The organism is Pseudomonas sp. PONIH3, from assembly GCF_002934345.1.
GTDB lineage: Bacteria > Pseudomonadota > Gammaproteobacteria > Pseudomonadales > Pseudomonadaceae > Aquipseudomonas > Aquipseudomonas soli.
In genome coordinates, this window is sequence record NZ_CP026386.1 from 912240 (window position 1) to 1142925 (window position 230686).

203 protein-coding genes, 1 tRNA gene, 7 pseudogenes and 1 riboswitch (1 of these 212 running past the window's edge) are annotated in these 230686 nt (G+C 63.9%); of the genes and pseudogenes, 101 read left to right on the top strand and 110 right to left on the bottom strand.

Annotated elements, in window-relative coordinates; genetic code table 11:
• Positions 1-211 precede the first annotated feature (211 nt).
• The gene (locus C3F42_RS04015) at positions 212-1276 is read right to left on the bottom strand and encodes an SDR family oxidoreductase (protein WP_094011135.1); all 1065 of its coding nucleotides are present in this window, start codon (positions 1274-1276) and stop codon (positions 212-214) included.
• A 73-nt stretch (positions 1277-1349) separates the two neighbouring features.
• Here C3F42_RS04015 and C3F42_RS04020 point away from each other — a divergent pair, with 73 nt between their 5' ends.
• Positions 1350-1754, top strand: a complete 405-nt coding sequence (locus tag C3F42_RS04020) for a MerR family transcriptional regulator (RefSeq protein ID WP_094011134.1) — start codon at positions 1350-1352, stop codon at positions 1752-1754.
• Positions 1755-1864: 110 nt separating this feature from the next.
• Here the strand turns inward: C3F42_RS04020 and C3F42_RS04025 are convergent, their stop codons facing one another.
• The gene (locus tag C3F42_RS04025; protein WP_094011133.1) at positions 1865-2290 is read right to left on the bottom strand and encodes an anti-virulence regulator CigR family protein; all 426 of its coding nucleotides are present in this window, start codon (positions 2288-2290) and stop codon (positions 1865-1867) included.
• 425 nt (positions 2291-2715) lie between these two features.
• Here C3F42_RS04025 and C3F42_RS04030 point away from each other — a divergent pair.
• Positions 2716-2892: pseudogene (locus C3F42_RS04030) on the top strand (chromate transporter); the annotation flags it as partial.
• A 119-nt stretch (positions 2893-3011) separates the two neighbouring features.
• On the opposite strand, the gene istB reads toward C3F42_RS04030, so the two are convergent.
• Both istB and istA read right to left on the bottom strand, forming a co-directional pair.
• A complete protein-coding gene (gene istB, locus C3F42_RS04035) occupies positions 3012-3752 on the bottom strand; it encodes an IS21-like element helper ATPase IstB (protein ID WP_064491510.1) in 741 nt (246 codons plus the stop codon).
• Complete coding sequence (istA, locus tag C3F42_RS04040; protein ID WP_081273177.1) at positions 3749-5269, bottom strand: IS21 family transposase; 1521 nt, start codon at positions 5267-5269, stop codon at positions 3749-3751. Before istA ends, istB begins: the two co-directional genes overlap by 4 nt.
• 161 nt (positions 5270-5430) lie before the next feature.
• Between istA and C3F42_RS04045 the strand changes: the two are divergent.
• A pseudogene (locus C3F42_RS04045) lies at positions 5431-5622 on the top strand (chromate transporter); the annotation flags it as partial.
• A gap of 95 nt (positions 5623-5717) precedes the next feature.
• Here C3F42_RS04045 and arsH read toward each other — a convergent pair.
• From arsH to C3F42_RS04065, 4 genes are read right to left on the bottom strand one after another with little or no spacing between them, the layout of a single operon-like run.
• A complete protein-coding gene (arsH, locus tag C3F42_RS04050; RefSeq protein ID WP_094011132.1) occupies positions 5718-6419 on the bottom strand; it encodes an arsenical resistance protein ArsH in 702 nt (233 codons plus the stop codon).
• A gap of 12 nt (positions 6420-6431) precedes the next feature.
• Complete coding sequence (locus C3F42_RS04055; RefSeq protein ID WP_023630038.1) at positions 6432-6902, bottom strand: arsenate reductase ArsC; 471 nt, start codon at positions 6900-6902, stop codon at positions 6432-6434.
• Between the two features lie 27 nt (positions 6903-6929).
• Complete coding sequence (locus C3F42_RS04060) at positions 6930-8213, bottom strand: arsenic transporter (protein ID WP_023630037.1); 1284 nt, start codon at positions 8211-8213, stop codon at positions 6930-6932.
• A gap of 21 nt (positions 8214-8234) precedes the next feature.
• Positions 8235-8582 (bottom strand): metalloregulator ArsR/SmtB family transcription factor, encoded by a 348-nt coding sequence (locus C3F42_RS04065; RefSeq protein ID WP_094011131.1) that lies wholly within the window; start codon positions 8580-8582, stop codon positions 8235-8237.
• A 232-nt stretch (positions 8583-8814) separates the two neighbouring features.
• Here C3F42_RS04065 and C3F42_RS04070 point away from each other — a divergent pair, with 232 nt between their 5' ends.
• The 11 genes from C3F42_RS04070 (at position 8815) to C3F42_RS04120 (ending at position 22629) form a co-directional block, all read left to right on the top strand.
• Positions 8815-10041 (top strand): MFS transporter, encoded by a 1227-nt coding sequence (locus tag C3F42_RS04070; RefSeq protein ID WP_094011251.1) that lies wholly within the window; start codon positions 8815-8817, stop codon positions 10039-10041.
• Positions 10042-10178: 137 nt separating this feature from the next.
• Entirely contained in the window at positions 10179-12029 is a 1851-nt protein-coding gene (locus C3F42_RS04075) for an ABC transporter ATP-binding protein (RefSeq protein WP_104444018.1), read from the top strand.
• Positions 12030-12175: 146 nt separating this feature from the next.
• Positions 12176-13009, top strand: a complete 834-nt coding sequence (locus C3F42_RS04080; protein ID WP_094011129.1) for a phytanoyl-CoA dioxygenase family protein — start codon at positions 12176-12178, stop codon at positions 13007-13009.
• A gap of 13 nt (positions 13010-13022) precedes the next feature.
• The gene (locus C3F42_RS04085) at positions 13023-13439 is read left to right on the top strand and encodes a RidA family protein (RefSeq protein WP_094011128.1); all 417 of its coding nucleotides are present in this window, start codon (positions 13023-13025) and stop codon (positions 13437-13439) included.
• 136 nt (positions 13440-13575) lie between these two features.
• Positions 13576-14280, top strand: coding sequence for a TetR/AcrR family transcriptional regulator (locus C3F42_RS04090; RefSeq protein WP_094011127.1), 705 nt, complete (start codon positions 13576-13578; stop codon positions 14278-14280).
• A gap of 210 nt (positions 14281-14490) precedes the next feature.
• Entirely contained in the window at positions 14491-15978 is a 1488-nt protein-coding gene (locus C3F42_RS04095) for an FAD-dependent oxidoreductase (RefSeq protein ID WP_104445276.1), read from the top strand.
• The gene (locus tag C3F42_RS04100) at positions 15975-16643 is read left to right on the top strand and encodes a c-type cytochrome (RefSeq protein ID WP_094011126.1); all 669 of its coding nucleotides are present in this window, start codon (positions 15975-15977) and stop codon (positions 16641-16643) included. Before C3F42_RS04095 ends, C3F42_RS04100 begins: the two co-directional genes overlap by 4 nt.
• A 194-nt stretch (positions 16644-16837) precedes the next feature.
• Entirely contained in the window at positions 16838-18337 is a 1500-nt protein-coding gene (locus C3F42_RS04105) for an NAD(P)/FAD-dependent oxidoreductase (RefSeq protein WP_094011125.1), read from the top strand.
• A 72-nt stretch (positions 18338-18409) separates the two neighbouring features.
• Complete coding sequence (locus tag C3F42_RS04110) at positions 18410-20053, top strand: 3-(methylthio)propionyl-CoA ligase (RefSeq protein ID WP_201755098.1); 1644 nt, start codon at positions 18410-18412, stop codon at positions 20051-20053.
• Positions 20050-21000, top strand: a complete 951-nt coding sequence (locus C3F42_RS04115; RefSeq protein WP_094011124.1) for an alpha/beta hydrolase — start codon at positions 20050-20052, stop codon at positions 20998-21000. The genes C3F42_RS04110 and C3F42_RS04115 overlap by 4 nt, the downstream gene beginning before the upstream one ends.
• 48 nt (positions 21001-21048) lie before the next feature.
• Positions 21049-22629 carry a GMC family oxidoreductase gene (locus tag C3F42_RS04120; RefSeq protein WP_094011123.1) on the top strand — a complete coding sequence of 527 codons (1581 nt, stop codon included), beginning with the start codon at positions 21049-21051 and terminating at the stop codon, positions 22627-22629.
• Between the two features lie 198 nt (positions 22630-22827).
• Here the strand turns inward: C3F42_RS04120 and C3F42_RS04125 are convergent, their stop codons facing one another.
• The 10 genes from C3F42_RS04125 to C3F42_RS04170 form a co-directional block, all read right to left on the bottom strand.
• Positions 22828-24252, bottom strand: a complete 1425-nt coding sequence (locus C3F42_RS04125) for a coniferyl aldehyde dehydrogenase (RefSeq protein ID WP_094011122.1) — start codon at positions 24250-24252, stop codon at positions 22828-22830.
• A gap of 54 nt (positions 24253-24306) precedes the next feature.
• Positions 24307-24948, bottom strand: a complete 642-nt coding sequence (locus C3F42_RS04130) for a hypothetical protein (protein ID WP_094011121.1) — start codon at positions 24946-24948, stop codon at positions 24307-24309.
• A gap of 32 nt (positions 24949-24980) precedes the next feature.
• A complete protein-coding gene (locus C3F42_RS04135) occupies positions 24981-25634 on the bottom strand; it encodes a c-type cytochrome (protein ID WP_094011120.1) in 654 nt (217 codons plus the stop codon).
• Positions 25635-25643: 9 nt separating this feature from the next.
• Positions 25644-27131, bottom strand: a complete 1488-nt coding sequence (locus C3F42_RS04140) for an FAD-dependent oxidoreductase (RefSeq protein ID WP_104444019.1) — start codon at positions 27129-27131, stop codon at positions 25644-25646.
• 75 nt (positions 27132-27206) lie between these two features.
• Positions 27207-27923, bottom strand: coding sequence for a hypothetical protein (locus C3F42_RS04145; RefSeq protein ID WP_104444020.1), 717 nt, complete (start codon positions 27921-27923; stop codon positions 27207-27209).
• A 63-nt stretch (positions 27924-27986) separates the two neighbouring features.
• On the bottom strand, positions 27987-29348 hold the full coding sequence (locus C3F42_RS04150) for an FAD-binding oxidoreductase (RefSeq protein WP_094011117.1): 1362 nt from the start codon (positions 29346-29348) through the stop codon (positions 27987-27989).
• 239 nt (positions 29349-29587) lie between these two features.
• Complete coding sequence (locus C3F42_RS04155; protein WP_104444021.1) at positions 29588-30541, bottom strand: YCF48-related protein; 954 nt, start codon at positions 30539-30541, stop codon at positions 29588-29590.
• A gap of 10 nt (positions 30542-30551) precedes the next feature.
• Complete coding sequence (locus C3F42_RS04160) at positions 30552-32960, bottom strand: RND family transporter (RefSeq protein ID WP_177182905.1); 2409 nt, start codon at positions 32958-32960, stop codon at positions 30552-30554.
• A 14-nt stretch (positions 32961-32974) separates the two neighbouring features.
• Entirely contained in the window at positions 32975-34561 is a 1587-nt protein-coding gene (locus tag C3F42_RS04165; RefSeq protein ID WP_094011114.1) for a DUF1302 domain-containing protein, read from the bottom strand.
• An 83-nt stretch (positions 34562-34644) separates the two neighbouring features.
• Positions 34645-36069, bottom strand: a complete 1425-nt coding sequence (locus tag C3F42_RS04170) for a DUF1329 domain-containing protein (RefSeq protein ID WP_094011113.1) — start codon at positions 36067-36069, stop codon at positions 34645-34647.
• Between the two features lie 415 nt (positions 36070-36484).
• On the opposite strand from C3F42_RS04170, the pseudogene C3F42_RS04175 reads away from it, so the two are divergent.
• Positions 36485-36853 (top strand): annotated as a pseudogene (locus tag C3F42_RS04175) (LLM class flavin-dependent oxidoreductase); the annotation flags it as partial.
• An 82-nt stretch (positions 36854-36935) separates the two neighbouring features.
• Here the strand turns inward: C3F42_RS04175 and C3F42_RS04180 are convergent.
• The 11 genes and pseudogenes from C3F42_RS04180 to C3F42_RS04225 form a co-directional block, all read right to left on the bottom strand.
• The gene (locus tag C3F42_RS04180) at positions 36936-39347 is read right to left on the bottom strand and encodes a TonB-dependent receptor (protein ID WP_023631396.1); all 2412 of its coding nucleotides are present in this window, start codon (positions 39345-39347) and stop codon (positions 36936-36938) included.
• A gap of 172 nt (positions 39348-39519) precedes the next feature.
• A complete protein-coding gene (locus C3F42_RS04185) occupies positions 39520-40440 on the bottom strand; it encodes a FecR domain-containing protein (RefSeq protein ID WP_094011111.1) in 921 nt (306 codons plus the stop codon).
• The gene (locus C3F42_RS04190; protein WP_023630684.1) at positions 40437-40952 is read right to left on the bottom strand and encodes a sigma-70 family RNA polymerase sigma factor; all 516 of its coding nucleotides are present in this window, start codon (positions 40950-40952) and stop codon (positions 40437-40439) included. The genes C3F42_RS04185 and C3F42_RS04190 overlap by 4 nt, the downstream gene beginning before the upstream one ends.
• A 564-nt stretch (positions 40953-41516) precedes the next feature.
• Positions 41517-41588 carry a pyrroloquinoline quinone precursor peptide PqqA gene (pqqA, locus tag C3F42_RS04195; protein WP_081941331.1) on the bottom strand — a complete coding sequence of 24 codons (72 nt, stop codon included), beginning with the start codon at positions 41586-41588 and terminating at the stop codon, positions 41517-41519.
• Positions 41589-41664: 76 nt separating this feature from the next.
• Positions 41665-43770, bottom strand: a complete 2106-nt coding sequence (locus C3F42_RS04200) for a PQQ-binding-like beta-propeller repeat protein (protein ID WP_104444022.1) — start codon at positions 43768-43770, stop codon at positions 41665-41667.
• Between the two features lie 559 nt (positions 43771-44329).
• Entirely contained in the window at positions 44330-44461 is a 132-nt protein-coding gene (locus C3F42_RS30155) for a TonB-dependent receptor (protein ID WP_023630682.1), read from the bottom strand.
• Positions 44462-44523: 62 nt separating this feature from the next.
• Positions 44524-44712, bottom strand: a pseudogene (locus C3F42_RS30160) (hypothetical protein); the annotation flags it as partial.
• A gap of 2 nt (positions 44713-44714) precedes the next feature.
• Positions 44715-45653 (bottom strand): DNA-3-methyladenine glycosylase, encoded by a 939-nt coding sequence (locus C3F42_RS04210; RefSeq protein WP_256586266.1) that lies wholly within the window; start codon positions 45651-45653, stop codon positions 44715-44717.
• A 364-nt stretch (positions 45654-46017) separates the two neighbouring features.
• A pseudogene (locus C3F42_RS04215) lies at positions 46018-47025 on the bottom strand (chitinase); the annotation flags it as partial.
• Positions 47026-47062: 37 nt separating this feature from the next.
• Entirely contained in the window at positions 47063-47698 is a 636-nt protein-coding gene (locus C3F42_RS04220; protein WP_023630096.1) for a lytic polysaccharide monooxygenase auxiliary activity family 9 protein, read from the bottom strand.
• Between the two features lie 343 nt (positions 47699-48041).
• Positions 48042-48812 (bottom strand): ribonuclease, encoded by a 771-nt coding sequence (locus C3F42_RS04225; protein WP_104444024.1) that lies wholly within the window; start codon positions 48810-48812, stop codon positions 48042-48044.
• 153 nt (positions 48813-48965) lie between these two features.
• Here C3F42_RS04225 and C3F42_RS04230 point away from each other — a divergent pair, with 153 nt between their 5' ends.
• Both C3F42_RS04230 and C3F42_RS04235 read left to right on the top strand, forming a co-directional pair.
• Complete coding sequence (locus C3F42_RS04230; RefSeq protein WP_046855970.1) at positions 48966-49145, top strand: DUF2986 domain-containing protein; 180 nt, start codon at positions 48966-48968, stop codon at positions 49143-49145.
• A gap of 25 nt (positions 49146-49170) precedes the next feature.
• On the top strand, positions 49171-49644 hold the full coding sequence (locus C3F42_RS04235; RefSeq protein WP_094011108.1) for a VOC family protein: 474 nt from the start codon (positions 49171-49173) through the stop codon (positions 49642-49644).
• Positions 49645-49656: 12 nt separating this feature from the next.
• Here the strand turns inward: C3F42_RS04235 and C3F42_RS04240 are convergent, their stop codons facing one another.
• Positions 49657-50529 (bottom strand): LysR family transcriptional regulator, encoded by an 873-nt coding sequence (locus tag C3F42_RS04240; protein WP_038705920.1) that lies wholly within the window; start codon positions 50527-50529, stop codon positions 49657-49659.
• A 175-nt stretch (positions 50530-50704) separates the two neighbouring features.
• Between C3F42_RS04240 and C3F42_RS04245 the strand changes: the two genes are divergently transcribed.
• Complete coding sequence (locus tag C3F42_RS04245; RefSeq protein WP_177182907.1) at positions 50705-51697, top strand: NAD(P)H-quinone oxidoreductase; 993 nt, start codon at positions 50705-50707, stop codon at positions 51695-51697.
• 1 nt (position 51698) lies between these two features.
• Here the strand turns inward: C3F42_RS04245 and C3F42_RS04250 are convergent, their stop codons facing one another.
• The 8 genes from C3F42_RS04250 to C3F42_RS04285 all read right to left on the bottom strand — a co-directional run bounded on the left by C3F42_RS04250 (position 51699) and on the right by C3F42_RS04285 (position 60566).
• On the bottom strand, positions 51699-52409 hold the full coding sequence (locus C3F42_RS04250; RefSeq protein ID WP_094011106.1) for a PA1136 family autoinducer-binding transcriptional regulator: 711 nt from the start codon (positions 52407-52409) through the stop codon (positions 51699-51701).
• A complete protein-coding gene (gene hchA, locus C3F42_RS04255; protein WP_094011105.1) occupies positions 52406-53260 on the bottom strand; it encodes a glyoxalase III HchA in 855 nt (284 codons plus the stop codon). The genes C3F42_RS04250 and hchA overlap by 4 nt, the downstream gene beginning before the upstream one ends.
• Before the next feature lie 119 nt (positions 53261-53379).
• Positions 53380-53943 (bottom strand): NTP transferase domain-containing protein, encoded by a 564-nt coding sequence (locus tag C3F42_RS04260; protein ID WP_104444025.1) that lies wholly within the window; start codon positions 53941-53943, stop codon positions 53380-53382.
• The gene (locus tag C3F42_RS04265; protein ID WP_104444026.1) at positions 53940-54911 is read right to left on the bottom strand and encodes an XdhC family protein; all 972 of its coding nucleotides are present in this window, start codon (positions 54909-54911) and stop codon (positions 53940-53942) included. The genes C3F42_RS04260 and C3F42_RS04265 overlap by 4 nt, the downstream gene beginning before the upstream one ends.
• 3 nt (positions 54912-54914) lie before the next feature.
• Positions 54915-56126, bottom strand: coding sequence for a cytochrome c (locus C3F42_RS04270; RefSeq protein ID WP_038705916.1), 1212 nt, complete (start codon positions 56124-56126; stop codon positions 54915-54917).
• Between the two features lie 2 nt (positions 56127-56128).
• A complete protein-coding gene (locus C3F42_RS04275) occupies positions 56129-56668 on the bottom strand; it encodes a (2Fe-2S)-binding protein (RefSeq protein WP_094011102.1) in 540 nt (179 codons plus the stop codon).
• Positions 56661-59492, bottom strand: a complete 2832-nt coding sequence (locus C3F42_RS04280; protein ID WP_094011101.1) for a xanthine dehydrogenase family protein molybdopterin-binding subunit — start codon at positions 59490-59492, stop codon at positions 56661-56663. Before C3F42_RS04280 ends, C3F42_RS04275 begins: the two co-directional genes overlap by 8 nt.
• Positions 59493-59654: 162 nt before the next feature.
• Positions 59655-60566 (bottom strand): LysR substrate-binding domain-containing protein, encoded by a 912-nt coding sequence (locus tag C3F42_RS04285; RefSeq protein WP_038705914.1) that lies wholly within the window; start codon positions 60564-60566, stop codon positions 59655-59657.
• Between the two features lie 95 nt (positions 60567-60661).
• Here C3F42_RS04285 and C3F42_RS04290 point away from each other — a divergent pair, with 95 nt between their 5' ends.
• From C3F42_RS04290 to C3F42_RS04325, 8 genes are all read left to right on the top strand, one after another.
• Entirely contained in the window at positions 60662-61753 is a 1092-nt protein-coding gene (locus tag C3F42_RS04290) for a tartrate dehydrogenase (RefSeq protein WP_104444027.1), read from the top strand.
• A gap of 234 nt (positions 61754-61987) precedes the next feature.
• Positions 61988-63586 (top strand): BCCT family transporter, encoded by a 1599-nt coding sequence (locus C3F42_RS04295; protein ID WP_094011100.1) that lies wholly within the window; start codon positions 61988-61990, stop codon positions 63584-63586.
• Positions 63587-63692: 106 nt separating this feature from the next.
• Entirely contained in the window at positions 63693-64814 is a 1122-nt protein-coding gene (locus C3F42_RS04300) for an aromatic ring-hydroxylating dioxygenase subunit alpha (protein WP_038705911.1), read from the top strand.
• 64 nt (positions 64815-64878) lie between these two features.
• Entirely contained in the window at positions 64879-65853 is a 975-nt protein-coding gene (locus tag C3F42_RS04305; RefSeq protein ID WP_104444028.1) for a PDR/VanB family oxidoreductase, read from the top strand.
• Positions 65854-66050: 197 nt separating this feature from the next.
• Positions 66051-67202 carry a DUF1624 domain-containing protein gene (locus tag C3F42_RS04310; protein ID WP_104444029.1) on the top strand — a complete coding sequence of 384 codons (1152 nt, stop codon included), beginning with the start codon at positions 66051-66053 and terminating at the stop codon, positions 67200-67202.
• A 27-nt stretch (positions 67203-67229) separates the two neighbouring features.
• A riboswitch (cobalamin riboswitch) is annotated at positions 67230-67428 on the top strand.
• A 109-nt stretch (positions 67429-67537) separates the two neighbouring features.
• Positions 67538-68551 carry an ABC transporter substrate-binding protein gene (locus C3F42_RS04315; RefSeq protein WP_104444030.1) on the top strand — a complete coding sequence of 338 codons (1014 nt, stop codon included), beginning with the start codon at positions 67538-67540 and terminating at the stop codon, positions 68549-68551.
• Positions 68548-69564 carry an iron ABC transporter permease gene (locus C3F42_RS04320; RefSeq protein ID WP_038705908.1) on the top strand — a complete coding sequence of 339 codons (1017 nt, stop codon included), beginning with the start codon at positions 68548-68550 and terminating at the stop codon, positions 69562-69564. Before C3F42_RS04315 ends, C3F42_RS04320 begins: the two co-directional genes overlap by 4 nt.
• On the top strand, positions 69561-70346 hold the full coding sequence (locus tag C3F42_RS04325; protein ID WP_104444031.1) for an ABC transporter ATP-binding protein: 786 nt from the start codon (positions 69561-69563) through the stop codon (positions 70344-70346). The genes C3F42_RS04320 and C3F42_RS04325 overlap by 4 nt, the downstream gene beginning before the upstream one ends.
• A 111-nt stretch (positions 70347-70457) precedes the next feature.
• Here C3F42_RS04325 and C3F42_RS04330 read toward each other — a convergent pair whose 3' ends face one another.
• The 3 genes and pseudogenes from C3F42_RS04330 to C3F42_RS04340 all read right to left on the bottom strand — a co-directional run bounded on the left by C3F42_RS04330 (position 70458) and on the right by C3F42_RS04340 (position 71769).
• Positions 70458-70778, bottom strand: a complete 321-nt coding sequence (locus C3F42_RS04330) for a hypothetical protein (protein WP_104444032.1) — start codon at positions 70776-70778, stop codon at positions 70458-70460.
• Positions 70779-70915: 137 nt separating this feature from the next.
• A complete protein-coding gene (locus C3F42_RS04335; RefSeq protein WP_104444033.1) occupies positions 70916-71350 on the bottom strand; it encodes a VOC family protein in 435 nt (144 codons plus the stop codon).
• A gap of 47 nt (positions 71351-71397) precedes the next feature.
• Positions 71398-71769, bottom strand: a pseudogene (locus tag C3F42_RS04340) (GFA family protein).
• Positions 71770-71935: 166 nt separating this feature from the next.
• On the opposite strand from C3F42_RS04340, the gene C3F42_RS29245 reads away from it, so the two are divergent.
• The 3 genes from C3F42_RS29245 (at position 71936) to C3F42_RS04350 (ending at position 74376) form a co-directional block, all read left to right on the top strand.
• Complete coding sequence (locus tag C3F42_RS29245) at positions 71936-72091, top strand: hypothetical protein (RefSeq protein ID WP_156177603.1); 156 nt, start codon at positions 71936-71938, stop codon at positions 72089-72091.
• Between the two features lie 56 nt (positions 72092-72147).
• Complete coding sequence (locus tag C3F42_RS04345) at positions 72148-72627, top strand: hypothetical protein (RefSeq protein WP_023631225.1); 480 nt, start codon at positions 72148-72150, stop codon at positions 72625-72627.
• 174 nt (positions 72628-72801) lie between these two features.
• Positions 72802-74376 (top strand): diguanylate cyclase, encoded by a 1575-nt coding sequence (locus tag C3F42_RS04350; RefSeq protein ID WP_104444034.1) that lies wholly within the window; start codon positions 72802-72804, stop codon positions 74374-74376.
• A 3-nt stretch (positions 74377-74379) separates the two neighbouring features.
• On the opposite strand, the gene C3F42_RS04355 is transcribed toward C3F42_RS04350, so the two are convergent.
• A complete protein-coding gene (locus C3F42_RS04355; RefSeq protein WP_094011093.1) occupies positions 74380-74739 on the bottom strand; it encodes a VOC family protein in 360 nt (119 codons plus the stop codon).
• Between the two features lie 174 nt (positions 74740-74913).
• Between C3F42_RS04355 and C3F42_RS04360 the strand changes: the two genes are divergently transcribed.
• From C3F42_RS04360 to C3F42_RS04370, 3 genes are all read left to right on the top strand, one after another.
• Positions 74914-75693 (top strand): DNA/RNA non-specific endonuclease, encoded by a 780-nt coding sequence (locus tag C3F42_RS04360; RefSeq protein WP_158659519.1) that lies wholly within the window; start codon positions 74914-74916, stop codon positions 75691-75693.
• 104 nt (positions 75694-75797) lie between these two features.
• A complete protein-coding gene (locus tag C3F42_RS04365) occupies positions 75798-76250 on the top strand; it encodes a hypothetical protein (protein ID WP_023631222.1) in 453 nt (150 codons plus the stop codon).
• Positions 76251-76399: 149 nt separating this feature from the next.
• Positions 76400-77734, top strand: coding sequence for an MFS transporter (locus C3F42_RS04370; protein WP_038705906.1), 1335 nt, complete (start codon positions 76400-76402; stop codon positions 77732-77734).
• Between the two features lie 69 nt (positions 77735-77803).
• On the opposite strand, the gene katG is transcribed toward C3F42_RS04370, so the two are convergent.
• Complete coding sequence (katG, locus tag C3F42_RS04375) at positions 77804-80050, bottom strand: catalase/peroxidase HPI (protein ID WP_104444036.1); 2247 nt, start codon at positions 80048-80050, stop codon at positions 77804-77806.
• Positions 80051-80400: 350 nt separating this feature from the next.
• Between katG and C3F42_RS04380 the strand changes: the two genes are divergently transcribed.
• The 6 genes from C3F42_RS04380 to C3F42_RS04410 all read left to right on the top strand — a co-directional run bounded on the left by C3F42_RS04380 (position 80401) and on the right by C3F42_RS04410 (position 85495).
• Entirely contained in the window at positions 80401-81294 is an 894-nt protein-coding gene (locus tag C3F42_RS04380) for a hypothetical protein (protein ID WP_146229523.1), read from the top strand.
• A 304-nt stretch (positions 81295-81598) separates the two neighbouring features.
• Positions 81599-82696 carry a carboxynorspermidine decarboxylase gene (locus tag C3F42_RS04390; protein ID WP_094011089.1) on the top strand — a complete coding sequence of 366 codons (1098 nt, stop codon included), beginning with the start codon at positions 81599-81601 and terminating at the stop codon, positions 82694-82696.
• 30 nt (positions 82697-82726) lie between these two features.
• Positions 82727-83971, top strand: coding sequence for a saccharopine dehydrogenase family protein (locus tag C3F42_RS04395; protein ID WP_038705903.1), 1245 nt, complete (start codon positions 82727-82729; stop codon positions 83969-83971).
• A gap of 121 nt (positions 83972-84092) precedes the next feature.
• Positions 84093-84581: a signal peptidase II gene (locus tag C3F42_RS04400; RefSeq protein ID WP_104444038.1), complete on the top strand. Its 489-nt coding sequence runs from the start codon at positions 84093-84095 to the stop codon at positions 84579-84581.
• A 171-nt stretch (positions 84582-84752) separates the two neighbouring features.
• The gene (locus tag C3F42_RS04405; protein WP_104444039.1) at positions 84753-85301 is read left to right on the top strand and encodes a hypothetical protein; all 549 of its coding nucleotides are present in this window, start codon (positions 84753-84755) and stop codon (positions 85299-85301) included.
• The gene (locus C3F42_RS04410) at positions 85298-85495 is read left to right on the top strand and encodes a hypothetical protein (protein ID WP_104444040.1); all 198 of its coding nucleotides are present in this window, start codon (positions 85298-85300) and stop codon (positions 85493-85495) included. The genes C3F42_RS04405 and C3F42_RS04410 overlap by 4 nt, the downstream gene beginning before the upstream one ends.
• 46 nt (positions 85496-85541) lie before the next feature.
• Here the strand turns inward: C3F42_RS04410 and C3F42_RS04415 are convergent, their stop codons facing one another.
• Together C3F42_RS04415 and C3F42_RS04420 are read right to left on the bottom strand one after the other, a co-directional pair.
• Entirely contained in the window at positions 85542-86396 is an 855-nt protein-coding gene (locus C3F42_RS04415; protein WP_094011087.1) for a type 1 glutamine amidotransferase domain-containing protein, read from the bottom strand.
• 13 nt (positions 86397-86409) lie between these two features.
• Positions 86410-86715, bottom strand: a complete 306-nt coding sequence (locus C3F42_RS04420; RefSeq protein WP_094011086.1) for a putative quinol monooxygenase — start codon at positions 86713-86715, stop codon at positions 86410-86412.
• An 88-nt stretch (positions 86716-86803) separates the two neighbouring features.
• Between C3F42_RS04420 and C3F42_RS04425 the strand changes: the two genes are divergently transcribed.
• Together C3F42_RS04425 and C3F42_RS04430 are read left to right on the top strand one after the other, a co-directional pair.
• Positions 86804-87730: a LysR family transcriptional regulator gene (locus tag C3F42_RS04425; RefSeq protein ID WP_038705901.1), complete on the top strand. Its 927-nt coding sequence runs from the start codon at positions 86804-86806 to the stop codon at positions 87728-87730.
• Positions 87731-87856: 126 nt separating this feature from the next.
• Positions 87857-88909: a cytochrome D1 domain-containing protein gene (locus C3F42_RS04430; protein WP_158659520.1), complete on the top strand. Its 1053-nt coding sequence runs from the start codon at positions 87857-87859 to the stop codon at positions 88907-88909.
• A gap of 155 nt (positions 88910-89064) precedes the next feature.
• On the opposite strand, the gene gspF is transcribed toward C3F42_RS04430, so the two are convergent.
• Genes gspF through gspG form a run of 7 tightly spaced genes read right to left on the bottom strand, consistent with a single transcriptional unit; the run spans position 89065 to position 96876 of the window.
• Positions 89065-90270, bottom strand: coding sequence for a type II secretion system inner membrane protein GspF (gspF, locus tag C3F42_RS04435; RefSeq protein WP_094011084.1), 1206 nt, complete (start codon positions 90268-90270; stop codon positions 89065-89067).
• Positions 90270-91691 carry a type II secretion system ATPase GspE gene (gene gspE, locus C3F42_RS04440; RefSeq protein ID WP_038705899.1) on the bottom strand — a complete coding sequence of 474 codons (1422 nt, stop codon included), beginning with the start codon at positions 91689-91691 and terminating at the stop codon, positions 90270-90272. The genes gspF and gspE overlap by 1 nt, the downstream gene beginning before the upstream one ends.
• The gene (gene gspD / locus C3F42_RS04445; RefSeq protein WP_104444041.1) at positions 91688-94051 is read right to left on the bottom strand and encodes a type II secretion system secretin GspD; all 2364 of its coding nucleotides are present in this window, start codon (positions 94049-94051) and stop codon (positions 91688-91690) included. The genes gspE and gspD overlap by 4 nt, the downstream gene beginning before the upstream one ends.
• Positions 94048-94566 (bottom strand): type II secretion system protein GspM, encoded by a 519-nt coding sequence (gene gspM, locus C3F42_RS04450; RefSeq protein ID WP_094011082.1) that lies wholly within the window; start codon positions 94564-94566, stop codon positions 94048-94050. Before gspM ends, gspD begins: the two co-directional genes overlap by 4 nt.
• Positions 94556-95476, bottom strand: coding sequence for a type II secretion system protein GspL (gspL, locus tag C3F42_RS04455; RefSeq protein WP_104444042.1), 921 nt, complete (start codon positions 95474-95476; stop codon positions 94556-94558). Before gspL ends, gspM begins: the two co-directional genes overlap by 11 nt.
• On the bottom strand, positions 95473-96423 hold the full coding sequence (gene gspK / locus C3F42_RS04460) for a type II secretion system minor pseudopilin GspK (protein ID WP_104444043.1): 951 nt from the start codon (positions 96421-96423) through the stop codon (positions 95473-95475). Before gspK ends, gspL begins: the two co-directional genes overlap by 4 nt.
• A gap of 6 nt (positions 96424-96429) precedes the next feature.
• Positions 96430-96876, bottom strand: a complete 447-nt coding sequence (gene gspG, locus C3F42_RS04465) for a type II secretion system major pseudopilin GspG (protein ID WP_094011080.1) — start codon at positions 96874-96876, stop codon at positions 96430-96432.
• Between the two features lie 147 nt (positions 96877-97023).
• Here gspG and gspI point away from each other — a divergent pair, with 147 nt between their 5' ends.
• Positions 97024-97404 carry a type II secretion system minor pseudopilin GspI gene (gspI, locus tag C3F42_RS04470; RefSeq protein WP_038705894.1) on the top strand — a complete coding sequence of 127 codons (381 nt, stop codon included), beginning with the start codon at positions 97024-97026 and terminating at the stop codon, positions 97402-97404.
• 156 nt (positions 97405-97560) lie between these two features.
• The gene (locus C3F42_RS04475; RefSeq protein ID WP_104444044.1) at positions 97561-98649 is read left to right on the top strand and encodes a TerC family protein; all 1089 of its coding nucleotides are present in this window, start codon (positions 97561-97563) and stop codon (positions 98647-98649) included.
• Here C3F42_RS04475 and C3F42_RS04480 read toward each other — a convergent pair whose 3' ends face one another.
• A complete protein-coding gene (locus tag C3F42_RS04480; RefSeq protein WP_038705893.1) occupies positions 98650-98943 on the bottom strand; it encodes a DUF1330 domain-containing protein in 294 nt (97 codons plus the stop codon).
• Positions 98944-99021: 78 nt separating this feature from the next.
• On the opposite strand from C3F42_RS04480, the gene ribBA reads away from it, so the two are divergent.
• The 5 genes from ribBA (at position 99022) to C3F42_RS04505 (ending at position 104382) form a co-directional block, all read left to right on the top strand.
• Positions 99022-100134, top strand: a complete 1113-nt coding sequence (ribBA, locus tag C3F42_RS04485) for a bifunctional 3,4-dihydroxy-2-butanone-4-phosphate synthase/GTP cyclohydrolase II (protein WP_094011078.1) — start codon at positions 99022-99024, stop codon at positions 100132-100134.
• A 327-nt stretch (positions 100135-100461) separates the two neighbouring features.
• Positions 100462-101487: an ABC transporter substrate-binding protein gene (locus C3F42_RS04490; RefSeq protein ID WP_094011077.1), complete on the top strand. Its 1026-nt coding sequence runs from the start codon at positions 100462-100464 to the stop codon at positions 101485-101487.
• Positions 101484-102401, top strand: coding sequence for an ABC transporter permease (locus tag C3F42_RS04495; protein WP_038705891.1), 918 nt, complete (start codon positions 101484-101486; stop codon positions 102399-102401). The genes C3F42_RS04490 and C3F42_RS04495 overlap by 4 nt, the downstream gene beginning before the upstream one ends.
• A gap of 6 nt (positions 102402-102407) precedes the next feature.
• Complete coding sequence (locus C3F42_RS04500) at positions 102408-103214, top strand: ABC transporter permease (protein ID WP_038705890.1); 807 nt, start codon at positions 102408-102410, stop codon at positions 103212-103214.
• 19 nt (positions 103215-103233) lie between these two features.
• Positions 103234-104382: an ABC transporter ATP-binding protein gene (locus C3F42_RS04505; RefSeq protein ID WP_104444045.1), complete on the top strand. Its 1149-nt coding sequence runs from the start codon at positions 103234-103236 to the stop codon at positions 104380-104382.
• 27 nt (positions 104383-104409) lie between these two features.
• On the opposite strand, the gene C3F42_RS04510 is transcribed toward C3F42_RS04505, so the two are convergent.
• The 3 genes from C3F42_RS04510 to mqo form a co-directional block, all read right to left on the bottom strand.
• Positions 104410-116898: a filamentous hemagglutinin family protein gene (locus C3F42_RS04510; RefSeq protein WP_104444046.1), complete on the bottom strand. Its 12489-nt coding sequence runs from the start codon at positions 116896-116898 to the stop codon at positions 104410-104412.
• A 207-nt stretch (positions 116899-117105) separates the two neighbouring features.
• Positions 117106-118254 (bottom strand): substrate-binding domain-containing protein, encoded by a 1149-nt coding sequence (locus C3F42_RS04515; RefSeq protein WP_023632777.1) that lies wholly within the window; start codon positions 118252-118254, stop codon positions 117106-117108.
• Positions 118255-118603: 349 nt separating this feature from the next.
• On the bottom strand, positions 118604-120178 hold the full coding sequence (mqo, locus tag C3F42_RS04520) for a malate dehydrogenase (quinone) (RefSeq protein ID WP_104444047.1): 1575 nt from the start codon (positions 120176-120178) through the stop codon (positions 118604-118606).
• A gap of 216 nt (positions 120179-120394) precedes the next feature.
• Between mqo and aroQ the strand changes: the two genes are divergently transcribed.
• Positions 120395-120844: a type II 3-dehydroquinate dehydratase gene (aroQ, locus tag C3F42_RS04525; protein ID WP_104444048.1), complete on the top strand. Its 450-nt coding sequence runs from the start codon at positions 120395-120397 to the stop codon at positions 120842-120844.
• Complete coding sequence (locus tag C3F42_RS04530; protein ID WP_104444049.1) at positions 120841-121686, top strand: shikimate dehydrogenase; 846 nt, start codon at positions 120841-120843, stop codon at positions 121684-121686. Before aroQ ends, C3F42_RS04530 begins: the two co-directional genes overlap by 4 nt.
• Before the next feature lie 71 nt (positions 121687-121757).
• Here the strand turns inward: C3F42_RS04530 and C3F42_RS04535 are convergent, their stop codons facing one another.
• Positions 121758-122420, bottom strand: coding sequence for a TetR/AcrR family transcriptional regulator (locus C3F42_RS04535; protein WP_038705885.1), 663 nt, complete (start codon positions 122418-122420; stop codon positions 121758-121760).
• Positions 122421-122545: 125 nt separating this feature from the next.
• Positions 122546-124453 carry a 3-dehydroshikimate dehydratase QuiC gene (gene quiC / locus C3F42_RS04540; RefSeq protein WP_104444050.1) on the bottom strand — a complete coding sequence of 636 codons (1908 nt, stop codon included), beginning with the start codon at positions 124451-124453 and terminating at the stop codon, positions 122546-122548.
• Positions 124454-124845: 392 nt separating this feature from the next.
• Here quiC and C3F42_RS04545 point away from each other — a divergent pair, with 392 nt between their 5' ends.
• Positions 124846-126219: an MFS transporter gene (locus C3F42_RS04545; protein WP_104444051.1), complete on the top strand. Its 1374-nt coding sequence runs from the start codon at positions 124846-124848 to the stop codon at positions 126217-126219.
• A 98-nt stretch (positions 126220-126317) separates the two neighbouring features.
• On the opposite strand, the gene C3F42_RS04550 is transcribed toward C3F42_RS04545, so the two are convergent.
• Positions 126318-127661: an OprD family porin gene (locus C3F42_RS04550; RefSeq protein WP_104444052.1), complete on the bottom strand. Its 1344-nt coding sequence runs from the start codon at positions 127659-127661 to the stop codon at positions 126318-126320.
• A gap of 279 nt (positions 127662-127940) precedes the next feature.
• Here C3F42_RS04550 and C3F42_RS04555 point away from each other — a divergent pair, with 279 nt between their 5' ends.
• Positions 127941-128264 carry a DUF2790 domain-containing protein gene (locus tag C3F42_RS04555; RefSeq protein WP_046856021.1) on the top strand — a complete coding sequence of 108 codons (324 nt, stop codon included), beginning with the start codon at positions 127941-127943 and terminating at the stop codon, positions 128262-128264.
• Position 128265: 1 nt separating this feature from the next.
• On the opposite strand, the gene C3F42_RS04560 is transcribed toward C3F42_RS04555, so the two are convergent.
• The gene (locus C3F42_RS04560; RefSeq protein ID WP_094011071.1) at positions 128266-129420 is read right to left on the bottom strand and encodes a GGDEF domain-containing protein; all 1155 of its coding nucleotides are present in this window, start codon (positions 129418-129420) and stop codon (positions 128266-128268) included.
• A gap of 144 nt (positions 129421-129564) precedes the next feature.
• Positions 129565-130449 carry a LysR substrate-binding domain-containing protein gene (locus tag C3F42_RS04565; RefSeq protein ID WP_038705881.1) on the bottom strand — a complete coding sequence of 295 codons (885 nt, stop codon included), beginning with the start codon at positions 130447-130449 and terminating at the stop codon, positions 129565-129567.
• A 104-nt stretch (positions 130450-130553) separates the two neighbouring features.
• On the opposite strand from C3F42_RS04565, the gene C3F42_RS04570 reads away from it, so the two are divergent.
• From C3F42_RS04570 to C3F42_RS04600, 7 genes are all read left to right on the top strand, one after another.
• Positions 130554-131519, top strand: a complete 966-nt coding sequence (locus tag C3F42_RS04570) for a DMT family transporter (RefSeq protein WP_104444053.1) — start codon at positions 130554-130556, stop codon at positions 131517-131519.
• A gap of 135 nt (positions 131520-131654) precedes the next feature.
• Complete coding sequence (yghU, locus tag C3F42_RS04575) at positions 131655-132494, top strand: glutathione-dependent disulfide-bond oxidoreductase (protein ID WP_094011069.1); 840 nt, start codon at positions 131655-131657, stop codon at positions 132492-132494.
• A gap of 165 nt (positions 132495-132659) precedes the next feature.
• On the top strand, positions 132660-133223 hold the full coding sequence (locus C3F42_RS04580; RefSeq protein ID WP_052062253.1) for a hypothetical protein: 564 nt from the start codon (positions 132660-132662) through the stop codon (positions 133221-133223).
• 16 nt (positions 133224-133239) lie between these two features.
• Positions 133240-133824 carry a hypothetical protein gene (locus C3F42_RS04585; protein WP_038705879.1) on the top strand — a complete coding sequence of 195 codons (585 nt, stop codon included), beginning with the start codon at positions 133240-133242 and terminating at the stop codon, positions 133822-133824.
• 208 nt (positions 133825-134032) lie between these two features.
• Complete coding sequence (locus C3F42_RS04590) at positions 134033-135736, top strand: amidase (protein WP_104445277.1); 1704 nt, start codon at positions 134033-134035, stop codon at positions 135734-135736.
• A gap of 138 nt (positions 135737-135874) precedes the next feature.
• Entirely contained in the window at positions 135875-136570 is a 696-nt protein-coding gene (locus C3F42_RS04595) for a transcriptional regulator (RefSeq protein ID WP_371920583.1), read from the top strand.
• Between the two features lie 14 nt (positions 136571-136584).
• The gene (locus C3F42_RS04600) at positions 136585-137499 is read left to right on the top strand and encodes a pyridoxal-phosphate dependent enzyme (RefSeq protein WP_104444054.1); all 915 of its coding nucleotides are present in this window, start codon (positions 136585-136587) and stop codon (positions 137497-137499) included.
• 34 nt (positions 137500-137533) lie between these two features.
• Here the strand turns inward: C3F42_RS04600 and C3F42_RS04605 are convergent, their stop codons facing one another.
• From C3F42_RS04605 to C3F42_RS04625, 5 genes are all read right to left on the bottom strand, one after another.
• Positions 137534-138946 carry a DOPA decarboxylase gene (locus tag C3F42_RS04605; protein ID WP_104444055.1) on the bottom strand — a complete coding sequence of 471 codons (1413 nt, stop codon included), beginning with the start codon at positions 138944-138946 and terminating at the stop codon, positions 137534-137536.
• 79 nt (positions 138947-139025) lie between these two features.
• On the bottom strand, positions 139026-139970 hold the full coding sequence (locus C3F42_RS04610; protein ID WP_104444056.1) for a LysR family transcriptional regulator: 945 nt from the start codon (positions 139968-139970) through the stop codon (positions 139026-139028).
• Positions 139971-140056: 86 nt separating this feature from the next.
• Positions 140057-140767, bottom strand: a complete 711-nt coding sequence (locus C3F42_RS04615; RefSeq protein ID WP_023631852.1) for a YebC/PmpR family DNA-binding transcriptional regulator — start codon at positions 140765-140767, stop codon at positions 140057-140059.
• A 105-nt stretch (positions 140768-140872) separates the two neighbouring features.
• A complete protein-coding gene (locus C3F42_RS04620) occupies positions 140873-142264 on the bottom strand; it encodes an FAD-dependent oxidoreductase (RefSeq protein WP_104444057.1) in 1392 nt (463 codons plus the stop codon).
• Between the two features lie 14 nt (positions 142265-142278).
• Positions 142279-143595, bottom strand: a complete 1317-nt coding sequence (locus C3F42_RS04625; RefSeq protein ID WP_094011064.1) for an MFS transporter — start codon at positions 143593-143595, stop codon at positions 142279-142281.
• A gap of 246 nt (positions 143596-143841) precedes the next feature.
• Between C3F42_RS04625 and C3F42_RS04630 the strand changes: the two genes are divergently transcribed.
• Both C3F42_RS04630 and C3F42_RS04635 read left to right on the top strand, forming a co-directional pair.
• On the top strand, positions 143842-144711 hold the full coding sequence (locus tag C3F42_RS04630) for a LysR substrate-binding domain-containing protein (RefSeq protein ID WP_038705873.1): 870 nt from the start codon (positions 143842-143844) through the stop codon (positions 144709-144711).
• A gap of 1831 nt (positions 144712-146542) precedes the next feature.
• Entirely contained in the window at positions 146543-146917 is a 375-nt protein-coding gene (locus tag C3F42_RS04635) for a DUF2784 domain-containing protein (RefSeq protein WP_094010371.1), read from the top strand.
• Here C3F42_RS04635 and tam read toward each other — a convergent pair.
• Both tam and C3F42_RS04645 read right to left on the bottom strand, forming a co-directional pair.
• Positions 146894-147670: a trans-aconitate 2-methyltransferase gene (gene tam, locus C3F42_RS04640; RefSeq protein ID WP_104444058.1), complete on the bottom strand. Its 777-nt coding sequence runs from the start codon at positions 147668-147670 to the stop codon at positions 146894-146896. The two genes, C3F42_RS04635 and tam, sit on opposite strands and share 24 nt — an antisense overlap.
• 138 nt (positions 147671-147808) lie before the next feature.
• Complete coding sequence (locus C3F42_RS04645) at positions 147809-149218, bottom strand: amino acid permease (RefSeq protein ID WP_094010372.1); 1410 nt, start codon at positions 149216-149218, stop codon at positions 147809-147811.
• Between the two features lie 438 nt (positions 149219-149656).
• Here C3F42_RS04645 and C3F42_RS04650 point away from each other — a divergent pair, with 438 nt between their 5' ends.
• The gene (locus tag C3F42_RS04650) at positions 149657-151081 is read left to right on the top strand and encodes a PLP-dependent aminotransferase family protein (RefSeq protein ID WP_094010373.1); all 1425 of its coding nucleotides are present in this window, start codon (positions 149657-149659) and stop codon (positions 151079-151081) included.
• Between the two features lie 84 nt (positions 151082-151165).
• Here the strand turns inward: C3F42_RS04650 and C3F42_RS04655 are convergent, their stop codons facing one another.
• From C3F42_RS04655 to C3F42_RS04665, 3 genes are read right to left on the bottom strand one after another with little or no spacing between them, the layout of a single operon-like run.
• Positions 151166-152188: a histone deacetylase family protein gene (locus C3F42_RS04655; RefSeq protein WP_094010374.1), complete on the bottom strand. Its 1023-nt coding sequence runs from the start codon at positions 152186-152188 to the stop codon at positions 151166-151168.
• Complete coding sequence (locus C3F42_RS04660) at positions 152188-153429, bottom strand: Zn-dependent hydrolase (RefSeq protein WP_094010375.1); 1242 nt, start codon at positions 153427-153429, stop codon at positions 152188-152190. The genes C3F42_RS04655 and C3F42_RS04660 overlap by 1 nt, the downstream gene beginning before the upstream one ends.
• Positions 153430-153445: 16 nt before the next feature.
• Positions 153446-154750 (bottom strand): MFS transporter, encoded by a 1305-nt coding sequence (locus C3F42_RS04665; protein WP_038705870.1) that lies wholly within the window; start codon positions 154748-154750, stop codon positions 153446-153448.
• Between the two features lie 259 nt (positions 154751-155009).
• On the opposite strand from C3F42_RS04665, the gene C3F42_RS04670 reads away from it, so the two are divergent.
• Positions 155010-155927, top strand: a complete 918-nt coding sequence (locus C3F42_RS04670) for a LysR family transcriptional regulator (RefSeq protein WP_023629914.1) — start codon at positions 155010-155012, stop codon at positions 155925-155927.
• A gap of 62 nt (positions 155928-155989) precedes the next feature.
• Here C3F42_RS04670 and C3F42_RS04675 read toward each other — a convergent pair whose 3' ends face one another.
• Complete coding sequence (locus C3F42_RS04675) at positions 155990-156730, bottom strand: hypothetical protein (protein ID WP_094010377.1); 741 nt, start codon at positions 156728-156730, stop codon at positions 155990-155992.
• Between the two features lie 429 nt (positions 156731-157159).
• On the opposite strand from C3F42_RS04675, the gene C3F42_RS04680 reads away from it, so the two are divergent.
• The 6 genes from C3F42_RS04680 (at position 157160) to C3F42_RS04705 (ending at position 168462) form a co-directional block, all read left to right on the top strand.
• Positions 157160-160555 (top strand): Ig-like domain-containing protein, encoded by a 3396-nt coding sequence (locus tag C3F42_RS04680; RefSeq protein ID WP_104444059.1) that lies wholly within the window; start codon positions 157160-157162, stop codon positions 160553-160555.
• A 169-nt stretch (positions 160556-160724) separates the two neighbouring features.
• Complete coding sequence (locus C3F42_RS04685) at positions 160725-161687, top strand: SCO family protein (RefSeq protein WP_104444060.1); 963 nt, start codon at positions 160725-160727, stop codon at positions 161685-161687.
• A gap of 115 nt (positions 161688-161802) precedes the next feature.
• Complete coding sequence (locus tag C3F42_RS04690; RefSeq protein ID WP_256586309.1) at positions 161803-165120, top strand: DEAD/DEAH box helicase; 3318 nt, start codon at positions 161803-161805, stop codon at positions 165118-165120.
• A 99-nt stretch (positions 165121-165219) separates the two neighbouring features.
• Positions 165220-166497 (top strand): bifunctional O-acetylhomoserine aminocarboxypropyltransferase/cysteine synthase, encoded by a 1278-nt coding sequence (locus tag C3F42_RS04695; protein WP_023629910.1) that lies wholly within the window; start codon positions 165220-165222, stop codon positions 166495-166497.
• Positions 166498-166560: 63 nt separating this feature from the next.
• The gene (locus C3F42_RS04700) at positions 166561-167328 is read left to right on the top strand and encodes a hypothetical protein (RefSeq protein WP_104444062.1); all 768 of its coding nucleotides are present in this window, start codon (positions 166561-166563) and stop codon (positions 167326-167328) included.
• A 72-nt stretch (positions 167329-167400) separates the two neighbouring features.
• Entirely contained in the window at positions 167401-168462 is a 1062-nt protein-coding gene (locus tag C3F42_RS04705) for a PD-(D/E)XK nuclease family protein (RefSeq protein WP_104444063.1), read from the top strand.
• Positions 168463-168521: 59 nt separating this feature from the next.
• Here the strand turns inward: C3F42_RS04705 and C3F42_RS04710 are convergent, their stop codons facing one another.
• Positions 168522-169949, bottom strand: a complete 1428-nt coding sequence (locus C3F42_RS04710) for a hypothetical protein (protein WP_143067519.1) — start codon at positions 169947-169949, stop codon at positions 168522-168524.
• A gap of 259 nt (positions 169950-170208) precedes the next feature.
• Between C3F42_RS04710 and C3F42_RS04715 the strand changes: the two genes are divergently transcribed.
• Together C3F42_RS04715 and C3F42_RS04720 are read left to right on the top strand one after the other, a co-directional pair.
• On the top strand, positions 170209-171963 hold the full coding sequence (locus C3F42_RS04715) for an FAD-dependent oxidoreductase (RefSeq protein WP_104444064.1): 1755 nt from the start codon (positions 170209-170211) through the stop codon (positions 171961-171963).
• Positions 171960-173639, top strand: coding sequence for an alpha-keto acid decarboxylase family protein (locus tag C3F42_RS04720; RefSeq protein ID WP_104444065.1), 1680 nt, complete (start codon positions 171960-171962; stop codon positions 173637-173639). The genes C3F42_RS04715 and C3F42_RS04720 overlap by 4 nt, the downstream gene beginning before the upstream one ends.
• An 84-nt stretch (positions 173640-173723) precedes the next feature.
• Here the strand turns inward: C3F42_RS04720 and C3F42_RS04725 are convergent, their stop codons facing one another.
• Positions 173724-174020: a DUF3077 domain-containing protein gene (locus tag C3F42_RS04725; protein WP_158659521.1), complete on the bottom strand. Its 297-nt coding sequence runs from the start codon at positions 174018-174020 to the stop codon at positions 173724-173726.
• Between the two features lie 368 nt (positions 174021-174388).
• Here C3F42_RS04725 and C3F42_RS04730 point away from each other — a divergent pair, with 368 nt between their 5' ends.
• From C3F42_RS04730 to C3F42_RS04780, 11 genes are all read left to right on the top strand, one after another.
• Complete coding sequence (locus C3F42_RS04730; protein ID WP_023629779.1) at positions 174389-175294, top strand: AraC family transcriptional regulator; 906 nt, start codon at positions 174389-174391, stop codon at positions 175292-175294.
• A 235-nt stretch (positions 175295-175529) separates the two neighbouring features.
• Positions 175530-176840: a sugar ABC transporter substrate-binding protein gene (locus C3F42_RS04735; RefSeq protein ID WP_046856054.1), complete on the top strand. Its 1311-nt coding sequence runs from the start codon at positions 175530-175532 to the stop codon at positions 176838-176840.
• 71 nt (positions 176841-176911) lie between these two features.
• A complete protein-coding gene (locus C3F42_RS04740; protein ID WP_104444067.1) occupies positions 176912-177835 on the top strand; it encodes a carbohydrate ABC transporter permease in 924 nt (307 codons plus the stop codon).
• A gap of 10 nt (positions 177836-177845) precedes the next feature.
• A complete protein-coding gene (locus C3F42_RS04745) occupies positions 177846-178679 on the top strand; it encodes a carbohydrate ABC transporter permease (protein WP_104444068.1) in 834 nt (277 codons plus the stop codon).
• 54 nt (positions 178680-178733) lie between these two features.
• Positions 178734-179846, top strand: a complete 1113-nt coding sequence (locus C3F42_RS04750) for an ABC transporter ATP-binding protein (RefSeq protein ID WP_038705864.1) — start codon at positions 178734-178736, stop codon at positions 179844-179846.
• Between the two features lie 11 nt (positions 179847-179857).
• Positions 179858-181327: a mannitol dehydrogenase family protein gene (locus C3F42_RS04755; RefSeq protein ID WP_104444069.1), complete on the top strand. Its 1470-nt coding sequence runs from the start codon at positions 179858-179860 to the stop codon at positions 181325-181327.
• Positions 181328-181343: 16 nt separating this feature from the next.
• A complete protein-coding gene (gene xylB, locus C3F42_RS04760) occupies positions 181344-182834 on the top strand; it encodes a xylulokinase (RefSeq protein ID WP_104444070.1) in 1491 nt (496 codons plus the stop codon).
• Positions 182835-182875: 41 nt separating this feature from the next.
• A complete protein-coding gene (locus C3F42_RS04765) occupies positions 182876-183820 on the top strand; it encodes a carbohydrate kinase (protein WP_104444071.1) in 945 nt (314 codons plus the stop codon).
• A 416-nt stretch (positions 183821-184236) separates the two neighbouring features.
• On the top strand, positions 184237-184509 hold the full coding sequence (locus C3F42_RS04770; RefSeq protein ID WP_104444072.1) for a colicin immunity domain-containing protein: 273 nt from the start codon (positions 184237-184239) through the stop codon (positions 184507-184509).
• A gap of 182 nt (positions 184510-184691) precedes the next feature.
• Positions 184692-185255 (top strand): hypothetical protein, encoded by a 564-nt coding sequence (locus tag C3F42_RS04775; RefSeq protein WP_104444073.1) that lies wholly within the window; start codon positions 184692-184694, stop codon positions 185253-185255.
• Entirely contained in the window at positions 185252-185641 is a 390-nt protein-coding gene (locus tag C3F42_RS04780) for a hypothetical protein (RefSeq protein ID WP_104444074.1), read from the top strand. The genes C3F42_RS04775 and C3F42_RS04780 overlap by 4 nt, the downstream gene beginning before the upstream one ends.
• A gap of 87 nt (positions 185642-185728) precedes the next feature.
• Here C3F42_RS04780 and C3F42_RS04785 read toward each other — a convergent pair whose 3' ends face one another.
• The 6 genes from C3F42_RS04785 to C3F42_RS29260 form a co-directional block, all read right to left on the bottom strand.
• Positions 185729-186037: a DUF3077 domain-containing protein gene (locus C3F42_RS04785; RefSeq protein ID WP_158659522.1), complete on the bottom strand. Its 309-nt coding sequence runs from the start codon at positions 186035-186037 to the stop codon at positions 185729-185731.
• Between the two features lie 76 nt (positions 186038-186113).
• A complete protein-coding gene (locus C3F42_RS04790) occupies positions 186114-186350 on the bottom strand; it encodes a hypothetical protein (RefSeq protein ID WP_104444076.1) in 237 nt (78 codons plus the stop codon).
• 467 nt (positions 186351-186817) lie between these two features.
• On the bottom strand, positions 186818-187420 hold the full coding sequence (locus C3F42_RS29250; RefSeq protein WP_158659523.1) for a hypothetical protein: 603 nt from the start codon (positions 187418-187420) through the stop codon (positions 186818-186820).
• Positions 187417-188445 carry an IS30 family transposase gene (locus C3F42_RS04795; RefSeq protein ID WP_100774681.1) on the bottom strand — a complete coding sequence of 343 codons (1029 nt, stop codon included), beginning with the start codon at positions 188443-188445 and terminating at the stop codon, positions 187417-187419. Before C3F42_RS04795 ends, C3F42_RS29250 begins: the two co-directional genes overlap by 4 nt.
• A 37-nt stretch (positions 188446-188482) precedes the next feature.
• Entirely contained in the window at positions 188483-188929 is a 447-nt protein-coding gene (locus C3F42_RS29255) for a hypothetical protein (protein ID WP_158659524.1), read from the bottom strand.
• Between the two features lie 9 nt (positions 188930-188938).
• Complete coding sequence (locus C3F42_RS29260; protein WP_158659525.1) at positions 188939-189820, bottom strand: hypothetical protein; 882 nt, start codon at positions 189818-189820, stop codon at positions 188939-188941.
• 28 nt (positions 189821-189848) lie between these two features.
• Between C3F42_RS29260 and C3F42_RS04800 the strand changes: the two genes are divergently transcribed.
• Entirely contained in the window at positions 189849-190877 is a 1029-nt protein-coding gene (locus tag C3F42_RS04800; protein WP_100774681.1) for an IS30 family transposase, read from the top strand.
• An 11-nt stretch (positions 190878-190888) separates the two neighbouring features.
• Here C3F42_RS04800 and C3F42_RS29265 read toward each other — a convergent pair whose 3' ends face one another.
• Both C3F42_RS29265 and C3F42_RS29270 read right to left on the bottom strand, forming a co-directional pair.
• Positions 190889-191851: a hypothetical protein gene (locus C3F42_RS29265; RefSeq protein ID WP_158659526.1), complete on the bottom strand. Its 963-nt coding sequence runs from the start codon at positions 191849-191851 to the stop codon at positions 190889-190891.
• Between the two features lie 10 nt (positions 191852-191861).
• The gene (locus C3F42_RS29270; protein WP_158659527.1) at positions 191862-192566 is read right to left on the bottom strand and encodes a hypothetical protein; all 705 of its coding nucleotides are present in this window, start codon (positions 192564-192566) and stop codon (positions 191862-191864) included.
• A 44-nt stretch (positions 192567-192610) separates the two neighbouring features.
• On the opposite strand from C3F42_RS29270, the gene C3F42_RS04805 reads away from it, so the two are divergent.
• Positions 192611-193639: an IS30 family transposase gene (locus C3F42_RS04805; RefSeq protein WP_100774681.1), complete on the top strand. Its 1029-nt coding sequence runs from the start codon at positions 192611-192613 to the stop codon at positions 193637-193639.
• Here C3F42_RS04805 and C3F42_RS29275 read toward each other — a convergent pair.
• Positions 193605-194045: a hypothetical protein gene (locus C3F42_RS29275; RefSeq protein ID WP_158659528.1), complete on the bottom strand. Its 441-nt coding sequence runs from the start codon at positions 194043-194045 to the stop codon at positions 193605-193607. The two genes, C3F42_RS04805 and C3F42_RS29275, sit on opposite strands and share 35 nt — an antisense overlap.
• Before the next feature lie 2 nt (positions 194046-194047).
• On the bottom strand, positions 194048-194323 hold the full coding sequence (locus C3F42_RS04810) for a DNA cytosine methyltransferase (protein WP_104444077.1): 276 nt from the start codon (positions 194321-194323) through the stop codon (positions 194048-194050).
• Between the two features lie 207 nt (positions 194324-194530).
• Here C3F42_RS04810 and C3F42_RS04815 point away from each other — a divergent pair, with 207 nt between their 5' ends.
• A complete protein-coding gene (locus C3F42_RS04815; RefSeq protein WP_100774681.1) occupies positions 194531-195559 on the top strand; it encodes an IS30 family transposase in 1029 nt (342 codons plus the stop codon).
• Here C3F42_RS04815 and C3F42_RS04820 read toward each other — a convergent pair.
• From C3F42_RS04820 to thrS, 10 genes are all read right to left on the bottom strand, one after another.
• A complete protein-coding gene (locus C3F42_RS04820) occupies positions 195548-196162 on the bottom strand; it encodes a DNA cytosine methyltransferase (protein ID WP_256586269.1) in 615 nt (204 codons plus the stop codon). The two genes, C3F42_RS04815 and C3F42_RS04820, sit on opposite strands and share 12 nt — an antisense overlap.
• A 267-nt stretch (positions 196163-196429) precedes the next feature.
• Positions 196430-196506: transfer RNA gene (locus C3F42_RS04825), tRNA-Pro, on the bottom strand.
• Positions 196507-196608: 102 nt separating this feature from the next.
• Entirely contained in the window at positions 196609-196965 is a 357-nt protein-coding gene (locus C3F42_RS04830; protein WP_023629031.1) for a MerR family transcriptional regulator, read from the bottom strand.
• Positions 196946-197248 carry an integration host factor subunit alpha gene (gene ihfA / locus C3F42_RS04835; RefSeq protein WP_009394049.1) on the bottom strand — a complete coding sequence of 101 codons (303 nt, stop codon included), beginning with the start codon at positions 197246-197248 and terminating at the stop codon, positions 196946-196948. Before ihfA ends, C3F42_RS04830 begins: the two co-directional genes overlap by 20 nt.
• A gap of 4 nt (positions 197249-197252) precedes the next feature.
• Complete coding sequence (gene pheT / locus C3F42_RS04840) at positions 197253-199634, bottom strand: phenylalanine--tRNA ligase subunit beta (RefSeq protein ID WP_104444079.1); 2382 nt, start codon at positions 199632-199634, stop codon at positions 197253-197255.
• A 31-nt stretch (positions 199635-199665) separates the two neighbouring features.
• Positions 199666-200682, bottom strand: a complete 1017-nt coding sequence (pheS, locus tag C3F42_RS04845) for a phenylalanine--tRNA ligase subunit alpha (RefSeq protein WP_023629191.1) — start codon at positions 200680-200682, stop codon at positions 199666-199668.
• A gap of 111 nt (positions 200683-200793) precedes the next feature.
• Entirely contained in the window at positions 200794-201150 is a 357-nt protein-coding gene (gene rplT / locus C3F42_RS04850; protein ID WP_003250671.1) for a 50S ribosomal protein L20, read from the bottom strand.
• A gap of 27 nt (positions 201151-201177) precedes the next feature.
• The gene (gene rpmI, locus C3F42_RS04855) at positions 201178-201372 is read right to left on the bottom strand and encodes a 50S ribosomal protein L35 (protein WP_003250667.1); all 195 of its coding nucleotides are present in this window, start codon (positions 201370-201372) and stop codon (positions 201178-201180) included.
• A 63-nt stretch (positions 201373-201435) separates the two neighbouring features.
• Positions 201436-201987, bottom strand: coding sequence for a translation initiation factor IF-3 (infC, locus tag C3F42_RS04860; protein WP_023629190.1), 552 nt, complete (start codon positions 201985-201987; stop codon positions 201436-201438).
• Entirely contained in the window at positions 201987-203909 is a 1923-nt protein-coding gene (gene thrS / locus C3F42_RS04865; RefSeq protein WP_028691465.1) for a threonine--tRNA ligase, read from the bottom strand. Before thrS ends, infC begins: the two co-directional genes overlap by 1 nt.
• Positions 203910-204245: 336 nt before the next feature.
• On the opposite strand from thrS, the gene C3F42_RS04870 reads away from it, so the two are divergent.
• The 3 genes from C3F42_RS04870 to C3F42_RS04880 all read left to right on the top strand — a co-directional run bounded on the left by C3F42_RS04870 (position 204246) and on the right by C3F42_RS04880 (position 206476).
• Positions 204246-204548 (top strand): hypothetical protein, encoded by a 303-nt coding sequence (locus C3F42_RS04870; protein WP_046856070.1) that lies wholly within the window; start codon positions 204246-204248, stop codon positions 204546-204548.
• Between the two features lie 163 nt (positions 204549-204711).
• Positions 204712-204924, top strand: a complete 213-nt coding sequence (locus tag C3F42_RS04875) for a cold-shock protein (RefSeq protein WP_007956027.1) — start codon at positions 204712-204714, stop codon at positions 204922-204924.
• Between the two features lie 124 nt (positions 204925-205048).
• On the top strand, positions 205049-206476 hold the full coding sequence (locus tag C3F42_RS04880) for an ATP-binding cassette domain-containing protein (RefSeq protein WP_104444080.1): 1428 nt from the start codon (positions 205049-205051) through the stop codon (positions 206474-206476).
• Here C3F42_RS04880 and thpR read toward each other — a convergent pair.
• Entirely contained in the window at positions 206440-206985 is a 546-nt protein-coding gene (gene thpR / locus C3F42_RS04885; protein WP_104444081.1) for an RNA 2',3'-cyclic phosphodiesterase, read from the bottom strand. The two genes, C3F42_RS04880 and thpR, sit on opposite strands and share 37 nt — an antisense overlap.
• A 216-nt stretch (positions 206986-207201) precedes the next feature.
• On the opposite strand from thpR, the gene lpxO reads away from it, so the two are divergent.
• From lpxO to C3F42_RS04910, 5 genes are all read left to right on the top strand, one after another.
• A complete protein-coding gene (gene lpxO / locus C3F42_RS04890; RefSeq protein ID WP_023632669.1) occupies positions 207202-208101 on the top strand; it encodes a lipid A hydroxylase LpxO in 900 nt (299 codons plus the stop codon).
• A gap of 139 nt (positions 208102-208240) precedes the next feature.
• A complete protein-coding gene (locus C3F42_RS04895) occupies positions 208241-208585 on the top strand; it encodes a carboxymuconolactone decarboxylase family protein (protein ID WP_104444082.1) in 345 nt (114 codons plus the stop codon).
• Positions 208586-208663: 78 nt separating this feature from the next.
• Complete coding sequence (locus C3F42_RS04900; protein WP_094010411.1) at positions 208664-209233, top strand: GNAT family N-acetyltransferase; 570 nt, start codon at positions 208664-208666, stop codon at positions 209231-209233.
• 144 nt (positions 209234-209377) lie between these two features.
• On the top strand, positions 209378-211207 hold the full coding sequence (locus C3F42_RS04905; RefSeq protein ID WP_104444083.1) for an SLC13 family permease: 1830 nt from the start codon (positions 209378-209380) through the stop codon (positions 211205-211207).
• A 115-nt stretch (positions 211208-211322) separates the two neighbouring features.
• Positions 211323-212741, top strand: a complete 1419-nt coding sequence (locus C3F42_RS04910; protein WP_104444084.1) for a GGDEF domain-containing protein — start codon at positions 211323-211325, stop codon at positions 212739-212741.
• A gap of 1 nt (position 212742) precedes the next feature.
• Here C3F42_RS04910 and C3F42_RS04915 read toward each other — a convergent pair whose 3' ends face one another.
• Positions 212743-213504, bottom strand: a complete 762-nt coding sequence (locus tag C3F42_RS04915) for a TSUP family transporter (RefSeq protein WP_023631840.1) — start codon at positions 213502-213504, stop codon at positions 212743-212745.
• Between the two features lie 101 nt (positions 213505-213605).
• On the opposite strand from C3F42_RS04915, the gene C3F42_RS04920 reads away from it, so the two are divergent.
• A complete protein-coding gene (locus tag C3F42_RS04920) occupies positions 213606-214523 on the top strand; it encodes a LysR family transcriptional regulator (protein ID WP_094010414.1) in 918 nt (305 codons plus the stop codon).
• Between the two features lie 121 nt (positions 214524-214644).
• Here C3F42_RS04920 and C3F42_RS04925 read toward each other — a convergent pair whose 3' ends face one another.
• Complete coding sequence (locus tag C3F42_RS04925) at positions 214645-214836, bottom strand: hypothetical protein (RefSeq protein WP_031315428.1); 192 nt, start codon at positions 214834-214836, stop codon at positions 214645-214647.
• A 610-nt stretch (positions 214837-215446) separates the two neighbouring features.
• Between C3F42_RS04925 and C3F42_RS04930 the strand changes: the two genes are divergently transcribed.
• Entirely contained in the window at positions 215447-216007 is a 561-nt protein-coding gene (locus tag C3F42_RS04930) for a cysteine hydrolase family protein (RefSeq protein ID WP_094010415.1), read from the top strand.
• Here C3F42_RS04930 and C3F42_RS04935 read toward each other — a convergent pair whose 3' ends face one another.
• The 3 genes from C3F42_RS04935 to C3F42_RS04945 all read right to left on the bottom strand — a co-directional run bounded on the left by C3F42_RS04935 (position 216008) and on the right by C3F42_RS04945 (position 217683).
• Entirely contained in the window at positions 216008-216361 is a 354-nt protein-coding gene (locus C3F42_RS04935) for an SH3 domain-containing protein (protein WP_023631242.1), read from the bottom strand.
• Between the two features lie 47 nt (positions 216362-216408).
• Entirely contained in the window at positions 216409-216900 is a 492-nt protein-coding gene (locus tag C3F42_RS04940) for a GNAT family N-acetyltransferase (RefSeq protein WP_023631241.1), read from the bottom strand.
• 78 nt (positions 216901-216978) lie between these two features.
• The gene (locus C3F42_RS04945; protein ID WP_023631240.1) at positions 216979-217683 is read right to left on the bottom strand and encodes an SDR family oxidoreductase; all 705 of its coding nucleotides are present in this window, start codon (positions 217681-217683) and stop codon (positions 216979-216981) included.
• Between the two features lie 103 nt (positions 217684-217786).
• Here C3F42_RS04945 and C3F42_RS04950 point away from each other — a divergent pair, with 103 nt between their 5' ends.
• The 6 genes and pseudogenes from C3F42_RS04950 to C3F42_RS04975 all read left to right on the top strand — a co-directional run bounded on the left by C3F42_RS04950 (position 217787) and on the right by C3F42_RS04975 (position 222277).
• Positions 217787-218698 carry a LysR substrate-binding domain-containing protein gene (locus tag C3F42_RS04950; protein ID WP_104444085.1) on the top strand — a complete coding sequence of 304 codons (912 nt, stop codon included), beginning with the start codon at positions 217787-217789 and terminating at the stop codon, positions 218696-218698.
• 116 nt (positions 218699-218814) lie between these two features.
• Positions 218815-218955 (top strand): annotated as a pseudogene (locus C3F42_RS29775) (alpha/beta hydrolase); the annotation flags it as partial.
• A gap of 297 nt (positions 218956-219252) precedes the next feature.
• Entirely contained in the window at positions 219253-219438 is a 186-nt protein-coding gene (locus C3F42_RS04960) for a hypothetical protein (protein WP_102682584.1), read from the top strand.
• 531 nt (positions 219439-219969) lie between these two features.
• Positions 219970-220926 (top strand): nucleoside-specific channel-forming protein Tsx, encoded by a 957-nt coding sequence (locus C3F42_RS04965; protein WP_104444086.1) that lies wholly within the window; start codon positions 219970-219972, stop codon positions 220924-220926.
• 97 nt (positions 220927-221023) lie between these two features.
• Positions 221024-221839 (top strand): alpha/beta fold hydrolase, encoded by an 816-nt coding sequence (locus tag C3F42_RS04970; protein ID WP_104444087.1) that lies wholly within the window; start codon positions 221024-221026, stop codon positions 221837-221839.
• 108 nt (positions 221840-221947) lie between these two features.
• Positions 221948-222277 carry a DHCW motif cupin fold protein gene (locus C3F42_RS04975; protein ID WP_104444088.1) on the top strand — a complete coding sequence of 110 codons (330 nt, stop codon included), beginning with the start codon at positions 221948-221950 and terminating at the stop codon, positions 222275-222277.
• 1050 nt (positions 222278-223327) lie between these two features.
• Here the strand turns inward: C3F42_RS04975 and C3F42_RS04985 are convergent.
• The 4 genes from C3F42_RS04985 to C3F42_RS05000 all read right to left on the bottom strand — a co-directional run bounded on the left by C3F42_RS04985 (position 223328) and on the right by C3F42_RS05000 (position 224989).
• Positions 223328-223516, bottom strand: a complete 189-nt coding sequence (locus tag C3F42_RS04985) for a hypothetical protein (RefSeq protein WP_104444090.1) — start codon at positions 223514-223516, stop codon at positions 223328-223330.
• A gap of 78 nt (positions 223517-223594) precedes the next feature.
• Positions 223595-223969, bottom strand: coding sequence for a hypothetical protein (locus tag C3F42_RS04990; RefSeq protein ID WP_256586270.1), 375 nt, complete (start codon positions 223967-223969; stop codon positions 223595-223597).
• A 70-nt stretch (positions 223970-224039) separates the two neighbouring features.
• Positions 224040-224546, bottom strand: coding sequence for a DUF2514 domain-containing protein (locus C3F42_RS04995; protein ID WP_104444091.1), 507 nt, complete (start codon positions 224544-224546; stop codon positions 224040-224042).
• On the bottom strand, positions 224543-224989 hold the full coding sequence (locus C3F42_RS05000) for a structural protein P5 (RefSeq protein WP_104444092.1): 447 nt from the start codon (positions 224987-224989) through the stop codon (positions 224543-224545). The genes C3F42_RS04995 and C3F42_RS05000 overlap by 4 nt, the downstream gene beginning before the upstream one ends.
• Before the next feature lie 143 nt (positions 224990-225132).
• Between C3F42_RS05000 and C3F42_RS05005 the strand changes: the two genes are divergently transcribed.
• Positions 225133-226206 (top strand): acyltransferase, encoded by a 1074-nt coding sequence (locus C3F42_RS05005; RefSeq protein WP_104444093.1) that lies wholly within the window; start codon positions 225133-225135, stop codon positions 226204-226206.
• A gap of 288 nt (positions 226207-226494) precedes the next feature.
• Here the strand turns inward: C3F42_RS05005 and C3F42_RS05010 are convergent, their stop codons facing one another.
• The 6 genes in view from C3F42_RS05010 to C3F42_RS05035 are tightly spaced (at most 41 nt apart) and all read right to left on the bottom strand, a layout consistent with a single transcriptional unit that may run on beyond the window.
• Positions 226495-226917, bottom strand: a complete 423-nt coding sequence (locus C3F42_RS05010; RefSeq protein WP_104444094.1) for a structural protein — start codon at positions 226915-226917, stop codon at positions 226495-226497.
• 41 nt (positions 226918-226958) lie between these two features.
• Positions 226959-227372 (bottom strand): tail fiber assembly protein, encoded by a 414-nt coding sequence (locus tag C3F42_RS05015; protein WP_256586271.1) that lies wholly within the window; start codon positions 227370-227372, stop codon positions 226959-226961.
• 1 nt (position 227373) lies between these two features.
• Entirely contained in the window at positions 227374-228858 is a 1485-nt protein-coding gene (locus C3F42_RS05020) for a hypothetical protein (protein ID WP_104444095.1), read from the bottom strand.
• Between the two features lie 6 nt (positions 228859-228864).
• Positions 228865-229461, bottom strand: coding sequence for a YmfQ family protein (locus tag C3F42_RS05025; protein ID WP_104444096.1), 597 nt, complete (start codon positions 229459-229461; stop codon positions 228865-228867).
• A complete protein-coding gene (locus tag C3F42_RS05030; RefSeq protein WP_104444097.1) occupies positions 229452-230492 on the bottom strand; it encodes a baseplate J/gp47 family protein in 1041 nt (346 codons plus the stop codon). The genes C3F42_RS05025 and C3F42_RS05030 overlap by 10 nt, the downstream gene beginning before the upstream one ends.
• Positions 230482-230686: the 3' portion of a phage GP46 family protein gene (locus tag C3F42_RS05035; protein ID WP_104444098.1), read on the bottom strand. 194 nt of this gene lie beyond the right edge of the window; 205 of the gene's 399 nt are visible here — the last part of the coding sequence; its start codon lies off the right edge, out of view; its stop codon occupies positions 230482-230484. Before C3F42_RS05035 ends, C3F42_RS05030 begins: the two co-directional genes overlap by 11 nt.

The window sequence follows — 230686 nt, forward strand, 5'->3', positions numbered from 1 at the left end:
TCTAGAGAAAGCCAATTCGAAGTTGAGACTGACAAACTTCTGGCTGTGCGCAAAGTGTCGCTAGCGCTCAGATACATCCGACAGTTTTCCCCATGGCAGCCCTTCGTGAAGAGCAGCCACGGTCGCAATCGGTCCCTCGAACAAGATGAAGCATTGCACGGCGAGCGCCATGGCATGGGCATGGTCCATGCCTATTGCCTGAAGGGTTGCCTCAATGAATCAAGTTGCCTTTGACGTAGCGCACTGTCCTCTCCAAAGCTCGCGCCATGTCGGGATGTGCCATCTGATACTTCAGTTCCAATTGCCTGCTAAGCCGCATGTCAAAGCGTTGAGTCTGAATAAAGTTCAATGACTCGGCGCTGATCGCGAATCGGGCCGCCAGGCCGGGAATTGTCAAAAGCCATCTCAACAACCCTATCGCTACATGGCGACGGGGTGCCTTGATATTCAGCGTTTTGGCGATCTGCCCTAGCATCCCCTGCAAATTCGGTGTGTGTTCATAGAGCGCCAAGACCTGCTGGTTGGCCATCGAGGGGTCGAATGCCGCGCAACTTATCATTGTTACCAGGTAATCGACGCTGACTAATGGCAACCAGTGCCTGGTGGAGCCGGGTACAGCTTTGAACCGCCCTTGTGCCAGATTTCGAATGAGTTCGGCCAAAGGTTGTCCTTCGACAATGTGGCCACTCTCGCTGTGGCCACACACCGTAGCAGGGTGAACGATTGTGTAATCCGCGCCCGTTTCCTGCATGTAACGAATGACCGCAAAATGGGCCTCGAGCTTGCTGCCTTCGTAGCCACCTGCACGGCCGTAGACGGCAGGCCAGTTCGTGTTCTCAGGGCACTCATTGTCAACCCCGATACTGGCAAGGTGGTCAAGGTTTTGCAGCATGAAGCCACCCACCATCAGCAAGCGAATGCGCTGGCTCGCCGCAAGCCTGGCGACTCTCAGCGCCCCTTGCACATTGACTTCGCGGGCGCGCTCCATTGTCAGCCCCCAGGAAAACTGCGCTGCTAGGTGGAAGGCCACAGAGGCCGACGACACGCGCTGCTTGTCTGCCTCGCTGAGCCCAAGCCCCTCTCTACTGATATCGCCCTCAACGGCATGGACACAGGCAGGATTACCACCCAGTCGGCCTACCTGCTCCCGCAGACGCTCGAGGTTTGCAGGGGTGCGCATAAGCACCCAGACCTTGTGCCCTGTCGAAGTAAGACGGGCCAGTAAATGTTGGCCTACAAACCCACTACCGCCTGTGACGAAACACTCCACGCTCATGCCTGAATCCTTGTTTGGATGATGGGCGCAGGCTAAGGTGTAGAGCCTGCTCTACAGTCAAGGAATTTTTACTGTGAACATTGGAGAGTTGGAGCGCCGGAGTGGAATTGGCCGCCATGCACTGCGCTATTACGAACAACTCGGGCTTATCGTGGCCCATCGACAAGCCAACAACTATCGCAGCTACAGCGATCAGGCCGTTGTTGACCTGGCCTTCATTCAGAACGCCCAGGGCGTGGGCTTTTCGCTCGCCGAGATTGGCGACATTCTTGCTGCCAAGCGGGGTAATACGATCAATTGCGCGCAAGGCGCGGCCTTGGTCGCCAGCAAGATGGCCGAAATTCAGTCGAAGATCACCACCTTGCAAGCCACGTATGTTTTTCTGGAAGCAGAGCGTGTGAAGCTTGAGGCCAGCGCCATTGCGCTCGGGCAGACCATCGTTCATCTTCCTGGACATGGGCATGCCGCAACGCAATAGTTCCCGGCTTAACTGTTCAGCGTGGCCCCCGCACCCTGGCGGGCCTGCTGGAGGAACAATGACAGGTTTAAAGTCATCGGCTACTTACAGCTTTGTCCAAGCTGATGACTTTAATCCAGCACGTTGTGCAGTACCTCATAGATCACACCCGAGGCAATAGCTACAAGCAGTAGGTCAGCTCCGGCTTGGTGCCACTCATAGCCATCGTAATGAGGAAGTCGTCCGATCAGCCTGCTGTCCAATTTTTTGGCGATTCCGGGCGGGAGAGGTTTGCCGCGTGCCAAATTTTTCTGAATCCCAGGGGGTAGAGATGCGCCTGGATTCCAGTAATTGCGATTGTCGTTGAGGATGACCCGCACCGCCCCCAAGTCGACAGAAGGCCCACTTTGCCAGTCGTTACCGTTGCCTTGATGCCCTTGATTGCCGTGTTGGTTGCCTTTGTCGTGGCCTTTTCCTTTGCCGGGATCTGCCAACGACAATGGGCTCACGCCCATTACCAGCGAGAGCGCAACGGCGAAATTCAACTTCGTTCTCATATGAACTGTCCTTGATCATTTCTCTACTCAGAGCGTAGTCAACCTGATACCGAAGGCAATGCTCTTGAAGGGGGAGCACGCTGTCGGAATGCGAGAACTGAATCACCTTGGGTTGCCTAGACACTCTTGAGAGGCTGTTATTGGCCGATAGCAGCAAGCCACGAAGGGTTGCGTTGGGTCGAAAGTAGCCACAAGCGGATGACTGCTCTCGACCCATAGCAGCCGTTTAAAAGCTGACCGTAATCGGCCAGAAGCGGTCACTTATGAAAGCAGATGAGCTTATGGAGCTTTCTCTCAGCGTTGATGCGGTTCGGCTAAACTCGCTATGCGCATGGTTCAATAAGCCTCTGCATGATCAGGTTGCGCAGCTAGGCTCATCGTATTTCGTAACGACTTTCGCTTATCGTTGGTGAAATTCGCCACTGATGGATCAAACGGACGTGACCGATATCCTCCACGCTGACCGCAGCTGCTGGACTGTTTTCTTGATCTTTCTGCGATTGGGTCTGACTTCTTTCGGCGGTCCAATTGCTCAGCTGGGGTATTTCCGGGATGTTGTGCGTCGACAGTGGTTGAGCGAGCGCAGCTATGCGGATGTGGTCTATTCGGGCTAACTCTGTTCTTTGTTTTGCTGTTCGGGCTGCAGGTTCTGGCAAAGTTTGTCAATGGCCATTAATTTTGACCCACTTTTGGCCAATAGAATTGACCCACTTGCTCACCGCTAACCGCCGGTTTTCTGCTTCAAACGATAGCTCTCACCTCCCAGCATAAAGATGTGTGAATGGTGGATCACGCGGTCGATGATGGGCACGGCCACGTTGTCGTCATGGAAGAACTCGCCCCAGCTGGTGAAGTCCTTGTTGGTGGTCAGGATGACCGAGCGGTACTCGTACAGGTTGTTGATTAACTGGAACAGGTTGTACCGGGCTTGGCGCGTCATCGGCAGGTAGCCCAGCTCATCGATGATCAGCACGTCGTATTTGCTCAGCTGATTAAGGCGCTTCTTCAGCTCGCCCTTCATTTCCGCCAGCTCCAGATCCTCGACCAACGCCAGAGCCGTGCGGAACAGCACCTTGTAGCCCGCCTGAACCGCCTTGTGGCCAATCCCAATGGCCAAGTGGGTCTTGCCCACACCCGGTGGTCCGATGAACACCAGGTTGTCGCGGTTGTCGATAAAGCTGAAGTCCAGCAAGGTGCTGACCTGGCGCTTGGTGATGGTGGTCTGGTGCCGGTAATCGAAGGCCTCCAGATGCTTCTCCGAGGGGAACTGCGCCTGCTTGAGGTTGCGGCTTACGCGGCTACTGGAGCGGGCGTTAAGCTCATGCTCGACCAGTGACTGGGCGAAGCTCAGGTAGGACAGTTCATTGGCTTCGGCTCTGGCCAGCAGGGTGGCCAGCTCACCCGCGGTCGCGCTGAGGCGCAGGCTTCGGTACTGCGCGATAGTGCTGTCGAGCAGGCTCATTGGGTCACCCCGTGGCCAGTCGACTGGCCAATGCGGGCATAAGCGTTCAGGTCGGCGTGACTAACCTGGCTACCGGCCTCTGGCGCATAGTCATGGTCGCCGATGATCCGGCCCCGCGCCTTGGCTTGCTGCCATGCTTCGAGGTAGCGCTTGAGCCCGGTGGCGGTCAGTTCACTGCGCTCGCACAACTCGCCGAGCAACGCCGTATCAACCGGCGCATGGGCCATGAGCAGGTCGCGTGCAGCAACCAGCTGATCCTTGTAGATACGCGGCGAAGTACGCTTGAGCAGTTGGCACAGGGTTGCCCCAAGGGCATCGGGCAGGATCGAGTCGATGCCGCGCTCCAGGTCGGTAATGCGCTGGGCATGGTCTCGGTAATGGTTGTTGTTCTTGATCATCCGGCCCTTGGCCTTGCACAGGTCATGGGTGGCTATGAGTTCACCGCTCTCCAGGTCATGGATCAGCAACTGGTTGTCCTGTGCGCTGACACCGACACGGGCTTGCTGCCAGGCCATGGGTACCGAGTACTTGTTGGCCTGCCATGAGATCAAGCCGGTCTTGTCGACCTTGCGGGTCTCCCTTGTCGGCGCCACGTGCAGCAGGTTCTGCGGGACGAGATAGGGCTTGAGCTGACTACGCTCCAGTGCCTCGAAATGCGCTCTTGGATGCTGCCCCGTCGTGCCGTGCACGCGTGCGTTGGCGACAGTCTCGAGCCAATCATTCAGGTGCTGTCGGACGGCGGCCTCGTCCTGGAAGTGCTCGCCGTAGAAGCAGTCACGCTTGACGTACTTGACCCCGGCCTCCACCTTGCCCTTGCTCTCCGGGTCATAGCCCTCGCAGGCATGGATGCGGTACCCGACGGTAGTCGCATACTGGTGGAAGCGCTGGTTCAGCGTCAGCTCACGGTACTGCTCGTTGATCACCACCATCTTGGTCTGATCGTAGATGCACTCCTCGGTGACGCCGCCGAAGTAGCGGAAGGCCTCGTCGTGCATCTGGATAAACCGTTCGGTATCCAGCGGCCGGAAGTTCAGACCGACATACATCAGCCGTGAACAGGACAGCACAAACACCACAAAATGAACGACACGCTCCAGGCCGCCAATCATGACGCCTCGCAGCTCACCGGGGTCGACCTGACACTGCACGCCAGGCACTGACTCAACGACCGGCTCGTAATAGCGCAACTGGCCACTGGCAACCTGCTGCTTGAGCGCTTGCACATAGCGGCGAATGCTCCGGTCTGACACCGCCAGCTCGGTGGTGCGCTCCCTCAGGCGACGGGCCAGCTTGACTGCGCTCAGGGCTGGAAACTGACCCAACTGATTAATCAGATAATCGCGGTGCTCGTCGAGCACCTTGGTGCGTGAAGGGTCAGCAATGGTAGCGCTGATCTGCATCTCATCCAGGTGGAGATACTTGCGTACGGTGTTCCGGGAAATCCCCAGCTCACGACTGATGGCACGGACCGACAGGCCTCGGCCCTGGTCATACAACCCCTTGATCTTGTGAATCACAACCCACTCCTTCAATGATCTGTCCCCGGCCTGTGCATAAGGCGGGTGACGCTACATGGTCGGTGGCCAATGCCACTATGGGTGGGTCAAAATTGTTGGCCAGAGGTGGGTCAGTTTAATTGGCCATTAACAAAGTTATTCCCAAGTCAGATGCTGTCAGTAGCGGCTCACTGGTTTTCGGTGGCGGACATGTAGTGCTACCACTATTACAGGCTGACCTCGTGCCTTCTGGATGGGTTGATCACGATGCATTCTTGGCGGGCTATGGCGCAGCTCAGGCCGTCCCGGGACCGTTATTCACCTTCGCGGCATTCCTCGGCGCCTCGATGAACCAGACACCCAGCGGTTGGAGTCGTTGGCCGTCAGTCGCGCCCCTTCGCTAACGACCCAAGCGGGCTATCTCCTAAGAGACGCCCTTGGCCAAAAGCGGATATTCCGGGCATCCGTCTCAGATAGAGCGCTGGTTCACACGGGCAGAGAGTTGTTCGGCGTTTTCCTTGCGTTCCGAATAGCGATCCACCAAGAACGCCTGGCGGTCGCGCAACAGAACGGTGAACTTCACCAGTTCCTCCATGACGTCCACCACGCGATCGTAGTACGGCGAGGGTTTCATCCGCCCGACGTCATCAAACTCAAGGTAGGCTTTGGGCAGCGAAGACTGGTTGGGAATGGTGAACATGCGCATCCAGCGGCCAAGCACACGCAACTGGTTGACCACGTTGAATGACTGCGAACCGCCACACACCTGCATGACCGCCAGGGTCTTGCCTTGAGTGGGGCGAACCGCACCCAGTGCCAGAGGAATCCAGTCGATCTGCGCCTTGAATACGGCTGACATTGCACCGTGGCGCTCTGGCGAGCACCAGACCTGACCTTCCGACCACTGCACCAGATCACGCAGTTCCTGCACCTTGGGGTGCTCGACAGGCACATCGTCAGGTAACGGCAGGCCCGAAGGATTGAAGACCTTGGTCTCGGCACCGAAGTGCTCCAGCAGGCGTGCAGCTTCCTCCACCAGCAGGCGACTGAAGGAACGTTCGCGGGTCGATCCATACAGCAACAGGATACGTGGTTTGTGCTCGCTGGAGCGGGTTGCCGCTGGCGCTGGATCGAACAGCGAGAGATCGAGATTAGGCAGTTGCTCGGACATGTTTCCTCCTGCTCAAAGCGTAGCGATGCGATCCAGCTCATTCTTGAGCTGCTCACGGTCGAGATTTTCGAATGGCAGCGCGAAGAAGGCCTCGCAGCGAGACTGGATTCGGGCCAGCGTGGCGCGGAATGCAGCGTCGACCGACGCTTCGTCAGCCACGACAGCGGACGGATCCTCCAGCCCCCAGTGCGTCTTCAGCGCAGGGCCGAAATACACCGGGCAGGCTTCGCCGGCGGCGTTGTCGCAAACGGTGATGACGATGTCAGGAGGGCAATGCTCGAACGCGTCATTGCCCTTGCTGCTCAGCCCCTCGATCGGGATACCGGCATGCTGCAATGTGGTCAGGCTGCGCGGCAACACTTGGCCCTTTGGGAAACTGCCGGAACTGACGGCTTCAAATCCATGAGGGGCCAGGTGATTGAACACGGCCTCGGAAAGGATGCTGCGGCAGCTGTTGGCCGTGCACATGAATAGGACTCGCATGAGGGCTCCTGCGCTTCGTGGCGGGTTTCAGAGGCTGAGGCGCAATGCCAGAGCCGATAGGGTGATCAGTAGAACTGGCAGCGTCAGCAGGATGCCGACTTTGAAGTAGTAACCCCAGGTAATGCGCATGCCTTTGCGCTCCAGCACGTGCAGCCAGAGCAGCGTGGCGAGGCTGCCGATGGGGGTAATTTTCGGGCCGAGGTCGCAGCCGATGATGTTGGCGTAGATCATCGCCTCGCGTACCAGCCCTTGCGCCTCGCTGGCCTGGATCGACAAAGCGCCGATCAGCACGCTGGGCATGTTGTTCATGACCGAGGACAGCAATGCAGCGATCAGCCCGGTGCCGATGGCGGCACTCCACAGCCCTTGCTGCGCAAGGCGGTCGAACAGGTGGGTGAGCATGTCGGTAAGGCCGGCGTTCTTCAGCCCGTATACCACCAGGTACATACCGAGGGAAAAGATCACCACCTGCCAGGGTGCCTCGCGCAGCACACGACGGGTCGAGATGCGGTGGCCACGGGCGGCGACGGCAAACAGGATCGCTGCACAAGTTGCTGCTACCGCACTGATCGGGATACCCAGTGGTTCCAGGGCGAACAAGCCGATCAGCAACACCAGCAGCACCCAGCCACCCACCTTGAAGGTTGCGCGGTCATGGATTGCCTCGTTTGGCATCTTCAGGGCCGCGACCTCGTACTGTCTCGGAATATCTCGGCGGAAGAACAGGAACAGCACCAGCAGGGTTGCCGACACGCTGGCGAAATTCACTGGCACCATCACCGAAGCGTATTCGCTGAAGCCCAACCTGAAGTAGTCGGCCGAGACGATGTTCACCAGGTTGGAGACCACCAATGGCAGGCTCGCCGTGTCGGCGATGAAGCCGGCGGCCATGACGAAGGCCAGTGTCGCGGCGGGCGAGAAGCGCAGCGCGAGCAGCATCGACATGACGATAGGTGTGAGGATCAGTGCCGCACCATCGTTGGCGAAGAGCGCCGACATGGCGGCGCCGAGCAGCACACAGAAGGCGAACAGGCGGTAGCCGCTGCCGTTTGCCCAGCGCGCCACGTGCAGCGCGGCCCACTCGAAGAACCCGGCCTCATCCAGCAGCAGGCTGATGATGATGACGGCGATGAAGGTGACGGTGGCGTTCCAGACGATGGCCCACACAGTCGGGATGTCGTGCAGCGAAACGGCGCCTGCCGCCAGGGCGATGAGGGCACCGAGCGCTGCGCTCCAGCCAACGCCAAGCCCCTTCGGCTGCCAGATGACCAGGATGAGGGTGAAAACGAAGACTGCAATCGCTACCAGCATGATGACCTCGTACAGTGATGATCAGCAGCAGGCAGCGTCACGAACGGGGCGACCGTCCATGTTCTGCAGGCGCAGGGTGTTCTCTGCCAACCATTGCGTGTTGGCCTGCAGTGTCGCCTGCAAGATCTCGTGTACCCAAGCAGGCAGATCCGGGTTGAGGCGGTAATACACCCATTGCCCTTGGCGGCGGTCCAGCAGCATGCCACTGCTGCGCAGCTGCGCCAGGTGGCGACTGATCTTCGGCTGGCTGTCGTTCAATGCGCACATCAGCTCGCAAACGCATAGCTCACCAAGGCTGGCGATCAGCAGGCTGGCGCGAGCACGGGTTTCGTCAGACAGGCTCTTGAACACATCGGGCGGGGTTATCATGGCTGCACCAATACATATGGAGATACGAATATACGGATTCCCATATGTATATTGCAAGCGCGTTCAGGCGTGCCAGGGGTGGTCAGTATTCGCGGTACAACAATCGATCAGGCTGATGATTACTATCGAGCGCCCCGCCTGTCGGCTCGGCAAAACCGTCTCTTATAATCGCCAGCCATTTTTCCCGCTCCCCGGTCCGCCCCAGGCGGCATCCCCCATGGAATCCAACACCATGTCCAGCGTCACTCCGCCGTCTCACGGCCGTCCCGAACACAGTCAACAAAGCGTCAGCCAACAGTGGCTGGCGATTCTCTCGGTCGCTGTGGGCGCCTTCGCCCTGGTCACCAGTGAGTTTCTCCCGGTGGGCGTACTCAACGATGTCGCCAGCGACCTGGGCATCAGCGCCGGCCAGGCCGGCCTGATGGTCACCCTGCCCGGCATCATGGCCGCCCTCGCCGCGCCCTTGCTGTCGGTGGGCATCGGCGCCCTGGACCGTCGCTACCTGCTGATCGGCCTGACGCTGATCATGATCCTCGCCAACGCCGTCGTGGCCTACGCCAGCGACTTCAGCCTGCTGCTGTTCGGCCGCGTACTGCTGGGCATCAGCATTGGCGGTTTCTGGGCCACCGCCATTGCCCTCAGTGGCCGCCTGGCACCCAAGGGCGTGGGCGTGGCCCAGGCCACCTCGATCATCATGGTCGGCGTGACCCTGGCTACCGTGCTGGGCGTGCCGGTTGGCACCTGGCTAAGCGGCCTGATGGGCTGGCGCATGACCTTCCTCGCCACCGCGCTGGTAGGTGTGCCGGTGCTGCTGGCGCAAGTCTTCCTGCTGCCGCGGCTCACCCCAGACAAAGCCATTCGCATCAGCGACCTGCCGGCGCTGTTCGTCAATCCACAGGCGCGGGTCGGGTTGATCGCGGTATTGCTGATCGGCCTGGCGCATTTTGCCGCCTATACCTATGTCGCACCGTTCTTCAAGCAGAGCGCCGGCTTCGATGGGCCGACCATTGGTTCGCTGCTGTTGCTGTATGGCGTGGCCGGGGTGATCGGCAACATCTTCGCCGGTTTCGCTGCCAACCGCAGTGTGCGTCACACCCTGTTGCTGGTCGCCCTGATGATCGGCATCAGCACCGCCCTGTTTCCCTACTTCGCCACCGGCTTGACCGGCGCCGCGATGCTGATCGCGCTGTGGGGCTTCGCCTTTGGCGCCTTCCCGGCCTGCGCCAGTATCTGGATGTTCGTGGTGGCGCCCAAGGATGTCGAACGCGGCATGCCGCTGTTCGTCGCCATGTTCCAGGTGATCATCGCGGTAGGCTCGTTCTTCGGCGGGCGCATTGTCGATCAGCTCGGTACCGCGGTGCTGCTGAGCCTGGCCACGGCCCTGGTGGGCTGCGGTTTTGTCGCGGTACTGGTGCTCGGGCGCAATGTCTCCAATCGGATGGCGGCGCAGCCTTGCTGACCGAACGCGGTAGATGACACCGGGCAGCAGCTGGCCTCAGGGGGGCACAAGCGGCAAGGCGAAAACCTCGATGTACGGTATGGTTGCACGATCGCTACGGCGTTGCCGATCAACGCCGCGCCCTTCTGGAGACCAGCATGCTGCGTGTTTTTGAACGATGGCTCGACCCCTTCCCGCCTGATGAGATTCCACCGCCACCGCTAGGCCTGCTGCGCTTCTTGTGGGCCTGCACGCGGGGGGCGCGCGGATACATCCTGGCCCTCGCGCTGTTCAGCGCCGGCGTGTCGATCTATGAAGCCTGGCTGTTTTCCTTCCTTGGCCAGGTGGTCGACCTGCTTCCCGCCTGGCAGGCAGGCGGCGCAAGCGAACAGGAAAGCCGCGTGCTCTGGAGCATCGGTATTGTCCTGCTGAGCAGTATCGTGCTGGTGGCCCTGCGCACCCTGATGCAACACCAGGTGCTGGCGATCAACCTGCCGCTGCGCCTGCGCTGGGATTTCCATCGGCTGATGCTGCGCCAGAGCCTGTCGTTCTTCTCCGACGAGTTTTCCGGCCGGGTCACCACCAAGGTGATGCAGACCGCGCTGGCCGTGCGCGAGGTGTTGTTCACCCTGATCGAGGTCCTGCCCGGCATCGGCGTGTACTTCATCGCCATCATCGCCCTGGCCGGCGGTTTCGCCCTGCAGCTGATGCTGCCGTTCCTGGCCTGGGGCACCCTGTTCGGGCTGGCCATGCTGTACTTCGTGCCGCGCCTGGGCAAGGTCGGCCAGGAGCAGGCCCATGCGCGGTCATCGATGACCGGGCGCATCTCCGATGCCTACACCAACATCACCACGGTGAAACTGTTCTCCCATTCCAAACGCGAAGCGCACTTTGCGCGGGCGGCGATGGAGGACTTCAAGCTCACCGGCTTTCGCCAGATGCGCCTGGTCAGTCAGTTCGAGATCGTCAACCAGGCGCTGGTGGTCGGCTTGATCCTGGGCGCTGGCGGCTATGCCCTGTGGCTCTGGCACCAGGGCCAGGTTGGCGCGGGCGCCGTGGCGGCGGTCACGGCCATGGCCCTGCGGATCAACGGCATGTCGCACTGGATCATGTGGCAGATGACCTCCCTGTTCGAAAACATCGGCACCGTGCAGGACGGCATGGCCACCCTGACCCGCGGCCCCAAGGTACAGGATGCGTCCGACGCCGGCACGCTGGTGACCCGCGGTGGCGCGGTGGCCTTCGACAAGGTGAGCTTCAACTACAACGGCGAACGCCAGGTGCTCGATGACCTGAGCCTGCACATCCGCCCCGGAGAAAAGGTCGGCCTGGTGGGCCGCTCCGGCGCCGGCAAGTCCACCTTGATCAACCTGTTGCTACGGTTCTACGACGTCAACAGCGGCGAGATCCGCATCGACGGGCAGAACATCGCCCACGTCACCCAGGACAGCCTGCGCAGCGCCATCGGCATGGTCACCCAGGACACGTCGTTGCTGCACCGCTCCATCCGCGACAATATCGCCTATGGCCGCCCCGAAGCGACCGAAGCGCAGATCCGCAGCGCCGCGGCCAATGCCCAGGCCGATGGTTTCATCAGCCAGCTGAGTGATCGGCAAGGCCACAGCGGTTACGACACCCTGGTGGGCGAGCGTGGCATCAAGCTGTCCGGTGGCCAGCGCCAGCGCATTGCCATTGCCCGGGTGATGCTCAAGAACGCGCCGATCCTGCTGCTCGACGAAGCCACCAGCGCCCTGGACTCGGAGGTCGAAGTCGCGATCCAGGAAAGCCTCGACGACATGATGCAGGGCAAGACCGTCATCGCCATCGCCCATCGCTTGTCCACGATCGCCGCCATGGACCGGCTCATCGTCATGGATGAGGGGCGCATCATCGAGCAAGGCAGCCATGCTGAACTGCTCGACAGGAACGGCACCTATGCACGGCTGTGGCGGCATCAGAGCGGTGGGTTCCTGGGTGAGGACCAGGGGCTGGCGGAGACTGTGGAGTAGCACTCGAAGGAAAAGCACCTGCTGCGGTCTCCACTGCTCACATCACGGCAAACAGATCGAGGCAATTTAAATAACGATCGTTGCGTATTTTAAATTCGCTTGCTAGGCTCACGTTCACCTGCGCTCAACTCACCAGGAGAACGGTCATGCAAGACACACTGAGCAAGGCTTATCACGAAGACGGAGCGGTGTTGATCAAGGGGCTTCTGAACCCGGAGCAGTTGTCGCGTTGCCGGGAAGCCTACGACTGGGCCGTGCTCAACCATGGCCCGCATGCCACCCGCATGTTCGCCGGGACGATCCAACAATCCCACGTCGACAACGCCAACCCGTTGGCCAAGGAGCGCCTTGAGGCGCTCGTGGCGGAGCTGCCACTGGGGTCGTTGTTCGCAAATCTCTGGGGCTCGCGGAATGTCTGGTACTTCGCCGAGGAGGTTTTCCTCAAGGCCGGGGGCCAGGGCGCCCGGACGCTATGGCATCAGGACACCTCCTACCTGCCCTGGGCCGGCCACCACTGGGGCAACGCCTGGATCAGCTTCGATGCCGTACCCAAGCGCAACGCCCTGGAAATCATCCGTGGCTCCCATCGTGGGCCGCGCTATGACGGCACGACCTTCACCAACCCGGATGACCCGACCCAGCCACTGCACGGCAATGGCGCCCTGCCCCGCCTGCCGGATATCGAGGCGTTACGCCGGGAAGACCCGCAGGCCTACGACATCCTGTCCTGGGCCACGGAGCCTGGCGATGTGGTGCTGCTGCACCCGGGCTCCTTGCATGGCGGCGCACCCGTGGACGAGGACTTCCCAAGCCGACGGACATTCGTGTTCCGTTTCTTCGGCGACGACGCCACCTTCAGCCCACTCCCGGCACACAGCGATGCCGGTTACCCCCCGCAAGGCGTGCTGTTCAGCACAGAGCTCGAACACCTGGTCGCGGGCGCCCCGTTCCGCCACCCCACCTTCCGCCAAGTGGTCTGACAGGAGTTCCTCGATGAATGCGAAACCGCTCAAGCGTCAGGCCATCAATCCAGCTGCGACCCAGGCTTACTACGACAATTTCCACTTTTCCCAGGCCACCCGCGTGGGTGACCTGATCTGGGTCTCGGGGCAAGTGGGCGTCGACGCGGCCATGCAACCTGCGCAGGGTATCGTCGAGCAGTCTCACCTGGCCTTCCAGTCGCTGAAGCTGGTCCTCGAGACAGCCGGTGCGAGCCTGGCGGACGTGGTCGAGCTGACGACCTTTCATACCCACCTGCAAGCCGACATGGCAGCGTTTGCCCAGGTGAAGGATGTGTACTTTCCGGCGCGCTATCCGTCATGGACGGCAGTGGGTATCAGCCAGCTGGCACTGGAGCCGCTGAGGGTCGAGATTCGCGCAGTGGCAGTCGCGGGGTGCGGCGACGCCTGAGCGGGGCGTGCGCAGGTTGGAACGCTGCGCCGGGGCGGGATGTTTTATTCACGCAAGTTCTCTATGCTGGGGCCTTTGCACCCGCATCGACACCCGTGACCGCCCCTTTAACCGACCTCGACAGTTCTGAGCGCCCATGCCTGAGACCAAAGCCCGCCCCACAGCCGCCCCTTCACGCGCAGACAGCAGCGCGCCGGAAACCGTTGCCCGTCGCGGCAGGCCTGTCGGTGACCGCGACGCAAAGCGTGCGGAACTGCTGGAGGCCGCGATCACGGTGATCGCGCAGGATGGCTATGCCGGGGCCTCGATGCGCAAGGTTGCCAAACAGGCTGGCTGTACCACGGGCGCGGTGACCTACTACTTCGCCAACAAGGAAGACATGATCGGCGAGGTCGCACAGAGCCTGTTCGACCAGGTCGACCTGCTGCTGGCCACCAACCAGGCCTCCCTCGACATCGCCTCACTGCTTCGACAATGGCTGCAATGGGTCAACTTCGACGAATCGACCATGTGGCTCTCGTGGTTGCAATTGCTCGCCCACGCCCGCCATGAACCGGTGTTCGCCGACATCATCAGGCAGCGCTACGCGAAGTTCCGCCAGGTGTTCACCGTGGTGATCGAACAAGGGCAGGCCCAGGGCAAGATCCGCGACGATATTCCGGCCGATGTGCTGGCCGACCAGATCAGCACCATCTGCGACGGCTGGCTGATGATGATGCCCATCGAGCCGGAGCGGTTCAGTGCCAAGCGTGGCCAGGCGCTGCTCGACGCGCTGATCCTGCTCATCTCCCCGCCCAAGGTCGCGAAAGCCACGGGCAAGAGCCGGGCCAAAGCCCAGTAACCCAGCGTGTTCTGGCAACAGACTGCCTGACGACAGCTTCGCAGCGCTCGATCTCAAGAGCGCTGCCCGCTCCCCGCGAACTTCCTTCCAGCGACTCCAGCCAACCTGACCAAGCGCCGTTCAGGGGGTATTCCCTTTGCCGAAAGAGCGCAGTAGTATTTTACATAACTAAGGTTATCTAAATACAAGAACAGGTTGGCCGAGGTGCAGATGGATCAGGAAAACACAGAACTGCCATTGTCGGCGCGGCAGCGGCGCTTGCTCGTGCAAGCACTTGCCAGCGCCACCTTGATCGGCGGTGCCGCCCTCAGCGGACGGGCCATGGCGCAAGCCTTGCGAGCAGAACCCGAGCAGGTGCTGGACGTGGTGATCATTGGTGCCGGGCTGGCCGGGCTGACTGCGGCCCGTGACCTGCAACGCGCCGGGTGCATGTCCTTCACCGTGCTGGAAGCGCGGGACCGCGTGGGCGGACGCACCTACAACCACCCGCTTGGCAATGGTGTGATCTCCGAAGCCGGCGGGGAATGGATCGGGCCAGGCCAGACCGCGATCTTCGACCTGGCACGCGAGCTCGATGTCGAAACCTTCCCCACCTACTACCAAGGGCGCAATGTCTACCTGGTCGGTGAAGCCCGCTACGAGGAAGACTTGAGCAGCGGCCAGGGCGCCCATCACCCGGCGACCGAAAAGCTCAACCAGCTGTCGCGCCGGGTACCTGGCAAAGAACCCTGGACCGCAGCGGACGCCGAGGCACTCGACAAGCTGTCGGTGGGCCAATGGCTGGCGAGTCAGGGTATCGACAACACCAGCCGGCTGACCTTCGACACTTCCATCGGCCTGACCACCGGCACGCCACCCTCCAGCCTGTCCCTGCTGCACTACCTCTCCCTCATCAACTCCGCCGACTGCAGCATGGCAAAGCTCGAGGGTTTCAAGGGCGGCGCCCAGGAGACCCGCTTCATAGGCGGCTCACAGGTGCTGTGCACACGCATGGCGCAGGCGCTGGGCGATCGGGTGAAACTGTCCAGCCCGGTGCGCCGGATCGTCGGCTGGGACCAGGACATCGTCGAGATCCACACCGACCAGGGGCTCATCCGCGCACGCCAGGTCATCGCCGCCCTGCATCCGGCGCTGTGCAACCAGATCGTCTTCGACCCGCCACTGCCCGATGGCCGTGCCCAGTTGCAACGCCTGTGGCCGTCCTCGGCGCCCATGCGCAAGACCGTGCATGTCTATGCGCGCCCCTTCTGGCGGGACAAAGGGCTCAACGGCCAAGTCATCCAGGCCGACGGGCCGCTGATTCTGTCCTGCGACAACTCACCGCCAGACGGCAGCGTCGGCATCTTGATGGGCTTCGTGCGCAGCGCGCAGCTCAGCGATGACCCTGGGCAGGCCGCACGCACTCTCGCGAGCATCTACGCCAAGGCCCTGGGCGAGGAAGCTCTCGACGTCACGCAGTTCCACGATCACGACTGGGCCAAGGTCGACCCCTGGACCTTGACCTGCGTCGGCTCCATTCCCCCCGGCTTCCTGACCCGCTGGGGGCGCTATCTCAAGCCTGCTGTCGGGCGCTTGATCTGGTCGGGCACCGAGACCGCGGACTTGTGGGCCAGCAGCATGGACGGCGCGGTACGCGCCGGTCACCGCGCGGCGCTCGAAGCCCTGCAGGCACTTGCCGGCACCCGGAGGCACGCATGAAAAGGCGCACCCTGCTGCTGGGCAGTGCAATGCTTGTCGCAGGCTTGCTTGGGGTCACGGCCTTCCAGGGCCCGGAGCTGCTCGCAGGCTACAGGTTCATGAACGCCCTCGATCAGCATTACGCCAGCTATGAGGCCAATGGCGGCGCCTGGCCGCAACCGCAGGATGCCTGCTCGCTTTGCCATGGCGCTCGCGGGCAACCGCATAACAGCCTCTACCCGGCGCTCGCTGGGCAGCCGGCAGCGTATATCCAGGCGCAGCTTCAGGCGTTTGCCCAGGGCACGCGACACAGCGCGCAGATGCAGCCGCTGGCGGCCGCCCTGAGCGATGAACGGATCAAGGCCTTGGCCGAATACTTCGCCCGTCAGGTTCCGCGGGTGACCGACGCACCGGCCTCCGATGACGCCATGCGTGCCCGCGGCCACGCCAGTGCCACTACGCGGGGCTGCACCGCATGCCATGGCGAGACGCTGTCCGGCAGCCCGGTGGCGCCGCGTCTGGCCGGCCAAGGCCAGGCCTACCTGCTGGAGCAGCTCAAGGCGTTCAAGCAAGGCCAGCGCAGCGATCCCAGCGGCGCCATGAACGCTACCGCCGCCGTCCTTTCCGAGGAAGAACTCGAGGCCCTGGCGCACTACATCGCAGGGCTCGCACCGAGCGTTCGCTGACTAGAGAGATGCCTGTTTTCAACCGGGCGGCGATCGTGAATCACTATCCGTAAGGAGTTGTGCCGCAGCGACCGGAGGACCTGAGCGGGGTTGATTCGACACTAAACATAACATCTGTTGCGTAAACTTATTCCTCGTTCTACAGTCCGCCATAACAACAAGTACAAGCCTGGGCCGCCAGGCCCGGAGACCTCATGAACCATCAACATTTCGACACCTTGATCATCGGCGCTGGCCTGTCAGGCATTGGTACCGCCTGCCAGCTGGCGCAGGAGTTCCCTGAGCGCAGCATGGCGATCCTCGAGCGGCGCGCCTGCATGGGCGGCACCTGGGACCTGTTCCGTTACCCAGGCATCCGTTCCGATTCGGACATGCTCAGCTACGGCTACAAGTTCCGCTTGTGGCGAAGCCCCAAGGTGCTCGCCGACGGCGCCTCGATCCGGCGGTACATCCAGGACACGGCCAGGCAGCATGGCCTGGACAAGAAGATCCATTACGGCGTGAAGATCACCGGCGCCAACTGGTGCAGCCAGCAACGCCTGTGGCAGGTCAGCGCCGTGCATGAGGCCAGCGCAACGGTGCGGCAATACAGCTGCAAGTTCCTGCTGTGCTGCACCGGCTACTACAACCACGACGCAGGTTTCCTGCCGAGCTTTCCCGGCGAGGAGGCGTTCAAAGGGGTGCGGGTCCATCCGCAGCACTGGCCTGAGGACCTGGACTACACCGGCAAGCACGTCGTGGTGATCGGCAGCGGTGCCACCGCGGCCACGCTGATACCGGCCATGGCCGACAAAACCGGGCATATCACCATGCTGCAGCGCTCCCCGTCGTATATCTACTCGCTGCCTTCCACCGACACATTGACGGCCACGCTCTCGCGCATCATGCCCGCCCGCTGGGCCTATGGCCTGGCCCGCAAGCGCAATATCGTGCTGTATCGGGCGGCCTATATCGCCTGCCGGCAATGGCCGCGGCTGATGCGCAGGATCATCCTTTCGCACGTCCGTCGCCAGGTCGGCCCCGACGCCGACATGCGCCACTTCACCCCCCACTACATGCCGTGGGACGAGCGCCTGTGCGCGGTGCCCGATGGCGACCTGTTCAAAGCCATCCGTAGTGGCCGCGCCTCGATCGAAACCGATCACATCGAGCGCTTCAGCGAAAGCGGCATTGTGCTCAAGTCCGGCAAGCACTTGCCGGCCGACATCATCATCACGGCGACCGGGCTCAGGCTCCAGGTATTGGGCGGGATGATCGTGTCGGTGGACGGCACCCCCTATCCGATCGGCGAGCAGATGACCTACAAGGGCGTGCTCCTGGAAAACCTGCCGAACATGGCCTGGATATTCGGCTACACCAACGTTTCCTGGACCCTCAAGGTCGGCCTGGCGGCCAAATACCTGTGCCGGCTTTTCCACTACATGGACGAGCACGACTTCGATGTCGTGACTCCCCGCGACGATGCCTGCAACGCATTGGACGACGGGATCATGAACTCGATGAAGTCCGGCTACATCCAGCGCGACCAGCAGTTTCTCCCGCGCCAGGGCAAGGCCTACCCGTGGTTCGTCTTCATGCACTACGGCCGCGACAAGAAGATGCTGCTCAAGGATCCCGTCGAAGATCCGCGCCTGGCCTTCCTCCAGAGCACACGGGAAATCCCTGCCCCACGACCTTCCCGCGTCACCGGTTGACCACACCCCGTTCCCGTCCACCTGGCTACGACCAGCGTGGCCGGGGCATGACAACAAGAAAGGTAGAACCCGATGCAAGGCCAAATGATGACGCTGCCGCTGACCACCCCTTCGCTGCTCGAACATGCCGAGCGCTATCACGGCGATACGGAAATAGTCTCCTGCACCCTTGAAGGTCCCGTTCATCGCTATACCTATGCCGACGCGCACCGACGGGCCAGGCAGGCCGCCCACGCGCTGTTACGCCTCGGCACCGGGCCCGGCAGTCGCGTGGGCACCCTGGCCTGGAATGGCTACCGGCATTTCGAGCTTTACTACGCAATATCGGGCACCGGCGCGATCACCCATACCATCAACCCCCGGCTGTTCCCCGAACAGGTGGCCTGGATCATCAATGACGCCAAGGACGAGGTCGTGTGCTTCGACCTTGGCTTCGCTGCGCTGGTCGAGGCCATCGCAGCGGATTGCCCGGGCGTCAGGCACTGGGTGGCTATGACCGACCTTGCGCACATGCCAGCCATGCAGATCGCCAACCTGCTGTGCTACGAACAGCTCCTGGAGGCGGAGTCGGCGGACTTCGCCTGGCCCGTGCTGGATGAGCATACGGCGGCGGCGCTGTGCTACACCTCGGGAACCACCGGCAACCCCAAAGGGGTGCTCTATTCACATCGCGCTACTTTGCTGCATGCACTGGCCAGCGCCCTTCCGGACGCGCTGGCATTGTCTGCCTGCGAGGTCGTCGCCCCGGTGGTCCCCATGTTCCACGTCAACGCCTGGGGCTTGCCCTATTCCGCACCACTGGTGGGCGCCAAGCTGGTGTTTCCAGGCGCCTGCCTGGACGGCGAGAGCCTGTTCGCACTCTTCGAGCGCGAGCGCGTCACTTTCTCCGCTGGCGTGCCCACCGTGTGGCTGAGCCTGCAGCAGCATATGCGCCAATACGGGAGCCGCCTTCCCCGCTTGCGCCGCATGATCGTCGGTGGCGCCGCCTGCCCACCGGCGATGATGCGCAGTTACCAAGAGGAGTTCGGCATCTGCCTGCAACACGCCTGGGGCATGACCGAGCTGTCGCCGATGGGCACGGTGAACACGCCCAAGGCCTCGCACCTCGACCTGGAAGACGAAGCTCGCTTCGCCATCGGCGTAAAGCAGGGGCGACCGCCTTTCGGCACGGACCTGAAAATCGTGGACGAGCATGGCAACGAGCTGCTGCGTGACGGCAAGACCACAGGCGCCTTGCTGGTGCGTGGCCACTGGGTGATCGAGCGGTACTTCGGCATCGAGGCCAGCCCGTTGGTCGATGGCTGGTTCCCCACCGGGGATGTCGCCACCCTCGACCCTGACGGCTTCATGCAGATCACCGACCGCGCCAAGGATGTGATCAAGTCCGGTGGCGAGTGGATCAGCTCGATCGACCTGGAAAACATCGCCATGGCCCACCCTGCGGTCGCCGAAGCCGCCGTGCTGGGTATCGCCCACCCGAAGTGGGACGAGCGCCCATTGCTGGTTGTGGTGCTCAAACCCGGCCAGGCCGTGAGCCGCGAAGCGTTGCTGGCCCATTACGCCGGCAAGGTCGCGCGGTTCTGTTACCCCGACGATGTGGTGTTCATCGAGGCATTGCCGCACACCGCAACCGGCAAGGTCAGCAAGGTGCTGCTGCGCGAACAGTTGCACGATTACCACTGGCCTACCCCCAGCCAGCACGAGGTGGTGTCATGAACGCGCAGCTTCATACCCGCGAAATCGACCCAGCCGAGGGCCGCTGGAAGAACCGCCTGCTCAACCTGGCCTTGCGCCTGCTGGTGAAGTCCAGCCATGGCCTGCGCATCGACATCGGCAAGCTGCGCCGGCAGTTCGAACGGCTCGATGGCCAGGCGCCCAAGACATTCCCGACCGATGTACACCGCGCCGACGTGAACTGCAATGGCGTCGCCGCCCAATGGCTGACGCCGGCCCATTGCCGGCCTGAACGGGTATTGCTGTACATCCATGGCGGCGCCTTCGTTGCCTACACCCCGCAGGTCTACGCCGCGATGGTCGCGAGCTGGTGCCGGCCACTGAAGACCCGGGCACTGATGCTGGACTACCGCCTGGCCCCCGAGCACCCATTCCCAACCGCGCTTCACGAAGCGCTCGACGCCTACCGCTGGTTGCAGGGACAGGGCTTCAAGGCCAGCGACATCGTCGTCGCCGGCGACTCCGCCGGTGGCAACCTGGCGCTTGCGCTGCTGCAACGGCTACGGGACGAAGACACTCCGCTGCCGAGCTGCGCCGTGCTGCTCTCGCCGTTTCTCGACTTCACCCTCAGCGGCGCGAGTGCCTTGGACAATGCGCGCCATGATCCGATCTTCACCCCGGCCTTCGCCATCGGCATTCGCGGCTTCTATGCCCCGGCCGAATCCCACGGGCAGCCGGCAGTATCGCCGCTGTTCGGCCGCTTCGATGGCCTGCCGCCGCTGCTGTTCCAGGTAGGCAGCACCGAGATGTTGCTGGATGACTCGGTGCGCGCCGCCGCCAAGGCCTCGGCGGCCGGCGTGCCGGTTCACCTGGAGATCTGGAAGCGCCTGCCCCATGTGTTCCAGATGATCGCCGCCCTGCCTCAGGCCCAGGCGGCGCAACGCAACATTACCCGTTTCGTCAACCAGTACACCGCCTGGGACGGCTAGCCCGCCCGCTCGCCTCCTCTACCTTGCCACCCACTCGAGAACAACAAGATGGAATTCGACTACCTGATCGTAGGCGCAGGCTCCGCCGGCTGCGTCCTTGCCAATCGCCTGAGCGCCGACCCCGGCGTCACCGTGGGCCTGATCGAAGCGGGCCCGGAAGACCGCTCGCCGCTGATCCACACCCCCGTCGGCATGGCCGCGATCCTGCCGACACGGCATGTCAACTGGGCGTTCAAGACCACTGCGCAGCGAGGCCTGGGCGGTCGCCATGGCTACCAGCCTCGCGGCAAGGTGCTGGGCGGCAGCAGCTCGATCAATGGCATGATCTACATCCGCGGCCATCACGACGATTACAACGACTGGCACGCGCTGGGTAACGAAGGCTGGTCGTTCGACGATGTGCTGCCCTACTTTCGCAAGAGCGAGATGCACCATGGCGGTGACAACGACTACCACGGCGGCGAAGGCGAGCTTTACGTCGGCCCCGCGCATCGCCATGTCGTCACCGAAGCCTTCGTCGAGTCGGCCCTGCGTGCAGGACACGTTTTCAACGAAGACTTCAACGGTGCCCGGCAAGAGGGTGTCGGCTATTACGACGTGACCATCCGCGATGGCCGGCGCTGGAGCACGGCCACCGCATTCCTGAAACCGGTGCGCCAGCGCCGTAACCTCACGGTGCTGACCAACACCCATGTCGAAAGCATCGTGCTCCAGGGCGAACGCGCCACTGGCGTGCAGGCGCTGATCAAGGGAACTCGGGTACACCTGAAGGCGCGCAAGGAAGTGCTGCTGGCCGCAGGGTCCTTCGGCAGCCCGCATCTGCTGATGCTCTCGGGGATCGGCCCGCGAGCCGAGCTCGAACCCCAGGGTATCGCCGTCAGGCATGAGCTGCCGGGGGTGGGCCAGAACCTGCGCGATCACCCCGATGTGGTGCTGTGCTACAAGAGCAGCGATACCTCGCTGCTTGGCGTGTCCCTGGCGGGCAGCCTGAAGATGGGCAAGGCGACCTATGATTACCTGCGCCACCGTCGCGGCCCTTTGTCCAGCAACTGCGCCGAAGCCGGTGCATTCCTGAAGACCGACGCGACCCTCGCTCGACCGGATATCCAGCTGCACTCGGTGATCGGCACGGTCGATGACCACAACCGTAAGCTGCACTGGGGCCACGGCTTCAGCTGTCACGTCTGCGTGTTGCGCCCCAAGAGCATCGGCAGCGTGGGCCTGGCTTCACCGGACTCGCGTGTCGCCCCGCGCATCGACCCGAACCTGCTGGACCACGACGACGACGTCGAGACCCTGCTCAAGGGGTACCGCATGACCCGCGAGATCATCGCCCAGACACCGATGGCCAGCTTCGGCCTGCGCGACTTCTACAGCGCCGGCCTGCACAGCGATGAACAGCTGGTCGAGATCCTGCGCAAACGCACCGACACCATCTACCACCCGGTCGGTACCTGCAAGATGGGCCAGGACGACATGGCCGTGGTCGACAGCCAGCTGCGGGTTCACGGCATCGATGGCCTGCGTGTGATCGACGCCTCGATCATGCCAACGCTGGTCGGCGGCAACACCAATGCCGCCGCGATCATGATCGGCGAGCGCGGCGCCGAGTGGGTCGCCCAGGGCTGATATCGTTCAGGCCCCACGTCGCCACCGCCCAACGAGCAATCCGGCGGTGGCGTCCTGCGTGAAAGCTCCACCAGCCTACCCCTGAGGCAGCACCGTGGAAAAAAAAGGCGCCCCGAAGGGCGCCAAAAAGGGCATGACGAGCATGGGAGCAGCGTCAACGCGGAGCGACTTCGTCATGCCCGCCCAGCACACCGAGCCTCAGCGCAGCATCAGACGCAGCAGCGCCTGGGTGAGGCGACCGTAAGGCGGTTTGAGCAGGAAGCTGCCGTTGCGTTTGGCTTGATAGAAGATCGGCCGCATCTTGCTGAATGTCTGGAAACCCTCTTCGGCGTGATAGTGGCCCAGCCCCGAGTGGCCAACGCCACCGAATGGCAGGTTCTCCTGGAGCACGTGCAGCATCACGCTGTTGACCGAGACGCCGCCGGAGATCGTCTGCCGCAACAGCGTCTCGACACGCCCCTGGTCCTCATCGAACAGGTACAAGGCCAGCGGCCGTTCGTGGGCGTTGATGTAGTCCACCGCCTCTTCCAGCCGGCGATAACCGAGCACCGGCAGCACCGGCCCGAAGATCTCCTCCTGCATGATGAGCATGTCGTCGCGCACGTCGAACACCAGGTGCGGCGCCAGCTTGCCGACCCGGCGGGCGCCTTCGGCGTCGGCCAGGGCGACGACCCGCGCGCCCTTGTCGCGGGCATCGGCCAGCAGGGCTTCGACCCGTGCCATCTGGCGCGGGTTGATCATGCAGGTGTAGTCGGGGTTGTCGGCCAGCGGTACCGGGTAATGACGGCTGACCGCCGCACTCGCATGCTCGATGAACGCCTCTTCGCTGCCGGCTGGCAGGAACAGATAGTCCGGGGCGACGCAGGTCTGCCCGGCATTGAGGCACTTGCCCCAGAGGATGGTGTCGGCTGCTTTGCGCAAGGGGTAATCGGGGGCCACCAGTGTCGGGGACTTGCCACCGAGTTCGAGGGTCACGGGGGTGAGGTTCTCGCTGCAGTTGCGCATGACCTGCCGGCCTACCGCGGGCGAGCCGGTGAAGATCAGATGATCGAACGGCAAACGCGAGAAGCCGTCGTTGATACCGGGACCTGGCTGGATGACCGCCACCAGGTCCTCGGCAAAGCGCCTGCCCAGCAGCTCGGCCAGCAGCCGCCCGAAGTGGCTCGAATCGCTGGCGACCTTGATCATGGCGCGGTTGCCGGCGGCCAGGGCGCCGCACAGCGGCCCCAAGGTCAGGTAGAGGGGGTAGTTCCAGGGCGCGGCAATGCCGATCACGCCGAGCGGCTGGGCGAGCACGGCCGCACGCCCGGGCTGGAACCAGAGACCGACTCCGCGCTGGCGCGGTTTCATCCAGCGTTTCAGGCTTTTGATCGCATGATTGATTTCGCTGACCAGGCCAAAGACGTCCAGCAGTTTGGTCTCGTGTACGGAGCGGTGGCCGAAGTCGCTGGAAATGGCCGCCGCGATCGCATCTGCGTGCTCCAGTACCAGCGCCTTGAGCGCTTGAAGGTTGGCTCGACGTGATAGGTACGAGGGATAACGTGCTTCGGCAAACGCCTGGCGCTGGAGGACAAATACCTCGCGCATGCGCTCGACCGCCGGCGCGACTTGTTCAATGGACATGGGATGTACTCCGGGGTGGATTGCAAGGCTGCGCAGAGCCCGCGAACGGCTGCATCAGCGCGCGCAGCCCTTGGCGCGCTCCAGGGCGAAGAAGGCGTAGTACAGCTGGATCAGCATGTACGACCAGGTGACCAGGGCGATGGACAGGAAGATCGCCTTGGTATCGTCGCCTGGGATCGGGTAGAAGTCGTAGATGCACGCCACGACCAATCCCGATATCGCCGCGACGGTCACGCCCAGCGCATGCAGGCGCTCACCCGCGCGGGCCAGCCTGGCGATGAAATACGCCAGGTAAGCCGAATAGGCGAACCACATGACGACATAGAAGTAAGGCAATGGCTTGGCCATGAAGTCGCTCTTGATCATGACCAGCGTGCTGGCGAAGGTGATCGCGAAGATCACCGCGTCCTTGAGCTTCGATGGCTTGTAGTTGTGGGTCACCGCCATCAGGCCGAGCACCGTGACGATGGGGATGCCGAAGCCTCGGGAGAACGCATCGCAGAAGAACGAGATGCCATAGGAGATCTGCGATTGGGTCAGCAGGAAGATCAACAGGTTGCTGCCGGAAAACGCGACGATCAACCACTCCAACCCCAGTAGGAAATTGCCCTTGCGTAGAAACTTGATTCCGTAGATACCCCCGGACGCGATCAAGAGCACACAGGTGAGCAAGGCGAAAACATCTTTGGTTTCCATAGCGAAATTCTCTTGTTATAGAAATCGGAACGTCATTTCGGCGCAGTGGCGAGCGAGGCGAGGTAATGGGCGAGCGCCTTGCGATCCGCTGGTGACAAGGTTGCGCTGATCGCCTGCATCGAACCGCTCGGATCGGTCCGCCGCCCCTCGGCAAAGGCATCCAGTTGTGCCAGGAGGTAGTCGGCGCCCTGCCCCGCCAAGCGGGGGAATGGCCCCTGCCCCAGCAGATGCTCGCCATGGCAGGCCATGCAAGCGCCCGCCGCCGCCAGCTTGCCGCCTTGCGCGCGCAGGGCCGGGTCGGGGTCGAACCCATGGTTGTCGAGCGCCGGCTGACGCGCGTAGTAATCGCTCAGTTCGAAGATCTGTTTTTCAGTCAGGCTCATGGCCAGCGGCTGCATGTTCGGGTTCATGCGCTGGCCACTGGCAAAGGTGTGCAGCTGTGTCTTCAAGTAGTCCGCGGGTTGTCCCGCCAGGCTCGGATAACGTTGGTGCAGGGAGCTGCCTTGTTTGCCATGGCACGCCAGGCAGGCATCCGCCGTCTGTGGCCAGGGTCCCTCTGCCTCGTAGGCCTGGGTGGTGGTGTCGAGATAGTCCTGCAGCCGGTACAGCCCAAGCAGGTCGCGCCCGAACAGCGCCAGCAGTACCACCAGCACTACACCGGTAACCAACAACAGTTTCTTTTTCATGACCGCCCCTCAAGCCTGACGCAGCGAAGCGAGCGCCTGCAGCGCGCCCTGATGACCCGAACGCACCGCGCCATCCATGTAGCCCGCCCAGATTTCGGCGGTTTCGGTCCCCGACCAGATCAGGTTGCCGCATGCCGGACGCAAGGACTCCCCATGCTGGCTCCAGAAGCCGGGTGGGATTGCCGATACGCAGGTAATGCTCCAGGGGTCGGCCTGCCCCCAGTCATGGTCGTGATAGCCGATTGGGTTCAGCGCTTCGTCACCCAGGGATCGTGCGTAGATTTGCGCCAGCACACGCTGAGCCGCGGCAGGTTCGGACGGCACCATGGCGTTGACGATAAAAGCGTTGATTACGCCGATTTCGCCATTGGGCGGCGAGTTGTCCCACGCCCACAGCACCTGCCCCTTCACCTCTACGGTGTGGCCATTGAGCCCCTTGTCGCGCCAGAACGGCCGCTTGTAGACCATGGCGGTCTTGCGTGCCGGGCTGTGGGCGGGCCAGGCACGTTGCAGCGCGGCCCGGCCTTCGGGCAGTGCGGGCTGGAAGCGTACCTGGTTGCACAGCGCAGGATGGATCGCCACGATGACCCGGCGTGCGCGGACCTCGCCCTGGTCGGTGACCAGCCTCACCACCTCGCGGTCCCAGTCGGCGATCTCGCGCACCGGGCAGGCCAGGCGTAGCTTGTCACCCAGCGCCTCGGCCATGCGTGTGCACAACAGCTGCGAGCCGCCGACGAAACGTGTGCCCTGCGCACTGTCCTTGATCGAGTCGAGCTTCATGTAGTCGCAACTCGCCGAGTTGATCATCGACAGGAAATGCAACAACCCCATCCTGGCCGGTGGCACGCCACCGGTGAGGGTCAGACTGGTGTCCCACCCCGATCGATCTTCAGGCTTGATGCCTTGCCGGGCCAGCCACTCGCCCACCGAGAGTTTGTCCAGCTCCGCAACCCTTGACGAAGTCCAGGGGGCGCCAGAGGGCACGACCTTGGACAGTTCGCTGAGCTTGGCGCCGATGCGCTCGTCCGTGCCGAAGGTGCCGTGCAGGTCAACCTCGAGCCGCCCTTCCCCGCCAAGCACTACGGTCTTGCCCTGGTAGTAGGTCGGGAAAGTATCTATCTGGAGCTCACGCGCCAGGTCGGCCACCGCAGTTTGCCCAGGCCCGATCCACTGGCCGCCGGCTTCGGAGATCTGGCCCCCGCCCAGGTCATGGTTCAGCACCCGGCCGCCGACACGATTGCGTGCCTCCAGCACCACGAATGACTGGCAGCCTGCGTTGTGCAGGTCGCGTGCGGCGGTCAGCCCTGCCATGCCGGCACCGATGATCGCGACGTCGAGCACGCCATCATCGCTGTCGCGAACGCGGGCCGTGCCTTCGGCGGCGCTTGCCGGCAACGCGTGCAGGCCCAGGCCACCGACGGCCGCCGTGGCGCCGGCGAACTTCAGCAATTGCCGACGCTTGAGATCGAATGAATTGGAGGGGGGCTTTTCAGCCATTTCGCATACCTCGCACGGTTGTAGTTTGAGCACGCGCCTTCGGGCAGCGCGTGGTACGGCTGGCGAACCTGCGGGTCACGCGCCAAGCGCAAGGCGCAGCGAGCGTCGGCGCAACTGCACGCCGAACAGCATCATCCAGAACGGGAAGATCAGCACCACGATGACCAGCAGGACATTGGTCAGGGCATCGAGCTGCGGGAAAAACCCCGCGATGAAGTACAGGCCGAAGCACCAGCCGACGATCTTCAGCGGCAACAGGATCGAAGCCCCCCATCCCGCATGCTTCAACTGGCTGCCGACCACCATCCCCCAGAACAGCACGACCGGCCCCTCGCACCACCACAGCCCGCGTTGGCTGCCCACCGCAATGCTGGTCCAGGTGACTTCGGCGGCGGCCTGCACCGCCGGTGAGCCGCTCTGGTGAAGAGCCGCGAGGGTATTGAGCACCGACAGTTGCAAGCCGGCGCCCACCACGCCCAGGACCACGTACGTGGCAATGGCCAGGGCGGCCACGTCACCCAATGCGCCGGCCTGGTCACGGAACGCCCGCCAGAGGTAGCCGCCGATCACCAGCAACGGCAGGTAGAAACCCAGCAGGTCGGCGAACATCGACAGCCTGAAGTACTGCCGCAGCTGCTCCGGCAAACTCAGCATTTGCGCGCCATCCAGGGTCACCGTCATGTCGCCGTGCGTCACCATCAGCATGAAGCCGACGTTCAGGTAGGCAAACAGACCGCCCAGGATCGCAGCCCAGGCCGTCACTCGGACGGCCTCGTTGGAATTGCTGTTCATGCGTGCTCCAAGGTTGCGAGCGCGGGCCGGCCTCAGGCGGGCTGGCCTGCGCAGTAGAGAAAGTTACTGGGCCTGGAAGGCCCGGGCTTTGCGGTTCAGTTGGCGGTCGAGCACGTTCACACCCGCCAGAGCGGCCTGCATGGCGCACCACTGCAGCGGTTCGGGCAGGGTCGAAGGTGTCTTGTGGCGTAGCGCCGCCAGCAGCGGGTGCTCGATACCGCCGATGCGTTCGGCCAATAGGTGGCCAATTAGCGACTGGGTACCGACGCCATGGCCGGAACAACCGGCGCTATAGAGAATGTTGTCGCGGGCACCTGTGGCGCCGACCACGGGTAAGGCGTCGTAGGCCAGGCTGATATAACCGCTCCAGCAAGCATGGATGGGGGTGCCACGAAGCGTTGGGAAACGTTCGCCCAAAGCCTGCTGCAAGGCTTTGTAGGCGGACACATCCGGCTGGTTGGGCGTGGCCGAGCCGTAGGCATAGCCAAGTTGCTTGGTGGTGACCAACAAGGTGTCACGCGCCGTCAGGCGATGACTCTCCATAGTCCAGTGCGGGGTGACGATCCCTTCTCTGCCCTGCCATCCCAGGGTCTGTAGCTGCGCCTTGGACAACGGCGCGGTCTCGATCGCCGAAACCCGCAGCGGCACCACCTTGTCGCGTAGCAGCCCCAACTGCGGCGTGTAGGCATTGGTGGCCAAAACCATGAATGGCGCGCTGGCACTGCCGCGTTCGCTGCGGCAGATGACGGTTGCGCCTTCCTGATAGGACAACAGCCGGGTCTGCTCGAACAGTCGCACCCCGGCCCGCAGGGCGGCGCGGCGCAGCCCCATGACGTACTTGCCGGGATCGAGCGTGCCGCCGTGCTGCGTGCAGCCGAACAGGAACGCTGGCGGGATCCCGCGGGCGCGCATTTCATCGGGTTCGACGAAGCGCGTGACAGAGCCCAACTGCTGCCCCAGTGCCATGCCATGGCGCAGCTTCTTCTCCTGGGACGGGTGCACCGCGGCGCGGATGATGCCGGAGGGGTTGTAGTCGCAGTCGATGGCCAGTTCACCCAGGCGCCGTTCCACGTAGCTGACACCTTCATCGTAGAACGCGACTATTTTCCGCGCCTGCTCCACGCCCACCCGTTTGTGGAACAGCTCGAACTCCACGCCCATGCTGCCGGCCAGGTATCCAGCGTTGCGGCCACTGGCGCCGAAGCCTGCAAAATCCTGTTCCAGGACCACCACGCTGGCACCCAGCGCAGTCAGCTCCAGTGCCGTGGACAGGCCGGCGAAACCGGCGCCGATGATGACCACATCGGCACTGACATCGCCCTCCAGCGCTGGCTGCAGATCGTCCGGGCGCTCGACCCAGCCGCCCAGCAGGCGGAACCGCTGTGAACCGGGGTTGGGCTGCGATGTATCGCTGAAAGTATTCATGCACGCTCTCCAGGCAGCGGTAAAACCGCTGTGCGGCAGGCGCTCGAGAAGCGGCTGGCACACATGACGATCCTCCTGCGGCTTGTTGTTGTGTTTTTTCGACTCTACTGCGCTGATTGATTTAACGCAACTAGTGTTATGTATTTTAATAAAGAGCATCCTTGCCCAGGATCGCCAGGGGTGTGCACAGGTTCAGGACGATGCGCTTGTGCCGCTTGATGCCACAGGCGGCACACACTTCAGGGCAAAGCTTTCCCCGGTCCACGCCGGGAAAACAGCAACGGCCCATCCTCGCCACCGGCCAGCGCGGCGGTCAGCGACACGCCGTCCTTGCGGCGTGACAGCGTGAACGTGCGCCCAACATCCTCGCTGCGCGCCTGCAGGCCATCGAGCCCCACCGCGACCACTTGCTGGCCGTCCACCACGATCGAGGTGATCGAACTGCGACTGTCCAGCGCAATGCGCTGCCACGACGCGCCGTCAGGCGTCCCGCGCAACAAGGTGCCACGCTGCCCACCCACCAGCAGCCCGCCATCGGGCAACACAGCGCCCGTCCAGAGCGTGCCGTCGTAGCCGGTGTCCAGGTATCGCCAGGTCTGCCCTCGGTCGTCGGAGCGCAACAGCTGCCCGCGTTCGGCCGTGGCATAGAGCCTGTGATGACGATCATCGACGAACAGGCTCATCAGGTTGAGGTCCGCGCGGCCGGCGCCCGCAGGTGCCGGCAAGTTGCGCTCGGTCCAGGTCGCCCCGCCATCGTCGGTGGTCAGCACCAGCGACCACAGCCCCACCGCCACGCCCCGCAGGTTGTCGAAGAAATGCACGGCGAACAGCGGCCTGTCCTGGTCAGGGGTCAGGCGCTGGAGCTGCCAATGCTCGCCGCCATCGTCGCTGGCAAGAATCGCCCCCCAATGGCCCACCGCCCAGCCATGCCTGGCATCGGCGAAACTGACGCCGGTCAGGCTGCTGGAGACCGGTACGGAGCGGGCCTGGTGATAGTTGCGCCCGCTGTCATCGGAGAGCAGCACGACGCCGTGATCGCCCACCGCGACCACCCGCTTCTGCGCCCAGGCCGCCCCCAGCAACATGGCCTGGGTAGCGTGCGCGACAGGTGCCGCCGGCACCGCTTCGAGGGCGCTTGCCAAACAGGAGGCGGTCGCCAGGGTGACGCCCAACAGTGTTTTCAGATATCCCATACCGCTCTCCTCAATGCGCCAGCGCGCCGATCCTGCGCACCGGGCGCTTGCGTGGGAAGATCCGTTCCAGCCAGACCGCGAACGCCGGCAATACGGTCATGGCCATCACCATGTTGACCATGAACATGAAGGCCAGCAGCTTGCCCATGTCCGCCTGGAACTTGAGCGCGGAAAACGCCCAGGTGGCCACGCCGACCGCCAGGGTGATTGCAGTGAAGATGGTCGCCATGCCCACCTCGCGCAGCGACAGCGCCACCGCGACCCCCACCGGCTGGCCATCGGCCTGGTGCAGCTGGATGCGGTTGTAGATGTAGAAGGCGTAATCCACCCCGATACCTACCGCGAGCACCATCACCGGCAGCGTGGCGATGGTCAGGCCTATCTGCAGCGTCTTCATGAACCAGTAGCCAATGAAGGTGCCGATGGTCAACGGCAAGCAGCACACCAGCACGGCGCGCCAGTCGCGATACACCACCAGCACCAGCAAGGCGATGGCGGCATAGACATAGAGCAGCATCGGCGTCTCACTCTTCTCCACCTCCTCGTTGATGGCGGCGATCACCCCGGCATTGCCGGCAGCCAGGCGTACGGCAACGCCGGGCAACGGCTGCTCGGCGCGAAACGTCTTGGCCGCCTCGATCACCCGGCCGATGGTGGTGGCCTTGTGGTCCGCCAGGTACAGGTGCACCGCGGTCATGCTGCAATCGTTGCGCATCAGGCCTGGGCTGCGTGCCACTTCAGCGGCCAACGACGAATAGTTCATCGCATCGATCGGCACCGCGCTCATCTTCGGGTTGCCCTCGTTGTAGCCTTCGTTGAACTGACGCATGGCCGAGGAGAACGACGCCACCGACAGCACCCCCGGCACCCCTTCCATCGCCCACGCGAAGCGGTCCTGGTATTGCCCAAGCTCGACGTCCTCGCAGGCGTTGCCACCTGCGTCACCCAGCCGCCCGGGCTGCACTTCGAAGACCACGCTGAGCCAGTCGAGGCCGATGTCGTAGTGGCTGGCGATGGCCAGCGCATCGCGGTTGAAGCGCGCGTCTTCGCGCAGCTCCGGTGCCCCGGCCTGCAGCGAACCAACCACGCGGTCGTGGCTCTGCCAGACGGCCGTGGCGAACACCAGCAAGGCCACCAGCATGACCCAGCGCGCATTGCGCCATTCGGCCAGCGCGGCCAGCCACGCCAGGCGTGCGGCGCGACGCTCGCGGGCGGACTCCTCGCGGGCCGCGTAACGGCCATCGACCTTCAGCATCGAGGCCACCAGCGGCAACATGACCAGGTTGGTGACGATCTTGAAGGCCACACCGAGCGCCGCGGTGATCGCCAGCTCGCGCACCATGGGGATGGGGATCAGCAACAAGGTGATGAACGACACGAAGGCCGTCACCAACGCCAAGGTGCCCGGCACCAGCAACCCGCGGAAGCTCGAGCGCGCCGCCACCGCGACCGTGCTGCCGGCGGCGATCTCGCGGACGATGTAGTTGATCTGCTGCACCCCGTGGGAGACACCGATGGCGAACACCAGGAACGGCACCAAAACCGCCAGTGGGTCTAGTCCGTAGCCCAACAGGCGCAAGCTGCCAAACTGCCAGACCAGCGATGTCAGCGAACAGCCCAGCGCCAGCAAGGTGAAGCGCAGCGAATGGCAGTACCAGTACACCGCCACCGCAGTCAGCAACAGGGCCAGCAGGCAGAACTCCAGCACCGCCGCCGCGCCATCGGCGATATCGCCAATCTGCTTGGCGAAGCCGATGATCTGCACCTCGAACTGCGCATCCTCGAACCGTTGGCGGATCTGCTCCTCCAGCACCCGGTTATAGGCCACGTAATCCAGGCGCTCGCCCTTGGCGTCACGCTCGTTGAGTTCGGCGGTAATCATCGCGCTGCGCTGGTCACGGGAAACCAGGGTACCGATGAAGCCGCCCTGGGCGGTGGAGTCGGCGATCCGGGCGATGGTGGCGCTGTCCAACCGCTCGGGCGTCACCGTCCCGGGTACCAGCGGGTCGGCCCGAAACCCCTCCTCGGTGATCTCGTTGACGAACGCGTTGGGCGTCCACAGCGAGCGCACGCTGCTGCGAGAGATGCCTGGCAGGAACGTCACCGCCTGGGTCACATCGTACAGACGACGCAGGCCCGCCTCGCTCCAGATACTGCCTTCGCGGGCCCTGACCACCAGGGTCAGACGGTTCGCACCGAGCAAGTCGCCACGATACTGCCTGAAGGTTTCCACGTACTCGTGGCCGATCGGCAGCTGTTTCTCGAACCCGGCATCCATGCGCAAATGCACCGCGAACCAGGCCATCACCGTGGTGAACAAGGCCAGGATAAGCAGCACCACACGCCGGTGCCCGAACAGACCGGCCTCGATGCGCGGCAGGACGCCGCGCAGCGATTGCTTCGATACATCGATAGACATGTTCACGGCAGGCCTCACAGAGTGCGCGACAGAACCACGCCGACATAGTCGCGGTCACGCAGCAGTTGGTCGTAGGCCGTGTCGCCCCCCATGAACTTGGCATAGTTGAACGACAGCTGCCAACTGGCGGGGTTGCGCACGAAGTTGAGGTACAGGTTCAGGCTGCTGGCGTCTTCGGTGAAGGTTGCCGCCAGGTTGGGCGTGCGCCCGCCCAGCGAGCGCGCATAGAAGATGCCCGGGGTCACCTGCCAACCGGGCAGCAGGGTGCCGTCGTAGGTCAGGCTGAAGTCCAGGTTGATCCCCGAAGAAGTCTTGTCGCCGTGGGCCTTGGGTGTGCTGGTCGGGTCTAGCTGCCAGGTGTTGGCCCCGGCGGCGATCACCTCGCCGTCGTAGCTGTCGTGCAGCCCCGGGTACTTGATGACCACCAGCTCGGTCAGCAGGGTGCCGGTGCTTGCCCCTGTCAGGTCCAGCAGCCGCGGCGAGTTGGAGGGCGTCATGCTGTACAGCCCGGTGAGGTGCCACTGGAACTTCTTCTCGTCCTTCCAGCACTTGCCCCCGTTGTTCGCGCACAGGTCGAGCACCGGGTTCAGGGCAACGGCATCCTTCGGTCGGTAGGACAGCTCGGTGCCCACCGCCCAGTCGCCGAGCGGCAGGTTGGCACTGATGCCATACATCATCCGGTCTTCGGGATAGACCCAGTTCTGCGACACGGCGAAGGTGTCCGGATCAAGCAACCGAGTGGTCAGCGAAGGCAGCTTGTCGTGGTAGCGCATCACGTACACGCCCACGTTGAGGTCGCTGTCCTGGGGCTGCCAGCGCAGCGAAAGCCCCCACTGGCCGCTGTCGCGGGCGTTCTTGTCGTCGAAACCGTACGACTTCATGCCCTTGCCGAGCGCGGTGGTGTACGACCAGTAGCTGCCCACCGGCGGCAGTTCGCTCTTGTTCCAGGCGAACTGGTAATAGGCCTCGACGTTGATCCCGGCCCCCAGCCCAGAGGCGACGCTGAGCATCGGCGCCGGCAGCACGGCTTCCTTGAGCTGCACGCCCGGGCGCGACAAGGCCTGCACATCGTAGGCGTTGGTGTTGTTGATACCACCCTGCACGAACAGGCTTTCGCCCCAGTTGATCACCTGGTTGCCCAGCCGGGCGCGTACGCGCTGATCGCCCACGTCGAAGCCCTTGCTCACCCACAGGTCGAGCAGGCGCGCCTTGAACTCGAGGTCATCACGTGCCGAACGGGTCAGGCCGTCGCTACCCACGTCCGCCGGTGTGTTGAAGGACAGCGCACCCGTCGTGTCGCTGGCGGCGAAGTCGCGAATCCAGCTGCCCCGGGCCATGAAGGTGAAATCCTCGGGCATCTTGAGCAGCAGCTCGTGAGTGCCCTTCAGGTAGTGGGTGAACAGGTCGCCCTTGTCGTAGTTGAGATCGCCCTGGTCGCCGATACCTGAAGTCTGGGCCAAGCACCCCGCAGGAGGGTGATGGCCCGTCGCCCCCTGATTGATCAGGTTGCAACCCCGGGACTCGGTGCGTACGCCCATGCCATAGGAAATCGTCGAGTCGAAAGCCCCCCTGACGGATTCGGTTTCAAAGGTGAACCCCATTGCCAAGGGGGTCATGCACGCAATAGCAAGGCCTGAAACTTTTGTGATTGTTTTTTTCATGACGGCGCTCTAGAGGTGAAGGTTCAACGTTCGCTGATGGCCCGCAGGTTGTCGGAGGTGTAGAAATCGCGCTTCAGGCGCGGGTTACCGGCATCCTCGGTGAGCCAGCGATGATCCTTATTGCCAACGCCGATGGAGGTCATGTCGTAGAGATAGCGGCCATCGACCAGGTTGTACTGGGCCTGGGCCTCCATGTCGCAGGTGCCGGTCTCGTAGACCGGGATGGTGTAGCCCTCGCGAACCTTCCAGATCTGCCCCTGTTTGTCGTAGTCGACCGCCATCAGGCCGTTCCAGCTGTCCTCGTCGATGTAGAACACCCGCTTGGGCGCCTGGTGACGCATGCCTTGGCGCACGTTGGCCTCCACCACCCAGACCCGGTGCAGCTCGTAGCGGCGTGCCTGGGGCGCGATGGCGCTCTGCTGCGCGACATCCTCGATGCGCGCCGAACCGTCATAGGCACCGAACGCGTTGTACGGCACCAGCAGCTCCTGCTTGCCGACCAGCTTCCAGTCGAAGCGATCCATGGGGCCGAAGAAGATGTTCGACTCGTCGATGGTGTACTGGTTGTCCAGGCCGATCTGCGGTGCATCGTAGGAGTACGACGGCATGCGCCGTACCCGTCGCTGCCCGGGGAAGTAGTAGAAGGTGCTGGCCTGCTCCCCGGCCTTGGTGGTGACCACCCCCGCCTGGCCCGCCAGGGCGGCCGGCTCGTAGTAGTTGAAGTAGGTGGCCACTTCCAGGCGGTCGAACGAGGAGAACAGCGCACTGCCCTTCTGCCCCCAAGGGGTATACATGAACCAGTCGGTGGAAGTGCGCAGCCAGCTTCCGCCCGCCTCGCGCGGCGACAATCCGGAGACCGTCTTGGACATGTCGAAGCCGACCCCGCGGTAGCGCATCTTCATGTTCCACATGACCTCGGCCCCCGTCGTGGGCAGAGGGAACGGAATGCCGGGAACATGGGCCTCTTGCAACGCCAGGCCTTCGCGGTCGAGAGTGGCGAAGCCGACGTTCTTGCGCGTGTTGTCGACCACGAAGTCCGGCGCGCCGCAGCTGCGCCGCGTCGGGTAGACGTCCATGCGATAACCCGGGATCTTCTTGAACAGCTCGAGCTGGCCGGGCGACAGTTGCTGGGCATGTTGCGCCACATTGCCGGCGTCGATGCTGAACAACGGCTTGTCGTCCTTGAACTTCCAGTGCTGGCCGCGTACCTGGCCATAGCTCCATCCCGAGTCCTGTTTGCCGGGGACCACCCAGGCCGGGATCGAGCCGTCTGCGTTGGCCGCCACCTCGCCGCCCAAGGGGGTCAGCTTGCCGCCCAACTGCCCGGCGTCAGTCCCGGCAGCCTGGGCCGAGCCGAAGACGGCCAGGGCCGCGAGCGCCACCACCAACGGCCGGGCTACTGCGCAGCAGGCATGGCCGCCATAAAGGTGCTGAATCACGTCTTTCATTGGAAGGTCCTCATAGGCTTTGAGCTGCCGCCGGTCATTCCTGATGCCAGGAGTGGGGACGACAGGGTCAGTTCGACACCCCGGGCGCGTACCCGGGCAGAAAGCCTTGAGCAAACCACATGCCAATTTCGTAACAAGTGTTTTCTACATATTTATCATTTAGTTATCATTTTTATAACGATTGATATGTGATACTTGAAAACTCATCAGTGCACGTTGTTGGGACTACGCCTGCACCAAAAGCGTGAATTTACGAAACATGTGTTACCTAAATATGTTGTCGCTCCGGACAGGCAATAAGGTGAGTGGTGGGGTTTTGCGCACCTATCAAAACGAGTCCCCTGCACTCTGGTCTCCGACAAGCTCCCTTCCCAGCCAAACGATGAACGCTTGCACTGGCGGACACTCGAGCTTTTGGCTCACCTACCCGCACGCCACCCACGACAGGCACGGGCCGCTGCGCCTGGCGGCAAAGGTCCACGCCTGGCGTGAAGCGATACCGGGTGGCGGTTTCCGCCCGCACATGATCAATGAATGGATCGACCTGGACGACGACCCACACTTTCCCCGAACGCCCCTGCAGGGCGGTTACGTGCTGCGCACAGGGCGCCATGGGCTGGTCGAACTGCTGGAGGAATGGCGCGAGGCCGGGGTGAACCACGCCGCGCTGGGACTGCAGATGGCCAGGCGTCCAGCACAGGAGATCATCCAGGAGCTGGCCGAGGAGGTGTTGCCATTGTTTCCGACGCTGCCTGGGCCGCAGCCTCATTCACAAAGCTGGTAGCGCCAGGCAGCCGCAGAGCCTGTCCATCGCGGTATGTCGGGTGGCCACAGCCATGGGCGCCACCCGACCTGCCCGACGTGGATCAGAATGCGTAGACCAACGTCGCCGTGGCACTGCGCGGGGTGCCGTACCACCCGCGCCCACCGATCGCGGAGTAGTACTTCTCATCCAGCACGTTGTTGAGGTTCAAGGCGACGCTGGTCTGCGGCGTGAACGCGTACTGCGCCATCAGGTCGACCACACTGTAGGCGCCTTGGTTGAACGTCTCCTGGTTCGGGCCGGCGTTCTTCTTGTACTCCATCCCCTGCCAGCGCACACCGCCGCCAATCTTCAACTGTGGCAAGGACTGCAGTTGGTAACTGGTGAACAGCTTGAAGGTATCGCGCGGCACCTCAGTGAGCAGACGCTTGCCATCGGAATCTTCGGCCTGGGCATAGGTGTAGCTGGCGGAAACCTGCCAGTCAGGCAGGATCTGCCCCGCGATCTCCATCTCGAAACCACGGGTCTTGGTGCCGGATTCGGCGCGATAGGCCTGGTCGCCGTTCGGTGCCAGCTTGTCGCCGTCAGCCACGGCCAGGTTGTCCTGCTGCACCTCGAAGACACTGAAGGCGGTGGTCAGGCGCTTGTCCCAGAACTCGCTCTTGATACCCAACTCGTAGTTCACACCTTCCAGCGGCTCGATGTAGCCGCCACTGGCATCCTGTCTGCTCTGCGGCTTGAAGATCGCGGTATAGCTGGCGTAGGCCGACCAGTTCTCGGCGAAGTCGTAGACCAGCCCCACGTAGGGCGTGACAACCCCGGTTTCGCTGCGCGAGGTGCGCGTGGTCGCGCCGCTTGACAGGGTGGTCCCGGTTTCGTCGCGTTTCCAATCGATCACCCGCGCGCCGGTGATCAGCGACAAGTCATCGGCCAGGCTCCAACGCACCGACGCCACCAGGCCGTCCTGGGTTTCGTCCAGCGCATCCTGCGAATACTTGTTGTGGATGGCGTCCGGAATCGCCAGCGAACCGTCCCAGGTATGAATGTTGTCGATCGGCTGGCTCGTCCATAGCTGGTAACCGGGATTACGGTAGTAGGCCCGGTAGTGGCTGGCGCCGAGGTACGCTTGATGCTCGCGAGAAAGCAGCTCGAACGGGCCGCTGGCGGACAGGTCGAACGACGTCTGCCGGGGCTCACCCGCCCAACGCCCGGTCCAGGTGCTGATACCGCTGCCATCGGGCTTGACGCTACCGGCGGCGGCAGTGGCGAAGGTGTCGTCATAGCTGCGGCGACTGTGCTCGGCATTCAGTTTCAACTGCCAGCCGTTGTCCAGCTGGTGTTCCAGCGTGGTGAACAGCGTTTTCGTGCGGCGCTTGTGGTAGCTCCAGTCCGAAGCCGAGTTGAACGATCGCGACGGTTTGAAGTGACTGCCATCGGAATTGAACATCGGGAAGCCGTGGTTGCCCGCGCCGTCGTTGTCCATCTCCTGGTACTCGGCGCCCACGGTCAACATCGTGTTGTCGGTGACGTCCCACTCCACCACGCCGTAGGCTACCTGGCGCTCCAGCGACTGCCGGTCGACATGGCTCTGGCTGTCGGTGGTCGAGGCGACGAGACGCCCGCGCACGTGGCCGCTCTCCGACAGTTTGCCGGACAGGTCCAGCTCGGTACGGTAGCTGTCCCAGGAGCCCGCCTTGAGGGTCAGCTTGCGCTGCGTCTCGAGGGTCGGCTTCTTGCGCACCAGGTTGATGGTGGCACCGGGATCGCCAGTCCCCGACATCAGGCCGGTCGCTCCGCGCACCACCTCGACCCGGTCGTACGACACCATGTCGGCCAGGTCGTCGCGAAAACCGAAGGTATCGGGGCGGTTGACGCCATCGACCTGGATGCTGCCGACCTGGAAGCCGCGCACATAGATATGGTTGGCGTCGCTGCCGGCCGGCCCCATGCTGTCGACGACCACGCCCGGCGTCTGCTCGAGCACCTGGGTGACGTCCGTCAGGTTCTGGTCCTCGATCTGCTGACGGGTGACCACGCTGACCGACTGCGGCGTCTCGCGTGCCGACAGGCGCAGGCCGGTCGCGGTGCTGGCAGAACCTGTGGTGTAGCTGCCGGTGCCTTCGCTGGTGCTGCCCAGGCCCAAGGCATCGACGCTGGTAGCGCCAAGCTCGACGGCGCCGTCGTTCTGCACCTTGCTCAGCACATAGCGCTTGTCGCCCACCTGCTGCACGCGCAGCCCCGATCCCTGCAGCAACGCGGAGAAACCTTGCTCCAGCTCGAAGCTGCCGTGCAGCCCCGAGGAATGCAGCCCGCTGGTTTCGTCATTGCTGAAGCTGATGGTCACGCCGCTGGCGGCGGCGAACTGGCTGATCGCGGAAGCCAGGCTGCCGGCCGGGATATCGTAGCGCTGCGCGGCGGCCCAGGCGGTCGAGGTCGCCAGCGCGGCGCCGCAAAGGCTCAGTGCGAGGGTCGCCTGGCGAATACTGCAGGCTAGCGAGGTACGGCGTGCGGACATGAAAAAGGGTTCCTGTTTCGGGTTGGCTTGGGCACGCTTGATGCGCGCGCCCTCAAGAGCCGAAGCAGCGAAGGAAATCTGCTACCCCAAATGCGAAAAATTCTCGAATGTTTGAGAGCGGATGAGATTTCACCCACGGTTCCCGGCTCGGGCCTCCACGATCGTGGGCCCCCTACCCCTTGCCGATTGGCTCCATGCGCACCCAGTAGCGCGTCATGCGCCGTGCGCGAACCGGCAACGCGTCTTCCAGGCTGGCCAGGGCGACGTCGGTGTCGTCCAGGTTGAATGCGCCAGACAGGCGCAAGCCCGCGACCTCACCGGCGCAGCCGAGATAACCGGGGCGGTAGCGCGCCAGCTCGTGGACCACCTCGTCCAGGCGCCAGTCGACACTGACCAGCATGCCCTCGGCCCAGGCCTGGCCGCCGGGGGCCAAGGGTTGCAGGGGGCCGATGTGGTCGGCGGCAAAACTCAGGCTGTACCCACTGTCGATACGCACCACCTGCGACGCCCGGCTGGGCCGCACCTCCACGGCATGGGCGGCCACCGCCACATGGCTCACGTCGTTGTCCTGACGCACGCTGAAGCGGGTACCCAGGGCCAGGATGTCGCCTGCCACGGTGCGCACGCTGAGTGGCCGCGCATCCTTGGCGGTTTCCACCAGGATCTCGCCGCGCTGCAGCTGGATCAGGCGCTGGCCCGCGTCGTAGCGAACATCGACACGGCTGTCGGTGTTGAGGTCCAGGCGCGTGCCATCGGCCAGGGTCAGTCGGCGGCGCTCGCCGATCCGTGTCGCATAGTCGGCACTCCAGGGCGAAGCCCGGTACCCCTGCCAACCAACGGCCCCGACGCCGAGCAACAGCGCCAGTGCCTTCACGGCATGGCGCCGGTCGCGCCGGGCGATTTCCAGAGTCTGTGCGGCACCGCGGGGGGCGCTGCCCAGGCGGCCTTGCAGTTGCTCCAGGCGCGCCCAGGCTGCGGCGTGGCGAGGGTCGGCCGTGCACCAGGCTTGCCATGCGGCGCGGGTGGCGTCATCGACATTGCTGTCATGCAGGCGCACGTACCAGTCCACCGCCGCGCTGAGAATGGCCTTCATGCGTCCTCGACCAGCAGGCAATGCATCAGCGCGCGGGCCAGGTGCTTGCGCACGGTGCTCACCGAAACACCCAGGCGTTCGCCAGTCTTCTCGTAGCTCAGGCCATCCAGTTGCACGGCAAGAAACACAGCCCGCGTGCGCGGGCCCAGCCCATCGAGCATACGGTCGATGGCCATCAGGGTATCGAGGATCGCGGCGTGGGTTTCGGCCGAGGGCGCATAACGCTCCGGCTGCTGCGCCAAGGCTTCAAGGTAGGCGCTTTCCAGGCTGCGGCGGCGGTACAGGTCGATGGTCAGCCCGCGCGCGATGGTCGCCAGGTAGTGCCGCGGCTCCTTGAGGGTGCCGGCGGTGCGCGCCAACAGCACCCGGATGAAGGTGTCCTGGGCCAGATCCGCGGCATCGGCGGAGTTGTTCAGACGCTGGCGCAACCAGCCGTGCAGCCAGCCGCTGTGCTCACGGTATAGTGTTTCCAGGCCGGTGTGCGCAGTGCCATCGGGAACAACGGTGGACATCACGCCTCCCTAAAAAGATTATCAGGCACAAATAAGAATTTATCTCAAGTGTACTCAGTGAGGGAGGAATTGGGAATGCTGCCATGTGAAAGGGGTCGCAGGGATTGAAGTCCACCATAAGCCCTGGTGGGGTCTGGGCATAGCTGAATGTATTGGCGAGCGCAAAGCGAGGCGAAGAGGGCTTCGCCAGGCCCTGTATGAAAAGTCTTGTGACGCCGGCCAGGCAAGGCGAAAACAGCCGAGGAAGTGGAGTTCACTGGAGTAAATGAGCATTTCCGAGGCTGTTTTCAACGCAGCATGACGTGAAGCGTGGTACCAAGCGTCTGTGAAGCAGCTACTTACTAGCTCAAGCCTTTAACTAGCATCACGTTTTTGTCAGATGATGGCGCGTTCTCCTGTCGAGGGAGGCTGGGGCGATGGGGAAATAGAGGCGGTCTTTGGCAAATCCACTAGTTAAATCAAAGGGTACGTCTCTATGGCGAAAGGACAGCGGTCACCAGCCTATTTTACCCCTGATCACCCCATGCACTGGTTGCTGGCGGCACCCTGGTGCTGCCTCAGCACTCAACGATTGGCAAAGTACATCGTCACTTCAAAGCCAATGCGCAAGTCGGTAAAGCTGGGTTTGGTCCACATAGTGCGTGCTCTCTCGGTTGTTTGATTGATAAAGGGCAGCGCACGTCCTTGTCCGCCGCGCAAACCTCGTGTTCGATCAGTGAGTGCCAGCCAGAGGCTCCTTACCCTCATGAGCGTCCCAAGCCTGGTTGATCAGGTAGGCAAAAACGGCCTTTAGTTGGTCATCGGTAAAATCCGCAAACGCTGGCATGCCGCCGCCAGCCTTGGAAAGTAGCCCCTGGCGCACGACGGCTTCGAAGAAGTCGTAGCTCGGTGGTGGCGCATAGAGGAGGTTGGGCACACGGCCACCGGCAGCATTGCCACGCAAGCCATGGCACTCGACGCAGCCACTGCCCTCGAACAGCTTGCGACCAAGTGCTGTCAGTGCTTCTGGCTGCCGAGGGGTGAGCGGCGCAGGCACCTTTTGCACTTGTGCGAACGGTGGGTAGTCCTTGACGCCGCCCAACTTGAACGCCAGTAACCGTGGCGTGGTCCGGGCCTTCGGCGCGGAAGCTGAGTCTGCGTTCAACGACCCAGTCGCAGCCGCGGTGCCGGTACCGGTCGCCAGCAAAACGTATTGTTCACCGTCAACCATTACGGTCGACGGCGCGGCCCGCACCGCGCCACCGATCTCGTGGCTCCACAGTGTCTTGCCCGTCGCCGCGTCCAGCACATGCATGCGCCCGTCGCCGGTGCCTTGGAAAACCAGGCCTCCGGCCGTATGCAGCAGGCCGCCGTTGGTAGGCATCGGCAAGCGCGACCGCCACTTCACACTGTTATGACGTACATCCCAGGCAACGGTTTCTCCGTAGGTCTGGTACTGGCCATCGGCAGAGCGTTGAACAGGCTCGAACGACTGGCCGCCGAGCGCGGAATCGGGATCATCCTTGACCAGCGTCGGCTGAGACATGGCGGGAATGAACACCGTCTCGTCGTCCGGGTTGAAGGCCAGCGCTTCCCAGCCATGGGCGCCCAGGCCATTGGGCAGCTGCATGTACTGCTTGGCGTCATTGAGCCAATACTGCCCTTCCCGCTTCATGATCGGGCGACCATTTGCGTCCAATCCTGAAGCCCACTCCATCGGCATGTAGGCACCGCCGGAAATGAACTTGCCGGTCTGCGCATCCAGGGCGTAGGCAAAACCACTCTTCGGCACGCTCAGCACCGCGCGTGTCGACTGCCCGTTCACGGTGATGTTGGCAACCATGATGCCGACGCTGGAGTCGTAGTTCCAAGCATCCTGGGGGGTTTGCTTGAAATGCCATTTGTACTCGCCCGTGCTGGCATCCAGGGCCACGATGGAGTTGGTGAACAGCTCATCGCCTGCCTGTTCGCCACGCTTCGACGGATCAAACGGTGCCGGCCCCCCTACCCCTATGTAAAGCAGATTAAGCTGTGGGTCATAGGTCATGGCGTCCCAAGCGCTGCCACACCCGTGGGTCTTCGAGTACCAGTCTTTACCCCAGGTCTTAGCCGCATTCTCATACAGCGCCGATTGCGGCTTCGAGGGATCGTCAGGCACCGTGTAGAAACGCCAGCGATGAGCGCCGCTGTTGGCGTCGAAGGCATCGACATAGCCACGGGTCGTGCCGGTATCGAGGCAGGCATTGCCGGTGAACACCAAGCCGTTGCCCACCCGCGGCGCCGCGGTAATCGCGTACATGTCAGCGGAGTCGCACGATGTCGCTTCCCACACTTTCTTGCCCGTGCGCTGGTCGACCGCGATCAGACGGCAGTCACCCGAAGCGATGATGACATTGCTGCCACTCAGTGCCACTCCGCGATTGAATCGGCGCCCCCAGTAGCCTGCAAACGATGAGCCCTGCTGCGCATTCTCATCTTTGAAATTCCACATCAACTGACCTGTCTTTACATCGTTGGCAATGACCTGGCCGTTGGGTGCCCCTTGAAAAACAATACCGTCCTTGACCAGGGGGTTACCCACCAGGCCGTCACTGACCGGGAGGTCCACCCACCAAGCCAGGCCCAGTGAACCGACGGTGTCCCTGTTGATAGCCTTCAGCGAAGAGGAATGCTGCATCTCGCTGGAGTTTCCAAGAAACTCCCAGTCCGTGTTGGATTTCTCGGCCGGCTGTTCATCCAGCCCGCAACCTGCAAGCGATGCCAGCAATAATGCAACGATTATTATTCTCATATGACCTCTACCAATTTCAGCCCCGGTCCTGGGAGATTGTTGGTTCATCTAACCCTCTCATCGGGCCGGCAATCCTCAAGTCATGGTCAATCGACTAGATCAATTGACCAACTCCTGGCGGTACATTTGATCAGTAATGCCATTAGCACGCTACAAGATTTTTTTATAGCTTATAAATCAATTAGATATGCACGCACGGAATGCAGGACGGATTCACAGGATTGCGTCTAGCTCGGTAAACCTTGAGACCGTCGGGGGCCGAGATTGGTCAGGCTGAGATCGTAAAGCGCGCGCTACAGCCAAACTAGGGTCTGTTTGAAAAGTCTTGAGACGAAGGTCAGCCAAGGCGAAAACAGCCGAGGAACGGTCGGAGCCGCGCTCGACTTTACGGATTGTAAATGAGCATTCCGACCGGGCTGGCGCACCAGGCTGTATTCAACGCAGCATCACCGTGGTGTTTTGCAAATACGACCAATAAATCGCGAGTGATTATTGCGCTCAGGCAAGGCGTCGCGACGAGTCGTAGCCCAGCTACGGCGAGGAGCGACAACGCCGCATGAGCGCAAAAAGCACCGCGAGTTATGGTCGTTATTTGTGAAACACCACACTAGGGTTCAGGCGTGTATTTGACACTGAACATGACGTTGCGCGGGTCGCCGTAGTAGTTGTTGTAGTCGATGGTGTTGTAAGCCGGCTGGTAGTACTTCTTGTCCAGCAGGTTATTGAGGTTCGCCGCCATGGTCTGACCTTGTACGCGACCCGAGCATCCCAGATGGCATAACCGGGCAGGCCGAAGACGTGGTCGTAAGAGGTGGTGCCGGTGACCGCCGTGGTGCCCAGCCCCACCGAGGTAAGGCTCCAGTTACCGGGCAAGGTGTAGTCGACCCACAGCTTGAACTGATGCTTGGGCGTCCAGGTGCAGCAGCAACGACAAGGTTTCGCCCCATGCAGGCCTGGTGTATGCGCTGAACAGACAGTGAATAGGTTCACACCTATTTAGGCTGGCCTGTCAGGCTTTGCCAGGCGCGCAGCACTGCATAACCGCGCCAGGGTCGCCAGCCCTGCGCGGCTTGCGTTGCCGCCTGTGCGCTGCTCACACCCAGGGCTTTTTGCAGCGCCACATCGCCCGCCGGGAAGGTATCGGGCCAGCGCAACGCACGCAAGGCGATGTATTGCGCGGTCCAGTCGCCGATCCCCGGCAGTGCGCGCAAGCGGGCACAGGTGGCCGCGATGTCCACACCCGGGCTCAGGACCAGGCCACCCTCCAGCACCGCCTCCGCCAGTGCCTTGAGCGCCGCCTGGCGTTGGCGCGTGATGCCCAGCCGGCCCAGTTCATCCCCGCTGGCCGCAATCAGCGCGGCGGGCGTGGGGAACAGACGGTCCATGCCAGCCAGCGGCGTTGTGATGGGTTGCCCGAAAGCCGCGGCCAGGCGTGCGCCCAATGTGCGCGCAGCGGCCACGGTGATCTGTTGGCCCAGCACGGCGCGCACGGCCACCTCGAAACCGTCAACCGTTCCCGGAACGCGCAGGCCCGCGCCCGAAGGGAACGCACTGTGCAGCACGGCGTCGATGGCGAGCGGGTCGGCATCCAGGTCGAGCGCGGCGCGCACGCGGTTGATCACCGTGGGCACGACGCCCGTCAGGGAATCGCTGATCCTTACTCGCACCTGGGTGCCCGCCTCGTCAAAGGCCACGCTCAACCAGCCGCAATGTTCCTGACCGTCCTGCATGAGATGCAGCGTACGGGTGTATATCCCCTCCTCCACACGCTCCACGCCGGGTATCGCCCGCAGGCGCAGAAAGCCGAGCATTGCGGCAGTGTCATAGGGCGGACGCCAGCCCAGGGCAACACAGCCGTTCGAGCGCGCATCGTGCGCTTTCAGTGCCAGGTAACAGGCGTCGTTTTCGGTAGTGTCGTTGATATTGGCCATGGGTGACATGGTAGCCCCTGTGGGTAGCAGTGACTCGCCATTTTCGTACCGGCGCCCTAGTGTGGTGTTTTGCAAATACGACCAATAAATCGCGAGCGATTTTTGCGCTCAGGCAAGGCGTCGCGACGAGTCGTAGCCCAGCTACGGCTAGGAGCGACAACACCGCATGAGCGCAAAAAGCGCTCGCGATTTATTGGTCGTTATTTGTGAAACACCACACTAGCGACCAGGCACAAAAAATCCGATGCCTTGCGGCATCGGATCTTCATGCGGTGATCAAGCCGACAGGCCTCGACTGTCGGGCATCAGGCACGTCTGCCGGATGCTAGCTCGATCAGGCGTCGGTGGACGCCGTGGCCTTGTTGCCACTGTTGATCAGCGGCCCGTAGCGCCGGCTGAACTCCTGGTTGTAAGGCACGTGGTTCTTGTTGACCCCGCTGTCCCAGTTGACCGACCAGGTCATCAGGCCCTTGATCGACACGCCCTTGGCGTAGAGACGCTTGAACGCGTTGGTCACCGCCGTCGGGTTGATCACATAGCCGGTGGCGGCTGCATCGACGTTGGCCGGCAGGCCGATGACGAACTTGTCGGCCGGGATCCGGGTGAAGCCGCGGGTGCCACTGACCAGGCTCTCGGTCAGGTAGAACAGGAAGTCCTCCTTCATGGCATCGTTGTTCTGCGCGATCCAGGCGCCGTTGCCATTGTTGGCCTCCTGCACCCAGAGCCCGTCACCCCCCTGGTTGTAGAACTGCGGGGCGATGAAGTCGTAGTACCCCTCCAGTGCCTTGAGGTAGTCGACGTAGCGCCCCGCGCTGGTCAGGTAGGGGAACTCCGGTGCCATGCTGATGATGAAATGCTTGCCCTCGGCGGCGTAGTGATCCTTCACCAGTTTCAGAGCGGCAGGCAGGACCGTCTTGTTGGCGGCGAAATCGATCGCGCTCTGTTCAAGGTCGATGTCCAGCCCGTCGAAACCGTAGGTCTCCACCAAGCGGATGATTTCATTGGCCAGCGGCTGTTCATGGCCCGGGTTCAAGGCGATATGCGCATCGGCGCCGCCCAGGGACATCAGCACCGCCCTGCCCTGGCTGTTGAGCACGCCCACCTGGCGCCGGAACTCGGCATCGGACAGGTTGTAAGGCTTGAAGGTCGGTATGCCGCTGCCTTTCATGAAGGCCACCGCCACCACGTTGTAGTCGCGCGGCACCTCCTCCAGGCTCATGTTGGCGAACTGCCCGCGCTGGTAACCATCCGCCGGGCCGGCCGGCCAGTTGTGCCAGTAGCCCATGAGGATCTTCTTGCCCGCCAGGCTGGGCATTCGCGATGCAGCGTCATCCTGCGCTGCCTTGAGTTGGGTAAAGTCAATCGTTGCCATGTTCTAATCCTTCAGAACGTGTGTAGATCCCGCGGACTTACTGGAAGTCGACGTCGAATGCCTGGTAGAAGGCGTTGCCGGTATTGGCGACGATCCACATCAGCACGATCACGTGACGGCCTTTCTTGTTGGCCGGCAGCTTCACTTCGTGATCGACCTTGGCCTTCAACTCGCCGGCGTGGCTGTAATACGGCACCTGCGGGTAGAAGTCCTCGGCGAACGGCTTGTCTTCCAGTTGTGCACGGGTGATGCGTTGTTTCGGGTCCCAGCCGTCCTTGGTGATCAGCCAGCGATAGCCGCGGGTGGTATGCGGCGCGGTGTAGCGCCAGGTCACCTTGAACACTTGCCCGGCGTCGACATTGATCAGCGGCCAGGTGAAGGCGCGGTTGAGCTTCTTGCCCATCTCCTCGTCGGTGAAGTTGACGCAGTCACGGGCGTCGGTCTTGCCACCGCTGAGGATGTAGCCATCGGCGGGCGGGGCGACGCTCGGGTTGTCCGACTGGAACGGCGCCGGGAACGGACCGGCGGCCAGGGCCGGGAAGTTCTTGCCGCCTTCCATTTCATCGACCTGCCAGCCACTCAGCACGCCGAGGTCGATGGCGACCGCGCCACGCGAGGCTGGGGAGGTGACACGACCGTGACGAAGCGGGTTCTGGTTTTCTGGTTGGTTCATCGTTGTAACTCCATGTGGTTTGTGAACTCTCCCTTTCCGAAGGAGAGGCCTTCAAACTAACGGAGCTGGATTTATTGTCCACGCAGCCATTTTGGGCCCTGGCGTACCCGAAGCATGGAATCTCCAATGAATACTGGATGAATATACAGTGCACCCTAAAAGGTACTACCTACCTTGAAGGAAAACACCTACACACCAGCGCGACATTTGGCCAGTGTCCGCGCCTCCGGGCCAATGAAGCACTGCCCAGACCAACACCACGACATGGGTGCCGGCGATGGCGCGAACGCGCAGGTAGTCGCCAGTAGCGGCTGCTCGCCTGGGTGCGCTCCGTGCAGGAAAGCTACTTGAAGGGTGCACGAACCTTGATCTGCTGGTTGTCTGGAGTGCCGCCGGTTGGGCACGGCGTCGGCCCAAGCTGCTTGTCCAGGCAGACCCAGAGCTCTTTCAAACGGTTGCCCGAACCCACCGATACCCGCAGGCTCTGCGCAGGCAGCGCCGGGTTATGGGCCAGGAACGCCTGCTTGATGTCGCTCACCTTGGCGTCCACCAATTGGTTGGGGCCCGCTTCGCTGCCGAGCATTTCCTGCAGGGAGGGCCGCTGCAGCGAGTCGTAGACCCGCTGGATATCGGCAAAGTAGCGCTCCGGCGACGACCAGCCGCAGGTACCGTGGGCCTGCCATTCGTTCTGCATCAGGTCCGGCCCGGGCATCATGCACAGGTGCTGCCTGACCAAGGGTGCCGGTAGCGAACCGACTGTCTGGCAGTTGCGCGGATGGTCCTGGTTGGACCTGGCGTAGCCATTCTGCGGCCACAGGCCGTGCACCACCCATTCGAAACGATTGCCCGAGAAGCACTGGAAGGCATGCTTTTCGCGTTGCGCCTTGGGCTTGTTGCGCTGGGCTTCACAATGCTCCGGCGACCAGGACAGCACCAGGGCCAGGTAATCCGTGGGCAGGTCCTTGTTGACGTAGTCCACCGGGCGGGCCGGCGCAGGCTCGACGCTGTCGGGCAGCGCGCAGATTTGCTCGGCGAAGATAGGCGAGGCGGCGGCTGCCAGGCAGCCAAAGAGCAGCGCTTTCAGGCAGGTTGCAGATTGTGGCGTCCATTGCATGATGACCTCCTTGTCGGGTGCGACAGGCTCCGTGCCTGTCGCTCGGTTAAACCCGTCAGCTGATGGTGTAGCGCGAATATGACGATTCCTCAGTGGCGGTTTGCTGTATCGTTCGCCCTGCGGCCGCACCCAGCGTCAATGAAGTGGAATAACATGAACCGTCGTAAAAAGATCAACCAGCTGTTGAAAGCCCACGCCAAGAAGGCCAGTGCCAAGTTGGCGCCGAAAAACAGGAACCCCTACATTTCCAAGGCCGACCGGTTGAAACTGGCGGCCGAGGCCGGCCAGCCCGAAGCAGACTCGGTGAGCGACGTCGCGCCGGCACAGCCCTGAACCTTCTGCATGAGCGAGCAATGCGATGGACCTCAAGTTCAGCCACGTGGATGTACTGGTCGCCGATCTGGACGCCGCCTGTAGCTATTACGCACAAGTGCTGGGCGCCGACATTTCCCGCCCGCTGGTCTGGGAACGCGGCGGCCTGCACGTCCACTATGCGATCGCCCGGGTCGGCCAGGAGCGTTTCATGCTGGTCCAGCCGCTGGCGGGCAACCTCAAGGACCTGCTCGATACCCACGGCGAAGGGATGATCTACCGCCACTGCTACTCCACGCCGGACATCGAGCAAGCCTATGACCAACTGACGGCCAATGGCATCCAGCCCGAGGACGAGAACGGCAAGCCACTGGCTCGCGAGCACCTGCAGTCGCCTGCCGGAGCCCGCATCATCTGGTTGCCCAAGCGTTTCGGGCATTTCTCGATCGAGATCATCGAGGCCCAGGCCCTCGAAGCCTTCATCGCAGACGCGTTCAGCCCTTTGGCCGTTGCAGGCTGACTGCAGCGCCCGTCACTCGCCTGGCCCGGCAAACGCCCGCACCAACTGGTCGATCACCGCGCGCACCCGCGCCGTGTGGCGCAGGTCCTGGTGGGTGACCATCCACACCTCGTAGGGCTGGCTGCGCGTACGCTGGGGCCAGACTCGCCGCAAGCCGTCACGCTGCCCCAGCTCCACCGGGATCTCCCCCAGGCCCAGGCCTTCGGCGATGCCGCGGCGCAGCATCATGCTGGCGTTGGCCGCCATCACCACCCGCCCTTCGCCCATGGGCACGTCCACCAGGGTCGGTTCGGCACGGTCGCGCCAATACGGCTCATACACCACCAGGTCGTGGCCGGCAAAGCTGCCCTCTTCCGGCACGCCCCGGCGCGCCAGGTAATCCGCCGAGGCGAACAGGCCCATCTGCCAGCTGGCCAGCTTGCGCAGCACCAGGTCGGGGCTGTCCGGGCGCTGATTGCGGATGGCGATGTCGGTTTCGCGTTGCGACAGGTTGACGATCTCCGAGCTGCCGCTGAGCACCACGCGCACCTCGGGATGGGTCTCGTGCACCTGCCGCAGTGCCGGGATGACGAATTCCAGGGCCAGGGAGTCGGTAGTGGCGATGCGCACTTCGCCGGCCTCCTCGTTATCCGCGCCTCGGGTTCGGCGGGCCAGTTCCAGGGCCGCCTGTTCCATCTTCTGCGCCATTTCCACGGCCACTTCACCGATGGCGGTCAACTGGTAGCCGGCCGGCGTGCGCAGGAACAGGGTCGAGCCCAGGTCCGCCTCCAGCGCCGCCACTCGCCGGCCCACCGTGGCCTGGTCGACCCGCAGCACGCGGGCGGCGCGGCGCAGGGTCTGTTCGCGGCTCAAGGCCAGCAGCATGCGCGCATCATCCCAGTTCATTGGTCTACTCCTGATTCAGCGCAGCCACTGCCGGCTGAAGAAAATCTGCAAAGGTGCGTCGCAAAATCGCCGCGCGACCGGGCAACCCGGCTTGCATACCCTGTGATGCAACGGGCCGACACGGCCTTTCTTCAGAATGACAGAGGTCTTCATGCGTCACATCATCCCCAGCCAAATGAGCGCCATCGACATCACCCGGCCAGGCGGCCCCGAGGTCCTGCAGGTTGCCAGCCATGCCACGCCCCAGCCAGGCCCGCGCGAGGTGCTGGTGCAGGTGCATGCCGCCGGCGTCAACGGCCCCGACCTGCTGCAGCGCAAGGGCCTGTACGATCCACCCGCCGGCGCGCCGGCCATCCCGGGCCTGGAGATCGCCGGCAAGGTGGTGGCCATCGGCGAGCAGGTCCGTCACTTTGCCCTCGGCGATGCCGTGATCGCGCTGGTCCAGGGCGGTGGTTATGCCGAGTACGCCGTGGCCGACGAACGCACCACCGCGCACCTGCCGGAAAACCTGTCGATGGTCGAGGGCGCGGCGCTGCCGGAAACCTTCATGACCGTGTGGGTCAACCTGTTCCAGCGCGGCGGCTTCAAGGCCGGTGAAAGCGTGCTGATCCATGGCGGCGCGTCGGGCATCGGCACTACCGCGACGCAGCTGGCCCGGGCCTTCGGCGCGGCGAAGATCTTCACCACGGTCAATGGCGCCGGGCAACAGGCCGCAAGCCTCGAACTTGGCGCCGACGTGGCCATCGACTACACCCGCGAGGACTTCGTCGAGCAAGTCATGGCGCACACCGACGGCAAGGGCGTGGATGTGATCGTCGACATCATCGCCGGCGACTACGTGGCGCGGAACTTCAGGGCCGCCGCCATGGACGGGCGCATCGTGCAGATCGGCGTGGTCAAGGGCCCGGCCACCGAGGTCGACCTGTTCCCACTGCTGACCAAGCGCCTGACCCATATCGGCTCGACCCTGCGCGCGCGCAGCGCCGACGACAAGGCGGCGATCCTCGGCGAGTTGCAAGCCAAGGCCTGGCCCCATGTACGCAGCGGCGCGGTCAAGCCGCTGATCCACGCCACCTTCCCACTGGCCGCGGCCAGCCAGGCCCATGAACTGATGGAGTCGGGCCGGCATATCGGCAAGGTGGTGCTGAACGTCGCGCACAAGGGCTGAGTCAGTCGAGCGCACCGCTGCCCAGGGCGATCCTGATCGCCTGGGCGGTGGTGCTCACCCCCAGGCGCCGGCGGGCGGCGCGCAGGTGGTTTTCCACCGTGCGCAGTGATAGTCCGAGGGTGGCGGCGATATCGGCCTGGCGCTGCCCGGCGGCGGTCCAGGCCAGGACCTGGCGCTCACGCTCGGACAAACGCCCCTGGCCGCTGGGCACTTCCAGCAGCCGCCGAGCGCCCGCGAACGCGGCCTGGGCCAGCAGCGTCAGGGCCAGGCGTGCGGCAGGTGTCGCCACGACCTGCGCTCCACCGAAACTCATGGCGCCCTCCAGGCCTGCGGGACCGAACACCGGCACCTGCAAGCCGTGGATACCCGGCCCGCTCGGCGCCCGCACCACGCGATAACGCTCGTTGCCATCGTCCAGCCGCTTGCTCCAGAAGAACGGCTCGCGTGCCGCCAGCAGGTGACGGGTCACCGGACAGTGGCGCACGTAGGTCTGGGCGTCGACCGCCTGGCCATCGCCGAACCAGTCCCCCTCCACCCAATGGATACGCTCGACCACCTCGTCCCGCGCAGCGCTGGCGCTGAACAGCACGAAGCGGTCATAGCCCAGCGGCCGGGCGACATTGCGCACGGCCGACTGGATATCCGCGAGGTCAGTGGCCTGCGCGATCCGCTGGACGGCTTGCACCACCTGGTCGAATGGCAGGTCCCTCATCCGCCGTTGACTGCCTTGAGCAGCGCCGAGGCGGCCAGCTTGCCCAGGGCATTGCCGGCCAATGGACTGTCGCCGGTGAGCAGCTTGCGGTCCTGGTGGACGGCACCGGAGATACCCTCGTTGATGATCTCGACGCCTTGGGCCTGCAAGCGTTCGCCGAACTTCCAGGTCAGGTGTCCGGGCATGTAGCCGATGTCCGGGGTCTTGGCATCCAGATCGTCAGGGAAGGCGCAGATCTTGTAGCCGTCGTAGAGCTTGCCGCCGGCCAGCAGCGCCGCCGGGCCGTGGCACAGGGTGATGACGAACTTGTCGTGGTCCGCCGCCCATTTCAGCACTCGCCCGACTTCCTCGCTTTCCGGCAGGCCGATCAGCGCGCCGTGGCCGCCCGGGATGAACACACCGATATAGTCCGAGTCCTCACCCAGGGCCTGTTCCAGCACATCGGCGAGCTTGCGCGGCTGCTTGAACGCTGGCTTGTAGCGATCGAACAGGCCCAGCACCTCGGTGTCCTCGCCGGGCATGGCCCAGTATTCGAACTTGACCGGGTTGCCCGACAAGGTCGCGACGTCGAAGGCGAAACCGGCCTTGTCCAGGTGGTACATCGGCAGCAGGGTTTCCACCGGGTGGTTGCCGGTGGAGAACAGCGTGCCGTTGTCGGTGAGCAGGTAGCGCTCGTCGGCGCCGATCAGCAGGACCTTCCAGCGTCCGCCACGGTAGGCGTCGGGATAGTCGGCGCCGCTGAGGTCGGACTTGCGCGAGGTGAACTGGCTGAGGGAGTACGGCGAAGGGAAGAAGGCGTTGTCCTCGGCCGGGTCGGGGGTTGGGCGTTTGTCGTCGTTGGGGCTGGTCATGGTAGTGCTCCTGTGGCCTGGGGTAGGTAACCGGATCCATGCTAGGAGGCCGCCGGATGAGCGGCAATGAGGGTTTTCCCTCAATGGTGGCGTCGGTGACGCAGCGGCCCCCGGGCAGTCTAGCCGAGCGCCGAGGGCGTATCGACGTCGCGCAGCACACCGCTGTCCTGCAATTCCAGGAGCAAAACGCTGCTCGCATGCCGCCGCAGCACCGAGCGCGCCCCTTCATCACCAGCCAACAGCGTCAGCTCGGCCCAGTAATCCCGGCCGAACACCACCGGGTGGCCGTTCTGCCCCTGATGACGCGGCACCACGATGACCGAGGGCGCCGCCGAGGCGAGCAGACGACGGAAGGTCTCCGCCCCGATCCACGGCATGTCCCCGAGCAGGATCGCCACTGCCTGCGCCTCGCTGTCACCCAGCGACGCCGCGCCGGCCGCCAGGCTATGACCCATGCCCAGGCCCGCCTCGGGGCTGTGGACGACCCGGCAGGCTGGCGGCAGCCCAAGATCCTCGGCCCGCTCGCCTGCGCGCAGCACCACGCGCACCTCGTCGAACACCGCCAGGGCGCGCTCGACGCTGTGCTGCAGCAGGCTGCGCCCATCGGCCAGCAGGGCCTGGCGCTTGTCCGCGCCGAAGCGCGCGCCCTGCCCGGCCGCGAGCACCAGGGCGACGACCTTCACAAGGCCTCGCGGGCGATGCCGCTGCGGGTCCGCAAGATATCGGCGAGTACCGCCAGGGCGATCTCCGCCGGCGTCTTGCTGCCCAGATTCAGGCCGATCGGCGCATGAATGCGCGCCATGTCGGCATCATCCAGCTCACCGATACGGCGCAGGCGCTCACGACGCTTGGCCGAGGTGGCCTGTGAACCCATCACCCCGATGTAGAACGCTTCGGTACGCACTGCTTCGAGCATGGCCAGGTCGTCGATCTTGGGGTCGTGGGTGAGCGCCACCACCGCGGTGTCGCGATGGCAGCCGCCGTTGGCGATGAACAGCGAAGGCAGTTCACGACGGATTTCTATCCCGTCCAGCGCCACGTTGTCCATCACCTCGTCGCGAGGGTCGCACAGCACCACCTCGAAGCCCAGGCCCTTGCCGAATTCGGCGCAGAAATGCGCGACGCTCGAATACCCCGCCAGCAACAGGCGCTGGGCGGCGCCGATGCGCAGGCGCACGCAGTGCTCGCCACGCTCCACCCGTGGCCCCTGGCCGAGGTCATCGCTCAGCCGCCGTTCACCGCTGCGCAGGTCGACCTCGCGCAACAGCCGCCGACGACCGAGCAAGGCGCTCTCCAGCTCGGCAAGATGCGCCTGGGTGGCGCAGTCGCCGGGCAGGTTCTCCACCAGCACGTCGAGAATGCCGCCGCACGGCAAGCGAATGTTGCCGCGGGTGTCGCTGCCGTCGCCATAGCGCACCACGGCAACCGCCGTGGCGAATTCGCCGGCGGCGACCCGCTCGAGGAAGTCATCCTCGACGCAGCCGCCCGACAGCGATCCCACCCAGTGCCCGCCCTCGCTTACCGCCAGCAGCGAGCCCGGCGCGCGCGGCGCCGAGCCATAGGTGCACAGCACGCTGCACAACCATACGCGCAGGCCGTCGCGCGACCATTGCGCCGCCTGGCGCACCACCTGCAGGTCGAGATGCTGCACGGGTCAATCCGCCTTCAGCTGGGCCAGCTGCTGGGTGGTCAGGTCGCCCGGCAGGCCGCCCCAGGCTTCGCGCAGGTAGTTGACCATGTCGGTCAACTGCTGGTCGTCGAGCTTGTCGGCAAAGCCCGGCATCGGCTGCATGCGCTCGAAGCCGGTGAACTGCTGTTCGCGGATGCCGTCGACGATGGCCTTGACCAGGTTGCGCGAGTCGGCCTGGCGCAGCACGGTGTTGCCCTGCATGGCCACGGCGATGTGCGGCTTGCCCTCGCCATCGCCGCCGTGGCAGCCGGCGCAGACATTGAGGTACTGCTGGCGGCCACGCTTGGCGCTCTCGCCCAGGGTTTCATGGGCCACCGCCTGCACCACCTTGGCCGCCGGCGGCTGGTCGCCGAGCAGGTAGGTGGCCATGGCCGACAGGTCGCTGTCTTCAAGGTGCTGGGTGCTGTGGTGCACCACCGGGTACATCTCGTTGAACATGCTGCCCTGGGCACTGATACCGTGCTTGAGGAAGGTCGCCAGGTCGGCCTGGTTCCAGCCGCGGTCGGCCAGGTCCTGGGCCAGCAGGCTCGGCGCCAGGTAGCCCAGCAGCAGGCCGCCGGTCAGGCGTTTGTCCTGCTGCAGCGCGCCGATGGGGTTGCGCGGGGTGTGGCACTCGCCGCAATGGCCGAGCACTTCGACCATGTACTGGCCGCGCTTCCATGCCTCGCTGTTGCCCTTGCCTTCCTCCAGCTGCACGCTCTTGCCGTACAGCAGGTTCCAGCCCATCAGGCCGGTGCGCACGTTGAACGGGAAGCTCAGGCTGGTTTCCGGCGCCGGCCGGTTGATTGGCGCCACGCTCATCAGGTAGGCGTGGATCGCATCGGAATCCTCGCGCTTTATCAGGTGGTACGAGGTGTAGGGCATGGCCGGATAGAGGTTGGCGCCGTCCTTGCGCTTGCCCTCGGTGAGGGCGGCGAAGAACTCGTCGCTGCTGTAGTTGCCGATGCCGTGCTGCTTGTCCGGGGTGATGTTGGTGCCGTAGATGGTGCCGAACGGCGAATGGATCGGCAGACCGCCGGCGTAGGGCGCGCCGCCTTCGGCGGTGTGGCAGGCCATGCAGTCGGCGGCGCGGGCGAGGTATTCGCCGCGCTTGATCAATGCCTCGTCGGCCGCCTGGACATTGCAGGCGACCAGCGCGCCAATGGCCAGGGCCAGGCTGCTCAGAACTCGCGTCATGCTCAACCCTCCTTGACCAGGCCGAGGTCGCCCAGCACGTCGCGGGTCGCCTCGTAGTAGCGCACATAGCCGGTGCAGCGGCACACATGGTGGCCGAGGCTGGCTTCGATGGCCTGCTCCAGCTCGCTCTTTTTCAGCGGCTTGCGCTGGGCCTTCTCCACCAGCACCGTGGCGGCGTTGACGAAGCCCGGGGCGCAGTAGCTGCACTGGAAGGCGAAGCGGTCGACGAACTTCTGCTGGATCGGGTTCAACTCGGTGGGGTTGCCCGCATCGTCGCGCTTGGCGTGGCCTTCGATGGTGCGCACTTGCTTGCCCTCGAAATAGTGCGCGCCGGTGATGCAGGTGCGCACTTCCTCGCTGGTGCCGTCGGGGTTGTCGACGATCACCACGCAGGCATGGCAGATGCCCTGCCCGCAGCCCAGGCGCGAGCCTGTGAGGTTCTGGTACTCGTGCAGGTAGTCGATCATCGCCAGGTCATCGGGGACCACCTCGGTGACGACAGATTGACCGTTGAGGGTCAGTTGCAGCTTGCGGTCAGCCATTGAGGGCCTCCTTGACGCGGGCGGGGGTGATGGGCAGGTCGCGGACACGCTTGCCGATGGCATGGGCCACGGCGTTGCCGATGGCGCCGACCACCGGGATCATCACCACCTCGGCGATGCCCTTGGACGGGTCGGTCGGCGACAGCGGCGGCAGGATCTCGGACGTCTGCTTCCACACCGCCACATGCCGGGCCATCGGCAGGCGGTAACGGTTGAAGTTCCAGTCGCCCTCGCCCGGGCCACCCTCGTACAGCGGCATCTCCTCCAGCAGCGCATGGCCGATGCCCATGGCGATACCGCCCTCGAGCTGGCCCTTGACCAGCTCGGGCACCAGCACCCGGCCGCACTCGACCCAGCTGTGGTGGTTGAGCACGCTGACCTCGCCGCTGCCCTTGTTCACCTTGACCTCGACGATGGTCGCCACCGGGCTGTAGTAGGTGACCATGGCGTTGTTCAGCTGGGTGGCCGGGTACTCGACGTTCTGCCGGTCGAGCAGGTGGAAGCCGGCGCTGTTCATCTGCGCCTTCTTCGCGTTCAGCGCACCGTCGCCGTACTTCACCGCCAGGGCATCGAGCGGCAGGCGCTCGCGCACGCCGTCGATGACGAAGTCGGCCTCGGCCCAGCTCCAGCGGTTGAAGCCATGTACGCTGACGCCGGTAATCAGGCCCATCTCGTGGGCCTTCTTGGCAAGCTCCGCGAACGGGATCGGCTCCAGGCCATTGCCGGTCAGCGCGCCGTTGACCCACACCGCGTTCTCGCGGCGCACCACCAACGGATTGGCCTGGCCGCCGAACGGGCCCTGGCTCCACAAGGCCATGGCCGCCGGCCACAGGCCGTGGTTGAACAGCACTCGGGCCGCCTCGCGGGTGGCGTGGCTGAAGTAGAACGCCGAGTTGGTCGCCGACGACGGCGAAGCCAGCTTGGCGACCCAGCGCGGGTTGCGCAGCGCGGCGTCCTGCTCGGCCTGGCTGATCAGGTAGGGGTTGCCGCTGGTGCTCAGTTGCAGCTCAGGCCATTCGGTCTGGGCGGTCTGCACGTGATCGGCGACGCGGCCGAGGAAGTCGCTGACCACCAGGGCCTGGGAGGTCGACATGCCGGTGCCCAGCTCGGTGCCGATATGGCGCAGAGTAATCTGGCCATCGGCAGTGAACTCGACCGCCGCCATCGGCGCTTCGGCGCCGGTGCCGAAGTCCTTCTGGGTGATGGCGAAACCCACGCCGTACCAGTTGTCATGGTCCTTGGCGTCTTCGGCCTGCTTGCGCGCATGGCGGTTCTTCCACCAGTCGTGTTCCGCGGCCTTGTCGAGGATCTCGTGCAGGCGCAGGGCACCGGCGGGTACCGCGCCCTGGGTGTTCTTCATGCCCGACTTGAGCGCGTTCTTGCGGCGCAGCTCGATGGCATCCACGCCCAGGCGATCGGCGATCTCGTCGACCATCATCTCGGTGGCGGCCATGCTCTGCAGGGTGCCGTAGCCGCGCATGGAGCCGGCCTCGACGCCGCGCGAGTGGTAGGCGGTGACCGACAGGTCGTTCTGCGGCATGTAGTAGATCGACTGCGCGGCGGTAGCGCCCACCGAGGCCACTGAAGGGCTGTAGTTGATGCGCCCGCCGCCGTCGACGGTCATGTCGGCGCGGAAGATCTTGAAGCTCATGTCCTTCTTGTCGACGGCCAGCTGGTAGCGGATGTCGAACGGGTGGCGCTTGATGCCGCTCTGGAACTGCTCGTAGCGGTCGTTCGCCAGGCGGATCGGCACGCCCGCGCCGTACAGGGCGGCGACGGCGGCGTAGAACACGAAGATGTTGTTGTCCTTGGAGCCGTAGCCGACGGTGTAGCCCGGGTGCATGTTCAGGTGCTTCAGGCCGAAACGCGACGGCTTGATCATGTGCACGCATTCCTGCGCCACTTCGAACGGACACTGGGTGGCGACGACGAAATGCAGGGTGCCGGTGGCCGGGTCGAACCAGCCGTTGCCGTTGTCCGGCTCGAGGGCTGCGGGCTCGATCGACGGGGTCTTGTAGCGCTCGTCGAACAGCAGCCAGTCTTCCGGCGGCTGCTTGAGCTGCTCGTCGATGCGCTGGGCGTAGAACATCCCCTGCTCGGTGAGGGTGCCATGCTGCTTGGGCTCGGCGGTCCATACCGGCTTGCGCGCCAGGATGGTGGGGAACAGCATGGTGTTCTTCAGGCTCGAGTATTCGTCCTCGTCGAACGGCGTCTTGCCGGCCACGCGCACGAAACGGAAGCTGCCGTAAGGATCGCGCTGGTACAGCGGGGCCTGGGCGCCGTAGCGGATCGCCTGGTCGTTGAACTGCAGCTTGAGCTTGGCCTTGCGGAAGCGCTCGAAGTCGTTCCAGATCAGGATCGCCACCGGGTGGCCGATGAACATCGGTACCTGGCCGGGCGGCAGCAAGGGGTCTGGCGAGTGGGCCTCGGGCCAGGCGATGCCGTCCTTCTTCAGGTCATCGGCGCTGACGACGCGGTCCGGCTGCAGCTCGGCGCCCAGCAGCGACAGGTCGTAGCCCGCGTAGATACGGTCGGCCTTGGTGGCCTTGAGCAGCATGGCGTGGCCTTGCTGCTGTGGCCAGCCAGGCATGTCCTTGGCACGGATGTCGCGGGCGAACACCTTGTTGCCGCAGACCTTGGACAGCGCGTCGTTTCGCAAACGCACCTTGCCGTCGTGGTTCATCCACTTCTGCGGCGAGGTGGTGACCTTGCTCTCCATCAGGGCGGCGAACGCCTGGCTGCCGAGCGGCGCCATGGTCACGCCGACACCGGCGATCAGCCCGCCTTGCAGGAACGAACGCCGGGAAATATCACGGTTGGACATGGTTGATCCTCTGGGCAGCTCTTGGGTTGCCCATGCTTTTTCTGGTGCTTGAGAAACTGAAAGGGCGCGCACGATCACAAAATCTGACCATGAAGTCAAGTTAACGATCGTAGGGTACCCTGCAAGTCAAGCAGACAACTTGTCGCGGGGCGCCGCGAAGGTTTAATCGGGCAAGCGATAGCGCTCGGCGAAGTACTGGCGGAAGAACTCCACCGCCACCCGCACCTTGGCCGAACCTGCCAACGGCGCGGTATAAACCGCCCAGATATCCGCCGCCTGCTGGTACTCGGGCAGCACTTGCACCAGGCGCCCGTCGGCAATGCTGTCATGCACGTCCCACCAGGAGCGCAACAGGATCCCCTGCCCGTCCAGGCACCATTGGTGCGCCACCTCGCCGTGGTTGCTGGAAAGCCCGCCGGTGACGCGCACGCTTTCCTCGCCCTGGGGGCCTTCCAGGTGCCACAGGCCGAACGGGTGGTCGCGCTCCTTGATCACCAGGCAGTCATGGCTGGCCAGGTCGGCCAGCACCCGCGGCGTGCCATGCGCGGCCAGGTAGCCAGGGGCGGCGCACAGCACCCGACGGTTGCGTGCCAGGGGCTTGGCGATCAGGTGCGGGGCGATGACGTTGCCCACGCGGATGTCCAGGTCCACCCCTTCGGCGATCAGGTCCACCAGGCGGTCATGCACATCCAGGCGAATGTCCAGCCCAGGGTAGCGCGCCGCCAGCTCCGACAGCGCCGGCGCCACGAAGCGCCGCCCCAGCCCGAGGCTGCTGGCGATGCGCAGCTGCCCCGCCGGCTCGCGCTGGCCGGCGTTGAGGTCGTCGTCCATGCGCCGCAGGGTCTCGAAGATCTGTTGCGCCCACTGGTACACGCGCTCGCCCTCCTCGCTCACAGTGACCCGCCGGGTGGTGCGGTGCAGCAGGCGCACGCCGAGGCTTTCCTCCAGCAAGCGAATACGCTTGCTGATGAACGCCGCCGACATGCCGCGCTCGTCCGCCACTGCGGCGAAGCTGGCGCGGCGGGCCACCTGCAGGAAGATGTCGAGGTCATCCAGGTTCGGCAGATTATTCACGTTTCGTGTACCAAGAATTGATGGATTGCCGGATTATCTCCGAAGCACAGCCTTATAGCATGGCGTGCATCTTCCCTGGACACGAGATGCGCCCCATGACCAAGACCTTCAAGATCGCCGCCATCCCTGGTGACGGCATCGGCAACGAAGTCCTCCCCGAAGGCCTGCGCGTGGTCGAGGCCGCCGCCCGCAAGCACGGCCTGGACCTGCAGTTCGAGTTCTTCGAATGGGCCAGCTGCGACTACCACCTGGCCCACGGCAAGATGATGCCCGACGACTGGTTCGACCAGCTCAAGGGCTTCGACGCCCTGTACTTCGGCGCCGTCGGCTGGCCCGACAAGGTCCCGGACCACATCTCGCTGTGGGGCTCCCTGCTCAAGTTCCGCCGCGACTTCGACCAGTACGTGAACATCCGCCCGGTGCGCCTGTTCCCCGGCGTGCCCTGCCCGCTGGCGAACAAGCAGCCCGGCGACATCGACTTCGTGGTGATCCGCGAGAACACCGAGGGCGAATATTCCTCCCTGGGCGGGCGCATGTTCGAAGGCACCGACAACGAGTTCGTGCTGCAGGAATCGGTGTTCACCCGCCGCGGCGTCGACCGCATCCTCAAGTACGCCTTCGACGTGGCGCAGACCCGCGAGCGCAAGCACGTGACCTCGGCGACCAAGTCCAACGGCATGGCCGTGAGCATGCCCTACTGGGACGAGCGCACCGCCGCCATGGCCGCCCACTATCCCGAGATCAGCTGGGACAAGCAGCACATCGACATCCTCTGCGCCCGTTTCGTGCTGCAGCCGGAGCGTTTCGACGTGGTGGTGGCCTCCAACCTGTTCGGTGACATCCTCTCCGACCTTGGCCCGGCGTGCGCCGGCACCATCGGCATCGCGCCGTCGGCCAACCTCAACCCCGAGCGCAAGTTCCCCTCGCTGTTCGAGCCGGTGCATGGCTCGGCGCCGGACATCTACGGCAAGAACATCGCCAACCCGATCGCGATGATCTGGTCCGGCGCGCTGATGCTCGAGTTCCTCGGCCAGGAAAACAACAATGCCCGCTACCAGGCGGCCCACGACGACATCCTCAAGGCCATCGAGACGGTGATCGCCAACGGCGACACCACCCGTGACATGGGCGGCAGCCGCTCGACCCAGGAAGTGGGCAAGGCCATTGCCGAGCTGCTCGGCGCCTGATTCGGCATCAGGTTATCGCGGGGCCGATGCGACTTGCCCCGCGATATCGCCAACCCAGCCCAATCATCCGGATTGTCCGACGATCCTATTGCCACCCACTTCGATTCAATGCAGAATCTGTCAACCAAAAGATACTTGTTATCCATTAGTTAACAGAAAGGAAACACAGAACCTCGATACGGACTTCCCAACGCCTGACGCCTACTACAAAAAAAATGCTCCAGGAGACAATTGATGTCCCCCAATAACAAAAAGATCGACGTGTTCCTGATCGCCGTGAGCCTGTTGGCCGTGCTGCTCACCGTGATCGGCCTTGCCGCCTTCCCTGCCCAGGCCGAAACCCTCGCCAACCAGCTGTTCGAAGTGGCCACCCGCACCTTCGGCACCAGCGTCCAGGTACTGGTGTTCGGCAGTTCCCTGGCCGTGCTGTACCTGGCCTTCAGCAAATACGGCAACATCCGCCTGGGTGCCGGTAAGCCCGAATACTCCACCGCCACCTGGGTGTTCATGTTCATCTGCGCCGGCATGGGTTCCTCGACCCTGTACTGGGGCGTGATGGAATGGGCCTACTACTACCAGACCCCAGGCCTGAACATCGCGCCGATGTCGGCCAAGGCCCTGGAATACAGCGTCAGCTACTCGTTCTTCCACTGGGGCATCAGCGCCTGGTCGATCTACGCCCTGGCCTCGCTGGCCATGGCCTATCACTTCCATGTGCGCAAGAAGAGCGGCCTCAACCTGGCCTCGATCATCGAGGCAGTCACCGGTTTCAAGGCCACCGGCCCGGTCGGCCGCGCCGTCGACCTGATCTTCCTGCTGACCATGATGGGCGCGCTGACCGTGTCGCTGGCGCTCACCGCCTCGACCCTGACCCGCGGCCTTGCCGACCTGGCCGGCACCCCCAACACCTTCACCGTGCAGTTGCTGGTGATCGGCGCGGTGGCGCTGCTGTTCTCGCTGAGCTCGTACATCGGTATCGACGGCGGCCTGCAGCGCCTGTCGAAGATGGTCTGCATCGGCGCCCTGGTGTTCGCCGCCATCGTCCTGCTGGTCGGGCCGACCCAGTTCACCCTGAACAACACCGCCAATTCCATCGGCCTGATGCTGCAGCACTACGTGCAGATGAGCCTGTTCACCGACCCCGCCGGCGACGGCGCCTTCACCCGCAACTGGACGGTGTTCTACTGGCTGTGGTGGGTGTCCTACGCCCCTGGCGTGGCGATGTTCGTCGCCCGCGTGTCCCGTGGCCGACTGATCAAGGAAGTGGTGTTCGCCCTGCTGCTGGGCGGTAGCTTCGGTTGCTGGTTCTTCTTCGGCGCGCTGGAAAGCTACAGCATGCACCAGTTCATCAACGGCCAGATCGACGTACCCAAGCTGCTCGGCACGCTGGGCGGCGAAGCCGCGGTGACCGACCTGTTGCTGGCCCTGCCCTGGGGCACGCTGTTCCTCGCCGCGTACCTGTTCATCATGGCGGTGTTCTGCGCCTCGCACATGGACGCCGCCGCCTACGCCGTGGCCGCCACCAGCACGCGCAACCTGCGCGAAGGTGAAGACCCAAGCCCCACCCTGCGCCTGTTCTGGTGCGTGGTGCTGACCCTGGTGCCACTGGCCATGCTCTTCGCCAAGGCCTCGCTGTCGACCATGAAGACCGCCGTGGTGCTCACAGCGATCCCGTTCATGGTGATCCTGCTGGTAAAGATCTACGGGTTCTTCAAGTGGCTGGCGGCCGACTACGGCCAGGTGCCGGCGTACCGCATCGAGGAAGAGGCCACCCGCCTGGCAGGTGAGGAACCGCAGCCGCAGGCACCGCGTAGCGCTGCCGTGGTGCACTGAAATACAACCTGGGAGGCGGGCTTGCCCGCCCCCGTTCTGGCAAATTTTTTTGCCCAGATTGTTAACCAACAGATACGCGTTAACCAATAAGAACCGAGATAGAGCCATGAACGATTTCAAACGCCTGCCCGCCGACTTCTGCGCCAACCCCGAGGAGGCCTTCACCCTCCCGGCCAAGTTCTACACCCAGGCCGCCGTCTTCGAACACGAGAAGGAAGCGATCTTCGCCCGCAGCTGGATCTGCGTCGGCCACCGCAGCGAAGTCGCCGAGAAGAACGCCTACATCACCCGCCAGGTGATCGGCGAGAGCATCATCGTCGTGCGGGGCCGCGACGACGTGCTGCGGGCCTTCTACAACGTCTGCCCGCACCGCGGCCACCAACTGCTCGAAGGCAGCGGCAAGGCCAAGAACGTGATCACCTGCCCGTACCACGCCTGGACCTTCAAGCTCGACGGCGAGCTGGCCCATGCGCGCAACTGCGAGAACGTGGCCAACTTCGACAAGGACAATTCAACCCTGGTGCAGCTGCGCGTGGAGGAATACGCCGGCTTCATCTTCATCAACATGGACAACGACGCAGGCTCCGTCGAAGACCAGCTGCCGGGCATGCAGAAGCGCATGCGCGAAGCCTGCGCGGTGATCGACGACCTGCATCTGGCCGCGCGCTTCGTCAGCGACACTCCGGCCAACTGGAAATCCATCGTCGACAACTACCTGGAGTGCTACCACTGCGCTCCGGCCCACCCCGGCTTCTCCGATTCGGTGGACGTCGGCCAGTACAGCCACAGCCTGCACGGCAACTGGACCCTGCAATACGGCCTGGCCAAACCGTCGGAGCAGTCATTCACCTTCGACGAGTCGGTGAAAGACCCGTCCTTCGCCGGCTTCTGGGCCTGGCCATGCACCATGTTCAACGTACCGCCAGGGGCCAACTTCATGACCGTGATCTACGAGTTCCCGGTCGATGCCGAGACCACCCTGCAGCACTACGACATCTACTTCCTCAACAAGGAACTCAGCGAAGAGCAGCACAAGCTGATCGACTGGTACCGTGAAGTATTCCGCCCCGAGGACCTGCGCCTGGTCGAGAGCGTGCAGAAAGGCCTGAAGTCCCGCGGCTACCGTGGCCAGGGCCGGATCATGGTCGACGCCCAGCGCAGCGGCGTCAGCGAGCACGGCATCGCCCACTTCCACAACCTGATCGCGGTCGCCCATCTGGACGACTGAACACACCCAAGCTCCCCCGCCCCGCGCCAGGGCCTGGCGCGGGGCTTTGTTGTCGAGGTACGCCATGGCCAAGCAATACGAGATGTTCAAGGTGCGCGTGACCGGTGTGGAACAGGCCACGCCGCAGATCAAGCGCTTCACCCTGGCCCGCGCCGACGGCGGCCCCCTGCCCGCCTTCAGCGGCGGCAGCCACGTGATCGTGCAGATGCAGTCGCCCTGCGGCAGCCAGTTCAGCAATGCCTATTCGCTGATGAGCGACCCGCGTCAATTGCACAGCTACCAGATCGGCGTGCGGCTCGAGGAGCAGTCCAAGGGCGGTTCGGCGTTCATGCACAACCAGGTCGCGGTGGGCAGCGAGCTGACCATCTCCACCCCCAACAACCTGTTCGCCCTGGACGCCGATGCCGGGCGCCATGTGCTGATCGCCGGCGGCATCGGCATTACCCCGTTCCTGGCGCAGTTGCACGAGCTGGAAGATGGCGCCACCCCCTACGAGCTGCACTACGCCTTCCGCGCCCCGGAACACGGCGCCTTCCAGGGCGATCTGGAACAAGGCCCGCATGCCGGCAACACACGGTTCTACATCGACAGCCTGGACCGCAAGCTCGACCTCACCGCGCTGTGCGCGGGCCTGGCCGATGACGCCCACCTCTATGTGTGCGGGCCCAAGCCGCTGATCGACGCAGTGATCGCCACCGCCGCCGCCGCTGGCATCGCCGAATCGCGGGTGCACTGGGAACAGTTCGCCGCCGCCGCGCCGGCCACAGGTGCGGCCTTCACCGTGGTCCTGGCCCGGTCGGGCACCGAACTGCAAGTCGAGGAAGGCATGACCATCCTCCAGGCCATCGAGAAGTCCAAGACCGCGAAGGTCGAGTGCCTGTGCCGCGAAGGCGTGTGCGGCACCTGCGAGACGGCGATCCTCGAAGGCGAGGCCGAGCATTTCGACCAATACCTCAGCGACGAGGAAAAGGCCGCGCAGCAGAGCATGATGCTATGCGTGTCGCGGGCGCGCTCGGCGCGGTTGGTGCTGGATCTCTGAGGGGCAGAGTCAGAGCGTGTCCCAATGGGCCGAACGATGCCAACTCGGGGCAAGCCCGCGCCTGCAGGAATAGCGCGTGACCTGCAGGAACGGGCTTGCCCCGCGATAGCTTCGGGGGCGTCGATGCAAATGCGGGCCAGTGGATCAATAAATTGTTATGAGATAACATCTCAAATCCTCCGTTTGCGACTTTTCCAATGACCCGCCTCCAACTCCCCCAACGCCTGCAAAGCATCGACGCCCTGCGCGGCCTGGTGATCCTGTTCATGCTGCTGGACCACGTGCGCGAAACGTTCTTCCTGCACCGCCAGGTCAGTGACCCGATGAATATCGACGCCACCGAACCCAGCCTGTTCGCCAGCCGCACCCTGGCGCACCTGTGCGCGCCGGTGTTCGTGCTGCTTACCGGGCTATCGGCCTGGTTGTATGGCGAGAAGCACCAGGGCCGTGGCGATGTCTCGGTGTTCCTGTTCAAGCGCGGTCTGTTCCTGGTAGTGCTGGAATTCACCCTGGTCAACTTCGCCTGGACCTTCGAGTTGCCACCGAGCGTGATCTACCTGCAGGTGATCTGGGCCATTGGCCTGAGCATGCTCGCCCTGTCGCTGCTGGTGTGGCTGCCGCGCCCGGCGCTGCTCGCCCTCGGCGCGCTGATTGTCGCCGGTCACAACCTGCTCGATGGCCTGCACTTCGGGCCGGAATCGGCGCTGCATGTGCCATGGGCGATCCTGCATGAGCGCAGTTGGCTGGAGGTGGGCGAACATCTGCGCCTGCGCACGTCCTACCCGCTGTTGCCGTGGATCGGCGTGATCGCCCTGGGTTATGGGCTCGGGCCGTGGTTCGCCCGGGGCAGCGACGCCGACAAGCGCCAACAGCGCCTGCTATGGGCCGGCGTGGCGTTGCTGCTGGGGTTCGGTGCGCTGCGCCTGCTCAATGGCTACGGCGAAGCCCCCTGGAGCCTCTACGCCAGCGTAGGGCAGACGCTGATGAGCTTCTTCAATATCACCAAGTACCCACCGTCGTTGCTGTTCCTGGCCCTGACCCTAGGCGTCGGCCTGGTCCTGCTGCGCGGCTTCGAGCGTGCCGGCGACGCCCGCTGGATCGGCCCGCTTGCGGTGTTTGGCGCAGCGCCAATGTTCTTCTACCTACTGCACCTGTATGTGCTCAAGCTGCTGTATGTGGCGTGCGTGGCGCTGTTTGGCCTGAACCAGGGCGGCTATTTCGGTTTCGATGGCATGGGCGCGGTATGGCTGACCGCCGTGCTGCTGCCACTTGCGCTGTACCTGCCGGTGCGCTGGTTCGCCCGGCTGAAAGCGCGCCGGCGCGATATCGCCTGGCTCAAGTACCTGTAAAAGCGTTTTCACCCGACAGCCCGATGGTCTACCATGCCGCCCGCCGGTTTCCACACGGAATCAAAAGGGAATCCCGGGCTCGCCACTGGCGATCCAAAGGGAACTGCCCCCGCAACTGTAGGTGCCGAGCCTGCGCCATCGATGCCACTGGGTCTGCCGACCCGGGAAGGCTGGCGCCGGCCTGGACGCACCAGTCAGGAGACCTGCCGGCACGCATTCACCAACCGGCGGGGTGTCCGGGATGGTCATCCGCCCCTGGCCGCGTGCTTGCGCAGGCTGCCGGGCGATGCCTGTCCGTGGGCCATTCCGTGCACCACCCAGGAGATCGCCCCACCATGCCGTACCGCCTCGCCGCCCTCCTCGCCGGCCTGTCCCTGTCATGCCTGGCCCATGCCAGCGCCACCCAATACCCGCTGACCGTCGACAACTGCGGCTTGCCGCAGACCTTCACACAGGCCCCGCAACGGGCGGTGACCGTCGGCCAGGCCGGCACCGAGCTGCTCTATGCCCTGGGCCTGGGTGAGCGGCTGGCCGGCACCTCGCTGTGGTTCAACAACGTGCTGCCGGAATTCAAGGCGCAGAACGACAAGGTCCCGCGCCTGGCCGACAACGAACCGAGCTTCGAGGCGGTGGTCGGCAAACGTCCGCAACTGGTGACGGCGCAGTTCGAATGGATGATCGGCGCCCAGGGCGCGGTCGGCACCCGCGAGCAGTTCCAGGAGCTGGGCATCCCCACCTACCTGCTGCCCTCGGACTGCGAGGGCAAGGACAACCTGGTGGGCGCCGACGGCACCCGCCTGCAGCCGTTCAAGGTGCAGAGCATCTACAAGAGCGTCAGCCAGCTGGCCGAGATCTTCGACGTGCAGGAGCGTGGCGCGCGCCTGAATGCCGAGCTCCAGGGCCAGCTGGAACAGGCCAGGCAGCGCCTGTCCGGCCAGGACCTGGCGCACACCAGCGCGCTGTTCTGGTTCTCCAGCGCCGACCTCAAGACCGACCCCTATGTCGCCGGCAGGCAGGGCGTGGCCGACTACATGCTGCAGACCCTCGGCGTGCGCAACGTGGTCGAATCCAGCGAAGAATGGCCTACCGTGGGCTGGGAGACCCTGGCCAGGGCCAACCCCACCTGGCTGATCGTCGCGCGCATGGACCGCCGTCGCTACCCGGCCGACGACTACCAGAAAAAACTCGACTTCCTGCGCAGTGACCCGGTCACGCGCACTATGGACGCCGTCAAACACGACCGGATCATCGTCCTCGATGCCGACGCCATGCAGGCCGGCATCCGCCTGTTCCGCGGCCTGGACGTGCTGTCCAGCGCCTTCGCCAGCGGTAAAGCGCACCAGCCATGAGCCGCCTGCTGCCCATCAGCCTTTTTGCTTTACTCGCCCTATGCCTGGCCATGCTTGCCGGGATTGCCATCGGCGAGACCCGTGTCGGCGCCGAGGCGATCTGGCAGGTGCTGGCCAACCAGCTGTGGCAGGCAGGCCATGCCGTCGACCCGATCGACGCCGGCATCGTCTGGAACTACCGCCTGCCGCGCACCCTGGTCGCCGCCGCCTGCGGTGCGGGGCTGGCGACCTGTGGGGTGATCCTCCAGGCGCTGCTGCGCAACCCGTTGGCCGAGCCGTACCTGCTGGGCCTGTCTGCCGGCGCCTCGACCGGCGCCGTGGCGGTGGGGCTGTTCGGCCTGGGCGGCGCGGTGCTATCGCTGTCGGCCGGCGCCTTCATCGGCGCGCTGGCGGCGTTCGCCCTGGTGCTGCTGCTATCGCGCGCCAGTGGCAGCCGCCATGACAACGCCCAGGTGATCCTCGCCGGTATCGCCGGATCGCAGCTGTTCAACGCCCTCACCGCCTTCCTCATCACCAAGTCGGCTACCGCCGAGCAGGCCCGCGGCATCCTGTTCTGGCTGCTGGGCAACCTCAGCGGCGTGCGCTGGCCGTCGGTGTGGCTGGCGGTGCCGGTCGCCCTGTTCGGCCTCGCGATATGCCTGTGGCAGCGCCGGGCACTGGACGCCTTTACCTTCGGCGCCGACTCGGCGGCCTCGCTGGGCGTACCGGTGCGCCGCACTCAGCTGCTGCTGATCAGTTGCGCGGCGCTGGTCACCGCGGTGATGGTGTCCATCGTCGGCGCCATCGGCTTCGTCGGCCTGGTCATCCCCCATGCCCTGCGCCTACTGCTCGGCCCCGGGCACAGCCGCCTGCTGCCGGCCAGCGCCCTGGGCGGCGCGCTGTTCCTGATCGTTGCCGATATCCTCTCGCGCACCCTGATCACCGGCCAGGTGATCCCGGTGGGCGTGGTCACGGCCTTGATCGGCGCGCCGGTGTTCGCGCTGATCCTGATCAGCCGCCGGGGGCGCCCATGAGCGTGATGACCGCCATCGCCGACGCGCCGCTCACCTGCCAAGGCCTTGGCCTGTGCCTGGGTGGGCGCGACGTGCTGCAGGGTATCGACCTGAGCGTGCTGCCCGGCGAAACCCTCGGCGTGGTCGGCCCCAACGGCTCGGGCAAGTCCACCCTGCTCAAGCTGCTCGCCGGCCTGCGCACGCCTAGCAGTGGCCGCGTGCGCCTGCTCGGCGAAGCGCTGGAGCGCATGCCGCGCCGGCATGTCGCCCAGCGCCTGGCCCTGGTCGAGCAACAGGCCGACACCCTGGACGCCATCAGCGTGTACGATGCCGTCGCCCTGGGCCGCACGCCCTGGCTCTCGGCCCTGGCACCGTTCGGCAACGATGACCGCGCCATCGTCGAACAGGCGTTGGCCGACGCCGACGCAAGCCACTTGCGTCGACGGCTATGGGGCGAACTGTCCGGCGGCGAGCGCCAGCGCGTGCATATCGCCCGGGCCCTGGCGCAACGGCCGCAGGTGCTGTTGCTGGACGAGCCGACCAACCATCTCGATATCCAGCACCAGCTCGGTTTGCTGCGCCAGGTGCAGGCGCTGCCGGTGACGACGCTGGTGGCGCTGCATGATCTGAACCAGGCGTTGACTTGCGATCGGCTGGCCGTGCTCGATCAAGGGCGGTTGGTTGCCCTAGGCAAGCCGGAGGCGGTGTTGACGCCGGAGCGGTTGCTGGGGACGTTTGGGGTGCGGGGGCACTATCTGGTCGATCCGTATGATGGGGCGCGGGTTTTGCGGTTTCGTGCCTGAGTCGGCATGGAAAGCGCCGCTTACGCGGCACATCGCCGGCAAGCCGGCTCCCACACCGACCGCGCCAGCCTGAAACCATGCGCCATCCTGTGGGAATCGACTTGGCGGCGATCAGGCCGACTGGTTTACCTGCGGCAGCTGCCAGTCCTTCATCTCCTGCGGCGTCAGGCTGGCCAGCACCTGCATGAAGGTTTCGGTCAGCTCGCTGCTGACATTACCGTGGGCGCGGTAGTTGCTCAGCAGATAGCGCTTTACCGTATTCGGCCAGTTGTTCGCCAGATGGGCAGCCTTGATGATGCCCTTGGCGTCCTGATAGTTGGCGGCGGGCTTGACCCGGGTCAGCCGGCGCTCGAAGTGGCCGAAGCTCCAGTCGTCCTCGCGAGCCTCGAATTCGTCCAGCAGTTTCACCTTGTACAACGCAAGCTCGGGCATGCGTGATCTCCTTGTGATGGGGTGGAAGGAGACGGTAGGCGAATACGCCGGGAATGGAAATGAACACGGTGTTGAGCATGGCGGGTGTCGGTCGGGATGGCCTGTCAGACGCCGGCTGCAGGGGCCGCTAGCAAGGGCTAACGCGCGGGTAACGCAACCGGGCGCTCGCCCAGTTTCTGCGCCAGCCGCAACAGGTAGCCATCCGGGTCCTGGACCAGGAACTGGCGCAACCCCACTTCGACGGCATCTGCGCGATACCAGACCTCCTCGCACGCCTGGAACAACGGCCAGCGATGGCGCTCCAGCCGTTCGAGCAGCGGCGCGACCGCAGCGACATCGATCTGCAGGTTGATTCCCCGCCCGAAGGGCTTTTCCAGAGGCCCGGTGAGCCAGTGATCATCGGCATCGAGCTGCTCGAGCATCACCTGCGCGCCGTGCAGGTCAAGGTAGGCGAAACGCCGCTCCGGGCGTTGATAGGCAATCTCGAAGCCCAGCAGCGATACCCAGAAATCCAGGCTGCCGTCGAGGTCGCTGACGATCAGTTCGGGCACCATTGTGTTGCGCTGTAGCATGCGGGTCGTCCTTGAGGGGTATGGGCAAGCGCACGACATGATAACGCTTACCCCAACTTCCACCAGCGTGGCCGGCAAGCACGAAACGAATGCGATGTGGGCCGCAAGGCCTGGGCGCCTTTGGCATCGAAGCAGCCCAGCAGCAAGGCGACCGTGGGGACGTCATCCACCGCGCCAAGGGAACTGCCGCAGGTGGCGCAGAACGCGCGGCTGGAAGCGTCGGAGGAACGGTACAGCGCCGGAGCCCCGCCCTCCCCGGTCCAGGCGACCGCCGCCTTGTCGAACTAGACCCAGCACAGGGTCAGGCTGCCGGAGTGGCGCTGGCACTGCCCGCACGAGCAGGTATGCGGGAAACGCGGCTCGCCCGTGGCGCTGAAACGGATGCGGCCGCACAGGCAGCCGCCTTTGTAGGTAGTCATCGGGTCGCCTTCCTTGGGGGCCAGGATTGCCGCACAATAGCCAACTTCGCGCGCATGAACCGCCGTAAAAGTGTTACGCCGTATGGCATCCTGGCCTGCGCGCCCGCGCCACTGCTAAAGTGCGCGCCGCAGCCCTCCCGGCCCCAGCAAAGATGGAAACCTGCCGATGGAAAGAATGATCCAGTTCGTGGCGGTGGTGGTGGTCTGCACCAGCATCGGCATCGCCTGCGAGCACTACGAAGTGAACCGCTACCTGAAATGGCTGCTGATGGCCCTGCCGGCGATTGTCTGGGTACGTCTGCGCAATCCGTTGCAACGCTGAACTTGCGCATGGGTTTGCAGTAAACTCGCAAGCCTTACCGTGCCCAAGGCTGCCCCATGTCCCGCCTGACCCGATTGCTGTTGCCCGTGCTCCTGCTCGGCGCCCTCGCCGCCTGTGACCAGAAGCCCAGCCGCGAGGAACAGATCCTCGCCAACCTGCCCTTGCAGGAAGCCTACGACCACAACATCGAGCGCATGGCCGGACTGTTGGCGATGACTCACACCAAGGTGCCGCAGGAGCAGATCAAGGAGGTGCTGCGCAAGCACCTCACCGTCGAGGATCAGCGCCAGGACTTGTTCAAGCTGTACAGCGAGGAACACTTCAACGACGCCGAGTTCGCCAATATCGTCCAGGCGACCCGCGACCCCGCCAAGGCCAAGGAACTGGGCCAGAGTGACCAGGGCAAGCGCCTGAGCGAAAAGCTCACCCGGCTGATGCGCGAGAGCGCCAGCGACCCTCAGGTTCAGGCCCTGGCGCAAGCGCGCATGCAGGAGGTCGAGGATGACCTGAGCGCACTGGAGCAGGCCCTGCCCTGATACAAGGAAAGAACTGGAAACAACTGCGGCTGAGGCGGGTGCTGTGATTCTTGTGAGAAGCCGGAGTGCTCTCCATCATCCAATCCTGCAATTTCCCACCTGCATGGTGCAACGCGCGCCTAGCGCGTAAGGTGAGGCATCTGCTGCATCCCATGAGGCCAAGGATTGCGATTCATGTTCCCCTACGCTCGGCGCCCTGACCTGCGCTCACTCATACTCATGCTATGCGCCGTCACCGCGCTGGTGATGCTGCTGGCCAGCTACTTCGCCAGCTACCGGGTGCAACGCCAACTGCTGATCGACAACGCCCTGGAAGCCAACCGGGCGTACGCCGCGAAAGTGGCCGCCGTGACCGAGAACACCCTCGTCAACGCCCTGCAGCAACTGGCCTATAGTGCCAACCAATGTGCCCGGCACCCCGATGACGACAGCCTGGTACAGGCGGAAATCGACCGCCTGCAAGCGCAAAGCAACCTGTTCAACTCGACCTTGCGGGTCAACGCCCAAGGCGTATTGCGTACGCTTGCGCCTGCGCCGCTGCAACACCTGGCCGGCACCCTGACCCGCTCGGATGCCGCCCAGCAAGCCTTGCGCGAGCGCCGCACGCTGGTGTCCACGCCGTTCTTGTCGGCAGCCGGCAACCTGCTGGTGATCATGTCGCAACCGATCTTCGACGCCAACGGTCATTACCAGGGCTATATCGGCGGCAGCCTGTACCTGCGCGAACGCAACATGCTCAACAGCCTGCTGGGCACGCACTTCTACCAGAACGGCGCGTACCTCTACGTGGTCGATCGTAACCGTCGGCTGCTTTTCCACCCCGACAGCCAGCGGGTCGGCAGCCTGGTAGGCGACAACCCGCTGCTCGACGAACTGCCTCGCCTGGATCAAGGCACCCGGCGACTGATCAACAGCCAGGGCGTGGAGATGCTTGCCGGTTTTGCCACGGTGCCCAGCACCGGCTGGGCCATCGTTTCCCAGCAACCCCTGCAATCGACCGTGGCACCGCTGCGCCACCTGATCCTCAATGTCATCGCCATTTCCGCACCGCTGGCCCTGCTCGGCTGGCTGCTGCTGTGCTGGCTGACCCAAGTCATCGCTCACCCGCTCAGGCAACTGGCCACGGTCGCCCGGGGTACGAGCGAGCAGCAGACCACCGAGCGCATCCACCAGGTCCGCGCCTGGTATGCCGAGGCCGCGGAGCTCAAGCGCGCCCTGTTGTTCGGCCTCAACCTGCTGCAGGAGCGTATTGGCCGACTCAACCACGATGTCCAGACCGACCCGCTCACGGGGCTGTTAAATCGCCGTGGGCTGCAGCAGGCACTGCGCTTGCTGCAGGCTGAAAAACGCGGCTTCGCCGTTGTAGTGCTGGACATCGACCATTTCAAACGGATCAACGACAACCACGGCCATGACATCGGCGACCTGGTCCTGCATCGGCTGGCCGGCCTGATGCGTGGTACCTGCCGTGAGGGCGACCTGCTGTGCCGCACTGGCGGCGAAGAGTTCCTGATGCTCCTGCCGGGTGCAGGGCTGGAGGTGGCGAGCGCCATCGCCGGCCACCTGCGCCTGACCGTCGAGCACACCCCTATCGAACCTGTCGGCGGGATTACCCTATCGCTGGGCGTGGCCAACTGGCAGCCCCTGACGGGTGACGAGCCTGGCGATACCCTGCGCAAAGCTGACCAGGCGCTGTACCGGGCCAAGCAGAAGGGGCGCAACCGCGTGTGCATCGAACACCCGGTCTGACCTCTAGACAGCGCTGGCCGTCCACACCGCCAGCTCATAGCCATCCGGGTCGATGAAGTGGAAACGGCGCCCGCCGGGAAACGCGAACACTGCACGGCTGATGCGAGCGCCAAGTGCCTCGATACGCTGCTGGGTCTGTTCGAGATCATCGGCATACAGGATGACCAGCGGCCCGCCAGGGCAGACCGGCTCGCCCGTGGTGAATCCCCCGGTGATACGTCCGTCCCTGAATTCGGTGTAGGTAGGCCCATAGTCAGTGAAGGTCCAGCCGAACAATTGGCCATAAAACGCCTTGCTGCGGGCGATATCGGCCACATTGAACTCGATGTTGTCGATTTGCCGATCGTTGCTTCGTTCTGCCATGTACACCTTCCTTGCGGGTGGGTGAGTGATGAACCCGATCCTAGTGGGATATTTCACAAATAACGACCCTAACTCGCGCCGCCACTAGTGTCGTGTATCCGCCATGCCGTGGAAAAAGCCATGCACCGGCAGACTGCTGTAACATCCCGGGCTTCTGTTCAAGGAAGACGCGACATGCGCCGTTTGCTGTTCCTCTTGCTGGTGCTGAGCCTGACCTCGTGCGCCCCCCGCCTGCCCTCCCCAATACCTGCCGAGCCTGCCGCCACGCCACTGACCCTGCTCGACCACGGGCGCTTCCAGCTTTGGTACGACTGCCTGCGCGGCGAGCCGCACCGCTTCAGCTTCACCCTCGACAAGGACCAGGGGCATCTGCCTCGGGTCGATAACTTCCGTATCGACCGTAGCCTGCCCGAGGGCTGTAAAGGCCAGTTCTCGGCCAAGGCTTACTCGACACCCAAGGGCTACCATCGCGGCCATCTGGCGGCCAACAATCATTTCGACGACGATCGGACGGCGATGGACGCCTCCAACCTGATGAGCAATATCGTCCCGCAGTTGGCCTCGCACAATAGCCGCACCTGGTACCAGACCGAACTGCTGACCGAGTGCTATCGCGACCTGCGCCCGGTGACGGTAATCGGTGGCGTGATGTTCGGCCATGCCGGCGCGGCCCTGGACAACGATGCCTTCATCCAGTCCCACGGCATCGCCACGCCCGAGGCGTTCTGGAAAGTGCTGCTGACCGAGGATGAACACGGACAGCCCCAGGTCATCGCCTGGTGGATCCCGCACCAGGTGGATCTGGGCACAGACCTCGACCCGTACTTGCGCAGTGTCCGCCAGATCGAGACTGCGCTTGGCCCGGACGAGCCGCCGATCGAGGTGCCTGAGCACCTCAAAGATCGGCGCGCGCCCCACACCTGGCCGCTGCCTGCGCGTTGCGACCGTGAGTGAGAGAAAGCTTTCCCCCTGAAGTATAAGGCGCAGCCACGTTAATCTACGGCCCCTTTTCAAACCGGTATACGCAGGTACCGGTGTTTGCCTCCAAGGACGTTCCCGTGTCGAAGATCCCGCTGTTCACTCTCCTCCCGCTGGCAGCGCTTGGCCTGCTCACGCTCTTGGCCTGCAGTGCCAACCCCGAAGCCAACGCGAAAGTCGACGCCGCCGCCCTGGCCGGTTTCACGGCGGCCATGCAGAGTGCCCTCGTCAACCGAATCAATGCCGCCAACCAGGGCACCCTGGTCGGCGTGGTCACGCTCAAGCTCACTCTGGACCGCAGCAACCGCCCCGTCGCCTGCAAGGCCGTACGCAGCTCGCCCGCCCATGAACGCCTGCTGCCCGTCTGGGTCAATGCCTCACCCTTGAGCCAATTGAAGCAACTGGTCGAGCACGAATGCTGGAGAACCACTTACCCACCCGTTCCCGGCAGCCTGTTCGAAGACGGTCATGTCGATGTGATCGCGCCCCTGGTACTCATGCCTCGTCTGCCAACCCCCATGCCACTGCACTGAACCTGCTTTCCGGTGCTAACAGGCATCCTGATGTCGCCCCCGACAAAGCACCCTCGCCTTGCCGCTTGTCTACTGGCCCGAGAACAACGACGCCGCGCCCCGAGCGCGGCGCATCCGTCCAGGCTGCCAAGACCCCCGGAGAGCACCCCATGTCCATCGCCCACGAGGTCCCACCCGCCACCTTGCGGCGGGTGATTGCCGCCTCGGCCATCGGCAACTTCGTCGAATGGTTCGACTTCGCCGTCTACGGTTTCCTCGCCACCCTGATCGCCAGCCAGTTCTTCGCCAGTGAGGACGCCAGCGTCGCCCTGCTCAAGACCTTCGCCGTATTTGCCGTGGCCTTCGCCCTGCGCCCTTTGGGCGGCATCGTGTTCGGTGCGCTGGGCGACCGTCTCGGGCGCAAGCGCATCCTGTCGCTGACCATCCTGCTGATGGCCGGCTCCACCACGCTGATCGGCCTGCTGCCGACCTATGCCAGCATCGGCGTGCTGGCCCCGGCGCTGCTCACCCTCGCCCGCTGCCTGCAGGGGTTTTCCGCAGGGGGTGAATATGCCGGCGCTTGCGCCTACCTGATGGAGCACGCGCCACGGGGCAGGCGCGCGTTCTACGGCAGCTTCGTGCCGGTCTCGACCTTCTCTGCCTTCGCCTGCGCGGCGGTCATCGCCTATGGCCTGGAGGCAAGCCTCACACCCGAGGCGATGAACGCCTGGGGTTGGCGTATTCCGTTCCTGGTCGCCGCGCCCCTGGGCCTGGTCGGCCTTTACCTGCGCTGGCGCATGGAGGAAACCCCGGCGTTTCGCCAGGCAATCGCCGAAGGCAAGGCGCACAGCCATTCGCCGCTCGGCGACACCTTGCGCCACCATGGCCGCACCATCGGCAACCTTGGCGCGTTCATCTCGCTGACGGCGCTGTCGTTCTACATGTTCACCACCTACTTCGCCACCTACCTGCAGACGGTCGGCCACCTGAGCCGCGCCCAGGCGCTACTGGTCTCGACCGTGGCGCTGCTGTTCGCCGCGGCCGGCTGCCCGCTGGCGGGCGCCTTTTCCGATCGTGTCGGACGGCGCCGGACCATCGGCTTCACTTGCCTCTGGGTGATGGTCGCGGTGTTCCCGGCCTACTGGCTGGCCAGCTCGGGGTCGCTGGCGGGGGCATTGCTGGGAGTGATCCTGCTGGCCATCGGCGCGCTGATGAGTGGCGTGGTCACCGCCGCGCTGCTGTCGGAATGCTTCCCCACCCGCAGCCGCTACACCGCCTCGGCGATCACCTACAACGTCGCCTATACCCTGTTCGGCGGCACCGCGCCGCTGGTGGCGACCTGGTTGATCGAACAAAGTGGCAGCCGCCTGGCCCCGGCGTTCTACCTGGTGGTGATTGCCTTGCTGGCATTGATCGGCGGGCTGGCGTTGCCGGAGACCGCGCAGGTTTCGTTGCATGAGGAAAACCCGGGCACCGACCCGTTGCAGGGATCCCAGGGGCTTTAAGCCTGGGTTAGCAAACATCGCGGGGCATGCCGCATCGAAGCGCCGATGCGACATGCCCCGCGATCGGCGTTATGCCAGGTCGAAACGGTCCAGCTCCATCACTTTCACCCAGGCCGCGACGAAGTCCTTGACGAACTTCTCCCTGGCATCGCTGCTGCCGTATACCTCGCTCAAGGCACGCAGCTGCGCATGGGAGCCGAACACCAGGTCGACCCGGCTGGCGGTCCATTTCACCTGGCCGGTCTTGCGGTCACGGCCTTCGAACGCTTCGTTGTCCGCCGAAGTCGGTTTCCATTCCACGCCCATGTCCAGCAGGTTGCGGAAGAAGTCATTGCTGAGCACGCCGACCTTGTCGGTGAACACCCCCTCCTTGCTGCCGCCATGGTTGGCGCCCAGCACCCGCAGGCCACCGATCAGCACGGTCAGTTCCGGTGCGGTGAGCGTCAGCAACTGGGCCTTGTCCAGCAGCAATTTCTCGGCCTTGACGCTGTAGCGCGCCTTGCTGAAGTTGCGGAAACCGTCGGCCAGGGGCTCGAGCACGGCGAACGACTCGACATCGGTCTGCTCCTGCGAGGCGTCCACACGCCCCGGGTGGAACGGCACGCTGATGCTGTGCCCGGCATCCTGGGCGGCTTTTTCCACCGCTGCATTGCCGGCCAGGACGATCAGGTCGGCCAGGGAGACCTGGTTCCCGCCCTCGCTGCGGATCTTCTCCAGCGCCATCAGCACCTTGTCCAGCCCCTGGTTTGCCGTCCAACCGTTCTGCGGTGCCAAGCGCAGGCGACCGCCGTTGGCACCGCCGCGCTTGTCGGAGCCGCGGAAGGTCGAGGCCGAGGCCCAGGCGGCGGACACCAGTTCACCGACACTCAGCCCCGAAGCCAGCACCTTGGCCTTGAGCGCGGCGATATCGGCGTCGCTGGGTTGAGGCCCGGCCTTGGGCAACGGATCCTGCCACAGCAGCTCCTCGTTGGGCATTTCCGGCCCGAGATAGCGCGCCAGCGGGCCCATGTCGCGGTGGATCAGCTTGTACCAGGCACGGGCGAAGGCATCGGCGAGCTGGTCGGGGTTGTCCTTGAAACGCCGGGCGATCGGCTCGTAGATCGGGTCGAAGCGCAGCGCCAGGTCAGAGGTGAGCATCGACGGCGCGTGCTTCTTGCCGGGATCATGGGCATCAGGCACGGTGCCGGCGCCCTTGCCATCCTTCGGCCGCCATTGATGGGCGCCGGCCGGACTCTTGGTCAGCTCCCATTCAAAGTTGAACAGGTTGTTCAGGTACTCGTTGCTCCATCGAGTCGGGGTCGAGGTCCAGGTCACTTCCAGGCCGCTGGTGATGGTGTCGCCGCCCTTGCCGGTCCCGAACTTGTTGCTCCAGCCCAGGCCCTGCAGCTCGAGGCCCGCCGCTTCCGGCTCGGCGCCGACGTTGTCGGCGGGGCCGGCGCCGTGGGTCTTGCCGAAGGCATGGCCGCCGGCGATCAGCGCCACGGTCTCCTCATCGTTCATGGCCATTCGGCCAAAGGTCTCACGGATGTCCTTGCCGGACTTCACCGGGTCCGGCTCGCCCTCCGGTCCTTCCGGGTTGACATAGATCAGGCCCATCTGCACCGCCGCTAGCGGGTTTTCCAGGTTGCGCTCGGCCGACAGGTCGCGGTTCTGCTCCTCGCCATGCTTGGCAGGCTCGGCTACCAGGTCACCCTGGCCGGGTGGCTGGGCCTTGACCTGTTCCTTGCCGTAGCGGGTGTCGCCACCCAGCCAGACCTTTTCCGAGCCCCAGTACACGTCTTCGTCCGGCTCCCATACGTCGGCGCGGCCACCGGAAAAGCCGAAGGTCTTGAAGCCCATGGACTCCAGGGCCACGTTGCCGGTAAGCACGATCAGGTCGGCCCAGGAAATCTTGTTGCCGTACTTCTGCTTGATCGGCCACAGCAGGCGCCGGGCCTTGTCCAGGCTGACGTTGTCCGGCCAGCTGTTGAGCGGGGCGAAACGCTGCTGGCCAGAGCCAGCACCACCTCGGCCATCACCAATGCGATAAGTGCCCGCGCTGTGCCAGGCCATGCGGATGAACAGCGGGCCATAGTGGCCGAAATCCGCCGGCCACCAGTCCTGGGAGTCGGTCATCAAGGCTGTCAGGTCTGCTTTGAGTGCCTGGAAGTCGAGGCTCTTGAACGCCTTGGCGTAGTCAAAGTCCGGGTCCATCGGGTCGGACTTGCTCGAATGCTGGTGGAGGATCTTCAGGTTGAGTTGGTCAGGCCACCAGTCACGGTTGCTGGTGCCGCCACCGGCGGTCTGGTGAAACGGGCATTTCGATTCGTTCGCCATCTGCTGCTACCTTTTGGGTCGGTTCAATTCAGATTTCCGGGCGTTGTTGTCATTGCGCTGCCAGGTGTTGAATCAGGCGTTCGCCAAACGCGCCTGCCCCTCGTCGGTTATGGCCGGGCACGCCTGTGCGCCGGCTTTTCACGGAACCAGCAGAAAGACTAGCCGAGCCTGGGCAGAGGTCTAATAGAGCCGATGTTGCCCTGTGATAGTCTGCGCCTTTCAAGCACCAGCGGCAGAACCGGCCAGGATCAAGGGAACAGAAAACAATGAGACGGATGTGCGCGAATCTGCTTAGGGCCTTGATTGCGTGGTGCAGTCGGCATCGCGCCGCCGCCGTTGGCGGAATCGTCTTGAGCGTCTCTGCACTGAGCTTATGGGCCGGCCTTTTCCAGGACCTGTTCAAACCCATGATGGAACACTGGCAACAGGTCGCCGAACTCAGGCAACCCCTTGCAGTGGAGATCAAGACAGGCCGCACAACAGGCGCTCAATGGGAAGCGCAGGACAAGATGTTCGTGGGGGAACCTGACCTGGTCACGCTCCTGTTGAACCGCGTGCCGGTGAAAACCCTGGAGGTTGCACATACCGCAAAGGATCAGCGTTTCCGGGACTATCCACCCACCGCCCCATTGACCTACCACCAGATCCCCACCAACGTCCGATACCAAGTCCTGGACTTGGATGACGATGACATCCCCGAGGTGGTACTGACACTCACCAATCAGCTTTACTCCCTTCACGATGACCGGCTGATCAATGTCCTGATCGTCGACCCGCGGGGCCGGCTGCTCAGTGGCACGCCCGTTCCCCCTGAGGTTGAGGGGCTGCGCACGGGCGCGCTGTCACCCTACAGTGCCTACCGCAGCACCGGTGTCATGAAAGACCTGATCAGCGGAGACACCACGCCCGTCACGTTCGCCAACGGCTTTGCCGTACAGATCGAAGGCAAGCGCAAGTTACTGCGATTTTCCTGGGTCGTGGACAGCGCGAGCTTTGTCAGCGAACACCTGCATGTCACGCAGTCATTCGTCTTCAGCGATGGCCGCCTTCAGCCTTCAGGGGCCCCACAACTCTACATTTCCGGCCTCTGGGAACAGCCATGGGTAGATGAAACACCGGTAACGCTGGCTGAGGCGCAGAAGTTTCTGGACGATAACAACATGCCCACCTTTTCCACCATGATGGGTCGTCCTGATCAGCAAGCTACTCCACCAGCGCCCCTGCTGCCCGCCAGTCAGCCCTGAACCGGCGTGTGCGAGCCAGCCCCTGAACCGACGTCGGTAGACCGTTTGCACAACATGTCGCGTCCATCGGATTCTTCCTGGTATGCCTCGTCGCCAACCAGCATGGTCATCTTGATCTGGTCAACTTGGTCACGACCCGCGGCAAGTACAGCTCGCACCGAGGACCGGACCATGGAACCGGTGGGGTTTCCCTTGCAAAACGCGGCACGACTCTGACGAAATGCGCCTCGCGCCCTTTCGTACCGCGGCAAGTGAAGGCACAATGCGTGTCCTTTTTTTGGCCGGCCTGGCCGGGGGCCTTTAAATGATCAAGACGCCGTACTACCTCATCGACAAAACCAAGCTGCTGAGCAACATGGAGAAGATCGCCTACGTGCGCGAACACTCCGGTGCCAAGGCACTGCTTGCCCTCAAGTGCTTCGCTACCTGGTCGGTATTCGACCTGATGCAGCAGTACATGGACGGCACCACCTCGTCTTCGCTGTTCGAGCTCAAGCTCGGCCGCCAGAAGTTCGCCGGCGAAACCCATGCCTACAGCGTGGCCTGGGCCGACGACGAAGTCGAAGAGATGCTCGAAAACTGCGACAAGATCATCTTCAACTCCATCGGCCAGCTCGAGCGCTTCGCCGAGCAGTCCGAAGGCAAGGTGCGCGGCCTGCGCGTCAACCCGCAGGTGAGTAGCTCCGACTACCTGCTGGCCGACCCGGCGCGCCCGTTCAGCCGCCTCGGCGAGTGGGATCCAGAAAAGATCGAGAAGGTGATCGAGAAGATCTCCGGTTTCATGTTCCACAACAACTGCGAGAACGGCGACTTCGGCCTGTTCGACAAGATGCTCACGCACATCGAGGAACGTTTCGGCCACCTGCTGCACAAGGTCGAGTGGGTCAGCCTCGGCGGCGGCATCCACTTCACTGGCGAGGACTACGCGGTGGACGCCTTCTGCGCGCGCCTGAAGCAGTTCGCCGAAACCTACGGTGTGCAGGTCTACCTGGAGCCGGGCGAAGCGGCCATCACCAACAGCGCCTCGCTGGAAGTGACCGTGCTCGACACCCTGTACAACGGCAAGCACCTGGCCGTGGTCGACAGCTCGATCGAAGCGCACTTGCTCGACCTGCTGATCTACCGCCTCAACGCCAAGATGGCCCCCAACGACGGTGCGCACACCTACATGGTCTGCGGCAAGTCGTGCCTGGCCGGCGACATCTTCGGCGAGTACCAATTCGACAAGCCACTGGCCATCGGTGACCGGCTGTCGTTCATCGACACGGCGGGCTACACCATGGTCAAGAAAAACTGGTTCAACGGTCTGAAAATGCCCTCCATCGCGGTCAAGCAACTCGACGGCAGCGTCGAAGTGGTGCGCGAGTTCGGTTTCGAAGACTACGTTTCGAGCCTGTCGTAAGACAGGCTTTCATGAAGGAGAGCAGCTGAATTGAAGAAGAACGTTCTTATCATTGGTGCAGGAGGTGTCGCCAAGGTGGTGGCCCACAAGTGCGCACAGCATAACGACGAACTGGGTCGTATTGCGATTGCGTCACGGAACATCTCCAAATGCCAGGCCATCATCGACAGCGTCAAGGCCAAGGGTAGCCTCAAGGTTCCCGCCGACATCCAGGCCTTCTCGCTCAACGCCCTCGATGTCGAGGCGACCAAGGCCCTGATCCGCGAGACCGAATCGCAGATCGTGATCAACGTTGGCTCCGCCTTCCTCAACATGTCGGTGCTGCGCGCCTGCATCGATACCGGTGTCGCTTATCTTGACACCGCCATCCACGAAGAGCCGGGCAAGATCTGCGAGACCCCGCCGTGGTACGGCAACTACGAGTGGAAACACCTCGAAGAGTGCCAACAAAAGAACATTACCGCCATTCTCGGCGTCGGCTTCGACCCGGGTGTGGTGAACAGCTACGCGAAACTCGCGCAGCAGCAGTACTTCGACCAGATCGACTCGATCGACATCCTGGACGTGAATGCCGGTTCCCACGGCAAGTACTTCGCCACCAACTTCGACCCGGAAATCAACTTCCGTGAGTTCACCGGGCAAGTCTGGAGCTGGCAGAACAGCCAGTGGACCAGCAACACCATGTTCGAGGTCAAGCGCACCGACGATCTGCCGGTAGTGGGTTCGCAGAACCTGTACCTGACCGGCCACGACGAAGTGCACTCGATCTCGAAGAACCTGAACGTGCCGAACGTGCGTTTCTGGATGAGCTTCGGCGAGCACTACATCAATGTGTTCACCGTGCTGAAGAACCTCGGTTTGCTCAGCGAGCAGCCGGTGAAGACCGCCGAAGGCCTGGAAGTGGTACCACTGAAAGTGGTCAAGGCCGTGCTGCCGGATCCGGCCTCGCTGGCCCCGGGCTATACCGGCAAGACCTGCATCGGTGACCTGGTCAAGGGCACCAAGGACGGCCAGCCGCGCGAGGTGTTCATCTACAACGTGGCCGACCACGAGGAAGCCTACGCCGAGACCGACAGCCAAGGTATTTCCTACACCGCAGGCGTGCCTCCGGTAGCCGCCGCGCTGCTGGTTGCCCGTGGCCAGTGGGATGCCGGGCGCATGGTCAACGTCGAGGAGCTCCCGGCCGAGCCGTTCCTCAAGGCGCTGGACGTGATGGGCCTGCCGACCCGCGTCAAGGATGAAAAAGGCGATCGTCCGTGGGACGCTGAAGCCTAAGCTGCACGACGAAGGGGCGCCAGATGGCGCCCCTTCTGTTTAGGAGCTGTCTGTGGCAGCGGGCTTGCCCCGCACCGGCAGATCGTTACCCGCATTCGCGATGCCCAAAGGAACTGTCAGCATGTTTTCCAGCCGTACCCTCGTCCTCACCCTGGGCGTTGCCTTCATCATTCTCGACCAGTGGGTAAAACTGATCGCCCTGGTCGCCCTGAACGATCACAGCTATGTCTATGGCAACCAGAGCGTCTGGCTGGACCTGGCCCTGAGCCTCAACCCCGGAGCGTTCCTCAGCCTCGGCGCCGGGCTGGCTCCGTGGCTCAAGCAACTGGTGTTCGTGGTCGCCGTCGGCGTGGTGTGCGCCTGGGCCATGGTCTGGGCCTGGCGTCACTGGCAATCGGCACCGGTCAAGGCCAGCGCGGCCTGGTTCATCGCCGTGGGCGGGCTGTCCAACTTGATCGACCGGGTGATTCGCGACGGCCACGTGGTCGATTACCTGGTCCTCAACATCGGCACCCTGCACACCGGCGTGTTCAACCTGGCCGACATCGCCATCATGGCCGGCGCCACGGTGCTGGTGGTGGACGGCATTACCCGGCCGAGCAAACGCTGATCCCGCCTCGCCAATGAGCCGCACCGCGCAAGGCGGTCGGCCCTGCGAAATTGGCCTTCGGAGCTTTACTACACAATCGTGGGAAGCCACCCACTGCCTTTGCGCCATCATCAGAGCAGCAGACACGTTAGCCTTTTCGCACCTCAGTTCCAAAGCATTCGAGGGTGCGACATGGACGAACGTAGACTGGCCGAACTTGCCGGTTTCAAACAGGCTGCACGCGGGCAGATTGCCCTGGAGATTGGCCAGCGCAACAACCATCTCGCCCAGTGGCTGGCCATCGAAGAAATCGACGAGCGCGCCATCACCGCGCATGAGCACTGGCATCCGCAGCAGTATGATTTCGGCTGGGAGCGTGTACTGAAATGGAAGGCTCGGCGTGCCCATGCCAGCGCCCTCGACATCGCCCTGTGGCATCATGACCAACTGGCAGGCTTGTGCTGGGCCTCACCGCAGGGCAGCAAGGAGAAGATCATGGTGCTGTTCCTGCAGCGCAACCCTGATGATCGCCTGCTGACCAAAGGCCATGTCGCGCCCCTGTGCCTGAGCGGCGTACGCTTTTATGCCAGCATGCTGGGTCTGAAATGGGTCGTGGTGCGAGATCCCTTGCCTCAGAGCAGCCTACGAGCGAGATGGTTTCACCCAGGTCAAGGGAGTTGGCCTTGCCGACAACTTGGACGCGGACTACGCTGCATTCACTCGGGAGGACGCATCGCATGACGGCAACACCTAATGATTTTGAAGCAACCGTCGCCTACTTCAAGGCCGTTGCCGACGAGAAACTCGCGCGGCTACGCGCATCGCCCCACTACGACAGCTTTATCAGCGAAGCAGCCGTGGAGGCGTTTGCCAAAGTCGAAGGTTCCGCCTACGCGGGCCGCCCCAAGCGAGACAAAACCTGCGCACCTGAATGACCGAGGCCCTGCCAGCATCCGCAAGGCCTCAATCAGCTGCACTCGATCAGTTCTTGCGGCTACCGACACTCTCCAACTGCTCAAGCAACGCCTTGGCCAACGCCTTGTCGGAAAACGGATTCTGCCCGGTGATCAACTCGCGATCGACCACTACATGGGGCTGCCAGGCCTGGGCATAACTCATGTCGCCTCCTGCACCGGCCATGGCCTTGGCGGGATAGAACTGCAGACGCTGCTCCTTGAGTGAGCCCTCGAACACCTGCTCCTCAGGGTCGGAGAAAATGGTCATGCGATAGCCCCGGTACGTCCAGTCGCTGGCCGCCGGGGTTTCGCCACGGGCGAGCGCGGCGCGGTAGGCGACCGGGTCCTGCTGCGCCGACAGCAACGTGATCGGGCCGTGGCAAATGGCGGCCGTGGGCTTGCCGGCCTGGTGGAAATGACGCAACAGGGCACCGACGTCGGGGTTGTTGGCCAGGTCGATCAGCGGCGCATGGCCACCCGGGATGAAGATCCCGGCATAGCGGCCCATATCGCCAGCCAATACCTCCTTCACCGACAGCGTGTCGTCGATATCCGGCAGGCTATCGACCACCTGGCGGATACGCTGCATTTCGCGGGCATCGCCGCCGAAGTACATCGGATCGATCGAGCGCTCATCGACACTCGGCGCATTGCCCTTGGGCGTCACCAGCACCAGCTTGTAGCCGGCCTTGAGCAACTGGTCGGCAGGCACGCCGAATTCGTTGAGGTAGTAACCGGTGGGGTACGGTTTGCCGTCCTTGAGCTGCAGCTGGTTCTCGCTGGACAACAGCACCAGTACCTCACCCTTCGCAGCGGCGGCGGCCTGGCCGGCCAGCAAAGTACCAGCCAGTGCCAGCGCGACGGGAGCAATCATGTTCATGGTGTCTTCCTGATCAGTTGAATGGCGCGATATCCAGCCCGTGGGCAAGCTGGACTTGAGTCGGTGCGGCCAACCAGCCGGCGCTGGCGGCGCGATAGGCCTGGTAATGGGCACTGTTGCGATGGGCCTCGACGGCGGCGGCATCGACATACAACTCGAACAGCTCGAACGCCAGCACCTCGCCCTCGCGGACGAACAGGTCATAGCGCAGGTTGCCGGGCTCGGCGCGGGTCTGCCCCACCATCAGGCGCAAGGCCTGTTCTGTGACCTCACGGTGTTCAGGATGCGGCTGGATAGTGGCGAAGATGGCAATGGTCACGGGGCGTCTCCCTCAACAAGTTGGGCCCATCCTAACCATCGCGTTATGATTCGATAATTCGAAAGCACTTATTCCTGTGATTCGTTTTATGAATATCAGCAACAAGGACCTCAACCTGCTGCACCTGTTCCAGGTGCTCTATGAAGAGCGCAATGCCTCCCATGCAGCGCAACGGCTGGCCCTCAGCCAGCCCGCCCTGAGCCACAAGCTCAACAAGCTGCGCCAGCAGTTCGGCGACCCCTTGTTCGTGCGTGCGCCGCGTGGTCTCACGCCAACGCCCAGGGCCCATGAGCTGGCGCCCCGGATACAGCAGCTGGTTGCACAGCTACAGGACTTCTACAGGGATTGCGACGGCGATGATTTCCTCTCCCGCCCGACCCAGGTGCACCTTTACAGCACCGACTACCTGGAGCAGACCCTGCTGCCCAGGCTGCTGCCGATCCTGCGCACCCAGGCACCGAACCTGACCCTGATCACCCACAACACCCAGGGCAACCTGCCACGCGAGGCGCTGGAAAAAGGCACCTGCGACCTGGCCATCGCCGGTTTCTACAACGGTTTGCCGGACACCTTCCATCAACAGCGCCTGCTCAGTGAGGACTTCGTGGTACTGGCCGCCGCCGACAACCCACACCTGACCGAGGGCATGAGCCTGGAGGCGTTCCTGGCCTGCGAGCACCTGCTGACCACACTCACCGGCGACCTCGATGGCCGGGTCGATCACGCCCTGCGGGCTGTTGGTCGGCAACGTCGGGTGGTGGCCGGCCTGTCCAGCTTCATTGCCCCTACGCGTCTGGTGCGCGGCACCGACCTGCTGCTGACCTGCCTGCGCTCGCTGGCCATCGAAGCGGTCGAGCGCGACCCCGGCCTGCGCCTGCACACCCTGCCCCTGGCGCTGCCCCGGGTCGAAGTGATGCAGATCTGGCACGCGCGCACCCACGCCGACCCCTTGCGTCGCTGGTTCCGCCAACAGGTGTGGGAGGTGGCGCAGCAGGTCACTGCACCAGCTGGTTGATCTCGATGATCAGCATCAGCACCGCCAGCCACCGTCGGCGTGCACATGTCCACTGAAACTCTCGGACGGCCCGACGGGTCACAGCCAGTGCATGCAACAAGGATCACACCTTCAAGGAGACTGGACATGCCCTACCCCATGACATTCACACCCCCCTTCCGCCTGCTGGCCCTGGCCGGTGCCCTGCTGGCCTGCGCCACCTTGGCCAATGCCGACGACGTGCTGCTGGTCGGCAACAAGGCCGACGCCAGCGTGTCGGCCCTGGACACTGGCAGTGGCCAGGAAATGATCCGCCTGCCGGTAGGCACCGGCCCCCACGAGGTGGTGGTCAGTGGCAATGGCCTGCTCGCCGTGGTCGGCAACTACGGCGCGCAAGGCACGGCGAACAACAGCCTGAGCGTGATCGATTGGCCGACCCGGACGGTCGTGCGCACCATCGACCTGGGCGAAGACACCCGCCCCCATGGCATTCGTTTCCTGCCCGACAGCCAGCGTGTGGTGGTCACCACCGAAGCCAGCGAACGTCTGCTGGTGGTCGACCTGGCCCAAGGTAAAGTGCTCGACCGCATCGACGTCGGTGGCGGCAAACCGCACATGGTCGCGCTGTCACCCGGTGCCGACCGCGCCTACGTCAGCCATGTCGAGAGCGGCACGCTGTCGGTGGTCGACCTGCTGCACAAGAAGAAAATCGCCGAGATCCCCACGGGCGCCGGCAGCGAAGGCGTGGCGGTGACCCCCAGCGGCACCCAGGTATGGGTCAGCAACCGCGACGGCAACGAAGTGGTCATCGTCGATAGCAAGCGCCTGGAAGTCACCGACCGTATCCGCACCGGCCTGTTCCCGATCCGCGTCGCGATGACCCCGGATGGCAAGTATGCGCTTGTCACCTGCGCCAAGTCGGCGGAACTGGCGGTGATCGATGTGGTGGCCAAGAAAGAGATCAAGCGCATCGGCCTGGCGCGCGAAGGCGCCGAATACCGCCGCACGATGCTCGGCGAAGAGGCGCTGCCGATTGGCGCGGTGGTCTCGCCGGATGGCAAGCGGGTCTATGTGGCGATCAGCGGCGGCGATGAGGTCGCGGTGATCAGCACAGCCAACTGGACCGAGAAGGCCCGCTGGAAAGCCGGCCCCGAGCCGGACGCCCTGGCGATCGTGGTGCAGCCGAAGGAAGAGAGCTGAGCACCGCAAAGGCGCCTCGCGGGAGGCGCCTTTACACCACTGGCCTTGGCTGAATGGAAGAACCCGGCCAAGATCCGCCCCCTCTTGCGTTCACAGCTCAACCCTCCTTCTTGATACTGGTTCCGCCAACAAGGTGTGGGAAGTGGTGCAGCAGGTCACTGCACCAGCTGGTTGATCTCGATGATCGGCATCAGCACCGCCATGACGATCAGCAGCACCACCGCCCCCATGATCACGATCATCAGCGGCTCGAGCAGCGCGGTCATGCCCATGGCGCGGCGCTCGATGTCCTTGGCCAGGCTGTCGGCGGCGCGGTCGAGCATCGGCGGCAGGTTGCCGGTCTTCTCGCCGCTGGCGATCAGGTGGATGAGCAGCGGCGGGAAGACCTTTTCCACCGCCAGCGCCGAGGCCAGCCCGGCGCCCTCGCGCACCCGTGCGGTGGCCTCGCTGACACACTGGTCGAGGCGATCGTTGCCCAAGGTCTGGCGCGCCGCCTCCAGCGCACGCAGCAGCGGTACCCCGGCGCTGCCGAGGATCGCAAGCGTGGAAGCAAAGCGCGCCGTGTTCAGGCCCAACACGAAACGGCCGAGCAACGGCAGCCGCAGGATCCGGGCGTGCCAGGCCAGGCGCGCCGCCGGGGCGCGCAAGTAGACCCGCCAGGCCCAGACCGCCCCAGCCATCAGGGCGAAGCACAGCACGCCCCATTCACGCACGAAGTCACTGGCCGCCAGCATCGCCAGGGTCAGCCCGGGCAGGTCCTGACGTGCCTGGGTGAAGGCGCTGACCACCTGCGGCACCACATAGCTGAGCAGGAAGATGACGATGCCCACCGACACCAGCCCGACCACGCCGGGATAGATGAAAGCGGTGAGTATCTTGCCGCGCAAGGTGTTGCGCTCCTCGATGTAGTCGGCCAGGCGCTCCATTACCTGGGCCAGGTCGCCGGACTCCTCGCCCGCCGCCACCAGCGCCCGGTAGATTTCGGGGAAGTCCCGCGGCCGTTCGGCCAGTGCGTCGGCCAGGCGCATGCCACTGCGCACATCGCCGCGCACTGCCGCCAGCAACTGCGCCACAGGCTTGCGCTCGGCCTGTTCCAGGGTCGCGCCCAGCGCCGCCTCCAGCGGCAGGCCGGCGGCCAGCAGGCTGGCCAGCTGACGCGTGGCCCATGCCAGGTCGCCATCACTCAGCCGGGCGCTGAACAGGCCCGCGCCCTGCACGGCAGCGGCCTGGGCCTCGACCTCCAGCGCGGTCAGCCCCAGGCCGCGCAATTGCGCCATCGCGGCGCCCGGACTGTCGGCTTCGAGCAGCCCTTTGATGATATGCCCCTGGGCGTCGGCGGCTTCATAGCGGTAACGGTTCATCAGGTATCCCGTGTCACGCGCAGGATTTCTTCCAGGCAGGTGCTGCCGCTGTCGACCCAGCGCTGGCCGTCCTCGCGCATGCTGCGCATGCCGTTACCCCGGGCGGCGGCGCGCAGGGCCTGTTCATCGGCGCCCTGGTGCACCAGGGCGCGCACTGCGTCGTCCACGCAGAACAGCTCGTGGATGCCGGTGCGCCCGCTGTAGCCTGAGTGATTGCAATGCGCGCAGCCCACCGCCCGGTACTGCCCGGGCGTGGCCGGATCGGGCTCGCGGCAGTGCGGGCACAGACGCCGCACCAGGCGCTGGGCCAGCACGCCGAGCAGCGCCGAGGCCAGCAGGAACGGCTCGACGCCCATGTCGACCAGGCGGTTGACCGCCGACACCGCATCGTTGGTGTGCAGCGTGGCCAGCACCAGGTGCCCGGTCAGCGAGGCCTGCACGGCGATCTGCGCGGTCTCCAGGTCGCGGATCTCGCCGATCATGATCACGTCCGGGTCCTGGCGCAGGATGGCGCGCAGGGCCACGGCGAAGCTCATGTCGATACGCGCGTTGACCTGGATCTGGCTGATCCCCGGCAGGTCGTATTCCACCGGATCCTCGACGGTGAGGATGTTGCTGACACTGGCATCCAGCCGCGCCAACGCCGCGTATAGGCTGGTGGTCTTGCCCGAGCCGGTGGGGCCGGTGACCAGCACGATGCCATGCGGCTGGCGGATCAACTGGTCCAGCCGTGCCAGCACCGCGGCGTCCATGCCCAGCGCCTCCAGGCGCAGGCGCCCGGCCTGTTTGTCCAGCAGGCGCATGACCACGCGCTCGCCATGGCCGGTGGGCACGGTGGACACGCGGATATCGATGGGCCGCCCGGCCACGCGCAGGGCGATGCGGCCGTCCTGGGGCAGGCGCTTCTCGGCGATGTCCAGCTGCGCCATGATCTTGATCCGCGACACCAGCGCTCCGTGCAACGCCTTGCGCGGCGAGACCACGTCGCGCAGGGTGCCGTCGACCCGGTAGCGCACCAGGCAGTGGCTCTCGAACGGCTCGATATGAATGTCGCTGGCCTGGTCGCGGGCCGCCTGGGTGAGCAAGGCGTTGATCATGCGGATCACCGGCGCGTCGTCCTGGGCCTCGAGCAGGTCGGTGACTTCCGGGATGTCCTGCAGCAGGCGGTCGAGGTCCACCTCGTTCTCCGCCGCGCCCACCACCGCCGCGGCGCTGCCGGTATCGGCGTAGGCGCTGACCAGCAACGCGTCCATGTTCGCGTCGGTAACCGCTTCGACAGCCACCGCGCCAAAGCGCCGACGCACCTCTGCCACCGCCCAGCCCGGGCTCGAAGGGCAACACGAGAGTACCGCCCTCGCCTCGTCATCGGCCTGCAGCACCACCCGCTGGGCCTTGGCCCAGGCATACGGCAGGCGGCTCAACGGGCCACCTCGTCCACCGGCACGGCACGGATCGAGGCCCGTGGCGCCTGCGATGACACCGGCCGCGCGCGGCCCTGGTCGGGCACGCCCTGCTCCACCGGCGGCAGCAGCGGCATGTCCATGTCCGGCAGTGCCCAGGAGTGCTCGGGCTTGAGGTTGCCCTGGGTACGACGGATGAAGTCGTAGCGGTTCAGGGTGATGCTGCGCCCGGCCGCGGCATCGCGCACGATGTACGGGCGCAGGAACACCATCAGGTTGGTCTTGGTGCTGGCCCGGCGCTCGCTGCGAAACAGCGCGCCTACCCCCGGCAGCCCGGACAGCCACGGGATGCCCTCGTTGCTCTGGGTGTAGCCGTCCTGCAACAACCCACCGAGGACCATGATCTGGCCATCGTCGAGCAGGATGCTGGTGTCGATGGCGCGCTTGTTGGTCACCGTGCCGGCGGCACTCGAGGCACGCTGGTCGACGCTGCTGACCTCTTGGTAGACGTCGAGCTTGACCGTGCCGCCCTCGGAGATCTGCGGCCGCACGTTCAGGCGCAGGCCCACTTCCTCGCGCTGGATGGTCTGGAACGGGTTGTTGCTGTTGCCGCCGCCATCGGTTACGTACTGGCCGCTGACGAAGGGGATGGTCTGGCCGACGAAGATGCTCGCCGCCTCGTTGTCCAGGGTCAGCAGGTTGGGTGTAGACAAAACGTTGCTGCCCCCCTTGCTGGTCAACGCACGGGCCAGCACCTTGAGGTCGAGCACCTCGCCGATGCCGGGGATCTTCACCGTGCCATCGACCACGCCCACCGACAGCCCCTTGGGCAGCACATCGATGCTGCTCGGCCCCTTGACCAACCCGCTGCCACCGAGGTTGGCACCGCCGAACACGCCATTCTTGCCTAGGTTGCCGGCCTGCCACTGAATGCCGAACTCATTGGCGTCGTCCTCGCCGACCTCGACGATCAGGCTTTCCACCACCACCTGGGCGCGGCGTTGATCAAGCTGGTCGATGACCTCGCGCAGGCTGCGATACAGCGGCTCCGGGGCGGAAATCAGCAGGGTGTTGGTGGTCTTGTCGGCCTGGATGGTCGCGCCGCCGGCGGAGAACGCGGTGCCTTGGTCGTTCTGCTGCGCGCTGGCGCCGTAGCCGTTCGGCGTGCTGCCGGCGCCCAGGCTGTTGCCGCGGTTCTGGCTGCCAGTTGTACTGCTGTTCTGCGTGGCGCTGTTGTTGCCGGTGCTGGCGCCGTTGCCGTTGCCACTGCCGGCGGTGAGCATGCCGCCACCGCTGAGCAGCGCACGCGTGCCGTCGGCAGTGGCACTGTCGCTCTCGCCGGTCAGCAGCCCCCGCAGGCTCTGCGCCAGCTTGTCGGCCTGGGCATTGCGCAGGTACACCACGTGCAGGTTGCCGGCGCTGTTCTGCGCATTGTCGAGCTTGTAGACCAGGTCACGGGCCAGCTGGGTACGCTCGGGGCTGCCGGAGCGGATCACCACGCTGTTCGAGCGCGGATCGCCCAGCACGCTGATCTTCTGGGTCGGGTCGCTACCCTGGCTGTCGAGCAGTTCGTTGACCATGCTGGCGATGTCGCTGGCGATACCGTTGTTGATCGCCACCACATCGGTGTCGATGGCGCTGGGGATGTCGACCCGGTCAAGGATCTGCGCGACCCGCTCGAGGTTTTCGGCGTAATCGGTGACGACCAGGGTGTTGTTACCCGGGTAGGCGTTGATCGGGTTGTCCGGCGAGACGATCGGGCGCAGCACCGGGATGAGGTTGACGGCGTTCTCGTACTGCAGACGGAAGGTCCGGGTGACCATGCCGTTGCCGGCGTCGCGGTCGCCGCTCACCAGCGCGCCGCCGAGCAGCTTGGCGTCGGCCTGGGGCACCACCTGGGCCACGCCGCCGACATCGACCACGCTGAAGCCCTGCATGCGCAGGGCCGACAGCAGCATGGAATAAGCCTTGGCGGCAGGCACCTCGCCTTCGGAAACCAGGGTCAGCTGGCCCTTGACCCGTGGATCCACCAGGAACTGGCGACCGGTGGCGCGGGACAGGCCGCGCACCACTGCCTGGATATCGGCATCGACGAAGTTCAGCTGTACCGGCTGGTCGCCCAGTGGATTGGCCGGCGCGGGTGCGGCCACGGCGCGGCTGTGGCGCTGGCCGACCCGGGGCGGCGACTGGCGCTGCAGCGGGCGGCTCTGCGGTTCGCGGTGATCCAGGGTGCCCGCCGTGGCACCGGCTTCGGCCAGCGGACGGCCCAGCTCGCTGCTGGCCAGGGGACGTTGCACGCTCGGCGCGCTGGCGCAGGCGCTGAGTGCCAGGGCCAGGAGCAAGGGCGCGAACGGCAGTCGCGGTGAACGGAGGCACGTCATGAAGGGTCCTTAGCGCCATGCGCCTGAGTCATGCGAAGGGTTCCGGAAAAGGTCACCGGGCTGCCGGGCTCGCCGGGGTCCCGGCGCAATGTCAGCTGGCCAACACCGAGCCCAAGGCGCAGCGGCACAGACTGTAGCCAGGCCATGGCCGCCTCTGCGGGGGCCCGCTGCCAGCCCAGGTGCCAGGTATCGCCCTCGCCGTCGAGCAGTGACTGCGCCAGCAGGCCAGCCTGCTCCAGGCTCTGGCGCAAAGCCTGGGCGGTATCCGCAGGCCGTTGTGCCAGGCGCTCGCCGAGCAAGGCATCGAGCGCCTGCGCCTGGCTGCGCAACTTGGGTGTTTCGGCCTGCCAGTGGTCGATCCGGGCCAGGGCTGGCTGCACCAGTACCTGCCAGCAGAACAGCGCGCCGAGCAAGCCGCCTGCCAGGGCGACCGCACGACGCTCCCTCGCGGCCAGGGCTTGCCAGCGTTGCCGGGCCTGACCGCGCAGCAGGCCCAGGCGGGTCTTAATCGACATGGGCCAGCTCCTCGCCGGATGGGTTGGCCGCACGCAGGGTCCAGCCTTGCCCACTGGCCTGGCCTTCGATGCCGCGTGCGGCGAGGTCGGCCTGCCAGGCACTGTCCGCCGGGGCCTTGCCGCCATCGTCCAGGGGAGTGAGGCGCAGCACGCCATCCTGATAATCCAGCGCCTCGACATTGCCTGCCAAAAACGGCATGACCTGGCCGGCGCCGTCGAGCAAGACCGCCAGCCCCGAGCCAGCGCCACCCTGCCCGGCCTGCAGTTGCTGACGTGCCTGCTGCAGGGGGTTGAGCACTACCGGCAACTGCGGGAAGGCCATGCGCACCTGGGCGACCATGTGCGCACGCAACTGCTCACCCTCGTCGGCCAGGTGCGCGGCATAGAGGTTCAAGCCCAGGCACCAGATCACTGCCGCCGCGCCCCAGATCGCCAAGGTGCGTCCCAACGCTGGCGATTTCACAGGCCCGGCAAGCCCGCCGGCCAAATCGACTGACGACGCGGTATCCTCCTGCCGGGCGAACAGCCCGGCCACGTGGATACCATCGGCCTGCAGCCATGCCTGCAAGCGCGCCATCTGCGCAAGGCCCAGCCAGGCCACGGCGACGTTCCCATCTGCCTGGCGCGGCCCGTGCGCCACGTGGACCTGCCCGGCATCGCCGAGCACCAGCCCCTGGACCGCGCAACCCACCGCCGCGCTCAAGCGCTTGCCCGTCAGCGGTGGCAAGGCCAGGACCAGGGCCAGGCTGTCGTGCGCATGCAAGTGCAGGCGCCAGGATGCACCCTTGATCTCGCGCTGCAATTGCCCGCGTGTGGCCTGGCCGCCACGCTCGGCCTGGCGATAGTCCAACAGCGAGGCATCCTCCAGCTCCGCCAACGGCGGCAGCTGCACATCAACCAGCGTACTCATGCGCCCACCCGGCTCCAGATGACATCCGGCAACTGCCCCTCGCGCTGGCGCAGCAGCGCCTGCAGGGGTTGTTCGCGGCTGCCCAGGCGCGCCTGGCCGCGCAGGCGGAACCAGTCGCTGTTGATCCCCACCCGCACATTGGCCATGGCCAGCTGCGGCATGCGCAAACGGTTGACGAAATCGCCCCGGTTGATGAACCAGCGCCCACTGTCGCGCTCGGCCACCAGCGCCATGGCCTGCTGCAGCGGCAGGCCCGGCACCTGCGCGGCGAGCACTTCGGCACTGGCGGTGTTGCCATTGATCCAGGTCATCGCCGGCAGCACCGTGACGAATCGGCGCAGGCGCTGCAGGGCCTCGGCGTCCATGCCCTTGAGCCCGACCAGGGCATCGACGCTGCGCAGCATCGGGCGCCTGGCCGGCAACGCCTCGGCGGCAACGGCCGGCGAGGTCGCACGGCCGCCTTGCAGGCCTTGACCGGCACTGCCGGGGGATACCGGCGGACGCTGTGGGTAGCTGTCGATCACCTGCCCGGCGATGGCCGTGGCCAGCCGCTCGCCGATGCCGATCAGCGCGCACAGACGCTGGAAGGTCGCCAGAGCCTCGCTGTCCACCTGGCCATCGACCACCAGGTTGCGCAGGTTGAACTTGCCCTGCTCATCCTCCAGTTGCCCATCGAAGCGCACGCTGCCGGACGGCACATCGCGCAACGGTCGCGTCCAGGGTTGGCCGCCACGTACCAGCGGATCGCGCAGGCGTTGTTCGAACAACACCCTGCGGCTAAGTTGCAGGCCGCCCTCCAGGGCCCATTGCCCCTGCAGCGCCATCTGGCGGTTCTCCACCTGCCGGGTCTGCAGCCCCTGGCGTTCGATCATGCCTGCGGCGATCACCGCCACCACCGCGGCAATCAACAGCGCACTGATCACGGCCATGCCGTCCTGGCGCGCCATGGCCGGTCACAACTGCCAGGAGCCGAGGTCGGCGTTCACCCCATCGCCCCCGGCCTGGCCGTCGGCGCCCAGGGAAAACACATCGATCTCGCCATTGGCGCCCGGGTTCAGGTACTGGTAAGGGCGGCCCCAGGGGTCGTTGGGCAGGCGGTCGAGGTAGGCACGCCATTGGCCATCCTTGGCTTGCGCCGGCTTCTCCACCAACACCTTCAGGCCCTGGTTCTGGTTCGGGTAGGCGCCGTTGTCCAGGCGGTACAGCTTCAGTGCCTGCATCAACCCGCCGATGTCCTGGCGCGCCGCCGTGGCGCGGGCCTGGTCGGGGCGGTCGAGCACCTTGGGCACCACCATCGCCGCGAGGATCCCGAGGATCACCACCACCACCATGATCTCGATCAGGGTGAAGCCCTGCTGGCGCAAACGGCAGGCGGGAAGGTTGCGGCGGGCGATCTGCATCTCGGCATTCCTTGCGTGAGTTCGAATCGGGGGCCGATTGTGGCAAGGCGGTATGTCACGGATATTGAAAAAGCTCGGGAGTCGGCGTCGTCAAAGCGTCATCGGGCCGCTCTACAGTGCCGCTTTGCCCTGCGCGAAAGGTGCCCTGTGCGTGCCACCGAGGATGGTTTCACCCTGATCGAAGTGCTGGTGGCGTTGACCATCGTGGCGGTGGCCATGGCCGCCGCCGTGCGCGCCAGCGGCTTGATGACCCAAGGGAACGGGCTGTTGCGCGACAAGGCGCTGGCCTTGCTCGCCGCCCAGGGACGCCTGGCCGAACTGCGCCTGGAAGGCAGCGCCAGGCCGGGCGTCAGGCAGTTCGAATGCGACCAGGGCCGCCTGCGCTTGCGCTGCGAGCAGCGTGTATCGCGCTCGCCCCACGGGCTGCTGGAGGTGTCGCTGCAGGTGTTCGACAGTCAACATGAAGGACCGGCGCTGGCGCGTTTGCAGACCCTGCTCGTTGCCGCCGAAGCAGCGCCCGCTACCTAGTGTGGTTCATGCAAAAAAATGTAACAGCCTGCCATTCGGCAAGCCCGGCGTCCGCGTCTAGGCTCAACCGTATGTGATGCCGGGCCCCTCTGACGGTTTGCGCCGCCATGTCGGAATCACTGTTGCCATGCAACGTCGACAATCAAGGAGGGGCTCATGACGGCTCTGCACACATTCCTTTTCACGCCTTTTCTCGGCACCAGCGCCTGGTTGTGGCTGGTCTTCATCACCATCGTCATCGCCTTGCTGGTCCTCGACCTCGGTGTGCTGCACCGCCAGGACCGCGAGATCGAGATGCGCGAAAGCCTGTTGCTGTATTCGGGCTACTTCAGCGTCGGCGTGCTGTTCGGCGTATGGGTCTGGTATGAACTCGGGGCACAGCCGGCGCTGGAGTTCTATACGGGCTTCCTGGTCGAGCAGTCGTTGTCGATGGATAACGTGTTCGTCATGGCGATGATCTTCAGCTTCTTCGCCATTCCCTGCCGCTATCAACACCGCGTGCTGTTCTGGGGCATCCTCGGGGTAGTGGTGCTGCGGGCGATCATGATCGGCGTGGGCGCCGCACTGGTGCAGCACTTTGCCTGGGTGCTGTATATCTTCGGCGCCTTCCTGCTGTTCACCGGGGTGAAGATGGCCCTGTCCAAGGATGACGCCCACCCGGACCTGGCCAACAACCCGGTGCTGCGCTTCGTGCGTCGGCACATGCGGGTAACCGACCAGCTGCATGGCCGGCACTTCTTCGTCCATCTCACGCCGCCCGGAACCGACCGCGCCATCCGCTATGCCACACCGCTGTTCCTGGCCCTGGTGCTGATCGAGCTGGCCGACCTGGTGTTCGCCGTCGACAGCGTGCCGGCGATCTTCGCCATCACCCAGGACCCGTTCATCGTCTACACCTCGAACATCTTCGCCATCCTTGGCCTGCGCTCGCTGTACTTCGCCCTAGCGGCGCTGATGCACCGCTTCGTCTACCTCAAATACGCGCTGGCGCTGGTGCTGATCTTCATCGGCTGCAAGATCTTCTGGCACGGGCTGGTGGGCAAGGTACCGGCCGGGATTTCGCTGGGGGTCACGTTCGGGCTGTTGCTCGGCGGCGTACTGCTGTCGTTGCTGCGCACGCGCAATCAGCAGCAACCGGCCGAACAACAACCCGTGCAGGACGAACCACTGCCCGCAGTGGACAAGCCGCCAACCACTCCCAGCGACAGCAATCCCGAGAAGAAAGGCCCTCACCTGCGGGTCTGATCAGGGCGCGAGCCCCTCGACGATGATCACCTGCGCCATCGCCGCACCCTGGCGATGGCGGCAGGCCTCCTGGTACAGGTCCGAGCGATAGCAGGCCACGGCCTGCTCATAGGAATCGAACTCGATCACCACGCTGCGCTGCGGCGTCGCCCGCCCCTCCAGCGCCTCGCTACGCCCGCCCCGGGCCAGGAAGCGCCCGCCGAAGGCGACGAATGCCGCCGGGGCGCGCTGGGTGTATTGCAGGTATTGCTCGGGGTCGGTGACGTCCACGTGGGCGATCCAGTAGGCCTTCATTCGTCGCGCTCCTGTTGCACGGTCATTTTCGTATTATGGTATACCATAAAACTTTCTTGACCAGCATGAGCGTGCAACATGGCCTTCAACAGCATCGAAGAACTCCTCGAGGACTATCGCCAGGGCCGGATGGTCTTGCTTGTGGACGACGAGGACCGGGAAAACGAAGGCGACCTGCTGATCGCCGCCGAGCGCTGCGACGCCCAGGCCATCAACTTCATGGCCCGCGAGGCGCGTGGCCTGATCTGCCTGACGCTGACCGACGAACACTGCCAGCGCCTGGGCCTGGAACAGATGGTGCCAAGCAACGCCAGCGTGTTCGGCACCGCCTTCACCGTGTCGATCGAGGCCGCCAGCGGCGTGACCACCGGTATTTCCGCCGCCGACCGGGCGCGCACCGTCGCTGCGGCCATGGCCGCCGATGCCCGCCCCGAAGACCTGGTACAACCAGGCCACATCTTCCCCCTGCGCGCCCGCGAAGGCGGCGTGCTGACCCGCGCCGGGCACACCGAGGCCGGTTGCGACCTGGCCCGCCTGGCAGGCTTCAGCCCGGCTTCGGTGATCGTCGAGGTGCTCAATGACGACGGCAGCATGGCCCGCCGGCCGGACCTGGAAGTGTTCGCTGCCCGCCACGGCATCAAGATCGGCACCATCGCCGACCTGATCCACTACCGGCTGAGTACCGAGCAGACCATCAAGCGCATCGGGGAACGTGCATTGCCCACGGTGCACGGCACGTTCCGCCTGGTGACCTACGAAGACCGCATCGAAGGCGGCGTGCACATGGCCATGGTCATGGGCGAGATCCACCGCGAGCAACCCACCCTGGTGCGCGTGCATGTGATCGACCCGCTGCGCGATCTGGTCGGCGCCGAGTATGCAGGCCCAGCCAACTGGACGCTGTGGGCGGCGCTGCAGAAAGTCGCCGAAGAAGGTGCCGGGGTGGTGGTGATCCTGGCCAACCATGAATCCTCCCAAGCCTTGCTCGAACGCGTGCCGCAATTGACTCAGCCAGTACGGCCCTACCAGCGCGGCCAGTCGAAGGTCTACTCGGAGGTCGGCACCGGCGCGCAGATTCTCCAGGACCTGGGCGTGGGCAAGCTGCGTCACTTGGGGCCGCCACTCAAGTACGCGGGGCTGGCCGGGTACGAGCTGGAGGTGGTGCAGAGCATTCCGTTCGAGGGCAATTGATTTCACGTGGCTGCAAGCACTGCCTGTCAGCTGGCTCCCACAGGGACCTCGCAATTCCTGAGACCCGCGCCGTATCTGTGGGAGCCGGCTTGCCGGCGATGGGCCGCAAAACGGTCCTGTCGCCACGCGGAGTGATGGCCGGTCAGCGCCGACCTCTTGCGAAAAGTTTGGAATACCATAATATGACATTCCGTAGACCTTGAATTCTGCCGGCCGCACCTACACTGACATGACGGCCATGCTCCACCCGTTTGACGCTGCTCCCCGAACATGATTGGCGGGCGACAGAAGCCCGCCTCGAATAACAAAAGCAACGAGGGCGTAACCATGCTGTTGAGCAAACGAGTAACCGCAGTGCTGTCCGCCAGCCTGCTGACCCTGGCCTGCCAGGCCACCCAGGCGGCCGACAGCCTGAACTTCGTCAGCTGGGGTGGGACCACCCAGGATGCGCAGAAGGCCGCATGGGCCGAACCCTTCAGCAAGGCGTCCGGCATCAAGGTGGTGCAGGACGGTCCCACCGACTACGGCAAGCTCAAGGCCATGGTCGAGAGCGGCAACGTGCAGTGGGACGTGGTCGATGTCGAAGCCGACTTCGCCCTGCGCGCCGCCAGCGAAGGCCTGCTCGAACCCCTCGATTTCAAACAGATCCAGCGCGACAAGATCGACCCGCGCTTCGTCTCCGACCATGGCGTCGGCTCGTTCTTCTTCTCCTTCGTGCTCGGCTACAACGAGGGCAAGCTCGGCGCCAACAAGCCGGTGGACTGGTCCGCCCTGTTCGACACCAAGACCTACCCCGGCAAGCGCGCCTTGTACAAGTGGCCCAGCCCCGGCGTGCTCGAACTGGCCCTGCTGGCCGACGGCGTGGCGCCCGACAAGCTGTACCCGCTGGACCTGGACCGCGCCTTCAAGAAGCTCGACACCATCAAGAAAGACATCGTCTGGTGGGGCGGCGGCGCCCAGTCGCAGCAACTGCTGGCCTCGGGTGAAGCCTCGCTCGGGCAGTTCTGGAACGGCCGCGTGTATGCCTTGCAGCAGGACGGCGCGCCGGTCGGCGTGAGCTGGAAGCAGAACCTGGTCATGGCCGATTTCCTGGTCATCCCCAAAGGCGCGAAGAACAAGGACGCAGCCATGAAGTTCCTGGCCAACGCCAGCAGCGCCGAAGGCCAGGCCGAGTTCGCCAACAAGACCGCCTATGCCCCGGTCAACGTCGACAGCGTGGCCAAGCTCGACAAAGACCTTGCGCCGAACCTGCCGACCGCCTACGCCCAGGACCAGGTGACCCTGGACTTCGCCTACTGGGCGAAGAACGGCCAGGCCATCGCCGCCCGCTGGAATGAGTGGCTGGTCAAATGAAAGTCGCCATCAATGCCCTGCACAACGCGCAAGGTGCCCCCAGCGGCACCGGCGCTCCCGGGGCGGCCGAGCGTCGCCCGCCCATCAGCCAACGCTGGCGCGGCAGCCGCAACCTGCTGCCGGCGCTGCTGTTCCTCGGCCTGTTCTTCTTCGCCCCGCTGGTCGGCCTGCTGCTGCGCGGGGTGCTGGAGCCCGAGCCGGGCCTTGGCAACTATGCGCAGCTGTTCGCCAACTCGGCCTATGCCCGGGTGCTGTTCAACACCTTCTCGGTGGCCGGCCTGGTCACCCTGATCAGCGTGCTGCTGGGCTTCCCGCTGGCCTGGGCAATCACCCTGGTGCCCAAGGGCTGGGGTCGCTGGCTGCTGAACATCGTGCTGCTGTCGATGTGGACCAGCCTGCTGGCGCGCACCTACTCGTGGCTGGTGTTGCTGCAGAGCTCGGGGGTGATCAACAAGGCGTTGATGGCCATGGGCATCATCGACGCCCCGCTGGAGATGGTGCACAACCTCACCGGCGTGGTGATCGGCATGAGCTACATCATGATCCCGTTCATCGTCCTGCCGTTGCAGGCGACCATGCACGCCATCGACCCGATGGTGCTGCAGGCCGGTTCCATATGCGGCGCCAGCCCCTGGACCAACTTCTGGAAGGTGTTCCTGCCGCTGTGCCGCTCGGGGCTGTTCTCCGGCGCGCTGATGGTGTTCGTCATGTCGCTCGGTTACTACGTCACCCCGGCCCTGCTCGGCGGCGCGCAGAACATGATGCTGCCCGAGTTCATCATCCAGCAGGTGCAGTCGTTCCTCAACTGGGGCCTGGCCAGCGCCGCCGCCGCGCTGCTGGTGGTGATCACCCTGGTGCTCTTCTACCTGTACCTGAAGCTGCAGCCGGAGTCTCCGGTCGGCAACGCGAGGTAAACCGCCATGCTGCTTTCCCCCAATGCCATGGGTCGCCCGCTGCGCACCGGGCTGTACCTGACCACCGGGCTGATCGCCGCCTTCCTGCTGCTGCCGGTGGTGTTCATCATCCTGCTGTCGTTCGGCTCGTCACAGTGGCTGGTGTTCCCGCCGCCGGGCTGGACCTTCAAGTGGTACGCGCAGTTCTTCGCCAACCCCGAGTGGATGGACGCGGCGCTGGCCAGCCTCAAGGTGGCGCTGCTCACCACCTTCGCCGCCGTGGCGCTCGGCCTGCCCACCGCCTTTGCCCTGGTGCGCGGTCGGTTCCCGGGCCGCGAGCTGCTGTACGGGCTTTTCACCATGCCGATGATCGTGCCCCTGGTGATCATCGCCGTGGCGGTGTACGCGCTGTTCCTCAAGCTGGGCTACACCGGCACCTTGTTCGCCTTCGTGGTGAGCCATGTGATCGTCGCCCTGCCCTTCACCATCATCTCGATCATCAACTCGCTCAAGCTGTTCGACCAGTCCATCGAGGACGCCGCGGTGATCTGCGGCGCCTCGCGCCTGCAGGCGATCTTCAAGGTGACCTTCCCGGCAATTCGCCCGGGGATGATCGCCGGCGGCCTGTTCGCCTTCCTGGTGTCGTGGGACGAGGTGGTGCTGAGCGTGATGATGGCCAGCCCCGACTTGCAGACCCTGCCGGTGAAGATGTGGACCACCCTGCGCCAGGACCTGAGCCCGGTGATCGCGGTGGCCTCGACGCTGCTGATTGGCCTGTCCCTGCTTGTGATGTTCATTGCCGCCGCCCTGCGCCGGCGCGCCGAAAACGCCTGACTGCCCGGAGACAATGACAATGAGTGCAGTGATCAAAGACGATACCCGCAACCAGACCCTGGTCAGCCTGCGCGGCCTGAACAAGCACTACGGCGACTTCACTGCCGTAGACAACCTGGACCTGGAGATCCAGGACGGCGAGTTCCTCACCTTCCTCGGCTCCAGCGGCTCGGGCAAGTCCACTACCCTGTCGATGCTGGCCGGCTTCGAAACGCCCAGCAGCGGCGAGATCCTGGTCGACGGCCAGTCGCTGGTCAGCGTGCCGCCGCACAAGCGCGACATCGGCATGGTGTTCCAGCGCTACTCGCTGTTCCCGCACCTGAACGTGCGCGACAACATCGGCTTCCCCCTGGCCATCCGCAAGCTCGGCGCCGACGAGACCCGCAAGCGCGTGGAGGCGATGCTCAAGCTGGTACGCCTGGAACCCTTCGCCCACCGCAAGCCCTCGCAGATGTCCGGCGGCCAGCAGCAGCGCGTGGCGATCGCCCGCGCGCTGGTGTACGAGCCGCGCATCCTGCTGATGGACGAACCGCTCGGCGCACTGGACAAGAAGCTGCGCGAAGACCTGCAGGACGAACTGCGCCAGCTGCACCGGCGCCTGGGCATCACCATCGTCTACGTGACCCACGACCAGGAGGAGGCGATGCGCCTGTCCCAGCGCATCGCCATCTTCAGCCATGGCCGCATCGTCGGCCTGGGCACCGGCTACGACCTCTACCAGAACCCGCCGAATGCCTTCGTCGCCTCGTTTCTGGGCAACTCCAACTTCCTGCGTTTCACTGCCAGCGGCAACGGCGCCGGGCACTTCGAGGGCCAGCCGGTAACGGTGCGCCTGACCCCGGGCCTGGCCAACGACCAGGAAGCGCTGATCATGGTGCGCCCGGAGAAAGCCCTGGCGCTGACCGTTGAACAGGCGGCGCGTGAACCCTTGCCGGCAGGCTGGAACGAAGTCACCGCCACGGTCGCAGAGCTGCTGTTCCTCGGCGAAAGCCAGACCTGCCATGTGGTCACCCAGGGCGGCACGGCGCTGACGGTCAAGGCGCGGTCCGCCGCGGGCATGCCCATGCAGCCGGGCGACCAGGTCAGGGTGCGCTGGGCCGTGGCGGATGCATGCATCTACACCGACTGGGCCGAGAGCGACCTGAGCAAGGGCGCCGGGGCGCATTGAGCCAACCAGGGGCCGTGGCGCGGCCCCTCACAGCAACAGGTTGCCCCGCTCCTCCTCGGTCAATTGCGCCTTGGCCCGCTCATCCAGCGCCCCCGCGCCCAGCACCTGGACCGGGCTCTGGCGGTTGTACTGCGGGTTGAGGCTCGCCCCGTCCTGCCCCGGCACCAGCCGCTCGCCACCGAAGCCCAGCACCTGCACGGTGATCACCGACGGCAGGCGCTGGCGCGACGCGGCCTGTTGCTGGCGGCCCGCCTCCTCGGCCGCCTGGCTCGCCGACGACGCCGCGGCGCTGGCCGAAGCGATCGCCCCGGTATTCACTGCGGCCACCACCGGCATGCCCTGGGCATCGCCCTGGACCTGGATGTTGGCAGCGTTGACCACCTGCAGCGCGGCGATGTTGACGTTGCCCGACACGCGGATCCCCGCCTCGCCGGCATCGATGGTGCCCAACGGTGCGATCAGGTCGATATCCCCCGGCGCCACCTCGGCAATCGGGTTGAGCGTGGCGATACCGGCACCGGTGCTCGGCACGCTCGGCGCCAGGCCGACGTTGCCCCAAAGGTCGTAGGTGCGCTTGGGCGGCGTGTACACCACGGTGGTCTTCGAGCCGCGACCGGCGTTGATGTCGCCCTGGGCCGACCAGCCGAGGATCGAGCCGCCGAAGGTGGTCATGATCCGGCTCTGGCCGAGCAGGATACTGCCCTGCGAGTACAGCTGGATATCGCCGCTGCCCTGGGTGATCACCCCGGCGGTGGACGGCGGCGCTTCGCCCTCGATGCCGAACACCTGCTGGCCACCCGGGGTCAGCACCTGGATGCCACCGCCGAAATCGGTGTGGATACCCGCGCCGCCATAGAAGGTGGCGCTGCCGTCGTAGCGGATCGAATTGCCAGCCACGTCCTTGTCGGGGAACAACGCGGCGATCGCCTGGCGACCGCGCAGGTAGCTGCCGGTACGCGGGCCGTTGACGTCGTTGTACTCGCGCCCGCCTTCACGCAGCTCGCTGAAGTAGACCTGCCGGGCAAAGATGCGCTGCTGCTCGGCGGGCAAGGCGGCGAAATAGGCACGGCTTGCGGCGTTGTCGCCGATGAAGCCGAAGCGTTCGCGCAGCCAGGCCTGCAGCTCCTGGTCGTAGACCTTGAACGGCTGGTCCGTCGGGGTCTGCTCCGTGCCCAGGTAACGCCCGAGCAGGCGGGTATAGTTCGGCCCGGTCTTGCCGGCGCCGACAACGATGGCGATGGCCGCGCCGTCGTTACCGCCACCGCTGCCATCGACCCGACCGACACTGTTGATCGCCGCCTCCTGATAAGCCGAGCCCACGCCCTGGCCGGACTGGAACAGGTTGCGCCCGGCGACCACTTCCAGCAGGCCAGGGCCGGCGACATTGAAGGTGCTCAGGCGAATGTCGCGCCCGGCACTGATCAGCGAGACATCCAGAGCATCGCCATGGATGACCAGGTTGCCCGAGGAATAGACGTTGCCTTGGTCCCCCGCCACCATGCCTGGCGCGCCGAAGCGCTCGACACCCAGCGCCTTGCCGGCGTTGACGATGTCGCGCCCCGCCATCACCCGCACCGGCCCCGCGCCCTGGTACAGCTTGAGCCCGGTCTGCTGGTACTCGATGATCTCGCCGCTGTTCAAGCCGACGATATCCCCGGCCAGGGCATAGAAGCGCGCCGGTGTCTGCGGCCGCGACCCGGCCTTGTAGGTGTTCAGGCCGTAGGTGAACAGTGGCGACGCATCCAGGCTCGCGGCGATATCCGCGCTCAGGTTGCTGGCCCGGTACACGTACGAGAAGTCCTGGCCAAGCATTGCCGGCCGTTGCGGCGTGGCGATGGCCGAGGTGTCGGTGCCCGCCTGGCTGATCACATAGCCGCCGGCATAGATCGACTCACCAGCGATCAACTGCAGGTCGCTGCGCGCCGAGGGCGCGGTCATCAGCGAATAGGCGGAGGTGGCGATGCCGCGCTCGCTGGCCGAACCGCCGTAGTACAGGCTGCCGTTGGCCGCCGTCACCCGCAGCGCCGTCGGGTAGAACAGACGGCCACCGTAGAGCGGCAGGTTGCGGCCCGGACGCAGCTCATCGAAGCTCACCGGCGTGACATTGCCGCCCAGGGCGAGCATGTCCACGGCGGTGGTTTCGCGCCACAACGAGAACCAGCTGTTGCCCTGCCCGGTGTAGCGCACACCGTTGTCGCCGAGGAAGCCGGTCATGTTGAACTGCGGCACCCGGCCCGGGTCACCGACACCCTGCACCACCAGGTCGCCGCGGCTGTCCAGGCGCACCGCGGCATCACCGGGCATGAGCGTCAGGCCACCCAGTGCCGCGGCCTTGGTCGAGGTATACGGGTCGTAGGCGCGCGACTCGCTGCTGTCATTAAAGGCAAAGCTGCTGCCATACACCTGCCTGACCACCCCGACGCTGCCCGCCTGGACATTCAGGGCACCGCGAAGGTTGACCAGCGTGCCGCCCAGGTCGGGGGTGACCCGCGCCATCTCCAGGGCCGCGGACGCCGGGTTGATGCCACCGGCCACCCGCAGGTTCAGGTCGCCGCCGCCGGTCTGCACCAGGCGACCATCCTCGGCGATCCGGCCGCTGCCGCCGACCACCAGGTTCAGGCCCTGGCTGCGCTCGGCCTCGACGCCCGCGGTGTTGCTGGCCTGCAACAGGCCGGCCGAGCCACCCACGCCGACGTCCAGGTTGCCACCACCCAGGGTGCCGATGCCGGTGAAGCCCACCAGCCAAGGTTCGGCCACCGAGGCCTGGGGCTGCTGGGCGAAGGTACCGAAGTTGACCCACCACGCCGCCGGGGTATCGGCACTGGTCTGGCCCTGGCGCCACAGCCAGTTACCCAACGCGGCCGATGCTACTTGCGGCCTGGAGAGGGCGCCGCCGGTCTTGCTCGCCACCAGGTTGCCGGTAAGATCGCCCCCGGCCGTGATCCGCAGGTTGCCGCCCTGCTCCGGATACCAGGCGCGGTACAGGCTTTCGGTCAACGCCTCATAGGGCGCGCCGGCGCTGCCGAGCAAGCTGCCATCGGCCAGCCGGCCACGGGCCAGCTGATGCGGATCGACGCCGTCGCGCCACAGCGGCGGCGCCTGGGTGCCGGCGGTGTAGACGCCGAACAGCGAGTCCATGCGCCAGTCACCGGCGCTGAGCAGGTCAAGGTCGCCGGTACCCGTGCGCAACACGCTGAACATCAGGGTCTGCGGCGTGACCTCGATGCGCTCGGGCTCGGTCGGCGCGTCGATCTCCACGCACCAGCCGGGGATGGAGCACAGCTCCATGTCGGCGTCGGCCACCGGGGTGCCGGGCTCCATGCCATAGGTGTTGTCCGGCCCCCAGACCCAGATTTTCTTGCCCCCCAGCGCCTGGTCCACGCACCAGCCGGCAATGTCGCACAACACCAGGTCCTCGGGCGCCACCGGCGTGCCCGGTTCCATGCCGTAGGTGTTGTCGGGGCCCCACACCTTGATGCTCTTCACCGCCGGCTCGCACCAACCGGCGATGTCGCACAGCGCCAGGTCCTCGGGGGCGACCGGGGTACCGGGTTCCATGCCGTAGGTGTTGTCCGGTCCCCAGACCATGCCGGTGCCGCCAGCCCCGCCCCCGCTGCGCTTCTGCTGCGCGATGTAGTGCAGGTCGGCCAGGCGCAGCACGCCGGCATCGATGTCGGGACGCGTGATGCGGCTGTCGGCGGCGTCCAGGTCGGCGCCGGCCACCAGGCGCATCGACCACGACTGCGAGCCTGCCGGCAACATCTGCGCCAGCGCCCAGTTACGCCCCTGCTGGCCATTGCTTGCGGGGCGCAGCTCGATCAGGTCGACCCCTGCGGCGAGCTTGACATCGGTGCCCGCCGGCAGCCGCGAGCCCACGGCCAGGGTGAGCGCGCTGCCTTGGGTCAGGCCGCCACTGGGCAGGGCAATGCCCTTGCTCCAGATACCGCCCTGCACAGCCACGCTGACTGGCAGGCGGCTGCCGGCGTCCAGGCGCGTGCCCGAACCCAGGGAGACCGCCTCGCGCAGCAGCGTGCCGGCGGCGTACAACAAGTTGCCGCCAGCGTCACGTACCGCGGCCTCGAGTACCGTGCCCGCGGGCAGGGTCAGCGGCGCCGACAGGCTCATGGCGCTGGGCAGGCGCAGGTTGGCCGGCAAGGTGGTGGCGGCGAACGGCAGGTCGAAGTTGAGCAGGCTGCCTTCGGGGAACTGCGTGCCCTCGGCAAGCTCCACGCCGCTGCGCGGGATCACCAGGTCGCTGTCGAACGGCTGCTTGCCGGGCAGCAGCAACCAGCCCTTGCCGTCCATGCGCGCTTCGTCGCTGGCCAGGTCCAGCGGCATGAAGCCGTCACTGATGCTGCCATACACCTCCAGGTTGCCGCCGGCGCGCAGCACCAGGTTGCCTACCTCGCCCGAACCGTAAACGCCAGTCTTCGGCGTCAGCGGGTTGAGGCTGGCGTAGCGGTGGCCGGACAGGTCCAGGTCACCCTGCACCACCAGGTCGGTGCCGGCATCGACCGTGGCGATCTCCACACCCGGGCGCAGGTGCAGGGCCTGGGCGTAGCGGGCATTGTTCAGCCCGGCCAGGCGCACGTCGAGCAGCTCGCGGTTGCGCAGCAGGTTGTCGATGAACAGCACACTCAGGTCGTGCTTGCGGGTCAAGTAGTCCTGGTCGATGACCTGGATCGGTCGGCCACTGGCCGAGGTGCCGCCCGGCGCCGCGTCGATGTAGCGCTGGTTGCCGATCACGGCGATGGAGCGCGCGCCGAGAATGTCCACCGGACCACGCACGTCGATGGCGATGTCGCCCGCCGTATCGCCGCCCAGGCGTGGGGCGATCAGCTCCAGCGTGCCGCGCTGGCGGCCATCGCCCTGCCCGGAGGCGATGCCGTGGCGCAGGTCGATGCGTGCGCCGCTGGCCAGGGTCAACTGGCCCTGGCCGCTGTTGAGCTCGACCACGGCACGGTTCGGCGCATCGATAATTGCGCCGTAGCTGTCGACCCGCAGCACACTGCCATGGGCGTCAAGCAAGGCTCCGGCGCCCAGGGTCAGGCCTCGATTGGCGGCCAGGCGGATGCTGCCGACCTGCTCGCCGCTGGCATCGACATGGCCGTTGACCGTGAGCTGCCCGTTGTCCAGCGACACGTTGATCTGCTGGGCCTTGAGCTCATCGCCGATCATCAGGTCGCCGTGCTTGATCTGGAAGCTGCGCGCACCGAACACCTGGTCGCGGTTCAGGCGCTGGTTGAGGCCGGCAAAGTCGTCCAGCTGCCGGGCGCGGATATCGACCACCCCGCCCGCGTACGGGACCTGCGTGCCGGCAGCGTCGTAACGGCCACTGGCCGCGCCAAGGATCTGGCCGAGCAGCTCGATGCGCCCGCCCTGCTCGCCCAGGGCGATGGCCGTCAGGCGCCCGGCGCGGTTGCCGCGGGCACTGAGATCGATCAACGCGCCAGCGGCCTGGTGAATATTGCCGAACTGGCTGCCCAGCACCAGCTCGCCGCCCCAGCTGTGCTGGGTCACGTCATTGAGGGTCAAGGTACGCCCGGCCAGGTCCAGCCGCGCGGCGTCGCCCAGGCGCAGGTCGTCCAGCGCCTGCAGGGTCAGGCGGCCGCTGGGCAGGCTGAAGGTGCCATCGACCAGCAGTTGCCGCGCCTTCAGGCTCAGCTCGGCGCCCAGGGCCTGACGACCGCTGGCAAGCAAGCCACCGCCGCCCTGCACGCGCAGGGTGCCACCGGCCTCGATACGATTGAGCGAGCCGGCGCTGCCGGTCCACAGCGGTGTGTCCACCAGCAGGTCACCACCGCTATAGGCGAAGCTGCCGTTGGCCTGGTAGTCGCCACGGCGGTGGTGGACCAGCAGGCTGCCCTTGTGGTTGGCGCTCACCTGATGGCTGGCGTGCAGTTCCACGCGGCTGAAGCCCAGGGTCTGGCGCGCCATGTCGGCGCTGCCATCGGGCTGGCTGTTGGTGCCGTAACCGAACTCCAGGTCCTTGACACGGATTGCCAGCAGGCCATCGCCACTGCCGGCCCCGCCCGCGATCGGCGCGCCCGCGGCGTTGCGCGTGCCGCTCCAGATCAGCCGTTCGGTGCGAATGGTCGCCCGGTCGCCGGCCTGGCCATGGCCATAAATGGCCGGCACGCCGAGCACCAGCGCCTGCAGGCGGTTCTTGCCGGTGACCGGGTCGTAGGTGTCGAGCGCCGTGGTGCCGAAGAAGTTCAGCGAGTCGGACGCCGCCAGGGTCAGGGTCTCCAGTGCCGGCACAGCCTCGGCCGGGCTGCCCTGCAGCAGGCGGTCGAGCACCTGCTGGTTGAGGGTCAGGCCCTGGCCCAGCACGCCGTCCGCCAGGGCGCGAGCCAGCGCGTCGGCACTGCCGACGTTGATCCGCCCGACCGCCAGGCCCAGGTGCCGGGTCCCGAAGGCCACCCCGTCATCGAGGCTGAAGGTCTTGTCGGTGGCGGCGAACAACGAGCCGTCCGAATACAGCCGGGTGGTGCCCTGGCAACCGCCGGCGCTGCAACCGCCAATCAGGATGGAGCCCGGCGACCAGCTGCTGGTGAACTGCGACGACACCACATCCAGCCGCCCATTGGACACCGCCAGCAAGGCACGGCCGTTGCTGTTGATGAAGTAGCCGTCATTGGCATCGAACGGCACCGCGCCTCGGCCAAGGGTGACGATCCCGGCCCCCTGCTCGACGACGATGCCGCCACGCGGGTCGTTGTTGGTCAGGAACACTTCACCGGCCTGCAGCACCGCCCCCGAACGCAACCAGATATCACTGGTGCCTTCGAGGAAGGTCATCTGGTTACCGCCCTGGCCGTAGAGCACATTGGCGCGGCCGCCCAAGGTCAGCCGGGGTGCCTGCAGGGCATTGAGCTCGCGGGCCGACAACACCGCGATGTTCTCGCCACTGGCCTGGCCGGCGCCACCATCGGCCACCACTTCGAGACCACGGGCGCCGAACACCGCCGCGCTGCCGGCATGACCGCCTTCGGCGGCGGCGAAGTTCACCCGACCAGCGACGCGCAAGGTACTGGCGGCCTCGGTATTGCCCTGCACCCGCAGGTTCAGCCACTTGCCATCGGCCTCGATCGCCGCGCGCGGCACGCCTTTGGCCACGGCATCGGCACGGGCGAACGCGGCGTAGGAGGTTTCGTTGTACTGCGAATAGCGCCGCAGTACGTCGCCCGAGGTCAGGATCACCTGGCTCGACAGCGGCTGGCGGATACCGGTGTTGGCCACCGACAGGCTGCCCGTGGTAGTCCAGGAGCCGTTGCGCATCGCCAGGCTGGCAGCGCTGCCCCCGGCCATGGCCAGGCCATTGAGCTCGACCCTGAACGCCCCCGGCAGCAGCGCAAAGCTGGCCGGCAGCAAGGTGTAGGTGCCCGCCGCCAGGCCTGGAACGCTGCCATCCAGGGTGATCTGCTGGCCGATCCCCGGCGCCGTCACGCCGGCCTCGCCGGTCACCGGCGCATAAGGGCCGGTGAAGCTCGGCACAATGGCGTAGACCGGGTTGCTGCCCAGCGTGGGCAGGACCAGGCGGCCCTCGCCATCGAGTTGCATCAGCGGGTGGTAGCGGGCGTCGGTGGAGCCGCCACGCCCGGAGACGAAGCCGGCGCCGGTCAACGTGCCGCCTCCGGACAGGTCGATCAGCGCGTCCAGGTGGATGTCGATGGACTTGCCGTTGAGCGATACCCCATACAGGCTGTCACCCGCCGCGCCCAGCAGCTTCACCGCCTGGCCTGCGAATAGGTAGCTCAGGCCATCCACCGTCCCGCCGTAGGGCATGACCAGCCCTGCCGCGCTGACCGAGGTGATGCTGCCCGGCAGCAGGGTGACGGACTTGGTGCCCCCCGTTTCCTGTCCCAGCGACAGCCCGCCCAGGGGCGCGCGCAGCACACCGCCCTGCTCGACCCTGCCGGCGACCAGCGCCAGCCGGCCGAACACCGAGAACGGCTGGTCGGGTGTGCCTTGCCCGGCCCTGCCGATGCGCAAGGTGGCGTCGCTGCCCGTCTCGATCTGGCCGAAGGCGCCGGTGGTCGGGTAGATCTGCGCAGCGAGCAGTTCCAGGTCGGCATTGCTGCGCAGCAAGGTCCTGTCGGTGCCTTCGCCGACCTTGGCCAGTACCCGCAGGTCGCCCTGGCTGCGCAGGCTGCCAAGGGCAAAACCACGGCGGTCGAAGTCCAATACACCACCGGCGGCCAGCGCCAGGCTGCCATGGGCGCCGAGGGTCACGGCGTCACGCAGGTCCAGCAGGTGGGCATCGACCTGCAACAGCGCCGCGCTGCCTTGCGTCGACAGCCCACCCTTGAGGGTCGGCCGGGTCGCCTGGTCGGCGCTGCGATGGTTACTGCCGGCAAGCCGCACATAGGGCGCCTGCAGGTGGACGCGGGCGTCGCCGGCGCTCCCTTGGGCCAGCACCAGCGAGCCGGTGTACAGCTGCAGGCCGCGGGCCATGCGCAGGTCGAGGTCGCCGTCGAACGCCACCACGCCGTCGCTGAGCAGCGAGAGGCTGTCGAAGCCCCCTGCGTTGATCCTGGCGACGTCGAGCCGTCCCTGGCCATAGCGCAGCGGGCCGTCCTCGACGTTGGCCGCGCCCTGGGCAAGGACCAGCTCGCGGGGAGCCTTGACTCCGTCGACCAGGCTACCGTTGAGGTAGAGACCACTATCCAGCGCCACCTCCAGGCTGCCGCCTGCGGCGCCAAGGCCACCGGAAGCAGCGCTGAAGCTGCCGTTCAGGCGCAGCCCGTGGCTCGACGCCAGGCTGATGCGCCCGCCGTTGCTGGCCATGGCCAGCGGCCCCTGGCCACGGATATCCAGCGTGGCCTGGGCACCATCGGCGCGCAGGCGAGCGCCCTCGGCCATGTCCAGGAACAGGTAGGCGCCGTTGCTGGTACCTTGGTCATGGTCGATCTGCCCGCCGATGACGATGCTGCCGCCAGCGTCGACCCGCCCATAACGGCGACCTTGCGCATCCAGGGCGCTGAACGCCCGCCCGGACACATCGATCAGGGCTTGGTCACCCAGGCGGATCGAGCGTTGGTGCGCCCCTTCCGTCACCCCGGAGTCCATGGTCGGCAACCATTGCTGCAGCAGGCTGACACTGCCGCCCCAGGCATTGAGGGTACCGTTCAGGCTCAACTGCGCGGTGCTGGTCAGGCTGATGGACTGCAAGGGGTCGACGCTGATCGTCGCGCCGCGCCCGACCTCAAGCACCGCCGCTTCACGGCTCGCCTGGTCGAAGCGGCTATCACCCGCCGCCAAGGCCAGGCTCGCGCCGGCGCGCGGCTCCAGCTTGCCGGCCACCGCGTTCTGCGCCAACGGCGGCGCCAACACGATCAGCGCCGGATCGCCGAGCGGCCGGCTGGCGTCGAGCTGCTCCACCGGCCGGGTGACGTCGATACGGCTGCCGGCGGCCACACTCAGGCCATGGTTGCCGGTGATGGCGTAATGCGCGAAACCACGGTTGAAGAAGTCCTCGGCCAGGTGCACGCCGGTCTCGCCCTGCGCGCTCCCCCCCACGCTCACCCGCTCGGCGGCCACGGTCAGGGTGCCCGCACCGCTGCTGCCGTAACCGCGCAGCTCACCGTCGAGGCGCATCCGCCCGGTCCCGGCGCTGTTCAACGCGCTGCTGTGCAAGGTCAGGCTGCCGCCACTGCCACCGAGCAGGCGGTTGGCTTCGCCGCGTACCACGCCGCCGGACACGTCCATCACGCTGCCGCTGTCCAGCAGCACATCGCCGCTGCTGCGCAGGCTCAGGCTGCCACCGTTGCGCCAGGCGCGCTCGCCTGAGTCCGTGCCCTCGCTGCGCAGACCGCTGACATCCAGGCGCACCCCGGCGCCCACGCCGACCTGCGCGCGCAGCCCTGCCGGGGTGGCCAGCGCCTGGTCCTGCAGGCTGGCGAGAACACGCTGGCGGAGCACATCGCCCAAGGCCATCTGCCCGCCCCTGGCGGTCAGGTCGGCATTGACCTGGACTTGCGGGGCATAGAGGGTCAGGCTGCCGCCATCGGCCAGACGCACGGCATCATCGACCTCGATGCGCCGCTGGGCGGCAACACTCAAACCACCTAGCTCCAATCCGTTGAGCCAGTCGCTGTCGATTGCCAGCTGGCCACGGCGCCGCTCAGCCAACGGTGCCTGCAGGCCGACGTCGGCGCTCTGCCCCCCGGCGCCCTGGCGTATCAGCACCTGCTGCATGACCGGGGTCAGGCTGAAGCCGAGCTCCTTGGCGTCGCTGAGGTAGCCGGGCAGCTGTTGGCCGATCACCAGTTGCGCGCCCTGGGCCCGGGCAGTGTGTACCTGGCGATAGCCGTCACGCCCGCGTACCGGCGCCTGCACCTGGCGCTCATCCTGCCAGGTCTGGCCGATCAGTTGGCCATCGAGCAGCGCGCTCTGGGTCGCCACCACCAGGCTGCCGGCGTCGCGGCCCACGGTATAACCCTGCTCGTAACGCTGACCGGGGGCAATCAGCGGGTTGTAGAAGGTGCGGGTCTGGTCCCAGCGCGCGCTGTGCGCCTCGTAGCCGTTGTAGAGGCCGGTGTAGAGCAGGTCGCCCGGGGCCCTCGACAGTTCGTAAAGGCGGCCGTCCTCACCGCGCAGCCAGCTCTGGCGGATGTAGCCGTCCTGCACCGCCAGGGTGCCGCCGGACAGGTTGATCTCGGCACCGGCGCGAGTCACCAGGTCCTGGCCGGTAAAGGTCACCGTACCGCCCTGGGCCATCCACTCGCCGACGCTGTGGTTGCGCGTGCCCAGGTAACCGCCCACCTCGAGCAGGCCACCGGCGGTGTACCAGCGCTCGCTGGCATAGCCGTTGATGCCTTTCTCGACATGCACCAGCTCACGCACGTCCACCCACACATCGCGGTTGATCAGGCCGCCCTTGTCACGGTTGCCGGCCGCATCGCGCTGTTCGTTGCCCTGCACATTGATCTTGATGACATTGCTTTCCATCGCCACCTTGACCCCGAGGGCCCCGGCCACGTCGATGCGCGCGCCATCGTCCACCAGGCTGCGCAGCCCGGCACTGACGGCCACCTGGCCGCCGGTGGCCAGGGTCAGGGCGCCCTCCTGGAAATGCACGGTGCCGCCGCTGACCACCTCCACCCGCGACTGCTCGGGGCGGTCGATGACCTTGCTCAGGTTGTCGAAGCGGCCCGTGGCATTGTTGCCGCTGACCCCATCCACACCCTGCCGCGAGGCCTCGCGCTGGCTGTCCAGGGCCTGGCTGTCGTCGAGCAGCACGGCGGTGACGCTGCCCTTGCCGAAACTGACCGAGCCGCTGGTGTCGCTGGCCGGGTTGAGCAGGTGGATGCTGCCGCGCCTGTCAACCGCAGTGCTGGCAAGGGCCACGCCATCCTGGCGCACGGCATGGCCAGTCAGGGTGATATCACCGCCTGCCGCCTGGATCAGTCCGTTGTTGACCACGCTGCCGCTGCTGCTGCCGGGCTTCAGGCTGCTGGCGACCTCGTTGCCACGGGTGGTGGAGAAGGCGTTGGCCTGGGTGCCCCTGCCCCGGCGGATGTAGAAGTCGTCACCGGCGGCAAGCGTTGCCTGGCCCTGGGGTGTGATGATCTGGCCTTCGTTGTTCACCTCGCTGCCCAACAGCAGCACATAGCCGCCGCCCTCGGTGGAGGTGGCTGGGGCGCGGGTCTGCAGTTGCGCGCCACGTTGCACCACGACCTTGCCGCCGGCCTGGGTGAAGGTGGCCTGGCTGCCGTTGCTGTCGACATACAGCCCGCGTTCGCGGAACTGCTCGTCGCTGACCTGCGCCGCCGCCGCCACCAGGTTGCGCACGTTGACCTGGCTGCTGCCGTCGAATACCACGCCATTGCGGTTGACCAGCATCACCGTGCCCTGGGCCTCGATCTGGCCGTGGATCTGGCTCGGCCGGGCATTCGGGTCGTTGACCCGGTTGAGCACCGCCCACTGCGCCTGCTGGTCGAACTTGACCGTGGTGTCGCGGCCGACGTTGAAGGTCTCCCAGTTGAGAATCGCCTTGTCGGCGGTCTGTTCGATCAGCACCTGGGTCTTGCCGCCCACCTGGCTCTGCTGCGGCGCCTTGGCGTTCTGCCAACCCTTGGTCAACGGGTTCTCGTCGACCTTCAGACCGCCCTCGCCCAGGCCGTTGGGCACGGTCTGCGGCTGCACCTGCGCCAAGGTGCGGCCGGCGGCCTGAGCCGCCTGCTGCGCGGCGATGGCGGCCACGGTGTTGTCGAGGTTGCCCAGGGAGCGCTGGAACCGTTGCTGCAGGCGCTGCTGCTGGGCCAGCGGTGGCGGCGCGCCGGGCACCTGCACTTGGCCACCTGCAGCGCCACCACCGGCTGCGGGCGCCGCGCCCTTGGCCGCGAACCAGGCCGAGCTGAACGGCTGCGCGGCCTGGGCCGTGCCTGACAGCAACAGCAGCGCGATGGCCTGGGCCAGGGGCTTGAGCAGCATCGGCGCGTGGCCTGCAGGCTGGCGACGCCGGTGGGCGACGGTGGCTGGTAGGTCTGGCTGGTGCTGGCCGCGCGACATTGCAGGGTTCCTTGTGCAGGGTCATGGAAGGCAGGTCGGTGCGGCGGTGATGCCGCTTTGCCATAAGGCAGTCGGCCTGGCCGCAGACCGAAGCTTTGTCATGCAAAGTTCATCTGCCTGGGGTACGCGCACACGCGAAAACCGACGGTGCCGTGCCGGCCACCGTCGGTTGTCAGCCCGTTGCGGGCCTGGCGCTTCGCGTGACGCTTACAGACGGCCGATACCGTTGCAGACCGAAGCGTTGGCGATGTTGGTGCCTTCGTTGTAGCCGTTGTCCAGGAACACCTTCTTGATCTCGGCGGCGTAGGCGGCCGGCAGGCTGACGAAGGAGTGCTGGGCGATGGTGGCGGCCTTGGCACCGGTATACAGATCGGTCAGGAAGCTGCGGATGGCGGTGGCATCGGCGGCGGTCTGGTAGCACTGGCCGACCAGCAGGTTGGTGTAGCCGACGATCGGGTAGCCCGAAGTCGGTACCACGCCACCGGCGTTGAAGATCGGCACCCACTTGCTTGGGTCGGCGCGGTCGGCGGCGGTGCTCGGGGCGACAGCGGTACCCAGGGCGGTGCGGGCGTTGGCGGCGGTTGGCAGCGGCGCGGTGCCGGCGGCCATGGCGTTCTTGCTGACGCGGGCGACCACGGCGTTGTTGCTGGTGGCGACATAGTCAGGGCTGACGTAGCCGATGGTGCCATCGGTGGCGTTGACCGCGTTGACCACGTCGGCGCTGCCGGCGACGGCTTGCCAGGTGGCCGGTTCGCTGCCCACGTTGGCGGTGGTGAAGGTGCTGCTGACCACGAAGGACGATGGGCAGGAGTCAGCCAGGAAGCGCGACAGCAGCTCGGTGGTGCCGCTGCTGCCGGAACGGTAGATGACCTTGATCGGCGTGGTATCGGCGGTGCCCAGCAGTTGGCCCCAGGTGGTGGTGGTGCCGGAGAACACGCCGCACAGTTGAGCGCCGGTCAGTTGCAGGTTGGTCACGCCCGACTTCTTGTAGGGGATGGCAACGGAGGTGCCCACCGATGGGATCTGCACCAGCTTGCCCCAGGTGGCGGCCTTGCTGCTGTTGTAGGTCGACAGTTCCGAAGCGCTCAGCACCGAGTCGCTGCCGGCGAAGTCGACGTTGGTGCCGGCTGGCTGGTTGATCGAGGCCGCTGCGTTGGTCAGGAACGCCGTCTTGCCGCCACCGCTGCCGACACCGGTGTAGCTGAAGTCGGCCGGCAGCAGGCGCGGCAGGCTCGAGGTGCCGTTGTAGAGGTTTTCCGGCAGGGTGGCGCCGCCACCGACAACAGCAGCCATGGATTGGGCCGAAGCCAGGGTAGCAGCCACCAGGGAGGCGGCGATCACAGTACGCTTAAACATGAAGCAATCTCCTATCGTCGTGTTCATACGTTGAGTGGGTCGCGCATTGCCGTGGCCACAGGCCGTATACCCTGATCCAGAGGGGCTGAGGCCTGTCCACGGGGCCAACATTCGCAGCTTGTGGTGACAGGCAAAGGAAAAAACATCGGGAGTTCGGCGGGGAAAGACTCGGGTGTCTGAGGGCGCTTTTCGGGCTTGTGGCGGGCTGGCCATGAGCCGGCACAGGCGGTACGGGAGGGGACGGTCCGGAGGATGGCGGATCAGGCACTCGGGAGTTTGGCCAAGGGGAGAAAAAACAGTGTGGCAGTGCCGGCCACTTCACAGTGGCCGGTTGGTCATGACCGGGTCTTCAGGGCGCGGCCACCGCGCTGGGCGATGCCAGTTGCAGGAGTTCGCTGGTATAGCTCCACTCTTCCTGGACCTTGTCCGGATGCTCGTTCAGGCGGATGCCGTAGGACGGAATGATCTGCTTGATCTTCGCCTGCCACTCAGGCGTGGCCACCTTGTCCTTGAACACCTTGTTCAGCAGATCGAGCATGATCGGCGGCGCGGTCGAGGCGCCCGGCGAGGCGCCGAGCAACCCGGCGATGCTGCCGTCCTTGGCGGTGACCACCTCGGTGCCCAGCTTCAGCACCCCGCCCAGGTTGTCGTCTTTCTTGATGATCTGCACCCGCTGCCCGGCCTGCCACAGGCGCCAGTCTTCCTTCTTCGCTTCGGGGAAGTAGGTCTGCAAGGCGGCGAAGCGGTCATCATCGGACTGCATCAACTGGCCGATCAGGTATTGCACCAAGTCGAACTCGCGCACCCCCACCCGCACCATCGGCCAGGTGTTGTGCAGCGACATGCTGGCGAACAGGTCAAGCAGCGAACCTTCCTTGAGGAACTTGGTGGAGAAGGTGGCGAACGGCCCGAACAGGATCATGCGCTTGCCGTCGAGCACCCGGGTGTCCAGGTGCGGCACCGACATGGGCGGCGCGCCGGTGGCGGCGATGCCGTAGGCCTTGGCCATGTGGCGCTGGGCGATGGCTGGGTTGTCGGTGACCAGGAACGAGCCGCCCACCGGGAAGCCGGCGTAGTCCTTGGCCTCGTCGATGCCCGACTTCTGCAGCAGGTGCAACGCGGCGCCGCCGGCACCGATGAACAGGAACTTGGCGTCGGTGGTCGCGGTGCCACCGTCCTTGAGGTTCTTGTACTCGACGTGCCAGCTGCCGTCGTCGTTGCGACTGATGTCCTGCACCTCGCTGGACAGCTTGAGGTCGAAGTTCGGCCGGGTCTGCAGGTAGCCCACGTACTGGCGGGTGATCTCGCCGAAATTGACATCGGTGCCGATCGGCGTCCAGGTGACGGCGAGCTTCTGGTTGGGGTCGCGCCCTTGCATCATCAGCGGCACCCACTTGGCGATCTGCGCGTGGTCCTCGGAATACTGCATCGGCTTGAACAGCGGGCTGGCCTGCAACGCCTCGTAGCGCTTCTTGAGGAAGCGGATGTTGTCGTCGCCCCAGACGAAACTCATGTGCGGGGTGGTATTGATGAACGAACGCGGGTTCTTCAGCACCCCCTGCTTGACCTGCCAGGCGAGGAACTGACGGGTGACCTGGAACGACTCATTGATCTCCACCGCCTTGCTGATGTCGATCTTGCCGTCCTTCTCCGGCGTGTAGTTGAGCTCGGCCAGCGCCGAGTGGCCAGTGCCGGCGTTGTTCCAGCCGTTGGAGCTCTCCTCCGCCACCTTGTCCAGGCGCTCGACCATCTGCATCGACCAACCCGGCTCCAGCTCGTTGAGCCACACCGCCAGGGTGGAACTCATGATGCCGCCGCCCACCAGCAGCACATCGACGCGCTTGCTGTCGGCGGCCTGGGCATGCAGCCCCAGGGCCAGGGTGAGGGCCGCCAAGGCCCATCTGGGCGTTTTCTGGATGTTCATGTGCTCTCCCGTATTGGTCATTCCGTGCGCCTGGAGGACAAGCTTAGCCGAGTGTTTTGCTCGGGCATGGTCGCTGTGTTTTCTGGCCCCTTGCCCCGCGACAAGGCCAGCAGCGCGAGTTCGATAATCGCCCGTTTTCAACGCTCCGGGATTTGACGAAACTAACCAGATAGTACAAATATCGATCTACTCAAAAACAACAAAGCGATACCCGCCATGACACCCCGAATCCTCGTGCTCAACGGCCCCAACCTCAACCTGCTGGGCACCCGCGAACCCGCCCAGTACGGCCATGAAACCCTCGCCGACCTGGCCAGCCTGTGCGCCGGCAGCGCTCGCGAGCTGGGCCTGGAACTGGAGTTCCGCCAGACCAACCACGAAGGCGAGCTGCTCGACTGGGTTCACGCCGCCCGTGGCCGCTGCCACGGCATCGTGATCAACCCCGCCGCCTGGACCCACACCTCGGTGGCCATCCGCGATGCCCTGGTGGCCTGCGAGCTGCCGGTGATCGAGGTTCACCTGTCCAACGTGCACAAGCGCGAGCCGTTCCGCCACCTGTCGTTCGTTTCCAGCATCGCCGTGGGGGTGATCTGCGGCCTTGGCAGCCAGGGCTACCGCATGGCCCTGGGCTATTTCAGCGAACAGCTGCGCGAGCACGCGGCATGAGCGCCCAAGGTATCCTTGCCGGCCTCATCGGCCGTGGCATCCAGGCTTCGCGCACACCGGCGCTGCACGAACACGAAGGCGATGCCCAGGCGCTGCGCTACCTGTACCGGCTGATCGACGCCGACCAACTGGGCCTGGACGACAGCGCCCTGCCGGCGTTGCTCGACGCGGCCCAGCGCACCGGATTCAGCGGGCTCAACATCACCTACCCGTTCAAGCAGGCGATCCTGCCGTTGCTCGACGAACTGTCGGACGAGGCCCGTGGTATCGGCGCGGTGAACACCGTGGTGCTGCGCGATGGCAGGCGGGTCGGCCACAACACCGACTGCCTGGGCTTCGCCGAAGGTCTGCGCCGGGGCCTGCCCGGCGTGGCCAGACGCCGCGTGGTGCAGTTGGGCGCGGGAGGCGCAGGCGCGGCGGTGGCTCATGCGCTGTTGGCCGAAGGCGTCGAACAATTGCACGTGTTCGAGGTGGACCCGGCCCGCGCCCAGGCACTGGTGGACAATCTCACGCAGCGCTTCGGCGCTGGCCGTGCCATGCTCGGTAGCGATCTGGGCGAGACCCTGGCCAGCGCCGATGGTCTGGTCAACACCACGCCGGTGGGCATGGCCAAGCTGCCGGGCACTCCCTTGCCGCCGGCGTTGCTGCACGCACGGCTATGGGTGGCGGAGATCATCTATTTCCCGCTGGAGACCGAGTTGTTGCGCCAGGCCCGGGCCCTGGGCTGCCGCACCCTCGATGGCGGCACCATGGCGGTGTTCCAGGCGGTCAAGGCGTTCGAGCTGTTCAGTGGACGCCCGGCGGATGCCGCGCGAATGCAGGCGCATTTCGCCAGGTTCTAGTCGCCAGGGAGCTCATCGCGGAGCATGCCCGCTCCCATGGAAGAGCGAGCGGGCATGCCCCGCGCCTGCATTCAGGCCTTGATGTAACGCATCACCGCCTCGCAGATCACCTGCTTGTGGCGTTGCTTGATCTGCTCGTCGGACAGGTCGATCTGGAAGATGTCGCCAAAGGTATGGCGGTTGGACACCCGGTAGAAGCAGAACGAGCTCATCAGCATATGCAGGTCGATCACTTCGATGCCGGGGCGGAACACGCCCTGGGCAACGCCACGGGCGAGGATCTTGCCCAGCGCGTCGAGCACCATGCTGCTCATCTCGCGGATCACCGGCGACTGCTTGACGTACTCGCCGTAGTGGATGTTCTCGGTGCAGACGATGCGCACGAAATCGACGTTGTTGGCATGGTGGTCGAAGGTGAACTCCACCAGGCGCTGGATCGCCTGCTCGGGCGCCAGCGAGTCGAGGTCCAGGCTGTGCTCGGTCTTGCGGATGTCGCCGTAGAGCTTGACCAGGCACTCGACGTACAACTGCTCCTTGCTGCCGAAGTAGTAGTAGATCATGCGCTTGGAGGTGGCGGTGCGCTCGGCGATGGCATCGACCCGGGCACCCGCCAGGCCTTGCTGGACGAACTCGGTGATGGCGGCCTGGAGAATGTTCTCGCGGGTCTTTTCCGGATTGTTCTTGCGCGTCTTGCGCAGGCCTTCGACTTCAGGCTTGACGACCGAATCACTCATACCGACTCACAGGCTCGTTGTAGTAATCCGGGCAATTATCCGTGAGCCGGGCGATGCTGGGAAGCGCAGTGTTGGTCGGCTGGTCAGGTTTGGCCTAGAGCCCCGTCGCCGGCCAAGGGCCTGGCTCACAACACAACCTTGCGCCCTGCCCCGCTGCGCGCCTTGGCCATCGCTGCCAGACGCACCGCCACGTTGGCCGCGCCATAGCCGGCATAGCCGCCCTTGCGCTGCAGGATCTCGAAGAAGAAGCGCCCTTCGAACGGCTCGGTGTACACATGGAACAGCTCGCCGCCCTGGACATCACGGTCGTACAGCACGTTGTAGTACGCCAGCTCGCTGAGGAACTCGTCGTCGAAATCGAAGCGCGCCGCCAGGTCGTCGTAGTAGTTCAGCGGGATCTCCAGCAACGGCACGCCGGCCTCCTTGGCCCTGGCCACCTCGCGGAAGATGTCGTCGCAGTCGAAGGCGACGTGGTGCACGCCGGAGCCGCGATAGCTGTCCAGGGCATGGGCGATGGCGGTGTTGCGGTTCTCCGAGATGTTCAGTGGCAACCGTAGGGTGCCGCAGTGGCTGCGCAGGGCACGGCTCTTGACCAGGCCATAGGGGTCAGGCAACACCACCTCGTCGTCGGCGGTGAAGTCGAACAGGCTCTTGTAGAACAGCACCCAACTGTCCAGGGCCTCGGCCGGCAACGCCAGGGCCATGTGGTCGATACGTTTGAGGCCACCGCTGGCGCGGGCTGTCGGGTCCAGGCGGAAATCGGTGTCGTAGAGGGCCTGGCCGTTGCCGTCGGGCTGCACCAGGTACAACAGGCTGCCGTCCGGCGCGCGCACCGCCGGGATCTCGCGCTCGTTGGGGCCGACCAGGCCGCGGAACGGCTGGCCACGGTAGGCCATGGCGCGCTGCAGGGCGTCCTGGCAAGCGTTGACCCGCAACGCCGTGGCGCACAACGACGGGCCATGGGCTTCGAAGAAGTTGTGGGCGAACGAATAAGGTTCGCCATTGAGGACGATGTTGATATCGCCCTGGCGCAGCAGACGCACGGCTTTGCTGCGGTGCTCGCCCGCTTCGGCGAAGCCCAGGCGCTTGAGCCATGCGCCCAGGCGTGCGCCGACCGCCTCGTCGACGGCGAACTCGAGGAACTCCACGCCGTCGTAGCGGCTGGCGGCCGGCGGCGCGAACAGCACGCCCGGTTCGACCGCCCGCGCCTCGCGCTCGAGCTGGCGGCGGGTCTTTTCCTCCAGGTACAGCAGCGAGCGCAGGCCATCGGCGGCGTTCTGCCGGGGTGGCGCTGCGCGGAAACCGTCATTGAAGATCTCCAGCGACAGCGGGCCGCGATAGCCGCTGGCCAGGACCGGCGCGAGGAAGCCCGCCAGGTCCATTTCCCCCTGCCCGGGGAAGCAGCGGAAGTGCCGGCTCCATTCCAGCACGTCCATGGCCAGGATCGGCGCATCAGCCATCTGCACGAAGAAGATCTTCTCGCCGGGGATATCGCGGATGCCGCTGGGGTCGCCGTTGAGCGACAGCGTATGGAAGCTGTCGAGGATCACCCCCAGCGCCGGGTGGTCGGCCTGGCGCACCAGGTTCCACACCTGTTGCCAGGTATTGATATGGCGACCCCAGGCCAGGGCCTCGTAGCCGATGCGCAGGCCCCGCGCGCCGGCATGCTCGGCGAGCAGGCGCAGGTCGTCCACCAGCAGCTGTTCGTCGCCCAGGGCGTCGGGCTGGACATTGCTGCACACCAGCACCAGGTCGGTGCCCAGTTCCTGCATCAGGTCGAACTTGCGCTCGGCGCGGTCGAGATTCTTGCGCAGGCGGTCACGGCGGCAGCCCTCGAAATCGCGGAACGGCTGGAACAGGGTGATGGCCAGCCCCAGGTCGGCGCACAACTGGCGCACCTCGCGGGGGCTGCCGGCGTAGTACAGCAGGTCGTTCTCGAAGATCTCGACGCCGTCGAAACCGGCGGCGGCGATGGCCTCGAGTTTTTCCGGCAGGGTGCCGCTTAAGGAAACGGTGGCGATCGAACGGTGCATGGCGGGTGTTCCTTGTTATTGAGTGAGGCCTGCACGATCGATTATTCGCAGGTAAAGTCGCCCCGGCAACGAACTTTGTACGGAACAGTTAGTTTTTGTTCGATTACCGAACAAAACCCGTTCCAGCGAATTGCTTCACCCACCCCCGTGAACAACCATGAACACCAGTCGCAGGCCCGCCAGCCCTTCTCGCCGCAACGCCGGTCGTTCGGCGGAACCTGCGCTGCACTACCCAACGTCACCACATAATAAGTTCAAGAAAACGGGTACCGAACTATGCACACCTTGCTCGCCCTGCGATCCGCGCCGCCTCGTTCGTCTTCTCCATACAGCCCCTGCCCGCGCCTCAAGCGCTGACCAATCCGGCCCCTGACAAGAACAACGGAGACAACATGGCCCGCTCAAGCTCCCAAGCCAAGAAAGCCACCGCCAGCGGATGGATCGGCTCTGCCCTCGAGTATTACGACTTCTTCATCTACGCCCAGGCCGCGGCGCTGATCTTCCCGCAGATCTTCTTCCCGTCCGCCGACCCGAAGATGGCCATCATCGCCTCGCTGGCCACCTACGGCGTGGGTTACCTGGCGCGCCCGGTCGGCGCCTTCGTGCTTGGCCACTGGGGCGACACCCGCGGGCGCAAGAACGTGCTGCTGCTGTGCATGTTCCTGATGGGCCTATCGACCATGGCCGTGGGCCTGCTGCCGACCTACCACGATGTCGGCCTGCTGGCCCCGGCGCTGCTGGTACTGCTGCGCCTGGTCCAGGGCTTCGCCGTGGCCGGCGAGATCTCCGGCGCCAGCTCGATGATCATGGAGCACGCGCCGTTCGGCCGCCGTGGCTACTACGCCAGCTACACCCTGCAAGGGGTGCAGGCCGGCCAGGTGATGGCCGCCGCGGTGTTCCTGCCGCTGGCCTACTTCATGCCCAGCGAGGCCTTCAACGACTGGGGCTGGCGCATTCCGTTCCTGATGAGCGCGCTGGTGCTGGTAGCTGGCTTCATCATTCGCAAGGAGGTCCACGAGACCCCGGCCTTCGTTAGGGAAGAGAAACAGGACAAGGTGGCCAAGTCGCCGATCAGCGAGGCCTTCCGCCACAGCTGGAAGCACATGGTGCTGGTTATGTTCATGGCGCTGATGAACGTGATCCCGGTGGTCGCCACCATCTTCGGCGCGGCCTACGCGGTGCAGCCGGCCTACGGCATCGGCTTCGACAAGAGCGTGTACCTGTGGATCCCGGTGGTGGGCAACATCGTCGCGGTGCTGGTGATCCCCTTCGTCGGCAACCTTAGCGACAGGATCGGCCGGCGCCCGACCATGATCGCCGGTTGCCTGGGCTCGGGCCTGCTGGCGTTCGTCTATCTGTATGCGATCAGCATCCAGAACGTGCCGCTGGCCTTCGCCGCCTCGATCGTCATGTGGGGCATGGTCTACCAGGGCTACAACGCGGTGTTCCCGAGCTTCTATCCGGAGCTGTTCCACACCCGCTACCGGGTCTCGGCCATGGCCATCGCGCAGAACCTCGGCACCATGATCACCGCCATGCTGCCGGCGTTGTTCGCCGCAGTCGCGCCGCCGGGTTCGGACAATATCCCGCTGGTGGTCGGCGGGCTGGCGTTTCTCATCACCTGCGTGTGCGCGCTGGCCGCCTACCTGGCACCGGAAACCCACCGGCTGGCAATGGAAGACCTGGGCAACCCGCAGGCACAACCCATGGCGCGGGAAGCCTATGAAGCGAGCCGCAAGGGCAGCCTGAAAGTGTTCGGCCACTGACATCGGCGGTGCCGAAAAAAAGACGCCTCGTCAGAGGCGTCAAGACATTCACCAGCAACCAAAGGAGCACGGGGCTTCTCAAGGTGAATCCGGGTGGTTCAGAGAATCGACAACGGGTACTCGACGATCACCCGCACCTCGTCCAGGTCCGACTCGAAGGCCGTCGCCCGGGTGGTGGCCTGGCGCACGCGCAGTGCCAGGTCCTTGGCCGCGCCGGTCTGTACCACGTACTTGACCTCGATGTCGCGTTCCCAGCGCTTCTGGTCGGTGAGCGGGTCGCCGTTGCCATCCCGGCGCATGTAGTAGGCGTTGGCATGGCTGTAGTCGGCATCGCTGCCACGGCCATAGCGGGTCATGAACGACAGCCCCGGTACACCGTAGGCGGCCATGTTCAAGTCATAGCGCAGCATCCATGAGCGCTCTTTCGGCGAGTTGAAGTCGCTGTACTGGATGGAGTTGTCGAGGAAGATCGAATCGGACTGGCGCAGGTAGTCGAAGTCGTCGTCGCCGTTGTTGCGCTGGTGGGTCAGGGCCAGGGTATGGGCGCCGTAGCGCACGCCGAGCCTGGCGCTCCAGATGTCGTTGTCGAACTGGCCCAGGCGCTGACGTCCTTCGTCCCTGGCGTTGTAGAAATTGAACCCGCCGATCAGCGCCAGCTCGTCGGACAACGGCCAGGTCACGCTGGTGCCGGCGTAGTACTGGTTCCACACATCCTTCAAGCGACTGCCGAACAGGCTGACGCTGACGTTTTCGTTGATCGCGTAGTCGCCACCGCCGTAGGCGATCCACGGCGAATCCACCGGGCCGCCGTAGAATGTCACGAAGTTGTCGCGCAAGTTGCTGGACACCGGCTGGCTCATGGCGTGCAGGCGCCCGCCCTGCAACGTCAGGCCTTGCACACTGGTGTTCTCCAGGGTCACGCCGCGAAAGCTTTCCGGCAACAGCCGCGAGTCGCCGGCCGCCACCACCGGGTTGACCGGGAACACATCGCCCACCCGCAGCACGGTGTCGAACAGGCGCACCTTGGCCGCGCCGCCGAGCTTGCTGTATTCGTCGCGGGCCTCGCCATCGCGGTCCACCGGCAGCACGTCGAACGAGCTGCGCCCACCGTTGCGCCCGCCACCAGTGTCGAGCTTGAGCCCAAGCATGGCGAAGGCGTCCACCCCGACGCCCACCGTGCCTTGGGTGAAACCGGACTCGAAGCGGGTGATCACGGCATGGGCCCAGGCCTCGGAGTAGCCGTTGCCGCTGTCCTTGCCGCTGTTGTAGGTGGGGGCCGGGCCATCGCGATGGTCGCGATTGAAATAGTAATTGCGGTTGAGCACGCTCAGGCGGCTGCCCTCGATGAAACCTTCCTTCTGCTCTTCTGCGGCCCAGGCCGCCGGGCCGAAGCCGGCCAGCGCCACCAGGGCGGCCAGGGAAAGTGTCGGATTGCTCTTCATCCACTGCTCCTTCGATTGCGGCTGTTCTTGTTGTCAGGCCCTGGCGCTGGAGCATCCCTGGTCTGGCCAGATGCGCACGCACCCAGCCCCATTGGCCGAGCCTGATGCTCGCCGCTGGCGGATAACGGGAAGGTGATGGGGGCATTACAATCGTGTCATGCGCAGCCCGGGGGAGCTGCGTACACGCCCAGCTTTCATATCTGTAACCCGGCCGTCATGCCCCTGTTGGCCGGGCATCGCTAGCGTGGTCTGCGAAACGAACCTTTCGGAGGCACGACCATGCTACGACCGACCCTGACCGCCGCCCTGCTGGCGCTTTCCCTCTCGACCCAGGCCAGCGGCTTTTCCAGGCTGGACAGCGAACAGCTGCTGGCGGACCACCAGCAGGCCGTGGCGGCCTATGCGGCCAAACGGGCGAAGCCCATGCCGGAGATCGTCGACTACCGCTACGGCATGAAGCTCGACGTTGCCCGCCTCGTGCGCCAATCGGGCGACCCGCGCACCTGCGAGGTGGTGCCGCGGCTGATGACCTTCGAAGACAGCCAGGGCACCTTGCGCACCGTGCGCTACGCGGTGCAGTCGCAGTGCATCAACAACAAGTAGTTCAGCCGCGCAGCCCGTCGACCAGTTGCAGGCTGTTGCGCCCGCTGCGCTTGGAGGCGTACAGCAGCACGTCGCCTTGCTCGATCAACGCCGCCAGGCTGGCCGGTGGGCGGTCGAACAGGTTGGCGCCGATGCTCAGGGTCACCGCCTCGGGGGTGCGGAACGACTGTTCGGCGGTGGCCTGGAACTGCTGGCGCAGGGCCTCGGCCAGGCGCTGTATACCTTCGCGCGACGCCCCGGCCAGGAGAATGACGAACTCGTCGCCGCCCAGCCGTGCGGCGATCGCCCGCTCCGGCAGCATGGTCCGGATCATCTCGCTCAAGGCCACCAGCAGACGGTCGCCAGCGGCATGCCCATGCAGGTCGTTGACCAGTTTGAAGTGGTCGATATCGATCAGCAGCAAAGCCCCGGGGTTTGCCGGGGAAACCTCGTTGAACAGGCTCGCCGCGCGTACTTCCAGGGCGCGGCGGTTGTACAGCGCGGTCAGCGGATCGCGCGCGGCCAGGCGCTCGATGCGCTCCTCGCGGCGGTAGCGCACGGTGCCAGTCATCGACAGGGCGATCAGCATGATCGCCATGGCCCCCTCCACCAGCGATACCTGGATGATCTGCCCGCGAAACGCGCTCAGGTCGATCAGCGTTCCCGGCAGCAGCGCCGGCAGCGTCTTGGCCAGGTAGAACAGCCCGTGCAGCAGCAGGATGCAGCGCAACTGCACCGCGCCGACGCTGAACGACTTGCCGTGCGGGCGCAGCAACGCGCTGGCGTACAGGGTGAACGCGGCGACCAGCAGCGAGTTGGCCACCAGGAAGGTCTTCGACCAGGTGGGCCACTGCGGCAGCAGCAACAGGCTCAGCCAGGCCAGCGGGGCGAGGTAGCAGAGCCGTGACAGACGGGTTTCGGTAAAGCGTGACACCCCCAGCAGGAACAGCCAGTGGGCGGCCACCAGCATGCCGTTGGCGAACCAGATGCCGGTGAACAGGTAGCCGCTGCCACGCAGCAAGGCGAGCGAGGAACCGACACTGATGGTAGCGAAGCTGGCGCTCCAGCACAGCAGCGAAGACTCGCGCACGCTGCGCCACTCCACGGCCAGATAAAGCGCGGCGGCCGCGGCCAGGGCGATGGTGAGGGTCAGCATGGTGGAAGCGTCGAACGCCATGGGTGGAAGTGGCCTGTATCTGGGTTACCGTTCAGAACGGTGATTGTATGCGTTCAAGGGTCAATGCACAGGCATAAATGATATCCAAATGATGGCATTCGGACGGGCAGCCCATTCATTCGCCTACCAGACGACAGTCACCTGTCATTGCCCGGAGAGGAAGCTCACCAGCTGTCGCCCATGCGAGCTGAGCGCTTCCCAACTGCGAAAACAGATACGCAACTCCAGGGTCGCCCAACGCTCCTCCAGCGCCACCCGGCGCACCGCCAGTTCCTGTTCGGCGCGCACGGCCGCCGTTTCCGGCAGCATGGCGATACCCGCGTGCTGGGCCACCAGCTGGGCGATGGCTTCGAAGCTCGGTGCCCGCACCCGCACCTTCAGCGGCATGGCCAGGTTCATCGCCAGTTCCTCGACGAAGCGCTGCATGGCGCGCTCGGCGGGCAGGCAGACGAAGGGAAAACCCAGTGCGTCCGCCAGGCGCAGCTGGCCGCGCCCGGCCAACGGGTGATCGAGCGGCACCAGCAGCACCAGGCGCTCGGTACGAAACGGCAGCGACACCACGCCCTCGTTGACCAGGTTGCCGTCGTACACGCCGATCTCGCACTCCCCGGCCAGCACCACCCGCAGTACATCGATGCTCTTGTGCTCGACCAGTTGCAGGTCGACCTCCGGGTAGTCGGCCAGGAACGGCCCCAGCACGGCCGGCAACAGCGTGCTATTGGTCACGGTGGACGCCGCCAGGTGCAGGGTGATGCGCCGCTGGCCGGCGAGTTCGCGCAGCGTGTCCTGCAGTTTCTGCGCCTCGCCCAGCACGCCCCGCGCCGACTCCAGCACCAGGCGCCCGGCCGGGGTCAGTTGCATGCCGTCGGCCTTGCGCAGGAACAGGGTCAACCCGCTGCGCGCCTCGAACAGGCGCAGGCGGGTGCTGGCGGCCGATACCGCCACCGGGAAGGTCGCCGCCGCCTTGCTCAGGCTGCCGGTGGCGGCAATAGCGGCGAGCAGCCGCAGGTCGGCCAGGTCGAAGTGCATCAAGGCTTCTCCAAATCAGAACGCCATGTTCGAGAAAAAGCGATTCTAGCGCGGTTGCGTTCTGCGCAGAATAAACCGCACTTCTTCTGTGCCACGGACCCGCCATGACCCGCCTGCCCGCCCCGCTCCAGCGCGCCCTTGCCAACGGCAGCCTGTACGCCGTACTCGCCGCCCTGGGCTTCAGTTTCAAGGCCATCTTCGTCAAGCTCGCCTATGCCGCAGGCCCGGTGGACGCCATCAGCCTGCTGGCACTGCGCATGGCCCTGTCGCTGCCGTTGTTCGCCTGGCTGGTATGGGCCAGCCGTGGCCAGGGTGGCGCGCCGCTGAGCGCCGGCGACGGCCTGCGCGTGGCCTTGCTCGGCCTGTTCGGCTATTACCTGGCCAGCCTGTTCGACTTCTACGGCCTGCAATACATCTGTGCCGGGCTCGAGCGGCTGATCCTGTTCACCTACCCGACCCTGGTGCTGGTGATCCAGGCCATCGTCCAGCGCGAACGCCCGACCCTGCGCACCCTGGCGGCCATGGGCCTGTGCTACCTGGGGCTGGGCATCGCCTTCGTCCACGACATCGGCGCCGCGGGTGGCGGCAATGCGGTATTGGTCGGTTCGCTGTGGGTGTTCGCCAGCGCAGTCACCTATGCCCTGTACTACTCGGGCACCGGCATGATGCTCAAGCGCATGAACTCGATGCGCCTGGCCGGATTGTGCGGCACCGCCTCCTCGCTGATGGTGCTGGCCCACTACCTGCTGGTGGCCGATGTCGCGCCGCTGTTGCAGCTGCCCGGCACGGTGTGGCTCAACGCGGCATTGATGGCGCTGTTCTCCACGGTGCTGCCGATCTACTGGGTGGCGCTGGCGATCCAGCGCCTCGGGCCCACGCACACGGCGGCGGTGGGTAACCTGGGGCCGGTGCTGACGATGCTGGCCTCATGGCTGATCCTGAGCGAGGCGATCAGCGTGTACCAGGTAGCCGGGTTGGTCCTGGTGCTGTTCGGGGTATCGCGGCTGAAACCGGCGAAAAAGCCAGAGGCGCCAACCGCGCCGACCCCGGCCTCGGCGCGGCCCCTGTAACGACAGCGGTGCGCCTGCAAGGCGCCATGCATGCGCTGCGGGCACGCATTGAATTTGCCCTGCACGGCGAACCCATGGCATAGAGAGGCTGTCCACGTCCTTACCCGGCCGCATCGCGCCCTCCAGGAGATTCCCATGAGCAAGCCCCCTTATGTTCCGCCCAAGGTCTGGACCTTCGAGGCCCCTTCCGGCGGCCAGTTCGCCAGCATCAACCGCCCGGTGGCCGGCCCCACTCACGACAAGCCGCTGCCCACCGGCAAGCATCCGCTGCAACTCTACTCGCTGGCCACGCCCAACGGAGTCAAGGTCACCATCCTCCTCGAGGAGCTGCTGGCCCTCGGTCATGGCGGCGCCGAGTACGACGCATGGCTGATCCGTATCGGTGAAGGCGACCAGTTCGGCAGCGGCTTCGTGCAGGTCAACCCCAACTCGAAGATCCCCGCCCTGCTCGACCGCAGCGTCGAACCGCCGGTGCGGGTATTCGAGTCCGGCGCGATCCTGCTGTACCTGGCGGAAAAATTCGGCGCCTTCCTGCCCCGGGACCTGGCCGCGCGCACCGAGACCCTCAACTGGCTGTTCTGGCAGATGGGCTCTGCACCTTACCTGGGCGGTGGTTTCGGCCACTTCTATGTCTACGCGCCGGAAAAGTTCGAATACGCGATCAACCGCTTCACCATGGAAGCCAAGCGCCAGCTCGACGTGCTCGACCGGCGCCTGGGCGAAAGCGCCTACCTGGGCGGCGATACGTACAGCATCGCCGACATCGCCGTATGGCCCTGGTATGGCCAGCTGGTGCGCGGCAACCTGTATGGCGCGGCCGAGTTCCTGGCGGTACACGAGTACGCCAATGTGCAGCGCTGGGCAGAGGCCATCGCCCAGCGCCCGGCGGTACAGCGCGGCACCCGGGTCAACCGCACCTGGGGCGAGGAAGCCAGCCAGGTGGCGGAGCGCCACGCAGCCAGCGACCTGGCCTGAGGGGTTCAGGTTCGCGCGGCCGAGCATGGCCGGCATAAATAGTGGCATTTTGCCCTAAAGCTGCCGGCCCCTCGGCCGTAAACCTTGATCAGGTTCAACTCCGATCAAGGATGACATCACTTGAAGAAACTGTTCCAGGCCAGCGCCGTCGTTGCCTTGCTGACGATGAGCGGCTGCGTCTCCTACAACGTCATCGGCCCGGTGGGCACGCCGCCCCACGCCTCCACCGTCGCCAGCCCACGCAGCGCCCAGGTCGCCGATGTGCAGGTCAACGCCCCCGGCATTGACAACGCCACCGGCCAGGCCATCAGCCGCGCCCTGACTCCGCAGCTCAGCCAGTACGTGCAGCGCGCCGGCTACTTCAAGGCCGTCACCGAATACCCCACGCGCCTGGACGAACAGGACGTGCTGCTCAAGTTCGACATGACTTCGCTCAAGGGCCATCGCGCCCCGCACCCGGCGTACTTCCCCGGCGCCCTGCTGACCCTGACTTTCTGGATCTGGTTCAACGGCCCGATCTACGTCGACAGCTTCGACGTGGCCGGCAACCTGGTGATCGTCGACCGCGACGGCGTCGAGTTGGCCAGGGCCAAGGAACAACTGCGCTTCGAACACAACGTCGGCCTGTACGGCGGCGAGTACTGGGCGCCTTCGATGGGCGGCAAGCAACTGACCAAGCTGGTCGGCGAACTGCTCGACGACGCCACCGTGAAACTGGCAAAACGCTGATAACAGGAACACTTCGATGAACATCTGCAAACACGCCCTGCTGCTCGGCGCCCTGCTGCTTGGGGGCTGCGTCTCGTATTCCACCGGCGACCTGGCACCGGTCGGCACCTGGCCGCCGGCGGCGAGCACCGCCGCGGCCAAGCCCAACGCCTACCTGCGCAGCACCGCGCTGTACCAGGTCAACGACGGCGCGGCCGTGGCCGCCGCCGGCGCCCACGCCGACATGTGGGAGAAGACCATCAGCGAGACCTACCAGCAATCCGGCCGCTTCACCCAGGTCAGCACGCAGAAGGGCGAAGCGGACCTGTACGCCGAATCGACCCTGACCAACCACGAGGAGTTCGTGACCGCGTCGGCGTTCATCACCGGCTTCACCCTGTTCCTCATCCCCTCTACCGCCAAGAACACCTTCACCCTGCAGACCGTGTTCAAGGACAAGGACGGCAAGGAGATCGGCCGTGTCAGCAAGAGCGAGTCGATCCGTACCTGGATGCAACTGGTGCTGATCGTCGGCCTGCCATTCCAGGCCGACACCCGCGACGTGGTGCGCGAGCTGGCCCGCAGCACCCTGGACGAGGCGGTACAGCGCAAGCTGCTCTGATCGTCACCACCGTTCGAATCGGCGGGCTTGGCCCGCGATCGGCGCCAACCGGTCGCGGGCCAAGCCCGCTGCCGTTTCAGCCCCGCCATCCGGCGCTCAGCGTGCCGCGCTGCAACGAACCATTTCCCCGCTGCATGCCTGCGCCCACCAAGACCTTCTTGCTACACTAGCCGCCATGATTTTCCACCTGCACAACTGTGGTGACAGCATGATCGAGGTAACCGAGGTTTCCATTGCCGAGCTGCGCGACGCGCTCGAGTCCGGCCGCACGACGGCCGTCGAGCTGGTCAAGGCGTACCTGGCCCGCATCGACGCCTACGACGGCGCCGACACCGCCACGCGGCTCAATGCCGTGGTGGTGCGCAACCCCGAGGCCCTGAAAGAGGCCGAAGCCTCCGATGCCCGCCGTGCCCGTGGCGAAACCCTCGGTCCGCTGGATGGCATCCCCTACACCGCCAAGGACAGCTACCTGGTCAAGGGCCTGACCGCCGCCTCCGGCAGCCCGGCGTTCAAGGACCTGGTCGCCCAGCGCGACGCCTTCACCGTCGAGCGCCTGCGCGCCGGCGGCGCGATCTGCCTGGGCAAGACCAACATGCCGCCGATGGCCAATGGCGGCATGCAGCGTGGCGTGTATGGCCGCGCCGAAAGCCCGTACAACGCCGCCTACCTCACCGCGCCCTTCGCCTCCGGCTCCTCCAACGGTGCCGGCACCGCCACCGCCGCCAGCTTCAGCGCCTTCGGCCTGGCCGAGGAAACCTGGTCCAGTGGCCGCGGCCCGGCCTCGAACAACGGCCTGTGCGCCTACACCCCGTCGCGTGGGGTGATCTCGGTGCGCGGCAACTGGCCGCTGACGCCGACCATGGACGTGGTCGTGCCATATGCGCGGACCATGGCCGACCTGCTGGAGATCCTCGACGTGGTGGTGGCCGACGACGCCGACAAGCGCGGCGACCTGTGGCGCCTGCAACCCTGGGTACCAATCCCGGCCGCCTCGAGCGTGCGCCCCGCCTCGTACCTGGACCTGGCCGTGGGCGCCGAGACGCTCAAGGGCAAGCGCTTCGCCGTGCCACGCATGTACATCAATGCCGACGCCGAAGCCGGCACTGCCGAGAAACCCGGCATCGGCGGCCCGACCGGCCAACGCATCAATACCCGCGCCAGCGTGATCGAACTGTGGCAGCAAGCCCGCCAGGCCTTGGAAGCGGCCGGCGCCGAAGTGGTCGAGACCGACTTCCCGCTGGTCTCCAACTGCGAAGGCGACCGCCCCGGCGCGCCGACCGTGTTCACCCGCGGCATCGTCAGCAAGGAGTTCCTCCACGACGAACTGTGGGAACTGTCCGGCTGGGCCTTCGACGACTTCCTGCGCGCCAACGACGATCCCAAGCTCAACCGCCTGGCCGATGTCGATGGCCCGCAGATCTTCCCCCACGACCCCGGCACCCTGCCCAACCGTGAAGACGACCTCGCCGCCGGCATGGACGAGTACGTCAACATGGCCAAGCGCGGCCTGAAGACCTGGGACCAGATCGCCACCGTGCCCGACGGCCTGCGCGGCCTGGAAGCCACCCGCAAGCTCGACCTGGAAGACTGGATGGACGCCCAGGGCCTGGACGCGGTGCTGTTCCCCACCGTGGCCGATGTCGGCCCGGCGGACGCCGATGTGAACCCCGAATCGGCGGACATCGCCTGGAGCAACGGCATCTGGGTGGCCAACGGCAACCTGGCGATCCGTCACCTGGGCGTGCCGACCGTGACCGTGCCGATGGGCGTGATGGCCGACATCGGCATGCCAGTGGGCCTGACCTTCGCGGGCAAGGCGTACAGCGACAACAATCTGTTGAAATTCGCCGCCGCCTTCGAGTCCACCGGCTCGCGCCGTATCGTCCCGCCACGCACGCCGAAACTGGGCTGACGCACTTGATCGCGGGCCCTCCCGTTCCTGCCTTGGGCAGGAGCGGGAGGGCCCGTGATTGCTTTTGAGGGTTCGACACCTTCGCCAAATTCAACTTTTTGTGTAATATTCAACACAATATTGAATCTGGTGCCGATCATGCTCACCCTCGCCCACGAACGCCAGCTCACCCTGAACGTGCTCAAGACCGCCCTGCAGGCCTTGGGCAGCGTCGTCCCGCGCAATGTGGAAATCCTTCTGCACGACCTCGAACACCCGGAACGCTCGGTGGTAGCGATCGTCAATGGCGAGCTCTCCGGCCGTCAGGTCGGCAGCCCGATACTGGCCGCTCCCGAACAGGACCAAGGGTTCAAGGCGCTGATGCAGGCCGCCGCCGACCAGCAGGGCTGCGACCCTGTGGTGCTGCCCGACTACCCCACCACCCTCAAGGGCCGCAGCCTGCGCAGCGCCACGGCGATCTTCCGTGACAGCACCGGCCAGCCCTTCGCCAGCCTGTGCGTGAACACCGACGTCACCGGCCTGGACGCCGCCATGGCGTTCCTGCGGCACTTGCAGCCGCTGGGCGCCGCGCCAGCCACGGTATCCGGCGACGAGCCCGCCGACATGACTGCATTGATGGCCGGGATCATCCAGGACGCGCTGCAACGCAGCGGCCAGGGGCGAATGAGTAAACACGCCAAGGTCGAGGCCGTGCGCGTGATGCAGGAGCGCGGCCTGTTCATCGTCAAGGGCGGCGTCGAGAAAGCCGCCGAGGCCCTCGGCGTGACCCGCTACACCGTCTACAACTACCTGGAGCAGCTGCGCGGCGAGCCCGCCGCGGCTGCCCGCGACTGAGCCACGGAGCCCACATGCCCTTGCATATCCCAACCCCGCTGATCGAATCCCGTCCGCTGTCGCTGAGCGCCGGCCGCCCGGTGTGGCTCAAGCTCGAAGCCCTGCAACCCTGTGGCTCGTTCAAGCTGCGCGGCGTCGGCCACGCTTGCGAGACGCACCATGCTCGCGGCGCCCGTCACTTCGTCTCCTCGTCCGGCGGCAATGCCGGGCTGGCGGTGGCCTACGCCGGCCGCAAGCTCGGCGTGCCGGTGACCGTGGTGGTGCCCGAGACCACCACCGAACGAGCCAAGGAACTGCTGCGCCTGGAAGACGCCAGCGTGGTGGTGCGTGGCAGCTCCTGGCAGGAAGCCAACGAGCACGCGCAGACCCTGCTGGGGGCCGGCGACGCCTTCATCCACCCGTTCGACGACCCGCTGTTGTGGACCGGCCACGCCAGCATGATCGATGAAGTGGCCCTGGCCGGCTGCAAGCCGGATGCCGTGGTCCTGTCGGTCGGCGGCGGCGGCCTGCTGCGCGGCGTGGTCGAAGGCTTGCAGCGCAATGGCTGGCAGGACGTGCCGGTACTGGCAGTGGAAACCGCAGGCGCCGCGTCGCTGCACGCGGCCATGACCGCAGGGCGCACCGTGGAACTGCCGGGGATCACCTCGGTAGCCACTTCACTGGGGGCCAAGCGGGTGGCCGAACAGGCGCTGGCCTGCACCCGCCAGCACCCGGTGGTCAGCCACCAGGTGAGTGATCGCGAGGCGCTCGACGCCTGCGAACGCCTGCTGCGCGATCACCGCCTGCTGGTGGAGCCGGCCTGCGGCGCGGCGCTGGCCTTGCTCGAACATCCCGAGGCAGTGGCGGCCTTCGGCAATGTCCTGGTGATCGTCTGTGGTGGCGCCACCGCAACGCTGGAGCAGATCCGCGCCTGGCGCGAAGCCTGCTGATTGCAGGCCCCTGAAGCAGTGACAGGCCTCTTGGCTACTCGGCCACCACCGCCTGCAACCGCGCCCACAGCCGCTCGACATGCTCGCGCTCGGTGGGCAGCGCCCCCACCGAGACCCGCACCATCCAGCGCCCGTCCAGGGTCGCCGGGGTCACGTAGGCATCACCCGAGGCGTTGAGGCGCTCGGCCCAGGCGCGGGTGTGGGCATCCAGCGCCTCGCCCTCGAGACCCGTCGGGCGATGGCGGATGCACAAGGTCTGCAACTGCACCGGCGCCAATACCTCCCACGTGGGAGCCGCCTCCACCTGCGCGGCCAGCCACTGCGCGTTTTCCAGGTCGCGGCGCAGGCGTTGCTGCAGGGCCTCGACACCTTCGCTGCGCAGCATGAACCACAGTTTCAAGGCGCGGAACCGGCGCCCCAGGGGGATGCCCCAGTCGCGCAGGTTCTTCACCTCGCCATCGACCGCCGACTGCAGGTAGCTGGGGTTGGTGCTCATCACCCGGATCAGGTGCTGCGGGTCGCGCACATAGTAGATCGAGCAGTCGAAGGCCACGCCCAGCCACTTGTGGGCATTGACCACCACCGAGTCGGCCAGCTCGATGCCGTCCCACATCCAGCGGCATTCCGGGAGGATCATCGCCGAACCGGCCATGGCCGAGTCTACGTGCAGCCACAGCTGGTTGGCCTGGGCGATCTCTCCGATCGGGCGCAGCGGGTCCAGCGCGGTGGTGGTGGTTGTGCCGGTGGTGGCGACCACGGCGCAGGGCTGGTTGCCGGCGGCGAGGTCCTGGGCGATGGCTTCGCGCAGCGCCTCCGGGCGCATGGCGTAGTGTGCGTCGGTGGGGATCAGGCGAATGTTTTCACGGCCGAACCCGGCCAGCAGCGCGGCCTTGTCCACCGAACTGTGGGCATGGGCGCTGACGTAGACCACCAGGGGCTTGCCCTGGGCCTGCAGGCCGCCGCGCACCTGGGCATGGTCGGTGGCACGCTCGCGGGCGCAGATCAGCGCCACCAGGGTGCTGGTCGAGGCGGTGTCCTGGATCACTCCGCTCCATTGCCCGCTAAGGCCGAGCAGCTGGCGCAGCCAGTCGAGGGTGGTTTCCTCGAGTTCGCTGAGGGCCGGGCTGGACTGCCACGACAGTCCGAGCACGCCAAGGCCGGTGCTGAGGAAGTCGCCGAGCACCGATGACAGAGTGCCGTTGGAGGGGAAGTAGCCGTAGAAGTCCGGGTGCTGCCAGTGGGACAGGCCGGGCATCACCAGCTTGTCGACGTCGGCGAGGATGGCCTCGAACGGCTCGCCTTGCTGCGGTGCGCCCTGCGGCAGCGCGGCCTTGAGGTAGCCGGGTTGGACCTGGGCCATGACCGGGCGTTCGCCGACGGTCTGGCGGTAATCGGCGATCAGGTCGATCAGTTGGTGGCCGTATTGGCGGAATTGTTCGGGGGTCATGAGTGGTCTCCTGGCAGCACAATGCCTCGCAGTCTAGGCCTCCATCACCCGCCGAATAACCCCGCTTCGCGCATAGCTGCTATGGCAAAGGCGCATGCCCACCCTGTACGCCGAACTGCGACTGGCGCCACACCTCGAACACCCGGTTGCGCAACCAGCGATGTTCGGCCGAGGCCTGCAGACGCTGATGCCATACCACCCAGTAACGCTGGATGTGCTCGACAAAGCCCATGGGCCGCCAGCTCAACCCATGCAACCGCGCCAGTTGCCGGGCGATATGCTCGGGCACCGTGGCCAGCGCCTGGCCGTTGCCGACCACCTGGACCATGGCGCTGAAGAACGGCACCTCCAGGCTGACGCGTCGTTGCAGCCCCTGGGCGCGCAGATGGCGGTCGATGAAGCTGTCCTTGTCGCCGCCACCGGACACCCGCACATGCTTGAAGGCCAGGTAGTCGTCCTGGCTCAGTTCGGCGCGAGCGCTCAGCGGATGGTCATGGCGCATGAGGCACACCGCCCGGTCCTCACCCAGCAGCCGGCCATGCAGGTTGGGTGGCGACTCGTCGAACAGCGTGGTGGCCAGGTCGATCTCGCCGCTGGCGAGCAAGGCGTACTGCCCGGCCTGCCAGGTGCGGTACTCCAGCGACACCCCCGGCGCCTCCTGCTCCAATGCTTTCACCAGCTGCGGCAGCATATGTTCGGCCACGTAGTCCGAGGCCGCCAGGCAGAAGCGCCGCTCGCAGCGTGCCGGGTCGAACGCTGCGGGCTGACGCAGGGCGTTGAGCTCGTCCAGTACCTGGCGCAATGGCTCGACCAGCGTTTCGGCGTGTTCGCTGAGCACATAGCCACGCCCCTGGCGCACCAGCAGCGCATCGTCGAAGGCCTCGCGCAGGCTGGCCAGCTGGCGGCTCAGCGCCGATTGGCTGCAGCCCAGACGCTCGGCGGCATGGCTGAGGTTCTTCAGCTGCAGGAGGCAGTCGAGGGTGCGCAGGTGGGCGAGGCTGAGGGAGGCGAAGGTGGGGTGCATGGCACAGGTCCGGAAATGATCGCGGGGCAAGCCCGCTCCCACAGACACACTGGGAGAGGGCTTGCCCCGCGAGGATAACGCGCGGCTCAGTCAGTCAGGCCGACATAGACGTTCTGCACGTCTTCGTTCTCGTCGATAGCCTCGAGGAAGGCCTCGACCTCGGCCAGGGCTTCGGCGCTCAGGCTGGCAGCACTCACCGGGTTCTTCGGGGTATAGCCGATCTTTGCCGAAGTCACGGTGAAACCATGCTCCGGCAGGGCTTTCTGCACGGCATCGAGGTCGGTGGTGTCGGTGATGAACAGGGTCGAACCTTCTTCCTCGCCGTCCTCGAAGTCCTGGGCACCGGCTTCGATGGCTGCCATTTCCGGGTCGGCGTCGCCTTCCGGGGTCGCCTCGATCAGGCCGACGTGGTTGAAGTCCCAGGCCACCGAGCCGCTGGCACCCAGCTGGCCCTTGCGGAACAGCACGCGGATCTGCGCCACGGTGCGGTTGACGTTGTCGGTCAAGCACTCGACGATCAACGGCACCTGGTGCGGGGCGAAGCCTTCGTAGCTGACCGCATGGTATTGCACGGCCTCGCCGTCAAGGCCGGCGCCTTTCTTGATCGCGCGCTCCAGGGTCTCACGGGTCATCGAGGCTTTCTTGGCCTGGACGATGGCCAGGCGCAGGCGCGGGTTCATGTCCGGGTCGGCGCCGGACTTGGCGGCGATCTGGATCTCCTTGGCCAGCTTGCCCATGATCTTGCCCTTGGCGTTGGCCGCCGTTTCTCTATGCTTGGCTTTCCACTGTGCGCCCATATCGACTCTCTTTGTTTCAACGGCCGGTTCAGGAAGCGACCGGCCAAAAAGTGGGGAGAGTTTATACGCCCTGCGCACCGGGTTCGACAAGAAATCGCATCAGCTTCAGCCCTTGTCGGCCTTCCCCGCCGCCGCCGCGAACTTCGCCAGGCGCACATCCAGCCCGCGCGGACGCACGCCGCGGTCTTCGGCGCGCTCCTTGCGGCGAATGGCGTTGCGCACCATCAGCGACCCCAGGTAGCGCACCGGCTCCGGCGGGAAACGCCCCAGCGGGCCCTTGACCAGCGGCGAGCGGGTCCAGGGGTTGTCCAGCCCCAAGGCCAGCGACGAGAGGATCCGCCCGCCCATATGGCACGGCCCCACCCCGCTGCCCGAATAGCCGAAGCCGTAGAACACGTTGCCCTGCCCATCGAGCCGGCCAAAGAACGGCAGACCGGTCACCGAGCGGTCCGACGGCCCGTTCCAGCTCGCCGCCAGCGGCACCTCGGCCAGCGCCGGAAAAAACTCGGCCAGGCTGTCACGCAGCAACGGCTCGTACGGCGACGGCTGGTCGAACACCGGCAGCATGCGCCCGCCGTAGGCGAAGGTATTGCCGCCCTTGCCGAGCATCAGCCGGCCATCGGAGGTGTTGTGGTAGTAGTGCACGAAGATCCGCGAATCGAGCACGCTGACACCGCTGTCCAGGCCGATCTGGCGCAGCAGCTCGGGGCATGGCTCGGTGATCACCATGTCGCTGGAGACGATCGCCACGCTGCGCTCGAACTGCGGGAAGGCCCGCGCCATCCAGGCATTGAGGCCGAGGACGACGCGGTCGGCGCGGATGGTGCCGGTAGCGGTGCGCACCTGCGCCGGCGCGCCATGTTCCAGGCCGGTCATCGCCGTGCCTTCGTGGATGCGCACGCCACGTTGCAAGGCCACCCGGCGCAAGCCGCGCACCAGCCGCCCCGGCTGCACCGTGGCCGCGGCCGGCGAGTACCAGCCCTCCAGGTGCCGCTGGGAGCCGGCCAGGCGCTGCACCTGCTCCAGCGCCAGGCGCTGGAACGAGTTGATGCCGCGGCGCTCCAGCGCGGCGATCACCGCATCAGTGCCGCCGACCTGGGCCTGGTTGGTGGCGGTGTAGAGCGTGCCGTCCATGCGGAAATCGCAGCGGATGCCATTGGCCGCGCAGAACTCGCCGATGGCGCCGATGCTGCGTTCGGACTCGTCCACCAGGCGTACCGCCTCGGCCACCCCGAACAACCGTTCGAGGGTGAAGTACTTGGCCGACCAGGACAGTGCACAGCCTCCATTGCGTCCGCTGGCCCCGGCGCCACAGATGTCGGCCTCGATCAGCAGCACCTCCAGCTGCGGCGCCTGTTCCTTGATCATCAAGGCAGTCCACAACCCGGTGTAGCCACCGCCGACGATGCACACGTCGCAGCGCGCATCGCCAGCGAGCGGCGGGCACAGGGCCTCGTCTTCCTGGTCCAGGGCCTGTTGCAGCCAGAAGGGTCTCATCTGCTCGCTTTCCTCTAGGTACGCAGTGGCTTGATCGCCATGCCGGTATTGGGGGCCACGTCGGTGGCCTGGGGTGCCGTTGCCGGACGGCTGTTCCAGTGCGGCAGCAGCACCAGGGCGGAGAACAGCGCGGTGCCGGCGAAGACGATGAATACCGTGACGCTGTCGAAGTAGCCCGGCAGCAAGCCGCCAAGCACCGCGCCCACCGAGCCGCAGCCGTTGACGAAACCGGCCGCGGTGGCGCCGGCCTTGGCGGTGCCGAAATCAATGGCTGCGGCGCCGCTGATCATCGAGTCCGGGCCATACAGGGTCAGGCCCATGACGAACAGCAGGGTCACCACCAGCACCACGCTGCCGGTGTGCATCGCCGCCATGAAGCCGGCCAGGGTCAGGGTCAGCAGCACCAGGCTGATCACACAGGCCGGCATGCGCCGGGCGCCGAACAGCTTGTCCGAAGCCAGGCCGATGAGGATCGGGCCAAGCAACCCGGCCAGCTCGAAGGCCGTGGGGATGATCGCCGCGCCGACCTTGCCCACCGAGGGCATCTGCTCGAAGACGATCACCGGCCCCCACAGCAGGATGGCGTAGCGCGCCGGCTTGAGCATGAAGTAGGCCAGGCCCAGGGTCAGCACCGTGCGGTTGCGCAGGATCTCGCGCAGCGGTGCCCAGACGCTGCACAGGTTCGCTCCCGGGGCCATGCTCTGTGGTTCGGGCTCCACCGCCGGCAGGCCAACGTCCTCGGGTTTGTTGCGCTGGAAGATGAAGAACAGCACCGCCACCGCGGCCACCACCACGGCACTGGAAAAGAATGCCGCGTGCCAGGTGCCGACCAGGGTGTAGGCCCACCAGCCGGCGAACGGCGAGGCCACCAGGCCGCCGAAGGCATAGCAGGAACTCCACAGCCCTAGCACCCGTCCGCGCTGGGACGCCGGGAAGAAACTGCCAATGTTCTTGCACAACCCCGCCCAGCCGGTGGACTGCGCCAGCCCCTGGACCAGCATGCAGGTGGCGAAGATCGGGAAGGTCGCGTAACTGCCCATTACCACCGCCGCCGCCGCCGAGATCAGCAGCCCACCAAGCACCACCACGCGCGGCCCGAAGCGGTCGGCGAGCATGCCCCAGGTGAACTGGCCCACGGCATAGGCGGCCAGGTAGATGGCGTCGAGGTTGGCCATGGCGGCCTTGTCGAGCATGAACGAGGGGTCTTCGCCGATGCCGAGCTTGGCCACCGAGAAGGCTTTGCGGGTGAAATAGAAGGCGGCGTATGCCAGCCAGGTGATTGCGAAGATCTGCACGCGCCAGCGCTTGATGGCGCCCAGGGATTGGTTCATTTGACTCTGACCTCTTGTTTGAGTGTGCCGGCAGAATGTGAAGAAACGCCTGTCTTGTTGTTGTGTTGCGCACTGCGTGACGGAGGGACGTCACTTGGTCAGATGGCGGTGGTGCCGCCATGGCCGACATGCCGCTGCTCGTGGCAGAGGCGCCGGGTTGAAACACATGGAAACAGCTGCTGACTGATAAATAAAATCGATTTATCGTATTTCACACATAAGCCCAGCTTTTAAGTGGAGTGTTCGATGTCGGTCTCCCATGCTCAACTCAAGGCGTTCCACGCGGTTGCCGAACAGGGCAGCTTCACCCGCGCGGCGCAGAAGCTGTTTCTCACCCAGCCGGCGGTGTCCGACCAGGTGCGCAAGCTCGAGGAGCGCTTCGGCGTGTTGCTGTTTCACCGCAACAAGCGTTCGGTGCAGTTGACCGACCTGGGCGAGCGGCTGCTGGGCGTCACCCAGCGTCTGTTCGCCTGCGAGGCCGAGGCCCTGGAGCTGTTGCAGGACTCACGCGCCCTGCACACCGGCAGCCTGACCCTGGCGGTGGACGCGCCAGTGCATGTGCTGCCGCAGATTGCCCGGTTCTGCCAGCGCTATCCGGGGATCCAGGTGAAGATCGAGACCGGCAACACCGATGAGTCGCTGGCGCGGCTGTTCAGCTACCAGGCCGACCTGGCCCTGCTCGGGCGCGATGTCGATGACGAGCGGCTGTTCTGCGTGCCAATGCGGCGTGACCCGATGGTGGCGTTCGTCTCGCACCAGCATCCTTGGGCCAGCCGTGGGCAGATCAGCCTGGCGGATCTGGACGATACGCCGCTGGTGCTGCGCGAGCCGGGGTCGGTGACGCGGCAGACGCTGGAGGAGGAAATGCAGCGGGCGGGGTTGCGGATTCGGTCGGCGATCCAGGTCGAAGGGCGGGAGGCGGCGCGGGAGGCGGTAGTGGTGGGGATTGGTGTGGGGGTGGTGTCCGCGGCGGAGTTCGGGGCCGATGCTCGGGTTTGTGCTTTGCCGATTGTGGATTGTCAGCGGCATTTGACGGAGACGTTGGTGTGTTTGCAGGAACAGCGGATGCGGCGGGTGGTGGCTACGTTTTTGGAGATGGTCTTGGAGGGGGGTTAGGGTCTGGGTCTGGGTCTGGGTCTGGGTCTGGGTGATTGTTTTTGGTTTTGTGTGCACATTCGTAGACGATGACGACATTTAGTCACCTTTCCGCCCTTACGGCGGCCTACTTTGGTCTTGGCCAAAGTAGGCAAAACCGTTCGGCTCCGTTCATACGGCCCCTGCGCTTCGCTCCGGGGTTCCCTCGCTCCGTTCTTGCTCCCGGGAGTACCGCGCTGAACGCCCCATCCTGGGGCGCAGCGCTTGACGGCCATCCATGGCCGTCACCTCCCTTCGCAAGAACTCCGCTCGGCCTCCTGAAGTCGCAATTTGTGGCGCCTGAACTATCGCGCGCTTAGAAGCAAGATCAAGAGCAGATGAAGAGCAGATGAAGAGCAGATGAAGAGCAGATATTTTGGTTTATTAGTGGATGAAGTGTTGTTCTTCATTACGCCATCGCGGGTCAAGCCCGCTCCCACGTTAAATGAAATAGTTAAACTATCGTGCGAGCGGGCTTGCCCCGCGGTGTTGATCTAGAGTTCCCACGATGGCAACTAGCGACTAGCTGCGTTAGTGCAGGCGCCGCCCGTAACTTCGCGACTTCAGGAGGCCGAACGGAGGTCTTGCGGAGGGAGGTGACGGGCATGGATGCCCGTCAAGCGCTGCGCCCCAGGATGGGGCGTTCAGCGCGGTCCTCCCGGGAGCAAGGCCGGAGTGAGGGAACCCGGAGCGAAGCGGAGGGCCGGATGAATGGAGCGCAACGGCTTTGCTTACTTTGGCCAAGACCAAAGTAAGCCGCCGTAAGGGCGGAAAGGTGACTATGCGTCGACATCGCAAATGAATGCGCTTACAACTGTAAAAACCCACACCAACTGCATTTGACTTTGACTTTGACTTTGACTTTGACTTACACAGCGTGTGTTTTGAAAGCTATATGCGCATTCATTTTCCATGTCGACCCACAGTCACCCTTTCGCCTTTACGGCGACCTCCTTTTCTCTTGGGAAAAGGAGGCAAAACCGTTCGGCTCCGTTCATCCGGCCCCTGCGCTTCGCTCCGGGGTTCCCTCGCTCCGGGCTCGCTCCGGGAGGACGCGCCGACGGGCCATCCATGGCCTGATCGGCGCTTGACGGGCATCCATGCCCGTCACCTCCCTGCGCAAGCCCTCCGCTCGGCCTCCTGAAGTCGCAATTTGTGTCGCCTGAACTATCGCGCGCTTAGAAGCAAGATCAAGAGCAGATCAAGTGCAGATCAAGTGCAGATCAAGTGCAGATCAAGTGCAGATCAAGTGCAGATCAAGTGCAGATCAAGTGCAGATCAAGTGCAGATATTTTGGTTTATTAATGGATGAAGTTTTGTTCTTCATTACGCCATCGCGGGTCAAGCCCACTCCCCCGCTGAATGAAACAGTTAAACTATCGTGGGAGCGGGCTTGCCCCGCGATGTTGATCTAGAGTTCCCACGATGGAAACTAGCGACTAGCTGCGTTAGTGCAGGCGCCGCCCGTAACTTCGCGACTTCAGGAGGCCGAACGGAGGTCTTGCGCAGGGAGGTGACGGGCATGGATGCCCGTCAAGCGCTGCGCCCCAGGATGGGGCGTTCAGCGCGGTCCTCCCGGGAGCAAGGCCGGAGTGAGGGAACCCCGGAGCGAAGCGTAGGGGCCGTATGAATGGAGCGAGCGGCTTTGCCTACTTTGGCCAAGACCAAAGTAGGCCGCCGTAAGGGCGGAAAGGTGAATAAGCGTCGACATAGCAAATGAATGCGCATACAACTATCAAAACAATCACCCCAAACTCAAGAACGAAAAACCGTGACACACTAACCCATCTCCCCCAGCAAGGCCCCACCCACCATGCTCCACCGCCTGGCCGCCGACACCCTGGTCCTGTTCCACCTCTCGTTCATCCTGCTCGTCCTGTTCGGCGGCCTGCTGGTGCTCTGGCGCCGCCGCGCCCTGCTGATCCACCTCCCCGCCCTAGCCTGGGGCCTGGCCGTGGAAGGCCTGCACCTGGAATGCCCCCTGACCGACTGGGAAAACCACCTGCGTAAAGCCGCCGGCGACGCCGGCTACCACGGTGGTTTCGTCGAACACTACATCTGGCCCGTGATCTACCCCGCCGGCCTGACCCCACAGATCCAGCTGTGGCTGGGCACCATCGTGCTGGCGCTCAACCTCGGCATCTACACCTATGTGCTCTGGCGCCTAACGCGTGGCCACCACAAATAGCCGCGGGAACGGCAACAACACCCGGCCGTCGCTGGCCGCCGGGTAGTCATGCTGCATGGCCTGCAGATACAACTGCAGAAAATCCGCCTGCTCCTGCTCATCCAGCCGCGCCAGGTAAGGCCGCAACGCAGAGCCCTTGAACCACTCCACCACCGCCTCGGCGCCACCGATCAAGGGGTGGTGATAGGTGGTGCGCCATACATCCACCCGCGCGCACAAAGGGCTGAGCAAATCGTAGTAGAAACCCGCGTTGTGCCGCGGCGGCAGGCTGAAGTCAGCGAACCTGTCGGCCCAAGGCCCCTGGCTGGCAATCTCGCGCAAGCGGCGATGAGCCGGCTCGTCGAGGTTGTCCGGCGTCTGCACGGCCAGGCTCGCACCCTCGTTCAGCTGCCGCACCAGATGCGGATAGAGGCTGGCATGGTCCGGCACCCACTGCAGCGAAGCGTTGGCGAGAATCAGGTCCTGGGGCACCAGGGCCGCCCAGCCGGCGATCTCGCCAATCTCGCAACGCACGCGTGGAATGCTCAAGCGTGGCCGCTGGCGAGCCTTGTCGACCATGTCCGGATCGCTGTCCAGGGCGACGACCTGCGCATCGGGGCAACGTTGCAGCAACACTTCGGTGGAGTTGCCCGGACCGCAACCAAGGTCGGTGGCGTGGCGCACCGGGCGCGTCGGCACGGCGGCAAGCAGGTCACGTACGGCGCGGGTGCGTTCGTCTTCGAACAGCGAATACTGGGTGGCGGACCAGGACATGGGACGACTCCTTGTAGGGCAATTGCGTGCAGCATAAGCCATGTCGGCACCGCACAACGTAGGGATGATCCGATTGGCGAAAACGAAAACGGCCGGCCCCTTGACGGAGACCGGCCGTTGCGCAAGGCGCTACCGTATTCAGTGACGCTTGGCGGTACGCATCTGGTGCACCACGCCCATGGCCACCACGATGGCTGCGGCGATGCCGGTGGAGATCACCAGGATCTGGTAGTCAGGCATGAAAGCCATGGTCACCAGCGCCGCCACGATGAACACGATCACCAGGTAGGTCAGCCACGGGAACAGCCACATCTTCAAGCGCACTTCCTTGCCCTCGGCCACCAGCTTGCGACGCATGCGCAGCTGCGAGAAGGCGATCACCAGGTACACCAGCAAGGCGATCATGCCGGTGGTGTTCATCAGGGTTTCCAATACGTCCTTCGGGCGCAGGGTGTCGCTGAAGTTGATCAGCGCGCAGAACACCGCCACCAGGCACGAGCCGATGATCGCGTTCACCGGTACGCCAGTGCCGGTACGGGTGAACTTGAACAGGCGCGGCGCATCGCCACGCTGGGCCAGGGAGAACAGCATGCGCGAGGCGGTGTAGTGGCCGGAGATCAGGCAGCTGCTCACCGAGGTCAGCACCACGAAGTTCATCAGCACTTCGGCATAGGGAACACCCAGCAGTTCCAGGGTGCGGCGGTAGGCGCCATAACCGGAGACGCCCAGGTGCGGGTCGTTCCACGGCACCAGGCAGACGATCAGGAAGATCGAGCCGACATAGAACAGGCACACCCGCCAGACTACCGAGTTGGTCGCCTTGACGATCTGGGTGGCCGGGTCCTTCGCTTCAGAGGCGGCGATGGTGACGATCTCGGCGCCGAGGAAGGCGAACATCACCCCCAGCAAGGCGCCGATTACCGTGGTGATGCCGTTGGGCATGAAGCCTTCGGCGGTCAGGTGGCTGATGCCGCGTACCTCGCCGAACTGCCAGACGTTCATCACCGCGGCGGTGCACACCACCAGGAAGCAGACGATCGCCACCACCTTGATCAGCGCGAACCAGAACTCGAACTCGCCGTAGTGCTTGACGTTGAAGAAGTTGACGGTGATCAGCAGCAGGGTCGTGGCCAGCACGAACACGTTGACGCTCACGTCGGGGAAGAAGCCGTGCAGGATCTTGCCTGCCACGTAGGCCTCCCAGGCCATGAGGATCACCCAGTACCACCAGTACAGCCAACCGATGGTGAAACCGGCCCAGCGGCCGATGGCGCGGTCGGCGTAGGTGGAGAACGAGCCGGTGTCCGGCGAGGAAGTCGCCATTTCACCCAGCATGCGCATGATCAGCACCACCAGGATGCCGCCGGCCAGGTAAGCCAGGACAGCGGCCGGGCCGGCGCTGTGGATCACGCTGCCGGAACCGACGAACAAGGCGCCGCCGATCACCCCGGCGATGGACATCATCGTCAGGTGGCGCGACTTGAGCGAGGCACTGAGCTTGCTCTCGTGCCCATCCTTCGCGGTGGTGGATGTGGATGTAGCGTCCATCAGTTATTTACCCCGTGCTTCTTTTTATCCAAGGAAAAACTGTGAAACCCCGATGGTTATCGGTCTCACCTGTACATCAGTGCTACTGCGGGCAGGGAGGTGTGCGCGAGCACACGCAGGCCATCCGTGGCGGCCTGCTTACGCGGCCAGAGGCGACCCTCTGGACGAACTGAACCATGCTGGGAACGGACGAGCAGCGTCCGGCCACGCGGGAAGAAGGTGCGAGGCGGACCTCGACGGTAAAGCAGCGATGTTGTGATTATTCATGGCGCTGTCATGTGCTGTGTTGGCTATATCTGACACGTAATGTAAAAATGTCGAACACATTGAGCCATGCACAGCGGCATGAAAAACGCACTGCACTGTACAGGCCGCCGATGCAATACACCCGCTGTGCCCCGCAGGCGCCTGGCGTCGCGCACACCTGAAGGCCCCCGAATGCTCCAGCTACACCCGGACTCCTCCACCCCGCTGGTCAACCAGATCATCGACGGCTTGCGCGCGCTGATCGACGACCAGACCCTCAAGCCCGGGGCGAAGGTCCCGTCGATCCGGGCGTTCGCCTCGACCTACTCGGTGAGCACCTTCACCGTGGTCGAGGCCTACGACCGCCTGGTGGCCCAGGGGTTGCTGGTGAGCAAGGGCAATGCGGGCTTCTTCGTCAATCGTGCGGCGAACGAGCTGCTGGACAAGCACAGCGTCGAGGCCGATACCAGCCGCCCCACCTTCAACTCGGAGTGGTACCTGCAGCAGATCTTCGAGATCCGCCAGCTGCCGTTCAAACCGGGTTGTGGCTGGCTGCCCAACGATTGGATGTACGAGGAAGGCTTGCGCCGCGGCCTGCGCCAGGTCGCCGGTAGCCCGCTGGAGCTGTCCGGCTACGGCGACCCCATGGGCCTGCCGGAATTGCGCGCATTGACTGCGCAGAACCTGCAGCAGGAACTGTCGATCGTCGCCAACCCGGCGCAACTCATGCTCACCCACGGTGCCAGCCAGGCCCTGGACCTGGCCGTGCGCACCCTGGTGCGCCCCGGCGACGTGGTGCTGGTGGACGACCCCGGCTACCCCAACCTGATGAGCATCCTGCGCACCCAGGGCGCCACCCTGGTGGGCGTGCCGCGCACCCCGGCCGGCTATGACCTCGACCAGCTCGAGCGCCTGCTGGCCCACCACCGCCCCACGACCTTCTTCACCCAGCCACACCTGCACAGCCCGACCTGCTCGCGCACCCCGCTGGCGCAGCTGCACCGCCTACTGCAGTTGGCCAGCCAGCATGGCTTCCGCCTGGTGGAGAACAACCTCTACGCCGACATGATCGCCGACCCGCTGCCCTGCCTGGCGAGCCTCGACCACCTGCAGCAGGTGGTGTACGTGGGCAGCTATTCGAAAAGCATCTCGCCCAACGTGCGCGTCGGCTACCTGCTGGCCAACCCCGAGCTGACCCAGCAACTGCTGCACCTGAAGATGCGCTCGGGCCTGACCACCTCGCAGGTGATGGAGCGCGTGGTGTACGCCGCGATCATCGACGGCCGCTGGCGCAAGCACCTCAAGCGCCTGCGCCAGCGCCTGGCCGAGGCGCACCAGGAAGTGGGCCGGCACCTGCATCGGCTGGGTTTCGAGCTGTTCATCGAGTCGGACGAAGGGATGTACATCTGGACCCGGCATCCGGCCATCCCCGACAGCGCCGCCCTGCTCGACGATGCGCTGGAGAAAGGCATCATGCTCGGGCCCGGGCAGTTGTTCATGGTCGATGCCAAGGCCACTGGGTGGATGCGCTTCAACGTGGCGTTCAGTACCGACCCGGCGATGTGGGAGTTGCTGGAGAAGGTGTTGGTGAAGCATGTGCGCCGGGGCGGGGTGTAATACCCATACCAACGCAATCGCGGGCCAAGCCCGCTTCCACCGTGGCGATTCAACCTGTGGAAGCGGGCTTGCCCCTCGACAGGCTTAACGCCAATCGCGCTCTTCGCCGAAGAATGCCCGAGCATTCGCCTCCAGGCTCTCCAGGTGGTACCCGCCCTCCTGCACGATCAGACACGGCAAACGCAACCCACGAATCTGTTCACCCAGCCGGGCGAACCCTTCGGTAGTCACCGCCACCTTGCTTTGCGGGTCCAGCTCGTAGATATCGAAGCCCAGCGAAAGCACCAGCACCTCGGCGCCGAAGTCCTTCACCGCTTGCAACGCAACCTCCAGCTGCGCCATGAAGTCCGCTTCACTCGCCCCGTGGGCCATCGGCAGGTTGAGATTGCAGCCCTCTCCTGCTCCGCTACCGCGCTCGTCGGCAAAGCCCGCTACTCCTGGATAGAAATTGGTCGGGTCACCATGCACCGAGACGTACAGCACGTCGTCCCGCTCGTAGAAAATCTCCTGGATGCCCTGCCCATGGTGCATGTCGGTATCCAGGATCGCCACGCGCTGGTAGCGGCCGCGCAACACCTGGGCCGCGACGGCGGCGTTGTTGAGGTAGCAGAAGCCACCAGCGGCGTCGTACCGGGCATGGTGCCCCGGCGGACGGCACAGGGCATAGGTGGCGGATTCTCCGTCAAGGATGGCCTGGGCCGCGGCGACGGCGCTCTGTGCCGACCAGTAGGCGGAGCGCCAGGTATGCTCCCCCACCGGGCAACTGCCATCGGCCAGGTAGCGCCCGGCCTGGGCAAGAATGCCGCGCAGGGCGTTGGGTTCGCGAACGAAGATGTTGGACATCACCTCGTCGCCCCAGTCCTCGGGCACCTCCTTCCAGCGCGCATGAGCTTCTTCGAGGAACGCCAGGTAGGCTTCGCCATGCACCGCCTTGAGCGGAGCAAGGCCGGCATCTTCGGGCTTGCGGATATCGAAGCCAAGGTCCTTGGCGGCCTGCAGCAGGCGCTGGGCGCGCTCGGGGACTTCCTGCGGGGTGCGCATGGCGCCGCGCGAATAGTAGCTGCGCGGGTGGTGGAGCAATTGTTCCGGGTGGAAATAGCAGCGCATCAGGCTTCTCCTTCGACAACCTGGCCGGCACGGGCCAGCACGGCGTTGAGCAATACATCGGCGCCCTGGCGGGCATCCTCGGGCAGCACATCCTCGGCCTCGTTGTGGCTCAGACCACCGACGCAGGGGATGAACACCATCGCCGTGGGGCAGTAGCGCGCCAGCAGGATCGCGTCATGGCCGGCGCCGCTGACGATGGACTGCTGGCTGTAGTCCAGGCCATCCACCGCCTGCTGCACGGCGGCCACGCAGTCGACGTCGAACGGGGTGGCCGGGCTGACCCAGTGGCGCTCGATGCGCACCGCCAGGCCACGCTGGCTGGCGATGGCCTGCAACTGCAGGCTGATATCGCGCTCCATGGCGTCGATGGCCTCGTCGCGGTGATGGCGCAGGTCGAGGGTGAAGCGCACCAGGCCGGGAATGGTGTTGCGCGACGACTTGGCGATGCTCAGCTCACCCACCGTGGTCAGGCCCTCGGGGGAGAAGTCGCTGGCCAGTTGTTCGATGGCCTGGATCATCCGTGCCACGCCGTACAAGGCGTCCTTGCGCAGCTTCATCGGCGTGGTGCCGGCATGCGCGGCCATGCCCTCGACGGTGACATCGAGCCAGCGGATCGCCTGGCCGCCGCTGACCACACCGATGCTCCTGACGTTGTCCTCGAGGATCGGGCCCTGCTCGATATGCGCCTCGAAATAGGCGTCCACCTTGCCGCCCAGCGGGCGTTGGCCGGCATAACCGGTGCGCGCCAGTTCATCGGCGACGCTGATGCCGTCGGCATCGCGGATCGCCAGGGCCTGGGCCAGCGGCAAAGTGCCGGTGAACACCGCCGAGCCGAACATGGCCGGGGTGAAGCGGGCGCCCTCCTCGTTGGTCCATACCGCGATCTCCAGCGGCTTGCGGGTACGGATACCCAGGTCGTTCAGGCGGCGCACCACTTCCAAACCGGCCAGCACGCCATAGACGCCATCGAAACGCCCGCCCTCGGGCTGGGTGTCCAGGTGGCTGCCCATCATCACCGGCGCGGCATGCGGGTCGCTGCCCTCACGGCGGGCGAACAGGTTGCCAATGGCATCCACGCTCAGGCTCATCCCGGCCTCGCGGCACCAGCGGCCGAACAGTTCACGCCCGGCCTTGTCCTCGTCGCTCAGGGCCAGGCGGCAGCTGCCGCCACGGGCGGTGGCGCCGATTTCGGCCATGGCCATCAGGCTCGCCCACAGGCGATCGCCATTGCTTTTCAACATTGCGGATACTCCAGATTCAGGCCAGCTCGAGCTGCCGGCCAAGGGCGTAGCGGCGCGCCAGCGCCAGCACGCAGACCAGGGAAGTGCAGGCGATCAGGCTGTAGAAGACCGCCATCGGCCACCATTGGCCGCTGAAACTGTGGGCCAGCCAGGTACCGATGAGCGGGGTCAGGCCACCGGCGATGGCGCCGCACACCTGATAGGCCAGGGAGATGGCGGTGTAGCGCACGCGGGTGGCGAACATGCCGCTGACGTAGCCTGCGATCACTGCATAGAACGACGCCATGCACGCCGCCGCCAGGGCGATGCCGAGCACGATCAGCGGGCCTTCGCCGCTGCTCACCAGCACGAACATCGGGTACGGCGAGGCCATCGCCAGCAGCGCCATCAGGGCCAGGAAGCGCGTGGCACCAAGCCGCTCCGACAGCCACGCCGCCAACGGCTGCACGCAGAACTGGATGATCGCCACGAAGAACAGGCATTCGAGGATCAGCGAACGCTCCAGGTGCAACTGTTGGGTGGTGTAGCTGATCATGAAGGTATTGGTGAAATAGACCCCGGCGATGCCCAGGGTGTTGGCGCCTATGCACAGCAGCAACGGCCGCCAGGCGCTGCGCAGCACTTCCAGCACCGGTGCCTGCTCCTTGCGCCGGGTCTGTTCGGCCTGCTCACGGCTGGCGAGGAACTCGGGCGACTCGTTGACCCCCAGGCGGATTGCCAGGCCCACCAGCAGCAACAGCGCGCTGGCCAGGAACGGCAGGCGCCAGCCCCAGCTCATCAGGTCGTCTTCCGGCAGGCGGGTGACCGCGCTGAAAGCCAGTAGCGACAGGATCAGGCCTGCCGGGCTACCCAGCTGGGCGAACGAGGCGAAGAAGTTGCGCCGGCCCTTGGGCGCATGCTCCCCGGCCATCAGCACCGCCCCTCCCCACTCGCCACCGACGGCTATGCCCTGGACCACGCGCAACAGGACCAGCAGCACCGGCGCGCTGGCGCCGATCTGCGCGTAGGTCGGCAGCAGGCCGATGGCGACGGTGACCACGCCCATCATCAGCAAGGTGATGATCAGCGATTTCTTGCGCCCGATACGGTCGCCGATATGGCCGAAGATGATGCCGCCCAAGGGCCGGGCGAAGAAGCCCACGGCAAAGGTGCCGAAGGCAGCCATGGTGCTGAACAGGCTGTTGTCGGAGGGGAAGAACAAGGCACCGAACACCAGCGCGGCGGCGGTGGCGTAGATGTAGAAGTCGTACCACTCGATCATGGTGCCGATGAACGCGGCGGCGGCGGCACGGCGCGGTTGGGGCGAAGCGGCGGGCTTCATGGGGTGGCTCCTTTGGTTGTTTTTCTGGCAGGAGTTGTCGGGTCACGGTGGCGCTCTGACGGCGCCTGGGCGGCCGCATCGCGGGGCAAGCCCGCTCCCACCAGGCCTGGGTCTCCGTCAAGATCTGGAGGCAGCTGTGGTAGCGGGCTTGCCCCGCAATGAGGCCTGCACTGCTGGAGATCATTCATCGCCGGCGCCTATAATTCAATTTTCTATTTATTATTCGAACTATTAACCACGCTTATCATCGAGCCCGACAATGCCCGACCGCCTGCTCAACGACCGCCTCGACTGGAACCTGCTGCGCACCTTCCGCGTCATCGGCCAGGAACTGTCGATCAGCCGCGCCGCCGCCCGCCTGCACCTCACCCAGCCCGCCGTGAGCCAGGCGCTCAAGCGCCTCGAGGAGCAACTCGGGCGCCAGCTCATCGCCCGCCGTGGGCCGCGCTTCGTGCTGACGGAAGTGGGCGAGCAGCTGTTCCAGCTGGCCGGCGAGGTGTACGGGCAGATGTCACAGATCGGCGGCCTGCTGGAGCAGCCGGCGGACGAACTGGTGGGCAAGGTGCGCCTGTTGATGATCAGCCGTATCGTCAACGAACGCTTCGACGACTTCCTCGCCGACTTCCACCGCCAGCACCCTCGGGTTGAGCTGGAGATCGACGTGATGCGCAGTTCCGACATCGTCGCAGCCCTGCAGGAAAAAACCGCCACCGCCGGCCTCAGCCTCAACCGCCGACCCCAGCCACGGCTGGAGCAGCGGTTGTTCCTGCGCCAGCGCTACGCGTTCTTCTGCGGCAAGCACCACGCGCTGTTCGGCCAGATGGAAGGCGACCTGCAGCGGGAGAATTTTGTCAGTTTCACCAGCGACCAGATCGGCGGCATGCTCTCGCCGCTGACCATCTTCCGCGACCAGCAGGGCTTCGCCGGGCGTATCGTCGCCTCGTCGCCGAGCCTGGAAGAAGTGCGCCGCCTGGTGATCGCCGGCTTCGGCATCGGCTGCCTGCCCGAGCATGTGGTGGCGCCGGATGTGGACGCAGGGTTGTTGTGGAAACTGCCGCCGCAGGAGGGCATTGCCGACGTCGACATCCACCTGTTGTGGAACAGGGACCAACGCATGAGCCGAGCGGAAAGCCTGTTCATAGAGGCCTTGCTGTCGGCCGCAACGGCGGTGATCTAGCGGGCAACCCTGTAGGCGGACAGCGGTCGAGCGTCAGGCCTGCCCAAGTTCGCGGTGATCGCCTACAGGCTCTGCGGTACCCCGGCCACCCGTGCCCGCCCCCACCAGGCATACGCAAGCGCCAGCCACCCCAGCCCCAGCGCGGCGAGCATCGCCACCACCACCTGGCTGTAACGCGCCAGCAATGCCGGGAACCCCGTCACTTCGCGAACCACTTGGATATCGGCGCTGCCGTCGGCATCGCGAATACTGATTCCTGCCTGGCGAATCTGTGAATAATCGGCGTCGAAGTACACCCACACCTTGCTCTCGCTCACCCCGTCGATGGCCGGCAGGTCGATGCTGCTGGTCGGGGTCGGCACCAGCGTGTCGTTGCCGGCCGCATCGCGCACCTGCACCAGCCCCTTGGCCGGCAGACGTATGTGCACGGCCTTGAGCGGTACTCGGGCGGGGTTGGACAACTCGATCAGCAAGCCGGTGCGGTGGTCCACAAGACCTGCTTCGAAGGGCCTGGCGAACAGTTGCAGGTAGGGGGCCTGGGCCAGATCCACCAACTTGTCGATCTGCGGATGGCTGAGTGTGCCGGCGCTGATTGCGCTGATCTGCGTGTGTAGCCGCTCATACTTGAGCAGGTCGTTGGCCTCGCTGATGCGTTCGCTGAATTGGCCCGGGTAGGTGAGATGGGCGTATGTCAGGCGCGCCTGCAGCCGGTCGTCCTCACGCAACGTCACATAGAGCGTGGCGGCGACGGCGACCAGGACCAGCAGGCCCACCATGGATTTACCGACTTTTTCCCAACTCACCTTGAGGTTCCTTAGTTTGGCGGGTGACGAGAGGCAATGGCTGGCAAGGGTGCCAAGAACAGGGGATTCGGGCAAGGGGCACTGCTGACGGCCCGCCAGCCACCGCGCCGCCAGCCTCAGCCGGGCCGCCCACCACCAACCGCAGGCTTGGCGATGACAGCGCCCAGGCCCATGAGGTAAAGCAGACCCCTTGCCCGGCCGCTTGGGCGGGAAATGGGGCACATTCCCCACCCAGCCCTGGGTGTCTTCCCCCAGGTTTGCGGCAACTGCCTCAGCAGGCGTTTTTCGCGACTTTGCAACATCTTGAAACACGTGGCGTTTGGCCATTTTCCGCTTGGCACAGCCGTTGCTGGTCCCCTCTACAGGGCATATCGCCACTCACTGAAAGTGGCAATAGATGCCAGCCTGTACAACACGGGGCATACGGTAATGAAGAATTCAACTGCAACATCGACCCAGGTGTTCAGGTTGTCCGCCATCACGGCGCTGCTGCTCAGCCTGGGGCTGGCCAACGTGTTCGCCGGGTCGCTCGACGACGTGAGCCAACCGCCGCCCACCGATCCGTCCGCCTTCAGTGACCCAGCCGCCGATCCGCTGGCCCAGGCGGCGGCGCTGGAGACCTTGAAGAGCATGCCGGAAGCCAACGAGGGCTCGCTCGAATTGACCGACGGGGTCTACGGCACCCGCGCCACGGTGACCAGCAACAATGCCCTGCCCCCCGCGCAGCAGACTTCACGCAACTATCCCACGAACGGCAAACCCAGCCCCTTGTTCGGCGCCGAGCCCTTCACCCAGCAGTTGCTGCTGTTCGAAGAATTCGGCCCGGAGAAACTCGACCCGGCCACTGCGCCCTACACCCTCACCTTCCCGCCCCCCGTAATCGGTGCCGCGCCCGCGCAGGATCCGGATTATGTGGCGCGCAGCAGCCCCAACGGCAACGCCCTGGAGGCCTTCCTCACCCAGCCAGGGCTGACACCGTTCCCGTCACAGTACGCCAACGTGCTCGACCGCAACCCGTGGAAGGCGCAGATCGAGATGTTCCTCAACCGCACCGGGGTCGGCTCGCCCGCCGAAGGCCGACCGCCAGGAAAGGGCTGGTCGCACCAGCGCTGGAACGAGTTCTACCCCCAGGCCGCGTTCAAGACCGCCCAGGCCGGGGCGCGCATCAACCAGGGCCTGCGCGACCGCAAGCAGTTGCACAACTATGCCAAGGGCGAGTTCGCCCCGGGCGGGCTGTACTACCAGACCTCCGACATCCCCACCACCCTCGGCACCACCAAGGGCATCGATACCCGCTTCCACCCGAAGATGCCCCTGCAGGGCCACAAGACGCTGTGGACCTTCGACGGCACCTTTCCACCCAAGCTTCTGATGGTACGCTACGGCCAACCGGTGCTGATGCGCCATTACAACGCCCTGCCGATCGACCCTTCGGCCAACAACGGCTTTGGCCTGCATACCATCTCCACCCACGAGCACAATGGCCACTCGCCGGCCGAGAGCGACGGTTTCGCCAACGCCTACTTCTTCCCCGGCCAGTACTACGACTATCGCTGGCCGATCCAACTGGCCGGCTACGACACCATCAACACCCGCGCCCAGGACCCGCGCGCGGCCTTCCCCTGCGCGCCGGGCGAAACCCTGTTCGTCAACGACGCATCCCCGGGCCTCAAGACCTGCGAGAACGGCAGCATCAGGATCCGCGGCGACTGGCGCGAGACCATGAGCACCCACTGGTTCCACGACCACATGCTCGATTTCACCGCGCAGAACGTCTACAAGGGCAACGCGGTGATGATGAACTATTACTCGGCCATCGACCGTGGCAACGAGGCCCTGGAGGATGGCGTCAACCTGCGTTTCCCCAGCGGCGCGGCGATGCCGTGGGGCAACCGTGACTACGACGTCAACCTGGTGATCGCCGACAAGGCCTGGGACGCCAACGGCCAGTTGTGGTTCAACCCGTTCAACACCGACGGCTTCCTCGGCGACCAGATCCTGGTCAACTGGCAGTACCAGCCCAAGCTCAAGGTGCGCGCGCGCAGCTATCGCTTCCGCATTCTCAACGGCTCGGTGTCGCGCTACTTCAAGTTCGCCGTGGTCCGTGAAATCGCCGGCAACGCTGGCGAGTTCAAAGGCCCGAGCGGCTCCAACGTCTCCTATGCCCGCGTGCCGTTCCACATGATCGCCAACGACGGCAATATCATGGAACACGCGGTGCCGTTCGACGGCACCCTCGACCTCAACGGCGACGGCAACTTGCAGGACAACAACGCCATCCTGCCGCTGCAGGGCATCGCCGAGCGCTACGACATCATCATCAATTTCGCCAAGAACGGGATCAAGGTCGGCGACAAGCTGTACTTCGTCAACCTCATGGAACACGACACCGGCAAAGGTCCGAAACCGGCCATCGCCTTGGCCGACGTGCTGTCGCAAAAATACAAGGCCGTGATCAAGCAGACCAGCAAGGGCCCGGAATGGGATGGCGGCGACCCGGTGGTCGGCAAGTTCATGCAACTGATCGTGCAGCCCTACACCGGCCAGGACCTGAGCATGGACCCGAGCCTGTATGAACCGGCCAAGCCCGGCAAGGCTGCCGGCCTGGTGATGATTCCCCTGCCGATCGACCGCAATAGCGCCAGCGACCAGGTCAAGATCAAGGCCGCCCGCCACCGAGAGTTCATCTTCGGCCGCTCCGACGGCACCGACAGCGCGCCCTGGACCATCAAGACCGACGGTGGCTTCGGCTACAGCATGGACCCACGCCGCATCGGCGCCGCTCCGCAACTGGCCAACGAGGCCACCGACGGCGGTTTCAGCGGCGACGGCACCCTGGAAGTGTGGAAGATCAAGAACGGCGGCAATGGCTGGAGCCACCCGGTGCACGTGCATTTCGAGGAAGGAGTGGTCCTCAGCCGTGACGGCAAGGCCCCGCCGGAGTGGGAAAAATGGGCGCGCAAGGATGTTTATCGCATCGGCCCGGACACAGACTCCTCCGAGGAAGTCGAGATGGCCATCCGCTTCCGCGAGTTCGCTGGCACCTACATGGAACACTGCCACAACACCCAGCACGAAGACACCTCGATGCTGCTGCGCTGGGACCTGGAGCACCCCGGCCAGTTCCAGATGATGCCAACGCCGCTGCCTGGTTGGGATGGCGTGGAATACGTCAATTCCGCCGCCCTGCCGACCTTCCGCACCTCGAGCAGTGGCTCGGGCAACGACAGCAACAAGCCGCCGGTGGCGGTCAACGACAGCGCCGCGACCATGGCCGGCAAGCCGATCGTGCTCAACGTGCTGGCCAACGACACCGACCCCGACGGCAACGTGCCGCTGAGCGTCAGCAGCCTGGCCCAGCCCGACTCCGGCCAGGGCACGGTCGCCAGCAACGGCACCCAGGTCACCTACACCCCACCGGCCACCGTGGCCACGGGATTCACCGCCAGCTTCACCTACGCCGCACGCGACGCCAAGGGCCTCGAGTCGCTGGCCCCGGCTACGGTAAACATCGCGGTTTCGCCCGCAGTGCCAATGGACGAGATCCAGGTCAGCAGCGCTTCGGTGCAGTTGCGCAGCAACAACCGCTGGACCTGGGAGGTTTCGGGCACCACCTCGGTGGCCGCCGGCAACAGCATCCGGGTGACCAGCAACACCACCAGCGGGCCGCTCGACCTGGGCCTGGCCACGTTGAGCGCCAGCGGTTCCGGGGCGCGCTGGAAATTGTCGGTGACCACCACCGGCAGCGGCCCGGTCTCGCCACCGGCGGTAACGGTCAAATCGGCGCTGGGGCAGAGTGTGACGGTACCTTTGAGCATCAAGTGAAAGAAGGCCGGGGGCGCGCTGCGCCCCTTTCGCCGCGGTTCGTCGCCACGACAAGCCGGCTCCCACAGGTATTGCGCATGCCTTGTGATCGGCGCTGTACATGTGGGAGCTGGCTTGCCAGCGATGGTCTGCATCGCAGGCCCCATCAGATATCCAAGAGGGTAAGACCATGCCCCACACCTGGCGTCTGCTGCTCCCCCTGCTGATCATCCTCAGCCTGCCTTGCGCCCTGCCCCCGACCAGCGCCAGCGCTGACCCCGCCACCCCCTGGGGCGCCAATTACTTCCCCAACATCCCCCTGCTCACCCAGGACGGCCAACAGGTGCGCTTCTTCGACGACCTGATCAAGGACAAGGTGGTGGCCATCAACTTCATCTTCACCGGCTGCGGCGACTCCTGCCCGGTGGAAACAGCGCGCCTGCGCCAGGTACAGAAGCTGCTGGGCGAGCGTGTCGGCCAGGACATCTTCATCTACTCGATCAGCATCGACCCCTATAACGACACCCCTGCCACCCTCAAACGCTACGCCGAGAAATTCGCTATCGGCCCGGGCTGGACACTCCTCACCGGCGAGGCCGCCGACATCGAACAACTGCGACGCAGCCTGGGCCTGTACATCGAGGGCCTGGAGAATGGCCGCAGCAAGGACCACAACCTCAGCCTGATCATCGGCAACCAGGCCACCGGCCGCTGGATGAAGGCCTCGCCCTTCGAAAGCCCGTACATCCTCGCCGACCGCCTGGCCAACAGCCTGCACAACTGGAAAACCGCCAGCGCCCAACACCGCGACTACACCCAGGCCCCCGACATCCGCCCGCCCAGCACAGGCGAGCAACTGTTCAGGACCCGCTGCTCGTCGTGCCACACCCTGGGAGACGCCGAGCCTGGAGCCACCCATGGCATCGGCCCGGACCTGCTCGGGGTGACCCGGCAGCGTGAAGAGGCTTGGCTCAAGCGCTGGCTGATGGAGCCCGAGCAGATGCTCGCGGAGAAAGACCCCTTGGCGATGCTGCTGTTCGCGCAGTACAACCAACTGGCGATGCCCAACATGCGATTGGGGGAAACAGAAGTGGCGGCGCTGATCGGCTACCTCGAAGAGGAAACAACACGCTTGCAGCGCCCCGCTCAGTGACCACCGACCTTAGCGTAAAGCCACTACCAATATCATATGGCTACCAATACACGCTAAGCTTGCGGCCAGCCTGAGCATCCGCGCAAGCAGGCGGGACGCCTGTTCATTGCTGCGGATGCCTTCAAGCGCTGAAACTACCGCCACTCACTTTGAACCACCATCGCTTGGCGCAAAGCCAAACAAATCGCTGACAAGGATGTTGATGAACTCTTCAAGCATCGTGCGTTATTGGCACGCCGTCGAGCTCCTGCAGCCGCAGGCCGCCCCGAAGAAAAAGAAGCGTAACAAGGATTACGAACCATTCTTCCAGGACCTGCCGATCACCGCCCGCTCGCTCCCCTGGTCAGCGACGAACGTGCTGGGTCGACAGCGGCTGCCAAACAAGCGGGTCTGGAGTCACACGCTTTACGCCCATCTCTACGACAGCCTGCACGTCGCTCGCCGACTCGAAGCGCTGTACGGTGCGGATCAAGGCTACAAAGAGCCGCAAACCAGAGAGTCGGCTCTGTTCTCGCTGAAATTCGACGAGTTGGGGCAGATGGTCGTCGACAGCTTCGTACTGTCCAGCGAAGCATGGTTCCTTGGCTGCGCTATCCACAAGCGAGACTGGACATCGGGCTTCGAAGACACGCAGAACGCTTTGCGCGAGGACAGCAAGCGCCTGCTCGGTGGCGTGGTGAGCGCTGACGCCCTGGAAGAAATGACCTGGCAGGTTCGCCATCATCTCGGGCTGGACGAGTTCTTCGGTGCCCAGAACCGTCAGCATCGCTTCCGCTCCCAGCCGGTCGATCCGAAGCAACCCGAGCAGGAAGACGATCCCCTTAACAGTTTCCTGCTCGACGACCTGGTCAAGGTAGCTAGCGCACTTGATCAGGGCCACGTCAGCCCGCCACTGGCACGTTACCTGACAGAGCAACACAGCGAACCGCGCTTGCATCTGGATAGCCGCGATGCCGACCTGCCCTTGATTCGATGCCTGGCCCCCGCTCGCTATCCCAAGGGTTGCTGGCCGGCAGACCGCCATCTGGGCTTGGTTCACTCACAACAAGTGGCGATCAACAGCCTGCTCGAGACCCTGGGAGACAGTCATGGGCTGATGGGGATCAATGGCCCGCCTGGCACTGGCAAGACCACTCTGTTGCGAGACCTGATCGCAGCAGTCGTCACCGAACGAGCGGACGTACTGGCGTCATTCGAAAAAGCCTCCGACGCCTTCCTGCAGGATGGCCGAGAGGTAGCCAGCGACGGAGGCACCGGCCGAACGACCTACGCGCTGCATCCAGACCTGCTGGGGTTCGAAATCGTCGTCGCCTCCTCGAACAATGGCGCCGTCGAGAACATCACGCTCGAGCTGCCACAGCAGGACAAGATCGATGCCTCCTGGCTGCCGCAAGCCGCGTATTTCAGCGAACTGGGAGGGCTAGTCAGCGGCCAGCCAGCCTGGGGGCTGGTCTCCGCCGCGCTGGGCAGCAAGGCCAAGCGCAAGCAGTTCGTGGAACGTCTTCTTGATGGCAGGCGCCCTGCAAAAACGTCGAAGGCGGGGCTCCCCGTCGAAGCCGCAGAGCTTGAGGACGACAACGACGACATGGATGGCCTCGGCGCTTCGAGCGCACCTGCACCACAGCCCCCCTCTCCCGAGCTGCCTCCTGTGCAGGGCATGACAGCCTGGTTGAACGAGCGCATACCGCGCAGCAAGGCACTGACGACCACCGAAAAAGCCAGGGTCTGGCAGAGCGCTATTGCCCGCTATCGCCAGGCTACTCAGGCGGAGCAGGCTGCTCGCGCCCAGCTCGACAGGTTACTCACACAAATCGATGCCGTAGTCGCTGCCCGCCAGCAGGTCAAACAGGCTGAACAGGCTCGCCAGACTCACGTCGAAGCGCTTCGCTCGCTTTCCGATCGGCAACGCGAAGTCGAAAGCAGCATGCTACAACCGGCCCGTGAACAATTGCGCCAGGCGCTGCAGGCGATTACCGCACACAGTGCAGAAAAACCCGGCCTATTGGCCAGCCTGCTGAGCCTCTGGGGTGCCCGTCGAGCCTGGGCCGCACGACAGCACCTACTGGACAGCGGCCACGCCCTGGCACGCGAAGCATTCGCCAGTGCCGAGCGCCAGGTCCAAGAGCTGTGCGCACGCCGAGACGCAGCGGCTCAACAACTGGCGCAGGACGAACAAGCCATCGCCCAAGCCATAGATCTGGCTACCACGCAGATCGAAACTACCCGCAGCCTTGCCCTTGCTGGCGAGGCCAGGCACTTGCTGACTTGGCTTGAGCGTGGCGAACTCGATCGCAGCGCCAGCACCGAACTGCGCGAACCGTGGATGCTTGAAGGCTGGCGCCAGGCCAGGGCCAACGTGTTCATCGAAGCGCTGGCGCTGCACCGCACTTTCTACGAACTCGAGCCCACTCGCCTGAAGGCCAACCTCGATTTCATTACCAGCGTGATCTGCAACGGCCATTTCGCCGGGATGTCACCGAACGCCCTGCGCTGCGCTTGGGCATCGCTGTTCATGCTGGTACCGGTACTGAGCAGCACTTTTGCTTCCTTCGCGCGTTCGTTCGGCAGCTTCGGCTGCGGCGAGATCGGCTGGTTGCTGGTGGATGAAGCCGGGCAGGCCACGCCACAGGCAACGGTCGGCGCCTTGTGGCGCTCACGCAGGGCGGTACTGGTTGGCGACCCCTTGCAGCTCAAGCCTATCGTCACTGTTTCCGACGCGGTCCTTGAATACATGCGCAACAAGTATCAGGTGAACGCGCACTGGCTGCCCAATCGCTACAGCGCCCAAGGCCTGGCCGACCTCGGCACGTCTTGGGGACGCATGGCCGGCCCCAGGGCTGGAAAGCGCTGGATAGGCCTACCTCTGGTGGTGCACCGCCGCTGTGACAAACCTATGTTTGATCTGGCCAACCTCATCGCCTACGACAATGCCATGGTATACGGCACGCTTACCCCTAGCCCGGACAAGGAAACGCCCGCCAGCCTGCCCACGGGCTGGATTCATGTGGCCGGCCCTTCAAGTGGCAATTGGGTAGAGAATGAAGGCATTGCGCTCGAACGCCTGCTTGCCAAGCTCGATGTCGACGGTGTGAAACGCTCTGATATCGCCGTGATCACGCCATTCCAGGATGTGCGCAACCAGCTCAAGGGCCGCCTTCCAGAGAAGATGGTGCACGGCACGATCCACACCATGCAAGGCAAGGAGGCCGCCGTCGTCATCCTCGTGCTTGGCGGCAACAGCGAGCAACGCGGTGCACGCGACTGGGCCGTTGAACAGCCAAACCTGCTCAACGTGGCGGCTACCCGCGCCAAACGCCGGCTTTATGTGATTGGCGACTACCACGATTGGTCTACACGCCTGCACTTGCGGGATGTCATGCATTGGCTGCCACTGCTCAACAGACAGCCGGTAACGATCAACGCGCCCGCCTGACAACCGCTGACAGCGGTCTCGGGAGGCTCGCCCCTTGACCGCCGTGTCGCCATGACTCCATGCTCGTCCGCTTCCACCCCACGCTCAAGGAATGACCGCATGAAGCTGGAAACACTCGCCATCCACGCGGGCTTCAGCCCCGACCCGACCACCAAGGCGGTGGCCGTGCCGATCTACCAGACCACCTCGTTCGCCTTCGACGACACCCAGCACGGGGCCGACCTGTTCGACCTCAAGGTGGCCGGGAACATCTACTCGCGCATCATGAACCCCACCAACGATGTGCTCGAACAGCGCATGGCCGCCCTTGAAGGCGGGGTGGGTGCGCTTGCGGTGGCCTCGGGCATGGCCGCCATCACCTACGCCATCCAGACCGTGGCAGAAGCCGGCGACAACATCGTCTCGGTGGCCAAGCTGTACGGCGGTACCTACAACCTGCTGGCGCACACCCTGCCGCGCCAGGGCATCACCACCCGCTTCGCCGCCCACGACGACATCGCCGCCCTCGAGGCACTGATTGATGATCGCACCAAGGCGGTGTTCTGCGAGTCCATCGGCAACCCTGCCGGCAACATCGTCGATATTGCCGCGCTGGCGGAGGCCGCCCACCGCCACGGCGTGCCGCTTATCGTCGACAACACCGTGGCCACGCCTATCCTCTGCCGCCCGTTCGAACACGGCGCCGATATCGTCGTGCACTCGCTGACCAAGTACATCGGCGGCCACGGCACCAGCATCGGCGGCATCGTCATCGACTCGGGCAAATTCCCCTGGGCCGATCACAAGCAACGTTTCGCCCTGCTCAATACCCCCGACCCGTCCTACCACGGCGTCACCTACACCGAAGCTTTCGGCCCTGCCGCCTTCATCGGCCGCTGCCGCGTGGTGCCGCTGCGCAACACCGGCGCCGCGCTGTCGCCGTTCAATGCCTTCCTGATCCTGCAAGGCCTGGAGACCCTGGCCCTGCGCATGGAGCGCCATACCGAGAATGCGTTCAAGGTTGCCCGCTTCCTGCAGGAACACGACCAGGTGGCCTGGGTTAAGTACGCAGGCCTGCCGGACCACCCCGAACATGCCCTGGCCCAGCGCTATACCAGTGGCAAACCGGCGTCGATCCTCTCGTTCGGCATCAAGGGTGGCCAAGCGGCCGGGGCCCGCTTCATCGATGCGCTGCAATTGGTGGTGCGCCTGGTGAATATCGGCGACGCCAAGTCGCTGGCCTGCCACCCTGCCTCCACCACCCACCGCCAGCTCAACGACGAAGAGCTGGAAAAGGCCGGCGTGCCGCGGGACATGGTGCGCCTATCGATCGGTATCGAGCACAGCGACGACATCATCGCCGACCTTGCCCAGGCCCTGGAGGCCAGCCGCGGCTGATCCACCCGCGCCCCACCCAATGCCGACGGCGGGCGCCCCCTTGCAGAACCGGAACCGCGCGCAATGACCCTCTTCTACCTGAAACTCCTCGTCACCCCGCTGCTGATGTGGGCCATCTCCCTCGCCTCAAGGCGCTGGGGCGGCCTGCTCGGCGGCTTGCTGTCCGGCCTGCCAATCACCTCGGCGCTGGTGATGACCTTCCTGTGCCTGGAGCAAGGCACGGCCTTCGCCCTGGGCGCGGTGCCGGGTGCGCTGGGTGGACTGGCGGCCGTGCAGGCCACCTACACCTTCTACCTGTTCGCCACGCGCAAGCTCGGCATCGCTGCGGCGGTATCGCTGGCGATCCTGTTCTATGGCCTGGCGGCCTACGCCTTCACTCACTGGGGTGGGCTTTACCTTTCGGTCGGCGTGGCGCTGCTGCTGATCGGCGTGCTGATCCGCGCCAGCGGCCGCGAGCCCAGGCCAGATACGCTTGCCCGGCCTCGGCACCGCTATTGGGAGATCCCCCTGCGCATGGTGTCCGCCACCGCGCTGCTGATGCTCACCACCAGCCTGGCCAGTTGGCTGGGGCCGGCGACCAGCGGCATGCTGGCGCCGATCCCGGTGATCGCCTGGCCGTTGGTGGTGTTCGCCCATGTACAGGGCGGCCGCGCCGGGATGGCGGCAATGGTGCGGGGTAATGCCATCGGCGCGGTGGGGGTGATTGCGTTCTATCTGGCGATGGCGGGGTTGCTCGAACACACGGGCGTCGCCATTACCATGCTGGTTGCGATGGCGACTGCCGTTGGCCTGACCATCGCCCTGGCAGCACTGTTGAAAGGGCGTGCCTAGCTGCCGCAATCGACGGCACATCGGTATCACCGACATTGCTACCCCCGCAAGGGGAACACACGGAGAAACACTATGGATCTGGATCAGGCACGCGCCCTGCTTGCCGAGGCTGAACGGCATCGCCAGCCGGCGTATGAGCCAAGCATTTTTGCCCTCGGAGGGCGCGGTTACTACGAAAACCCCACCACTGACCTGCTCGCATTCTTTCTCGACCCCAACCAGGTCCATGGTTTTGGTGATTGCTTCCTCGGCGCCCTGCTAGGCTGCATCTGCAAGAAGTCACCTCCCGAGCCGACCCTGCGCCTGCCTCCGCAACGTGAAGTGACCACCACCAATGGCAAGCGCATCGACCTGCTGCTGCAAGGTGAGGACTGGCTGCTGATTCTCGAGAACAAGATCTTCCACGCTCAGGTCAACCCGTTCGCCGATTACGAACTCTATGCCGAAACATTGGTGGGTGGCCGCGACAAGCGCGTGTTGTTCGCGGTGCTGTCACCGTCGGGCAGCAACGTCGCCGATGGTTGGACAGGGCTCAGCTATGCCGAGCTACTCGGCGCCCTGCGCAGAGCACTGTCGCAAAACGTCGAGCACAGCCGGCTGAACAAATGGCGTGTGCTGGCAGACGAGTTCCTGCTGCATCTGGAAAACATCACCGTGGAGCGTGACATGAACCCTGAGAGCATTGATTTCATCTTCGATCACCTGCCGCAGATCAATGCCCTGAACAAGCTGCGTGACCAGGCACTCGAGGCGCTGGATAGCAAGATCATCGCCCACTTGCAGGCCGAGATCGACGGCTTCGAAACCTACACCCGCCGGCAACCCTGGGCGGACGGACCGGCGCTGCGTTACGCCTGCAACGACTGGGTCGAGTGGTCGGATGTGGTGCTCTACCTGGATGGCAGCCAGGCGCCACTGCGACCGACCATCCGCGTGTACCTGATCAACGTCGACACGCGCCAGATGGAGTTTGGCCGCCATCTGTTCCTTGACACCACAAGGCAGCCCTGGACCGAAGGCCGGCGCGTGATCGGTTTTGAATGGAAGTTGGAAAGCTTCGACGAACGCGTGGTAATCGACACGGTCCTGGAGAAAATGCGGCTGTTGATGCAATTCGAGGCCGAAATGCGCTGACATCAAGCCACAATGGGCAGGCCGCCCCGCACTTGCGCAAGCGTGGGGTAATGTGGTTTTCAGCGTTTCTTGCTGGCCGACACCCGGGGCCGTGCATCGACATAGACAATATCGGATGCCCTTTCGCCCTTGGCAGATTGCAACGAGCGGACCCGCTCAAGCTTTCCACCCAGTTCCCCAACATCCACCAGCACGAAAATCCCATGCTCGGTGTTTTCCGAATCCTTGTAGCGCTCCAACTGACACTCATAACCATGCACCACACTGGTGTTGGTCGACAGCTTGAACTCGACCACGACCTTGTCGTGCCAGCCGGCAGAGATCTTGAAATCAACCGGCCCACTTCCGCCGTCCGACTCAGGCGAAATATCCAGGCCGTACGCACGGCAAAAGCTAATGGCACTGCTGAAGAACAGATTTTGCACACTGCTTTCTGGCTTGGGCTTGTCTCGGTCCCAAAGCTCCTTCCACAATCCATGCGCTTCAATCTGCGTCTTGAATACTTCAAGAATTTCATGCACCACATCATTCATGGTCCGTACACAGGGGGCGTTCTGGAACTGCCGGACGACCGCCGAGTGCGTCCGCCGTTGCTCGCTGCCAAGCCGCTGCCAGAAATCCGGATCACTCAAGTCATCTGCGAGTTGATCGATACGGCCAAGAACTGCAAGTTTCAGTTCATCCATGCGCTGGAGGAGATCTTCGCAAGACGATGACCTACCGATTCTCTGCAAATAATCCAGGATCTGGTCAGGCTGCGGGCTTATGCCGGCCTCCATGAGCAAAGCAATAGCTCGCGTTTGCACCTCATGCCCGGCCTCCCGTTCGAACCTGCGGGAGAGACACACATCCCACAGATCTCGCCTCGTCCCCTGGGAAAAGCCAGAGAGGATGTCGACATCGGGCGGGACAATCACATACTCCAGACAGTAATCGATGGGGAACCTGCTACGCAGGCTGGTGATCATCTTGATCAACCCAAGACCTATGCGGGCATCAGGTAGAAAGGCCGGTTTTTTTTCGCTGATCATCTCGAAGAGATCCGCAACTGGCTCAGCAGTGCGCAGCATATGGACATGAAAGTCGCAGGGGATATCCCAGAGCTCGTTGCCCAGCGAGAAACCGCGATCATCTATCTTGCAATAGGGGGTAAGTGTGCAGACCTCACCTGACTCGAACAGATAGACTCGAAACCCTTTGCTTTTGTAGATATAGGACCTTCTGCCACCTGCCGCCGCCGTAAGGCCATCGAACAGCAGGACCGCCTTGGAGGAATGAAACTCTTCCATTGAACGAGTACGGGGGGAGTCCAGCCCACATTGTTCGATTGGAATTACTTCAACTGCCATACGCTCAGGCAACGCCTCGAACAGCTCGCGCTGATCGAGTACGCAGGACAGTACATCGCGGGTAACGCCAACAAAGTCGACTTGCTCCCCCCAACACTCCCTGACCGCTGCCAGCAACAGCGTTTCCAGCACGTCCATAACCTTCCTCATCAAAATCGCATGCCTTGGCAGGCTTCTGGCAACAAATAATGCCAAAACGATACCACGCCACCGTAGTGCCTAGGCCATCGACAGCTATGTCGAGATCACCATCGCCTGGGTTCCCCGCACACCTCGTTGTAACCGCGCCGGGACCACGTTGAAAATTCAATGATGGCAAACTGGCATTCCGCCAAACCTCGACAATACTGGCTCGTCACATGGATTCCTTGCCCACAACAACAAAAGGGAATTTGCGATGAGCCAGCCCCAACCCTTGGACGTCGCCATCATCGGCGGCGGTGTCTCCGGTACCTACAGCGCCTGGCGCCTGCAACAGGCCCACGGCGACAGCCTGCGTATCCAGTTGTTCGAATATGGCGACCGCATCGGCGGGCGGCTGTTCAGCGTCAAGCTGCCCGGCCTGCCCAATGTGGTCGCCGAGGTGGGCGGCATGCGCTACATGCCCGGCGCCGACGGCCATGTCATGGTCGACACCCTGGTGCAGCACCTGGGCCTGCCGAGCAAGGACTTCCCCATGGGCAACGAACTGCCCAAGGACGCGCCCATCGGCGCCCAGGACAACCTGTTCTACCTGCGCGGCCAGCGCTTCCGTTTCCGCGATTTCGTCGAGGCGCCGCACAAGATTCCCTACGACCTGGGCTGGACCGAGCGCGGCTACAACCCCGAAGACCTCCAGGTCAATGTGATGAACAGCATCTACCCCGGCTTCGACAAGCTGAGCCTGGCCGAGCAGATGCAGGTGCAGGTATTCGGCAAGCCGATCTGGCGCTACGGTTTCTGGGACCTGCTCTACCGCGTACTGAGCAACGAGGGCTACCAGTTCATGAAGGACGCCGGCGGCTACGAGGCCAACGTCGCCAACGCCAGCGCCGTGACCCAGCTGCCCGCCACCGAATACAGCGACGCCACCGTGTTCCGCACGCTCAAGGATGGCTTCCAGAGCCTGCCGCTGACCCTGGCCCAGCGCTTCAGCGAACAGGCCGGCGGCCTGGTGCCCGCCGACCAGCGCATCCAGATGAACCGCCGCCTGGCCGCCCTGAGCTACAGCGATGACACCGAGTACCCCTACCGCCTGCACCTGCGCCACACCGAGACCGTCAACGGCAAGACCCACGACCTCGAAGGCGAGGACATCGTCCACGCCCGCCAGGTGATCCTCGCCCTGCCGCGCCGCGCGCTGGAGCTGATCGACTCGCCGCTGTTCGACGACCCGTGGCTCAAGGACAACCTCGGCTCGGTGCTGGTGCAGTCGGCGTTCAAGCTGTTCCTGGCCTATGAGCAACCCTGGTGGCGCAACCTGGGCCTGGTGGCCGGGCGTTCGGTCACCGACCTGCCGATCCGCCAGTGCTACTACATGGGCACCGAGTGCGATCAGGCCGGTGGCGAAAACACCTTCAACTCGCTGCTGATGGCCTCCTACAACGACATCGGCACCGTGCCGTTCTGGAAAGGACTCGAAGACGGCCCCGAATTCACCGGCTACACCCCGCGCAGCCTCGAAGGGCGTATCGCCGACGACGCGGTGGTGCCGCGCACGCAGTTCCAGATCAGCGACGAGATGGTGCGCATCGCCCAGCGCCAGGTCACCCAGCTGCACGCCCAGGTCGAGCTGCCGGCGCCCTACAGCGCCGTGTACCACGCCTGGGACGCCGACCCCTACGGTGGCGGCTGGCACGAGTGGAAGGCCAACTACCGCCTGGACCTGATCATCCAGAAGATGCGCCACCCGGTTAAGGACCAGCAGGTGTTCATCGTCGGCGAGGCGTATTCCTATGGCCAGGGTTGGGTCGAGGGCGCGCTGACCACCGCCGAGTCCGCCTTGCAGGAGTTCTTCGAACTGCCGCGCCCCAACTGGCTGCCGGCCAGCTACCAGCTGCTGCCGACCCCGGCACCGGAAGAGATCGACTACGCCACCCCGCCCATGCCCAGCCACGCGCCGCAGGTGCTCGAAGCTATCACCCAGGCCATCTGCGCGGGGGTCAAGCCATGAGCACTTTTACCGTGGCCGACTACCTGCTGACCCGGCTCAAGGAGCTGGGCCTGGACAAGGTATTCCAGGTGCCGGGCGATTACTGTTCCAGGTTCATGAGCGCGCTGGACGCCTTCGACGGCATTGATGCCGTGGGCGAAATCTACGAGATGGGCGCCGCCTACAGCGCTGACGGCTACGCCCGGGTGCACGGCCTGGGCGCGGTGTCGCTGCAGTACGGGGTGGGCACTTTCAGCGCAGTTAACGCCATCGCCGGGGCCTACGTGGAGCGCAACCCGGTGGTGGTGATCTCCGCCAGCCCCTCCACCAGCGACCGCCTCAAGGCCAATGCCCAGAACGTGTTGTTCCACCACTCCACCGGCAACTTCGAGGCCGACCGCAACGTGCTGGAGCAGGTGACCGTGGCCTGCGAGATCCTGTCCGATCCGCACCGCGCGCCGTGGCAGATCGACAACGCGCTGATCGCGGCGCTCACCCACCGCCAGCCCATCTACCTGGAGGCCTATCAGGACATCTGGGGCGCCGAGGTCAGTCGCCCCCACGGCCAATTGACCCCCGCCCCGCGCCCGTCCAACCCCCAGGCTTTGCAAAGCCTGGTCGAGGCCAGCGTGCAACGCCTGGCCACGGCGCGCCAGGCGCTGGTGCTGCTGGGGGTGGAGATCATTCGCTACGGTTTGCAGGACGCCGTGCAACGCCTGATCGACAGTTGCGGCCTGCCCTTCTCCACCACCCTCGACGCCAAGACCGTACTCGACGAAAGCCAGGCGCCATTCATCGGCACCTATGCCGGCCCCGCCTCCCGCCCGGAAACCTCGGCCCGGGTGGATGCCTGCGACTGCATCCTGGCCATTGGCGTGATCTTCACCGACGACTACCTGGACCTGCTCAAGGCCCGCTATGGCGAAATCGTCCAGGTCAACTGCGAACTGGCCCGCGCCGGCGCCGACTACTACCCCAATGTGCGCCTGCCCGACTATGTCGAGGCCCTGCTCAAGGCCATGAAGGTGGATACCCAGTTCCCCCGCCCTGGCACCGCCCTGGCCGCCTCGCGCCCGCTGCTGGGCAGCGGCGCGGTGCCCAGCGCGCTGAGTTATGCGAGCTTTTTCGACAGCCTGGTGAACTTCGCCCACGAGCATCGCCTGTGGCAGACCAGCACGCTGATCCTCGGTGAAAGCTCGTCGCTGTATGTGGCCAGCAACATCAACGGCATGCCCCGCGGCAGTTTCATCTCCGATGCCATCTGGGGCTCGCTCGGCCACGAGACTGGCTGCGCCCTTGGCGTGGCGCTGGGCAGCGGCCGGCGCCCGGTGGTAGTGGCCGGCGATGGCGGGTTCATGATGGTCAGCCAGTCGCTGGCAGCACTGGCGCGCAACAAGGTCAATGCGGTGGTGTTCGTGATGAGCAACCAGGTGTATGCGATCGAGCAGGCCTTCGTCGACCCTGATGCGTTCACGCCAGAAGGTGAATTCGCGCCGTTCGACACCTTGCCCGCGCTGGACTATACAGCGCTGGCCTGCGGCTATGGCGCGCTGGGGTATCGGGTGGAAACGGTGGACGAGCTGGAACGCTTGCTGCCGCAGTTGCTGATGGTTGTGCAGCGGCCAGTACTGGTGGAGGTGAAGATTGCCGAGAAAGACTTTGCCGAGCAGATCAAACGGTTAGCCGGGCTGAGTTGATTGCACGGTTGATCGCCACACCTGCCGCCAAACAGTTAGCCGCTTTCGACTGCTCGAAAGCGGCTATTGCGCTGACAGCGCGGCTCAACTGTCGCCCTTCCCCTCGCTCACCGGCAGCTGCCCATCAATCATCGCCTTGGCGATCCCGCTGAGGTAATACGTTGCCCGCATAAGCGTCTGCGCCTCTTTCGGCTTGCTCAACGCCTGCTGCGTGAGCGCGGTGATGCAGCCCAGAATGATCGACGCTTCCTGCAACACCTCGGCCGTCGGCAACCCCGGTACAGCCTGCACCCAGTCGCGTACCGACCGACGCCGGGTACGGCCAACCAGGCTAACGATGTTCAGTACGTCTTTGCCCTTTGCTTGTTCGTCCTTGTCCATGACCCCACCCCCGAAAAAATGAAAGAGCCCGCCGCGTTTCATCGTCTGGCGCCAACGGGCCAAACCGCACGATCCTTGCACGGTGTTCTGCCCAAAGGCCCGGCCAACCCCGAACGGCGAAACACGACGAGCAGGGCGAGACTAAAGGGCCTACCCACTCGCTACAACGGCCCGACAGGTGGAAAAGCTACCTTTAGGAAATGGACTACACGAACAGCGGAAGAATGGCTGTAGGACCTACAAAATCCGCCTTGAACAAGCACCCGCATGGGACGGTCGCAGCGCATACGCCTACAGCTTTCTGCTCTGCCCTGCTCCGCCACTTCAGGCTAGGATGTCACCTCGCCCCGCCAGGCCCAGCCACTGCCATGCCCAGAACAAGCAAAGTCACCGACCCGTCCTACGAACTGATGGACGACCATGAAGGCGCCTCGCTGATCTACCGCCAGCATGGCTTCCCCAGCCCGCTGGTGCGCTGGCATTTCCACAAGGAATACGAGCTGCACCTGATCGTCGCCAGCGCCGGCAAGGTGTTCATCGGCGACTACATCGGCAACTTCGCTCCCGACACCCTGTTCCTCACCGGCCCCAACCTGCCGCACAACTGGATCAGCCAGGTCGGCCCCGACGAAGTGGTGGGCAAGCGCGACATGCTGGTCAACTTCACTGACGAGGTACTCGAGGACGGCAGCCAGGTGTTCGCCGAGCTCACCCAGCTGGCCCCGCTGCTGGCCCGGGCGCGCTATGGCATCGAGTTCCGCGACCCGGCACTGATAAACGAGAGCCGCCAGCTGCTGCAACGTATCGCCGACAGCCGCGGCATGACCCGCCTGGGATACTTTTTTATCCTCATGGAACAGCTCGCCGCCTGCGATGACTACCAACTGCTGTCCACCGTCACCTCTTCGCAACTGGCAGACGAACACAATGTCGAGCGTATCAACCGGGCGGTGGACTACATCTTCCAGCACTACGCCCAGGACCTGAGCCAGAACGAGGTGGCCGAGCACCTGGGCATGACGCCGACCTACTTCTCGCGGTTCTTCAAGCAGGCCGCCGGGCGCGGCTTCGTCGAGTTCGTCAACCGGCTGCGGGTGAGCAAGTCGTGCGAGCTGCTGGCCAAGGGCGAACTGCCGGTGACCGAGGTGTGCTTCGAATCGGGCTTCAGCAACTTGTCGAACTTCAACCGACGCTTTCTGCAACTCAAGGGCATGACCCCTTCGGACTACCGCAGCCTGGTGACCCAGCGCCTGACCGAGCAGAACCGCGCCTGAGCCTGAGGCTGCTTTGCAGCCCATCGCCGGCAAGCCGGCTCCTACCCCGACCGCAGCGCCTTCAAGCCAGCGCCATCCCCGTGGGAGCCGGCTTGTCGGCGATGGCGCGCGCAGCGGCCCCTGTTCAAGCACTGCAAAAAAGTATCAGCCAAGGTGCAGGCGAGGCTTTGTCGGCATCGCCGTGCACGGGTGTAATCAGCGCCGAGCGATACAAAAACAATAAGGGAGTTCACTGATGAACGACTCGATCAAGGCCTGCCTGGCCGCCGCCTGCCTCAGCCTGCCGCTGCATGCCCAGGCCGCCGACACCCTGACCATCGCCACGGTCAACAACAATGACATGATCCGCATGCAGCGCCTGGCCAAGGTGTTCGAGCAGCAGCACCCGGACATCCAGCTCAAGTGGGTGGTGCTTGAAGAGAACGTGCTGCGCCAGCGCCTGACCACCGATATCGCCACCCAGGGCGGCCAGTTCGACGTGCTGACCATCGGCATGTACGAAGCCGCGCTGTGGGGTGCCAAGGGCTGGCTGGCGCCGATGACCGACCTGCCCGCCGACTACAACCTCGACGACGTGTTTCCCTCGGTACGCAACGGCCTCTCGGCCAACGGCACGCTGTACGCCCTGCCCTTCTATGCCGAAGCCTCGATCACCTACTACCGCAAGGACCTGTTCGAGCAAGCCGGGCTGAGCATGCCCGAGCAACCGACCTGGACCCAGCTCGGCGAGTTCGCCGCCAAGCTCAACCAGCCCGACCAGGGCCAGTACGGCATCTGCCTGCGCGGCAAGGCCGGCTGGGGCGAGAACATGGCGCTGATCGGCACCGTGGCCAATGCCTTCGGCGCACGCTGGTTCGATGAGCAATGGAAACCCGAGTTCAGCGGCAGCGAATGGAAGAACGCGCTGAACTTCTATGTGAACACCCTCAAGCAATACGGCCCGCCCGGCGCCTCCAGCAACGGCTTCAACGAAAACCTCGCGCTGTTCAACAGCGGCAAGTGCGCGATGTGGGTCGATGCCAGCGTCGCCGGCTCGTTCGTCACCGACAAGACCCAGAGCAAGGTCGCCGACCAGGTCGGCTTCACCTTCGCGCCCAAGGAAGTCACCGACAAGGGCGCAACCTGGCTGTATTCCTGGGCACTGGCGATCCCCACCAGTTCCAAATCCAAGGACGCCGCCAGGACGTTCGCCACCTGGGCCACCTCCGAGGCCTACGGCAAGCTGGTGGCCGAGAAAGAAGGCGTGGCCAACGTGCCGCCCGGCACCCGCGCCTCGACCTACAACGACGCGTACCTGGCCGCCGCGCCATTCGCCAAGGTCACCCTCGAATCGCTCAAGCGCGTCGACCCCAACCACCCCACCCTCAAGCCCGTGCCCTACGTGGGCATCCAGCTGGTGACCATCCCCGAGTTCCAGGCCATCGGCACCCAGGTCGGCAAACTGTTCGCCGCCGCGCTGACCGGGCAGATGAAAGTGGACCAGGTGCTGGCCTCGGCCCAGCAGTCCACCGAACGCGAGATGAAGCGCGCCGGTTACCCCAAGTAGCCCGCAGCGTCCCCCGACCGCGCCGAACCCCGGCGCGGTGACCGCCCCTTTTTGCTGCACACGGAGTCGCCATGAACACATCGGCCCTCGACACCCCGAGCCTCGCCACCGCACGCCCCGGCAAACGCCGCGTCGGCCCCGGCTGGTTCCTGGTCAGCCCTTCGGTGGCGCTGCTGCTGTTGTGGATGATCGTGCCCCTGGGCATGACCCTGTATTTCTCGCTGATCCGCTACAACCTGCTGTACCCGGGCGAAAACCAGTTCGTGGGCCTGGAGAACTTCGCCTTCTTCGTCACCGACGCCGGCTTCATGCCCGGCGCCCTGAATACCCTGACCCTGGTCGGCAGCGTGCTGGCGATCAGCGTGGTGCTCGGCGTGCTCATTGCCGCGCTGCTGGAGGCCTGCGAGTTCTGGGGCCGCGGCGTGGTGCGGGTGCTGCTGATCTCGCCGTTCTTCATCATGCCCACGGTCAGCGCGCTGCTGTGGAAGAACCTGATCTTCCACCCGGTGTCGGGCATCCTCGCCGCCGTGTGGCGCCTGTTTGGCGCGCAACCGGTGGACTGGCTGGCGCACTACCCGCTGCTGTCGATCATCCTGATCGTCTCCTGGCAGTGGCTACCGTTCGCCATCCTGATCCTGATGACCGCCATGCAGTCGCAGGATCTGGAACAGAAGGAAGCCGCGCGCCTGGATGGCGCAGGCCCCTTGGCGATCTTCTGGCACCTGACCCTGCCGCACCTGGCGCGGCCCATCGCCGTGGTGGTGATGATCGAGACCATCTTCCTGCTGTCGGTGTTCGCCGAGATCTTCACCACCACCAGCGGCGGCCCCGGATACGAGTCCACCAACCTCGCCTACCTGATCTACAACCAGGCGCTGCTGCAGTTCGACGTCGGCATGGCCTCGGCCGGTGGCCTGATTGCGGTGCTGATCGCCAATATCGCCGCCATCGTGCTGGTCCGCATGATCGGCAAGAACCTCACCGCGCGCAGCTGAGGAGCCCACCATGCTGACACTCAAGCAAACCCGCATCCTGAAGAACGCCCTGCTCGGCCTGCTGTGCTGGGCCATCGCCCTGGTGATCTTCTTCCCGATTTTCTGGATGCTGCTGACCAGCTTCAAGACCGAGCTGGACGCCTTCGCCACGCCGCCGCAGTTCATCTTCGCGCCGACGCTGGAGAACTACCTGCACATCAACGAGCGCAGCGACTACTTCGCCTACGCCTGGAACTCGGTACTGATCTCGTTCTCGGCGACCCTGCTGTGCATGCTTATCGCCGTGCCGGCCGCCTACTCGATGGCCTTTTTTGAAACCCGCCACACCAAGCGCACGCTGCTGTGGATGCTGTCGACCAAGATGTTGCCGCCGGTGGGCGTCTTGATGCCGATCTACCTGCTGGCCAAGCAGTTCGGCCTGCTCGATTCGCGCCTGGCGCTGGTCATCGTCTACACCCTGATCAACCTGCCGATCGTGGTGTGGATGGTGTACACCTACTTCAAGGATATCCCCGTGGACATCCTCGAAGCGGCACGCCTGGATGGCGCCGGCACCTGGCAGGAGATCGTCCGCGTGCTGCTGCCGATCGCCCGCGGCGGGCTGGCCTCGACCCTGCTGCTATCGTTGATCCTGTGCTGGAACGAGGCGTTCTGGTCGCTGAACCTGACCTCGTCCGCCGCCGCCCCGCTCACCGCGCTGGTGGCCTCCTACTCCAGCCCCGAAGGGTTGTTCTGGGCCAAGCTCTCGGCCGTCTCGACCCTGGCCTGCGCGCCGATCCTGATCTTTGGCTGGATCAGCCAGAAGCAGCTGGTGCGCGGGCTCTCCTTCGGTGCCGTGAAATGATTTCCCGCCATTCCCACGCCAATTCTGTTCTCGCCTCTGACAAGGACACCCACCATGGCTGACCTGAAAATCCGCAACCTGCACAAAGGCTTCGATGGCCACGCCATCATCAAGGGCATCGACCTGGACGTGCGCGACCGCGAGTTCGTGGTGTTCGTCGGCCCCTCCGGCTGCGGCAAGTCCACCCTGCTGCGCCTGATCGCCGGCCTCGAGGAGGTCAGCAGCGGCAGCATCACCCTCGACGGCGCCGACATCACCGACACCGCCCCGGCCAAGCGCGACCTGGCCATGGTGTTCCAGACCTACGCCCTGTACCCGCACATGACCGTGCGCAAGAACCTGTCGTTTGCCCTGGACCTGGCCGGCGTCGCCAAGCACGAGGTCACCGCCAAGGTCGACAACGCCGCGCGCATCCTCGAGCTGCAACCGCTGCTCGAACGCAAGCCGCGCCAGCTCTCCGGCGGCCAGCGCCAGCGGGTGGCGATCGGCCGCGCCATCGTGCGCAACCCGAAGATCTTCCTGTTCGACGAGCCGCTGTCCAACCTCGACGCCGCCCTGCGCGTGCAGATGCGCCTGGAGCTGGCGCGGCTGCACCAGGAGCTGGCCGCGACGATGATCTACGTGACCCACGACCAGGTCGAGGCCATGACCCTGGCCGACAAAGTGGTGGTACTCAACGGCGGGCGCGTCGAGCAAGTGGGCTCGCCGCTAGAGTTGTACCACCATCCGGCCAACCTGTTCGTCGCGGGGTTTCTCGGCACGCCGAAGATGGGCTTCCTGCGTGGGCACCTGAGCCGTAACCAGGGCAACCAGTGCGAGGTAGCCCTCGAATGTGGTGCGCGCATCGCCCTGCCGCTGTGCGCGGGCGAGCTGCATACCGGCAGCCAGGTGACCCTGGGGATCAGGCCCGAGCACCTGAGCATCAGCCCCATGTGCCAGGGCGCGCCGGGGTCGCTGCAGGTGACGGCCGATGTCAGCGAGCGGCTCGGCAGCGACAGCTACTGCCATGTGCGCGCCGCGTCCGGCGAGATGCTCACCGTGCGCGTGCGCGGCGACTTCGCGCCGACCTTCGGCGAGGCCCTGGAGCTGACCTTCGACCCCACCCACTGCCACCTGTTCGACAGCAACGGCCAAGCCCTCGACAAGCGCCTGCAGCAGGCGGCCTAAGGACCTTCAGGATGAAACTCAACCAACACAACCTCTCCCGCCTGACGATCGCCCGCCCCAGCTACGACCCAAGCCAATTGCGCCAGGGCATCGTGCACATCGGCGTCGGCGGCTTCCACCGCGCCCACCAGGGCGCCTACACCGACGCCCTGATGAACCTGGGCGAAGGCCTCGACTGGGCCATCTGTGGGGCCGGCCTGCGCCGCGAAGACCGCGCCATGCGCGATGCCCTGGCCGCGCAAGACCACCTCTACACCCTGTTCGAACTGGGTGACCAACCCGACACCCAGGTCCGCGTGATAGCCGCGATCAACGGCATGCTGCTGGCCGAGGACGGCGCCGAAGCGCTGCTGGCCAAGCTTGCCGAACCCAACATCCGCATCGTCTCGCTGACCATCACCGAAGGCGGCTACTGCATCGACGACAGCACCGGCGAACTCCGCGCCGACCTGCCGCAGATCCAGCACGACCTGGCCAACCCGCAAGCCCCGCAGAGCGTGTTCGGCTTCCTCTGCGAAGCCCTGCGCCGCCGCCGCGAGGCCGGCAGCGGCCCCTTCACCGTGATGTCCTGCGACAACCTCCCGCACAACGGCGACGTCGCCCGCAAGGCCCTGCTGGCCTTCGCCCACCTGCAGAACCACGACCTGGCCCGCTGGATCGACGGTCACGTCAGCTTCCCCAATGCCATGGTCGACCGCATCACCCCGATGACCAGCCCCGCCCACCGTCAGCAGTTGCTCGAGCGCCACGGCGTCGACGATGCCTGGCCGGTGGTGTGCGAGCCGTTTTTGCAATGGGTGGTGGAAGACAAGTTCGTCGCCGGCCGCCCGGCCTGGGAACAGGTCGGCGTGCAGTTCACCGACGACGTCACGCCCTATGAAGAAATGAAGATCAAGCTGCTCAACGGCAGCCACCTGGCCCTCACCTACCTGGGCTTTCTGCAAGGCTACCGCTTCGTCCACGAAACCCTCGCCGACCCGCTGCTGCAGCGCTACATGCGCACCTTCATGGACCAGGACGTAACCCCGCAACTGGCCCCGGTACCGGGCATCGACCTGACGCGCTACAAGCACAGCCTCACCGAGCGCTTCGCCAACCGCGCCATCGCCGACCAGCTGGAGCGCGTGTGCTCCGACGGCTCGTCGAAATTCCCCAAGTTCATCGTGCCCACCGCCAACCGCCTGATCGCCGACGGCAAGCCCCTGGAGCGCGTGGCCCTGGTGGTGGCCGCCTGGGCCCTGTACCTGCGTGGCGAGGACGAACAGGGCACCCGCTACAGCATCCCCGACCCCCGCGCCGCCGACTGCCAGGCCCGGGTGGCGCAGCGCGACGGCCTGGCCGCCCGGGTGCTCGGCGACGAGGCGATCTTCGGCACGGCGATCCCCGCATCCAAAGCCTTCGTCAGCGCCTTCGAGCGCCTATACGACAGCTTGCGCGAAGTCGGCGTGAGTGAAACCCTGCGCCAGGTCCTCGGCCACTGACACGGAGGTTTTCGAAATGGACGGACTGTTCCTCGGCATCGATTGCGGCACCCAGGGCACCAAGGCCCTGGTGCTGGACGCCGGCAGCGGCCAGGTGCTGGGCCTGGGCAGCGCCGCCCATGCACCGCCCCAAGGTCGCGATGGCCGGCGCGAGCAGGACCCGGCCGACTGGCTGCAAGCCCTGCGCACGGCGGTGTCCGCTGCGTTGTACGATGCCGGTGTGGATGGCCAGGCCATTCGCGCATTGGCGGTGTCCGGCCAGCAACACGGTCTGGTGCTGCTCGACGCCCAAGGCCAGGTGCTGCGCCCGGCCAAACTCTGGTGCGACACCGAAAGCGCGCCTGAGAACGCGGAGTTGCTCGATGCCCTCGGCGGTGCCCAGGGCTCGCTTGAACGCCTCGGGCTGGTGATCGCGCCGGGCTATACCCTGTCCAAGCTTCTGTGGACCAAGCGCCAACATCCCGAACTGTTCGCCCGCCTCGCCCATCTCCTGCTGCCCCACGACTACCTGAATTACTGGCTGACTGGTCGCGTCTGTACTGAGCCCGGCGACGCCTCCGGCACCGGCTACTACGATGTGCGCCGCAGGACCTGGGCGCCTGATGTCCTTCAGCACATCGAGCCCGGCGAGCGTCTTTTGGCTGCGCTGCCTGAACTGGTCGAATCCGGCGATTGCATCGGCACCCTGCGCGCGCAGGCCGCCACTGCCCTCGGCCTGAGCCCACAGACCTGGGTAGCCACTGGCGGCGGCGACAACATGCTCGGCGCCATCGGCACCGGCAATATCGCCCCCGGCATGATTACCCTGAGCCTCGGCACCTCCGGCACCCTGGCCGCCTACGCCGACCAGCCCCACGTCAGTGCCCAGGGCGAAGTGGCGACCTTCTGCGCCTCCAGCGGCGGCTGGCTGCCGTTGATCTGCACCATGAACCTCACCAGCGCCTGCGCCCTGGTGCGCGACCTGCTGGAACTCGACCTCGACCGCTTCACTGAGCTCGCCACCCAAGCCCCGATCGGCGCCGACGGCCTGCTGATGCTGCCCTTCTTCGACGGCGAACGCGTGCCCGCGTTGCCCGAAGCCACCGCCAGCCTGCACGGTATGACCAGCGCCAACCTGACCCGCGCCAATCTCTGCCGCGCCGTGCTCGAAGGCACCTGCTTCAGCCTGCGTTACGGCCTCGACCTGCTGCGCGCCAGCGGCCAGCAAGGCAGCGAAATCCGCCTGGTCGGTGGCGCGGCGAAGAGCCCGCTGTGGCGCCAGGTACTGGCCGACCTGCTCGGCCTGCCAGTGGTGTGCCCCCAACAGACCGAAGCCGCCGCCCTGGGCGCCGCGATCCAGGCCGCCTGGAGCCTCGGTCGCCAACTAGGCCAGGGCGACAGCCTCGAAACCCTGTGCAAACGCTGCGTCGCCCTCGACGAAAGCACCCGAACCCTGCCCCGTCCGGCGCAACAGGCCGCGTACGAGGTCGCCTATCAACGCTACCGGGAGCAACTGCCTGCGCGCTGAGTGCGGGTATCCTTCCCTTGTCTTTCGTTCTGGAGAACTGCATGTACCTGGTGTGTGGCGAGGCCCTGTTCGATGTCTTCAGCCTGGAAAACAGCAACCGCAGCAGCGAGCTGGGGTTTACCGCGATTGCCGGCGGGTCGCCGTTCAACGTGGCCGTCGGCCTGCGCCGACTGGGCGTGGAATCGGCGTTGTTCGGCGGGTTGTCCAGCGACTACCTCGGTGCCCGGCTGCGCCGGGTGCTGGAAGAGGAACGGGTGGACTGCCGCTACGTGGTGACCAGCGCTGCGCCGACCACCCTGGCCATGGTCGGGCTGGATGCCAATGGCTCGGCGCAGTATCAGTTTCGCGGTGAAGGGTGTGCGGATCGGCAGGTGATGCTGGAGCATTTGCCGGTGCTGGATGAGCGTGTGCGGGGGTTGCATGTAGGCTCGTACACCCTGGTGGTGCAGCCCGTGGCCGATACGCTGATGGAGCTGGTGAAGCGCGAGCGGGACCGGCGCTTGATAAGCCTTGATCCGAATGTGCGGCTCAATCCGCAGCCGGATGTGGCGCTGTGGCGGCGGCAGGTGGAGGCGTTTGCTAGGCATGCGCATGTGATCAAGGCCAGTGAGGAAGACATCGACATCCTCTATCCAGGCCTGGAGACTCGTGACGTGGCCAGAGGCTGGCTGAACGAGCGCTGCCGACTGGTGTTCATCACTCATGGGGCTCACGGTGCCAGCGTGCATTGCGCGCACGGCTCATGGCAGCGCCCGGCGGATACGTCGTTGCCGGTAAGCGACACGGTGGGTGCTGGTGATACTTTCCAGGCGGCGGTGCTTGCCTGCCTGTCGCGGCTGGGCAAAGACAACCCAACAGCGTTGGCAACGCTCGATCGCGCAATGATCGACGCAGTACTGAGTTACGCAATCCGTGCCGCAGCGGTTACCTGTTCACGATCGGGGCCGGTATTGCCGTTCGAACGGGAGCTGACCGCCTTCAGCTGAGAGGCCGATTGGCTTCATCGAAAAGGGGCAGCACCCTGCCCCTTGAGCTCGTCGAGAAATTTGGCAACCCGCTTGGCATCTTTTCCATGCTTGGCCATGGCCGCAAGCTTCAACAATCATCGCGTCGAAACGACCGAGAGAAAGCGGACAGCCAAGCAGCGCTAAGTCGTTGACTACCCTCATCGTCCCTGACTGCACGTCTCAAGCTTCCAGCGGATCGCCACGCTCACGACTCGCTTGCGCCCAGGCCCGAAGATGGGCCAACACACCACCGCCTTTTCGTCATTACGGAACACGCAGTTTCACTCTGAACGGGTGAGATTTCCGAGGTTTCTTTCAGCGCTTTCCGGACTTAGGCATTTACCGCGGCGTATACACTTTGCAGGCGAAACCTATATCAGCACAGGCGTACTGAAATGAGCATGGACTTAATAGATTTGGCGAAGTCGTTCATCCGATCGGAAATCACTGCAGACAACTTCGAGGCACAGTTTTTTGAAATCTGGTACCAAAAGGGAACGTCAGGTCTTCTGGCACAGGACACCCAGGAAATAAAAGACTGCCTATATGAACTATTCGATTTTGCCGAACGCTACACATCCGATGCTGACAAAAAAGACTACGAATTGGATCAAGAGACATTGAGCTCAGAGATCAACAAAACATTAACGCGTTGCGGCTTCCTATAATGACCACACCCTGAGTACGGTTTTTCATCCTGGGGCAGTGGCGATGAAGCATCGTCCCGCTCACTTCTCGTATAAGCCTAGGTGCTGCAGGCCTCTGGCCATTAGCACAAGCGCCCTAATCGACCCTGATCCCCCAGGCCTCGTATAGTCGTCCTGAATTACAAAAACCGGGAAAGGACTCCATGGGTCACAAACTTCCACCCCTCTGCCAATGGCTGGCGATCCTGGCCCTCACCTGCAGCACCCAGGCCCTGGCCGCACCCGCCTCAGGCGACTACTGGATCATCTACGGCAAAGGGGAACGCCTGCACAACGAGGTCTACGTCGCCGATGCCGCCAGCATCCTGCAAAAGCCCGGTGGCGTGCAATCGGCCCAGGTCATGCAGCTATTCGAAGACCCGGCCTTCCCGACCCTCGTCGCCTACGAGGTGCAGGCCAAGTGCAAACAGCGCCAGATCCGCCTGGACAGCGCCCGGGCGATACGTCGCTTCGACGGTGCCGTGAGGGATGTGAAAACCAACGCCAAAGACTGGGTAGCACCAAAGGACTACTGGTTGCAGCGCACCTTCGCCTTCGTCTGCGCCCCCGATAACCGCGCGCGCAACCAGATGCTGTCGATCGGCAAGATGCCGGCGGCGAAGATGGTCGCCACCATCCAGGCCATGTTCATCCAGTTGATCGGCGTGCAGGCCAACAGCCAGGCGGTGCAGGAGCTGGACGACATGCTGGCGAACACCCCACGATGAGCGCGCGCCCTCTGCTGATCCTTGGCCTGTTGCTGCCGACGTTGGCCGGCTGCATCCCGACCCTGCCGGAGCTGATGGCGGGCAACCAATGGCAAGGGCGCGACGCCAAGCAGGCCATCGACTTCTTCGGCCCGCCCATGCGCATGGAGCCGTTGCCTGACGGCGCTGGGGTGCAGTTGGGCTGGTACCGCGATACCACCTACGTGCAGAAGGAGGTGGTCGGCAGCACCGCCGAGATGCAAGGCAACGTGATGGTCCATACCAATTACTGGGACGACGTGGCCCATCCTGGCGGCTGCACGATCCTGATGTCGGTGAACAAGGCGCGGCAGATCAACGACTTTTCCACCAAGGGGCGTTGTAACGGCGTGAACCTGGCGCCATAGCGGCAAGACGAAAAACAAATCCTGTGTGGGCTTGCCCGCGAAGGGGCCAGCCCAGACAGCCAAGCTCCCCAGGCAGATACCCTCCCCCTACCCAGCCCCCTGCCCAACCATCAACCCATGATTTACATCCTGGGCCAACGCCTTGGCCATGCCACTGAGGTAATGCACCGCCGTCAGCAGTGTAGGCAGATGATCAGTCTCCACCATCGCCAGATCACTGATCTTGTGCACCGCACACATCAACACGGTGGCCTGCTCCACCGCATGGTCCAGCGGATGCCCCGCCACCACGCGGAACAGCGGGTCTTGCACACTCACCTCCGTGCCTTCGCCGAAATGCCCGACGCCGGTGGTGGCGAGTTTCTTGATGCGCGGGATTTGCAATTCCTTCTCCATACCATTCCTCCTGCGGCCCCGCGAACAGCGCGGGGCCTGGTCGGTGAACATCAAGTGCGAGCCCAGGCTCGCCAGATCAATGCCGGGATTGCACGCGACTCAGCGCCACCTCCACCAAGGTGCGGGCGCTGTCGATTTCGTGCATGGCGGCGAGGGGCAGGACCTGGCCTGGGGGTTTGGCGTGGAGCAGGACGGTTTGCTGGCTGACGGTCAGGGCGCAGACGAGGTATTCGGAGATCTGGACCAGGAGGTCTTCGAGGGTGTGGATGGTGTATTTGTCGTGTAGGGGTGGATCGGGGACGATCTTTAGCATGTTGTTTCTCCGTCTCGGTGGAGCCACCACACCCTGCTGTCAAACAGAGGGTGGCAGCTGTACGTGGGTTGACAGACCGAGGAGACGAAGAAAACCCGGCGCACACAAGGTGCCCCACGTACAGCCGCCATAACGGCTTGCTACGAGACTTCATTCTACCTGCGGCCTGTCAAAGCCGGTCGCTGGATTGGTAGCGACTTGGCGAGACTAGACGGCTGGTGGGCGAGCGGCAACAGGCTGTAAGGCGGTAGGAGTATGTTTCGGAAAGGGACTACAGAGAAGAGGGAAAATCCGATTCGAGATTGCTTGGCCAGCGTCCCAAGGAAGCAAACACAGGTACGAATAGGACTGCCAACTAGAAACATATTGAAACAGAACCTCCCAAGCTACCCAGCTTTTAAGCTCCGAAAATCTCTCAAAAAAATATGGAGCCGGCTCAACCGAAAACTACTTATAGCAAAAAATTTCTAAAAGTCCTCTAAAGAAATATTAAAATCTTCCAGAGAGACAAGCACTATGCGCTCACCAGGTTTCGCGTAGCCGTCTAAATTATACTCAGCGGCCTGCGCATAACAAATTTGCATTCTAGGCCAACTAAGCCCAGCGATGGCCGCACCAACGGTTGACATTTTTGTATTCAACGGACATAGAATTATGTTGTCATCAACCAAACCAGAAACATAATCAAGTATTTGCTGCGACGACAAATACGGATCCAAACATGAAAACTCAAAGGTCCCTATATCCTCAAACAGCACCCCCCGGGAAACTAAAAATTTTTGAATATCTTCAACATATGATTTATTACTAGCATAATGCTCCGGAGAAACAGACTGAGTGCTACTACCGTGAGCAATTGTGAGCTTTGCCGGTTCGAAACGTGAAATTACTTCTGCCGCTCTTTCAAATTCGAAGCCTGCCATAATTATTAAGTGGAGAGATTTCGATGGCAACATTAACCCAGGAAAACCCAAAACAGAGCGTATCTCAGTAACACCTCTGCTGAGCCATTTTTTATCTACTTCTGTGTTAAAGCTGGCGGTTGCAGGAGCTGAGTGCAACACGGTCATTGAATTGAAACTGGAGCATCATGCCGCATAGCCATGGCCTTCTGCATCACCTCGCCCATAACTTCGATTGGGCATTTGAAGTCGAAGCGCTTACGCGGACGCATGTTCAGTTGCAGTGCGATGGCATTCAGTTCTTCCTGGCTGTGTACCGACAGGTCTGTGCCTTTGGGCAGGTACTGGCGGATCAGGCCATTGATGTTTTCGTTGCTACCGCGCTGCCAAGGGCTGTGCGGGTCGCAGAAGTAGATCGCCACGCCGGTTCTTTGGGTGATCTCGGCGTGTCGCGCCATCTCCCGGCCCTGGTCGTAAGTCATGCTCTTTCGCATCTCCAGCGGCATGCCATTGAGCGCGGCGCTGAAGCCTTCCAGCGCCGAAGTCGCCGTCGCGTCGTTCATCTTTACCAGCATCAGGTAGCCACTGGTGCGTTCCACCAGCGTACCGACGGACGAGGCGTTGGCCTTACCCTTGATGAGGTCGCCTTCCCAATGCCCCGGCATCTGCCTGTCTTCAATCTCCGGCGGGCGCACATGAATACTGACCATCTCGGGGATCTGGCCGCGCCGATCCACACCACCAGAGCGCGGTCGGCGTGTCGTCTTGCTTTGCCGCAGGCAGATGATCAGCTCCTTGCGCAGTTCACCGACCGGCAGGGCATAGATCGCGTTATAGATCGTCTCGCGACAGACGTAGGCATCTCTGAGGCTGGGAATGTTCATGCTGCGCAGCTTGCCGGCAATCTGCTCGGGAGACAAACGCTCACGGAGCATATGCGCCACCAACTCGAAGCGCTCACCACCCGGCAACAGCTTTCGCTTCGGTCGACACACCTGGCGGCGAGCCTGCATCTGCTGCTGGGCCGCGTGGGCCGAGTAGCCGCCACAGACATCTCGATTGCGGCGCAGCTCCCGGCTGATGGTCGAAGGGGATCGGTTGATCAAGCAGGCAATCCTACGCAGGCTGAAGCCTTGAGTACGACCGATTTGAATGGTGGCGCGCTCTTCAACGCTGAGTTCGGTATAAGACATAGTGGCAGCACCGTACCGGAAAGGTCAGGTGTTGCACTCAGTTTTTGCCGCCGCCGCTATATTGAGACGCCACGGTATAAATAAGCGTTACATTCTTGACAAGCCCTTCCATAACAAAGAGCCCAATCAATGCAACAAGCAACTCATGAGAAATAGATGTAATATCGACCAATATCGTGGAATAAGAACCGCTTGCTGCAGCAAGGAAAGACTGTAATTCATCTACAACTTCGACAAGATTCTCAGAACCTAGACCTATTAACTGTGCTTCCTTAGAAGAAAGGGAATGGAAAAGTTCCAGATGAAGAAGCTGATCAATATCAGGCCGTTTTGGATTTAACAATCCTACAGCTTGCGACGCGGTACTCTCACCCACATATTTCAACGACTCAAGTCCGCGCAAATCGAAACCAAGGCCGACAACGAACAAACAATCATCCGCTTGAAAATGAGCAGAGAGATCAGAGACAAATACATTTTTCATATTAAAATCTCAAAGAAGACTTAGTTGAGGAGAGCCATCTACGACAGCATTCACCCCATTTTTCTTAAGACGATTCACGAATGCATTTGGCCTTTCAGAAATCTCCAGCAGAAAATTGTTCGTTACCGATAAATAGCCAGAAAAGCCTATAGGATCAAGCTTATAAGCAGGCGCTAGCCGTCTAGATAACACATACAGCTTAGTCCGCCCCATTCCGGACTTATTCCCAACAGTATCTTGATATATATAACCAAATCGTGTAGCAAGAGCAAGAAGAGACTCAATTTCATTTGTTGGGCTATCCGAAATCACAAATGAAAACATGCGACGTTGCGACGCCTTCTCATCCATTAAACAAGCCTGAAACAAGGACCCTAGACCTTGGATCAAATTCCTGAGTTTGTCCACGCTACGCAACTCATCTGAGTTAGCGACATCACCTTTAAGAACGTCAAACCTCTCAATAAGTAATTCATCGCATTGATTGCGTATTTCATCATCCTGAATTGAAGACGTGATGAAGGAGACCTCGCCACCGCCATTAGCCTTCTGCTGATCAGCAAACATTCTCGCTGCCGGCTCAAGAAAAAATCGTATAATCCCAGACGATATGTGGACTAGTTGATCGAAACCAGCATACTTATAACGAGCACCTTGTTTAGATTTACCCGATAAGCGGCGAATATATTCCGGCCTAGCGAACCGATAAGCATCGTCGCCCGCTCGGTAGCCACCTGACTTGGATTCCTGCCAGCGACTCTTCAACTCTTCGGAGATTTTTCTGATCCCTTCTTCTTGCTTCTTATCTTCAGGAAAAAATACTCTAGGGTCTACATTCTTAACCCCAACTCTCGCGAGACGCTTGGCGGCGGCAAAAACTGAGTGCAACACCTGACCTTTCCGGTACGGTGCTGCCACTATGTCTTATACCGAACTCAGCGTTGAAGAGCGCGCCACCATTCAAATCGGTCGTACTCAAGGCTTCAGCCTGCGTAGGATTGCCTGCTTGATCAACCGATCCCCTTCGACCATCAGCCGGGAGCTGCGCCGCAATCGAGATGTCTGTGGCGGCTACTCGGCCCACGCGGCCCAGCAGCAGATGCAGGCTCGCCGCCAGGTGTGTCGACCGAAGCGAAAGCTGTTGCCGGGTGGTGAGCGCTTCGAGTTGGTGGCGCATATGCTCCGTGAGCGTTTGTCTCCCGAGCAGATTGCCGGCAAGCTGCGCAGCATGAACATTCCCAGCCTCAGAGATGCCTACGTCTGTCGCGAGACGATCTATAACGCGATCTATGCCCTGCCGGTCGGTGAACTGCGCAAGGAGCTGATCATCTGCCTGCGGCAAAGCAAGACGACACGCCGACCGCGCTCTGGTGGTGTGGATCGGCGCGGCCAGATCCCCGAGATGGTCAGTATTCATGTGCGCCCGCCGGAGATTGAAGACAGGCAGATGCCGGGGCATTGGGAAGGCGACCTCATCAAGGGTAAGGCCAACGCCTCGTCCGTCGGTACGCTGGTGGAACGCACCAGTGGCTACCTGATGCTGGTAAAGATGAACGACGCGACGGCGACTTCGGCGCTGGAAGGCTTCAGCGCCGCGCTCAATGGCATGCCGCTGGAGATGCGAAAGAGCATGACTTACGACCAGGGCCGGGAGATGGCGCGACACGCCGAGATCACCCAAAGAACCGGCGTGGCGATCTACTTCTGCGACCCGCACAGCCCTTGGCAGCGCGGTAGCAACGAAAACATCAATGGCCTGATCCGCCAGTACCTGCCCAAAGGCACAGACCTGTCGGTACACAGCCAGGAAGAACTGAATGCCATCGCACTGCAACTGAACATGCGTCCGCGTAAGCGCTTCGACTTCAAATGCCCAATCGAAGTTATGGGCGAGGTGATGCAGAAGGCCATGGCTATGCGGCATGATGCTCCAGTTTCAATTCAATGACCGTGTTGCACTCAGCTCCTGCAACCGCCCTTCCTAACAATTTCCTCTACTAACTTTGGATAGTTTTCCTTCACTGACCCTGTATACACCGACGTAAAATTGATTTCCGAATAGTCGTGGGGTGCCTCAATTCTAATACCAGACGTAGTACTAAAAGTCTTATAATTCATCTGAGTTGAAATCTTTAAGGAAACCTTATCCGTACTACGATAAGACACCCACGTATTTAAAACCTTAGTTTGCTGAAGCGTCAAATTATCTGAATCGTCCAACAGAAAAAAAACTGGACAATTGGGAATCAGTCCGTTGCGCCTCAATCCATCTACAACAGGCAGCAAAACATCTTGAAATCCTAAAAGAGGGCCATTGTAAGGCAAATAGTCCTTAGCAAAAGCTCGACGCTTTATATAGCGAACAGTTTCAGCCTGTAGCGAATCAATAACCTCAATGAATCTTACAACGTCAAGCGTTTCATTCCCCAACGGTATATCATCTTCCCAACCGACATAGCTTAGCCTCTTAGAGAAAATCCCCTTATAAAACAATGAGACATTATCTTCATTTAAAGCCCAGAGCTCAGAACAATGTTGCTTAACGGACAAAAACAACGCGCCAAGCAACTTAGTTGTTAGCACGTGCTCAGACAATATATACCCACTAGGCTCGTTCTCAATCCTAACATACTCAGTTGCATTGATTTCAGTAGTCTTGATAGAAAGATACGCCCCATAAAAAGGGAGATTACTAACAGAACAAGATCTAGTTATACATTGTGCCTCGGGCGTCATCATTTTTAGCATCATGCTCTTGCCGCTACCGCGATGCCCATGAAGAAATTGATGCCCGCTCAGCTGTAAGTTCTTATATTCTGGGTATGGAACAAATAAGTCTACAATCTCTTGAGGCGTAAGGTTTTCCGGAGTCTTAACCGAAAAAGGATTTACTGAAAGTTCAGAGAAGCCAACCATATCCATATAACAGCCTCTATACTTTAGCCCGGATCTTATCTGCCAATAAGGCACCGCAAAACTCGCGAAGTTCTTCCGCATCTTTTAATTTGCGACCAGAGTCCTCAGGATATCCGACATCAGTGAGCTCAGGCACAGGTATAGCCTCAATTACATCATGGTCATCATCGACAACATTTATGAGCGCCCTTATAGACTCAACAGCATATACTCCACGAGAGTGCAGATTACAGTACTTCCGCTCTCGATTCATTTTATCTAATCGATCAAAGATCTCATCAATCAAATAACATTCTTCTAAAACATTCCCGCCACGCAAACGCTTACCCCACTGACGGGTAATATCCTCAACTTTCAGCTCAAAGTTTATGTACAAGCGGCGCTCACGAAACTCATACTGAGAAGAGCTGATAACAGAAGCGTACTTGTGGTAAATTTCACTGTGCCTTGGTAACACCGCACGACGTAAAAGATAGTTTGCTGCACGGCTACGACTCTCACAGATCTCGTCTGCGAAACGTAATATGGATGCTAATAATCTAGGTCGTATTTGCACATTGCCGACGCGCTCAGAAGTCTGTAAGACACCGATAGTATCTTTACTCCCATTTATCTCTCCTCCATGGGCCTCGGCAATTTTCGATATAATTTTTAACTCAGCTCTGTCGCCACCTAACAGCGACTCATAGTCCCTTAGTAATTTAAAGCATGGCGGCGGCAAAAACTGAGTGCAACACCTGACCTTTCCGGTACGGTGCTGCCACTATGTCTTATACCGAACTCAGCGTTGAAGAGCGCGCCACCATTCAAATCGGTCGTACTCAAGGCTTCAGCCTGCGTAGGATTGCCTGCTTGATCAACCGATCCCCTTCGACCATCAGCCGGGAGCTGCGCCGCAATCGAGATGTCTGTGGCGGCTACTCGGCCCACGCGGCCCAGCAGCAGATGCAGGCTCGCCGCCAGGTGTGTCGACCGAAGCGAAAGCTGTTGCCGGGTGGTGAGCGCTTCGAGTTGGTGGCGCATATGCTCCGTGAGCGTTTGTCTCCCGAGCAGATTGCCGGCAAGCTGCGCAGCATGAACATTCCCAGCCTCAGAGATGCCTACGTCTGTCGCGAGACGATCTATAACGCGATCTATGCCCTGCCGGTCGGTGAACTGCGCAAGGAGCTGATCATCTGCCTGCGGCAAAGCAAGACGACACGCCGACCGCGCTCTGGTGGTGTGGATCGGCGCGGCCAGATCCCCGAGATGGTCAGTATTCATGTGCGCCCGCCGGAGATTGAAGACAGGCAGATGCCGGGGCATTGGGAAGGCGACCTCATCAAGGGTAAGGCCAACGCCTCGTCCGTCGGTACGCTGGTGGAACGCACCAGTGGCTACCTGATGCTGGTAAAGATGAACGACGCGACGGCGACTTCGGCGCTGGAAGGCTTCAGCGCCGCGCTCAATGGCATGCCGCTGGAGATGCGAAAGAGCATGACTTACGACCAGGGCCGGGAGATGGCGCGACACGCCGAGATCACCCAAAGAACCGGCGTGGCGATCTACTTCTGCGACCCGCACAGCCCTTGGCAGCGCGGTAGCAACGAAAACATCAATGGCCTGATCCGCCAGTACCTGCCCAAAGGCACAGACCTGTCGGTACACAGCCAGGAAGAACTGAATGCCATCGCACTGCAACTGAACATGCGTCCGCGTAAGCGCTTCGACTTCAAATGCCCAATCGAAGTTATGGGCGAGGTGATGCAGAAGGCCATGGCTATGCGGCATGATGCTCCAGTTTCAATTCAATGACCGTGTTGCACTCAGCTCCTGCAACCGCCCATTTTTTCTCATGATCTTCACGACCTTCAATATTACCAACATCGTGAACCCGAATCGCAACGAGCAAAATATATAACTCATAAGGAGTTAATACATCTTTACTAACACCCTCAGTTGTCGAAGCGCCCAGCAAATCGCCGGCATATCTAACGACCTCATCAAAATGCTCTGCATTGTGTGCTGTGTAGTAACCTGATATGGCTGAATTAGCTGCTAAACCTGCATCTACGCCAGGATAAATATCACGACGAAGCGCATTCACAAAGTTAGAATACTGCACGTAATAATCATTTGACATCCTAGGAAACTTTGGCGTATCAGCAGCCACTTCCTTGAATAGCCGTTCCAATATCTGCGAGTTAGGAATATCAGCCATAATCATGCATCCATTATTACGTCAAACAGGGCTTTCGCTAGCAAAGGCGGTACAGCGTTCCCTACTTGTTGTTGTTGAAAACCAATAGAGCCATAAAATCTAAACGCATCAGGAAATGACTGTAGCCTTGCTGCCTCTCGTACTGAGAGACCACGATCGACCCAGGGGTGAATTAACATATTTTTCCTGAAATTTCCAATTACTATCGACGGCTCATCATCTTTCAGACGCCTATAAATACCAGTATGACATCTTGTAACATCTGAATAATTAGTCATCAGGGATGATGGGATGTCCGCCCAGTTCCCTCCCTGAGGAATATGAGAGTAGCGATGCAGAATGTGCTCAGCATTTTTCGTTACGAGATTGTTCCAACACTTTCGTTTCCCACCTCGTAATTTGCTAGCATAGGTCGACGATGGAGGTGACCGGCGGCGGCAAAAACTGAGTGCAACACCTGACCTTTCCGGTACGGTGCTGCCACTATGTCTTATACCGAACTCAGCGTTGAAGAGCGCGCCACCATTCAAATCGGTCGTACTCAAGGCTTCAGCCTGCGTAGGATTGCCTGCTTGATCAACCGATCCCCTTCGACCATCAGCCGGGAGCTGCGCCGCAATCGAGATGTCTGTGGCGGCTACTCGGCCCACGCGGCCCAGCAGCAGATGCAGGCTCGCCGCCAGGTGTGTCGACCGAAGCGAAAGCTGTTGCCGGGTGGTGAGCGCTTCGAGTTGGTGGCGCATATGCTCCGTGAGCGTTTGTCTCCCGAGCAGATTGCCGGCAAGCTGCGCAGCATGAACATTCCCAGCCTCAGAGATGCCTACGTCTGTCGCGAGACGATCTATAACGCGATCTATGCCCTGCCGGTCGGTGAACTGCGCAAGGAGCTGATCATCTGCCTGCGGCAAAGCAAGACGACACGCCGACCGCGCTCTGGTGGTGTGGATCGGCGCGGCCAGATCCCCGAGATGGTCAGTATTCATGTGCGCCCGCCGGAGATTGAAGACAGGCAGATGCCGGGGCATTGGGAAGGCGACCTCATCAAGGGTAAGGCCAACGCCTCGTCCGTCGGTACGCTGGTGGAACGCACCAGTGGCTACCTGATGCTGGTAAAGATGAACGACGCGACGGCGACTTCGGCGCTGGAAGGCTTCAGCGCCGCGCTCAATGGCATGCCGCTGGAGATGCGAAAGAGCATGACTTACGACCAGGGCCGGGAGATGGCGCGACACGCCGAGATCACCCAAAGAACCGGCGTGGCGATCTACTTCTGCGACCCGCACAGCCCTTGGCAGCGCGGTAGCAACGAAAACATCAATGGCCTGATCCGCCAGTACCTGCCCAAAGGCACAGACCTGTCGGTACACAGCCAGGAAGAACTGAATGCCATCGCACTGCAACTGAACATGCGTCCGCGTAAGCGCTTCGACTTCAAATGCCCAATCGAAGTTATGGGCGAGGTGATGCAGAAGGCCATGGCTATGCGGCATGATGCTCCAGTTTCAATTCAATGACCGTGTTGCACTCAGCTCCTGCAACCGCCACCTATAATATTCAAGATCTCGACTATCCCCATTTTGTAGGTCGGGGAGATCGTGGAGGGCCTCTCTCACTGACACGTACTTTTTCACAGTCGGGGACGGTGCATTAATTTTTTTGCCTCGTCTCGAACCAACGATGAAAAGTCGATTACGACGTTGCGGCACGCCAAAACCAGCTGAGTTTAAAATGAAATGACTAGTCGTAAAGCCTTTACTCTCAATCCCCTTTAAGACTTGCTCTAAAAAGTAACCATTCTCAGTCTCAATCAGACCTTTGACATTTTCGAAAACTATCCACTCAGGTGTAATTTCTTCGACTAAACGGAGATACTCTTCGAAAAGCCAATTATTAGGATTCGCTGAACTTCTATTTTTTTGATTTGAAGTTGAGAATCCTTGGCAAGGGGGGCCACCAAATACAATTTTCGTTTGTTGCCCTAGCAGTGGCATATCCCGGGCAGCGATAACATTCGTAATGTCATCCTCCAGAAGGTTTACACCCGGATGATTCCTTCGGAAAGTTAGTGCGGCGTGTGGATCAGCCTCCACAGCGTATTGGACGTTTACGCCGCTCATCTCGGCTCCAACGGACATCCCGCCCGCACCACTAAAGAGGTCAATTCCTAGCACGTAAGTACACTTTCATTAAGCTTAACCATGCCCCTCTCAAAAGGGGGCCCGTGGTGGGCAAGGTATGAGCGCCCATATGCTGGCAAAATACCACAAATTAGCCATTTTTTTTACAATTGTCGACCGAGTACCCTGTGTTACTTAGAGTTGAGAAAATCTCATCAAGCACGAAAAAGCCCAGTCGTTACCGACTGGGCTTTTTCGTTTCAATAATGGTCGGGACGGAGTGATTCGAACACTCGACCCCTTGCACCCCATGCAAGTGCGCTACCGGGCTGCGCTACGCCCCGACAAGGCGGTTCTCAATGTTGCCGAGAACGAGAAGAAATGTACCCTAACCTTTTGATTAATGGAAGCTTTTTTTCAAAAAACTTTCCATTCGTCGGCTTTGGTCACTTCTTGAGCACCACCAACACATCCTCCAACTCCGCAATCATCTGCCGAATCAGCTGCTTGTACTGGCTGGACTCATCCTTGACCTCATCACTGGAGAGCCGCAGTCGCGCCCCGCCAATGGTAAAGCCCTGGTCATACAGCAAAGCGCGGATCTGGCGGATCATCAGCACGTCCTGGCGCTGATAATACCGCCGGTTGCCACGGCGCTTCACCGGGTTGAGCTGCGTGAATTCCTGCTCCCAGTAGCGCAGCACGTGCGGTTTTACCGCACAGAGCTCGCTGACTTCACCGATGGTGAAGTAGCGTTTGCCCGGGATGGGGGGCAGCTCGTCGTTATGGCTTGGTTCCAGCATAGGCCTCTACCCGGGCTTTCAGCTTCTGCCCTGGACGAAAGGTGACGACGCGGCGCGCGGTGATCGGGATCTCTTCCCCTGTTTTAGGGTTGCGGCCCGGCCGCTGGCGTTTGTCGCGAAGGTCGAAGTTGCCGAAACCGGACAACTTGACCTGCTCGTTGTCTTCAAGCGCGTGCCGAATTTCTTCGAAAAACAGCTCGACCAGCTCCTTGGCCTCACGCTTGTTAAGCCCCAGCTCCTCGTACAGCCTTTCGGCCATCTCAGCTTTCGTCAGAGCACCCATGCCGTTATTTCCTTAACGTGGTGTTCAACCTTTGTTCAAGCGAGGTGAGGATGGTTTGCAGGGTTTCATTCACCTCATCGTCGTTAAGAGTGCGCGATGGATGTTGCCAGGTCAAGCCGACCGCCAGGCTTTTTCTATCAGGATCAATGCCTTTACCCTGGTAGACGTCAAACAGCCTGAGGTCTGTGAGCCATTCGCCCGCATTGTCACGAATTACTTCAAGCACCGAGCTAGAAGCTACATCACGACCTGCGATCAAAGCCAGGTCACGACGGGTTTCCGGGAACTTGGACAGCTCGCTGAACTTCGGCAGGCGGCCTTCGACTACATCGCCGAGCACCAGCTCGAAGACGAACACCGGGCGGTCGAGGCCGAGGGTCTTGGCCAGCTCGGGGTGGATCGCGCCGAGGTAGCCGACTTCCTTGCCGTCGCGCTCGATGCGGGCGGTCTGGCCGGGGTGCAGGGCCGGGTGTTTGCCGGCGGCGAAGGTGAAGTCGCTCAGGGCACCGGAGTAACCCAGCAGGGCTTCCACATCGGCTTTGACGTCGAAGAAGTCGATGCTGTCGCGGCCGTTGGCCCAGCCTTCCGGCAGGCGGCTGCCGGTGACGACGCCGGCGATCATCGGTTGCTGCTTGAGGTCACCGAGCTGGCCGACGAAGCGCAGGCCGCTTTCGAACAGGCGAACGCGGTCTTGCTGGCGGTTGAGGTTGTGCTGCATGGCCTTGACCAGGCCCGGCCACAACGAGGCGCGCATGGCGGCCATGTCGTTGGAGATCGGGTTGGCCAGCAGCAGCGGCTCGACGCCTGGGGTGAACAGCTCGAACAGTTTCGGGTCGATGAAGCTGTAGGTGATGGCTTCCTGGTAGCCGCGGGCAACCAGCAGGCGACGCAGGTTCGGCAGCTCGCCACGGGTTTCCGGGCGGGCTTGCGGGGCCAGGCGGGCCTGCGGGTAACGGACCGGCAGGTTGTTGTAGCCGTACAGGCGGGCCAGCTCTTCGATCAGGTCGACTTCCAGGCTGACGTCGAAGCGGTGGCTTGGGACCGTAACGGTCCACTGCCCTGCCCCACTTGCACTGGTTTTCAACTCCAAAGCGTTGAGCAGTTGCTCGACCTGGGCGGCTTGCATTTGCATGCCGAGCATCTGGGTGATGCGTTCGTCGCGCAGGGTGATCGGCGCGATGTTCGGCAGGTGCTGCTCGCTCACGGCTTCGACTACAGGGCCTGCTTCGCCGCCGACGATCTCCAGTACCAGGGCGGTGGCGCGCTCCATGGCTTCACGGGCCAGTTGCGAATCCACGCCGCGCTCGTAGCGGTGCGAGGCGTCGGTGTGCAGGCCGTAGGAACGGGCCTTGCCTGCGACGGAAATCGGCTCGAAGAAGGCGCTCTCGAGGAACAGGTCGCGGGTCTTCTCGGTGTTGACGCCGCTGTGCTCGCCACCCATCACGCCGGCAATGGCCAGGGCGCGGGTGTGGTCGGCGATCACCAGGGTGTCGGCGCGCAGGGCAACTTCCTGGCCGTCCAGCAGGACGAGTTTCTCGCCCTCCTCGGCCATGCGCACGCGGATGCCGCCGTTGATTTCGGCGAGGTCGAAGGCGTGCATCGGCTGGCCGAGTTCGAGCATCACGTAGTTGGTGATGTCGACGGCGGCGTCGATGCTGCGCACGTCGCTGCGGCGCAGGCGCTCGACCATCCACAGCGGGGTCGGCTTGCTCAGGTCGACGTTGCGGATCACGCGGCCCAGGTAGCACGGGCAGGCGGCCGGGGCGCTGACTTCGACCGGGCGTACTTCGTCGTGGGCAGCCGGTACGGCTGGCACCACCGGGCGGGTGACCGGCACGTCGTACAGGGCGCTGACGTCACGGGCAAGGCCAGCGATGGACAGGCAGTCGCCGCGGTTCGGGGTCAGGCCGATCTCGATGCTGGCGTCGTCCAGGTTCAGGTACTGACGGATGTCCTGGCCAACCGGGGCGTCGGCGGCCAGTTCCAGCAGGCCGTCGTTCTCTTCGCTGATCTGCAGCTCGGCAGCCGAGCAGAGCATGCCGAAGGATTCGACGCCGCGCAGCTTGGCCTTCTTGATCTTGAAGTCGCCCGGCAGTTCGGCGCCGATCATGGCGAACGGGATCTTGATGCCTGGGCGGGCATTCGGGGCGCCGCAGACCACCTGGAAGGTCTCCGCGCCGTTGCTTACCTGGCACACGCGCAGCTTGTCGGCGTCCGGGTGTTGTTCGGTGGTGAGGATCTCGCCCACCACGATGCCGCTGAACTGGCCGGCAGCGGGGGTCACGCTGTCGACTTCGAGGCCGGCCATGGACAGGCGGGCGACCAGTTCGTCACGGGAGACTTGCGGGTTTACCCAACCGCGCAGCCATTGTTCACTGAATTTCATGCTGTTCTCCTGAAAGTTGCGTCGATTGGGCCTAGCGGAATTGAGCCAAGAACCGCAGGTCGTTGTCGAAGAACAGACGCAAATCGTTGACGCCATAGCGCAGCATGGCCAGGCGCTCGGCGCCCATGCCGAAGGCGAAGCCCTGGTACTCTTCCGGATCGATGCCGGACATGCGCAGCACGTTCGGGTGGACCATGCCGCAGCCCATCACTTCCAGCCAGCCGGTCTGCTTGCACACGCGGCAGCCCTTGCCGGAACACATCACGCACTGGATGTCGACTTCGGCGCTCGGCTCGGTGAAGGGGAAGAACGACGGGCGGAAGCGCACGGCCAGTTCTTTCTCGAAGAACACCCGCAGGAACTCTTCGATGGTGCCCTTGAGGTCGGCGAAGTTGATGCCGCGATCGACCAGCAGGCCTTCGACCTGGTGGAACATCGGCGAGTGGGTGATATCCGAGTCGCAACGGTACACACGGCCTGGGCAGACGATGCGGATCGGCGGCTGGGTGCTTTCCATGGTGCGCACCTGGACCGGCGAGGTGTGGGTGCGCAGCAGCATGTTGGCGTTGAAGTAGAAGGTGTCGTGCATCGCCCGGGCCGGGTGGTGGCCGGGGATGTTGAGCGCTTCGAAGTTGTGGTAGTCGTCTTCGACCTCAGGGCCTTCGGCGATGCCGTAGCCGATGTGGGTGAAGAACTGCTCGATGCGCTCGAGAGTACGGGTGATCGGGTGCAGCCCGCCGGTGGTCTGGCCACGGCCTGGCAGGGTCACGTCGATGCATTCGGCGGCCAGGCGAGCGTTGAGCTCGGCCTCTTCAAAGGCGGCCTTGCGTGCGTTGAGCACGTCGGTGACGCGTTCCTTGGCGTCGTTGATCAGCGCGCCGACCTTGGGGCGCTCTTCGGCTGGCAGGTTGCCCAGGGTCTTCATCACCTGGGTCAGCTCGCCTTTCTTGCCGAGATATTGGACCCGGATCTGTTCCAGGGTAGTGATGTCTTCAGCGCGTTCCACGGCCTCGAGGGCTTGGGCGACCAGCGCGTCCAGGTTTTCCATGTACAGACTCCAGATACGAAAATAGGGGAAGAGCTTTTGAAGGCTCTTCCCCTATCCGATGACGTTTTACACCCGACGGCGCAGGCGCCGCCGGATGATTGTCGTGGGTACTTAAGCCAGTACGGCTTTAGCCTTCTCGACAATCGCAGCAAACGCCGCTTTTTCGTTCACTGCCAGATCAGCCAGAACCTTACGGTCGATTTCGATCGACGCTTTTTTCAGGCCAGCAATCAGACGGCTGTACGACAGACCGTTGGTGCGGGCACCGGCGTTGATACGAGCGATCCACAGTGCGCGGAACTGACGCTTCTTCTGGCGACGGTCGCGGTAGGCGTATTGGCCTGCCTTGATGACCGCTTGCTTGGCAACGCGGAATACGCGCGAGCGTGCACCGTAGTAGCCTTTAGCCAGTTTCAGAATTTTTTTGTGACGCTTACGAGCGATAACGCCGCGCTTAACACGAGCCATGAGTAACTTCCTCTATCTTAACCAGAATTAACGAACGCGCAGCATGCGCTCGACTTTTGCCACGTCAGACGGGTGCAGCAAGCTGGCACCGCGCAGTTGACGCTTACGCTTGGTCGACATTTTGGTCAGGATGTGGCTCTTGAAAGCGTGCTTGTGCTTGAAGCCGGAAGCCGTCTTCAGGAAGCGCTTCGCAGCACCGCTCTTGGTTTTCATTTTTGGCATGTTGGAACTCCGCATTCGAATAAAAATTACACAATAATCATCAGGCCTGCCGTGCCCGGGAGATTACTTCTTCTTTTTGGGGGCGATGACCATCATAAGCTGGCGTCCTTCCATCTTCGGATGCTGCTCAACGGTGCCGTATTCCACGAGGTCAGCTTCGACCCGCTTCAACAGCTCCATGCCCAGCTCCTGGTGGGCCATCTCACGGCCGCGGAATCTCAGAGAGATCTTGGCCTTGTCCCCATCGCTAAGGAAACGTACCAGGTTGCGTAGTTTTACCTGGTAATCCCCTTCTTCCGTCCCTGGACGAAACTTGATTTCTTTGATCTGGATCTGCTTCTGGTTCTTCTTGGCTTCGTTGGCCTGCTTCTTCTTCTCGAAGAGGTGCTTGCCGTAGTCCATCACCTTGCAGACGGGCGGTTGCGCGTCTGCAGAGATTTCCACCAGATCCAGCTTCGCTTCATCAGCGATACGCAGCGCTTCATCAATCGAGACGATGCCAATCTGCTCGCCGTCAGCACCAATTAACCGAACCTCGCGTGCCGAGATATTCTCGTTGATCGGGGCTTTCGGTGCAGTTCGTTTATCGTTTCTCATTTCACGCTTAATAGTCATTACTCCGATTCTTGGCGACCACGCCGGGAAACCGCTTGCGACAGCAGCTCAGCGAACTGCGCGACGGGCATCGAGCCCAGGTCTGCGCCTTCGCGGGTGCGCACAGCGACGGTTTGCGTTTCGACTTCGCGATCCCCTATAACCAAAAGATAAGGGACCCGCAGCAACGTATGCTCGCGGATTTTAAAGCCGATCTTCTCATTTCTCAAGTCCGACTTGGCACGGAATCCGCTACCATTCAGGGCTTTTTCCACCTCGAGGGCGAAATCGGCCTGTTTGTCGGTGATGTTCATGATCACGGCCTGGGTCGGGGCGAGCCAGGCCGGGAACACGCCGGCGTAGTGCTCGATGAGCATGCCGATGAAGCGTTCGAACGAACCGAGGATGGCGCGGTGCAGCATCACCGGGCGCACGCGGCTGTTGTCTTCGGCGATGTAGCTGGCGTCCAGGCGCTCGGGCAGGTTCGGGTCGTACTGCAGGGTACCGCACTGCCAGTTACGGCCCAGGCAGTCGCGCAGGGTGAACTCGATCTTCGGGCCGTAGAAGGCGCCCTCGCCCGGCTGGTATTCCCACTCCAGGCCCGACTCGTTCAGGGCGTCGGCCAGCGCGCCTTCGGCGCGGTCCCACAGCTCTTCGGAGCCCACGCGCTTGGCCGGACGGGTCGACAGCTTCATGGCGACGTCGGTGAAACCGAAGTCCTTGTATACGTCCAGGGTCAGCTTGATGAAGTCGGCGGCTTCCTTCTTCACCTGGTCTTCAGTGCAGAAGATATGCGCGTCGTCCTGCACGAAGCCACGCACGCGCATGATGCCGTGCAGCGCGCCGGAGGGCTCGTTGCGGTGGCAGGCGCCGAACTCGGCCAGGCGCAGCGGCAGGTCGCGGTAGGACTTCAGCCCCTGGTTGAACACCTGCACGTGGCACGGGCAGTTCATCGGTTTTACCGCGTAGTCGCGGTTTTCCGACGAAGTGGTGAACATGTTCTCGGCGTAGTTGGACCAGTGGCCGGAACGCTCCCAGAGGATGCGATCGACTACCTGCGGGGTCTTGATTTCCTGGTAGCCGTTTTCGCGCTGGACCTGGCGCATGTACTGCTCGAGCACCTGGTACACGGTCCAGCCGTTGGCGTGCCAGAACACCATGCCCGGGGCTTCTTCCTGCAGGTGGAACAGGTCGAGCTGCTTGCCGATCTTGCGGTGGTCGCGTTTTTCGGCTTCTTCGATGCGCTGGATATAGGCGGCCAGCTGCTTCTTGTCGGCCCAGGCGGTGCCGTACACGCGTTGCAGCTGCTCGTTCTTGGCATCGCCGCGCCAGTAGGCGCCGCTCAGTTTGGTCAGCTTGAACGCTTTCAGGAAGCGAGTGTTCGGCACGTGCGGGCCACGGCACATGTCGACGTATTCTTCGTGGTAGTACAGGCCCATGGCCTGTTCATCCGGCATGTCCTCGACCAGGCGCAGCTTGTAGTCTTCGCCACGCTGGGTGAACACGTCGATGACTTCGGCGCGCGGGGTCATCTTCTTGACGACGTCGTAGTCCGTGTCGATCAGCTGCTGCATGCGCTTTTCGATGGCGGCGAGGTCGTCCGGGGTGAAGGGACGCTCGTAGGCGATGTCGTAATAGAAGCCTTCGTCGATCACCGGGCCGATCACCATGCGGGCGGTCGGGTACAGCTGCTTCACTGCGTGGCCGATCAGGTGCGCGCACGAGTGACGGATGATCTCCAGTCCCTCTTCATCTTTAGGGGTGATGATCTGCAGGGTGGCGTCGTGGTCGATCTTGTCGCAGGCATCGACGAGCTTGCCGTCGACCTTGCCGGCCAGGGTGGCCTTGGCCAGGCCTGCGCCGATCGAGGCGGCGACTTCGGCTACGGATACCGGCTGGTCGAACGTGCGTTGACTGCCATCGGGAAGAGTAATAACGGGCATGGCGCCTCCTCTCCTAGTGGTGACCCCTACCAAAGGTCACGTGGGTTGGGATGAGCCAGTACAAGATCCGCCCTGCCTTTCCCGCGGGAAAGCCTGCCTCACAGTGGCAGAGACCTTTCGGCCTGCCAGGGACGAACCAGAGTGACTGGAAGGTATAAAAAGAAATGCGCCCGCACAGGGCGTGGCGCAAGGGAGGCATGCTAGCACGGGGCTAGAGCGGCCGGCAGAAATATTTGGAATTTACGCCGTGGCGGTGAACTCTTGCGGAAAATTTCCTATCAGACTTTCTGAAGCAACCTACTCTTGATGAGACCATTAACCAAGGAGTGTCCGGTTATGCGACTTCAGTCCCTTCTGGCTGCCTGCGCCGCGAGCGCCCTGCTGCTGCCCCTGGCTGCCAACGCAGGCAATTTCCCCGCCGGCAAGGAAGCGTCCTATATGGCGCAGTGCCAACAAGTGGCGAGCGGCCAAGGCGTGGATGCGGCAACAGCCAAGAAGCACTGCGAGTGTGGTGCCCAAGCCATCAAGAAGAATTTCAACGATAAGGAGATCGAGGACCTCGACAGCCAGGACGGCGTAGACGCCAAGCTGATGCAGAAGGCTCAGCAGGTGGTCCAGGCCAGCTGCAAGCCAAAATAGGCCGGATTTTCCGGCGTTCCGTCGCATCTTTTGCCTTGGATCAACATCCGGCGAAGGTAATAGGCGCTAGATGCGAAGAATTAGACTATAGTGTCGTCGGTGCCACTGAAGCTTAGGCGACACTGCACCCCGATAAAAAATCATGTTTCTGGAGATTCACCCCATGTCCAATCGCCAAACCGGCACCGTCAAGTGGTTCAACGATGAAAAAGGCTTCGGCTTCATCACTCCTCAAGGCGGCGGCGACGACCTGTTCGTACACTTCAAGGCTATCGAAACCGACGGTTTCAAAAGCCTGAAAGAAGGCCAAACTGTTTCCTTCGTTGCCGAAAAAGGCCAGAAGGGCATGCAGGCTGCGCAGGTTCGTCCGGAGTAATTTTCGGATAGCTGCAAAAAAACCCGCCCTTGTGGCGGGTTTTTTATTGGGCGCCTGCCACGGCAGGCTGGGCCCATGTGCGCTGCCGATCAAGCGCGACAGTGGCCAGGAGGGCCACCATCCCATGGCAATGATCGAACTACACGGCCTGGGCTTTTTCCATGGCCGCAAACACCTCTTCAGCGAACTCGACGCGCGCATCGAATGGGGGCAGCGCATCGCCATCATCGGCGACAATGGCAGCGGCAAGTCGTCATTGCTGCATTTGCTGCAGGGCAGCCTGGCGCCCAGCGAGGGGCACATGGAGCGCCACGGCGGTTTGCGTGTCGGGCATGTGGCACAGGTACTGGGCGGCGAGTCGTCGCTCAGCGGCGGCCAGCGTGTCAACCAGGCATTGAGCCAGGCACTGGCCCTGGGCCCCGACCTGCTGCTGCTGGACGAGCCGACCAACCACCTGGACGCCGCCAACCGCCGCTCGCTGTCACGCATGCTCGAGCATTTCCACGGCACCCTGGTGCTGGTGACCCACGACGTGGCGCTGATGAACCAGACCTGCGACACGCTCTGGCACTTGCACAACGGGCGCCTGGACGTGTTCAACGGCAGCTACGCCGACTACATGGCCGAGCGCGACCTGCAGCGCGGCTTGCTCGACAAGCGCATCGCCGAGGTGCGCCGCGCCCGCGACGACGCCCACGACTCACTGATGCAGGAACAGGCCCGCGCCGCCGGCGCCCGCAAGCGTGGGGCCAAGGCGATCCAGAACAGCAAGTGGGCTACCGTGCGCTCGCCGACCAAGCTGGGCCGCGGGAACACCACGGCCGGGCGCAAGCAAGCGCAGATCCTGCAGCAACAGCGCGAGCTCGGCGAACAGCTGGCCGAACTGCGCCCGGAGCCGGTGATCGTGCCACGCTTCCATCTGCCGGCGACGGGCCAGTCATCGCGGGTGCTGATCCAGGTGCGTGACGGCTGTGTGGGCTACGCAGACACAGCGGTGCTCAACGGCATCGACCTGCAGCTGGACGGCGGCGAACGCCTGGCCCTGACCGGCAACAACGGCAGCGGCAAGTCCACCCTGGCGCGGGCGATCCTCGGCGATCCACGGGTCTGGCGGCGCGGCGACTGGCTGCTGCCGGCGCCCGAGCAGATCGGCTACATCGACCAGCACTACGCCACCCTGCCTGCCGACGCCAATGTGCAGGAAGCCCTGTCGCGACAAGTGCCGGATTGGCCGCTGGAACAGTTGCGCGCCCACCTTGCAGACTTTCTGTTCCGCCATGCCGATGCGGTGCAGGCGCCGGTGGCGGGCTTGTCCGGCGGCGAGAAGGCGCGCCTGTCCCTGGCCTGCATCGCCGCGCGGCCGCCGCAGCTACTGATCCTCGACGAGCCGACCAACAACCTCGACCTGCGCATGCGTGCCCACCTGCTGGAAGTGCTGGTGGTTTACCCCAACGCGCTGCTGGTTATTTCCCACGACCGGGACTTCCTCGACGGCCTGGGCATCGACCGTCACTTTCACTGCGTCAGGGACCACTCGGCCAAAGGCCAGTAGCGGCCCTTGCGTGACTCGTACAGGGTGAAGTGGCGGGCGACGAGGTGGAACGTCGGCGCCTCGCCCGCCTCCGGCAATGGCTCGCGAAAATCCCGGGACAGGGTCAGGTGCGGCCGGTACTCACGCACCGACGGCTCGATGCCCAGCGGCAGCAGCGCCTGCTGCAAGTCGTACACCAGCTGGCGCAGGGCCAACGGCGCCTGCGCCGGCGCCAGCACCAACGCCGAAGCCCGCGGCCATACCTGCAACTGGTCCAGGACCAGGCGCAGCTTGGCTTCAGGAAGCCGCAGTGCATCCACTACGGCGCACACCGCCGGCACCTGGGCGGCATCGACATCGCCCAGGAACAGCAAGGTGACATGGAAGTTCTCGCTGGGCACCGGCTTGCCGCCGCGCAAGCCCAGGCCACGCCGCCACTGGCTGATGCCACGGCGCTGTTCTTCGCCCAGTGACAGGGCGAAAAACAGCCGCTTGAAGGGAGCCCCGCTGGGGCGTACATCCTGGATCATCGGGAGTTCCTTGCTGGATGGACGTCCACCCGATTGTAAACGCCGGGTCGCCAGAAAATACCCGCACATACGGATGAATCGTTTGCGCAAGCTGTAGGCCATGCCACCTAAGTCGGGCGGTTTTGTCGTAACAATAAGTACAAACCCGCGCCACGATTGTTTATGCTGGCTGGCTTACGCCATGGCGCATGGCCATTTTTCGACAAGTAAACGTCCATGAAAATTGCACTCGTACTGATCTTCGTCCTCTCGATCGCCTATGTTCACCTGCGCGGTCGGGTACGTCACAAGCTGACCCGCCAGCTGGGCGACCACTCCAGCTTCCTGGCCCCGGTCAACGCCTTCCTGTACCTGTTCTCCAAGCACCCGGCCAAGCCTTACCTGCCGGTCAGTGCCTTCCCCGAGCTGCAGGTACTGCAGGACCACTGGCAGGAGATCCGCAAGGAAGGCCAGCAACTGCTGCAGGCCGGCGAGATCAAGAAGTCCGACAACTATGACGATGTCGGCTTCAACTCGTTCTTCAAGACCGGCTGGAAGCGCTTCTACCTGAAGTGGTACGGCGAGAGCCACCCCTCGGCGATGACCCTGTGCCCACGTACCACCGAGTTGCTGCAAGGCATCGGCACGGTCAAGGCGGCGATGTTCGCCACCCTGCCGCCGGGCGCCAAGCTGGTGCGCCACCGCGACCCCTACGCCGGCTCGTACCGCTACCACCTGGGCCTGGACACGCCCAATGACGATGGCTGCTACATCGACGTGGACGGCGAGAAGTACTCCTGGCGCGACGGTGAGGGCGTGGTGTTCGACGAGACCTACATCCACTACGCCGCCAACACCACCGAGCACAACCGCATCATCCTGTTCTGCGACGTCGAGCGCCCGCTCAAGTACCGCTGGGCAGCCGCGTTCAACCGCTGGTTCAGCCGCAACGTGATGGCCGCCGCCGCCGCGCCCAACGACGCCAATGACAAGACCGGGGGTATCAACCGCCTGTTCACGCGCATCTACAAGATCCGTGAGCGCGGCAAGGCCATGAAAAAGCGCAACCGCACCCGCTACTACCTGGAGAAGTGGGCAGTGGTCGCGGCGCTGGTACTGGTGTTCATCTACATCTGATCCGGACGTCGTCCTCGCGGGGCAAACCCGCTCCTGCCAACAGTGGGAGCGAGCTTGCCCCGCGAGTGTTTTCTCCGCTGCACACCCCGTCTTCGACTAGCCTGAAAGCTCCTGTTGCCAACCTGACAAGGTGAAGACGATGAGCATGATGGACTGGGACGCCTACCGTAAGCAGTTGATTGCCGGCATCGGCGATCTCAGGCAACTGTCCCCCGATACCGTGGCCGGCTACATGACTGCCAGTGGCGCCGGGGCCAACACCAACCACCTGGACGCCAAGACCCGCGAACTGATCTCCCTGGCCGTGGCGGTCACCACCCGCTGCGACGGCTGCATCGCCGTTCACTCGCAGCAGGCGGTCAAGCATGGCGCCACCCGCGAGGAGATCGCCGAGGCCCTGGGGGTAGCGGTGGCGATGAACGCCGGCGCGGCACTGGTCTACTCGGCCCGGGCCCTGGACGCGGTGGGCAAGACCGGCGCCTGACACACCAAGGCGTCGCCGCCCTTGCGCGACGACGCCGCGCCACCCAGACTTGGCGGCCCAGCCCGTGCAGGAACCGCTATGATCCAGATTCGCCCCATGACCCCGGAAGACTTCGAGCGCTTCTGGCCGACCTTCCAGGCCATTGTCCAGGCTCGCCAGACCTACGCCTTCGACCCCGCCCTGAATATCGACCAGGCCCGCACGCTGTGGCTGGAGAACCCGTTGCGCACCCTGGTGGCCGAGGCGGACGGCGAGCTGCTCGGCTCTTACTTCCTCAAGCCCAATGCCGCCGGCCCTGGCGGGCATGTGGGCAACTGCGGCTACATGGTGTGCGAAAACGCCCGTGGCCGCGGCGTGGCCAGGCTGATGTGCGAGCATTCGCAGAAGCTCGCCCGCCAGGAAGGCTTCCTGGCCCTGCAGTTCAATTCGGTGGTGGCGACCAACGGAGTGGCAGTGGCGCTGTGGCACAAGCTCGGCTTCGAGACTGTCGGCCGCCTGCCCAAGGCCTACCGCCATGGCGAGCTGGGCCTGGTCGATTGCCTGGTGATGTACAAGTGGTTGGCCGACGAGCCGGTGGTGGAGAAACCGCCGCTGTTGATCGGGCGCAAGAACATCGAGGCGCGGGTGTCGCGGCGGCGCGGCCGCTAGCGACTGCTCCAGCGGGCCGCGCCCCCGCCCCTTGCCGGGTCATCACCCGGCAAAACACTGCAGCACGTCAACGACGCCGTCGCGTCAAGCTGCCACACTAGAGCCATTGCCTTTCGTGCCTGTGTGAAGGAACACCCCCTCCCCATGAACCATGAGCTGCTCTGGGTCCTTGGCCTGCTGGCCGTCGTCGTCCTCCTGTTCATCCTCAACCGCCCGCGCATGGACGTGGTCGCCCTGCTGGTGATCGTCGCCCTGCCGCTGTCGGGCATCCTCACCGTGGAGCAGGCCATGGCCGGCTTCAGCGACCCCAACGTGGTGCTGATCGCCGCGCTGTTCGTGATCGGCGAAGGGCTGGTGCGCACCGGCATCGCCTACCGCATCGGCGAATGGATGAGCGAGCGCGCCGGCAACAGCGAGGCGCGCCTGCTGGTGCTGCTGATGGTGGCCGTGGCCGGGCTGGGCTCGGTGATGAGCTCCACCGGCGTGGTGGCGATCTTTATCCCGGTGGTGCTGAGCATTGCCGCGCGCCAGCAGCTTTCGCCCAGCCGGCTGATGATGCCACTGAGCTTCGCCGGCCTGATCAGCGGCATGCTGAGCCTGGTGGCGACGCCACCGAACGTGGTGGTGCACAGCGAACTGGTGCGCCACGGCGAACAGGGCTTCGGCTTCTTCAGCTTCACCCCTTTCGGCCTGGTGGTGCTGGTGCTCGGGATCGGCTACATGCTGCTGACCCGCCACTGGCTCAACGGCGAGGTGCGCAAGGACGGCCGGGTCGAGAGCCGCCGCACCTTGCTCGACCTGGTGCTGGACTACAAGCTCAACGGGCGCGAGCGGCGCCTGCGCATCCGCCCCCATTCGCCGCTGATCGGTCATACCCTTGGCGAGCTGGAACTGCGCACCCGCCACGGCGCCAACGTGATCGGCATCGAGCGCCAGCACAAGTTCACCACCCGGGTGATCAGCGCCGACTCCGGCACCCTGCTGCAGCAGGGCGACGTGCTGTTGCTGGACTTGTTCGCCAACCGCGACGACCTGCGCAGCCTGTGCCAGACCATGCTGCTCGAACCGCTGCACTTCAAGGCCGCCTACTTCATCGACCAGTCCCAGGAGCTGGGCATGGCGGAGATCTCGCTGCCGCCCGGCTCGCAACTGATCGGCAAAAGCATCCTCGAACTGGCCTTCCGTACCCGCTACGACCTCAACGTGGTCGGCCTGCGCCGTGACCAGCAAGCCATCGAAGGGCAACTGGTGGAAGAAAAGCTGCGCCTGGGCGACACCCTGCTGGTGGTCGGCCCGTGGAAGGCTGTACGCCAGCTGCAGGGCAAGCCGCGCGACTTCCTGGTGCTGAGCCTGCCGGCGGAAATCGACCAGGTCGCGCCGGCGCGCGCCCGAGCACCCTATGCACTGATCAGCCTGGCGGTAATGGTCGGGCTGATGGTCAGCGGCCTGGTGCCCAACGTCATCGCCGCGCTGATCGGCTGCCTGCTGATGGGCGCCGGGCGCTGCATCGACATGAACAGCGCCTACCGCGCCATCCACTGGCAGAGCTTGGTGCTGATCGTCGGCATGCTGCCCTTTGCCCTGGCTCTGCAGAAGACCGGTGGCATCGACCTGGCCGTCGGTGCGCTGGTCGGTGCGCTCGGCGGTGCCGGGCCCAGCGTGATCCTTGCCTGCCTGTTCGCCGTGACGGCGCTGATCGGGCTGTTCATCTCCAATACCGCAACTGCGGTGCTGATGGCCCCGGTGGCGGTGAGCACTGCGCAGCAGCTGGGCATGTCGCCCTACCCGTTCGCCATGACCGTGGCCCTGGCGGCATCGGCGGCGTTCATGACGCCGGTGTCGTCGCCGGTCAACACCCTGGTCCTGGGGCCCGGTCAGTACCGCTTCGCCGACTTCGTCAAGGTTGGCGTGCCGTTCACCCTGCTGGTGATGCTGGTGACCGTGCTGATGGTGCCGTGGGTATTCGGGCTGTAATCGTCGGCACGAACCGCGCTGATTGCGGCGAATTGACATCAAATGACCAGTTGAAAGACACTGACATGACATCGTCCCAGGTGCCTACAGCCGTTTTCCTGGATTCTGTCTTCGCTTGCCGGTCGAGCCCATGGTGTCTCCAGTCCCGTCGCGCCTGCTGCCCCCGCTGATCCTGTTCGGCTTGACCCTGGCGCTGACGCTGGGCGGCATCCTCGCCCGCCCGATCGAGTCACTGTCGCTGTTCTGGCCAGTCAACGCGGTGCTCGCGGGCGTGCTGCTGCGCAATTCCCGCCAGGCCAACCCCGGCGGCTTCGCCCTGATCTACCTGGCCATGGTCGCTGCCGACCTGGCCTGTGGCAGTGCCTGGCGTCCGGCCGTGTGGTTCAATCTGTGCAACCTCGGCGCCATCGCCACCATCTGGTTCTTGATGGCTCGGCTGCCGCGCGTGCATCGTCGCCTGCGCACCCCGCATGGTACTTTGTGCCTGTTCGGCGCCTGCGCCGCTGGGGCGATTGTCGCCGCAAGCCTGGCCTGCGTGATGGCCGCGCCGTGGTTCGAACAATCGCTGCGCGCCACTTGGCTGGCCTGGTTCAGCGAACAGTTCTCCACCAGCGTGCTGGTGCTGCCGGTGCTACTCACCGCGCCATCACCCAGAGCCTTGACGCGGCCGGGCAGTGCCAGCCAAACGGTGCGCCTGGCGCCGTTGCTGGTGCTGCTGGCCTCGCTGAGCGTCAGCATCGTCTTCGGCGGCCCCGGCGCCATCGCCTTCCCGATTGCCGCGCTGTTGTGGTGCGCGCTCAGCTATTCGCCCTTCCTCGTCTCGTTGCTGGCCCTCACCTCGGGCAGCACCTTGATCGTCGCTGTAGCGCAGAACCTCATGCACTTTAACATCCCGCAGAGCGAGACAGGGGTCACTACCTTGATGTCGGCGCGCCTGGGCATCGCCATGTTGGTGCTCGGCCCCTTGGTGCTGGCCTGCGTCAGCAGCGCCAACCGCAGCCTGATGGCGCGCCTGGCGCATCAGGCGACCATCGACCACCTGACCGGTGCCCTCAGCCGCAGCGCCTTCATCCGCCGTGCCCACGCCCTGCTCGACAACCGCCAGCAAGCGCCGCTGACCTTGATGATGCTCGACATCGACCACTTCAAGACCATCAACGACCAGCATAGCCACGCTGTCGGCGACCAGGTGCTGCGCCAGTTCGCCACGACCCTGCAGGACCAGTTGCACGACGGTGAACTGTTCGCCCGCCTGGGCGGCGAGGAGTTCGTCATCGTCGTGCCGGGGCTGGCGCCGGAGCTGGCCAGGTTTACCGCCGAGCGCCTGCGCCGGGCGGTGCAGGACCAACACATCGCACAGCCCGGGCAGCCGCTGCGGATCACCGTGAGCATCGGTGTGAGCGGGTGCGCTGCCGACACCCTGGCACCCAGCCTCGACGAGCTGCTGGCCAGCGCCGACCAGGCGCTCTACCGGGCCAAGGCCCAGGGCCGCAACCGCGTCGAACAGGCCGACGGGCAGCGCCAGGTGGTGTGAGTCAACCTGCCAGCAGGTCCCAGCTCAGTTTGGCGATCAGCACGCACAGCAGCACCAGAAACAGCCCTCGCACGAACCCCGCGCCCTTGCGCACCGCCAGCCAGGTGCCGGTCAGCGCGCCAAGGACATTGAACAGCGCCATCGGCAGTGCAATGGCCCACAGCACATTGCCCGACGGTATGAAGAACACCAGCGCGGCCAGGTTGGTGGCGATGTTGACCAGCTTCGCCGAGGCCGAGGCATGCAGGAAATCCAGGGCAAAGAAACGGATGAACAGGAAGATCAGGAAACTGCCGGTGCCCGGCCCGAACAGCCCGTCATAGAAGCCGATGGCGCCGCCGATCAGCACCGCCAGGCATTGCTCCTTGCGGCCGATGGCCATGGGTTTGTGCAGGGTGCCGAAATCCTTCTTGCAGAACGTGTAGATGGCCATCAGCACGATCAGCACCAGCACCATCGGCCGCATCACGCTTGCCGGCACCAGGGACACGGTGGCCGCGCCGAAGAACGACATCACGAAGGCGCTCAGCGCCGCCGGCACGATCAACCCCCAGTCCAGCTTGACCTTGCGGATGAAAGAGCGCGCCGCGAACGAGGTCCCGCACACCGAAGCCAGCTTGTTGCTGCCCAGCAGCGCCGCCGGCTGGGCGTTGGGCAGCACGTTGAACAGCGCGGGGATCTGGATCAACCCACCGCCACCGACGGCAGCGTCGATCAGGCCAGCGGCAAAGGCAAACAGCGAAAGCAGGGCAATATCCATCATCTCGGGGGACCAGGCGGCACAAAACAGGCTGCCAGACTAATCAAAGTGGTGCTGTTGTGTTGAAATGCCACATTGCAAAAACTGCAACAAGGAGCTCCCGCATGGCCCTGGACATGCTGCGTGAAATACAAGCGTTCGTCAGTGTCGCGCACAAGCGCAGCTTCGTCAGCGCCGCCCGCGCGCTGGGCCGTTCGCCCAGCGCGGTTACACGGGCCGTACAGGCCTTGGAGGACAACAGCGGCGCCAAGCTGCTCAACCGCAGCGCCAGCGCGGTGTCATTGACCGAAGCTGGCGAACGCCTGCTGCCCCACGCCGAACGCTTGCTGGATGTGCAACGGGATGCCGCCGACGAATTGGCCGCGCTGACTGGCAACGCCCAGGGCTGGATTCGCCTGGCCGCGCCCGAAGTGCTAGCCCAGCATGTATTGCCGGGAGTGCTGGCCGAGTTCTCTCGTCGCCACCCCCATGTCACCCTCGACGTGCAGTACAGCGACCAGGCCCTGGATCCGCTGCAGGGCAAGCTGGACTTTGTGATCCGCGGAGCCTTCCCGCAGTCCAGCGAGCTGATTGGCTATCCACTGTGGCGTTACCGCCGCCACCTGTACGCCAGCCCCGACTACCTGGCCCAGGCTGGCACCCCCCAAGGGCTGGAAGACCTGGAACGGCATGCACTGATCCTGCATACCGCGCCGCGCATCCTCAAGGCCTGGCATTTCAGCAAGAACGGGCGTATCTCCAGCCTGCGCCCACGGCCACGTCTGCGACTGGGTTCGGGGGCTGCAGTATTGCAAAGCACGCTGGCGGGGGCCGGCATCGCGCGGCTGGCGGATTGGCTGGGGGAGCCGGAGGTACGCGCCGGACGGCTGGTGCGGGTCTGCCCTGACTTTCACCTGACATCCAGCACGGGGCACGACCCGCAGATGCATGCCGTATACCCCGCCGGCGACCTGCCAGCGCGGGCTCGCGACCTGTTGCAGGCACTGCGCGATGGCCGTCCGCGCCTGGGGGAACAGCCCTGAACAGGGCTGCTCAATTTCTGCTCAATCTAACAGAGTGCTTGCCAATACTGGCCTGTAGCGTTTTATCCACAGACCTACCCACGATTTTTGTGGACAGTTTCCGCAAGGCTTGAAGGAAAAATTACAAACGCAGCAAAGCCACGTTGGCCAGCTTGACCAACTCGATCCATTCGCTTGCACTGATCACACCGGAACGCTCCAACTCTTCGGCACGGCGCAGTGCCTGATCGTAATCCTCTTCGTGGAGGATGCCCTCGCCGAGAAAACGACCGCGCCACTCCAGCATCGCTGCAGTGCCTTTCTTGCATTCCATAGTGTGTATTGTCTCCAAGGCAAGTGAATAGCCCGTGTGCCCGGGCCCTTTGATTGGGGGCGGGAGATTACACGAGCGCCTTGAACTTGAGAACGACATGCAGCTACCGCTTGTCTAGACGACCGCGGTCTTTGGCGGGGAAGCCTGGAGGGAAGGGTCTGGCCCGCCATTGCGGCAGGCGGGCCGGGACAGGAAAAATTGCGGCTCAGCTTGGCGGAATGGTGCCCAGCAGGCCAATCATGATAGTCAGCAGCAGAAAACCACCCAGAAACAGCGCGAGCTTGCCCATCGGAACCTCTACAGTGTAATGACGTAACGGCGGGGCTGGCCGCTGCGGTAGTGCAGCAGGGCAGCCTGCCCAGCGCACACCGGATTGGAAGGCTGGGCCTGAACGTATTGTCCGGCAGCGGCTGATACGGTTACAGATTCAGGTTCGCGGAAAAAAAGCGGATCAGATGGTAGCCGACCATCGCGGGGCACCCGCTCCCACGCGTGTGCACAACCGGAGGTCAATGCGCTTGGCGTGGGAGCGGGCTTGCCCAGCGATACATCCGCGCAGGCAGCACACCTGTGCTACGGTCCGAAGCCCAGACAAGGAGAACTACCGCAGATGACCGCGCTCGCCAGCAATGCCGCCCTGCTGATCATCGACATGCAGAACGGCATCAACCACCCTCGCCTGGGCCGTCGCAACAACCCCGAAGCCGAACAGCGCATCAGCGAACTACTGGCCTTTTGGCGCGCGAGCATGCGCCCGGTGGTGCACGTGCGGCATATCTCCCGCGATCCGGATTCGGTGTTCCGGCCAGGTCAGCCCGGCTGCGAGTTTCAACCCGCGTTCGTCCCGCAGGCTCACGAGGCCGTGTTTGAAAAACACCTGCCCGATGCTTTTTGCAACAGCGGCCTGGAACACTGGCTGCACCAGCGCGGCATTCATCAACTGGTCATCCTCGGCGTGGTCACCAACAACTCGGTGGAATCGACTGCACGCTCGGCGGGCAACCTGGGGTTTGCAACGGTGGTGGTGGGCGACGCCTGCTACACCTTCGACCAGCGCGATCTGCAAGGCCGGCTGTGGTCGGCGGAGGATGTCCATGCCCTGGCCCTGAGCAACCTGGCCATGGACTATGCGCGCATTCTGGACAGCACGGCGGTGCTGGCCGCAGGCTGATCACGCCAGGGCGCGCAGCTTGGCCAGCGGCACCCAGCCGAGCTCGCCATTGCTCACACGGCGGCACCAGGCCCAGCCATTCAAGGGGCGCAGGCTATCGAGCTGCTGGCCGGGGTCGACGTCCAGTTCATGGGCCGAATAGGCTTCCAGCGCCCTGCCCCGGCCCACGCCCAGCCGCTCGATGAACTGGGCTGGCACCCAACCCGCTGCCTGGCCCTGGCAACTGCACAGGTACCAGTCCTCCCACTGCTCGTCGCCCTCATAGCGCTGGCCGATCTCCAGCAGCGTGCCACGGGCGAAGGTGATGGGCGCGGGGTACTCACTGCGATGTGTCTCGATCACGACGTACTTCACAAGCCTCTCCCTGGCTGCGAAAAGCGTCGATGCTAGACCAAGGGCCTCTACAGCACCATGACCATTTCATGCCAGGCCATACCGCCATGGTCGGAAGCCGACGGGCGTACATAGGCGTAGCCCATCTTCTCGTACAACCCGACATGGCGCTCCTTGCACATCAGGTGGATGGTGGCCTTGCCGCGCTCGCGCATCTGCGCGACGAAGCGCGCCATCAACCGGCTGGCATGGCCCTGGCCCTGGTACGCGGGGTCGAGCACCACCGACATGATCACCACATTGGGCGCCTGGGGGTCATGCCCGACCAGTTCCTTGAAAGCCTCGTCCGACATCACCACCTGGTCGGCGCAACCGCTGTTGATGAAGCCAATCACCTGGCCCTCGGTTTCCAGCACGAGAAAGCCTTCCGGATACTGGGCGATGCGCGTGGCGATCTTTTCCCGGGTGGCGGCTTCGTCGCCTTCATAGGCGCTGGTCTCGATCTGGTAGCAACGGTCCACGTCGCTGGAGGTGGCCTGGCGGAATGTCGGTGTGCTCATGGGCGGAATCCGGATAGCGGGAAACAGGGGCGACATCCTAACGGAAGTCGCCGCCCTGCTACAGGCTCGGAATGTCTCTTACACCGAACGGGTAATACCCCCATCGACCCGCAGGTTCTGCCCGGTGATGTAACCCGCGCCCTCGGAGGCAAGGAAGCTGACAGTGGCCGCGATCTCCTCGGCCTTGCCGTACCGCTCCATGGGAATCCGGCTACGGAACTCCTCCTTCTCCGGCAGGCTGTCGATGAAGCCTGGCAGTACGTTGTTCATGCGGATGTTCTCGGCCGCGTAACGGTCGGCGAACAGTTTGGTAAAGGCCGCGAGCCCGGCACGGAACACGCCGGAGGTCGGGAACGCCGGATCCGGCTCGAAGGTGGCAAAGGTCGAGATATTGATGATGGTCCCGCCCTGCTGCCGCTGCATGATCGGGGTCACCAGGCGGGTCGGGCGCACCACGTTGAGGAAATACACCTCCATGCCTCGGTGCCAGTCCTCGTCGCTGAGCTCGAGCACCGGTGCACGCGGGCCATGCCCGGCGCTGTTGACCAGTACATCGATACGCCCCCATTGCTGCATCACGGTATCGACCAGACGCTGCAGGTCCTCTGCTGACTGGTTGGAGCCCGTCACACCGATGCCGCCCAGCTCGGCCGCCAGGGCCTCGCCCTTGCCCGAGGACGACAGGATCGCCACCCTGAAACCGTCGGCAGCCAGCCGCCGCGCAGCCTCCGCGCCCATGCCACTGCCACCTGCGGTGATGATTGCCACTTTCTGAGAAGACATATACCGCTCCTTCCGGGAGTTGATCAAGTGGGCCCATGAAGCCAGAATCCGGCTCAACGCACCAATCACGAATACTGGCAGCAGCCTGCAGGAAATCTACTGGATGAGCGCGCCCAAGCGACGCAACGCCCCCGCCATCGTCAATCACCTGGTGGCCTTCGAGGCCGCCGCCCGCCTGGGCAGCTTCCGCGCTGCCGCCGACGAGCTGCATGTCACGCCGGGCGCGGTCGCCCAGCAGGTGCGCACCCTGGAAGACAAGCTCGGCCGCCCCTTGTTCGAGCGCCTGCCCCGCGGCCTGCGGCCCAACCGGGGCGGCGCCGACTACCTGGCCCGCGTGCGCCTGGCCCTGGAGATCATCGAGGACGCCACCGGCGAACTGCTGGAGCGGGACAACCAGCGCGATCCGCAGCAGGTCCTGCTCAGCACCACCCCCGCCTTCGCCAGCCGCTGGCTGATCCCACGCCTGGGGCGCCTGGCCGAGGCGCATCCGCAGGTGGCCCTGATGATCGACGCCTCCGACAGTACCCGCCCCCTGAGCGGCAAGGGTGCGGTGGACCTGGCCGTGCGCTGGGGGGCGCCGCCCTTCGTCGAAGCCTACGCCCTGCCCCTGCTGCCCGGCGTGGCGGTGCCAGTGTGCGCGCCGGGGTTGCGCGGCGCGCACCCTTGGCGGCAAGCCGCGGATCTTGCGCACCACCCGCTGATCTCCGACAGCCACAACAACTGGAAGCGCTGGTTCGATCACTACGCGTTGCCCGGCGCACGCTTCAACGGTCCGGTGTTCTCGCAGACCATCCTCGCCATCGAGGCCGCCGAGCAAGGCATGGGCATCGCCCTGGTGCCCCGCCTGCTGGTGGAGAACGCGCTCAAGGCCGGGACCTTGGTGCTGGCCCTGGAAGGCCATGAATTGCACAGCGACGCTGGCTTCCATTTGTTGGCCAGCCATGCACCGCTGGCAAGCTCGGCCGCCGAGCAGGTGGTGCAGTGGTTGCAAATGCAAGCGAACAAGCAAGACTGAGCCTGTATCGCCCCACTCGACGGCACTTGGCCTGAGGGCGGCGCGGTCGGAGTGGGAGCAACTGTCTTGAAGGGATTTTTTTAGAAAGATCCTTTCAGACATAGCTTCGCCAGCGACACCCTCCGGCCGACGCCTATGCCAAGCGCTTCACCGGCAAGTACGCCTATCGCCTGGTGAGCGGCGGGATCGGCCACAACCTGCCGCAGGAAGCGCCTGAGGCGTTCGTCAAGGCGGTAGTGGATGCGGACCATCTGTAGGGGTAATTGCAACATATCGTTTCAGTAGCGCGTGTCGGGTGCCGGGATGCTCGCATTATCGCTACAACCGGTCTTTTGCGCGGCAGGCCTTGTTTTTCGGGGCCTGCCGCAAAATGAGCGGAAGCATCCCGAAACAGTCACCCAAACCATCTTGTAAGACACCTCTTTCGTCTCCGTAGGACGTTTCTACGGGATTGTGAGCCGGTGTATGAATAATCAGTATTGGCGGGAGAATTGAGCTGATACCGTCGAGCCTCACTTACAACGGCACGGATGCCCACGACCAACGAGTACAGCATGGACAACTACGACAGCTCGGCACTTGGACTGCAAAAATGCCTGTTGAACCTGCGAAGGGATCATGCCCGAATGAAGGCGTCAGGAGAGCTGGAAAGAGCGGCGATACTGGCGCAGGTGATCGGGCGGATGGAACAGGGATTGAAGGAGGCTTCCCAGGGGAGGAAGCCCGAGACGTTGCAGTGAAGTGATACCCGGCAAATGGCGATGGGTATGCGGTGTGCTCCGGGCTCCCCATCGCTCAGCCCCGAAGCAGGGTCAACAGCCAGCCGGCATTGCCGAAGGCGCTCGCAGACCAACGTTCAAGTTCAACGGTACGTCGCCCTCATGGCTTAGCTGAAGCCCGCTTCGCCGCGGTTCAGCGGAGGGCGCGGCCTCGGCCTGCTCCTCTGTTCCCTGGGCACACATGCCTTCCGAGGGCGGCGGCCATGCCAGAAAGCATTTTTTGCTGGATTTTTTCAATCGAACGGGTTGTTGCAACACAGAACGATCAGACCCCTCCATGCGTTCATGCGCACGCGCCATGCCTGATTTCGGGGCGTTTTTCTAACTCAATGATCAGCTCAAGCGCCGAATCGGCTTGTTATTTCAAAGACCTCGGGTGATTTGGTACAGACTATGCAAACGTTTGCTCCAAACCTTTGAGCGAACAATCGCTGCAGCTTTCGCCACATCGCAGCCTCCAGGGGCTTACCACTGCATGAACAAGGATTTTCAATGCACCGACCGTCTTTACCCGCAACCGCCCACTTCTCCCTGCCTGCCAAACTGCTACTGGGCGCTGTTACGGGACTACTCAGCGTCACCACCCAGGCCCAAGACAATCCCGCAAGCGAGTCGGCCCAGGGCGAGACCTTGAGCCCGGCCGCCGCGCCTGCCAAATCGGGCCCCTATCTGTCGGACTGGTACAACCAGAACTTCACCCTGATCGGCACCAAGGACATCAGTTTCGGCCCCCGCCCGGTCGATGATATCTACCTCGAATACGAGTACTTCGGCCGCAAGGGGCCGTTCGAGCTGTACGGCTACATCGACATCCCGAAGATCCTCGACATCGGCAACAGCCATGACAAAGGCGCGTGGGACCACGGCTCACCGTTGTTCATGGAGCATGAGCCGCGGATCTCCATCGACTACCTGGCCGGACGCAGCCTGGCCGTCGGCCCGTTCAAGGAGTGGTACCTAGCCTTCGACTGGATCTACGACCACGGCAGCAACAGCGCCAACCGTGCCAATACCCTCTTCAGCGGCCTGGGCACCGACATCGACACCCATTCGCGGGTCAACCTGTCGGCCAACTTCTACGGCCGCTACCAGTGGGAAAACTATGGCGCCAGCAACGAGTATTCGTGGGACGGTTACCGGGCCCAGCTCAAGTACATCGTGCCCCTTGGCAAGTTCGACAACGGCGCCTCGCTGACCTATATCGGTTTCACCAACTTCGATTTCGGCTCGGACCTGCACAAGGACAACCCCAACCGCACGGCCAATGCCACGGTATCCACCAACGTGTTGCTGTACGCCTTCACTCACCTGCGCTTCACCCTGGTGGGCCGTCATTTCCACAATGGCGGCAACTGGCAGGACGGCAGCCAGCTGAATTTCGGCGACGGCGATTTCCGCGGTCGGTCCGATGGTTGGGGGTATTACGCCGGGGTTGGTTACCAGTTCTGATTACTTGGGTCATGGAGGCCTACCCTGCTACACGGAGCGATGCCGAGCAATGGGTTTGCACGGGCGTTGTAGAATCTTTGACTAGATGAGGTGAGCCATGTTGGATTTACCCTACACATCGAGCATCGAAGGCAACACCGTCAGATGGGGGAAAATGGGCACAGGCGCGCCGCTGGTCGCCGTCCACGGCACCCCTTTCTCTTCCCAGGTCTGGAGGCGCGTCATACCGTACCTCACTGACCGCAGAACCGTGTATTACTTCGACCTGGTTGGCTATGGCATGTCTGAAATGCGAGAAGGCCAGGACGTTTCACTGGCGATTCAGAACAACGTCATGGCTGCGCTTTTCGAGGAGTGGGGCATCGAGCGCCCCGACGTCCTGGCCCATGATTTTGGCGGCGCGACAGCGCTGCGCGCTTACTACCTGAACGGTCTGCGCTATGCGTCCCTCACCCTTTTTGATGCGGTAGCCCTGGCACCCTGGGGCTCGGCGTTCGTTCAGCATGTCCGACAGCATGAAACTGCCTTTTCAGGGATGCCCGACTACATGCACCGCGCACTGCTGGCCGCCTATCTGCAAACCTCTGCGGCCAATCCCCTCAGTGACGAAGCCCTGCAGGTTTACAGCGCACCATGGCTGGGGCCGATTGGTCAGGCGGCCTTTTACCGCCAGATCGCACAGATGGATCAGGTCTATACCGAGGAAATTGAACCACTCTACGGGAAGCTGGATTGCCCCGTGTCGGTACTTTGGGGCGCGGAGGACGCATGGATTCCGTATTCCCAAGGGGAGCGTCTTGCTGGGCTTATTTCCCAGCAGCCCTGCGCCAGAGTGGAGAACTCAGGCCACCTGATGCAGGAAGACAGGCCGGAAGCGATTGTGGCGGCGGTTTTGAAGCAGATTGGGCTCTGAGACCGGTTCGCTGGGCTGTCTGTATGTTCAAATTCCCAGCGGTCTGTGCCTATCGGCAGAGCGACTTCATCGGTACGGTTCAGGCCTCACTGTTTCTACGAGGTTGTCATGGAACTGACAGCAATCCCGTTTGGCACCACGGACTGGTCAAAGATCGATCCCGTCGCTTATCCGGGCGAGAACGGTACGGCGTATTGGCGTACCTGTCTGTTTTGGGAGGTTCGGGTTCGATGGGTTGAGTACACCCCTGGATATGTGGCCGATCATTGGTGCCGGAAGGGGCATATTCTGTTTTGCCTGGAAGGTCGACTGGACACTGAGCTGGAGGATGGTCGGACTTTCACCCTGCAGCCGGGCATGAGCTATCAGGTGGGCGACAATGCGGAGGCGCACCGGTCATCGACGACTATCGGAGCCAAGCTCTTCATTGTGGGTTAAACAGATGGCTCTGATTGCACAGCGGGTGGAGCTGGCGCGCAACGGTGCTAACGACAAAATCATTTGCAGAATGCAATCAGGCTGGGTGGTGATGAAAACCTGAGGATCAACTGTGAAATTCTTGGATTCCGGGTCCTTAACTGCTCGTCCCTCCAAGAACGTCCCCCTGGACAATCCCCCCAGAAACGCAAAAAGCCCTGACATTGTCAGGGCTTCAAAAATGGCGGAAGCGTAGAGATTCGAACTCTAGGATAGTTGCCCATCGACGGTTTTCAAGACCGTACCATAAGTGCCCATTTATCAAGGCGTCAACGTAAAAATCGATTCCAAAACTAACCCGAGGTGGCTCGGCTACAGGCCGCATAGCCCAAGGGTCGTAATTTCAGTTTTGGAACCGATTTTAGAAGCTCTAGGAAACCAGAGGAGAATCAGGCCTTTTTGCCTTCACACTTTTTTCACGTCAAATCCTGCACAGTAAACGCTCATCCGATCTCCTACGTTCGCCCGCGCTTCCCTGCGGGCTTTTCTTTTCTCGATAAGACGAAACCGGCTAAATCCAGTCGCCTTCAGCGCACATCAGCAGCGCTGCATTAGCCTGGCGAACCATTGCAATCCACTCAGTTGAGCTTACCAAGCCGGAATGCTGAAGACGCTGGGCTACTGCTATGGCTTGATCATATTCTGACTCTCTTAGCACACCCGCACCAAGGTACCTACCCGTCCAGTCAGCAATGACCAGATTTTGCTCTTGCTCTACCATCCCAAAGCCCCCGCGAAGCCTAGCGCTAAATGCCGGCGAGATTACATAATGTCCGCCGAGCAAGAAATTGGGGCTTACTACCGCTCATCCGGTTTTTTCTGCAAAAAGAAATAATACCAAGGTCTAGTTGTAAGGAATTATTTCAAGCACAGAAATCGGAACGATTCGCAACAATACTGCTTAGGCTGCCTTAAGCCATCGGCAGGCTAAAACAAGCAGTCCAACCCATCGCTGCGTGTGAATGACCCGCGGGCCATAACAGCCCGATGTCCTGTTGAGCGGAACGAAGCTCAATGGCGGGAAAGTGGCTGGTGCCCAAGCGTGTAGAGCTGGTAGTCGGTCACAGCCTGGTAAGCGGACTCGGCAATTATCCGAAGGCGTTCGACCTCCTCTGCCGGAGCCCCGGCGTCCTGAGCGTTATGGTAGGTGCGCAAGGCCTCAATTGCCTCGCGTATCATCGGCTCACCCGCCTCAATCATTCCTTCGATGGTTCGTTTCACGACATTTCTCCTGCCGAAACGTGCTGATCGCGCTGCGGCGCATCAAGCCCTAAGCCTCTAGCCCTCAAGCGGCATCCACATGACACATCCCCCTGCCGCTTGGGCGATCAACCAGTCATGTTCACGCTTGCCGAAAGGCCTGGGCATACCAATAGACTCTCGATAGGCATACTGATGGGTGACCTTCAGTTCCAGCGCAGTAGGTGTTGCCTCTCCCAGCTTACCTTTGCTCAGCCCCTCCAAAGCGCCCGTTAATGCGAGATGTTGTTTAACTCCATCATCACTGTCTTCCAAAATGGATACAGCAATAAACGCAGCATTCGCACAACGATCCACTTTCAGTACCTGCGGCTTTGCACTGTCCATTTCGAAATTCGAACCTTGAGCAACGGTTGACAAACACAGTGCAGCACACATGAACAAACTACGCATCGACTACGTCCTTTAGACCTGAGCAGAGCAAAATACTTACTCCTCCACACCTACCTCGAACGACCGAGGTCTATCCTGGCGGCTTAACCAGCGCATTATAGGATTTCTCACAGGCAAGCCCAGCTATTCTGGCGCGGTCAAACGCTGCCGCCAGCTCTCGATTCGTTTCGACAGACCTGTTGAGCAGGTCGGAGAGCACCATGGCGGCGCGGCGGGCTGCCTCGCTTCGAGCGGCAAAGGCGGGATCCTGGCCGGGGCAACCGACGGCGGCAGCGAGTTTGCCGGCTTCGTCGTGCAGCCGCTGGCCAGCAGCATCAGCCCCAGCAGCAGCGCCTTCAGCGACTGTTCGTTGTTCCTGAGCATGCGCCCTCACCTCCTCTTGCGCTTCGACGCGCTGTTGCTCCTTTGCCCGCTCCCCTCGCTCACCCAGCACCTCAGCCAGGCGGTCGCCACTGTCCCGCTGCGCTGATGCCGCTGTAGCCTCGGCACGCTCCACAGATCGACCGTGCTGATAGACGAGCCAGTACGAACCGACCATTGCCAGCAGCGCAATCACGCGAATGGCCCAGCCATTCACTCCAGCGCCCTCCGCACGTCCTCATTAATGACCGCGCCCTTGTACGGGCTTTCGCCGTTCTCGTGGATAATGATGCTCTCCACGAACAGCTTGGAGAGGTTCTTGATGTCGATCGGGTCGGTGACGCGCGCCCCCAGACGCTTAGCCACAGCGGCTGCATAGGCCTGGGTGTCAGTCCCATTGCTCGGCGCCCAGCAGTTAATAGTCTCCACCACCGTGTCGATATCCTTCCCATCCACGCCGGGCATGCTGTCCCCACCCCGGTAGTTGATCAGCAGCTTGCCCAGAGCGCGGATAGCGTTCTCGGGCGAGGCGAAACGGGCGAAGCGCGGCTTGGCCACGCTCACTTCGACACCAAACTGCCCCTGCCAGGCGTTGCGGGAGTTGCAGTCGATGTTGCCGGGGTTGTTATTGCGTACACCGCGTGCGGTGGATGGGGACATGGGTTTTCTCCAGGCGAAAAAAGCCCGCGACTTGTCGGGCGCGCAGCCAAAGTCACCGATAGTATCTGGAAGCGAAATTTTGGTATGATTGCCATTTGATCAAAAAAATCGACCTTGAGAATTTCTAAGGAAGGGACTGCCACGTGAGCAACACACTGACCATTGGTCAATCTACGACACTTAACGCAATACGAGCACTGGCGGCATTTGCCGTACTTGTTGGCCATACACTATCGGGCGTCACACCTATAAGTTGGTTTGGCAAAATAATGCCCTTTCAGAGCTTAGCGGTAGTAGTATTTTTCTGGCTATCAGGATTTCTAATTACCTATCATTGCCTGACCCGCAAAAAATACAGTTTTAGTGAGTACATGATTGACAGATTCAGCAGAATTTATGTCCTGTACGTTCCTGCACTAATAATTTCCTTCGTGGTTTTTGTTCTATTTATTGGCCGGACTGCCCCAACAGCCTGGGACTGGATTGGCCACCTACTGCAGTTGCAGCACACGCCATTTGCACGAATGATAGAAGGCATACCACCAATTGCCGTATTTGGTGGCAATACCGTTCTCTGGACAATTGCCGTTGAGTGGTGGCTGTACGTATTCTTCGGCATCGCTTTCTTCTGGCGTGACATGTCCGCTGTTGAGCGAATGTTTGCTACTGTTCTCGCCATCCCTGCAACTTTGGTAGTTGGGTACTTCACGATTTGGGAGTCGGTAGCGTGGGAGTGGTTCCTGGGTGCCGCTTTTGCATACATTTACGTATTCATGCCTCGGGTAAACTGGAAGCAAGTACTCGTTCCGCTTGCAGCTGTAATATTCGGCCTGCTGTGGAGATTCAAAAAGCTTTCCCTTGCTAGCCACATGAATATGTATGATCAGCAGCTTTTGCTTCTCTCTGGTGTGGCCATGATGTTCATTATCCTTGCAAGCACCAATCTTCGCGTTTCTACTCCTGTTAAGTGGATTGCTACCAAAGGCGCGTTCCTGTCGTATGCAATGTACCTGACGCATGAGCCAATCCGGGTGCTGCTGAGCACGCAAATTAACTCTGCAAAGCCTATCAATGCTTGGCTATCAATCCTTATCTGCGTTCTGTTCTCGGCAGTCTGCGCATGGCTGCTAGAAGATAAGCACTTGACCCTGCGCAAGTGGCTAAAAAAGAAGATCGCACCGCGCGAAACACCTCTTACTGCGTCGTCGACTTCGTAGCTTCCTAGCACAATACATATCATTAAAAAGCCCGCTTATCGCGGGCTTTTTATTAAAATTTAACTACGGCACTCCTGGGATGGAAGCACTACGCTTTTATCATACTGAGAGTTTAAAATTGTGTGAAATACAATACCGTGGAGTTGAAAATCCGTATTCGCCCTCACCTCCTCTTGCGCATCGATGCGCCGTTGCTCTTTGTGAGCCCCACAGATCGACCGTGCTGGTACACGAGCCAATACGACCCGGCCACCGCTAGCACTGCAGTCACCCGCACGCCCCAGCTATTCAAGCTAACGCCCTCCGCAGGCCTTCCGCGAATACGGCCGGCGGGTACTCGTAATTCGCGTTTTCGTGCTTGATGATCGCATGCACAAGGCCGCCCAGGACCTGCTGGCTCTTGATGTCCTTGATCGGATCGCTCGGGGAAAGACCGCAACGCTGCGCCACGGTGCGGATGTAGACATCGGTGTCGTTCTCTACCTCCGGTGCCCAGCGTTTGATGATCGCCGCCACAGTGCGCAGGCTGTGCTTGCTGTAGTAAGTCTGCAACAGCTTGCCGAGCGCACGAATGCCATTCTCCGGCGTGTCGAAGATGCAGAATCGGCCGCCGGGCTCTTTACCGATCTGGCCAACCCAGTTGTTGGCGGGGTTGAAATCGATGTTTCCCGGGTTGCGATTGCGCACACCGCGGGGAAGCAATTTGGTCATGGTTTTCTCCAGGCAAGAAAAAGCCCCGTCAGTGCGGGGCTTTAAGATGACGTTGCGATTGCGTCGGGTGACGGCGGCCACTCGACTTGCTCAGGGAACCCCGATTGCTGCTCGATTCGGTTCAGTTCTACGCGGTGGAGCTTCCAGGCTTTCAGCGTTGTTCGCTCATGATCGGTGGCCGCATCCAGGTCAACCGCATCCTGATACGGTGCCATGCGCGCCGTGGCAAGGCTCAACAGGCGGTCACGCTGGGCGAGCGCAGAGACGCGCAGCTCTTCGACCGTCGGCGGCACCTCTTCCGGAGGCGGCGGCCAGCCAACCGAGAAACCACCCTCGACCGATACCGCCTTGCCCAGCACCATACCTTCGATGGCCTCTTGATACTGCTCGTCGCTGATTTCGATTCCGCCTGGCAGCGGGTCCGTGGAGACTGTGTTGTATTGCGCGTATGGCATATCACTTGATCCTCATGTAGTACGTTACGCCAATGTTTTTTGCACGGGTTTCCAGGCCCACGCGCGGCGTTCCGTTCACGCCATCACTCACCAGCGCCGTCTTGGTCGCGTTCATCGCTGACGCCCCCCAGCTGTCAAACGATGGCCCGTTGGCTCCGTTGCCGGTCGCTGCCGGCAACGTATGACCCTGAAACTGGTCCTGCTCCACGATGCCCGATTGACCACCCCGCAACACCCGCCGCTCGGTGTTGATCAGGTAAACCGCATGAGTATTCATCGGGCTACCTGCAAGAGCGACGGATGCAAACGACACCAACAGCGGCGCCGTGCCAGACACGACTTCATTTGTCAGCACGCCATTGTTGTAGGGGTCACCAGCTGTCAACTTGATGTATCGATAGGCGCGGTCAGTTGGCGGGATGGGAACCGAAGCGCTGCTGTCGAAGATCGGAATAGGCACACCAATAGGCATCGTCGCCCACGGGTCGTAGACCATGGCCTCCAGCGCCTGGCCCTGCGCCTTGGTATAGGCGTCGAGAATTCCATAAGCGGCCAACGTGGCCCCCTTGTCAGCCTTCCCCGCCACTTGGTTGATGAGGGTCGTAGCAAAGTTGGGGTCGTTGCCAAACATCGCGGCAATTTCATAGATGGTGTCCAGCGCGGCAGGTGCCGAGCCGACTAGAGACGCAATGGCCTTATCAACCGTGTTGGCCACGAACAGACAGTTGGCCAGCTGGGAGGTTCTTGTTCCCAGGTTAGCGGTCTCTGCGGTCGGCGTCCCGGAAAACGCCGGACTGACCAGGGACGCCTTGTTAGCATCAATCCATGACCTGGTATAGGCATCGAGAATGCCGAAGCCGGCAAGCGTTGTAGGGTTCGCGCCCGCTGTAACACGTCCGAATGCATCCGTCGTCACCTGCCGATAAGTGCCGGCGGCTACTCCGGTTCGCCCGCTGGTCATGGCGAAGGTCAGCGCCGTGGTACCGACCTGCGGCGGCAGCGTGTTGGCCAGCTGCCACAGGGTGCCGGCGTATGCGGTGCCGGCCTGGACGATGATCAGGTGACCCGGGGTGCATTCAGCGTCTTCGTTCGCATCCAACGCCCGTGACCATGCATTGGCGGACGCCGTGTAGATCCAGTTCTGCGCGGCGTTGGCCTGATCCTTCACCAGCACCCGGTCACCAGCCACCAGGGCCACGCCGTCAATCGTCTGCAGGCCGGACAGGGCAATTGGCCCCGTAGTCGCCACACGCACGGCGCGCTTGATGTCACTGGCAGCAAGGCCCTGAATTGCCTGCAGCAGCTGCGCGTTGTTGTCTTCACTCGGCACAAGGCCGGCGGCCTTGATCACAGCCAACAGCTCATCGGTGACTGCGTTGCCCCAGGCGGATGGGATCAACGAGCCCGGCAGGCCAGTGCTGACGTTTTCGTCCACGAACTTGCCGCCGACCAGGCCGACATTGGGAATGCGTTTCGGGTAGTCCATATCGCGTTATCCGTAGGTAATGGTTTCAAGGGTGTGCGCCGGGGCGGCGCGGCTGACCAGGCACTCCAGCGCGCCGTTGGCGGCACCGCCGAAGGTCTGGCCCCAATGGCTGAATCCGAAGCGGCTGCCTTGGGCCAGGCGCGGCCCCGTCTCCAGGGTCCACATGAATTGCGCGCCCCAGGTGCCGAAGCGGGCCGAGCCGAAGCGCGACCGACCGAAGCGCGGCGCCCGGTGCTCGACCACGCGGGCATTGCGGTAGCCCAGCGAGAAAGCCAGCTCCACGAAGTAGGCCGGCGTCTGCCCGCCGACTTCCAGCAGCCGGCGGCGCACGGCCAATTGCCGATCGGCAAACACCGGTGAGTCGCCCATGCAGGGGTCAGGCAGGTGCATGACCCGCTCCCAATCGGGGACCAGTTCGCGCACCGTGGAGGGCTCGCTCTCGGCCAGCAGGTCGGCGGCGCGGCGATCCTCGGTGGCCAGCTCCTGGGCCGCCGCCTGCAGCACCTGGTCAACGCCGGGGTTGAATTCACGATCCCAGGCTGGCCCCGGCGGCAACAGGGCGCACAAGTGGGCGTAGTAGTCCGCTACCGTCCTCACGACCACAGCACACCCCCATAGGTCAGCAGCTCATTAGGGGCGGCCTGCACGTCGCCGGCAGGACTGATGACCTTGTGATCGCGCTCACCCGTGGCGCCGCTGATAGCCTCGGCAATGTGGGTGGCCAGCAGCGTGGCGCCCAGCGCCGATTCACGGTTGTGCAGGTCCACCAGGGCGGCTTCCACGGCGCGCCGTACCGCGCTGCTGTCCGGGGTGACTGTAAGCTGGTACTGCACCGACTTCTCTGCCGGTGGCAGCACGTACACCTCGGCCGTGACGGGCCGCTCCTGCTCGATGTAGGCGGCCACGGCAGCGATGGCTTCGGCGTTCGGGATGATGTCGATATCGCCGTCGCGCACGAAGAACACCCCTACCGTGCCCGGCCCCATCCAGTGCCGCACCACCCAGGCCCGGGTTACCCCGGCAACCTCCAGCGCCCAGGTTTCGTAATCGCTCTTGCTGCCGCCGTGCGCAATGACGCGGTACGAACGAATCACCCGAGCGCGCAGCGCCTCGATACTCTCTTGCTCGGTGCCACCGGTCAGGCCCGGCGCTGCCACGGTGAACGTGTCATTGACGCCCAGCACCGGCGACACTACGCGCAGCGGGGTGCCGGCGGGCGTGTTGCCCAGCTCGCCAGGCTCCAGGGCCTCGACCTGGGCGACGCCTTCGGTGCCGGCCAACTTGACCGAGGCCCGTACCCTGAACAGCACCTGGTCATCGCGCTGCAGCAACGTGCCGGCATCGAGCAGCGCCGAAGCGGCGCCGGTGAAGGTGGCCGCCCCGCTCGCCTTCACGGCCTCCAGGCGGCCGCGCTTGAGCCGCGCCTGGGCCATACGCAGCAGGGTTTCGTCGTCGGCCGTGTCCGGCAGGATCTGGTCGGCAATGTAGCGCTGGTGACCGTAGCGGCCGGACGACGCCGCGCCCAGTACGCGGGCCAGCACCTCGGCGTCGGAGCGGACAAGAGCGCTACCGCCGGCCAAGTCGGCCTGCGCCCTGGCCACCAGGGCGGGCAGTGTTGGGATTTCAAACGGCATTGATCACCTGCCACAGGTTGTCTAGTTGAACATCGATCACCGGGCCATCGCGCAGGCCGACCCGCACCTGCATGTCGAGGCGGTCGACCTTGCGCGACGCCGTTACCGTAACGGCGCTCACCCGGTCGTCATCCACCGCCCACTGCAACGCCTCGCGGGCGAACGCCTCAGCCGTGCGCACCGTGTCGTCGGTC

What these genes read in the sequence shown, in the direction of transcription:
- C3F42_RS04015 (WP_094011135.1), bottom strand. Translation starts at nt 1,276, where the DNA reads ATGAGCGTGGAGTGTTTCGTCACAGGCGGTAGTGGGTTTGTAGGCCAA.
- C3F42_RS04025 (WP_094011133.1), bottom strand. Translation starts at nt 2,290, where the DNA reads ATGAGAACGAAGTTGAATTTCGCCGTTGCGCTCTCGCTGGTAATGGGC.
- istB (WP_064491510.1), bottom strand. Translation starts at nt 3,752, where the DNA reads ATGAGCCTGCTCGACAGCACTATCGCGCAGTACCGAAGCCTGCGCCTC.
- arsH (WP_094011132.1), bottom strand. Translation starts at nt 6,419, where the DNA reads ATGTCCGAGCAACTGCCTAATCTCGATCTCTCGCTGTTCGATCCAGCG.
- C3F42_RS04055 (WP_023630038.1), bottom strand. Translation starts at nt 6,902, where the DNA reads ATGCGAGTCCTATTCATGTGCACGGCCAACAGCTGCCGCAGCATCCTT.
- C3F42_RS04060 (WP_023630037.1), bottom strand. Translation starts at nt 8,213, where the DNA reads ATGCTGGTAGCGATTGCAGTCTTCGTTTTCACCCTCATCCTGGTCATC.
- C3F42_RS04065 (WP_094011131.1), bottom strand. Translation starts at nt 8,582, where the DNA reads ATGATAACCCCGCCCGATGTGTTCAAGAGCCTGTCTGACGAAACCCGT.
- C3F42_RS04070 (WP_094011251.1), top strand. Translation starts at nt 8,815, where the DNA reads ATGTCCAGCGTCACTCCGCCGTCTCACGGCCGTCCCGAACACAGTCAA.
- C3F42_RS04075 (WP_104444018.1), top strand. Translation starts at nt 10,179, where the DNA reads ATGCTGCGTGTTTTTGAACGATGGCTCGACCCCTTCCCGCCTGATGAG.
- C3F42_RS04080 (WP_094011129.1), top strand. Translation starts at nt 12,176, where the DNA reads ATGCAAGACACACTGAGCAAGGCTTATCACGAAGACGGAGCGGTGTTG.
- C3F42_RS04085 (WP_094011128.1), top strand. Translation starts at nt 13,023, where the DNA reads ATGAATGCGAAACCGCTCAAGCGTCAGGCCATCAATCCAGCTGCGACC.
- C3F42_RS04090 (WP_094011127.1), top strand. Translation starts at nt 13,576, where the DNA reads ATGCCTGAGACCAAAGCCCGCCCCACAGCCGCCCCTTCACGCGCAGAC.
- C3F42_RS04095 (WP_104445276.1), top strand. Translation starts at nt 14,491, where the DNA reads ATGGATCAGGAAAACACAGAACTGCCATTGTCGGCGCGGCAGCGGCGC.
- C3F42_RS04100 (WP_094011126.1), top strand. Translation starts at nt 15,975, where the DNA reads ATGAAAAGGCGCACCCTGCTGCTGGGCAGTGCAATGCTTGTCGCAGGC.
- C3F42_RS04105 (WP_094011125.1), top strand. Translation starts at nt 16,838, where the DNA reads ATGAACCATCAACATTTCGACACCTTGATCATCGGCGCTGGCCTGTCA.
- C3F42_RS04110 (WP_201755098.1), top strand. Translation starts at nt 18,410, where the DNA reads ATGCAAGGCCAAATGATGACGCTGCCGCTGACCACCCCTTCGCTGCTC.
- C3F42_RS04115 (WP_094011124.1), top strand. Translation starts at nt 20,050, where the DNA reads ATGAACGCGCAGCTTCATACCCGCGAAATCGACCCAGCCGAGGGCCGC.
- C3F42_RS04120 (WP_094011123.1), top strand. Translation starts at nt 21,049, where the DNA reads ATGGAATTCGACTACCTGATCGTAGGCGCAGGCTCCGCCGGCTGCGTC.
- C3F42_RS04125 (WP_094011122.1), bottom strand. Translation starts at nt 24,252, where the DNA reads ATGTCCATTGAACAAGTCGCGCCGGCGGTCGAGCGCATGCGCGAGGTA.
- C3F42_RS04130 (WP_094011121.1), bottom strand. Translation starts at nt 24,948, where the DNA reads ATGGAAACCAAAGATGTTTTCGCCTTGCTCACCTGTGTGCTCTTGATC.
- C3F42_RS04135 (WP_094011120.1), bottom strand. Translation starts at nt 25,634, where the DNA reads ATGAAAAAGAAACTGTTGTTGGTTACCGGTGTAGTGCTGGTGGTACTG.
- C3F42_RS04140 (WP_104444019.1), bottom strand. Translation starts at nt 27,131, where the DNA reads ATGGCTGAAAAGCCCCCCTCCAATTCATTCGATCTCAAGCGTCGGCAA.
- C3F42_RS04145 (WP_104444020.1), bottom strand. Translation starts at nt 27,923, where the DNA reads ATGAACAGCAATTCCAACGAGGCCGTCCGAGTGACGGCCTGGGCTGCG.
- C3F42_RS04150 (WP_094011117.1), bottom strand. Translation starts at nt 29,348, where the DNA reads ATGAATACTTTCAGCGATACATCGCAGCCCAACCCCGGTTCACAGCGG.
- C3F42_RS04155 (WP_104444021.1), bottom strand. Translation starts at nt 30,541, where the DNA reads ATGGGATATCTGAAAACACTGTTGGGCGTCACCCTGGCGACCGCCTCC.
- C3F42_RS04160 (WP_177182905.1), bottom strand. Translation starts at nt 32,960, where the DNA reads ATGTCTATCGATGTATCGAAGCAATCGCTGCGCGGCGTCCTGCCGCGC.
- C3F42_RS04165 (WP_094011114.1), bottom strand. Translation starts at nt 34,561, where the DNA reads ATGGGGTTCACCTTTGAAACCGAATCCGTCAGGGGGGCTTTCGACTCG.
- C3F42_RS04170 (WP_094011113.1), bottom strand. Translation starts at nt 36,069, where the DNA reads ATGAAAGACGTGATTCAGCACCTTTATGGCGGCCATGCCTGCTGCGCA.
- C3F42_RS04180 (WP_023631396.1), bottom strand. Translation starts at nt 39,347, where the DNA reads ATGTCCGCACGCCGTACCTCGCTAGCCTGCAGTATTCGCCAGGCGACC.
- C3F42_RS04185 (WP_094011111.1), bottom strand. Translation starts at nt 40,440, where the DNA reads ATGAAGGCCATTCTCAGCGCGGCGGTGGACTGGTACGTGCGCCTGCAT.
- C3F42_RS04190 (WP_023630684.1), bottom strand. Translation starts at nt 40,952, where the DNA reads ATGTCCACCGTTGTTCCCGATGGCACTGCGCACACCGGCCTGGAAACA.
- C3F42_RS04200 (WP_104444022.1), bottom strand. Translation starts at nt 43,770, where the DNA reads ATGAACCAACAATCTCCCAGGACCGGGGCTGAAATTGGTAGAGGTCAT.
- C3F42_RS30155 (WP_023630682.1), bottom strand. Translation starts at nt 44,461, where the DNA reads ATGGCGGCGAACCTCAATAACCTGCTGGACAAGAAGTACTACCAGCCG.
- C3F42_RS04210 (WP_256586266.1), bottom strand. Translation starts at nt 45,653, where the DNA reads ATGGCCAATATCAACGACACTACCGAAAACGACGCCTGTTACCTGGCA.
- C3F42_RS04220 (WP_023630096.1), bottom strand. Translation starts at nt 47,698, where the DNA reads ATGAACCAACCAGAAAACCAGAACCCGCTTCGTCACGGTCGTGTCACC.
- C3F42_RS04225 (WP_104444024.1), bottom strand. Translation starts at nt 48,812, where the DNA reads ATGCAATGGACGCCACAATCTGCAACCTGCCTGAAAGCGCTGCTCTTT.
- C3F42_RS04230 (WP_046855970.1), top strand. Translation starts at nt 48,966, where the DNA reads ATGAACCGTCGTAAAAAGATCAACCAGCTGTTGAAAGCCCACGCCAAG.
- C3F42_RS04235 (WP_094011108.1), top strand. Translation starts at nt 49,171, where the DNA reads ATGGACCTCAAGTTCAGCCACGTGGATGTACTGGTCGCCGATCTGGAC.
- C3F42_RS04240 (WP_038705920.1), bottom strand. Translation starts at nt 50,529, where the DNA reads ATGAACTGGGATGATGCGCGCATGCTGCTGGCCTTGAGCCGCGAACAG.
- C3F42_RS04245 (WP_177182907.1), top strand. Translation starts at nt 50,705, where the DNA reads ATGAGCGCCATCGACATCACCCGGCCAGGCGGCCCCGAGGTCCTGCAG.
- C3F42_RS04250 (WP_094011106.1), bottom strand. Translation starts at nt 52,409, where the DNA reads ATGAGGGACCTGCCATTCGACCAGGTGGTGCAAGCCGTCCAGCGGATC.
- hchA (WP_094011105.1), bottom strand. Translation starts at nt 53,260, where the DNA reads ATGACCAGCCCCAACGACGACAAACGCCCAACCCCCGACCCGGCCGAG.
- C3F42_RS04270 (WP_038705916.1), bottom strand. Translation starts at nt 56,126, where the DNA reads ATGACGCGAGTTCTGAGCAGCCTGGCCCTGGCCATTGGCGCGCTGGTC.
- C3F42_RS04275 (WP_094011102.1), bottom strand. Translation starts at nt 56,668, where the DNA reads ATGGCTGACCGCAAGCTGCAACTGACCCTCAACGGTCAATCTGTCGTC.
- C3F42_RS04280 (WP_094011101.1), bottom strand. Translation starts at nt 59,492, where the DNA reads ATGTCCAACCGTGATATTTCCCGGCGTTCGTTCCTGCAAGGCGGGCTG.
- C3F42_RS04290 (WP_104444027.1), top strand. Translation starts at nt 60,662, where the DNA reads ATGACCAAGACCTTCAAGATCGCCGCCATCCCTGGTGACGGCATCGGC.
- C3F42_RS04295 (WP_094011100.1), top strand. Translation starts at nt 61,988, where the DNA reads ATGTCCCCCAATAACAAAAAGATCGACGTGTTCCTGATCGCCGTGAGC.
- C3F42_RS04300 (WP_038705911.1), top strand. Translation starts at nt 63,693, where the DNA reads ATGAACGATTTCAAACGCCTGCCCGCCGACTTCTGCGCCAACCCCGAG.
- C3F42_RS04305 (WP_104444028.1), top strand. Translation starts at nt 64,879, where the DNA reads ATGGCCAAGCAATACGAGATGTTCAAGGTGCGCGTGACCGGTGTGGAA.
- C3F42_RS04310 (WP_104444029.1), top strand. Translation starts at nt 66,051, where the DNA reads ATGACCCGCCTCCAACTCCCCCAACGCCTGCAAAGCATCGACGCCCTG.
- C3F42_RS04315 (WP_104444030.1), top strand. Translation starts at nt 67,538, where the DNA reads ATGCCGTACCGCCTCGCCGCCCTCCTCGCCGGCCTGTCCCTGTCATGC.
- C3F42_RS04320 (WP_038705908.1), top strand. Translation starts at nt 68,548, where the DNA reads ATGAGCCGCCTGCTGCCCATCAGCCTTTTTGCTTTACTCGCCCTATGC.
- C3F42_RS04325 (WP_104444031.1), top strand. Translation starts at nt 69,561, where the DNA reads ATGAGCGTGATGACCGCCATCGCCGACGCGCCGCTCACCTGCCAAGGC.
- C3F42_RS04330 (WP_104444032.1), bottom strand. Translation starts at nt 70,778, where the DNA reads ATGCCCGAGCTTGCGTTGTACAAGGTGAAACTGCTGGACGAATTCGAG.
- C3F42_RS04335 (WP_104444033.1), bottom strand. Translation starts at nt 71,350, where the DNA reads ATGCTACAGCGCAACACAATGGTGCCCGAACTGATCGTCAGCGACCTC.
- C3F42_RS29245 (WP_156177603.1), top strand. Translation starts at nt 71,936, where the DNA reads ATGGAAAGAATGATCCAGTTCGTGGCGGTGGTGGTGGTCTGCACCAGC.
- C3F42_RS04345 (WP_023631225.1), top strand. Translation starts at nt 72,148, where the DNA reads ATGTCCCGCCTGACCCGATTGCTGTTGCCCGTGCTCCTGCTCGGCGCC.
- C3F42_RS04350 (WP_104444034.1), top strand. Translation starts at nt 72,802, where the DNA reads ATGTTCCCCTACGCTCGGCGCCCTGACCTGCGCTCACTCATACTCATG.
- C3F42_RS04355 (WP_094011093.1), bottom strand. Translation starts at nt 74,739, where the DNA reads ATGGCAGAACGAAGCAACGATCGGCAAATCGACAACATCGAGTTCAAT.
- C3F42_RS04360 (WP_158659519.1), top strand. Translation starts at nt 74,914, where the DNA reads ATGCGCCGTTTGCTGTTCCTCTTGCTGGTGCTGAGCCTGACCTCGTGC.
- C3F42_RS04370 (WP_038705906.1), top strand. Translation starts at nt 76,400, where the DNA reads ATGTCCATCGCCCACGAGGTCCCACCCGCCACCTTGCGGCGGGTGATT.
- katG (WP_104444036.1), bottom strand. Translation starts at nt 80,050, where the DNA reads ATGGCGAACGAATCGAAATGCCCGTTTCACCAGACCGCCGGTGGCGGC.
- C3F42_RS04390 (WP_094011089.1), top strand. Translation starts at nt 81,599, where the DNA reads ATGATCAAGACGCCGTACTACCTCATCGACAAAACCAAGCTGCTGAGC.
- C3F42_RS04400 (WP_104444038.1), top strand. Translation starts at nt 84,093, where the DNA reads ATGTTTTCCAGCCGTACCCTCGTCCTCACCCTGGGCGTTGCCTTCATC.
- C3F42_RS04405 (WP_104444039.1), top strand. Translation starts at nt 84,753, where the DNA reads ATGGACGAACGTAGACTGGCCGAACTTGCCGGTTTCAAACAGGCTGCA.
- C3F42_RS04410 (WP_104444040.1), top strand. Translation starts at nt 85,298, where the DNA reads ATGACGGCAACACCTAATGATTTTGAAGCAACCGTCGCCTACTTCAAG.
- C3F42_RS04415 (WP_094011087.1), bottom strand. Translation starts at nt 86,396, where the DNA reads ATGAACATGATTGCTCCCGTCGCGCTGGCACTGGCTGGTACTTTGCTG.
- C3F42_RS04425 (WP_038705901.1), top strand. Translation starts at nt 86,804, where the DNA reads ATGAATATCAGCAACAAGGACCTCAACCTGCTGCACCTGTTCCAGGTG.
- C3F42_RS04430 (WP_158659520.1), top strand. Translation starts at nt 87,857, where the DNA reads ATGCCCTACCCCATGACATTCACACCCCCCTTCCGCCTGCTGGCCCTG.
- gspF (WP_094011084.1), bottom strand. Translation starts at nt 90,270, where the DNA reads ATGAACCGTTACCGCTATGAAGCCGCCGACGCCCAGGGGCATATCATC.
- gspD (WP_104444041.1), bottom strand. Translation starts at nt 94,051, where the DNA reads ATGACGTGCCTCCGTTCACCGCGACTGCCGTTCGCGCCCTTGCTCCTG.
- gspM (WP_094011082.1), bottom strand. Translation starts at nt 94,566, where the DNA reads ATGTCGATTAAGACCCGCCTGGGCCTGCTGCGCGGTCAGGCCCGGCAA.
- gspL (WP_104444042.1), bottom strand. Translation starts at nt 95,476, where the DNA reads ATGAGTACGCTGGTTGATGTGCAGCTGCCGCCGTTGGCGGAGCTGGAG.
- gspK (WP_104444043.1), bottom strand. Translation starts at nt 96,423, where the DNA reads ATGGCGCGCCAGGACGGCATGGCCGTGATCAGTGCGCTGTTGATTGCC.
- gspG (WP_094011080.1), bottom strand. Translation starts at nt 96,876, where the DNA reads ATGCAGATCGCCCGCCGCAACCTTCCCGCCTGCCGTTTGCGCCAGCAG.
- C3F42_RS04475 (WP_104444044.1), top strand. Translation starts at nt 97,561, where the DNA reads ATGACGGCTCTGCACACATTCCTTTTCACGCCTTTTCTCGGCACCAGC.
- C3F42_RS04480 (WP_038705893.1), bottom strand. Translation starts at nt 98,943, where the DNA reads ATGAAGGCCTACTGGATCGCCCACGTGGACGTCACCGACCCCGAGCAA.
- ribBA (WP_094011078.1), top strand. Translation starts at nt 99,022, where the DNA reads ATGGCCTTCAACAGCATCGAAGAACTCCTCGAGGACTATCGCCAGGGC.
- C3F42_RS04490 (WP_094011077.1), top strand. Translation starts at nt 100,462, where the DNA reads ATGCTGTTGAGCAAACGAGTAACCGCAGTGCTGTCCGCCAGCCTGCTG.
- C3F42_RS04495 (WP_038705891.1), top strand. Translation starts at nt 101,484, where the DNA reads ATGAAAGTCGCCATCAATGCCCTGCACAACGCGCAAGGTGCCCCCAGC.
- C3F42_RS04500 (WP_038705890.1), top strand. Translation starts at nt 102,408, where the DNA reads ATGCTGCTTTCCCCCAATGCCATGGGTCGCCCGCTGCGCACCGGGCTG.
- C3F42_RS04505 (WP_104444045.1), top strand. Translation starts at nt 103,234, where the DNA reads ATGAGTGCAGTGATCAAAGACGATACCCGCAACCAGACCCTGGTCAGC.
- C3F42_RS04510 (WP_104444046.1), bottom strand. Translation starts at nt 116,898, where the DNA reads ATGTCGCGCGGCCAGCACCAGCCAGACCTACCAGCCACCGTCGCCCAC.
- C3F42_RS04515 (WP_023632777.1), bottom strand. Translation starts at nt 118,254, where the DNA reads ATGTTTAAGCGTACTGTGATCGCCGCCTCCCTGGTGGCTGCTACCCTG.
- mqo (WP_104444047.1), bottom strand. Translation starts at nt 120,178, where the DNA reads ATGAACATCCAGAAAACGCCCAGATGGGCCTTGGCGGCCCTCACCCTG.
- aroQ (WP_104444048.1), top strand. Translation starts at nt 120,395, where the DNA reads ATGACACCCCGAATCCTCGTGCTCAACGGCCCCAACCTCAACCTGCTG.
- C3F42_RS04530 (WP_104444049.1), top strand. Translation starts at nt 120,841, where the DNA reads ATGAGCGCCCAAGGTATCCTTGCCGGCCTCATCGGCCGTGGCATCCAG.
- C3F42_RS04535 (WP_038705885.1), bottom strand. Translation starts at nt 122,420, where the DNA reads ATGAGTGATTCGGTCGTCAAGCCTGAAGTCGAAGGCCTGCGCAAGACG.
- quiC (WP_104444050.1), bottom strand. Translation starts at nt 124,453, where the DNA reads ATGCACCGTTCGATCGCCACCGTTTCCTTAAGCGGCACCCTGCCGGAA.
- C3F42_RS04545 (WP_104444051.1), top strand. Translation starts at nt 124,846, where the DNA reads ATGGCCCGCTCAAGCTCCCAAGCCAAGAAAGCCACCGCCAGCGGATGG.
- C3F42_RS04550 (WP_104444052.1), bottom strand. Translation starts at nt 127,661, where the DNA reads ATGAAGAGCAATCCGACACTTTCCCTGGCCGCCCTGGTGGCGCTGGCC.
- C3F42_RS04555 (WP_046856021.1), top strand. Translation starts at nt 127,941, where the DNA reads ATGCTACGACCGACCCTGACCGCCGCCCTGCTGGCGCTTTCCCTCTCG.
- C3F42_RS04560 (WP_094011071.1), bottom strand. Translation starts at nt 129,420, where the DNA reads ATGGCGTTCGACGCTTCCACCATGCTGACCCTCACCATCGCCCTGGCC.
- C3F42_RS04565 (WP_038705881.1), bottom strand. Translation starts at nt 130,449, where the DNA reads ATGCACTTCGACCTGGCCGACCTGCGGCTGCTCGCCGCTATTGCCGCC.
- C3F42_RS04570 (WP_104444053.1), top strand. Translation starts at nt 130,554, where the DNA reads ATGACCCGCCTGCCCGCCCCGCTCCAGCGCGCCCTTGCCAACGGCAGC.
- yghU (WP_094011069.1), top strand. Translation starts at nt 131,655, where the DNA reads ATGAGCAAGCCCCCTTATGTTCCGCCCAAGGTCTGGACCTTCGAGGCC.
- C3F42_RS04580 (WP_052062253.1), top strand. Translation starts at nt 132,660, where the DNA reads ATGAGCGGCTGCGTCTCCTACAACGTCATCGGCCCGGTGGGCACGCCG.
- C3F42_RS04585 (WP_038705879.1), top strand. Translation starts at nt 133,240, where the DNA reads ATGAACATCTGCAAACACGCCCTGCTGCTCGGCGCCCTGCTGCTTGGG.
- C3F42_RS04590 (WP_104445277.1), top strand. Translation starts at nt 134,033, where the DNA reads ATGATCGAGGTAACCGAGGTTTCCATTGCCGAGCTGCGCGACGCGCTC.
- C3F42_RS04595 (WP_371920583.1), top strand. Translation starts at nt 135,875, where the DNA reads ATGCTCACCCTCGCCCACGAACGCCAGCTCACCCTGAACGTGCTCAAG.
- C3F42_RS04600 (WP_104444054.1), top strand. Translation starts at nt 136,585, where the DNA reads ATGCCCTTGCATATCCCAACCCCGCTGATCGAATCCCGTCCGCTGTCG.
- C3F42_RS04605 (WP_104444055.1), bottom strand. Translation starts at nt 138,946, where the DNA reads ATGACCCCCGAACAATTCCGCCAATACGGCCACCAACTGATCGACCTG.
- C3F42_RS04610 (WP_104444056.1), bottom strand. Translation starts at nt 139,970, where the DNA reads ATGCACCCCACCTTCGCCTCCCTCAGCCTCGCCCACCTGCGCACCCTC.
- C3F42_RS04615 (WP_023631852.1), bottom strand. Translation starts at nt 140,767, where the DNA reads ATGGGCGCACAGTGGAAAGCCAAGCATAGAGAAACGGCGGCCAACGCC.
- C3F42_RS04620 (WP_104444057.1), bottom strand. Translation starts at nt 142,264, where the DNA reads ATGAGACCCTTCTGGCTGCAACAGGCCCTGGACCAGGAAGACGAGGCC.
- C3F42_RS04625 (WP_094011064.1), bottom strand. Translation starts at nt 143,595, where the DNA reads ATGAACCAATCCCTGGGCGCCATCAAGCGCTGGCGCGTGCAGATCTTC.
- C3F42_RS04630 (WP_038705873.1), top strand. Translation starts at nt 143,842, where the DNA reads ATGTCGGTCTCCCATGCTCAACTCAAGGCGTTCCACGCGGTTGCCGAA.
- C3F42_RS04635 (WP_094010371.1), top strand. Translation starts at nt 146,543, where the DNA reads ATGCTCCACCGCCTGGCCGCCGACACCCTGGTCCTGTTCCACCTCTCG.
- tam (WP_104444058.1), bottom strand. Translation starts at nt 147,670, where the DNA reads ATGTCCTGGTCCGCCACCCAGTATTCGCTGTTCGAAGACGAACGCACC.
- C3F42_RS04645 (WP_094010372.1), bottom strand. Translation starts at nt 149,218, where the DNA reads ATGGACGCTACATCCACATCCACCACCGCGAAGGATGGGCACGAGAGC.
- C3F42_RS04650 (WP_094010373.1), top strand. Translation starts at nt 149,657, where the DNA reads ATGCTCCAGCTACACCCGGACTCCTCCACCCCGCTGGTCAACCAGATC.
- C3F42_RS04655 (WP_094010374.1), bottom strand. Translation starts at nt 152,188, where the DNA reads ATGCGCTGCTATTTCCACCCGGAACAATTGCTCCACCACCCGCGCAGC.
- C3F42_RS04660 (WP_094010375.1), bottom strand. Translation starts at nt 153,429, where the DNA reads ATGTTGAAAAGCAATGGCGATCGCCTGTGGGCGAGCCTGATGGCCATG.
- C3F42_RS04665 (WP_038705870.1), bottom strand. Translation starts at nt 154,750, where the DNA reads ATGAAGCCCGCCGCTTCGCCCCAACCGCGCCGTGCCGCCGCCGCCGCG.
- C3F42_RS04670 (WP_023629914.1), top strand. Translation starts at nt 155,010, where the DNA reads ATGCCCGACCGCCTGCTCAACGACCGCCTCGACTGGAACCTGCTGCGC.
- C3F42_RS04680 (WP_104444059.1), top strand. Translation starts at nt 157,160, where the DNA reads ATGAAGAATTCAACTGCAACATCGACCCAGGTGTTCAGGTTGTCCGCC.
- C3F42_RS04685 (WP_104444060.1), top strand. Translation starts at nt 160,725, where the DNA reads ATGCCCCACACCTGGCGTCTGCTGCTCCCCCTGCTGATCATCCTCAGC.
- C3F42_RS04690 (WP_256586309.1), top strand. Translation starts at nt 161,803, where the DNA reads ATGCCTTCAAGCGCTGAAACTACCGCCACTCACTTTGAACCACCATCG.
- C3F42_RS04695 (WP_023629910.1), top strand. Translation starts at nt 165,220, where the DNA reads ATGAAGCTGGAAACACTCGCCATCCACGCGGGCTTCAGCCCCGACCCG.
- C3F42_RS04700 (WP_104444062.1), top strand. Translation starts at nt 166,561, where the DNA reads ATGACCCTCTTCTACCTGAAACTCCTCGTCACCCCGCTGCTGATGTGG.
- C3F42_RS04705 (WP_104444063.1), top strand. Translation starts at nt 167,401, where the DNA reads ATGGATCTGGATCAGGCACGCGCCCTGCTTGCCGAGGCTGAACGGCAT.
- C3F42_RS04710 (WP_143067519.1), bottom strand. Translation starts at nt 169,949, where the DNA reads ATGGACGTGCTGGAAACGCTGTTGCTGGCAGCGGTCAGGGAGTGTTGG.
- C3F42_RS04715 (WP_104444064.1), top strand. Translation starts at nt 170,209, where the DNA reads ATGAGCCAGCCCCAACCCTTGGACGTCGCCATCATCGGCGGCGGTGTC.
- C3F42_RS04720 (WP_104444065.1), top strand. Translation starts at nt 171,960, where the DNA reads ATGAGCACTTTTACCGTGGCCGACTACCTGCTGACCCGGCTCAAGGAG.
- C3F42_RS04725 (WP_158659521.1), bottom strand. Translation starts at nt 174,020, where the DNA reads ATGGACAAGGACGAACAAGCAAAGGGCAAAGACGTACTGAACATCGTT.
- C3F42_RS04730 (WP_023629779.1), top strand. Translation starts at nt 174,389, where the DNA reads ATGCCCAGAACAAGCAAAGTCACCGACCCGTCCTACGAACTGATGGAC.
- C3F42_RS04735 (WP_046856054.1), top strand. Translation starts at nt 175,530, where the DNA reads ATGAACGACTCGATCAAGGCCTGCCTGGCCGCCGCCTGCCTCAGCCTG.
- C3F42_RS04740 (WP_104444067.1), top strand. Translation starts at nt 176,912, where the DNA reads ATGAACACATCGGCCCTCGACACCCCGAGCCTCGCCACCGCACGCCCC.
- C3F42_RS04745 (WP_104444068.1), top strand. Translation starts at nt 177,846, where the DNA reads ATGCTGACACTCAAGCAAACCCGCATCCTGAAGAACGCCCTGCTCGGC.
- C3F42_RS04750 (WP_038705864.1), top strand. Translation starts at nt 178,734, where the DNA reads ATGGCTGACCTGAAAATCCGCAACCTGCACAAAGGCTTCGATGGCCAC.
- C3F42_RS04755 (WP_104444069.1), top strand. Translation starts at nt 179,858, where the DNA reads ATGAAACTCAACCAACACAACCTCTCCCGCCTGACGATCGCCCGCCCC.
- xylB (WP_104444070.1), top strand. Translation starts at nt 181,344, where the DNA reads ATGGACGGACTGTTCCTCGGCATCGATTGCGGCACCCAGGGCACCAAG.
- C3F42_RS04765 (WP_104444071.1), top strand. Translation starts at nt 182,876, where the DNA reads ATGTACCTGGTGTGTGGCGAGGCCCTGTTCGATGTCTTCAGCCTGGAA.
- C3F42_RS04770 (WP_104444072.1), top strand. Translation starts at nt 184,237, where the DNA reads ATGAGCATGGACTTAATAGATTTGGCGAAGTCGTTCATCCGATCGGAA.
- C3F42_RS04775 (WP_104444073.1), top strand. Translation starts at nt 184,692, where the DNA reads ATGGGTCACAAACTTCCACCCCTCTGCCAATGGCTGGCGATCCTGGCC.
- C3F42_RS04780 (WP_104444074.1), top strand. Translation starts at nt 185,252, where the DNA reads ATGAGCGCGCGCCCTCTGCTGATCCTTGGCCTGTTGCTGCCGACGTTG.
- C3F42_RS04785 (WP_158659522.1), bottom strand. Translation starts at nt 186,037, where the DNA reads ATGGAGAAGGAATTGCAAATCCCGCGCATCAAGAAACTCGCCACCACC.
- C3F42_RS04790 (WP_104444076.1), bottom strand. Translation starts at nt 186,350, where the DNA reads ATGCTAAAGATCGTCCCCGATCCACCCCTACACGACAAATACACCATC.
- C3F42_RS29250 (WP_158659523.1), bottom strand. Translation starts at nt 187,420, where the DNA reads ATGACCGTGTTGCACTCAGCTCCTGCAACCGCCAGCTTTAACACAGAA.
- C3F42_RS04795 (WP_100774681.1), bottom strand. Translation starts at nt 188,445, where the DNA reads ATGTCTTATACCGAACTCAGCGTTGAAGAGCGCGCCACCATTCAAATC.
- C3F42_RS29255 (WP_158659524.1), bottom strand. Translation starts at nt 188,929, where the DNA reads ATGAAAAATGTATTTGTCTCTGATCTCTCTGCTCATTTTCAAGCGGAT.
- C3F42_RS04800 (WP_100774681.1), top strand. Translation starts at nt 189,849, where the DNA reads ATGTCTTATACCGAACTCAGCGTTGAAGAGCGCGCCACCATTCAAATC.
- C3F42_RS29265 (WP_158659526.1), bottom strand. Translation starts at nt 191,851, where the DNA reads ATGGATATGGTTGGCTTCTCTGAACTTTCAGTAAATCCTTTTTCGGTT.
- C3F42_RS04805 (WP_100774681.1), top strand. Translation starts at nt 192,611, where the DNA reads ATGTCTTATACCGAACTCAGCGTTGAAGAGCGCGCCACCATTCAAATC.
- C3F42_RS29275 (WP_158659528.1), bottom strand. Translation starts at nt 194,045, where the DNA reads ATGGCTGATATTCCTAACTCGCAGATATTGGAACGGCTATTCAAGGAA.
- C3F42_RS04810 (WP_104444077.1), bottom strand. Translation starts at nt 194,323, where the DNA reads ATGACTAATTATTCAGATGTTACAAGATGTCATACTGGTATTTATAGG.
- C3F42_RS04815 (WP_100774681.1), top strand. Translation starts at nt 194,531, where the DNA reads ATGTCTTATACCGAACTCAGCGTTGAAGAGCGCGCCACCATTCAAATC.
- C3F42_RS04820 (WP_256586269.1), bottom strand. Translation starts at nt 196,162, where the DNA reads ATGAGCGGCGTAAACGTCCAATACGCTGTGGAGGCTGATCCACACGCC.
- C3F42_RS04830 (WP_023629031.1), bottom strand. Translation starts at nt 196,965, where the DNA reads ATGCTGGAACCAAGCCATAACGACGAGCTGCCCCCCATCCCGGGCAAA.
- ihfA (WP_009394049.1), bottom strand. Translation starts at nt 197,248, where the DNA reads ATGGGTGCTCTGACGAAAGCTGAGATGGCCGAAAGGCTGTACGAGGAG.
- pheT (WP_104444079.1), bottom strand. Translation starts at nt 199,634, where the DNA reads ATGAAATTCAGTGAACAATGGCTGCGCGGTTGGGTAAACCCGCAAGTC.
- pheS (WP_023629191.1), bottom strand. Translation starts at nt 200,682, where the DNA reads ATGGAAAACCTGGACGCGCTGGTCGCCCAAGCCCTCGAGGCCGTGGAA.
- rplT (WP_003250671.1), bottom strand. Translation starts at nt 201,150, where the DNA reads ATGGCTCGTGTTAAGCGCGGCGTTATCGCTCGTAAGCGTCACAAAAAA.
- rpmI (WP_003250667.1), bottom strand. Translation starts at nt 201,372, where the DNA reads ATGCCAAAAATGAAAACCAAGAGCGGTGCTGCGAAGCGCTTCCTGAAG.
- infC (WP_023629190.1), bottom strand. Translation starts at nt 201,987, where the DNA reads ATGACTATTAAGCGTGAAATGAGAAACGATAAACGAACTGCACCGAAA.
- thrS (WP_028691465.1), bottom strand. Translation starts at nt 203,909, where the DNA reads ATGCCCGTTATTACTCTTCCCGATGGCAGTCAACGCACGTTCGACCAG.
- C3F42_RS04870 (WP_046856070.1), top strand. Translation starts at nt 204,246, where the DNA reads ATGCGACTTCAGTCCCTTCTGGCTGCCTGCGCCGCGAGCGCCCTGCTG.
- C3F42_RS04875 (WP_007956027.1), top strand. Translation starts at nt 204,712, where the DNA reads ATGTCCAATCGCCAAACCGGCACCGTCAAGTGGTTCAACGATGAAAAA.
- C3F42_RS04880 (WP_104444080.1), top strand. Translation starts at nt 205,049, where the DNA reads ATGGCAATGATCGAACTACACGGCCTGGGCTTTTTCCATGGCCGCAAA.
- thpR (WP_104444081.1), bottom strand. Translation starts at nt 206,985, where the DNA reads ATGATCCAGGATGTACGCCCCAGCGGGGCTCCCTTCAAGCGGCTGTTT.
- lpxO (WP_023632669.1), top strand. Translation starts at nt 207,202, where the DNA reads ATGAAAATTGCACTCGTACTGATCTTCGTCCTCTCGATCGCCTATGTT.
- C3F42_RS04895 (WP_104444082.1), top strand. Translation starts at nt 208,241, where the DNA reads ATGAGCATGATGGACTGGGACGCCTACCGTAAGCAGTTGATTGCCGGC.
- C3F42_RS04900 (WP_094010411.1), top strand. Translation starts at nt 208,664, where the DNA reads ATGATCCAGATTCGCCCCATGACCCCGGAAGACTTCGAGCGCTTCTGG.
- C3F42_RS04905 (WP_104444083.1), top strand. Translation starts at nt 209,378, where the DNA reads ATGAACCATGAGCTGCTCTGGGTCCTTGGCCTGCTGGCCGTCGTCGTC.
- C3F42_RS04915 (WP_023631840.1), bottom strand. Translation starts at nt 213,504, where the DNA reads ATGATGGATATTGCCCTGCTTTCGCTGTTTGCCTTTGCCGCTGGCCTG.
- C3F42_RS04920 (WP_094010414.1), top strand. Translation starts at nt 213,606, where the DNA reads ATGGCCCTGGACATGCTGCGTGAAATACAAGCGTTCGTCAGTGTCGCG.
- C3F42_RS04925 (WP_031315428.1), bottom strand. Translation starts at nt 214,836, where the DNA reads ATGGAATGCAAGAAAGGCACTGCAGCGATGCTGGAGTGGCGCGGTCGT.
- C3F42_RS04930 (WP_094010415.1), top strand. Translation starts at nt 215,447, where the DNA reads ATGACCGCGCTCGCCAGCAATGCCGCCCTGCTGATCATCGACATGCAG.
- C3F42_RS04940 (WP_023631241.1), bottom strand. Translation starts at nt 216,900, where the DNA reads ATGAGCACACCGACATTCCGCCAGGCCACCTCCAGCGACGTGGACCGT.
- C3F42_RS04945 (WP_023631240.1), bottom strand. Translation starts at nt 217,683, where the DNA reads ATGTCTTCTCAGAAAGTGGCAATCATCACCGCAGGTGGCAGTGGCATG.
- C3F42_RS04950 (WP_104444085.1), top strand. Translation starts at nt 217,787, where the DNA reads ATGAGCGCGCCCAAGCGACGCAACGCCCCCGCCATCGTCAATCACCTG.
- C3F42_RS04960 (WP_102682584.1), top strand. Translation starts at nt 219,253, where the DNA reads ATGGACAACTACGACAGCTCGGCACTTGGACTGCAAAAATGCCTGTTG.
- C3F42_RS04965 (WP_104444086.1), top strand. Translation starts at nt 219,970, where the DNA reads ATGCACCGACCGTCTTTACCCGCAACCGCCCACTTCTCCCTGCCTGCC.
- C3F42_RS04970 (WP_104444087.1), top strand. Translation starts at nt 221,024, where the DNA reads ATGTTGGATTTACCCTACACATCGAGCATCGAAGGCAACACCGTCAGA.
- C3F42_RS04975 (WP_104444088.1), top strand. Translation starts at nt 221,948, where the DNA reads ATGGAACTGACAGCAATCCCGTTTGGCACCACGGACTGGTCAAAGATC.
- C3F42_RS04985 (WP_104444090.1), bottom strand. Translation starts at nt 223,516, where the DNA reads ATGATTGAGGCGGGTGAGCCGATGATACGCGAGGCAATTGAGGCCTTG.
- C3F42_RS04990 (WP_256586270.1), bottom strand. Translation starts at nt 223,969, where the DNA reads ATGCGTAGTTTGTTCATGTGTGCTGCACTGTGTTTGTCAACCGTTGCT.
- C3F42_RS05000 (WP_104444092.1), bottom strand. Translation starts at nt 224,989, where the DNA reads ATGTCCCCATCCACCGCACGCGGTGTACGCAATAACAACCCCGGCAAC.
- C3F42_RS05010 (WP_104444094.1), bottom strand. Translation starts at nt 226,917, where the DNA reads ATGACCAAATTGCTTCCCCGCGGTGTGCGCAATCGCAACCCGGGAAAC.
- C3F42_RS05015 (WP_256586271.1), bottom strand. Translation starts at nt 227,372, where the DNA reads ATGCCATACGCGCAATACAACACAGTCTCCACGGACCCGCTGCCAGGC.
- C3F42_RS05020 (WP_104444095.1), bottom strand. Translation starts at nt 228,858, where the DNA reads ATGGACTACCCGAAACGCATTCCCAATGTCGGCCTGGTCGGCGGCAAG.
- C3F42_RS05030 (WP_104444097.1), bottom strand. Translation starts at nt 230,492, where the DNA reads ATGCCGTTTGAAATCCCAACACTGCCCGCCCTGGTGGCCAGGGCGCAG.